This window comes from Streptomyces sp. NBC_00984, from assembly GCF_045162475.1.
Classification (GTDB): Bacteria; Actinomycetota; Actinomycetes; order Streptomycetales; family Streptomycetaceae; genus Streptomyces.
In genome coordinates, this window is record NZ_CP108734.1 from 6294131 (window position 1) to 6524311 (window position 230181).

The 230181-nt window shown below is 71.5% G+C and carries 193 protein-coding genes, 1 other RNA gene, 6 pseudogenes and 1 riboswitch (2 of these 201 only partly in view); of the genes and pseudogenes, 93 read left to right on the top strand and 107 right to left on the bottom strand.

The features are described from left to right. A protein-coding gene (locus tag OG520_RS28165; RefSeq protein ID WP_399326376.1) for an HNH endonuclease family protein crosses the window boundary here: on the bottom strand, positions 1 to 219 show its 5' portion. The gene continues 426 nt to the left of window position 1, outside the view; only the first 219 of its 645 coding nucleotides appear in the window; the start codon lies at positions 217 to 219; the stop codon falls past the left edge of the window. A 267-nt stretch (positions 220 to 486) separates the two neighbouring features. Between OG520_RS28165 and OG520_RS28170 the strand changes: the two genes are divergently transcribed. Beyond that, a complete protein-coding gene (locus OG520_RS28170; RefSeq protein ID WP_399326374.1) occupies positions 487 to 1221 on the top strand; it encodes an ABC transporter permease in 735 nt (244 codons plus the stop codon). A gap of 112 nt (positions 1222 to 1333) precedes the next feature. Here OG520_RS28170 and OG520_RS28175 read toward each other — a convergent pair whose 3' ends face one another. Next, positions 1334 to 1996 carry an HAD-IA family hydrolase gene (locus tag OG520_RS28175; RefSeq protein WP_406015043.1) on the bottom strand — a complete coding sequence of 221 codons (663 nt, stop codon included), beginning with the start codon at positions 1994 to 1996 and terminating at the stop codon, positions 1334 to 1336. 632 nt (positions 1997 to 2628) lie between these two features. On the opposite strand from OG520_RS28175, the gene OG520_RS28180 reads away from it, so the two are divergent. Beyond that, positions 2629 to 4677, top strand: a complete 2049-nt coding sequence (locus OG520_RS28180) for an MFS transporter (RefSeq protein WP_399326369.1) — start codon at positions 2629 to 2631, stop codon at positions 4675 to 4677. A gap of 6 nt (positions 4678 to 4683) precedes the next feature. Here OG520_RS28180 and OG520_RS28185 read toward each other — a convergent pair whose 3' ends face one another. Both OG520_RS28185 and OG520_RS28190 read right to left on the bottom strand, forming a co-directional pair. Beyond that, positions 4684 to 5190: a GNAT family N-acetyltransferase gene (locus OG520_RS28185; protein ID WP_406015044.1), complete on the bottom strand. Its 507-nt coding sequence runs from the start codon at positions 5188 to 5190 to the stop codon at positions 4684 to 4686. Positions 5191 to 5343: 153 nt separating this feature from the next. Beyond that, positions 5344 to 6441: a DUF2330 domain-containing protein gene (locus OG520_RS28190; protein ID WP_406015045.1), complete on the bottom strand. Its 1098-nt coding sequence runs from the start codon at positions 6439 to 6441 to the stop codon at positions 5344 to 5346. 436 nt (positions 6442 to 6877) lie between these two features. On the opposite strand from OG520_RS28190, the gene OG520_RS28195 reads away from it, so the two are divergent. Then, positions 6878 to 8824 (top strand): bifunctional glycosyltransferase 87/phosphatase PAP2 family protein, encoded by a 1947-nt coding sequence (locus OG520_RS28195; RefSeq protein WP_406015046.1) that lies wholly within the window; start codon positions 6878 to 6880, stop codon positions 8822 to 8824. A gap of 162 nt (positions 8825 to 8986) precedes the next feature. Here OG520_RS28195 and OG520_RS28200 read toward each other — a convergent pair whose 3' ends face one another. Further along, a complete protein-coding gene (locus OG520_RS28200) occupies positions 8987 to 10015 on the bottom strand; it encodes an AEC family transporter (protein ID WP_406015047.1) in 1029 nt (342 codons plus the stop codon). Between the two features lie 150 nt (positions 10016 to 10165). Then, positions 10166 to 11446 (bottom strand): cytochrome P450, encoded by a 1281-nt coding sequence (locus OG520_RS28205; RefSeq protein ID WP_406015048.1) that lies wholly within the window; start codon positions 11444 to 11446, stop codon positions 10166 to 10168. A gap of 280 nt (positions 11447 to 11726) precedes the next feature. Between OG520_RS28205 and OG520_RS28210 the strand changes: the two genes are divergently transcribed. Further along, complete coding sequence (locus OG520_RS28210; protein WP_385334430.1) at positions 11727 to 12896, top strand: steroid 3-ketoacyl-CoA thiolase; 1170 nt, start codon at positions 11727 to 11729, stop codon at positions 12894 to 12896. Between the two features lie 123 nt (positions 12897 to 13019). After that, positions 13020 to 14306, top strand: coding sequence for an alpha/beta hydrolase (locus OG520_RS28215; protein WP_406015049.1), 1287 nt, complete (start codon positions 13020 to 13022; stop codon positions 14304 to 14306). 107 nt (positions 14307 to 14413) lie between these two features. Here OG520_RS28215 and OG520_RS28220 read toward each other — a convergent pair whose 3' ends face one another. The 6 genes from OG520_RS28220 to OG520_RS28245 form a co-directional block, all read right to left on the bottom strand. Next, positions 14414 to 15157, bottom strand: coding sequence for a hypothetical protein (locus tag OG520_RS28220; protein ID WP_406015050.1), 744 nt, complete (start codon positions 15155 to 15157; stop codon positions 14414 to 14416). 214 nt (positions 15158 to 15371) lie between these two features. Beyond that, a complete protein-coding gene (locus OG520_RS28225; protein WP_399326356.1) occupies positions 15372 to 16235 on the bottom strand; it encodes an ECF transporter S component in 864 nt (287 codons plus the stop codon). Continuing rightward, positions 16187 to 17899: an ABC transporter ATP-binding protein gene (locus OG520_RS28230; protein WP_406015051.1), complete on the bottom strand. Its 1713-nt coding sequence runs from the start codon at positions 17897 to 17899 to the stop codon at positions 16187 to 16189. The genes OG520_RS28225 and OG520_RS28230 overlap by 49 nt, the downstream gene beginning before the upstream one ends. Continuing rightward, positions 17896 to 19053: an energy-coupling factor transporter transmembrane protein EcfT gene (locus OG520_RS28235; protein ID WP_406015052.1), complete on the bottom strand. Its 1158-nt coding sequence runs from the start codon at positions 19051 to 19053 to the stop codon at positions 17896 to 17898. Before OG520_RS28235 ends, OG520_RS28230 begins: the two co-directional genes overlap by 4 nt. Then, positions 19050 to 19730: an SCO2322 family protein gene (locus tag OG520_RS28240; RefSeq protein ID WP_406015053.1), complete on the bottom strand. Its 681-nt coding sequence runs from the start codon at positions 19728 to 19730 to the stop codon at positions 19050 to 19052. Before OG520_RS28240 ends, OG520_RS28235 begins: the two co-directional genes overlap by 4 nt. Next, entirely contained in the window at positions 19727 to 20995 is a 1269-nt protein-coding gene (locus OG520_RS28245; RefSeq protein ID WP_406015054.1) for a prenyltransferase/squalene oxidase repeat-containing protein, read from the bottom strand. The genes OG520_RS28240 and OG520_RS28245 overlap by 4 nt, the downstream gene beginning before the upstream one ends. 109 nt (positions 20996 to 21104) lie before the next feature. Further along, positions 21105 to 21240, bottom strand: a riboswitch (cobalamin riboswitch). 105 nt (positions 21241 to 21345) lie between these two features. Here OG520_RS28245 and OG520_RS28250 point away from each other — a divergent pair. Beyond that, positions 21346 to 21915, top strand: a complete 570-nt coding sequence (locus OG520_RS28250; RefSeq protein WP_266419742.1) for a DinB family protein — start codon at positions 21346 to 21348, stop codon at positions 21913 to 21915. Between the two features lie 63 nt (positions 21916 to 21978). On the opposite strand, the gene OG520_RS28255 is transcribed toward OG520_RS28250, so the two are convergent. Continuing rightward, entirely contained in the window at positions 21979 to 23019 is a 1041-nt protein-coding gene (locus tag OG520_RS28255; RefSeq protein WP_399326345.1) for an MBL fold metallo-hydrolase, read from the bottom strand. Between the two features lie 225 nt (positions 23020 to 23244). Here OG520_RS28255 and OG520_RS28260 point away from each other — a divergent pair, with 225 nt between their 5' ends. From OG520_RS28260 to OG520_RS28270, 3 genes are all read left to right on the top strand, one after another. Further along, positions 23245 to 24705, top strand: coding sequence for an aldehyde dehydrogenase (locus OG520_RS28260; protein ID WP_399326343.1), 1461 nt, complete (start codon positions 23245 to 23247; stop codon positions 24703 to 24705). Further along, positions 24705 to 24938: a ferredoxin gene (locus tag OG520_RS28265; protein WP_399326341.1), complete on the top strand. Its 234-nt coding sequence runs from the start codon at positions 24705 to 24707 to the stop codon at positions 24936 to 24938. Before OG520_RS28260 ends, OG520_RS28265 begins: the two co-directional genes overlap by 1 nt. Before the next feature lie 188 nt (positions 24939 to 25126). Further along, positions 25127 to 26164 carry an RHS repeat-associated core domain-containing protein gene (locus OG520_RS28270; protein ID WP_406015055.1) on the top strand — a complete coding sequence of 346 codons (1038 nt, stop codon included), beginning with the start codon at positions 25127 to 25129 and terminating at the stop codon, positions 26162 to 26164. A gap of 603 nt (positions 26165 to 26767) precedes the next feature. On the opposite strand, the gene OG520_RS28275 is transcribed toward OG520_RS28270, so the two are convergent. Then, positions 26768 to 28390: an alpha/beta fold hydrolase gene (locus tag OG520_RS28275; protein ID WP_406015056.1), complete on the bottom strand. Its 1623-nt coding sequence runs from the start codon at positions 28388 to 28390 to the stop codon at positions 26768 to 26770. 473 nt (positions 28391 to 28863) lie between these two features. Between OG520_RS28275 and OG520_RS28280 the strand changes: the two genes are divergently transcribed. The 7 genes from OG520_RS28280 to OG520_RS28310 all read left to right on the top strand — a co-directional run bounded on the left by OG520_RS28280 (position 28864) and on the right by OG520_RS28310 (position 34860). Beyond that, positions 28864 to 29850, top strand: coding sequence for an urea transporter (locus tag OG520_RS28280; RefSeq protein ID WP_406015057.1), 987 nt, complete (start codon positions 28864 to 28866; stop codon positions 29848 to 29850). Positions 29851 to 29854: 4 nt separating this feature from the next. Beyond that, a complete protein-coding gene (locus OG520_RS28285; protein WP_093543040.1) occupies positions 29855 to 30160 on the top strand; it encodes an urease subunit gamma in 306 nt (101 codons plus the stop codon). 18 nt (positions 30161 to 30178) lie between these two features. Further along, complete coding sequence (locus OG520_RS28290) at positions 30179 to 30592, top strand: urease subunit beta (RefSeq protein ID WP_399326332.1); 414 nt, start codon at positions 30179 to 30181, stop codon at positions 30590 to 30592. Beyond that, positions 30592 to 32316 carry an urease subunit alpha gene (gene ureC, locus OG520_RS28295; protein WP_406015058.1) on the top strand — a complete coding sequence of 575 codons (1725 nt, stop codon included), beginning with the start codon at positions 30592 to 30594 and terminating at the stop codon, positions 32314 to 32316. Before OG520_RS28290 ends, ureC begins: the two co-directional genes overlap by 1 nt. A gap of 55 nt (positions 32317 to 32371) precedes the next feature. Continuing rightward, positions 32372 to 33070 (top strand): urease accessory protein UreF, encoded by a 699-nt coding sequence (locus tag OG520_RS28300; RefSeq protein WP_406015059.1) that lies wholly within the window; start codon positions 32372 to 32374, stop codon positions 33068 to 33070. 210 nt (positions 33071 to 33280) lie between these two features. Further along, positions 33281 to 33922 (top strand): urease accessory protein UreG, encoded by a 642-nt coding sequence (gene ureG / locus OG520_RS28305; RefSeq protein ID WP_399326817.1) that lies wholly within the window; start codon positions 33281 to 33283, stop codon positions 33920 to 33922. Continuing rightward, the gene (locus OG520_RS28310) at positions 33919 to 34860 is read left to right on the top strand and encodes an urease accessory protein UreD (protein ID WP_406015060.1); all 942 of its coding nucleotides are present in this window, start codon (positions 33919 to 33921) and stop codon (positions 34858 to 34860) included. The genes ureG and OG520_RS28310 overlap by 4 nt, the downstream gene beginning before the upstream one ends. A gap of 77 nt (positions 34861 to 34937) precedes the next feature. Here OG520_RS28310 and OG520_RS28315 read toward each other — a convergent pair whose 3' ends face one another. Beyond that, positions 34938 to 36407 carry a PHB depolymerase family esterase gene (locus tag OG520_RS28315; RefSeq protein ID WP_406015061.1) on the bottom strand — a complete coding sequence of 490 codons (1470 nt, stop codon included), beginning with the start codon at positions 36405 to 36407 and terminating at the stop codon, positions 34938 to 34940. Positions 36408 to 36641: 234 nt separating this feature from the next. On the opposite strand from OG520_RS28315, the gene OG520_RS28320 reads away from it, so the two are divergent. The 3 genes from OG520_RS28320 to OG520_RS28330 all read left to right on the top strand — a co-directional run bounded on the left by OG520_RS28320 (position 36642) and on the right by OG520_RS28330 (position 40568). Next, positions 36642 to 37628, top strand: a complete 987-nt coding sequence (locus tag OG520_RS28320) for an aldo/keto reductase (protein ID WP_406016585.1) — start codon at positions 36642 to 36644, stop codon at positions 37626 to 37628. A 108-nt stretch (positions 37629 to 37736) separates the two neighbouring features. After that, positions 37737 to 38561: a 3-hydroxybutyrate dehydrogenase gene (locus OG520_RS28325; RefSeq protein ID WP_406015062.1), complete on the top strand. Its 825-nt coding sequence runs from the start codon at positions 37737 to 37739 to the stop codon at positions 38559 to 38561. A gap of 30 nt (positions 38562 to 38591) precedes the next feature. Beyond that, positions 38592 to 40568: a helix-turn-helix domain-containing protein gene (locus OG520_RS28330; RefSeq protein ID WP_406015063.1), complete on the top strand. Its 1977-nt coding sequence runs from the start codon at positions 38592 to 38594 to the stop codon at positions 40566 to 40568. Positions 40569 to 40766: 198 nt separating this feature from the next. On the opposite strand, the gene OG520_RS28335 is transcribed toward OG520_RS28330, so the two are convergent. The 8 genes from OG520_RS28335 to OG520_RS28370 all read right to left on the bottom strand — a co-directional run bounded on the left by OG520_RS28335 (position 40767) and on the right by OG520_RS28370 (position 47834). After that, complete coding sequence (locus OG520_RS28335; protein ID WP_406015064.1) at positions 40767 to 41651, bottom strand: alpha/beta hydrolase; 885 nt, start codon at positions 41649 to 41651, stop codon at positions 40767 to 40769. Beyond that, positions 41648 to 42802 (bottom strand): branched-chain amino acid ABC transporter permease, encoded by a 1155-nt coding sequence (locus OG520_RS28340; RefSeq protein ID WP_406015065.1) that lies wholly within the window; start codon positions 42800 to 42802, stop codon positions 41648 to 41650. The genes OG520_RS28335 and OG520_RS28340 overlap by 4 nt, the downstream gene beginning before the upstream one ends. Beyond that, entirely contained in the window at positions 42799 to 43686 is an 888-nt protein-coding gene (locus tag OG520_RS28345) for a branched-chain amino acid ABC transporter permease (RefSeq protein ID WP_266419790.1), read from the bottom strand. The genes OG520_RS28340 and OG520_RS28345 overlap by 4 nt, the downstream gene beginning before the upstream one ends. Then, positions 43686 to 44432 (bottom strand): ABC transporter ATP-binding protein, encoded by a 747-nt coding sequence (locus OG520_RS28350; RefSeq protein ID WP_406015066.1) that lies wholly within the window; start codon positions 44430 to 44432, stop codon positions 43686 to 43688. The genes OG520_RS28345 and OG520_RS28350 overlap by 1 nt, the downstream gene beginning before the upstream one ends. Beyond that, positions 44429 to 45220 (bottom strand): ABC transporter ATP-binding protein, encoded by a 792-nt coding sequence (locus OG520_RS28355; protein WP_399326313.1) that lies wholly within the window; start codon positions 45218 to 45220, stop codon positions 44429 to 44431. Before OG520_RS28355 ends, OG520_RS28350 begins: the two co-directional genes overlap by 4 nt. 3 nt (positions 45221 to 45223) lie before the next feature. After that, a complete protein-coding gene (locus OG520_RS28360) occupies positions 45224 to 46465 on the bottom strand; it encodes a substrate-binding domain-containing protein (RefSeq protein ID WP_399326311.1) in 1242 nt (413 codons plus the stop codon). 211 nt (positions 46466 to 46676) lie between these two features. After that, on the bottom strand, positions 46677 to 47027 hold the full coding sequence (locus tag OG520_RS28365) for a DUF4190 domain-containing protein (RefSeq protein ID WP_266419801.1): 351 nt from the start codon (positions 47025 to 47027) through the stop codon (positions 46677 to 46679). A gap of 195 nt (positions 47028 to 47222) precedes the next feature. Beyond that, positions 47223 to 47834, bottom strand: a complete 612-nt coding sequence (locus OG520_RS28370) for a TetR family transcriptional regulator (RefSeq protein ID WP_399326309.1) — start codon at positions 47832 to 47834, stop codon at positions 47223 to 47225. Between the two features lie 230 nt (positions 47835 to 48064). Here OG520_RS28370 and OG520_RS28375 point away from each other — a divergent pair, with 230 nt between their 5' ends. The 7 genes from OG520_RS28375 (at position 48065) to OG520_RS28405 (ending at position 54562) form a co-directional block, all read left to right on the top strand. Continuing rightward, positions 48065 to 49396 (top strand): glycosyltransferase family 4 protein, encoded by a 1332-nt coding sequence (locus tag OG520_RS28375; protein ID WP_406015067.1) that lies wholly within the window; start codon positions 48065 to 48067, stop codon positions 49394 to 49396. 62 nt (positions 49397 to 49458) lie between these two features. Further along, on the top strand, positions 49459 to 50214 hold the full coding sequence (locus OG520_RS28380) for a class I SAM-dependent methyltransferase (protein ID WP_406015068.1): 756 nt from the start codon (positions 49459 to 49461) through the stop codon (positions 50212 to 50214). Further along, on the top strand, positions 50211 to 51284 hold the full coding sequence (locus tag OG520_RS28385; protein ID WP_399326303.1) for a prenyltransferase: 1074 nt from the start codon (positions 50211 to 50213) through the stop codon (positions 51282 to 51284). Before OG520_RS28380 ends, OG520_RS28385 begins: the two co-directional genes overlap by 4 nt. Positions 51285 to 51437: 153 nt before the next feature. Further along, positions 51438 to 51989 carry a hypothetical protein gene (locus OG520_RS28390; RefSeq protein WP_406016586.1) on the top strand — a complete coding sequence of 184 codons (552 nt, stop codon included), beginning with the start codon at positions 51438 to 51440 and terminating at the stop codon, positions 51987 to 51989. Between the two features lie 40 nt (positions 51990 to 52029). Beyond that, complete coding sequence (locus OG520_RS28395) at positions 52030 to 52806, top strand: maleylpyruvate isomerase family mycothiol-dependent enzyme (RefSeq protein WP_266419815.1); 777 nt, start codon at positions 52030 to 52032, stop codon at positions 52804 to 52806. A gap of 93 nt (positions 52807 to 52899) precedes the next feature. Then, complete coding sequence (locus OG520_RS28400; protein ID WP_406015069.1) at positions 52900 to 53976, top strand: PHP domain-containing protein; 1077 nt, start codon at positions 52900 to 52902, stop codon at positions 53974 to 53976. A 4-nt stretch (positions 53977 to 53980) separates the two neighbouring features. Beyond that, positions 53981 to 54562 carry a VOC family protein gene (locus tag OG520_RS28405; protein ID WP_406015070.1) on the top strand — a complete coding sequence of 194 codons (582 nt, stop codon included), beginning with the start codon at positions 53981 to 53983 and terminating at the stop codon, positions 54560 to 54562. Here the strand turns inward: OG520_RS28405 and OG520_RS28410 are convergent. The 4 genes from OG520_RS28410 to OG520_RS28425 all read right to left on the bottom strand — a co-directional run bounded on the left by OG520_RS28410 (position 54552) and on the right by OG520_RS28425 (position 58296). After that, entirely contained in the window at positions 54552 to 55562 is a 1011-nt protein-coding gene (locus OG520_RS28410; protein WP_406015071.1) for an LLM class F420-dependent oxidoreductase, read from the bottom strand. The two genes, OG520_RS28405 and OG520_RS28410, sit on opposite strands and share 11 nt — an antisense overlap. Before the next feature lie 123 nt (positions 55563 to 55685). After that, positions 55686 to 56531, bottom strand: coding sequence for a DUF5336 domain-containing protein (locus OG520_RS28415; protein WP_406015072.1), 846 nt, complete (start codon positions 56529 to 56531; stop codon positions 55686 to 55688). Between the two features lie 194 nt (positions 56532 to 56725). Continuing rightward, positions 56726 to 57673 carry an N-acetylmuramoyl-L-alanine amidase gene (locus tag OG520_RS28420; RefSeq protein ID WP_406015073.1) on the bottom strand — a complete coding sequence of 316 codons (948 nt, stop codon included), beginning with the start codon at positions 57671 to 57673 and terminating at the stop codon, positions 56726 to 56728. A gap of 35 nt (positions 57674 to 57708) precedes the next feature. Further along, entirely contained in the window at positions 57709 to 58296 is a 588-nt protein-coding gene (locus tag OG520_RS28425) for a class I SAM-dependent methyltransferase (protein WP_406016587.1), read from the bottom strand. A gap of 247 nt (positions 58297 to 58543) precedes the next feature. Here OG520_RS28425 and OG520_RS28430 point away from each other — a divergent pair, with 247 nt between their 5' ends. Beyond that, positions 58544 to 58702, top strand: coding sequence for a hypothetical protein (locus tag OG520_RS28430; RefSeq protein ID WP_406015074.1), 159 nt, complete (start codon positions 58544 to 58546; stop codon positions 58700 to 58702). A 598-nt stretch (positions 58703 to 59300) separates the two neighbouring features. Here OG520_RS28430 and OG520_RS28435 read toward each other — a convergent pair. Both OG520_RS28435 and OG520_RS28440 read right to left on the bottom strand, forming a co-directional pair. Then, a complete protein-coding gene (locus OG520_RS28435) occupies positions 59301 to 60212 on the bottom strand; it encodes a radical SAM protein (RefSeq protein WP_406015075.1) in 912 nt (303 codons plus the stop codon). Positions 60213 to 60682: 470 nt separating this feature from the next. Then, complete coding sequence (locus tag OG520_RS28440) at positions 60683 to 60874, bottom strand: hypothetical protein (protein WP_266425903.1); 192 nt, start codon at positions 60872 to 60874, stop codon at positions 60683 to 60685. A 178-nt stretch (positions 60875 to 61052) separates the two neighbouring features. Between OG520_RS28440 and OG520_RS28445 the strand changes: the two genes are divergently transcribed. Beyond that, a complete protein-coding gene (locus tag OG520_RS28445; RefSeq protein ID WP_406015076.1) occupies positions 61053 to 62399 on the top strand; it encodes a tetratricopeptide repeat protein in 1347 nt (448 codons plus the stop codon). Between the two features lie 983 nt (positions 62400 to 63382). On the opposite strand, the gene OG520_RS28450 is transcribed toward OG520_RS28445, so the two are convergent. Genes OG520_RS28450 through OG520_RS28460 form a run of 3 tightly spaced genes read right to left on the bottom strand, consistent with a single transcriptional unit; the run spans position 63383 to position 67055 of the window. Then, positions 63383 to 64714 carry a M20/M25/M40 family metallo-hydrolase gene (locus tag OG520_RS28450; RefSeq protein WP_406015077.1) on the bottom strand — a complete coding sequence of 444 codons (1332 nt, stop codon included), beginning with the start codon at positions 64712 to 64714 and terminating at the stop codon, positions 63383 to 63385. Next, on the bottom strand, positions 64711 to 66102 hold the full coding sequence (locus tag OG520_RS28455; protein ID WP_266419841.1) for a cytosine permease: 1392 nt from the start codon (positions 66100 to 66102) through the stop codon (positions 64711 to 64713). Before OG520_RS28455 ends, OG520_RS28450 begins: the two co-directional genes overlap by 4 nt. Next, the gene (locus OG520_RS28460; protein ID WP_399326279.1) at positions 66102 to 67055 is read right to left on the bottom strand and encodes a DUF1177 domain-containing protein; all 954 of its coding nucleotides are present in this window, start codon (positions 67053 to 67055) and stop codon (positions 66102 to 66104) included. The genes OG520_RS28455 and OG520_RS28460 overlap by 1 nt, the downstream gene beginning before the upstream one ends. A gap of 155 nt (positions 67056 to 67210) precedes the next feature. Here OG520_RS28460 and OG520_RS28465 point away from each other — a divergent pair, with 155 nt between their 5' ends. Then, positions 67211 to 68041, top strand: coding sequence for an IclR family transcriptional regulator (locus OG520_RS28465; RefSeq protein ID WP_266425906.1), 831 nt, complete (start codon positions 67211 to 67213; stop codon positions 68039 to 68041). 26 nt (positions 68042 to 68067) lie between these two features. Continuing rightward, entirely contained in the window at positions 68068 to 68796 is a 729-nt protein-coding gene (pepE, locus tag OG520_RS28470) for a dipeptidase PepE (protein WP_406015078.1), read from the top strand. Here pepE and OG520_RS28475 read toward each other — a convergent pair. Continuing rightward, positions 68759 to 70555, bottom strand: a complete 1797-nt coding sequence (locus OG520_RS28475) for an MFS transporter (protein WP_406015079.1) — start codon at positions 70553 to 70555, stop codon at positions 68759 to 68761. The genes pepE and OG520_RS28475 overlap by 38 nt on opposite strands. A 933-nt stretch (positions 70556 to 71488) precedes the next feature. Here OG520_RS28475 and OG520_RS28480 point away from each other — a divergent pair. From OG520_RS28480 to OG520_RS28495, 4 genes are all read left to right on the top strand, one after another. Further along, on the top strand, positions 71489 to 72934 hold the full coding sequence (locus OG520_RS28480) for a DUF4157 domain-containing protein (RefSeq protein WP_406015080.1): 1446 nt from the start codon (positions 71489 to 71491) through the stop codon (positions 72932 to 72934). A 271-nt stretch (positions 72935 to 73205) separates the two neighbouring features. Further along, the gene (locus OG520_RS28485) at positions 73206 to 75386 is read left to right on the top strand and encodes an acyl-CoA dehydrogenase (RefSeq protein ID WP_406015081.1); all 2181 of its coding nucleotides are present in this window, start codon (positions 73206 to 73208) and stop codon (positions 75384 to 75386) included. Between the two features lie 47 nt (positions 75387 to 75433). Continuing rightward, complete coding sequence (locus OG520_RS28490; RefSeq protein WP_406016588.1) at positions 75434 to 76630, top strand: lipid-transfer protein; 1197 nt, start codon at positions 75434 to 75436, stop codon at positions 76628 to 76630. 40 nt (positions 76631 to 76670) lie between these two features. Then, positions 76671 to 78101 (top strand): MFS transporter, encoded by a 1431-nt coding sequence (locus OG520_RS28495; protein WP_406015082.1) that lies wholly within the window; start codon positions 76671 to 76673, stop codon positions 78099 to 78101. Between the two features lie 81 nt (positions 78102 to 78182). Here OG520_RS28495 and OG520_RS28500 read toward each other — a convergent pair whose 3' ends face one another. From OG520_RS28500 to OG520_RS28515, 4 genes are all read right to left on the bottom strand, one after another. Then, positions 78183 to 78815, bottom strand: a complete 633-nt coding sequence (locus tag OG520_RS28500) for a response regulator (RefSeq protein ID WP_406016589.1) — start codon at positions 78813 to 78815, stop codon at positions 78183 to 78185. 141 nt (positions 78816 to 78956) lie between these two features. Further along, positions 78957 to 80186, bottom strand: coding sequence for a sensor histidine kinase (locus tag OG520_RS28505; protein WP_406015083.1), 1230 nt, complete (start codon positions 80184 to 80186; stop codon positions 78957 to 78959). A gap of 11 nt (positions 80187 to 80197) precedes the next feature. Beyond that, positions 80198 to 80920 carry an ABC transporter permease gene (locus tag OG520_RS28510; RefSeq protein WP_399326264.1) on the bottom strand — a complete coding sequence of 241 codons (723 nt, stop codon included), beginning with the start codon at positions 80918 to 80920 and terminating at the stop codon, positions 80198 to 80200. Then, entirely contained in the window at positions 80920 to 81840 is a 921-nt protein-coding gene (locus OG520_RS28515) for an ABC transporter ATP-binding protein (RefSeq protein ID WP_406016590.1), read from the bottom strand. The genes OG520_RS28510 and OG520_RS28515 overlap by 1 nt, the downstream gene beginning before the upstream one ends. A gap of 305 nt (positions 81841 to 82145) precedes the next feature. Here OG520_RS28515 and OG520_RS28520 point away from each other — a divergent pair, with 305 nt between their 5' ends. The 3 genes from OG520_RS28520 to OG520_RS28530 all read left to right on the top strand — a co-directional run bounded on the left by OG520_RS28520 (position 82146) and on the right by OG520_RS28530 (position 85166). Then, on the top strand, positions 82146 to 83018 hold the full coding sequence (locus OG520_RS28520; RefSeq protein WP_399326262.1) for a MaoC/PaaZ C-terminal domain-containing protein: 873 nt from the start codon (positions 82146 to 82148) through the stop codon (positions 83016 to 83018). A 90-nt stretch (positions 83019 to 83108) separates the two neighbouring features. Continuing rightward, on the top strand, positions 83109 to 84185 hold the full coding sequence (locus OG520_RS28525) for a Zn-dependent alcohol dehydrogenase (protein ID WP_406015084.1): 1077 nt from the start codon (positions 83109 to 83111) through the stop codon (positions 84183 to 84185). Between the two features lie 39 nt (positions 84186 to 84224). Continuing rightward, positions 84225 to 85166 (top strand): 3-oxoacyl-ACP reductase, encoded by a 942-nt coding sequence (locus OG520_RS28530; RefSeq protein ID WP_406015085.1) that lies wholly within the window; start codon positions 84225 to 84227, stop codon positions 85164 to 85166. 127 nt (positions 85167 to 85293) lie between these two features. Here the strand turns inward: OG520_RS28530 and OG520_RS28535 are convergent, their stop codons facing one another. Beyond that, positions 85294 to 85461 (bottom strand): hypothetical protein, encoded by a 168-nt coding sequence (locus OG520_RS28535; protein ID WP_406015086.1) that lies wholly within the window; start codon positions 85459 to 85461, stop codon positions 85294 to 85296. A 122-nt stretch (positions 85462 to 85583) separates the two neighbouring features. Continuing rightward, positions 85584 to 86879 carry a hypothetical protein gene (locus OG520_RS28540; protein WP_406015087.1) on the bottom strand — a complete coding sequence of 432 codons (1296 nt, stop codon included), beginning with the start codon at positions 86877 to 86879 and terminating at the stop codon, positions 85584 to 85586. A gap of 199 nt (positions 86880 to 87078) precedes the next feature. Here OG520_RS28540 and OG520_RS28545 point away from each other — a divergent pair, with 199 nt between their 5' ends. The 4 genes from OG520_RS28545 to OG520_RS28560 all read left to right on the top strand — a co-directional run bounded on the left by OG520_RS28545 (position 87079) and on the right by OG520_RS28560 (position 91114). Next, the gene (locus tag OG520_RS28545; protein ID WP_399326252.1) at positions 87079 to 88119 is read left to right on the top strand and encodes an ABC transporter substrate-binding protein; all 1041 of its coding nucleotides are present in this window, start codon (positions 87079 to 87081) and stop codon (positions 88117 to 88119) included. A gap of 153 nt (positions 88120 to 88272) precedes the next feature. Continuing rightward, entirely contained in the window at positions 88273 to 89115 is an 843-nt protein-coding gene (locus OG520_RS28550; protein ID WP_266419885.1) for a Nif3-like dinuclear metal center hexameric protein, read from the top strand. After that, positions 89112 to 89855, top strand: a complete 744-nt coding sequence (locus OG520_RS28555) for a zinc ribbon domain-containing protein (RefSeq protein WP_385327380.1) — start codon at positions 89112 to 89114, stop codon at positions 89853 to 89855. Before OG520_RS28550 ends, OG520_RS28555 begins: the two co-directional genes overlap by 4 nt. After that, positions 89855 to 91114: a bifunctional RNase H/acid phosphatase gene (locus OG520_RS28560; protein WP_406015088.1), complete on the top strand. Its 1260-nt coding sequence runs from the start codon at positions 89855 to 89857 to the stop codon at positions 91112 to 91114. The genes OG520_RS28555 and OG520_RS28560 overlap by 1 nt, the downstream gene beginning before the upstream one ends. Before the next feature lie 34 nt (positions 91115 to 91148). Here OG520_RS28560 and eda read toward each other — a convergent pair whose 3' ends face one another. Next, entirely contained in the window at positions 91149 to 91769 is a 621-nt protein-coding gene (gene eda, locus OG520_RS28565; RefSeq protein WP_406015089.1) for a bifunctional 4-hydroxy-2-oxoglutarate aldolase/2-dehydro-3-deoxy-phosphogluconate aldolase, read from the bottom strand. Between the two features lie 96 nt (positions 91770 to 91865). Continuing rightward, the gene (yaaA, locus tag OG520_RS28570; protein ID WP_406015090.1) at positions 91866 to 92666 is read right to left on the bottom strand and encodes a peroxide stress protein YaaA; all 801 of its coding nucleotides are present in this window, start codon (positions 92664 to 92666) and stop codon (positions 91866 to 91868) included. Positions 92667 to 92817: 151 nt separating this feature from the next. Here yaaA and OG520_RS28575 point away from each other — a divergent pair, with 151 nt between their 5' ends. Further along, a complete protein-coding gene (locus OG520_RS28575) occupies positions 92818 to 94260 on the top strand; it encodes an RNB domain-containing ribonuclease (RefSeq protein WP_406015091.1) in 1443 nt (480 codons plus the stop codon). Here the strand turns inward: OG520_RS28575 and OG520_RS28580 are convergent. After that, the gene (locus tag OG520_RS28580) at positions 94205 to 95041 is read right to left on the bottom strand and encodes a hypothetical protein (RefSeq protein ID WP_406015092.1); all 837 of its coding nucleotides are present in this window, start codon (positions 95039 to 95041) and stop codon (positions 94205 to 94207) included. The two genes, OG520_RS28575 and OG520_RS28580, sit on opposite strands and share 56 nt — an antisense overlap. Before the next feature lie 23 nt (positions 95042 to 95064). After that, positions 95065 to 95805, bottom strand: a complete 741-nt coding sequence (locus OG520_RS28585; RefSeq protein ID WP_406015093.1) for a MerR family transcriptional regulator — start codon at positions 95803 to 95805, stop codon at positions 95065 to 95067. A 170-nt stretch (positions 95806 to 95975) separates the two neighbouring features. Between OG520_RS28585 and OG520_RS28590 the strand changes: the two are divergent. Both OG520_RS28590 and rnpB read left to right on the top strand, forming a co-directional pair. Next, a pseudogene (locus tag OG520_RS28590) lies at positions 95976 to 96267 on the top strand (hypothetical protein). A gap of 55 nt (positions 96268 to 96322) precedes the next feature. After that, an RNA gene (gene rnpB, locus OG520_RS28595) (RNase P RNA component class A) lies at positions 96323 to 96724 on the top strand. 133 nt (positions 96725 to 96857) lie between these two features. Here rnpB and OG520_RS28600 read toward each other — a convergent pair. Next, positions 96858 to 98171 carry a nucleotide sugar dehydrogenase gene (locus OG520_RS28600; protein WP_406015094.1) on the bottom strand — a complete coding sequence of 438 codons (1314 nt, stop codon included), beginning with the start codon at positions 98169 to 98171 and terminating at the stop codon, positions 96858 to 96860. A gap of 68 nt (positions 98172 to 98239) precedes the next feature. On the opposite strand from OG520_RS28600, the gene OG520_RS28605 reads away from it, so the two are divergent. After that, a complete protein-coding gene (locus OG520_RS28605) occupies positions 98240 to 99013 on the top strand; it encodes a glycosyltransferase family 2 protein (protein ID WP_406015095.1) in 774 nt (257 codons plus the stop codon). Positions 99014 to 99054: 41 nt separating this feature from the next. Here the strand turns inward: OG520_RS28605 and OG520_RS28610 are convergent, their stop codons facing one another. From OG520_RS28610 to OG520_RS28620, 3 genes are all read right to left on the bottom strand, one after another. Then, positions 99055 to 99993: a TauD/TfdA family dioxygenase gene (locus tag OG520_RS28610; RefSeq protein ID WP_406015096.1), complete on the bottom strand. Its 939-nt coding sequence runs from the start codon at positions 99991 to 99993 to the stop codon at positions 99055 to 99057. 349 nt (positions 99994 to 100342) lie between these two features. Beyond that, positions 100343 to 100549 (bottom strand): hypothetical protein, encoded by a 207-nt coding sequence (locus OG520_RS28615; RefSeq protein ID WP_385327323.1) that lies wholly within the window; start codon positions 100547 to 100549, stop codon positions 100343 to 100345. Continuing rightward, entirely contained in the window at positions 100546 to 100713 is a 168-nt protein-coding gene (locus OG520_RS28620; protein WP_385327321.1) for a hypothetical protein, read from the bottom strand. Before OG520_RS28620 ends, OG520_RS28615 begins: the two co-directional genes overlap by 4 nt. A gap of 177 nt (positions 100714 to 100890) precedes the next feature. Here OG520_RS28620 and OG520_RS28625 point away from each other — a divergent pair. From OG520_RS28625 to OG520_RS28635, 3 genes and pseudogenes are all read left to right on the top strand, one after another. Continuing rightward, a pseudogene (locus OG520_RS28625) lies at positions 100891 to 101019 on the top strand (helix-turn-helix domain-containing protein); the annotation flags it as partial. Between the two features lie 141 nt (positions 101020 to 101160). After that, positions 101161 to 102144: a transcriptional regulator gene (locus tag OG520_RS28630; protein ID WP_406016591.1), complete on the top strand. Its 984-nt coding sequence runs from the start codon at positions 101161 to 101163 to the stop codon at positions 102142 to 102144. Positions 102145 to 102160: 16 nt separating this feature from the next. Then, positions 102161 to 102514 (top strand): hypothetical protein, encoded by a 354-nt coding sequence (locus tag OG520_RS28635; RefSeq protein ID WP_266419911.1) that lies wholly within the window; start codon positions 102161 to 102163, stop codon positions 102512 to 102514. A gap of 300 nt (positions 102515 to 102814) precedes the next feature. On the opposite strand, the gene OG520_RS28640 is transcribed toward OG520_RS28635, so the two are convergent. Together OG520_RS28640 and OG520_RS28645 are read right to left on the bottom strand one after the other, a co-directional pair. Beyond that, positions 102815 to 102955: a hypothetical protein gene (locus tag OG520_RS28640; protein WP_406015097.1), complete on the bottom strand. Its 141-nt coding sequence runs from the start codon at positions 102953 to 102955 to the stop codon at positions 102815 to 102817. 119 nt (positions 102956 to 103074) lie between these two features. After that, entirely contained in the window at positions 103075 to 104001 is a 927-nt protein-coding gene (locus OG520_RS28645; RefSeq protein WP_406015098.1) for an NADP-dependent oxidoreductase, read from the bottom strand. 215 nt (positions 104002 to 104216) lie between these two features. Between OG520_RS28645 and OG520_RS28650 the strand changes: the two genes are divergently transcribed. Next, the gene (locus OG520_RS28650) at positions 104217 to 105677 is read left to right on the top strand and encodes an MFS transporter (RefSeq protein WP_406015099.1); all 1461 of its coding nucleotides are present in this window, start codon (positions 104217 to 104219) and stop codon (positions 105675 to 105677) included. A gap of 90 nt (positions 105678 to 105767) precedes the next feature. On the opposite strand, the gene OG520_RS28655 is transcribed toward OG520_RS28650, so the two are convergent. Next, the gene (locus OG520_RS28655; protein WP_406015100.1) at positions 105768 to 106613 is read right to left on the bottom strand and encodes a class I SAM-dependent methyltransferase; all 846 of its coding nucleotides are present in this window, start codon (positions 106611 to 106613) and stop codon (positions 105768 to 105770) included. Positions 106614 to 106730: 117 nt separating this feature from the next. Here OG520_RS28655 and OG520_RS28660 point away from each other — a divergent pair, with 117 nt between their 5' ends. After that, positions 106731 to 107342 (top strand): TetR/AcrR family transcriptional regulator, encoded by a 612-nt coding sequence (locus OG520_RS28660; protein WP_266419924.1) that lies wholly within the window; start codon positions 106731 to 106733, stop codon positions 107340 to 107342. A gap of 63 nt (positions 107343 to 107405) precedes the next feature. On the opposite strand, the gene OG520_RS28665 is transcribed toward OG520_RS28660, so the two are convergent. Both OG520_RS28665 and OG520_RS28670 read right to left on the bottom strand, forming a co-directional pair. Next, positions 107406 to 108167: a MerR family transcriptional regulator gene (locus tag OG520_RS28665; protein WP_399326225.1), complete on the bottom strand. Its 762-nt coding sequence runs from the start codon at positions 108165 to 108167 to the stop codon at positions 107406 to 107408. Between the two features lie 284 nt (positions 108168 to 108451). Then, positions 108452 to 110890, bottom strand: a complete 2439-nt coding sequence (locus OG520_RS28670; protein WP_266419930.1) for a polysaccharide lyase 8 family protein — start codon at positions 110888 to 110890, stop codon at positions 108452 to 108454. 376 nt (positions 110891 to 111266) lie between these two features. Between OG520_RS28670 and OG520_RS28675 the strand changes: the two genes are divergently transcribed. Together OG520_RS28675 and OG520_RS28680 are read left to right on the top strand one after the other, a co-directional pair. Beyond that, entirely contained in the window at positions 111267 to 112460 is a 1194-nt protein-coding gene (locus OG520_RS28675) for an ROK family protein (RefSeq protein ID WP_399326221.1), read from the top strand. 86 nt (positions 112461 to 112546) lie between these two features. Further along, on the top strand, positions 112547 to 114406 hold the full coding sequence (locus OG520_RS28680) for a family 20 glycosylhydrolase (RefSeq protein WP_406015101.1): 1860 nt from the start codon (positions 112547 to 112549) through the stop codon (positions 114404 to 114406). A 146-nt stretch (positions 114407 to 114552) separates the two neighbouring features. Here the strand turns inward: OG520_RS28680 and OG520_RS28685 are convergent, their stop codons facing one another. Next, positions 114553 to 116979 carry a SpoIIE family protein phosphatase gene (locus tag OG520_RS28685; RefSeq protein WP_406015102.1) on the bottom strand — a complete coding sequence of 809 codons (2427 nt, stop codon included), beginning with the start codon at positions 116977 to 116979 and terminating at the stop codon, positions 114553 to 114555. Between the two features lie 159 nt (positions 116980 to 117138). Here OG520_RS28685 and OG520_RS28690 point away from each other — a divergent pair, with 159 nt between their 5' ends. Next, the gene (locus tag OG520_RS28690) at positions 117139 to 118038 is read left to right on the top strand and encodes a metallophosphoesterase family protein (protein ID WP_406015103.1); all 900 of its coding nucleotides are present in this window, start codon (positions 117139 to 117141) and stop codon (positions 118036 to 118038) included. Here OG520_RS28690 and OG520_RS28695 read toward each other — a convergent pair. The 6 genes from OG520_RS28695 to OG520_RS28720 all read right to left on the bottom strand — a co-directional run bounded on the left by OG520_RS28695 (position 118016) and on the right by OG520_RS28720 (position 122410). Then, positions 118016 to 118381, bottom strand: a complete 366-nt coding sequence (locus OG520_RS28695) for a VOC family protein (RefSeq protein ID WP_406015104.1) — start codon at positions 118379 to 118381, stop codon at positions 118016 to 118018. The genes OG520_RS28690 and OG520_RS28695 overlap by 23 nt on opposite strands. Positions 118382 to 118440: 59 nt before the next feature. Next, positions 118441 to 119343 carry a glycosyltransferase family 2 protein gene (locus OG520_RS28700; protein ID WP_406015105.1) on the bottom strand — a complete coding sequence of 301 codons (903 nt, stop codon included), beginning with the start codon at positions 119341 to 119343 and terminating at the stop codon, positions 118441 to 118443. Positions 119344 to 119446: 103 nt separating this feature from the next. After that, positions 119447 to 119848 carry a MazG-like family protein gene (locus tag OG520_RS28705; RefSeq protein ID WP_406015106.1) on the bottom strand — a complete coding sequence of 134 codons (402 nt, stop codon included), beginning with the start codon at positions 119846 to 119848 and terminating at the stop codon, positions 119447 to 119449. 220 nt (positions 119849 to 120068) lie between these two features. Beyond that, a complete protein-coding gene (locus tag OG520_RS28710; protein WP_406015107.1) occupies positions 120069 to 120968 on the bottom strand; it encodes a PhzF family phenazine biosynthesis protein in 900 nt (299 codons plus the stop codon). 86 nt (positions 120969 to 121054) lie between these two features. Continuing rightward, a complete protein-coding gene (locus OG520_RS28715) occupies positions 121055 to 121522 on the bottom strand; it encodes a lamin tail domain-containing protein (protein ID WP_406015108.1) in 468 nt (155 codons plus the stop codon). Positions 121523 to 121636: 114 nt separating this feature from the next. Beyond that, the gene (locus OG520_RS28720; protein ID WP_406015109.1) at positions 121637 to 122410 is read right to left on the bottom strand and encodes an SDR family oxidoreductase; all 774 of its coding nucleotides are present in this window, start codon (positions 122408 to 122410) and stop codon (positions 121637 to 121639) included. A 262-nt stretch (positions 122411 to 122672) separates the two neighbouring features. On the opposite strand from OG520_RS28720, the gene OG520_RS28725 reads away from it, so the two are divergent. After that, complete coding sequence (locus tag OG520_RS28725) at positions 122673 to 124301, top strand: alkaline phosphatase D family protein (protein WP_399326205.1); 1629 nt, start codon at positions 122673 to 122675, stop codon at positions 124299 to 124301. Between the two features lie 22 nt (positions 124302 to 124323). On the opposite strand, the gene OG520_RS28730 is transcribed toward OG520_RS28725, so the two are convergent. After that, positions 124324 to 125328 (bottom strand): Gfo/Idh/MocA family protein, encoded by a 1005-nt coding sequence (locus tag OG520_RS28730; protein ID WP_406016592.1) that lies wholly within the window; start codon positions 125326 to 125328, stop codon positions 124324 to 124326. An 86-nt stretch (positions 125329 to 125414) separates the two neighbouring features. On the opposite strand from OG520_RS28730, the gene OG520_RS28735 reads away from it, so the two are divergent. Beyond that, positions 125415 to 126737, top strand: coding sequence for a multidrug effflux MFS transporter (locus OG520_RS28735; protein WP_406015110.1), 1323 nt, complete (start codon positions 125415 to 125417; stop codon positions 126735 to 126737). Positions 126738 to 126764: 27 nt separating this feature from the next. Here OG520_RS28735 and OG520_RS28740 read toward each other — a convergent pair whose 3' ends face one another. Together OG520_RS28740 and OG520_RS28745 are read right to left on the bottom strand one after the other, a co-directional pair. Next, positions 126765 to 127415 (bottom strand): hypothetical protein, encoded by a 651-nt coding sequence (locus OG520_RS28740; RefSeq protein ID WP_406015111.1) that lies wholly within the window; start codon positions 127413 to 127415, stop codon positions 126765 to 126767. Positions 127416 to 127520: 105 nt separating this feature from the next. Continuing rightward, complete coding sequence (locus OG520_RS28745; protein ID WP_406015112.1) at positions 127521 to 128828, bottom strand: hypothetical protein; 1308 nt, start codon at positions 128826 to 128828, stop codon at positions 127521 to 127523. A 141-nt stretch (positions 128829 to 128969) separates the two neighbouring features. Here OG520_RS28745 and OG520_RS28750 point away from each other — a divergent pair, with 141 nt between their 5' ends. Further along, a complete protein-coding gene (locus OG520_RS28750) occupies positions 128970 to 129965 on the top strand; it encodes a small ribosomal subunit Rsm22 family protein (RefSeq protein ID WP_406015113.1) in 996 nt (331 codons plus the stop codon). Positions 129966 to 129981: 16 nt separating this feature from the next. Here the strand turns inward: OG520_RS28750 and ddaH are convergent, their stop codons facing one another. Beyond that, on the bottom strand, positions 129982 to 130866 hold the full coding sequence (ddaH, locus tag OG520_RS28755; RefSeq protein WP_406015114.1) for a dimethylargininase: 885 nt from the start codon (positions 130864 to 130866) through the stop codon (positions 129982 to 129984). 383 nt (positions 130867 to 131249) lie between these two features. On the opposite strand from ddaH, the gene OG520_RS28760 reads away from it, so the two are divergent. Continuing rightward, entirely contained in the window at positions 131250 to 131996 is a 747-nt protein-coding gene (locus OG520_RS28760; protein WP_399326195.1) for a bifunctional DNA primase/polymerase, read from the top strand. Between the two features lie 57 nt (positions 131997 to 132053). Here OG520_RS28760 and OG520_RS28765 read toward each other — a convergent pair whose 3' ends face one another. The 7 genes from OG520_RS28765 to OG520_RS28795 all read right to left on the bottom strand — a co-directional run bounded on the left by OG520_RS28765 (position 132054) and on the right by OG520_RS28795 (position 139588). Further along, entirely contained in the window at positions 132054 to 132992 is a 939-nt protein-coding gene (locus OG520_RS28765) for a hypothetical protein (protein WP_406015115.1), read from the bottom strand. Then, positions 132925 to 133896 carry an iron uptake transporter permease EfeU gene (gene efeU / locus OG520_RS28770; protein ID WP_399326191.1) on the bottom strand — a complete coding sequence of 324 codons (972 nt, stop codon included), beginning with the start codon at positions 133894 to 133896 and terminating at the stop codon, positions 132925 to 132927. The genes OG520_RS28765 and efeU overlap by 68 nt, the downstream gene beginning before the upstream one ends. Positions 133897 to 133949: 53 nt before the next feature. Continuing rightward, positions 133950 to 135224, bottom strand: coding sequence for an iron uptake transporter deferrochelatase/peroxidase subunit (efeB, locus tag OG520_RS28775; protein ID WP_406015116.1), 1275 nt, complete (start codon positions 135222 to 135224; stop codon positions 133950 to 133952). A 20-nt stretch (positions 135225 to 135244) separates the two neighbouring features. After that, positions 135245 to 136381: an iron uptake system protein EfeO gene (gene efeO / locus OG520_RS28780; RefSeq protein ID WP_406015117.1), complete on the bottom strand. Its 1137-nt coding sequence runs from the start codon at positions 136379 to 136381 to the stop codon at positions 135245 to 135247. 191 nt (positions 136382 to 136572) lie between these two features. Then, positions 136573 to 137412, bottom strand: a complete 840-nt coding sequence (locus OG520_RS28785) for a heme ABC transporter ATP-binding protein (protein ID WP_406015118.1) — start codon at positions 137410 to 137412, stop codon at positions 136573 to 136575. Further along, positions 137409 to 138452, bottom strand: a complete 1044-nt coding sequence (locus OG520_RS28790) for an iron ABC transporter permease (protein WP_266425922.1) — start codon at positions 138450 to 138452, stop codon at positions 137409 to 137411. Before OG520_RS28790 ends, OG520_RS28785 begins: the two co-directional genes overlap by 4 nt. A gap of 56 nt (positions 138453 to 138508) precedes the next feature. Next, the gene (locus tag OG520_RS28795) at positions 138509 to 139588 is read right to left on the bottom strand and encodes a hemin ABC transporter substrate-binding protein (RefSeq protein ID WP_406015119.1); all 1080 of its coding nucleotides are present in this window, start codon (positions 139586 to 139588) and stop codon (positions 138509 to 138511) included. A 133-nt stretch (positions 139589 to 139721) separates the two neighbouring features. Here OG520_RS28795 and OG520_RS28800 point away from each other — a divergent pair, with 133 nt between their 5' ends. The 3 genes from OG520_RS28800 (at position 139722) to OG520_RS28810 (ending at position 143557) form a co-directional block, all read left to right on the top strand. After that, complete coding sequence (locus tag OG520_RS28800; protein WP_406015120.1) at positions 139722 to 141119, top strand: HtaA domain-containing protein; 1398 nt, start codon at positions 139722 to 139724, stop codon at positions 141117 to 141119. 50 nt (positions 141120 to 141169) lie between these two features. Beyond that, the gene (locus tag OG520_RS28805; RefSeq protein ID WP_406015121.1) at positions 141170 to 142780 is read left to right on the top strand and encodes an HtaA domain-containing protein; all 1611 of its coding nucleotides are present in this window, start codon (positions 141170 to 141172) and stop codon (positions 142778 to 142780) included. Positions 142781 to 142858: 78 nt separating this feature from the next. Beyond that, complete coding sequence (locus tag OG520_RS28810; protein ID WP_399326177.1) at positions 142859 to 143557, top strand: PhzF family phenazine biosynthesis protein; 699 nt, start codon at positions 142859 to 142861, stop codon at positions 143555 to 143557. Here OG520_RS28810 and OG520_RS28815 read toward each other — a convergent pair. Continuing rightward, positions 143547 to 144212, bottom strand: a complete 666-nt coding sequence (locus OG520_RS28815; RefSeq protein WP_406015122.1) for a heme oxygenase (biliverdin-producing) — start codon at positions 144210 to 144212, stop codon at positions 143547 to 143549. The genes OG520_RS28810 and OG520_RS28815 overlap by 11 nt on opposite strands. 253 nt (positions 144213 to 144465) lie before the next feature. After that, positions 144466 to 145323: a type I methionyl aminopeptidase gene (map, locus tag OG520_RS28820; protein ID WP_399326173.1), complete on the bottom strand. Its 858-nt coding sequence runs from the start codon at positions 145321 to 145323 to the stop codon at positions 144466 to 144468. Positions 145324 to 145381: 58 nt separating this feature from the next. On the opposite strand from map, the gene OG520_RS28825 reads away from it, so the two are divergent. Then, entirely contained in the window at positions 145382 to 145612 is a 231-nt protein-coding gene (locus tag OG520_RS28825) for a hypothetical protein (protein ID WP_266420007.1), read from the top strand. Between the two features lie 96 nt (positions 145613 to 145708). Here the strand turns inward: OG520_RS28825 and OG520_RS28830 are convergent, their stop codons facing one another. Continuing rightward, positions 145709 to 147010, bottom strand: coding sequence for an MFS transporter (locus OG520_RS28830; protein ID WP_406015123.1), 1302 nt, complete (start codon positions 147008 to 147010; stop codon positions 145709 to 145711). 78 nt (positions 147011 to 147088) lie between these two features. Beyond that, positions 147089 to 147691 carry a hypothetical protein gene (locus OG520_RS28835; RefSeq protein ID WP_406015124.1) on the bottom strand — a complete coding sequence of 201 codons (603 nt, stop codon included), beginning with the start codon at positions 147689 to 147691 and terminating at the stop codon, positions 147089 to 147091. A gap of 118 nt (positions 147692 to 147809) precedes the next feature. Here OG520_RS28835 and npdG point away from each other — a divergent pair, with 118 nt between their 5' ends. Continuing rightward, positions 147810 to 148520 (top strand): NADPH-dependent F420 reductase, encoded by a 711-nt coding sequence (npdG, locus tag OG520_RS28840; RefSeq protein ID WP_399326168.1) that lies wholly within the window; start codon positions 147810 to 147812, stop codon positions 148518 to 148520. Positions 148521 to 148697: 177 nt separating this feature from the next. Beyond that, positions 148698 to 148871, top strand: a complete 174-nt coding sequence (locus OG520_RS28845; protein ID WP_356481761.1) for a hypothetical protein — start codon at positions 148698 to 148700, stop codon at positions 148869 to 148871. A 16-nt stretch (positions 148872 to 148887) separates the two neighbouring features. Here OG520_RS28845 and OG520_RS28850 read toward each other — a convergent pair whose 3' ends face one another. After that, positions 148888 to 149694, bottom strand: coding sequence for a site-2 protease family protein (locus OG520_RS28850; protein WP_406015125.1), 807 nt, complete (start codon positions 149692 to 149694; stop codon positions 148888 to 148890). 203 nt (positions 149695 to 149897) lie between these two features. Here OG520_RS28850 and OG520_RS28855 point away from each other — a divergent pair, with 203 nt between their 5' ends. After that, positions 149898 to 153203 (top strand): BTAD domain-containing putative transcriptional regulator, encoded by a 3306-nt coding sequence (locus tag OG520_RS28855; protein ID WP_406015126.1) that lies wholly within the window; start codon positions 149898 to 149900, stop codon positions 153201 to 153203. A 9-nt stretch (positions 153204 to 153212) separates the two neighbouring features. Here OG520_RS28855 and OG520_RS28860 read toward each other — a convergent pair whose 3' ends face one another. The 3 genes from OG520_RS28860 to panB form a co-directional block, all read right to left on the bottom strand. After that, entirely contained in the window at positions 153213 to 154067 is an 855-nt protein-coding gene (locus OG520_RS28860) for an ABC transporter permease (RefSeq protein ID WP_399326164.1), read from the bottom strand. Beyond that, entirely contained in the window at positions 154064 to 155086 is a 1023-nt protein-coding gene (locus tag OG520_RS28865; RefSeq protein WP_406015127.1) for an ATP-binding cassette domain-containing protein, read from the bottom strand. The genes OG520_RS28860 and OG520_RS28865 overlap by 4 nt, the downstream gene beginning before the upstream one ends. A gap of 131 nt (positions 155087 to 155217) precedes the next feature. After that, positions 155218 to 156105 (bottom strand): 3-methyl-2-oxobutanoate hydroxymethyltransferase, encoded by an 888-nt coding sequence (panB, locus tag OG520_RS28870; RefSeq protein WP_266420028.1) that lies wholly within the window; start codon positions 156103 to 156105, stop codon positions 155218 to 155220. 192 nt (positions 156106 to 156297) lie between these two features. On the opposite strand from panB, the gene OG520_RS28875 reads away from it, so the two are divergent. The 3 genes from OG520_RS28875 (at position 156298) to OG520_RS28885 (ending at position 159904) form a co-directional block, all read left to right on the top strand. Further along, complete coding sequence (locus tag OG520_RS28875) at positions 156298 to 157914, top strand: MFS transporter (RefSeq protein ID WP_399326161.1); 1617 nt, start codon at positions 156298 to 156300, stop codon at positions 157912 to 157914. A 42-nt stretch (positions 157915 to 157956) separates the two neighbouring features. Continuing rightward, entirely contained in the window at positions 157957 to 158601 is a 645-nt protein-coding gene (locus OG520_RS28880) for a TetR/AcrR family transcriptional regulator (protein WP_406016593.1), read from the top strand. Positions 158602 to 158863: 262 nt separating this feature from the next. Further along, positions 158864 to 159904, top strand: a complete 1041-nt coding sequence (locus OG520_RS28885; RefSeq protein WP_406015128.1) for an endonuclease/exonuclease/phosphatase family protein — start codon at positions 158864 to 158866, stop codon at positions 159902 to 159904. A 147-nt stretch (positions 159905 to 160051) separates the two neighbouring features. Here the strand turns inward: OG520_RS28885 and OG520_RS28890 are convergent, their stop codons facing one another. The 5 genes from OG520_RS28890 to OG520_RS28910 form a co-directional block, all read right to left on the bottom strand. Beyond that, on the bottom strand, positions 160052 to 161806 hold the full coding sequence (locus tag OG520_RS28890; protein ID WP_406015129.1) for an NAD+ synthase: 1755 nt from the start codon (positions 161804 to 161806) through the stop codon (positions 160052 to 160054). Between the two features lie 89 nt (positions 161807 to 161895). Next, the gene (locus tag OG520_RS28895) at positions 161896 to 163584 is read right to left on the bottom strand and encodes a multicopper oxidase family protein (RefSeq protein ID WP_406015130.1); all 1689 of its coding nucleotides are present in this window, start codon (positions 163582 to 163584) and stop codon (positions 161896 to 161898) included. 397 nt (positions 163585 to 163981) lie between these two features. After that, positions 163982 to 164407 (bottom strand): CBS domain-containing protein, encoded by a 426-nt coding sequence (locus OG520_RS28900; RefSeq protein WP_266420046.1) that lies wholly within the window; start codon positions 164405 to 164407, stop codon positions 163982 to 163984. A gap of 127 nt (positions 164408 to 164534) precedes the next feature. Then, on the bottom strand, positions 164535 to 165251 hold the full coding sequence (locus OG520_RS28905; protein WP_406015131.1) for a DUF305 domain-containing protein: 717 nt from the start codon (positions 165249 to 165251) through the stop codon (positions 164535 to 164537). Continuing rightward, on the bottom strand, positions 165248 to 165925 hold the full coding sequence (locus OG520_RS28910) for a DUF3105 domain-containing protein (RefSeq protein WP_406015132.1): 678 nt from the start codon (positions 165923 to 165925) through the stop codon (positions 165248 to 165250). The genes OG520_RS28905 and OG520_RS28910 overlap by 4 nt, the downstream gene beginning before the upstream one ends. A 289-nt stretch (positions 165926 to 166214) precedes the next feature. Between OG520_RS28910 and glnA the strand changes: the two genes are divergently transcribed. Both glnA and OG520_RS28920 read left to right on the top strand, forming a co-directional pair. Next, positions 166215 to 167576, top strand: coding sequence for a type I glutamate--ammonia ligase (glnA, locus tag OG520_RS28915; RefSeq protein ID WP_266420052.1), 1362 nt, complete (start codon positions 166215 to 166217; stop codon positions 167574 to 167576). Positions 167577 to 167648: 72 nt separating this feature from the next. After that, positions 167649 to 167783: a hypothetical protein gene (locus OG520_RS28920; RefSeq protein WP_266420054.1), complete on the top strand. Its 135-nt coding sequence runs from the start codon at positions 167649 to 167651 to the stop codon at positions 167781 to 167783. Positions 167784 to 167852: 69 nt separating this feature from the next. On the opposite strand, the gene OG520_RS28925 is transcribed toward OG520_RS28920, so the two are convergent. Further along, positions 167853 to 168833 carry an ArsR/SmtB family transcription factor gene (locus OG520_RS28925; protein ID WP_406015133.1) on the bottom strand — a complete coding sequence of 327 codons (981 nt, stop codon included), beginning with the start codon at positions 168831 to 168833 and terminating at the stop codon, positions 167853 to 167855. Positions 168834 to 168891: 58 nt separating this feature from the next. Between OG520_RS28925 and OG520_RS28930 the strand changes: the two genes are divergently transcribed. From OG520_RS28930 to OG520_RS28950, 5 genes are all read left to right on the top strand, one after another. Further along, positions 168892 to 170223, top strand: a complete 1332-nt coding sequence (locus OG520_RS28930) for an MFS transporter (protein ID WP_406015134.1) — start codon at positions 168892 to 168894, stop codon at positions 170221 to 170223. A gap of 211 nt (positions 170224 to 170434) precedes the next feature. After that, positions 170435 to 171781, top strand: a complete 1347-nt coding sequence (locus OG520_RS28935) for a discoidin domain-containing protein (RefSeq protein WP_399326145.1) — start codon at positions 170435 to 170437, stop codon at positions 171779 to 171781. Continuing rightward, positions 171781 to 173082 carry an MFS transporter gene (locus OG520_RS28940; RefSeq protein WP_406015135.1) on the top strand — a complete coding sequence of 434 codons (1302 nt, stop codon included), beginning with the start codon at positions 171781 to 171783 and terminating at the stop codon, positions 173080 to 173082. The genes OG520_RS28935 and OG520_RS28940 overlap by 1 nt, the downstream gene beginning before the upstream one ends. Further along, the gene (locus OG520_RS28945) at positions 173079 to 174143 is read left to right on the top strand and encodes a TolB family protein (protein WP_406015136.1); all 1065 of its coding nucleotides are present in this window, start codon (positions 173079 to 173081) and stop codon (positions 174141 to 174143) included. The genes OG520_RS28940 and OG520_RS28945 overlap by 4 nt, the downstream gene beginning before the upstream one ends. 183 nt (positions 174144 to 174326) lie before the next feature. Beyond that, positions 174327 to 175136, top strand: a complete 810-nt coding sequence (locus OG520_RS28950; RefSeq protein ID WP_406015137.1) for a putative protein N(5)-glutamine methyltransferase — start codon at positions 174327 to 174329, stop codon at positions 175134 to 175136. 5 nt (positions 175137 to 175141) lie between these two features. Here OG520_RS28950 and OG520_RS28955 read toward each other — a convergent pair whose 3' ends face one another. After that, positions 175142 to 175654, bottom strand: coding sequence for a pyridoxamine 5'-phosphate oxidase family protein (locus tag OG520_RS28955; RefSeq protein ID WP_399326137.1), 513 nt, complete (start codon positions 175652 to 175654; stop codon positions 175142 to 175144). 132 nt (positions 175655 to 175786) lie between these two features. Here OG520_RS28955 and OG520_RS28960 point away from each other — a divergent pair, with 132 nt between their 5' ends. Further along, a complete protein-coding gene (locus tag OG520_RS28960; protein WP_406015138.1) occupies positions 175787 to 178780 on the top strand; it encodes a bifunctional [glutamine synthetase] adenylyltransferase/[glutamine synthetase]-adenylyl-L-tyrosine phosphorylase in 2994 nt (997 codons plus the stop codon). Positions 178781 to 178837: 57 nt separating this feature from the next. On the opposite strand, the gene OG520_RS28965 is transcribed toward OG520_RS28960, so the two are convergent. Continuing rightward, on the bottom strand, positions 178838 to 179452 hold the full coding sequence (locus OG520_RS28965) for a TetR/AcrR family transcriptional regulator C-terminal domain-containing protein (RefSeq protein WP_399326134.1): 615 nt from the start codon (positions 179450 to 179452) through the stop codon (positions 178838 to 178840). 139 nt (positions 179453 to 179591) lie between these two features. Between OG520_RS28965 and OG520_RS28970 the strand changes: the two genes are divergently transcribed. Both OG520_RS28970 and OG520_RS28975 read left to right on the top strand, forming a co-directional pair. Continuing rightward, positions 179592 to 181064: an APC family permease gene (locus tag OG520_RS28970; protein ID WP_406015139.1), complete on the top strand. Its 1473-nt coding sequence runs from the start codon at positions 179592 to 179594 to the stop codon at positions 181062 to 181064. An 11-nt stretch (positions 181065 to 181075) separates the two neighbouring features. Further along, positions 181076 to 182674, top strand: a complete 1599-nt coding sequence (locus tag OG520_RS28975) for an amidohydrolase (protein ID WP_406015140.1) — start codon at positions 181076 to 181078, stop codon at positions 182672 to 182674. A 195-nt stretch (positions 182675 to 182869) separates the two neighbouring features. On the opposite strand, the gene OG520_RS28980 is transcribed toward OG520_RS28975, so the two are convergent. Continuing rightward, on the bottom strand, positions 182870 to 183829 hold the full coding sequence (locus OG520_RS28980; protein WP_399326129.1) for a phosphatase PAP2 family protein: 960 nt from the start codon (positions 183827 to 183829) through the stop codon (positions 182870 to 182872). A 130-nt stretch (positions 183830 to 183959) separates the two neighbouring features. After that, positions 183960 to 184997 carry a LacI family DNA-binding transcriptional regulator gene (locus tag OG520_RS28985; RefSeq protein WP_385327202.1) on the bottom strand — a complete coding sequence of 346 codons (1038 nt, stop codon included), beginning with the start codon at positions 184995 to 184997 and terminating at the stop codon, positions 183960 to 183962. Positions 184998 to 185354: 357 nt separating this feature from the next. On the opposite strand from OG520_RS28985, the gene OG520_RS28990 reads away from it, so the two are divergent. The 5 genes from OG520_RS28990 to OG520_RS29010 all read left to right on the top strand — a co-directional run bounded on the left by OG520_RS28990 (position 185355) and on the right by OG520_RS29010 (position 191571). Next, entirely contained in the window at positions 185355 to 186629 is a 1275-nt protein-coding gene (locus tag OG520_RS28990) for an extracellular solute-binding protein (RefSeq protein WP_389970625.1), read from the top strand. Positions 186630 to 186648: 19 nt separating this feature from the next. After that, positions 186649 to 187665, top strand: coding sequence for a carbohydrate ABC transporter permease (locus tag OG520_RS28995; RefSeq protein ID WP_389970622.1), 1017 nt, complete (start codon positions 186649 to 186651; stop codon positions 187663 to 187665). Next, positions 187662 to 188555 (top strand): sugar ABC transporter permease, encoded by an 894-nt coding sequence (locus OG520_RS29000; protein ID WP_389970619.1) that lies wholly within the window; start codon positions 187662 to 187664, stop codon positions 188553 to 188555. The genes OG520_RS28995 and OG520_RS29000 overlap by 4 nt, the downstream gene beginning before the upstream one ends. A gap of 134 nt (positions 188556 to 188689) precedes the next feature. Further along, positions 188690 to 190366, top strand: a complete 1677-nt coding sequence (locus OG520_RS29005; protein WP_389970616.1) for a glycoside hydrolase family 13 protein — start codon at positions 188690 to 188692, stop codon at positions 190364 to 190366. A 158-nt stretch (positions 190367 to 190524) separates the two neighbouring features. Beyond that, positions 190525 to 191571 carry a LacI family DNA-binding transcriptional regulator gene (locus tag OG520_RS29010; RefSeq protein ID WP_389972040.1) on the top strand — a complete coding sequence of 349 codons (1047 nt, stop codon included), beginning with the start codon at positions 190525 to 190527 and terminating at the stop codon, positions 191569 to 191571. Between the two features lie 115 nt (positions 191572 to 191686). Here OG520_RS29010 and OG520_RS29015 read toward each other — a convergent pair whose 3' ends face one another. After that, the gene (locus OG520_RS29015) at positions 191687 to 191896 is read right to left on the bottom strand and encodes a DUF397 domain-containing protein (protein WP_389970613.1); all 210 of its coding nucleotides are present in this window, start codon (positions 191894 to 191896) and stop codon (positions 191687 to 191689) included. 143 nt (positions 191897 to 192039) lie between these two features. On the opposite strand from OG520_RS29015, the pseudogene OG520_RS29020 reads away from it, so the two are divergent. The 3 pseudogenes from OG520_RS29020 to OG520_RS29030 form a co-directional block, all read left to right on the top strand. Further along, positions 192040 to 192255: pseudogene (locus tag OG520_RS29020) on the top strand (transposase); the annotation flags it as partial. Between the two features lie 124 nt (positions 192256 to 192379). Beyond that, a pseudogene (locus OG520_RS29025) lies at positions 192380 to 193614 on the top strand (RNA-guided endonuclease InsQ/TnpB family protein); the annotation flags it as partial. 97 nt (positions 193615 to 193711) lie between these two features. Then, positions 193712 to 194998: pseudogene (locus OG520_RS29030) on the top strand (alpha-amylase family protein); the annotation flags it as partial. Positions 194999 to 195119: 121 nt separating this feature from the next. On the opposite strand, the gene OG520_RS29035 reads toward OG520_RS29030, so the two are convergent. Further along, on the bottom strand, positions 195120 to 195467 hold the full coding sequence (locus OG520_RS29035; protein WP_389970610.1) for a hypothetical protein: 348 nt from the start codon (positions 195465 to 195467) through the stop codon (positions 195120 to 195122). A gap of 392 nt (positions 195468 to 195859) precedes the next feature. Between OG520_RS29035 and pulA the strand changes: the two genes are divergently transcribed. After that, entirely contained in the window at positions 195860 to 201178 is a 5319-nt protein-coding gene (gene pulA, locus OG520_RS29040; protein ID WP_406015141.1) for a pullulanase-type alpha-1,6-glucosidase, read from the top strand. Between the two features lie 189 nt (positions 201179 to 201367). Then, entirely contained in the window at positions 201368 to 203404 is a 2037-nt protein-coding gene (locus tag OG520_RS29045; RefSeq protein WP_406015142.1) for an ATP-binding protein, read from the top strand. Between the two features lie 103 nt (positions 203405 to 203507). On the opposite strand, the gene OG520_RS29050 is transcribed toward OG520_RS29045, so the two are convergent. From OG520_RS29050 to OG520_RS29070, 5 genes are all read right to left on the bottom strand, one after another. Next, a complete protein-coding gene (locus OG520_RS29050) occupies positions 203508 to 204230 on the bottom strand; it encodes a TetR/AcrR family transcriptional regulator (protein WP_266420106.1) in 723 nt (240 codons plus the stop codon). A 61-nt stretch (positions 204231 to 204291) separates the two neighbouring features. Beyond that, entirely contained in the window at positions 204292 to 205374 is a 1083-nt protein-coding gene (locus OG520_RS29055) for a PDR/VanB family oxidoreductase (protein ID WP_406015143.1), read from the bottom strand. Positions 205375 to 205376: 2 nt separating this feature from the next. Beyond that, complete coding sequence (locus tag OG520_RS29060; protein WP_406015144.1) at positions 205377 to 206282, bottom strand: metal-dependent hydrolase; 906 nt, start codon at positions 206280 to 206282, stop codon at positions 205377 to 205379. 75 nt (positions 206283 to 206357) lie between these two features. Further along, positions 206358 to 208301 (bottom strand): hypothetical protein, encoded by a 1944-nt coding sequence (locus OG520_RS29065; protein WP_406015145.1) that lies wholly within the window; start codon positions 208299 to 208301, stop codon positions 206358 to 206360. 71 nt (positions 208302 to 208372) lie between these two features. Then, positions 208373 to 208495, bottom strand: coding sequence for a hypothetical protein (locus OG520_RS29070; protein ID WP_406015146.1), 123 nt, complete (start codon positions 208493 to 208495; stop codon positions 208373 to 208375). A gap of 259 nt (positions 208496 to 208754) precedes the next feature. On the opposite strand from OG520_RS29070, the gene OG520_RS29075 reads away from it, so the two are divergent. Next, complete coding sequence (locus tag OG520_RS29075) at positions 208755 to 209483, top strand: BTAD domain-containing putative transcriptional regulator (RefSeq protein WP_406015147.1); 729 nt, start codon at positions 208755 to 208757, stop codon at positions 209481 to 209483. 238 nt (positions 209484 to 209721) lie between these two features. On the opposite strand, the gene OG520_RS29080 is transcribed toward OG520_RS29075, so the two are convergent. The 3 genes from OG520_RS29080 to OG520_RS29090 all read right to left on the bottom strand — a co-directional run bounded on the left by OG520_RS29080 (position 209722) and on the right by OG520_RS29090 (position 214971). After that, positions 209722 to 210675, bottom strand: coding sequence for a hypothetical protein (locus OG520_RS29080; RefSeq protein WP_406015148.1), 954 nt, complete (start codon positions 210673 to 210675; stop codon positions 209722 to 209724). 470 nt (positions 210676 to 211145) lie between these two features. Next, positions 211146 to 214253 (bottom strand): alpha-N-acetylglucosaminidase TIM-barrel domain-containing protein, encoded by a 3108-nt coding sequence (locus tag OG520_RS29085; protein WP_406015149.1) that lies wholly within the window; start codon positions 214251 to 214253, stop codon positions 211146 to 211148. Positions 214254 to 214425: 172 nt separating this feature from the next. Next, positions 214426 to 214971: a carboxymuconolactone decarboxylase family protein gene (locus OG520_RS29090; RefSeq protein WP_399326102.1), complete on the bottom strand. Its 546-nt coding sequence runs from the start codon at positions 214969 to 214971 to the stop codon at positions 214426 to 214428. Between the two features lie 82 nt (positions 214972 to 215053). Between OG520_RS29090 and OG520_RS29095 the strand changes: the two genes are divergently transcribed. Both OG520_RS29095 and OG520_RS29100 read left to right on the top strand, forming a co-directional pair. Continuing rightward, positions 215054 to 215545 carry a MarR family winged helix-turn-helix transcriptional regulator gene (locus OG520_RS29095; RefSeq protein WP_406015150.1) on the top strand — a complete coding sequence of 164 codons (492 nt, stop codon included), beginning with the start codon at positions 215054 to 215056 and terminating at the stop codon, positions 215543 to 215545. Positions 215546 to 215693: 148 nt separating this feature from the next. After that, a pseudogene (locus OG520_RS29100) lies at positions 215694 to 217357 on the top strand (alpha-L-fucosidase). 80 nt (positions 217358 to 217437) lie between these two features. On the opposite strand, the gene OG520_RS29105 reads toward OG520_RS29100, so the two are convergent. Both OG520_RS29105 and OG520_RS29110 read right to left on the bottom strand, forming a co-directional pair. After that, entirely contained in the window at positions 217438 to 218085 is a 648-nt protein-coding gene (locus tag OG520_RS29105) for a LuxR C-terminal-related transcriptional regulator (protein WP_406015151.1), read from the bottom strand. Further along, positions 218070 to 219338: a sensor histidine kinase gene (locus tag OG520_RS29110; protein WP_406015152.1), complete on the bottom strand. Its 1269-nt coding sequence runs from the start codon at positions 219336 to 219338 to the stop codon at positions 218070 to 218072. The genes OG520_RS29105 and OG520_RS29110 overlap by 16 nt, the downstream gene beginning before the upstream one ends. A 269-nt stretch (positions 219339 to 219607) precedes the next feature. Here OG520_RS29110 and OG520_RS29115 point away from each other — a divergent pair, with 269 nt between their 5' ends. Next, positions 219608 to 221728, top strand: coding sequence for an MMPL family transporter (locus OG520_RS29115; protein ID WP_406015153.1), 2121 nt, complete (start codon positions 219608 to 219610; stop codon positions 221726 to 221728). A 77-nt stretch (positions 221729 to 221805) separates the two neighbouring features. Here OG520_RS29115 and OG520_RS29120 read toward each other — a convergent pair whose 3' ends face one another. The 5 genes from OG520_RS29120 to OG520_RS29140 all read right to left on the bottom strand — a co-directional run bounded on the left by OG520_RS29120 (position 221806) and on the right by OG520_RS29140 (position 227492). Further along, entirely contained in the window at positions 221806 to 222426 is a 621-nt protein-coding gene (locus OG520_RS29120; RefSeq protein WP_406015154.1) for a winged helix-turn-helix domain-containing protein, read from the bottom strand. Positions 222427 to 222771: 345 nt separating this feature from the next. Further along, entirely contained in the window at positions 222772 to 223683 is a 912-nt protein-coding gene (locus tag OG520_RS29125) for a DUF6891 domain-containing protein (RefSeq protein ID WP_406015155.1), read from the bottom strand. Positions 223684 to 223722: 39 nt separating this feature from the next. Continuing rightward, a complete protein-coding gene (gene glnII, locus OG520_RS29130; protein WP_406015156.1) occupies positions 223723 to 224757 on the bottom strand; it encodes a glutamine synthetase in 1035 nt (344 codons plus the stop codon). 102 nt (positions 224758 to 224859) lie between these two features. Further along, complete coding sequence (locus OG520_RS29135) at positions 224860 to 226020, bottom strand: ARPP-2 domain-containing protein (RefSeq protein ID WP_406015157.1); 1161 nt, start codon at positions 226018 to 226020, stop codon at positions 224860 to 224862. After that, positions 226017 to 227492: a hypothetical protein gene (locus OG520_RS29140; protein ID WP_406015158.1), complete on the bottom strand. Its 1476-nt coding sequence runs from the start codon at positions 227490 to 227492 to the stop codon at positions 226017 to 226019. Before OG520_RS29140 ends, OG520_RS29135 begins: the two co-directional genes overlap by 4 nt. Before the next feature lie 209 nt (positions 227493 to 227701). Between OG520_RS29140 and OG520_RS29145 the strand changes: the two genes are divergently transcribed. Further along, positions 227702 to 228613: a Gfo/Idh/MocA family protein gene (locus tag OG520_RS29145; protein WP_399326081.1), complete on the top strand. Its 912-nt coding sequence runs from the start codon at positions 227702 to 227704 to the stop codon at positions 228611 to 228613. Between the two features lie 130 nt (positions 228614 to 228743). Here OG520_RS29145 and OG520_RS29150 read toward each other — a convergent pair whose 3' ends face one another. Next, positions 228744 to 229193: a MarR family transcriptional regulator gene (locus OG520_RS29150; RefSeq protein WP_406015159.1), complete on the bottom strand. Its 450-nt coding sequence runs from the start codon at positions 229191 to 229193 to the stop codon at positions 228744 to 228746. Between the two features lie 81 nt (positions 229194 to 229274). On the opposite strand from OG520_RS29150, the gene OG520_RS29155 reads away from it, so the two are divergent. Beyond that, the gene (locus OG520_RS29155) at positions 229275 to 230132 is read left to right on the top strand and encodes an alpha/beta fold hydrolase (RefSeq protein WP_406015160.1); all 858 of its coding nucleotides are present in this window, start codon (positions 229275 to 229277) and stop codon (positions 230130 to 230132) included. Between the two features lie 30 nt (positions 230133 to 230162). Here the strand turns inward: OG520_RS29155 and OG520_RS29160 are convergent, their stop codons facing one another. Continuing rightward, a protein-coding gene (locus OG520_RS29160) for an arsenate reductase family protein (protein WP_406015161.1) crosses the window boundary here: on the bottom strand, positions 230163 to 230181 show its 3' portion. Its footprint extends 341 nt past the window's final position; 19 of the gene's 360 nt are visible here — the last part of the coding sequence; its start codon lies off the right edge, out of view; the stop codon is at positions 230163 to 230165.

The following is a 230181-nucleotide window of genomic DNA, read 5'->3' on the forward strand; positions in this document are numbered from 1 at the left end:
CGACTGGGTGATCCAGTGCGGGAACTTGTCGCGGCTGTAGCCGGTCGACGAGCCCTCCGCGGAGACGGTCAGCTCGCCCAGGTAGGTGCGGGCGGTCGAAGCGGAGACCGGGGTGGGCATGGCCGCCTGGGCGGTGGGTGCGGTGAGCAGGCCGGTGGTTGCGGCGAAAGCGGCGGATGCGGCGACGACGGCGATGCGACGCGCGTAGACACCAGACATGCGAACTCCCTTGATGTGGGGGGACCTTGGACGGGTGACCCGTGGGGCCCGGCCATCGTGGCGGTGCCAGGTTTCCGTGGGGTGGGCACCAGGTAACAGAGTGGCGACATGGGCACGTCACATCAAGGGTTCTGACGAACAGGGCTGGAGCATGGGGGCGTACGTCCGCATCTGCGCGGGCGCACAGGCTGACGCGGCGACAATTCGGCTGCACCGGTGGCCGATTCGCGGGGGTGGTCCGAGCCGGGCCGGTCATAGGGTTGCGGCGTGCTGCTACCGGTCAACATCACGCTCGGAGTCGTTCTCGCCGTGCTGCTCGCGGCGGCGGCCGGGGTCGCCGCTCTGGCCTCGCTCGGCCGGTCCCGCGAGATCCTGCTGGCCGGGCTGCGGGCCGCGGTCCAACTCGCCGCGGTTTCCCTGCTCATCGGCTGGGTGGTCCATTCGCTGCCGCCGCTGCTCGGGTTCGTGGCGCTGATGTACGCCGTGGCGGTACGGACCGCGGGCCGCCGGATCACCCGCAATCGCACCTGGTGGTGGGCGGCCCTGCCGATCGGGGCGGGGGTCGCGCCGGTGATCGCCCTGCTGCTGCTCACCGGACTCCTCCCGGTCCGGGGCATCGCGCTGATCCCGGTGACCGGCATCCTCATCGGCGGTGCGCTGACCGCGACGGTGCTCGGCGGGAGACGGGCGCTGGACGAGCTGACGACCCGGCGCGGGGAGGTGGAGGCGGGCATGGCGCTCGGGCTGCTCGACCGTGACGCAAGGATGGAGATCGCCCGGCCCGCGGCGTCGGACGCGCTGCTGCCAGGGCTCGATCAGACCCGGACGGTGGGGCTCGTGACCCTGCCGGGTGCCTTTGTGGGCATGCTGCTGGGCGGCGCCTCACCGGTGCAGGCGGGTGCCGTGCAGTTGTTCGTACTGGTAGCCCTGATGGCCGTGCAGGCGGTGGCCGTCACGGCGGTGCTCGAACTGGTGGCGCGGGGCCGGCTGCACCGGGACTGAGGACCGCGGAGCCGACGGTGCGGGTCGCTCGTGCCGAGCCCGAGGCCGAGGCCGGGTTCCGCCGGGGGGCCGGCAGTCGCGGCCGGGTCCGACTGGTCGCGGCCGGGTCCGGCTATCGCGCGCTGATGTGCAGCCGGATCGAGCCGTCGGGTGCCGCTTCCACCCGGACCTGCGTCAGGTCGTCGACGTGCGCGTCGGGGGAGAGCGCTCCGGCGCGCGGGCCGACGCCCACGACCCGCATGCCCGCCGCCCGGCCCGCCGCGATGCCCGCCTCCGAGTCCTCGAAGACGACACAGTCCGCCGCGGCGAAGCCCAGCTCGGCCGCGCCCTTGAGGAAGCCCTCGGGGTCCGGCTTGCTGGCGCCGACGCTCTCGGCGGTGACGCGGACCTCCGGCATCCGCAGGCCCGACGCGGTCATCCGGGTCCGGGCCAGTGCCTCGTCGGCCGAGGTGACCAGGGCGTGCGGGAGCGCGGTGATCGCGTCCATGAAGGCGGGCGCGCCGCCGATCGGAACGACGCCGTCGGTGTCGGCGGTCTCCTCCGCGAGCATGACCCGGTTGTCCGCGTGGTTCTGCTCCATCGGGCGGTCCGGGAGGAGCACCGCCATGGTGGCGTACCCCTGCCGCCCGTGGACCACCTTGAGCGCGGCCTCCGGGTCCAGCCCCTCGCGCAGTGCCCAGCGCCGCCAGCAGCGTTCCACGACGGCGTCGGAATTCACCAGGGTGCCGTCCATGTCCAGAAGGAGGGCGCGGGCGGTGAGGACGGTGGCCGGCATGGGCGGGCTCCAGAGCGCGGGGAAGCGGGGACGCCGGGAGGCGGCGACGCGGGGAGGGGGGCAAACGCGGAATTAAGGAACAAGCAGCCTCGCCCGCCGGTCAGGGGGTGGCGGGCGGAGGCTACTTTGTTCCATCACGATACAAAAAGCTGTCCGAGAAAGCCAATCCGTTCCAGCGGGCCCGCCGCCGGGCCGGGGAGGAGTGGCATCGTCGTGGCCGCGTCCTCCGGGGGCGGTGCGATCCCCGCTGCTCCGGCCGCTCGTCGGCGTCGGCGGCGGCCGGAACCGTGTCGTTCCCCAGCGTCACGTACGGCCGTATCCGCAAGGGATCGAAGTCCTCGGCAGCCGCCATTTCCGCCTTGTCGGCCGCCGACCACTCGGCCCGGTGCCGCTCGGCGGTGCGGTACTGCTCCGCGGTCGGCTGCCCGCAGGCGCACGCGGGCCGGGCTCCGGTTCCTCCGTCGGGTCTGCTGTCCGTACCGCACTGCGGGCATATATGTCCGGCCATCGTGGGCCCCTCCCCTTGATTGCCCTGCGATTATGCAGCTCGCTTCCGGCCCGTTCCTGCTCAGCAGGCCATAACCGTACGGAAAGGCCAGGATGGGGATGTAGCGGACCCGAGGAGATGTTCCATGGCCCAGCATCTGAGCGCCCCGGCCCCGGCTCCTGCCCCCGGCGGAGAGCGCTCCACGCGGTCGGTCCTCGTAGCCATCGGAGCACTGCTCCTCGGCATGCTGCTGGCGGCACTCGATCAGACCATCGTCTCCACCGCACTGCCGACCATCGTCAGCGACCTCGGCGGACTGGAACACCTCTCCTGGGTGGTCACGGCCTATCTGCTGGCGTCGACCGCCGCGACCCCGCTCTGGGGCAAACTCGGCGACCAGTACGGCCGCAAGAAGCTCTTCCAGGCCGCCATCGTCATCTTTCTCATCGGCTCGGCGCTCTGCGGCATCGCCCAGAACATGCCGCAGCTCATCGGCTTCAGGGCTCTTCAGGGACTCGGCGGCGGCGGCCTCATCGTGCTCTCGATGGCGATCGTCGGCGATATCGTCGCGCCGCGCGAACGGGGTAAGTACCAGGGTCTGTTCGGGGCGGTCTTCGGCGCGGCGAGCGTCCTCGGACCGCTCCTCGGCGGTCTGTTCACCGAGCACCTCAGCTGGCGGTGGGTCTTCTACATCAACCTGCCGATCGGCGTCGTGGCGCTCCTCGTGATCGCCGCCGTACTGCACATCCCGGTCCGCAGCACGAAGCACACCATCGACTACCTCGGCACCTTCCTCATCGCCTCCGTCGCCACCTGCATGGTCCTCGTCGCCTCGCTCGGCGGCACCACCTGGGCCTGGGACTCGGCGCAGATCATCGGTCTCGCCGTCCTGAGCGTGCTGTTGCTGATCGCCTTCGTACACGTCGAGCGCCGGGCCATCGAACCCATCATCCCGCTGAAGCTCTTCCGGATCAGGACCTTCACCCTCGTCGCCGTCATCAGCTTCGTGGTCGGCTTCGCGATGTTCGGCGCGATGACCTACCTGCCGACCTTCCTGCAGGTGGTGCACGGCATCTCACCGACGATGTCCGGTGTGCACATGCTCCCGATGGTGCTGGGCCTGCTCCTCACCTCGACCGCGTCCGGACAGATCGTCAGCCGCACCGGCCGCTGGAAGGTCTTCCCGATCGCGGGCACCGGCCTCACGGCCATCGGCCTCCAGCTGCTGCACCGGCTCACGGAGACCAGCAGCACCTGGGTGATGAGCAGCTACTTCTTCGTCTTCGGCGCGGGGCTCGGCCTGGTGATGCAGGTCCTGGTGCTGGTCGTGCAGAACGCCGTCACCTACGAGGACCTCGGCGTCGCCACCTCCGGCGCCACCTTCTTCCGTTCCATCGGCGCCTCGTTCGGCGTCGCCGTCTTCGGCACGATCTTCACCAACCGGCTCACCGACAAACTGACCGCCGCACTCGCCGGCCACCCGCTGCCCCCCGGGGCCGGTGTGGACGGACTGGCCTCCGACCCCCGCGCGATCGGGCAACTGCCGCCCGCGCTGCGGCCCGCGGTGCTCCACGCGTACTCGACATCGATCACGGACGTGTTCCTGTACGCGGCTCCGGTCGTGCTGATCGCCTTCGTCTTCGCCTGGTACCTCAAGGAGGACAAGCTGCGCGGCTCGGTGACCGCTCCGGAGGCGACCGAGACCCTGGCGTCGAACCCGGTCGAGCGGTCCTCGTACGACGAATGCGCCCGCGCGCTCTCGGTGCTCGCCACGAGGGCGGGGCGCCGCGAGATCTACGTGAAGATTACCAAGAGGGCGGGCTACGACCTGCTGCCCGCGGCGAGCTGGATGCTGCTGCGCATCAGACGGCACGGCACGGTCGAACCGGCCAGGCTCGCCGACATCGCCCCGGTGCCGCTGCGGGTGATCAGCGACGCGGCCCGTCAGCTGGAGGAGCGCGGACTGGTGCGGCGCGAAGGCGTGCAACTGGTGCTCACCGAGGCCGGCTCGGAAGTGGTGGTGAGGCTCGCGGAGGCGCGTGAGGAGTCCATGGCCGAGCTGCTGGGCGACTGGTGGGGGCCGGACCGGCCGACCGATCTGGTCAGGCTCGTGGAGGAACTGACCGCCGAGACGAGCGGGTCGAGCAGGGAACGGCCGCACAGCCCCGAACCGAAGCGGGACCACGCGGCCTGAACCGCGCTACGACCTCGCGGACGCCGAGGCCGTCGCGGGCAGCTCCTTCGCGAACCAGTGCTCCGCGAACTGCCGCCGGTGGAACGCCGGGACCTCGCGGTAGCCGTGCTTGGCGTACAGTCCCCGCGCCTCGACCAGGTCGTTGCGGGTGTCGAGCCGGAGCGTGCGGATGCCGAAGGCGCGCGCCGCGTCCTCGACGGCCGCCAGGAGCAGTCCGCCGCCGCCCGTGCCGCGGTGTCCGGGGCGTACGAACACCCGCGTCAGCTCCGCCGTGTCCGCGTCCACCACCAGCAGCCCGGCGCAGGCCGCCGCCTTCCCGCCGAACCGGCCGACGACGAACTGACCGGTGGGCGGGACGAGCCGGTCGGCCCCGTCGTCGGTGAGCCCCTCGTCGATCTCGTCGGCGGTGGCGGGCCGCCCCCAGTACCGGCTGGCGACCTCGTCGTAGTAGTCGCGGCGCAGCAGCGAGGCATCGGGCGAGTCGAACGGTTCAGGGGCCAGCGTCCAGGTCATGCCGGTCATTCTGACCTGAGCACGATCAAGGCGGCCAACGATTTCACCGGGCCCCCGCCACACCCGTCGTTGCCGCGGCGCCCGTCGCCCGTCGCCCCGCCACACCCGCCGTGCCCGTCGCCGAGCCGCACCCCCGCCCCGCCGCCCCGGCGCTCACCCCAGCGGCGGCGGAACCGTGACCGGTGCCGGAGGCAGTACCGGCCGCCGCCGGGCCCGCGTCACCACCAGCAGCAGCACCGCGGCGACCGCCACCAGCACGGCCCCGAGCAGCGACAGCATCCAGGCGGGGATGCCGCCCACGGTCAGCAGCTGGTTCCGGTACGTCACGGTCCGGTACGGGGTGTCGGCGTCGGCCGCGCGCAGCTCGTGATCGCCGTCGATCCGCTCCGGGTGCGGGAACGACTGCTCGATCGCGGTGAGGAACACCGGCTCCGCACCTGTCAGCTCCTCAAGGGCGTCCGTGTCGTCCGCCGCCGACCGGGGATCGATTCTGCCCGCGTACGTCACCTCCGGCGCATCGCCGCCGATCGGGCCGCGCGGCTCCATGCGGTGCGCGGCGAGGACGTACAGGCCGAGTTGCTGCGGCGTCGAGGCGAGCTTCGACAGCCGCATCGGGTAGACCAGCCGGTCGCTGGCGAAGCGCAGCCGCAACGGGTCGAGCGTGCCGCGGAGCGGATTGCCACTGTCCTGTGGAGCGAGGCGGATCGCGACGTACTCCCACTTCTGGTCGACATAGGGCTTCAGTGCCGTCGCCAGCCGGTCGGGCAGGTCGAAGCCGTTGTCCTCCAGCCACTTCTGCAGCGCCTCCGGGTCGGTCGCGGCCAGCCGTGCCACATCGAAGGGGCCGAGCCGCTCCCGGCCGACCACCTGGACCGCCGGGGCACCGGCCGAAGGAGCCGCGGCCCCGTCCCCGACGTTGTCGGAGCCGGCGAACGGCCAGTCGTGGGAGCGGGGCCAGAAGTAGTGCCTGGTCACGGGTTCCGGCGCGGTGAGCACGGAGAGCTCGGAGAAGAGACCGGGATCACCGAGATCCACGCTCGCGCGGTGCGGCACCGGCATGATCCAGGCCGCCTCGGGAGCGTTCCCGCGGACCGTGAGCCGCATGACGATCTGCTCGGTCCGGCCGTCCCAGTCGACCACCGACGTCTCCCGGTCGACCGAGACCTGGGTCTCCTTGCTCGGGACCATCGCCCCGCAGCCACAGGCGTACGCCGGACTGATCAGCGACCCCAGCTGCAATGACACCAGCATCAGCAGCAGTGACAGCGCACGCACCGGCCACGCGCGCCCGTCACCCCGTCGACCCCGCTTCACCCCTGTGCACCGCATGTTCCGCCTGCCTCCCCCTTGATCGACGAACACGGAGGAGGACGTACGAACCGGAGTTCCGGTTCCGGCCACAGTTTCGCTTCCAGTGGCCCAGTACGGCCGTACGTCCGAACATTCTTTCGGACGTAAATGGGGCGAAGGTCGGGTGGAGAGGAGGTCTGATTGGGCCTATCTCGTGGCGTAATGCGAAGGTTTCCCGGACGCCCGGATCGAGGGACGGGCACCGGAACGGCGGGAGGGTCGGCGCAGCGTGGCGAATGCGGAGCACAGTGTGCGCGGAGACGCGGCGACGGGGACGAGGACCGGGACTGCCCGAGCTCTGCTCTGGCTGGTTGTGGCCGCTCTGGCTGTACGGCAGATGGCGGTGGTGCTAAGACAGCCGCCGGGCGAACGGCTCACCGATCTGGAGACCTGGATCGGTGAGAACGGCGTCCTGCATGTGACGGGCTCGCTGTACGACAGCGAGCGGTTCACCGGCACCCCGTTCGCCGGGCTGGTGCTGAAACCGCTGACCCGTATCGCGGAACAGAGCCTGGGCGTCGTCTGGACCTTCGGCTCGCTGCTGCTCGTCGTCGCGCTGGGCATCGTCGCCGCCCGTGCGCTGCCGGGACCGGTGTCCCGCCGTACCGCGCTGCCGGCCGCGCCCGTCGCGATCAGCCTGCTGATGCTCTCGCTGCCGGTCCGCAACGCGCTGCACCTGGGGCAGACCAGCATCCTGCCGGTCCTGCTGGTGCTGCTGGGCTGTCTCGCGGTCCGCGGGGAACGCACCTCGGGCATCCTGATCGGGCTGGCGGCCGCGCTCCAGCCGACCGTGCTGCTCTTCGTCGTACTGCTGCGGCTGACCGGGCGCCGGCAGGCCGCGGCGACCGGCGGCGCGGTGTTCGCCGCCTGCACGGCGCTGGCCTGGGCCGCGATGCCGGGCGACTCGTGGACGTACTGGGTGCACCATGTCGCGGGCACCGGGCTCGGCGGCGACGCGGACAGCCTCGCCAACCAGACCCTGCACGGCGCCCTGCTCCGGTTCGGCCTCGCGGGCCCGCTGGAGATCGCGCTGTACGTGGTGCTGGCGGCCGCCGTCTGCTTCTTCGGGCTGCGCCGCGCCGCACGGTACGCGGGGGACGGTCAGCTGCTGCTCGCCGTCGCCGTGACCGGCTGCGTCGCCGTCGCCGTCTCGCCGACCGCCTGGCAGCACCAGCTGCTGTGGGTGCTGCTCGCCGTGGTCGGCCGGGTCGGGAAGCGGGCCTCCGACCGGCTGGTCTGGCCCGCGGTCGTGGTCCTGGTGCTCACGCTGCCGGGGCAGATTCTGCTGCCGAACATCGAGGCGGTCTCCCCCGTACGCGACAACGTGCTGCTGATCGCCGCGCTCGCCGCGGCCTGCGCCGTGCCGTTCCTGCCGCGCACCTCGCAGTACTGGCAGCATCCGATCCCCACGGACTGCGCCGCCCCGGTCCCGGCCCGCTGGAGCCGTGTCCCGCTGCTGCCGTTCTGGCGGCGGGTGCTGAGCCGGCCCAACCTGTTGCTGGAACTGCTCCTGATCAGGGTCGTGTACTCCGCGTACTCCCATGTCAGGCTCGCGGCGACGGCCGGCCGCGCCACCGCCGAACACCATGGCCGCCAGATCCACTCCATCGAGCAGTGGCTGCACATCGACATCGAGCACTGGGCCAATCACGCGGTCGTGAACATCGGCTGGCTGAGGGGCTTCTTCGACTACTACTACGTGACGTTCCACTTCATCGTGCCGCTGGTGATCCTCGGCGTCCTCTACGTACGGCGCCCCGCGGACTACCGCTGGGCCCGCAGCACCATCGGCTTCGCCACACTGCTCGCGCTGGTCGGCTTCTGGCTCTGCCCGCTGGCCCCGCCGCGCCTGATGCCGGGGCTCGGCTTCATCGACACGGTCCACGGCGTCCAGGACTTCGCGAAGCCGGACTACGGAAGCCTGACCGCGATGACCAACCAGTACGCGGCGATGCCTTCGCTGCACTTCGGCTGGTCGCTCTGGTGCGGTGTCGTCATCGTCATGCTGGCCCCGAAGGCGTGGATGAAGGCGCTGGGGCTGCTGCACCCGCTCTTCACGGTCTCCGCGATCGTCGCCACGGCCAATCACTGGGTGCTGGACGCGGTGGGCGGAGCGGCCGTCGTCGCGCTCGGTTTCGGGCTCACCCATCTGCTGGCGGGGCCGCGGAGGCTGCGGCCGGTGGCCGTACCGGCGGCGGCGAAGCCGCAGGACGACCTGGAGCGGTCGGTGCCGGTGCCGGTGCCGAGAGCGCCGGACGAAGAGGTGGGCAGCCGGCAGCTCTGAGGGCCGGGCGGCAAACGGCTCCGGCGGTGCGGCGCCGGCGGGCTGAGCCCCCGAAAGGGCCGAAGGGGTGCCGGGACGAACACCTCGTCCTGGCACCCCTTCGGCGTGGATCGCCGCCAGACCAGCATCCGCCCGCCGGCGCCGGTCCGCCACTCGAACGGCTCAGGAGCCGGTCGCTCCCAGGGCCCAGGTGGCGAGGGAGAGCGTGGCCATGGAGGCCACCGTCGAGGTCACCACGGCATTGCGGGCCACCCGGGTGTCCAGTCCGTACTGCTGGGCGTAGATGAAGGCGTTCTGAGCGGTCGGCAGCGCCGAGCAGAGCACCACGGCAAGGAGCTGGTGCTCCGGCAGATGCAGCAGCGGGCCACCGACGGCGAAGGCGATCAGGGGCTGGACCAGCGTCTTGAGCGCCACCGCCACGACGACCTCGGCACGCGCCGAGTGCCCCGCGCCCTTTGCGCCCTTTGTGCTCTCCGCGCGCACCGGCTGTGCCGTGACCTGCGCGAGGTCCGTCGAACCGACGGCGGCCGGGCGGGCGTTCAGGGACAGGCCCAGCGTGATCAGGGCCGTCGGCACGGCGGCGGCGCCGAGCAGGTCGCAGGAGTGGGCGAGGGCGTGCGGCAGTCGCAGTCCGAGCGCGGACACGGCCACACCGAGCAACGAGGCCATGATGATGGGGTTGCGGACCGGCATGGTCAGCATGCGCCGCAACACGACGGCCTTCCCGGAACCCGTCCCCGACCCGGCCCCCGTCCCCGTGTCCAGCAGCGTCAGGATCACCGGGGAGACCAACAGGACCTGGAACAGGATGATCTGGGCGACGAACGACGCGTCGCCGAGCACCTGGACCGCCACCGGAATGCCGAGATTGGCGGAGTTGACGTAGCCCGACGCCATGCTGCCGATCGCCCGGTCGGCCGTGCCCCGGCCGAAGAGCCGCCCGGCCGCCAGGAACCCGAGACCGCAGACCAGCGCGGTACCCACGGCGAAGGCCACCATCGAGGAGTTGGCGAAGGAGTCCAGCCGCGCCCCGGACACCATGGTGAACAGGGCGGCGGGCATGGCCACATGGAAGACGAACCGGCCGAGCACGGCCTCCGCCCGCTCGCCCAGCAGACCGCTGCGGCCGACCGCGTAACCGATCGTGGTGAGCATCCAGATGGGGGCGAAGGCGGAGAGCAGGGCGTGCATGCCCGCCATGATCCTCGCGCGGTTGTGCGCCTCCCGCGCGGGGGTTCGGCAGGGCGCGGTGCCGGGGACGGACGGCGGGGGCCGGGGCGTGAGGAACGAGACCCCCGCCGTCCGGAACGAGCCCCCACCGTCCGCAACCGACGGCAGCGGTCAGCTCCCGGTGGCGGTACCGGTAGCGGCGTTGCTCGCGGCGGTGCTGACCTGGAGCTGTTTGATCCCGTTGAGCCACGCCGAGCGCAGCCGCCGCGGATCGTCGACCAGCCGCAGGTCGGGAAGTACGTCCGCGATTGCGTTGAAGATCAGGTTGATCTCCATCACGGCAAGGGACTTGCCGAGGCAGAAGTGCGGACCGCCGCCGCCGAAGCCGAGGTGGGGGTTGGGATCGCGGGAGATGTCGAAGGTCTCCGGGTGCTCGAAGACCTCGGGGTCGTTGTTGGCCGACGAGTAGAACAGCCCGACCCGGTCGCCCTTCTTGATCAGCTGTCCGCCCAGTTCGGTGTCCTGGGTGGCGGTCCGCTGGAAGGAGACCACGGGGGTGGCCCAGCGGACGATCTCCTCGGCGGTCGTCTCCGGGCGCTCGCGCTTGTAGAGCTCCCACTCGTCGGGGTGGGTGAGGAAGGCGTGCATGCCGTGACTGATGGCGTTGCGGGTGGTCTCGTTCCCGGCGACGGCGAGCAGGATCACGAAGAAGCCGAACTCGTCGGAGGAGAGGTTCCCCTCGCCCTCCGCGGCGACCAGCTGGGAGACGATGTCCCCGGCCGGGCACTCCTTGCGGGCGGCCGCCAGATTCATCGAGTACGAGACGATCTCCATGGCCGCCTCGGTACCGACCTCCTCGGTGATCGCGTACTCGGGATCGTCGTACGCGGCCATCTTGTTGGACCAGTCGAAGAGCTTGGACCGGTCCTCCTGCGGTACGCCGATGAGTTCCGCGATGGCCTGGAGCGGCAGCTCGACGGCGATGTTGGTGACGAAGTCGAACGATCCGTCGTCGTCGGCGGAGGCGAGCGCGGTCTCGACGATCGAGCGGGCGCGGCTGCGCAGGGCCTGCTCCAGGGAGCGCACCGCCCGGGGCGTGAAGCCCCGCTGGACGATCTGACGGACCCGGGTGTGTTCGGGCGGGTCCATGTTCAGCATGATCAGCTTCTGGACCTCGATCTGGTCCCGGCTGATCGACTCGTTGAAGCGGATGACCGCGGTGTTGGTGTGGGAGGAGAACAGTTCGGGGTGGGTGGAGACGTACTTGACGTCCGCATGCCGGGTGACGACCCAGTAGCCCGCGTCGTCGAAACCGGAGATGCCGGCCGGCTGGGTGCACCACCAGACCGGTGCGGTCTGCCGCATCTGTGCGAACTCCGGGTGTGGAATGCGGGATTGGAGCAGATCGGGATCGGTGAAGTCGAACCCTTCGGGCAGATGGGGGCAGGACATCGGCAGCTCCAGGTCGGTCCGAGGGCCGCCCGGACGCTGCCTGACGGCCCATCAGATGTTGACGGAAAGGTAGTAACGAGTTCTACAACTGGCAAGAGAGGTGGTTCGTTCTGTTGCGTGAAGAGTGGGTGGGGCCGGTATGGAGCGGACGCAAGGAGCGTGCAGCCCTCTTGCGTACCGGGGGTAAGCCTCATAAGACTGCTAAAGAACTAGAACGCGTACTAGTTCCATCCGCGGGCGCCGGGACGCCCCTGCGGAAGTGCGAGGAGAGGACGAGCTCATGGCCGCGGAACCCGTCATCGTCGAAGCAGTACGCACCCCCATCGGCAAGCGCGGGGGCGCGCTCGCCAATCTGCATCCCGGCTATCTGCTGGGCGAGACCTACCGAGAACTCCTCGGCCGCACCGGCATCCACGCCGACTGCGTCGAACAGATCGTCGGCGGCACGGTCACCCACGCCGGCGAACAGTCCATGAACCCGGCCCGCAACGCCTGGCTCGCCGTGGGTCTTCCGTACGAGACCGCCGCCACCACCGTGGACTGCCAGTGCGGTTCCTCGCAGCAGGCCTCCCACATGGTGGCCAACATGGTCGCGGCCGGAGTCATCGACGTCGGCATCAGCTGCGGTGTCGAGGCCATGTCGCGCGTGCCGCTGGGCAGCGGCTCCAAGCACGGACCGGGCAAGCCCTGGCCCGACGAGTGGAACATCGACCTGCCCAACCAGTTCGAGGCCGCCGAACGCATCGCCCGCAAGCGCGGGCTGACCCGGGAGAACGTCGACTCGCTCGGGCTGATCTCGCAGGAGCGGGCCGCCGTCGCCTGGGCCGAGGAACGGTTCAAACGGGAGACGTACGCCGTCCAGGTGCCGACCACCGAGGAGGAACAGGCGGCCGGACAGGGCATGTGGCGCCTGGTCGACCGGGACGAAGGGCTGCGCGACACCACCATGGAGGGGCTCGCCCGGCTCAAGCCGGTCATGCCCACCGCCATCCACACCGCGGGCAACTCCTCGCAGATCTCCGACGGCGCCTGCGCGATCATGTGGGCCTCCAAGCGGATGGCGCGCGCCCTCAAGCTCAAGCCGCGCGCCCGGATCGTCGCCCAGGCCCTGGTCGGTTCGGACCCGCACTTCCACCTCGACGGGCCGATCGACGCGACCCGTGCGGTGCTCGGCAAGGCCGGGATGTCGCTCAAGGACATCGACATCGTCGAGATCAACGAGGCCTTCGCGTCCGTGGTGCTGAGCTGGACGCAGGTCTTCGGGCAGGACCTCGAAAAGGTCAACGTCAACGGCGGTGCCATCGCGCTCGGTCACCCGGTGGGCGCCACCGGGGCCCGGCTGATCACCACGGCGCTGCACGAACTGGAGCGCCGCGACAAGGAGTTCGCCCTTATCACGATGTGCGCGGGCGGCGCGCTGGCGACGGGGACGATCATCCAGCGGCTCTGACCCGGGGCGCTGCCGGCGGCTCCGCGGAGGGTGGGCCCCCGCCCGGGGGTGTTGTCAGGTGCACCCCGGGCCGGGGGTCCACGCCGATGTCGGCGCGGCGCCCGGCTGAATAGCGTCATGGCCATGGATAACAACAACAGCCGTACCGGATACCCGACTTCGCGCAAGCGCCGGCGCATCGCCCGCCGGACGACGGCGGCCGCCGCGGTGATGGTCCTCGCCGCCCTGGGCGCCGTGCCCGCCGTTGCGCAACAGCCCGCCGGGGCACCCGGGGCACCGCACACGGACACCGCGCACGGCAGAGGAACCCTGCTGGGCATCACCCCCGTGGCCGACCTCGACCGCGCGGACGTCGCCCGGTTCCTCGCCGAGGGCGGCATGGACACCGGCACCGTCCGCCACGGACTGCGGGCCTACCGCCTCACCTACCGCACCGTCACCCCGCAGGGCGCACCCACCACCGCGACCGGTCTCCTCGCCCTCCCCAAGGGCGGCCCCCACCGTCTCGACGTGGTCTCCGACACCCACGGCACCATGGCCCACCGCGACTACGCACCCTCCGTCGGCGAGGACTTCGGCCGCTTCGCCCCGTACCTCCACGCCTCGGCGGGCCGCGCCGTCGCCGCGCCCGACTACCTGGGCCTCGGCAAGGGCCCCGGACGCCACCCGTACATGGACACCAAGTCCTCCGTCACGGCCACCGTCGACATGCTGAGGGCCTCCCGCACCGCCGCGCAGCGCCTGGACCGGCCGCTCACCGGCGATGTGTACGCCAGCGGCTTCTCCCAGGGCGGCCAGGTCGCGATGGCCCTGGGCAAGGCCCTCGACAACGGCATGGACCGGCACTTCAGGCTCCGGGCCCTCGCCCCCGTATCGGGCCCCTACGACATCGAGCACGCGGAGACGCCCGCCCTCTTCGACGGCAGGGTCAACGACACCAGCGCCGTCTTCTACATGACGTACTACCTCACCGCGCAGAGCAGACTGCACCCGCTCTACAAGGACCCCTCCGAGGCGTTCCGGAAGCCGTACGCGGGAATCGTGGACGAGCTCTTCGACACCAACCACACCGAGGAGGAGATCATCCCGGCGCTGCCCGCGACGCTGAAGGAGCTGCTCACCGACGACTACTACCGCCGGCTCCAGCACCTCACCGGCGGTCTGCTGGACGCGGCGCGCGCCCAGGACGGCAACTGCGCCTGGAAGCCGGACGTCCCGGTACGGCTCTACTCCTCGTCCGGCGACACCGATGTCCCGATCGCCAACGCCCGCAACTGCGCCGCCGATCTGGCCGCCCGGGGTGTCGACGCCCCGGTGATCGACCAGGGATCGGCCGACCACAACACCACGTACATGAAGTCGGGGCCGCAGATCGTCCGCTGGTTCGACACGGTGGCCGCGCGGCGCTGAGCGCGGCGGGCCGGTGGGGCGGGACGAGGTGGAGGGGTGGGGGGACCCCGGCCGATCGTCCGGCCGGGGCCCGCGTCGCCGGGGCCTCGGGGCGACGGGGGCGTGCCTCAGTACGGCACGTGGGTGGGGAAGGTGGCGGTGGGGCTGAACAGCGCCGCGTATCCCTCCTCGTGGTGGCGGCGGTGCCGCCCCGACCGGCCGACGTCCGCGACCGGGGTCGCGAGAGTGAGCAGCCCGTCGTTGGCGAGTTCCTGTACGCGCATCAGCAGTGCGCGTACCTCCAGGCCGAGTTCGGCGGCCACCGTCTGCAGATCGAGACCGGACTCCCAGCTCCACAGCAGCACGGAGTCCATGCTCGGCGACCAGATGACGGTGTTCTCCATCTCGACGGGCGGAGACGGCGACGGGATGTAGGCAAGGGTCCCGGTCGTGGCCGGCGCGGGGGCAGGGGCCGGGGGCGCAGCCGGTGGTGGGGCGGGCTGCGGTGCGTCCGGTGGTGGGGAAGGGGGCTCGTCGGCCAGGTGCGGCAGGGCGTTGTCCGGCGCGGCGGCAGGCTCCCCGGCCGGTCTGCCCGCCGCGGACTGCGACCGGCTCAGGAGCTCCTCGGCCAGGGACCGTGCGTCGGTGCGGCCGACGGTGCGTCGTGCTAATCGCACTTCGCGTTCGTTCAGGCCCATCAAGTCCGCGATCGATCCGTCGTCGCCGACCGTGACGGCGAAGGCGGCCAGCGTCCTGCTCCGCTCCGCCTGCGTCTCGTCCAGCAACGCCTGTGCCTGGCGCATGCGTTCGTCGCTGGCGCAGAAAGCTTCCGCCAGGACGGTGTTCCGCTCCCAGAATTCTCGTGGTTCCACGAGAATCACAACGCGCCGGTGGCCGCCGGGAATGGATGGACAAGCCAAATGCGCCTAAATGGCCTAACAGGTAATTAAGTTGGCCAAGTGATATTAAGTGCCTGATTCACTCGGTGGGCGACCGGGGCGGGGGCGGGGCCGGGTACGGCGAAGGGCCTGGCACCGGGACGGCTACTACTGTCGATAGTGGGGGGCCATGGTCCTGTGGGAGCCCTCACTCGCGGGGGCCGTCAAATGTGACCTGGGCCTCGAAATTGGCGCGGCGGGTGGCCCGGCGCAGCGCCTTCAGCAGCGCCGGACCCACGGCCAGGGTCAGTACCGCGGTGAGCACCGCCCGGCCCAGGTCCCAACCGAGCGAGGTGGCCGCGCAGTACGCGAGGAAGCGGACCAGGTTGTCCGCCAGCGGGTCGCCCGCGTGGAACGAGATGCCCGAGCCGGCCGGGGGCACCATCGTCCAGCCGTACAGGTTCATCACCGTGCCGTACGCGAACGACGCCACGAAGCCGAACCCCGCCAGCATCAGCAGCTCTGCCCGCCCGCGCAGCCGGTCCGGGCCCGGCAGCAGGCCCGCGCCCATCGCGAACCAGCCCATCGACAGCATCTGGAACGGCATCCACGGCCCCACGCCACCGGTGAGCAGCGCCGAGGCGAACATGGTCACCGAGCCGAGCACGAAGCCGAAGCCGGGCCCGAGCACCCGGCCGCTCAGCACCATCAGGAAGAACATGGGTTCCAGCCCCGCCGTGCCCGCCCCCAGCGGGCGCAGCGCAGCGCCGACCGCGGCCAGCACCCCCAGCATCGCCACCGCCTTCGCGTCGAGACCGGCATCCGCGATCATCGCGACGACCACCCCGACCAGCAGCGGCAGCAGCGCGGCGAACAGCCACGGCGCGTCCTGGGAGTGCGCCAGACCGGCGCCGGGGCCGGCCAGCAGCGGCCAGCCGAACGCGACCACACCGATCGCGCTGACGAGGACGAGCGCGGCGACCGCACGCGGACCGAGCCGCACCGGCCGCGCCCGGCGCCCGCTCACGACGGCTCTCCCAGCGCGGCGCGCACCTGTGGCACGGTCAGCCATCCCTGCGGGGCGAGGATCTTCGCGGTCTGCGGGGCGAACGCCGGCGACGAGACCACCACCTGCCGGGTCTCCCCGTCCGCGACGGTCTCCCCGTCGGCGAGGATCACCACCCGGTGCGCCAGCTCGGCGGCGAGCTCCACATCGTGCGTGGCCAGGACGATCGCGTGGCCGTCGGCCGCGAGGCCCCGGAGCACCCCGACCAGCCGGGCCTTCGCCGCATAGTCCAGACCGCGGGTCGGCTCGTCCAGGAGCAGCAGCGGGGGCCGCGCGGTGAGCACGACGGCCAGGGCGAGCGCGAGGCGCTGGCCCTCGGAGAGATCGCGGGGGTGGGTCTCGTCCGGCACACCCGGCAGCAGCTCGGAGACCAGGGCCCGGCAGCTGCCGGGGGCGGCGCCGGCGTCGCTGTCGGCCGCGGCGCACTCGGCGGCGACGGTGTCCGCGTACAGCAGATCGCGCGGCTCCTGCGGTACGAGCCCGACCCGGCGCACCATCTCGCGCGGCTCGGTGCGGTGCGGGGTCCGGCCGCCGACCAGGACGGTGCCGGTGGTGGGCTCGACCATGCCGACGAGCGTGGCCAGCAGGGTGGACTTGCCCGCGCCGTTGCGGCCCATCAGGGCGACGGTCTCGCCTGGGGCGACGGTGAGCGTCACCCGGCGCAGCGCCTCGACGCGCCCGCGCCGTACACCGAGCCGCTCGACCCGGGCCGCGGCGTCGACGGTCGGCTCGGGAACGTCGGCGGTCTGCGCGCCGCGGCCCAGCAGCCGGGCGAGGGCGCCGCGCCGTACCGGGGAGGGCGCGAGGGGCAGCGGGGCGGGAGCGGCCACCGGCTCCGGGGCGGGCGGGCGCACCGATGCCAGCCGTTCGCGCAGGTCCGCCGCCCGGCGCCGGGCGTCGCGGACCGAGAGCGGCAGCGGCTCCCACCCCGCCAGCCTGCCCAGCGCGACGACCGGCGGGTGGACCGGGGAGACGGCCATGACGTCCGCGGGCGCGCCCATGACCGGGGCGGCCCCCGGCGACGGCAGCAGGACGACCTGGTCCGCGTACTGCACCACCCGCTCCAGTCGGTGCTCCGCCATCAGGACCGTCGTGCCCAGGTCGTGCACCAGCCGTTGCAGCACGGCGAGGACCTCCTCGGCCGCCGCCGGGTCCAGCGCGGACGTCGGCTCGTCGAGGACCAGCACCTTCGGGTGCGGGGTGAGGACGGAACCGATCGCGACCCGCTGCTGCTGGCCGCCGGAGAGCGTGGCGATCGGCCGGTCGCGCAGCCCGGCGAGCCCCAGCAGGTCCAGGGTCTCCTCGACCCGCCGCCGCATCACGTCGGGGGCCAGGCCCAGCGACTCCATGCCGTACGCCAGCTCGTCCTCGACCGTGTCGGTGACGAAGTGGGAGAGCGGGTCCTGGCCCACCGTGCCGACCAGATCGGCGAGTTCGCGCGGTTTGTGGGTACGGGTGTCGCGCCCGTCGACCGTGACGCGGCCGCTCAGCGTGCCGCCGGTGAAGTGCGGCACCAGCCCCGAAACGGCACCCAGGAGCGTCGACTTGCCGACCCCGGACGGACCGACGAGCAGCACCAACTCGCCCTCGGGGACGGTCAGATCGACCCCGGAGAGGGTGGGGCGCTCCGCCTCCTCGTAGCGCACCGAGACCTGCTCGAACCGGATCACTGGATCTCCTTGGATTTCGGGGCGCCCGCCGACGGCGGCACCGGCGCCACCACCGCGGGCAGCAGCCCGACCAGCACGGCGGCCGCGGGCCACAGCGGAAGCACCGGCGCGACCAGCGGTACGACTCCGGGGTGCAGCGCCGCCCCGTCGACACCGCCCGCCCAGATCATCGCCACCGCCACCGCGACACCCGAACCCGCCACCAGCCAGGCCCGCGCACCCCACCGGTCGGGCCGGTAGCGGGTACGGACCGAACGGGCCCCGCCGAGCCGCAGCCCGGCCATCGCGGCGACGAGCCCGGTGATCAGCAGCGGCAGCCCGTACACCGCGCCCTGCGCGGCCAGCAGGCCGTACGTACCGGCACACACCCCGAGCAGCCCGCCGAGCGTGAGGACGTTCGTGGTGTGCCGGACGGCGGGCGGGACCTGGGCGGTACGCCCGTATCCGCGCGCGTCCATCGACGCCGCCACCGCGACCGACCGCTCCAGCGCGCCCTCCAGGACCGGCAGTCCGATCTGGAGGACCGCCTTGATGCCCCCGGTCGGACGGCCCCGCAGCCGCCGTGCGGTGCGCAGCCGCAGCACGTCGGCGACCATGTTCGGCGCGAACGTCATCGCGACGACGACGGCGACGCCCGCCTCGTACAGCGCGCCCGGCAGCGACTTCAGCAGCCGGGCCGGGTTGGCGAGCGAGTTCGCCGCACCGATGCAGATCAGCAGCGTGGCCAGTTTCGCCCCGTCGTAGAGCGCGAAGAGCAACTGCTCGGCGGTGACCCGGCCGCCGATCCTGACCCCCTTCGCCCAGTCGGGCAGCGGCACTTCGGGGAGCGTGAACACCAGGTGCGTGCCGGGGATCGGCGAACCGAGGAAGACGGAGAAGACCAGCCGCACGGCGACGACGAACAGCCCGATCCTGACGAACGCCCCGTACGAACGGGCCCACGGCGCGTCCGTGCGGCGCGCCGCCACGACGTAACCGGCCACCCCCACCAGCAGCCCGAGCAGCAGCGGATTGGTGGTCCGGGAGGCGGCGGTGGCGAGGCCGAGCGCCCACAGCCACCAGGCCCCGGCGGGCAGGGCGTTGCTCCGGTTCGCCTCGGGGGCGCGCAGCGGACGGCGGCGCGCCAGGACCGCGGAGCTGGTCGAGGCGGTCATCCGCGGCGGCGGCGGGCCTGCACGACCGCGGCGATGCCGAGGAGGAGAACGGCGCCGACACCGACGAGCACCCCGGCGGACGGGCCGCCGGAGCCGCCCGAGCCGGTGGCGGCCGCGGATCCGGCCGGTGAGGCGGAGGCGGACGCGGCAGGCGTGCCGTGCCCGTCGCCGGAGACCTGTTCGCCGCAGCCGGAGACCGGGTAGCCGGTGATCGCGCAGAGCATCGCGTCGCTGCTGTACCGCAAGGGCTTGGCCACCGAGGCGAGCGCCTCCGCGGCGCTCGCGTCGGGGTCGACCCGCGCGCACGCGGTGCGCAGCGCGGGCGGTGTCTCACCGGCCGGGGCGTCCGCGGTCGTGCCCGGGTCGATGACGAGCGCGATCCTCTTGGTGCCGTCCTCGGCCGGGGTGTCCGCGCAGATCTTCGTGAAGGCGGGGGCACGGCGCGGCTTCGCCGAGTCCTGGGAGTCCTCGCTCACCGAGAACCGGAAACCCTGCACCGTCCCGTCGTCGGGCCGGACCAGGGACGGGCCCTGGGTGGCGTACGTCCAGCCGGAGCCGGAGCCTTCCCAGAACGACCAGTACCGGTAGCCGGCCGCCTGGGCCGGACCCGCGCCGAGCACGGCCAGGACGGCGCCCAGGACCACCAGCAGCGCGGTGGCCCTTCCCGTGCGCCTCACAGCTGCCTGTTCTTCCGGCGACCGCTGATCAGGAAGAACGCGATTGCCGCGAGGACGAGGGCGATGCCGATGTACCACCACACGCCCCCGATCACGTCGTCGCCGCTGTGGACCTGGTCCTTCTCGGTGGCCTCGTACCCGGTGTCGGCGGACGGGTCGGGCGTCACGACGGCGGCGGGCGCGGGGCCGGCCGCGTTCAGCCGGGCGACCAGGTCGACGCCGCCGAAGTCCCGGGCGTTGTCGCCGGTCGAGTGGGCGGCCAGGATCAGCTGGGCGTAGGCGGCGGGGCCGTTCTGGGCGGCCCAGTCCGCGGAGTTCTTCTTCAGCCAGCCGAGCGCCCCGGCCGCCTTGTCCTGGTGACCGGCCGCGGACAGCGCGACGACCGCGTCCGCGGTGTTGCCGAAGTCGGGCTGCGGGGTGGAGTCGGTGGCACCCGGCATCGGCGCCTGGTTCAGGTGGCCGTTCCCGGCGAGGGCACCGGTGAGGTAGTGGGCGCCGTTCTGGGCGGCCTGCTCGGGCGTGAGGCCGGAACCGGGGTGGCAGCTGGGCGCCTTGCCCGCGGCGTTGTTCCCGACGGCCAGTGCCTTGCCCATCGCGCCGAGCACGGCGGCCGCGGTGGCGTCCGCGTTCGCGACGAGCTTCCCCTTCTTGTCGGGCTGGTAGGCGAAGGCGCCGCCGTCCTTGCCCCCGCACGGGATCGCGAGCGCGAGCAGCGGGTCGTACGGGGTCTTGCCGCCGGGGGTCGTGATGTCCGCGAGCCGCTGCCCCTGCCGGGCGAGGGCGCCGATCACCAGGGAAGTGGAGTTGGCGTCGCTGGGCGCGCCCGCGGTGTAGCCCCAGCCGCCGTCCTCGTTCTGCACGGACTTCAGCCAGCGCACCGAGTTGTTCACGGTCTCCCGGTGCCCGCCGACCTCGACCAGCGCCTGGGTGGCGGCCGCGGTGGCATTGGTGTCCCGCATCGTCTTCGCGTCGCACGGCTTGGAGACATCGGGCCGGAACGCGGCGTAGGAGCCGTCGGCGCACTGCTGGGAGATCAGCCAGTCCACCGACTTCGCGGCCGGTGTGACGCCTTCGAGCCGCTGGGCGAGGAAGGCCAGCGACTGCCGCCACACCCCGTCGTAGGTGGGGTCCTTCGTGCCGTACAGCCCGGCGGGCAGTGCGGCGGACGGCGAGGGGGACGGCGCTGCGACCGCGACCGGCGCTGCGGCCGCGCAGAGCACGGCGGCGGTGGCGGCGAGCGTTGCTGCGCTGCGGCGTACGGTCATGGCGGGCGGGGCCTCTCCTGCGGGGTGAACCGGGCACAGGCACGCTCAGGCACCAGGCTCCGGCTCCGTATACCTCGACGGTGCCGACCACCGGCGGGTCCGGTGGTCCGAGCCGGTCACGACCGCGGACAGGGCATTCCGACTCACCGTCTGCGACGACGGCTCACGGCTGCGTGGTCAGTGCCGGATTCGCACCGGCTTCCCCCTGAACGGGCATGATGACGACCCGCACACTCTACCGGGCGGGCCCGGCCGGGCCCGGGGCGGCTTCGGCTCGCCGGCAACGCGGAATACCCACTGGCGGGCAACGGGGGAAACCCACTGGCGAGTTCGGCCCCGAACGGACGACCATGTCCCGCATGAGTGATCAACCCGCACGCTGGACCCAGGCGACCGTCTACCCCGACATGTGGGCGGACCCGGACGACGACCCCCGCAGCAAGGAGGGCACGAGCCCGGAGGGCGAGCTCGCGACGCTCGCGGAGTATCTGACCGACTACCGGCTGACCCTGCGGATGAAGTGCGACGGCCTGGACGCGGAGCAGCTGGCCCGCCGGTCGGTCCCGCCGTCGACGCTGTCGCTGCTCGGCCTCCTGCGCCACCTCGCCGAGGTGGAACGGGACTGGCGCAACTGGATCACCGACGGTGAACCGCTGCCGAAGCTGTACGGCAAGCGGGACGCGGACTTCGACGGAGCCGTCGCCGAGCAGGCCGTGGTCGACGCCGCGTACGCCGATCTGCAGCGCGAGCAGGCCGCGACCGACGCCGCGCTGGCCGGGCACCCGGACCTCGGCGAGCGGCTGGGGAAGGACAAGATCTCCGTCCGGGAGCTGCTGGTGCACAGGATCGAGGAGTACGCCCGGCACTGCGGGCAGGCCGACCTGCTGCGCGAGTGCATCGACGGACGGGTGGGTCAGTGAGGCCCTGCCATTGAGATGAGCCCCGCGGGGCGGCCTGCCTCACACTGCGATGCCCGCCCCGCCTCACACTGCGATATATGTCACCGGCTCGCTCCCCGGCACCGCCTCCGCGCGCCCGAGCTTCACCAGCCGCCGCAGATGCGCCTCGGCCTCCGAGACGGCGATGTTCCGGGAGCCGTGCGGGATCTGCGCCCAGGGCCGGTTCCACTCCATCCGCTCGGCCAGCTCCCACGGCGTCAGCGGCTCGGCCAGCAGTCCCAGCAGCCCGGTCAGCCGCTCCTCGTGATGGCCGAGGAGCTCCCGTACGCGTCCCGCCGCGTCGGTGAAGGCGTACTGATGCGCGGGCAGCACCTCGGCGGCCCCGAGCCGGCCGATGCGCTCCAGCGAGTCGAGGTAGTCGCCGAGCGGGTCGGTGACCGTCGCGTCGTCCGGGTCCTCGTACAGCCCGATGTGCGGACTGATCCCCGGCAGCAGGTGATCCCCCGAGAAGAGCCGCCCCCGGCCCGGCAGATTCCCCGGATGCTCCTCCTCCAGGTGCAGGCACACATGCCCCGGCGTGTGCCCCGGCGTCCAGATCGCCCGCAGCCTGCGCCCCGCCAGACCGAGCAGCTCACCGGGCACGATCTCCCGGTCCGGCAGCGCGGCCCGCAATCCCGGCAAGGTACGCATCCGCCCCCCGCCGGCCGCGGCGGCCCGCAACGGCGCGAGGTGCTCCTCGGGCGCACCGACCGCGGCGAGCTTGGCCGCGAGATACGTCAGCCAGGTACCGGGCCGGGACTCCCGGGTACGTCGCACGATCGCGGTGTCCGCCGCGTGCATGGCGATCCAGGCCCCGGAAGCCTCGCGCACCTGGCCGGAGAGCCCGTGGTGGTCGGGATGGTGGTGGGTGATGACCACCCCGTGGATGTCGGCCATCTCCGTACCGACGGCGGCGAGCCCGGCACCGAGCGTGTCCCAGGCCTCGGGATCGTCCCACCCGGTGTCGATCAGGACCGGTCCCCGATCGGTGTCCAGGACGTGCACGAGGGTATGGCCGAGCGGATTGTCCGGGATGGGCACCTTGATGCTGTGCACGCCCCCGCCGTGGTCGGTCACCTGCGTCATGAGGTCCCCATCTCTCTGGACGGCGTACGGCTTCGCGGCTCCGGTGCGTCGCCCCCACTGTAACGAGAACTTGTTCCAGTAGTAGCCCTGGTTGACCATCTCGTCCGGGGTGCTGTCGCGGCCGTGGACTCCTGGAACTGGAACTGGTATCAGTTCTGACACAGAGTCAGATGCCGAGTCGGATACTGAGTCGGGCAACGCGCCGGGCCGCGGGAGGCAGCAGCCATGACCGAGCTTGTCGAACACGGAAAACTGTTCATCGGCGGGGAGTTGGTCGATCCGCTGGGCCGGGACACGATCGAGGTCGTCTCGCCGCACACCGAACAGGTCATCGGCCGGGTGCCGCACGCCTGCGAGGCGGACGTGGACCGTGCCGTCGCCGCCGGGCGGCGGGCGTTCGACGAGGGGCCCTGGGCGCGGATGAGCCCGGACGAACGGATCGCGGTGGTCACCCGGATCAAGGACGGGTTCGCCGTGCGGTACGAGGAGATCGCCCGGGTCATCAGCTCGGAGAACGGCACCCCGTACACGTCGAGCATCATGGTGCAGGCGCTCGCCGCGATGATGGTGTGGGACTCGGCGATCACCGTCGCCCGCGAGTTCCCGTACGAGGAGCGGCGGGCCGGGGCGCTCGGGCCGTTGCTGGTGCGCCGGGAGCCGGTCGGGGTGGTCGCGGCCGTGGTGCCGTGGAACGTTCCGCAGTTCACCGCCGCCGCCAAGCTCGCGCCCGCGCTGCTGGCCGGCTGCTCCGCCGTGCTCAAGGTCTCGCCCGAATCGCCGCTGGACGCCTACATCCTGGGCGAGATCGCCGCCGAGGCCGGGCTGCCGGAGGGGGTGCTGTCGATCCTTCCGGCCGACCGCGAGGTCAGCGAGTACCTGGTCGGGCATCCCGGTGTCGACAAGGTGTCGTTCACCGGGTCCGTGGCCGCCGGGCGCCGGGTGATGGAGGTCGCCTCGCGCAACCTCACCCGGGTCACCCTGGAGCTGGGCGGCAAGTCCGCCGCCGTCATCCTCCCGGACGCCGATCTGGACGCCGCCGTCGCGGGCATCGTCCCCTTCGCCTGGATGATCAACGGCCAGGCGTGCGTGGCCCAGACCCGCATCCTCGTCCCGCGCTCCCGCTACGACGAGACGTCCGAGGCGTTCGCCGCCGCGGCCGGTGCGCTGAAGGTCGGCGATCCGCTCGACCCCGCCACCGAACTCGGCCCCCTCGTCGCGCAGCGCCAGCAGCGGCGCTCGCTCGACTACATCCGGATCGGGCAGGACGAGGGCGCCAAGATCCTCACCGGCGGCGGCCGTCCGGCCTCCCAGGAGCGGGGCTGGTACGTCGAACCGACCCTCTTCGGGGACGTCGACAACTCCATGCGCATCGCCCGCGAGGAGATCTTCGGCCCCGTCATCTGCCTGCTGCCGTACGGCGACGAGGACGAGGCGGTGCGGATCGCCAACGACTCCGAGTACGGCCTCAGCGGCAGCGTCTGGACCGCCGACACCGAACGCGGCATCGACATCGCCCGCCGGGTCAGGACGGGCACGTACAGCGTGAACACCTTCAGCCTCGACATGCTCGGCCCGTTCGGCGGGTACAAGAACTCAGGTCTGGGGCGGGAGTTCGGCCCCGAGGGGTACGGCGAGTACTTCGAGCACAAGATGATCCACCTGCCGGCCGGATACGAGGGGGAATGATGGGGGACCGCTGGGCCGTCGAGGTCGACCGGGGGGTCTGCATCGGCTCCGGGATGTGCGTGAACCACGCGCCGGGCGCCTTCGCCCTGGACACCGCCCGCCAGTCCCGCCCGTCGGCCCCGGAGACCGACGCCGACGAGAAGGTCCTCACGGCCGCGGAGGGGTGCCCGGTCGAGGCGATCACGATCACACTGACCGACTCGGGGGAAGTCGTCTTCCCGCCGGAGGATTAGGCGACGGTTCTCCCTGCGAACGCGAATGAAACACGTGAAGTCGGCCCGTACCGGAACGAATCCGGTACGGGCCGGCTCTATGTTTCCGCGCTGCCGGGATCAGCTCAACGTCTGGAAGCCCAGCCGGCACCGTCGCCGCCAACGGCACCAAGACCGGCACCCGCTCCTACACGCACAACGGCGAGACCGTGGCCGTCCGCGCCGGGGCCACCACTTCGTACCTCATCGGCGACCACCAGGGCACCGCGATGTCCGCCATCGCGGTCGGAACGCTCGCCCTGACGCGCCGCAAGCAACTGCCCTTCGGGCAGCTCCGCACCGCGCAGTCCACCGCGTTCGGAACCCGGGGCTTCGTCGGCGGCACCAACGACCCCACCGGTCTCACTCACCTCGGGGCGCGTGAATACGATCCTGCCCTCGGCCGCTTCCTCTCCGTCGACCCGGTCATCGACATCAACGACCCGGCGCAGATGAACGCGTACAGCTACGCCCACAACAACCCGCTCACCAAGTCCGACCCGGACGGCCTCCGCCCCGACGGCCCGGCCGGCGGCGCCTCCTACAATGACGACGCCTGGGCGCGGGACCGCGGCATGAACGTCGGCTACACCAAAAAGGGCAGCAAGTGGGTCTGGAACCGGACTCCGATGAAGGACAAGGAATCCCAGAAACGCTACGCGGCGTACCGGGCCAACCCTTCCGGGTATCTGATCAACGATTCCTATGCGGAGCAGCGGAAAAAGGAGGCTGCGGAGTACCGGGCGCAGGCCAAGGCCAGGGCAGAAGCCGAGCAACGCAAGAGGGACGGGATCCTCGGCGGCATCCTCAAAGGCAACTACGGGGCAGCGTGGAGCATGTCTCAGCCAGCCGTGAAGGGTGTCATGGGGAAATTCAACAAGATGCAGAGTCGGGTCACTGGTGCTGCGCACGAAACCGTTGCGAGACTCGGGGGAGCCGAATGTTTCCAGGACCATGGCCCGACTGTCTGTCAGACGGCTCTGCCCATGTACGGCCGAGGGGGAACGAACGTGGGTGGGACCTACGTCACGGGATGGGACTCTGAGTACATCAGCACGAAGCGACTGAAGCACGAGAGGGTCCATACGAAGCAGTGGGACCAGGCCGGGCTCATTTTTATACCCAAGTACTTCATGGCTGGACTCGATCCTTGTCACAACAGGTATGAGATCGCGGCCGATCTGGATAATGGTGGGTATCCATGCTGAGCGGAAGCCGAGGAAAGGTATGGATCGCCGCGGTGCTTCTCGCCGTTGCCCTTACCTCTTGCATAGGCCCGGGTCCGAGTTCCGTGCGGTTCGGCTACCGGTTGGACGATCGGGGGAATGTGGTGATTGCCTACCCTCTCTGCCCGGCGGATGAGGTTTCCGGAGCAGAAATCACCGTCCGTGTTCGGCGCGGAGAGACGAGCAGTGTCAAGCAGTTGTGGAAGGCCAGGGGGGCCGTCTCCGACGAGGTGAAGCGGGGTGTGTTCATCGTGGGGACGCCAGGCAGTTTTCGCCAGGAAGGGAAACCCCTCGCAGGGGCACTTCCCGAGGGTTTCTCTGTCGAGGTCGAGGAACTGTCACGTGACGGAGGGTCAGGCGGCGGCAGGGGCGAGTGGATTGATCTGTCCGTCCAGCCGTCACGCCCCCTGAAGGCAGCGGAGTATCTGACGTCGGATGGGGAAATCGTCAGTCGGCAGTGGGTGAATGATCAGCTGAGATGCGGAAAGAGGCCCTGAGGATCTCCGCAGGTGCGGCCCTCGCCCGAGGCCCACGCCAAGGCCTCCGGTGCGTGAGGCGGTGCGGCTTCGCCGTGCTCCCGCCGGCTCAGGCGTACCGGCGCAGCAGTCCGTCCACGTACGCCTCCAGCCGTTCCCCCAGTACCTCGGGCGTCAGATCGTCCCGCCCCAGCTCGCGCCACCGTCCGGCCAGTTTCGCCGCGTCGGGGCAGTAGTGCAGGGCGTCGAGCAGCCGCCAGTACAGGTGGTCGGGGCCGGTGGCGAGGCCGTGGCCGCCCTGTGCCTCGTACCGGTCGCGGAAGGCCAGCCCGTACGCCGGTCCGTGCAGCAGGGCGAGCGCGGTCGAGCAGTGCGCCACGTCCAGGTCGGCAGGGCCCCACGAGGTCTCGACCCAGTCCACGACACCGGTGATCCGCAGCTCGGGCCCGGTTCCCGTGAAGAGCACGTTCCCGGGGTGGAAGTCGCGGTGCAGGAAGCGGCCTTCGTACGGCGGCGGGTCGCGGCGGATCACGTCCACGGCCCGCTCCCACAGGGGTCCGTCCGGGGTGTGGACGCGTTCCGCGGACGTCCATGCCTGGTAGGGGCGCGGCCTTTCGGCCGGTACAACGCCGTGGACGCGGACGAGTTGGGCCGCGAGCAGGTCCAGGCGCCGGTCGAGGTCGTCCCCGTCGACGCGGACGCGGCCCGGCAGCGCGGACATCAACAGGGTCGGGTGGTCGCAGTGTTCGGCGGTGGCGTCCACGGCGACGAGACCGGGCGCGGGGATGGAGTCCTGTTCGGCGAGCAGCGCCAGGACGGACGCCTCGCGGTTCAGCAGTCCGGGCTCGTGGTGGCGGAAGAAGGGCTTCACGAAGGTGCGTTGCACCAGGTCCGTGCCGTCGTCGAGGGTGAGCCGGCGCATCTGGGAGCTCCAGCCGCCGGCCAAGAGACGGGAGTCGGCGACCGAGCGGCCGGGGCCGATCTGCTTGGCCACCCACGCGCGCGTCGCCGTCCAGCCCCGGTTGTCGAGCCCGGTCAGCACCGCCGCCACGAACTCCCGCCGATCGTCGCCGTGGTCGCCGAGCCACAGGCCCAGTTGGTGCGATGCGTCCGGCAGGTCGAGCCGTGTGTACTGGGCGCGCGCGGCCAGCGCTTCCTGTACGGCCTCGGTCACCGCCGGCGGGATCACCGCGTCCGTGCCCGGCACGGCGAGCACGGCCCGGCTCTCGTACGCCCGCAGCGTGTCGAGCGCGGGTGCCTCCCGCCAGCTGTCCGGCCACCGGATGATTCCGCTGAACCGGCCGTTCCCGTCCCCGAAGGGCTCGTCCCACGCCTCGGCGGCGTACACGGCGGGCGCGCACAGTCCCATCGCCGCCACGCGGTCCCCGTAGTGCCGGGCGAGATCGGCCACCGTCTGCCCGCTCATGCTGAACCCCACCAGGACCAGCGGCCCGTCCGCCCCCGCGTACGCCTCGATCACCGCCAAGGCCTGCTCGAACCGTCGCCGTAGGCTCAGCTCACCGAGCCTCCCGGTGCTTTCGCCGTGCCCGGAGAAGTCGAAGGCGATCGTGCGGCAGCCGTGGGCCACGAACTCCCGCACCGGCGGCAGCAGTCGCTCCTTGCTGCCGGTGCCCGCGCCGTGCAGCAACACGGCGGTGGTCCCGGACGGCTCACCGCCGTACACACCGCTGAGCCGTTCGCCGCCGTGGTCATGGGTGAAGTCGAGGAGCATGCCCCCATTCACTCACGAACCACTCACGCACGGCCTCTGTCCCCCGCAGGGGGGCGTAGCGTACGCCGGCTTTCTGTGGGGAGTGCCGGGTCGGATCCCTTGTGCCGGAATTTAACCTAATTTCTTGTTGAATTTTATGTGTGTATGGCGCATGCAGTTGTGTGGGGTGGGGTGCTTTCGTGGGCTTGCCTTTCGGTCAAAAGGTGGATGTGGAATGTTCAACACCTGGCTAAGGATTTCGCCGCGGAGGGGGTTCGGGGTGGCTGTCGGCGCGGCCTGGAGGGGCGTTCAGCTGGGGGTATCACTAGAGGTTGATGAAGTGTCGCGCTTCGTGGTCGCATCTTGTCGATGCCTTTGTGTCGCTGCCGGGCGTACCGTCTCAACGGATTGTTGACCAAGATCCACATCTCCCGAATGCGGCGATGTGGATGTATTCGGTGTGCCCTCATTCGTCATGTTTCAAAGGAGAAGACGTGCCCGCAGCAGAACAGGCGGTGCGGATACGGGGCCGGGTATTTCCCAGGGGCCGGGCGGTTCCACGGACCGGGGCGGCGCAGTTGCGCGGCATCGCGCAGGTGGTGCTTGTCGGCAGTCCGTGGTCCGGGCTGCTGTTCGCGGTCGCGCTGTTCGTCGGCGGGTGGCGGCTCGGGGTGTTCGGGCTGCTCGGGACCGTCGCGTCCACCGGGGCTGCGGTTCTGCTCGGGGCCGACCGGAAGGGCGTGGAGCAGGGGCTTCAGGGCTACTGCGGGTGCCTGACCGGCATCGCCCTGGTGATCCGGCTCGGCGCCTCGTGGCGGACGGCCGTGCTGGTCGTGCTCGCGGCGGCGGTCTGCGCCGTGCTGAGCGGGGCGGTGGGCCGCCTGCTCACCCCCCTCGGGCTGCCCGTGCTCACGGCCCCCTACTGTCTGGTCGTCAGCGCCCTGACGGTCGCCCTGTCGACGGGCCCGGTCACCGTCGGCGCGACCGCGCGTGTGCCGGGGTTCACCGAGCTGACGGCCGCCGAAGCGGGGCGGGCGCTCTGCGCCAACATCGGCCAGATCTTCTTCCTCGACACGTGGTACGCGGGCCTGATCGTGCTCGCCGGGCTCCTTGTCGCCTCCCGGACCGTGGCGCTCGCGGCGGTGGGGGCCAGCGCCGTGGCGCTCGTGACAGCCTGCGCGGCCGGGCTGCCCGCCGCCTCCGTCACCGACGGGCTGTACGGCTACAACGCGGTGCTCTGCGCCATCGCGCTGGGCGCCGTGTTCCTGACCCCCACCGCGTGGACCGCCGGTTACGCGGTACTCGCCGCCGTCGCCTCGGTCCCCTTCGCCGCCGCCTGGGAAGCCTTCGCCCAGTCGTTCGGCACAACCCCCTTCACCTGGCCGTTCACCGTGACGACCTGGCTCTTCCTGGCGGCCGGTCCGGCTCTGGACCGCCCTGGGCTCTCCTTCGGACACGCACCTTCGAGAAAGCAGACGTGACGTCATGAACCTCGCACCGCGGGAAATCGACAAACTCCATGTCTACGTGGTCGCGGACCTGGCCCGCCGCCGCCGCGACCGGGGAACCAAGCTCAACTACAGCGAAGCCGCCGCCCTGATCACCGAGGCCGTCCTGGAGGCCGCCCGCGACGGCCACACCGTCGCCGAGTGCATGGAGCTGGGCCGCACGGTCGTCTCCGGCGACGACGTGATGCCCGGCGTACGGGAGATGCTCACCGTCCTCCAGGTCGAGACGGCCTTCGTCGACGGAACGAAGCTGGTCACCTGCCACGACCCGATCAGCGCCTGAAAGACCGAGGAGACACAGATGTCGGGCGGAGCCCACTACCTCTACGGGGACGAACCCGTGGAGATCAACGCCAACCGGGCCAGGATCACGCTCACCGTCGCCAACACCGGTGACCGGGCCGTCCAGATCGGTTCCCACTACCACTTCTTCGAGATCAACCGCGCGCTGCGCTTCGACCGCGAGGCCGCCTACGGCATGCGTCTGGACATCCCCTCCGGGACCGCCGTGCGCTTCGAGCCGGGCGACACCCGCGAGGTGCAGCTGTGCGCTTTCGCCGGCACCGGCCGGCTCACCGGCTTCGCCGGACTCGTCAACGGGGGCCTGTCCGCCCCGGACACCCGGCGCGACGCGCTCCGCCGCGCCGCGGAACTCGGCTTCATCCACTCCGACGCCGACAGCACCGAGACCAAGAACGAAGGGGACCGGGCCTGATGGCGATCATCCCGCGCAAGCAGTACACGGATCTGTTCGGCCCCACCGTGGGCGACCGGTTCCACCTGGCCGACACCAACCTGGTCGTCGAGGTCGAGTACGACCACAACGCCGGCTCCTACGGCGAAGAGGCCGTCTACGGCGGCGGCAAGGCCATCCGGGACGGCATGGCCCAGGACCCGTCCGCGCTCAACCGCGAGGGCGCCCTGGACCTCGTCATCACCAACGTCGTGGTCCTCGACCCGGTCCTCGGCGTGGTCAAGGGCGACATCGGGGTCCGCGGCGGCCTGATCGTCGGCGTCGGCAAGGCGGGGAACCCGCACCTCCAGAGCGGCGTCGACCCCAAGCTCGTCATCGGCCCCGGCACCGAGGTGATATCCGGCGAGCACCTCATCGCCACCGCCGGGGGCGTCGACACGCACATCCACTTCATCGCGCCCCAGCAGGCGCAGGAGGGCCTGTCCAACGGCATCACCACCTTCTTCGGCGGCGGCACCGGCCCCACCGACGGATCCAACGGCACCACCTGCACCCCCGGCCCCTGGAACATCCACCGGATGCTGGAAGCCGTGGAGGACCTGCCGGTCAACGTGGGGCTGCTCGGCAAGGGGAACGGCAGCCTGCCCGAGGCACTGCGCGAGCAGGTCGAGGCGGGGGCCGCCGGGCTGAAGGTGCACGAGGACTGGGGCGCCACCCCCGCCTCGATCGACACCGCGCTGCGGGTCGCCGACGAGCACGACGTACAGATGGCCATCCATACCGACACCCTCAACGAGGGCGGTTTCTACGAGGACACCCTGTCGGCGATCGACGGCCGGACCATCCACACCTTCCACACCGAGGGCGCGGGCGGCGGCCACGCCCCCGACATCATCCGGGTGTCGGGCGAGGCCAACGTACTGCCGGCCTCCACCAACCCGACCCTGCCGTACACGGTCAACGCGGTGGACGAGCTGCTGGACATGGTGATGGTCTGTCACCACCTGTCCCGTGACATCCCCGAGGACGTCTCGTTCGCCGACAGCCGGGTCCGCGCCGAGACGATCGCGGCCGAGACCGTGCTGCACGACCTCGGGGTCATCAGCATCTTCTCCTCGGACTCCCAGGCCATGGGCCGGGTCGGCGAGTCCTTCGTCCGCGCCTTCCAGACGGCGCACCACTGCAAGGAGATGCGCGGTCCGCTGGCGGAGGACAGCTCCCGCAACGACAACGCGCGGGTCCTGCGCTACCTGGCCAAGCTGACGATCAACCCCGCGACTGCGGTCGGCGCCGCGGACGTGATCGGCTCCCTGGAGCCCGGCAAGCTCGCCGACATCGTGCTCTGGCCGATCCACTCCTTCGCCGCCAAGCCCAAGCTGATCATCAAGGGCGGCATGGTCAACTGGGCCCTGATGGGCGACCCCAACGCCTCCCTGCCGACGCCGCAACCGGTGTACTACCGGCCGATGTTCGGCACCCACGGCCGCGCGAAGCAGCGCACCTCGGTGACGTTCATGTCGCAGGCGTCCATCGCCGCCGGGGTCCCCGAGGAGCTGGGGCTGCAACGGCGGATCGAACCCGTGCAGCGCTGCCGGACCATCGGCAAGCAGCACATGGTGCGCAACGACGCGCTGCCGCGCATCGAGGTGGACCCGGAGACGTACAAGGTCACCGTCGACGGAGAGCCCGCCACCATCGAGCCGGCCGAGCGGCTCCCGCTCAACCACCTCTTCTACATCGTCTGACGACGGCCCGAACGCACGACGTCGTCCGACGACCCGCCCGAACGGAAACCCCGGTGTGAACGACCCGATACCGATCCCGGCCCTGCTGACCGGACTCCAGCTCACCGACTCGGCCTTCCCCAGCGGCTACTACACCCTCTCCCACGGCCTGGAGGGCTTCCAGCAGGCCCGCGCGGTCACCCCGTCCGGCCTGCCGGCGCTCCTGCACGACCTCCTGCGCCACAGCGTGGGTCCGGCCGACGCCACCGCCCTCGCGCTCGCCCACCGTGCGGTCACCGCCGACGACTGGGAGGAGGTGGTGGCCGTGGAACAGCGGCTGCACGCCACCAAACTGGGCCGGGAGGCCCGGCAGGCCGCCGTCCGCACCGGACGGCAGCTGCTGGACCTGGCCGGCGAGGTGTACGGCACCGAGCAGATCGAGCGGTACCGGGGCCTCTACCGGGACGGTGCCGTACGCGGCTGCCAGCCGGTCGTCGCCGCCGTCGTCCACGCGGGCAACGGGCTGCCCGTCCGCCAGGCGGTCACCTGCGAACTGTTCGCCTTCGCGGCCAGTTTCGTGGGGGCCGCCATGCGGCTGCGGCTGACCGACCACCGCCGCGCGCAGGTCGTCCTGCACGGGGCCGCCAGGGTCATCGAGGAGACCGTCGACGCGGCCCTGGGGCGGGAACTGGCCGACATCGGCGGCTGCGTCCCGGTGGCCGACGTCATGGCCGGCCGCCACGAGCGCGCCGAGGCACGGCTGTTCGCCAGCTAGGGCCTGTCCGGCGGATCAGGGTCGGACAGGGCGCGGCGTCTGGTGCGGTGCATCGCAAGGCGCCGCACCAGAAGCCACGCCCCCGGCCATGATCCGCCGGACAGGCCCTAGGGCCTCGTACCCCTTCCACCGCACCTACACCACCAGGACAGGATCACCATGCACGACCCTATGCAGGCCAGGCACCACCACCACGACCACGACGAGCTCATGCGGCGGCCGAAGGACGGCGTACTGCGCGTCGGTGTCGCCGGACCGGTCGGCTCCGGCAAGACCGCCCTGATCGAAGCGCTCGTCCCGATGCTGATCGAACGCGGCCGGACCCCCGCCGTCATCACCAACGACATCTTCACCACCGAGGACGCCGCGCATGTGCGCCGCACCCTGGCCGGAATCCTCGACGCGGACCGGATCGTCGGCGTGGAGACCGGGGCCTGCCCGCACACCGCCGTCCGTGACGACCCGACGATGAACCAGGCGGCCGCGGACGAACTCCTGGAGCGCTTCCCCGAGGTGGACACCCTGCTCTTCGAGAGCGGCGGGGACAACCTGACCCTCACCTTCAGCCCCGCGCTGGTCGACCTGTTCCTGTTCGTGCTGGACACCGCCGAGGGCGACAAGATGCCGCGCAAGCGCGGTCCGGGCATCACCGAGTGCGAACTGCTCGTCATCAACAAGGTGGACATCGCCCCCTACGTGCGGTGCGATCTCGGTGTCATGGAGTCGGACGCCCACCGCGTCCGGGACGGCCGGCCGGTGGTGCTGACCAACTCGCTCACCGGAGAGGGCCTCGGCACCATCGCCGACTTCCTCCTGTCCCACGAAGCCGCCCAGGAGACGGCTTCCGCATGACCGAGGCGCCCGCGCGGCTGGATCCCGCGCACTACGAACCCCGTCGGGTACCGGCCCGGATGCTCGACCTCACCGGCACGCCGGACACCCTGGCCGCCGGGCGCCCCGGCAAGGTCGGTCTGCTCGAACTGCGCTACGTACGGGTGGGTGAGCGGACCGAGCTCGTCGGCCGGTACCAGAAGTCACCGCTGCAGATCATGCGCCCGCTGTACATCGACCCGGCGCGACCCGACCTCCCGGTGACCTATCTGATGTCGACCGGCGGCGGCATCATCCAGGCCGACCGCAACCGGATCGACATCGACTGCGGCCCCGGCACCTCGGTCCACCTGACCACACAGGCCGCCACCAAGGTGCACCGGATGGAGTTCGACCACGCGACCCAGATCGTCAACCTCGCGGCCGACGAGGGGAGTTACGTCGAATACCTGCCGGACTCCCTGATCCCCTACCGGGACGCCCGCTTCTACCAGCACACCCGGGTGACCGTCGATCCGACCGCCACCGTGCTGCTGGGCGAGACGATCGCGGCCGGACGGCTGGCGCGCGGTGAACGGCACGCCTACCGCATGCTCTTCAGCGACCTGGAGATCCGGCGCCCGGACGGGACACTCCTGGCCGTGGACACCGTCCGCCTCGATCCGCAGGGACCCGGTCCGGTCACCGGGCCCGCCGTCTTCGCGGACCACGACCTGATGGCCACCCTGTACGCGGTCACCCCGCTCGCCCCCGCGGCCCGGGTCGCCGACACGCTCCACGAGGCGCTCGCCCCGACCGGCCTGGCCTTCGGGGTGAGCACCCTGCCCGACGACTGCGGGGCCTGGGTCCGGGTCGTCGGCAGCGACCCGCCCGCCCTCACCCGGGCGATGCGCACCGCGTGGGACGCCCTGCGGCAGTCGCTCATCGGCGTCCCGGCCCCGGACCTGCGCAAGACCTGACCGCGCAGGACCTGACCGCGCAGGACCTGACCGCGCAGGACCTGACCGCGCAGGGCGGGCCTCGCGCCGGACACCGCTCAGGCCGTGCAACCGGTGTCCGCGATCACGAAGTACCCGGGCGGCGACTCCTTCAGGGTGTGGGTGACGAAGACGTTGTACAGGCCCATGTTCTCGTCGGAGCCGTTGGCGTACACATGGCCGCCCGCGGTACGGGCCCGGCCCGCCGCCACCTGCGCGTAGTTGGTCGCCGTGAAGCACCGCGCCGGTGCGCCGCCGGTCGTGGCCGCCGTCACCCGGGGCGAGGCGGTGCCGGGCGTGCCCGATCCGTCGATCGCCGCCACCGAGTAGCGGTACGCCGTGCCGGCGGTGAGACCCGGGTCCGTGTACGTCGTGCCGGCGGTCGTGGCGACCTTCGTGCCGTTGCGGTGCACCGCGTACGAGCCCGCGCCCGCGACCGCGTCCCAGGACAGCGAGACACTGTCCGCCGTGACACCCGTGACCCGCAGGCCGGACGGGGCGGGAAGCTGTTCCCCGCCGCCTGGTACGTCCCGGTCCAGGCCCCAGAAGACGCCGGTGTGGTACGTCGAGCAGATGGCGTTCAGGAAGTACGCGGCCGTCGTCCCGCACTGCTCGGCGCCCGAGCCGGGGCTCACGGCCAGACCGTGGCCCATGCCGGCGACGGAGTACGTCACCACCGCGGGATTTCCCGAGGCGTCGTCGTACACGCTGCGCGTCGTGTTGCCGGGGAGGCTGTCCGTGGCCGACGGGGTCTGGCCGATGCCCCAGACGTCCGTCCACTGGTCGCGCAGGGCCGTGGCGTTGGCGGGGTACACGGTGTAGTCGGAGGTGCCCTGCCAGATCGCCACCCGGGGCCAGGGCCCCGAGTACCCGGGATGGGCACCGCGCACCTTGTCGCCCCACTGCGCGGGCGTCAGCTTCGGCGGCCCGGTCTGGCAGCCGGACGCGCCCGCCTGGCTCGTCGCGCACTGGGCGGGCAGCCCCGAGGCCACGGAGCCGCCCGCGAACACGTCCGGGTACGCGGCCAGCAGGTCGGCCGTCATGCCGCCGCCCGCCGAGAGGCCGGTGACGTACACCCGGCGGCCGTCCGAGCCGTACTGCTGCTTCGCGTACTCCACCATCTGCGCGATCGAGGCGGCCTCGCCCTTGCCCCTGCTGTCCTCGGCCGGATCGAACCAACCGAAGCAGGACAGCGCGTTGTTGGCGGCCGTGGTCTGCGGGAAGACCACGGCGAAGCCCCACAGATCGGCGTACTTCGGCCAGCCCGAGGCCGTGTAGTAGTCGTTCGCGGTCTGTGTGCAGCCGTGCAGGGCGATGACCAGCGGCGCGTTCGCGGGCAGGGTCTCGGGGGCGTACTCGTACATCTGGAGGTTGCCGGGGTTCGAGCCGAAGCCGGTGACCTGTTGCAGACCACCGGCGGCAGCGGCCGGCCGTACGGCCGCGGCCGTGCTCAGCGTCGCCGCGACGAGGGCGAGAGCGGCCGTGGAGGCGACGCGCCGCAGCAGACGTCGCAGGGTCGATGGGCGCACGGGTGCCTCCTGTTGGGCTGTTCCGGCTCTTCGGACAGCGCGGGCCGCGACTGTGGGGCGGACGCTAGAGGGCCGGGGCGTACGCGCCCATGGGCCCGGCGGACACTCCCCGCTCCCGGCTGTGTGCGGCACCGCCGTTGCGCCGCCGGGACTCCCTTGACCTGGAGCGCACTCCAAGATGCAGACTCCCGGTCGACGCCCGCACGGAGACGGGCCATGGGGAGAGGACCCGCCATGCGCTACCGCACCATCGGCACGGACCCCGCCACCCGCCGGGAGGTGAGTGTGCTCAGCCTCGGCGCCATGCTGATGGGCACCCTCACCGACGAAGCGACCTCGTTCGCGATCCTCGACCGGTACGTGGAGGCGGGCGGCACCTTCATCGACACGTCCGACAACTACGCGTTCTGGGTCGACGGCACGAGGGGAGGGGAGAGCGAGCAGTTGCTCGGCCGCTGGCGCCGCAGCCGTGGCATCGGCGACGGGATCGTCATCGCCACCAAGCTCGGGGCTCGGCCCAAGGCCCCCGGCACCGACTTCTCCCAGGGCATCGTGGGCCTCTCGGCCGAGGTGATCCGGGAATCCGCGGAACGCAGCCGCGAACGCCTCGGCGTGGAGAAGCTGGACCTGCTGTACGCACACGTCCAGGACCAGGACGTGCCGCTCGCCGAGACCGTCGAGACCTTCGGGGAACTGGTCGCCGAGGGCACCGTCGGACTGCTCGGCGTGAGCAACCACTGGGCGTGGCAGGTGGAGCGGGCCCGCACCATCGCCGCAGCCGCCGGTCTGCCCGGCTACGAAGTCCTCCAGTACCACCACACCTATCTGCGGCGGCGCACGGACTCGCCCGGCCTGTTCTCCCCGGACGGGCAGGAGGGCGTGGCCGCCGGGGACCTGCTCGGCTATCTGCGGGCCGAACCCGCACTCGTGCCGGTCGCCTACTCGCCCCTGCTGTCCGGCGGCTACGTCCGCGCGGACAAGCCGCTGGGCCCGGACTTCGACCACCCGGGCACCCGAGCCCGGCAGGCCGCGCTGCGGGCGGTGGCCGAGGAGACCGGGGCGACCGTCAACCAGGTGGTCCTGGCCTGGCTCATCGGCGGCGAGATCCCGTTCGTCCCGCTGGTCGGCGCCTCCTCGGTGGCGCAGCTGGACGAGAGCCTGGCCGCGGTGGACCTGGAGCTGACCACGGAGCAGCGGTCGGCGCTGGACGCGGCGCACTGACGGCCCGCCGCCGGACCGGCACCATGTGGGCCACCACCATGCCGGTGTGCGACGGTGTGTGCTCCGACCCCGTGTGACGTGGGCTCCGGCCTCCTTACGGTGACGGCCATGGAGACTCCTCAGCGCCCGGACCCCGGGCCCGCCGCCCCGCCCGCCGTCCCGCCGCCCGCCGTCCCGCCGCCCGCGGACCCGCTGCTCGCCGGGCGCACCGCCCTGGTGACCGGTGCCGCGAGCGGGATCGGGCGGGCCTGCGCCCAGACCCTGGCGGCGGCCGGCGCCCATGTGTACGTGGTGGACAAGGCCGCCGACGCGGCGAAGAGCCTGGCGGAGGCGATCGGCGGGACGGCGTGGGTGGTCGATCTCTCCGTCCCCGACACGGTGGACACCCTGCCCGCCGACGTGGACATCGTGGTCAACAACGCCGGGCTCCAGCACGTCGCGCCCGTGCACGCATTCCCGCCGGACCGCTTCGCGCTGATCCAGCGCGTCATGGTGGAGACCCCGTTCCGCATCTTGCGCCGGACCCTTCCGGGCATGTACGAACGCGGCTGGGGGCGCGTGGTCAACATCTCGTCGGTGCACGGACTGCGGGCCAGCCCCTACAAATCGGCCTATGTGACGGCCAAACACGCACTGGAGGGTCTCAGCAAGGTGGTCGCGCTCGAAGCGGCGGAGCACGGGGTGACGAGCAACTGCGTCTGCCCCGGGTACGTACGCACCCCCCTGGTCGAGAACCAGATCGCGGACCAGGCCCGTACGCACGGCATCTCCGAGGAGGAGGTGGTGGGCCGGGTCATGCTGGAACGCAGCGCGATCAAGCGGCTGATCGACCCCGAGGACGTCGCCGAGGCCGTGCTGTGGCTCTGCGGACCGCGTACCGGGCACATCACCGGAACCTCGCTCTCCATGGACGGCGGCTGGACCGCCAACTGACCTCCCGCCCCCTACGATTGCCGGCCGCCCATGTCTGAACCGTCCGCCTCCGCCGCGCCCCATCTGCGCCGCCTGCTCGATCTGCTGGCCGACGACGCCCCCGCCGAGGCGCTGGGCGCCGTCTCCTCCCGGGCGCGTGCCGCCGGGGTGCCCGCGGGCGATCTGGCGGAGGTGGAGCGGGCCACCGCCACCGCCCTGCGGATCAGGGGCGCCCTGCGCCAGCACCGTCGCCGCGAGCTCCAGCTCACCGCGCTCTTCGACACCGCGGGCGACCTGGCCGCCTCCCGGGACCTGGACGAGGTGCTGAAGGCGATCGTCCGCCGGGCCCGGATGCTGCTCGGCACGGACACGGCGTATCTCACCCTCCCCGACGAGGAGGCGGGGGACACCTACATGCGGGTCACCGACGGATCGGTGTCGGTGCTCTTCCAGCGGCTGCGGCTGGAGCTCGGCCACGGGCTGGGCGGTCTGGTGGCGCAGACCGCGCGACCGTACGCGAGCCCCGACTACCGCACCGACGACCGCTTCCACCACACCCGCAACATCAACGCCGGGGTGCTGGACGAGGGGCTCGTCGCCATCCTGGGCGTGCCGCTGCTGCTCGGCTCCAGCCGCGGCGGCACGGGGAAGGTCATCGGCGTCCTCTTCGCCGCCGACCGCGCGGCCCGTGTCTTCAGCCCCGACGAGGTCGCGCTGCTCTGCTCGCTCGCCGCGCATGCCGCGATTGCCATCGACACCGCCCGCGCGCTCGCCGACACCCGGTCCGCGCTGGACGAACTGGCCGGGGCCAACGCCGAGTTGGCGGAGGCGAACGCGGCGGTACGGGCGCATTCGGCGGCCATGCGGCGGGCCGAGGAGTCCCACGACCGGCTGACCGACCTGGTGCTGCGCGGCCGGGACGTCAAGGATGTCGCGGCGGCGGTGGCGGGGCTGCTGGACTCCCCGCTGACCATCCACGACCCGGGCGGCCGGCCCCTGGCGGCCGTCCGGCCCGACGGCACGGACTTCGCCGCCGACAGCATGGACGCCGGCTGGCTGGCCGAGACCGCCGAGGAATCCCGTACCGGCGCCCGCGCCGTGCACCGCGACGGCCGGTGGATCTGCGCGGTCCTCGCCGGGCGGGAACTCCTGGCCGGGCTGGTCCTGCACCGGCGCGGACAGCTCGACGACTCCGACCGGCGGCTGTTCGAGCGGGCCTCGGTGGTCACCGGACTGCTTCTGCTGCTGCGGCGCACGGTCGCCGAGACCGAGAACCGGATACGCGGGGAGCTGATCACCGATCTGCTGACCGACGCGGACCGCGACCCGGCCGGGCTCACCGAACGCGGCCGGCGCCTGGGCATCGACCTCGACCGCCCGCATCTGCTGCTGGTGGCCGAGGGCGGGACCCGGGAGCGGCTGGCCCCCGCCGCGGTGCGCTATCTGTTCGGCGGGGACATCCACGGGGTGAGCGCGGAACACGCCGGGAGCGTGGTGCTGCTGCTGGCGGCCGGCGACTGCGGACCGGCCGCGGGCGACGCGGCCCGCGCGGCGGCGGCCCAGCTCGGCCAGCTCGCCCAGACCCCCGTCACCGTCGCCGCCACCGGCCCGGCCCGCGGTGCCCGGGAGCTGGCCGCCGCGTACGGGGAGGCCGCCCGCTGTCTGCGCGCGATGCGGGTCCTCGGGCGCACCGGGGAAGGGGCCTGCGTCGAGGAACTCGGCTTCCTGGGCGTGGTGCTGGGCAACGCGCAGGACGTCGACGGCTTCGTCTCGGCGACGCTCGGGCCGCTGCTGGAGTACGACGCGCAGCGCGGCACCCACTTGGTGCGCACCCTCGGCGCCTACTTCGGGGCCGGGGGCAGTCTCGTCCGCGCCAAGGACGAACTCCACGTGCACGTCAACACGGTGGTACAGCGGCTGGACCGGGTGCAGGTGCTGCTGGGGCGCGACTGGAACGAGCCGGGCCGGGCCCTGGAGCTGCAACTCGCCCTGCGACTGCATCTGCTGGCGGGCGGCCGGGAACGGTAGAGGCCGTCCGGCCGCCCCCGGCGGAGGCTGTCCTCAGAGCCTGTCGGGTGACCTCCGACCGGGCGGCCACGCCCTGGCACGCACGCTTCCCGCGTTGTCGTCGGTCGCCAACGCTCCGCGTCGACTCCCTCGTCCGCCTCGGAACCGCACGCACCAGACCGCGTCCGCTTTTCCGATCCGAGGTCACCCGACAGGCTCTCAGACGCCCGCCAGGTTCGACAGGCGGCGCGCGATCTCCCTGCCGCCCGCGTCCCCCGTCAGCACCGTGTAGTGGTTGACGTCCCGGACCGCCACCGGTGTCACCCGCGTACCCCCGAGGTCCGCCGCCGCCAGCCGGGTCTCGTCGTACAGGCCCTGCTCCTCGTCCATCAGACCGCGCTGCGCCCACAGCAGCGTCGCCGGAACGGGCAGCTTCCGTACCGCCGTCAGCACCTCCTCGTCGAAGAGGCCGATGCCGTCGGTGCGCACCGCCTCGATCCGGCAGGTGGATCGCAGGGCGGGTTCGTCCCCGGTCAGATCGCGCTGGATGTACGCGTCCACCTCGTCCGACCAGGCGTCCGCGAACGCGGGGTGCGCCTGCCAGAACGAGCGGTACGCCGCCCGGTCGGGGAAGGTCATCGACAGCCGGTCCATCGCCGGGCCGATCACGGCGGTCATCAGCTCGTCGGGGGAGAGGTGGGTGGGGGCGGGGAAGCCGATGCCGCCGTCGACCAGCAGCAGCGGCCCGAACCGGTCCGGGTGCCGTACGGCGGCCAGCGCCGCCACGAACGCGCCCATCGAATGGCCCGCCAGCACCACCCGGCCCGGGGCCAGCGCCGCGGCCACGGCGGCCGCGTCGTCGGCGTGCGCGGCGATCCCGTACGGACCCGGCAGCGCCGAACTCCCGGCCCGGCCGCGCAGATCCGGCGCGACCAGGGTGACGCGTCCGCCCAGCAGCCTGGCCACCGGCCCCCAGGACAGCGCGTTGGCGGTGATGCCGTGCAGGGCGAGGACGACCGGCGCCGCGGGGTCCCGGGCCGGCCATCGGAGCACCGCCAGCTCGCCGCCGGTCACGGGGACTCGTACCTCTTCGTGAGCGATCACGGGCGTCCGCTCTCCTTCCGGGACTTCTTGTCCGTGGGTGTTCCGGTCGCGGCCGACCTGCGGCGTACCGCCTTCAGCCGGGACGGCAGCCGGGCCAGGCCGCCGGGCAGCAGGTGTACCACGGCCACGAACAGCACACCGAGCAGGAACAGCGGCTGGGAGAGCGGCACCCGCAGCACCGCGGGCAGATCGGCGACCGCGCCCGAACCGGCCAGATCTCCGAGCCGGTGATCGGCCCAGGTGTAGAGGATGCCGCCGGCCATCGGTCCCCACCGGGTGCCGGATCCGCCCAGCACCACCATCACCAGCAGGGACAGGGTGAAGTCGGAGGTGGTCGTCTGGGGGGTCGAGCCGCCGGTGAGCAGCAGGTGCACCAGACCGCCCAGCGCGGCCAGGGCACCCGCCAGGACGAAGGCCGTGAGCTTGAACCCGTACGGCTTCAGCCCCAGCACCTCCACCCGGCGTTCGTTCTCCTTGATGCCCTCCCAGACACGTCCGGTGGGGGAGTTGACCGCCCGGTGGACGACGGCGAGGGTGAGGACCAGATAGGCGAGCGCCAGCCAGTAGAGGTTCGCGGTGTGCTCGATGCCCACGAGCCCGGACGGCAGCAGTTCGGCGGGGGCGGCCCGGCCCTCCTCGCCGCCGGTCAGTCCGCCGGGGTTGCGGGAGACCAGGATCGATCCCGCCTGGGCGAACGCCAGCGTCACCATGGAGAAGCCGATGCCGGTGACCCGCAGGCTCACCGAGCCCAGGACCAGTGCGAGCGCGACCCCGCAGCCGACGCCGAGCAGCGCGGACACGGCGAACGGGAGGCCCGCCTCCAGCAGGAACATGTTCGTGGCGTAGCTGCCCGCCGCGAAGTAGAGCGCATGCCCGAAGGAGAGCAGCCCGGTGCGGCCGAGCAGCAGGTCGTACCCGGTCGCCAGCGCACCGAACAGCAGGCAGGTGGCGAGCAGTTGGAGACTTCCGGGGCTGCCGAGCGGACCGTCCAGGAGGCCGGGCAGCGGCAGCGCGCTGTAGGGGGCGAGGGCCAGGACCAGCAGTGCGGCGGCGGGCCACCAGCGGCGCAGCAGCCGGGCGGTGTTCCCGGGGGTCCGCACGGCCGTGTGTTCTTCGTCGGTGCGGCGGTGTGTCTCGGTGGCGGTGCTCACGCGAGCCTCCCGGTCAGTCCGCGCGGCCGTACGAGCAGCAGCGCGGCGAGCAGGACGACGACCGCCAGATCGCCGAGGCCCGCTGCGGTGTAGTAGTTGGCGAACTGCTGGACCAGGCCGATGACGACGGACGCCACGGCGGCGCCGCTCACCGATCCCATGCCCCCGGTGACCACCACGACGAACGCGAAGATCAGCAGCGAGGTGCCCTGACGCGGGTCGACCGAGCCGAAGTACAGGCCGCCGAGCGCCCCGCCGAGTGCGGCCACGCAGCCGCCGATCGCGAAGACGAGCGTGAACGCCTTCCGCACGTCGATGCCGAGTGCGGTGACCATTGCCCGGTCCTCGACCCCGGCCCGTACCACCAGACCGTGCCGGGTGCGGCCGAGGAAGAGCCGCAGCGCCACGAGGACCACGACCGCCGCCGCGACCAGCACCAGCCGGTTGACCGGCACCTGGGCGCCGAACAGGCCGAAGGTGCCGGACAGCGCCTTCGGGCCCGGGAAGGTACGGGCGTCCGAGCCCCAGATGCCCGACAGCAGGGCCGGGACGGCGAGCCCCACCCCGACCGTGGCGAGCACCTGCTCGCGCGGCCGGGTGTACAGCGGCCGGACGACGGCGAGTTCCAGCAGCACGGCGGCGGCGGTGCCCACCGCCGTACCGAACAGGACCGCGAGGGCGAAGCCCGCCCCGCCAGGACCGGCGCCGGGCAGATGGCCGGAGGCCGCCCACCAGGTGCCGTACGCGCCGATGGACAGCAGCGCCCCGTGCGCGAAGTTGAGCACGTCCATCAGGCCGAAGATCAGTGAGAGTCCCGAGGCGATCAGGAAGTAGAGGGCCCCCAGACCGAGTCCGGTCATGGTGAGCAGAACGACGGTGGACATCAGGAATCCGCCTCCACGGAGAGTGCTTCGGTGGCCGGGCCGTGTCCGACACCCAGCAGCCGCCGTGCCGTCTCCGCGTCGCCCAGCAGCTCGGCGGCCGGTCCCTGGTGGGCCGTCCGGCCGTCGGCGAGTACCGCACAGTGCCGGGCCAGGCGCCGCACGACGGCGAGGTTCTGCTCCACGAGCAGCACCGGCACCGCCTCGGCGGCCCGCTCCAGCACCTGGGCGACCTCGGTGACCACCTTGGGCGCCAGTCCCTTGGTGGGTTCGTCGGCGATGATCAGCCGGTTCCCGTTGAGCAGGGTGCGGCCGATGGCCACCATCTGCTGCTGCCCGCCGGACAGCGTCCCCGCCAACTGCCGTTCCCGGCGCTTCAGTTCGGGGAAGAGTTCATGGACGAGCGGGTACGAGGGCCCGTCCGCGCCGGGCCGCTCGGCCAGGCGCAGATTCTCCGCGACGGTCAGCGAGGCGAAGACGCCCCGGTCCTCGGGGGCGTACCCGATGCCCAGCCGCACCACGGTGTGGGTGGGCATCGACACGGTCTCCTCGCCGTCCAGCCGCACGCTGCCGGTACGCGGGACGAGGCCGAGGACGCCGCGTACGGTCGTGGTCTTCCCGGCGCCGTTCCGGCCGAGGAGGGCGGTCACTCCGTGCCGGGCGACGTCCAGGTCGACGCCGTGCAGGATGTGCCGGCCGCCGATCAGGACCCGCAGGTCCTGTACGGCGAGCAGGGTCCCGGTCGTCACAGCCCCTCCCCGAGGTAGGCCTGCTGGACGGTCGGGTCGGCGGTCACTGCCTCGGGGGTGTCCAGCGCCAGCAGCCTCCCGTGGTGCATCACGGCGAGCCGGTCGGCCAGCCCCAGCAGGACGTCCATGTGGTGCTCGACCATCAGGACGGTGCGGCCCTCGTCCCGGTGCAGGGTGCGGATGAGTTCGGTCAGCGCGGGGACCTCCTCCGCGCTGACCCCGGCCATCGGCTCGTCGAGCAGCATCAGCCGCGGCTCGCCCACCAGCAGCACCGCGAGCTCCAGCTTCCGTTTCTCGCCGTGCGACAGCTCGGACGCCGTGGCCCGCGCCCGGTGGCCGAGACCGGTGCGTTCCAGTACGCCGTCCACCTCGGCGGTGTACGCGGACGCCCGCCGCCACAGCCGGAAGGAGCCGCCCCGGGCCGCCTGCGCGGCCAGCCGGACGTGATCGGCCACGCTCATGGCCGGCCAGAGGCTGGACGTCTGGAACGTGCGGCCGATGCCGCGCCGCGCCCGTGCGTGCGCGGGACTGGCCGTCATGTCCGTGCCGTCCAGCTCGATGGTGCCGGAGGTCGCCGTGGTCAGCCCGCTGATCAGGTTGAACAGGGAGGTCTTGCCCGCCCCGTTGGGGCCGATGAAGGCCAGGAACTCGCCCTCGTGGACGCTCAGTGTGACGTCCTCGACGATCGTCGCGCCGCCGACGCCCCAGCCGAGTCCGGTCAGCCGAAGCACCGGGGTGGTGGTCCGTGGACCGGCCGCGCGCTGTGCGGTGATGTCCGGTACGCCCATCGGTCAGCCCGCCGAGGGCTTCGCGGGCGGCGCCACCTCGTCCATCGGCGCGGTGGACACCAGTTCCGGCCGGGCACCGGCGCCCGTCCCCTTGAGCTTCGCGACGAACATCGGCTGCACCAGGGCGTGGTCCTGGGCCCGGACCTGCTCCTTGCCCTTCACCCCGTCGAAGCTCCAGCCCTCCAGGGCCTTCACCATGGCGGCGGTGTCGGTGGCGCCGCCCTTCTCGATGGCGCGCACCACCATCTGCGCGGCGGTGAAGCCGTCGGGGGTGAACAGGTCCGGGGTGCCGCCGGCCTTCGTGACCGAGTCGAGCATGGACTTCTCCACGGCGTTGCCGCCGCCCGCGCCGGGGAAGTAGTGCGCCAGGAACGACACCTTGGAACCGGCGTCGCCGAAGACCGGGTACGAGGCCGTTCCGGCCAGGCCCGTGACGACCTTGCCCGCCTCCAGCACGCCCTGCTGGTCCAGCGCGGTCCACAGCGCCGGCGCGGTCGAACCGGCCCAGGCGACGAAGACCAGATCGGGTCCGCCCGCCTTCACCTGCCGGGCGAACGGGGTCAGGTCCGTGGCGCTGGGCGGAGCCAGTACGGAACCGACCTTCGCACCCCCGGTACCGAGGACGGCCTTCACGGCGGCGACATTGGCCTGGCCGAACGTGGAGTCCTGGGCCAGCACCGTGACCTTCTTGCCCTTGGCCTCGCCGAGCATCGTCCCGGCGGTGAGGATGTCCTGGTAGGACTGCCGGCCCGAACGGAAGGTGTAGTCGTTGATGCCGGTCACGGCGTCGGTGGCGGCCGGGCCGCTGATGTACAGCACCTTGTTCTGGGCGGCGAGCGGCGCCATCTGGAGCGCCACCCCGGAATCGGTGGTGCCGGCCAGCACCTTGTAGCCCTTGCCGATCAGGTTCTTGGCCGCGGAGACCGCCTTGCCCGGATCGCCCGCGTCGTCCTGCTCGGTGACCTCGATGCGGTGCCCGGCCACCTCGCGGGTGCCGTGGGTGGCGTGGTCCAGGCCCGCCATGAACCCGTCGCGGTACTGCTTCCCGTAGTCCGCGAGGAGCCCGGTCCGGGAGTACACCAGGCCGACCTTGACGGTCCCGCCCTTCACGTCCCCGCCGGAATCGCTCTCGCCCGCCTTCCCGGCTGCGGTGCACCCGGTCAGCACGAGACCGGCGGCGGTCAGCGCGACGACGGCGGAGAGGGATCTGCGGTGGTGGGCGGTGCCCGTGGCTCTGCGACGCATGGTGACCGGCTCCTCGGCGTGTTCATGTGATGTCGCCGAACCGTATGAACACCGTGCCGCCGTCGACATGGTGCAGGGCACCCCACCTGGCGCGGTGCGCATGTGGGGGCCGCACATGGGCCGAGACCGAGGGCCGCGCACGGGGGCCGGACCGTACGGCCTCCCCGGGCGCGGCCCGGTGCTCGGTGCGTGCGTCGCGGGCGGTGGCCCGTCAGGCCCAGGCGATGGCCTGGACCGTGGCCACGGTCACGCCGAGCACGGCGAACGCGATGCCGACGCTGCCCATCACGATGCCGGCGACCGCCTGGCCCCGGCCGCCGCCCTGGCCCCGGTCCGCCATGCGCTTGGCCGAGATGCCGAGGCAGAGCGCGATGATCGGCAGGATGATCGGGATGAGCAGCAGGCCGAGGATGCCGAGCACCATCGAGGCGGTCGCCTTGCCACTGGGCAGCGCGGCACCACCGGGGTACCCGTATCCGGCAGGCGGCTGGGCGCCGTATCCCGGTCCGCCCGGGGCTTGCGTCCCCGTCGCGCCGCCTGCAATGCCTGACTGGTCAGTCATGTCTTCCTCTCATCGATGCTGGTCATGACCATGTTAAAGAGCGGCCTGTCGCTCTTTCGGTCCGAACGGTGAGGGGAATGTGATGAAAGGGCCACGGGGCGGCCCCATGTGTGCTAAGGCGTGTTTGAGAAGTCGTCCGCCCGGAGAGCGTGCGTGCCGGACCCCGCGAGACGGACGGGACTTCTCGAACACGCCCTACGGTGCGCCCGTCGGCCTGGTCACGTCGATCAGCCGGCACACCGTGTCGATGTCGATCTTCACCTGGGCGATCGACGCCCGCCCCGACAGCCAGGTGATCAGGGCCGAGTGCCAGGTGTGCTCGATGACCCGGACCGCGGACAGCTGCTCCGGCGTCGGATGCTCCAGCCCCATCGCGTCCAGGATGATCGCCGTCGTGATCCGCGAGACGGTGTCCACCTCCGGGCTGACGCTGCGGTCGGCGAAGGTCAGCGCCCGCACCATCGCGTCCGCCAGATGCGGTTCGCGCTGGAGCGCGCGGAACGCCCGCATCAGGGTGTCGGCGACCCGCTGCGCCGGGTCCTGGCCGGCCGGGGGGCGCTTGTGCAGCGTCGTGTGCATGCGCTGGAGCTGGTCCTGCATGGTGGCGACCAGCAGGTGGATCTTGGACGGGAAGTAGCGGTACAGCGTGCCCAGGGCGACCCCGGCCTCCTCCGCGACCTCACGCATCTGCACCGCCTCGAAGCCGCCGCGGCCGGCGAGCTGGGCGCTGGCGTGCAGGATGCGGCGGCGGCGGGCCTCCTGCCGTTCGGTCAGGGGCGGCGATGCCGGCTTGGCTTCCGCTGTCATGTGTCCCCATCCATGGCTTCTGTCCGCGACCGGAGGGAGGCGCTCGGTCTCCCGGGGGCGCACAGCATGCCAGCGTGCCCGGTGGTGGCGCGAATCACCTGATCCGGCCGTTGCACCGACGCTACCTGCCGGTAGATTCGTAGCTCATTGAACGATCCAGTCTGAAACTTGTTCTAGATTAGCGTGAGCGGTTACGCTCCGGCGAACACGCAGTGAGAAGGGGGCCGAGTGTGACCGCTGAGGCCATAGAGTCGGGCCCCCGCACGGGCGGCGACACGTCCGGCGCCGCCGACGACCGTCCGTTGCGCATAGCACTCCTCACCTACAAGGGCAACCCCTTCTGCGGCGGCCAGGGCGTCTACGTACGCCACCTCGCCCGCGAGCTCGCCCGGCTCGGCCACGGCGTCGAGGTGATCGGCGCCCAGCCCTACCCGGTGCTCGACGAGGGCGTCCCGCTCACCGAGCTGCCGAGCCTGGACCTCTACCGCCAGCCCGACCCGTTCCGCACCCCGAAGCGCGGCGAGTACCGGGACTGGATCGACGCCGCCGAGGTCGCCACCATGTGGACCGGCGGCTTCCCGGAACCGCTCACCTTCAGCCTGCGCGCCCGCCGCCATCTCGCCGCCCGGCGCGGCGAGTTCGACGTCATCCACGACAACCAGACCCTCGGCTACGGGCTGTTGGCGGACCTCGGTGCCCCGCTCGTCACCACGATCCACCACCCCATCACCGTCGACCGGCAGTTGGACCTGGACGCCGCCGAGACCCGCCGCAGGCGCGCCTCCGTACGCCGCTGGTACGGCTTCACCCGCATGCAGAAGCGGGTCGCGCGCCGGCTGCCGTCGGTGCTCACCGTCTCCGGCTCCTCCAAGCAGGAGATCGTCGACCACCTCGGGGTGCGCCAGGACCGGGTCCACGTCGTGCACATCGGCGCGGACACCGACCTCTGGTCGCCCGACCCGTCGGTCGCCGAGGTGCCCGGCAGGATCGTCACCACCTCCAGCGCCGACGTACCGCTGAAGGGCCTCGTCCACCTCGTCGACGCACTCGCCAAGCTCCGTGCCGGGAACCCGGAGGCGCACCTCGTGGTCGTCGGGAAGCGGGCCGAGGACGGGCCCGTCGCCCAGGCCATCGAGCGGCACGGACTCCGGGACGCCGTCGAGTTCGTCAAGGGCATCAGCGACGCCGAACTCGTCGACCTGGTGCGCGGCGCCCAGATCGCCTGCGTTCCCTCGCTGTACGAGGGCTTCTCGCTGCCCGCCGCCGAGGCCATGGCCACCGGCACCCCCCTCGTCGCCACCACCGGCGGGGCGATCCCCGAGGTCGCGGGCCCGGACGGCGAGACCTGCCTGGCCGTCCCGCCCGCCGACGCCGGGGCACTGGCCGACGCGCTCGCCCGGCTCCTCGGCGACCCGGAGCTGCGCGCCCGGCTCGGCGCCGCGGGCCGCGACCGGGTGCTCTCCCGCTTCACCTGGAAGCAGGCCGCCATCGGTACCGCCGCTCTCTACCGCGAGGCGATTGCCGCCCGGTCCGGCGCCACGCGCCCCGGCGGCCGACGTTGACCCCGCCGCCCGTTCCCGTCGCCCCAGCCCCCTGACCCCCTCGACCGCGAAAGCAGGCATTCGTGCTGACCGTGGACTTCACCCGCTTCCCGCTCGCCGCAGGTGACCGAGTGCTCGACCTGGGCTGCGGCGCAGGACGCCACGCCTTCGAGTGCTACCGGCGCGGCGCCCAGGTCGTGGCCCTCGACCAGAACGGCGAGGAGATCCGCGAGGTCGCGAAGTGGTTCGCCGCGATGAAGGAGGCCGGCGAGGCCCCCGAGGGCGCCACCGCCACCGCGATGGAGGGTGACGCGCTCAACCTGCCGTTTCCCGACGAGTCCTTCGACGTCGTGATCATCTCCGAGGTCATGGAGCACATCCCCGACGACAAGGGCGTCCTTGCCGAGATGGTCCGGGTCCTCAAGCCGGGCGGCCGGATCGCGATCACCGTGCCGCGGTACGGCCCCGAGAAGGTCTGCTGGACGCTCTCCGACGCCTACCACGAGGTCGAGGGCGGCCACATCCGCATCTACAAGGCCGACGAACTGCTCGGCAAGATCCGCGGCGCCGGCCTCAAGCCGTACGGCACCCACCACGCCCATGCCCTGCACGCGCCGTACTGGTGGCTCAAGTGCGCGTTCGGAGTGGGCAACGACAAGGCGCTGCCGGTCCGCGCGTACCACAAGCTGCTGGTCTGGGACATCATGAAGAAGCCGATGGCGACCCGGGTCGCCGAGCAGCTGCTCAACCCGGTCGTCGGCAAGAGCTTCGTGGCGTACGCGACCAAGCCGCACCTGCCCGTGGCCGCCGCCGAGGACCTCACCAAGGCCGAGGCGTGACCGTTCCCGAGCAGACCGAACACCTCGTACTGCCCGGAGTCCTCACCGCCGAGGAGGCCGCCGAGACCGTCGCCGCCCTCCTCGCCGTGCAGTGCGAGGACGGCGCCCTGCCCTGGTTCCGCGGCCACCACCTCGACCCGTGGGACCACACCGAGGCCGCCATGGCCCTCGACGCGGCGGGCGAGCACGCCGCCGCGGAGCGTGCGTACGACTGGCTGGCCCGGCACCAGAACGAGGACGGCTCCTGGTACGCCGCGTACCAGGACGGAGACCCGGACCGGCCGACCGACCGCTCGCTGGAGACCAACTTCTGCGCGTACGTGGCCGTCGGCGTCTGGCACCACTACCTCGCCACCGGCGACGACGCGTTCGTCGACCGGATGTGGCCGACCGTCTTCGCCGCCGTCGAATTCGTCCTGCGGCTCCAGCGGCCCGGCGGCCAGATCGGCTGGAAGCGCGAAGCCGACGGAACCCCCGTCGACGACGCGCTGCTGACCGGCTGCTCCTCCATCCACCAGGCGCTGCGCTGCGCGCTCGCCATCGCCGAACGGCGCGAAGAGCCGCAGCCCGACTGGGAGTTGGCGACGGGTGCGCTGAGCCATGCGATCCGCCACCACCCGGAACGCTTCCTGGACAAGAGCCGCTACTCGATGGACTGGTACTACCCGGTCCTCGGCGGCGCGCTCACCGGGACGGCCGCCAAGGAGCGGATGGAGGAGGGCTGGGACCGCTTCGTGGTCCCCGGCCTCGGGGTGCGCTGTGTGCTGCCCAACCCATGGGTGACCGGCGGCGAGAGCTGCGAACTCGCCCTGGCCCTCTGGGTGATGGGTGAGTCCGACCGGGCGCTGGAGATCCTCCAGTCCATCCAGCACCTGCGTGCCGAGGGCGGCATGTACTGGACCGGGTACGTCTTCGAGGGCGACCGGGCCTTCTGGCCCCAGGAGCTCACCACCTGGACGGCCGGTTCGCTGCTGCTCGCCGTGGCCGCGCTCGGCGGCGACGAGGCGACCACGGCGGTCTTCGGCGGCGAGCACCTGCCGCACGGGCTGGAGCCGGACTGCTGTAGTTAGGGTCTGTGCGGCAGCGGCAGACCCGGACGGCGTTTCCCGAGTGGCACGCCGTCCCGGGCCGGGCGAACCTTACCGAGAGTGGCCGAGCGTCACTCATCGTAGAGATCGCCTCGATGCGCCCGGCCAGGGAGGCCCGCTGTGCCCAGTTCCGCCGTGACCGGTTCCGTACCGCTGCGCCGTCTGCTCGTTCCGCTGCTGCTGTGCTGCGCCCTGGTCGTGGGCGCCACCGGGTGCGGCGGAGGCGGCGGCAACAGCGCGAGCAGCTCCGCGTCCCCGAGCGGTACGTCGTCGGCCGAGGCGCAGAAGTTCGCCAAGACACGGTTCGTCGCCAACGCCGGGCTCGCCGCCGGTGCGACGTACCAGTGGATCGTGAAGCCGTACCGGGCGGGCAAGTTCAAGAAGGGCGCCGACGGACGGACGTTCGCGCTCGTCAAGGCCGGGCTCGCGGGCGGCTTCACCTACAACCGGCTGAAGGCGGCGGTGACCAACGCCAAGGGCGATCCACTGCTGTCCAAGGCGGTCGCGCCGCTGACGGCGGGCATCGAATCGCTCAAGGGGCTCGGCGACAAGCTCCGCAAGGGCGAGGCGGGCGCGGGCGACATCGGCGCCTTCGAGAGCGTGATCAACGGCATCAAGTCGGCCGGCAGCAGCGCCGGCGCCGAGGTGCAGGACAAGGTGCCCAGCGCCTCGCAACTCGGCGGGTAATCAGTGGGGTTCGACTCGTGATCGAACTAAGGTGCGTGGCATGAGCCGACCGACGCACGACCGCTACTGTGACGAAATCACCGCCCGCACCGATGCGTTGAGGGCCACGATCCGTGGCGCGGACCTCGGCGCCACCGTTGCGACCTGCCCCGACTGGACCCTGCGCGAGCTCGCTCTCCACGTCGGCAGGGCCCACCGCTGGGGCGGCGAGATCGTACGGACCCGCGCCACGGAGGCGGTTCCGTCGGAGCAGGTACCGAAGAACGCCCCCGGGAGCGACGATCCAGCCGCGCTCGACGCCTGGCTGGAGGAGGGTGCGGCGCGGACCGCCGAGGCGCTGCGGGCCGCGGGACCGGACGAGGAGGTGTGGTCCTGGGCGTGGGAGCGGAGCACGGGCTTCTGGGCACGCCGGATGGCACACGAGACGATCGTCCACCACGCCGACGCGGCGCTCACCGCGAAGACCGGGTACGAGGTGGCGCCGGAGCTGGCCGCCGACACGATCGAGGAGTGGCTGGAGATCGTCGCCTTCGCGCGGGCCGCGGGCGACGAGCGGGCGGCCGGGCTGACCGGCGCCGCGCGCTCCATCCATCTGCACGCCACGGACGCGCCGGGCGCCGAATGGCTGATCGAGTTCGGCGAGGACGGCTTCACCTGGCGGCGCGCCCACGAGAAGGCGACCGTGGCGCTGCGCGGCCCGCTCACCGACATCATGCTGGTCTTCAACCGGCGCCTGGCGGCGGACAGCGACCGGGTCGAGGTGCTGGGTGACGCGAAGCTGCTGGACTTCTGGCTGGAACACTCCGTGTTCGGCTGAGCGGCCACCCGGCGCCGCTGTGCGGGCCGGGCCGGGCTGCGCGAAGCTGGAGGGGAGAGCACGTAGTGTCCGGCGGCCCCGTGGAGGTGGCCGATGGAGCCCGTCCGCGCCCTGAAACGGATCGCCTTCCTGCTCGAACGCGGCAGGGCCGACTCCTACCGTGTGCATGCCTTCCGCGCGGCCGCCGACGCGGTGGCCGCGATGGCGGACGGCGAGGCCGGCCGACGGGCGGCGGCCGGTTCGCTGGAGGCGGTCAAGGGCATCGGGCCGAAGACCGCGCAGGTGGTCCGGGAGGCGGTGGCCGGGGACGTACCCGGCTATCTGGCACGGCTGGAGGCGGAGGCCGCCGCCCGGCCGGCCGAGGGCGGCGAGGGCCTCCGCGCGCTCCAGCGCGGCGACTGCCATCTGCACTCCGACTGGTCGGACGGCGGCAGCACCGTCGAGGAGATGGGCCGCACCGCGGCGGAGCTGGGCCACGAGTGGGCGGTGCTCACCGACCACTCGCCCCGGCTGACCGTGGCGAACGGACTCTCCCCGGACCGGCTGCGCCGACAGCTGGCGGCGGTCGCCGCGCTCAACGAGCGGTGGGCGCCGTTCCGGCTGCTCACCGGCATCGAGTGCGACATCCTCCCCGACGGCTCCCTCGACCAGGAGGAGGAGCTGCTGGCACAGCTGGACGTCGTGGTGGTCTCCGCCCACTCCGAGCTGCGGATGGATCCGGCCCCGATGACCAGACGCCTGCTCGCGGCCGTCCGCCACCCGCGGGCGAACGTCCTCGGGCACTGCACGGGGCGGCTGATCGCGGACCGCAAGCGCCCGGAGTCCCGGTTCGACGCGGACGAGGTCTTCGCCGCGTGCGCCGAGGCGGGCACCGCGGTGGAGATCAACAGCCGGCCGGAACGGCTCGACCCGCCCCGCCGGCTGCTCGGCCGGGCCGTCGACGCGGGCACCCTCTTCGCCATCGACACCGATGCCCATGCGCCCGGACAGCTGGACTGGCAGATCCACGGCTGCGCCCGCGCCGAGGAGTGCCGGGTCCCGGCGGAACGCGTCGTCACCACGTGGCCGGCCGACGAGCTCCTGGCCTGGTCGCGCGGGGGCACGACCCCGGAGCGGGCCCGCTCCGGGGTGGACGGGGCCGTCGGCGCAGCCCCGGGACAGGAGCGGTGAAGCCATGACGGCCACGAGCGTGCGAGGCATCGACCACATCGGGGTCACGGTCCCCGACCTGGAGACCGCGACCCTCTTCCTCACGAGGGCCTTCGGCGCCGAGGTGCTCTACGACGCCCTGCGCCGCCAGGACGGACCGAACGGCGGACCCGATGTCGAGCAGCGGCTCGGCGTCCCGGCGGGCACCCAGCAGTTGGCGATCAGGATGCTGGCCCTCCCCGGCGGCGGGCCGGGCATCGAGCTGTTCGAGTTCCAGGGCCCCCGCCGCGAACCCCCGGCACTGCCCTGCGACTTCGGCTGGCAGCACGTGGCGCTGTACGCCGACGACCTGGACGCGGCCGTCCGGGACTGCGTGGCCGCGGGCGCCTCGCTGCTCGCCGACGCGCAGCCGCTGCCGGGCCCCGAGGCGGGGGAGCACAACCGGTTCGCGTATCTGCGCACCCCGTGGGGCAGCACCCTGCAACTCCTCACGTACCCCGACCCCCAGCCCTGGCAGCGCGCCGCGGCACGGCGGAGCGCCCGCCCCGTGCCGAGCGGCACCGGCACCTGGCCGACCGACCCCGCCCGGCCGGGCGCTACTGGTTGAGCTCCGCGAGCACCCGCAGCGTGTGCGGGTCCGGCGCCGTCACCAGCAGATCGGTGACCGGCCCCTTGCGCCACAACTCCAGCCGCTCCGCGATGCGTTGCCGCGGCCCGACGAGCGAGATCTCGTCCGCGAACGCATCCGGCACGGCCAGTACCGCCTCCTCCTTGCGCCCTTCGAGGAACAGCTGCTGGATCCGCCGCGCCTCCTCCTCGAAACCCATCCGCGCCATCAGATCGGCATGGAAGTTACGGGCCGCGTGCCCCATGCCCCCGATGTAGAAGCCGAGCGTGGCCTTCACCGGCAGCAGCCCCTCGGCAACATCGTCACAGACCTGCGCACGGACCATCGGCGCGATCATGAACCCGTCGGGCAGATCGGTGAGCGACGCCTCGTACACGTCGGTGCGCAGCGGCGACCAGTACAACGGCAGCCAGCCGTCGGCGATGCGTGTCGTCTGCGCGATGTTCTTCGGACCCTCCGCCCCGAGCAGCACGGGGAGTTCGGCCCGCAGCGGATGGGTGATCGGCTTCAGCGGCTTGCCCAGACCCGTGGCGTCCGGACCGTTGTACGGGTGGGAGTGGAACCGGCCGTCCAGCTCAACAGGGGCCTCGCGGCGGAGCACTTGGCGGATGACGTCGACGTACTCCCGGGTCGCGGTCAGCGGGCTCCTCGGGAACGGCCGCCCGTACCAGCCCTCCACCACCTGCGGCCCGGACAGCCCGAGGCCGAGCATCATCCGGCCGCCGGAGAGATGGTCGAGGGTGAGGGCGTGCATCGCGGTCGCGGTAGGGGTGCGCGCCGCCATCTGCGCGATGCCGGTGCCCAGCCGGATCCGGGAGGTGTGCGCGGCGATCCAGGTCAGCGGGGTGAACGCGTCCGACCCCCAGGCCTCCGCCGTCCACACCGACGCGTACCCCAGCTCCTCGGCCCGCCGGGCCAGCTCCAGATGGGCGGGGTCCGGGCCGCGACCCCAGTACCCGAGCGCGAGTCCGAGCCTCATCTCCGCCGCCTCCCAGTATGTCTGACGAAGCGTCAGCCATGTGACGCACGACGGAGGGTACGACAGCGGCCCCCCGCCCGGAAGGGGCGGAGGGCCGCTCTCGTACTGCCGTGGGGCGCGGGATCAGCCGCGCTGGATGCCCGTGGTGTCCTGGAGCACACCGCGACGGCCGTCCTGGGTCTGGGCGATGAGGCCCGGACCGCGCTGTTCCACCGCGAGGTACCAGGTGCCGGGCGCCAGTTCGGCGATCGGCGACGGCGAACCGTCCTCCCCGTACAGCGGGCGGGCCACCGGCACCGCGAACCAGAACGGGGTGAAGTCACCGGTCGGCGCACCCGCGGCGGGGGCCTGCTGGGCACCCGCCTGGGGCTGCGGCTCCGGCTGACCGGGCTGCGGCTGACCGGGCTGCGGCTGGGCACCGTAGGGCTGCTGCTGACCCGGCTGGCCGCCGTACGACGGCTGCTGGGCACCGGGGTAGCCGTATCCCTGGCCGGGCTGCGGCTGACCGCCGTACGGGGGCTGCACGCCCCTCGGGCCCGAGGCGCTCACCAGCGGGGCCTTGAGCGCGGGGACCAGCGGGGTGGCGACCGCGCCGCCCGCGAGCACGATCGTGGCGAGCAGGCCGAGGATCAGCCCGGCGCCCGTGTTGCTGCCGTCGATGATCGTCCAGAAGGCCGTCCACACCGCGAAGATGCTGAGCGCGGCACCGAACTGACCGAGGTCGAAGCCGACGACCTTGCGGCCCGGGGTGGCGCGGCTCACGATGACCAGCGCCGCTGCGATGATTCCGGCCAGGTAGACGCTCATCAGGAGCCCGAGCGAGTCCCAGGCGTTCGGGGCGTTGTAGCGGGAGCAGTTGATGCCCGCAGGACAGTCGAAGCCGTAGAGGTCGAGGAAAGAGGCGATGAACAGCACGACCGCTGCTCCGATCACCACGCCGTCGCCTCGAGTGAGGGAGCGGATATTCACGTGAAGGTCCTTAGTCGGTCGTCTCGTCGGGGCGGTCGTCGCTGCCGCCTGCACGGGTGCGGCGGGCACGGCACGAAGCTCGGGGGGCGCGGCCCCCATCGTACGGATGAATCTATCGTCTGATCGGGTGGGTTGTGTCCCTGCCCGGACGCCGGACGCACATCCCCCCAATTTCGCCTCAGAACTACCTCTTGCTACCCGTTGAGGTAGCTGCTGATGCCGTCGGCAATCCCCTGTGCCGCCTTCTGACGCCAGCCCGCGCTGGTGAGCAGGGCGGCATCCTTCGGATCACGCATATTGCCGCATTCGATGAACACTTTGGGCACGGTCGACAAATTAAGTCCGCCCAGGTCCTTGCGAACGTCCAATCCGGAATTGCCACCGACGTAATTGGAAGGCGCACTTCCGGTAGCGCGGACGAATAGCCCCGCGATCCGGGTGCCGAGGTCGCGCGACGGTTCGACGATCTTCGAGGTGTCCGCAGCCCCGCCCCGAACCGGCCCGGGGAGGATCACATGGAAACCGCGGTTGCCGGCCGCGGAGCCGTCCGCGTGCACCGACACCACGGCATCGGCCCGCGCCTCGTTGCCGATCCGGGCCCGTTCGTCGACACACGGCCCGTACGCGCGGTCGTTGTCGTACGTCAGCACGACCTTCGCGCCCTGCTTCTGGAGGAGGGTGCGCAGCCGGTGCGAGACATCGAGGGTGAACTGTGCTTCCGCGTAACCGGAGTTGGTCGACGTCCCGGTGGTGTCGCACTCCTTGCGCGTGGTGCCGATGTCCACCTGGCGGTTGATCTCGCGGGTGTGCAGGTGGTTGTTCGGGTTGTGCCCGGGGTCGATGACGACGGTCTTGCCGGACAGCGGCCCGGTGGCCCCGCCGCCCGTGCGCGGCGTGGGCCCCGAGGGCTTCGGCTTCGCGGACGGGGTGGGGGAGGCGGACGCCCGCTCCGGCGCCGGAGCGGTCTTCGACGGTGGCGGGGCAGAGGTACCGCTGCCGCCCTGCCGGGGTTCGGCCTGCGCCCCGCCGACGACGTCGCCCGCGCCGCAGCCCGCGGCGGTCAGGCACACGGCGACGAACGCGGTGGCGGCGAGCAGGGACCGGCGGCGCCGGGTGGGGGGAACACTCTCGTCGTACGGCACCACGCGATGCTATCGGGGCGCTCGGACGGCCGCCCTCAGATGCCGGTTCCGGTACGCCGCAGTACCCGCAGCGAATCCGTCACGGACACCTCGGTGAACGCACCGGAGGCCAGCGCCCGCAGATAGACGCGGTACGGCGCCTGGCCGCCGTGCGCGGGGTCCGGGAACACATCGTGGATCACCAGCAGCCCGCCCTCGGCGACATGCGGGGCCCAGCCCTCGTAGTCGCCGTTGGCGTGCTCGTCGGTGTGGCCGCCGTCGATGAAGACGAAGCCCAGCTTCCCGCCCCAGACCGCCGCGACCTGCGGGGACCGTCCGACCAGCGCCACGACGTGGTCCTCCAGGCCCGCCGCGTGCAGGGTCCTGCGGAAGGTCGGCAGCGTGTCCATCCGGCCGACCTCCGGGTCCACCACGGTCGGGTCGTGGTACTCCCAGCCGGGCTGCTGCTCCTCGCTGCCGCGGTGGTGGTCGACGGTGAGGGCCGTCACGCCGGCCGCCCGCGCGACATCGGCGAGCAGGATCGTGGAGCGTCCGCAGTACGTGCCGACCTCCAGGATCGGCAGCCCCAGCGCGGCGGCCCCGGCGGCGGCCGTGTACAGCGCGAGTCCCTCGACCACCGGCATGAAGCCCCTGGCGGCCTGGAAGGCGGCGAGAATCTCGGGCGCGGGCTCGACGACGGACTCGGCGGGCACGGGTTCCTCCTGGTGGGGACGGGTACGCGTTCGACGGCGCCCCATCGTGCCGTACGCCCCCGCCGAAGGAGTCGGCGGGGGGCGCGGCCGCCCCGCGCTCCCCGGAGGCCGACGGCCTGGTGACGGTGGCGCCGCAGCTCCGCTTTAGCTCGCGCGGCACATCGAGGAGCTGTCCGCGGTGAACGGCTTCCTCGACTCCCGGGGACTGGCCTGGTCGATTTCCAGCGGCGACGGGATCGGCGAGCAGCACTTCGGCCCAGAGGTGCGGCAGCACCTGGACGCGGCCCGGTCGGACTTCCACGACGTCCCAGCCGTACCCCGCCCATGCACCACGTGAAGGCAGCACGGACAGGGCTCGGTACCCTCACCGCGCGGGCGAAGGCGCGGCACCCCTGAAAGACAGCAGTCCGTCATGATCGGACTGGCTCACATCTCGCGGGGCGGACCAGGGCGGGGAGGGGGCACGCCTGTCCCTACCAAGGCTTGTCCGGTCGGGGTCGTCCGCCTACTTGCTTCCAGTACCGGGCAGGCGGACCGCTCTCGCGCGGGCGCTACCCGTTCCCGTTCTCGGGCCCGTTCGGGCTTGCGGTCTGTCCTCGCAGCTCGGCCAAGGAACGCTGGTACAGGGTGTGTCCCGTGTAGTGCGCGTGTGCAGGAGCCGGCGAGGCATCCTCGATCACGTGTTGCGCGGCAGCCTTGAGCACGGCGCCCCATGCCAACACGTGCTGTTGTGCAGCTCGTCCGCACTGCTGCGGTTCGCCGGGCAGGCACAGCGGCAGGGGTTGCGGCAGCAGCTTGCCAGCGGCGTGTCGGACGTACCGTGCTACGGAAAGCCACTCCTCCTCGCTCCGGTGTACGGTGGCGCTTCCCGCATCTCCGCACCACGCGCCGAAGTCGTCTCCGTGATCGTGCATGTTCGCTGTCTCCTGTACCTGTTAGGCGGGTGCGCCGATGGCAGACGCCCCCGCGTTGCTTGCCTCTCGTGGGTCACAGTGCCCCACGGAAGGGACGCAGGGCCCACACGGGCCGCACATGGGAAGGAACTGCGGCGGGGTGCACGACTGAACTCCGGTTCCGTGCACGGCCGCGATGTCCGCAGTGACCCGCGCTGCCTGTGCGCCGTTCCAGACCTCGGCCACGGGAGTGGCCTTGACGTTGCCCATGGTGAGGAACCGCCCGAGGACGCACGGCCACATGTCGCCCGTGGGACCGATGGCGCACTTCTCATGTGCGCAGTGCCCGCACAGATCCTCGATCGTGGGCGCGGCCCCCTGACTGGCCCGCCCGAACGCGCGGGTCCGATCCCCGCCCACCTGCGGAACGCCGAGCGACACCAGGTCCTGCGCCGCTTCCTCGACACGCTGTCCGCTGCGCACCGCGACAACCCCGCCCCGCATGGCGATGCCGAGTTTCAAAGCCTTCTCGACGTTGGCGCGCGTCTTGCGGTGCGAACCGCGGAGCCCGGTCACCTGGTCGTGCTCGGCGGCGGTGTCCGAGTAGTACGACGTGGCGAGCTTGACGCCGTACTGCGTGAACGCGTCCCACAGAGCGTCCCGGATGTGCGCCATGTTCGAGAACACCTCGATGCCGAGCCCTCGCCCGTGCGCGTGCTCGATCAGCTCGGGCAGGTTCGGGTACAGGGTCGGTTCCCCGCCGATGAACTGCACGTCCGCCACCGTGCCCATGTCGGCAAGCTGATCGATCACGCTCAACCAGTCGGCCACGGTCATGGTCCCGTGCGTTCCCTTGGGTCCGCTGTCCGCGTAGCAGTGTGAACAGGTCTCCTGACAAAGCCCGGTCACCTCCAGCCATGCGAACCGGAGCGCCGATAAAGTTGTTGCTGCCATGAGTGATCGCCTCTTCTGTGTCGGTGGGTCCTCGGGTGCACGGTCCGGCGGGAAAGTGGCTGCTTTCCCGCCGGGCTAGTTGGAGCGGGCCGGTGCCTGCATGGATTCCGGTATGAGCAAGGGGCGAGCGGTGAGCCCATACCAACCGGTCCTGTCCCTGGCAACGAACTCGAACTTGGCCCCCGTGGCGAGCTGGTGCAATGCGTCGTCCTGGCGCTCGTCGTCGTCGGCCCACGCACGTAACTCGGTGGGTGCGTCGCGCACGGACGGGGCACCGGCCGTAACACGACCGAGGGAATCCACGGACTGTCGGCAGGATCCGGGCCCAGCCCGTGCGCAAGCCGGTCGGCTTGTCCCCGGAGTCACCGGAGCGCAAGCCGCGGAGTCGCCGTGAGGGTTCCGCCGAGATAGACGGTCGTCGCCCGCGTGCACTTCGACCAGGAACTGTTTCGGCACGTTGGGAGCCGTGCTCACAGCCCGCCCCGGCTGCTTCTGAGATTCCGCAAAGCGGTCTCGACGCTGAGTCGTTCGGCGGGGGTCAGTGCGCGAACCCACTCGGGCTCGGTTTCCCATTCGGCACCACCACCGACCGGCCGCAGCGACCAGTACGGGCCGGCGAGCCCACGGAACTCTCCGATTCGGCTACGGCTCGTGTCCCGCATCAGCGCCCCCTCGGAGGGCGGTACCGGCTCTGCATTCACTCGCCTGTTCCTTCCGCTGCGAACCCGACTGTTCGCTCCAGGCAACCGCGTAATCACCCCCGGCGGTACTGTTGTGAAGCGCACAAGGATTAAGAGCGTTAAGCGCTTAACGCAGTCGTGCGTGGGGAGTTGAACGACCGTGGGCACCAGCGAGGCGAACACAGCACTGGAGCGGCTGTTCCGCGAGACTGGATGGGCGCTGCGGCAGTGCGCGCAAGCGATCAACCGGGTTGGGACTGAGCGCGGCACCCCGAAGCAGTACCATGCGCCTTCCGTTCACCAGTGGTTGAGCGGGAGCGTGCCGCGCGAGGATGCCCGGCCGTTGATCTTGGAAGCGTTCGCCCGGCGCCTCGGGCGGCCCGTCACGTATGCGGAAGTCGGCTTCCCGGATCCCGAGGACGGGACGGAGGCAACACCGTCCAGCACGGTTGACGGGATCATTGATCTCGGACGGTTGGACATGGACCCCTCCCGCCGTAGCGTGCTCAGCGTCGCTCTGTTCTCCGTCGCACTGACAGTGCCTAACTGGCCGGACGTGGTGGGGCGCATGGAAGCTGCGCAGATAGGCAGCCGGACCCGCATCGGCATGTCCGATGTGCACACGGTTTCTGCCATGACAGAGCAGCTCTCGTCAATGGACGACCAGTCCGGAGGCCGAACTGCTCGCCCCCTCGCCGCAACCTTCCTGGTGAACACGGTCGCTCCGTTCCTCAGGACGGACGGCCCCGAGGACGTACGCAAAGCCATGATGTCCGCGGCTTCCGATCTCTGCTACCTCACCGGATACATGGCGGTTGACGAGGGTCTGCACGGGCTCGCACAGCGCTACTACCTGAAAGCACTGGAGCTTGCGGGAGCGTCGGAGGACCACCTTACGTACTGCACCACGCTTCGGGGCATGAGCGTGCAGGCGGTGGACCTGGGACAAGGGCCGATGGCCATGCGGCTCGCGGATGCTGCGGCGGCTTCCTCTCCCCAGGCCGGTCCGCGAATGCGTGCCTTTCTCGCCGGCCAGCAGGCACATGCGTCCGCACAGGTCGGCGACCGGCGCTCCGCGCTCGTCTACTTGCAGGAGGCCGAAGTCGCCATGGACAAGGCGGAGTCTCGTGGGAAGGCGTTCGGCTCGTACGCCCCCGCATCACTCAATTACCACACCAGCCAGGTCCGGTTCGAAATGGGCGACGTGCACGGCGCTGTTGCTGCCATGCAGGAGTCGGACAGGCTTCGAGACAGCGTCTACCGGCGTACTCGCGTCAAGGAGCGGGCGATCCTCGCCGAGCGGCAACTGGCTGTGGGACATCTCGAAGCCGCGTGCCAAACGTGGGGGCTCGCGCTGGACGATTACCCGCTGGTCAACTCGGGGCGCATCGACAAGCGGATGACGGACATGTTCAACCTCATTCGCCCCCACGCCCGGAACCATGACGCCCAAGCCCTGTACGAGCGCGCACGCGAGACGGTTCGGCCCGAGCTAGTCCCGGCGTAGCGAGAGCCCCGCCACGCCCCAAGTCGGGGCGCTCGCACTGGTCGATACGGGCAACACAGATGCAGTAATCCGTCAGTGTGGTGGTATCCACGGCGCCGATACCGGCCGTGAACTCCAGTACCGGGACGACCCTGCGCCACTCGCGTGAAGCGACTTCCCGGCAACGGGCGTTCACCGCGCACTGATCTCCGGGCACGTCCGCGAACGTGTCCGTCCAGTCCGGTTCGGACAGCTCGGCGGTCGGAACCCGCACACCCTCGGAAACGGGGCGCTTGCCGGGGTTGCCCTCGCGGATCACCTGTAGCGGCGGTGTCTTACGCATCGGGTCTGCCATTCCCTCACCCCTCCCATAGGTCGTGAGTCGGTCATGTGGACAGCGCGGAGCCTCCCCGCGCAAAGGGCGGTAGCTGCGGCGCGAGCTTTTTGCCTCCCTGCCGCTCAGCAGCGAGAGGGGCAAGGGGGCACCCCCTGGTCAGAACGGCGGACGCTCAGACGCTTCATGCCGAGAGCGAACCTCAGCAGCGAATCCGCCCGGCTGATTGCGCGCGGTCTCGCCGTTGTGACACGTCACGCACAGAGGGCGAAGATGCTTCGCCGCATCCGGGTTCGCCTCACCCCGCGCGATCAACTCGCGCCGAGACAGCGGGAAGTGATTTGCCACGTTCGCCGCGCGACCGCGCAGGACACACCACGGGTTGGTGTACAGGTACGTCCCACGGATGCGCTGCCACCGCGTTGTGTCGACAGCGCCACCACGTGACGCACGATCCTTGTCCGCTTCCCTCTGGTGCCGAGCGCAGCGGCCACCACGGGCAGTCGACTCGGGGCACCCGGGTACCGAGCACGGCGGGCGGGGCCTACGGGGCACGTCAGGTTCCGGGCGCAATGACGTATGCCCCCGCCGGACGCGATGCGTGTGCGGCGGGGGCGTACGTGGGGTGAGCCCGGGTCGGGGCGCCCCTGGCAGGGATGCGATATGGAGGTCAGCAGCTCTGCCAGAGTCGGGTCATGACGCGGACGCCGAAGCGCAGGCCCTCCAGCGGGACGCGCTCGTCCACGCCGTGGAAGAGCCGGCCGTAGTCCAGGTCGTGCGGGAGCTTGAGGCCCTTGAAGCCGAAGCAGCGGATGCCGAGGTGGGTGAAGGCCTTGGCGTCGGTGCCGCCCGGATTGCAGTACGGGACGGGGTGGCCGTCCGGGTCCTCGGCGCGCACGGCCTCGCACATGGCGTCGACCAACGGGCCGTCGAACGTGGTCTCCAGCGCGATGTCGTGGTTGACCCACTCGCGGCTGACCGAGGGGAGGAGGAGCTTGTCGATGGTGTCGATCAGCTCCTGCTCGTGGCCGGGCAGGAAGCGGCCGTCCACCCGGGCGGTCGCCTTTCCGGGGATGACGTTGGTCTGGTAGCCGGCGTCGAACATGGTGGGGTTCGCGGAGTTGCGGAGCACCACCTGCATGAAGTCGGAGACCGGGCCCAGCTTCGCGAGGCTGCCCTCGATGTCGTTCTCGTCGAACTCGACACCGTAGAGGCGGGCGGCCTCTTCGAGCAGGGCGCGGACCGGTTCGATCAGCCGGACGGGGAAGGTCTCGCGGCCGATCCGGGTGAGGGACTCGGCGAGGTCGGTGACCGCGTTCTCGTCGTTGGGGGACGAGCCGTGGCCGGCCCGGCCGGTGGCGGTGAGCTCCATCCAGGCCATGCCGCGCTGGGCGTTCTCGATCGGGTAGAGGCGACGGGTGTTGTCGATGGCGAAGGAGAAGCCGCCGCCCTCGCCGATCGCCTCGGTGACCCCGGCGAAGAGTTCCGGGCGGTGCTCGACCAGCCAGTGGGCGCCGAACTTCCCGCCCGCCTCCTCGTCGGCGAGGAAGGCGAGGACCAGGTCGCGCGAGGGCCTGGTGCCGGTGCGGGCGAAGTGGCGGGCGGTCGCCAGCATGACGGCCACCGTGTCCTTCATGTCGATCGCGCCGCGGCCCCAGAGATAGCCGTCGCGGATCTCGCCGGAGAACGGCGGGACCTGCCACTCGGAGGCGTCGGCGGGGACCACGTCCAGATGGCCGTGGACCAGCAGGGCACCGCGCTCCGGGTCGGTTCCGGCGATCCGGGCGACGACATTGGCGCGGCCCGGGGCGGACTCGACCAGCTCGGACTCGATGCCCACCTCGGCGAGGCGGCCCACCACCCAGTCGGCGCTCGCGCGCTCGTTGCTGGTGGGGTTGGAGGTGTCGAACCTGATCAGTTCGGCGCAGAGTTCGATGACCTCGTCCTGGGCCTCGTCGGACGCCGGGACGAAGGAGGGGGCGGTGGGGTCGAGGGGGGTCATGCTGCTCCCACAGGGGTTGTCGCGGGGGCGGCGGGGGCGGCGGTGTCGTCCTCGTCGTCCAGGGTGGAGGTGCCGTACGGCTTCACCCAGCCCAGCAGGCCGAGGACGCTGTACAGGATGAAGGCGGTGGCCAGCGAGTTCAGGGCCGGGATGCCGCCGTCGTAGAACTTGCCGACGCAGAACGCCGCGATCCAGATGGCGATGGACATCGGCACCCAGGTCGGCGAGGACTTCGGCAGGGTCTCCGACTCCCGGGTCTCGTCCAGCGGCTTGCGCATCCGCTTGACGACCCAGTACTCGGCCACGATGATGCCGCCGATCGGCGGGATGGCGACGCCGAGGATCGAGAGGAACTCGGTGAAGTGGGTCATGATCCCGACCGCCGACAGGGCCGTGCCCGCGACGCCGAGGACGATCGTGACCGCGCCGCGGTGGACCCGCTTGCCGAAGACGACCTGGAAGAAGTTGACGACGCCGAGCGAGGAGCCGTACAGGTTCCAGTCGTTGATCTTGGCGGTGGACATCAGGACCACGATCACGCCGAAGGCGCCGGAGGTGGAGAGCACGATGTGCGAGACCTCGTTGCTCTTGACCAGGTGGCCCAGGAGCACACCGGTCAGGCCGACGATGTACTCGGAGAGGATCATCGACGAGGCGCTCTGCAGGAAGACGTGCGAGCCCTTCCGGTTGTACCGGGTCATCTCCGGGGACACGATCGCGCCGGTCATGTAGCCGCCCGCGATGGCGGTGGCGGCGACGGCGAGCGGGATCGTCTGGCCGGGCGGCGGCGAGTGGATCAGTTCGCTGAACGAGTGGTCCTTCAGTGTCGAGACGATCGACCAGGCGACCATCGCGAAGAACAGCGGCGTCACGATCTTGGCGAAGACGGCCATGTACTTGAAGCCGAAGATCACCAGCGCGGTGATGGCGATGCCCGCCAGCACGCACCACATCCAGGACGGGCCGCCGACCAGCGCCGAGACGCTGTTGCCGAAGATCGTGTTCTGGACGCCGAACCAGCCGACCAGGCTGACCGCGATGACGAAGCTGACCAGCGCCGAGCCGTTGCGGCCGAAGCCGACCCAGCGGGTCAGCATCGGCGTCGCCAGGCCCTCGCGCATACCGGCCAGGCCGATCGCGAAGATCACGACCTCCAGGATCACCGCGCCGAGCGTGAAGGCGAGGAAGGCGTCCCCGAAGGTCATGCCGACGCCGATGGTGGCGCCGAGGGTGAACTGCGAGATCGAGCCGGACTGGGCCAGCCACTGGAGCAGCATCGACCAGAAGCCGAAGCGCTTGTCGCGCGGGACGCGGGACAGCGAGTAGTCGTCGCTGCCGATGGCCTTGGCCTCGGGGGCCACGGCCTCGGCCTGCGGGGTGGCTGCCATCAGGACTCCTGGGGTGTACGGCCGAAGGTCTGCAGGTGTGCCAGCGACCCGTAGCGGTTGACGAGGTTGTCGAACTCCACCGCGTCGTGGAAGTCCAGTTGGCCGCTGCCGAAGGCCTTGGCGACCTCCACGGCGTAGCGGGCGGCGGACGCGATGTCCGCCTCGTGGCTCGCGCCCGTACCGCAGCCCGGCACCGCGGCGGCCGAGGTGATGGCCAGCCCGACGACCGGGGCGGCCGTCGAGGTGGAGGGCTGAAGGATCGAATTGATGTGGTGTGCCCCGTTACCGTACGGGGTGATGTCCTGCGTGGTCACGGGGTACGTGACCAACGGCTCACCGGTCACCACGGCGAGCAGCTCGCCGAGCTGCTCGCTGACCCGGAGCACCCAGCCCTCCTTGACGGTGGGCGACAGGGCGAGGCCCTTGTGGTTGATGATCCGGTTGCCCTTGGTGGTGTCGATGGAGAGCACGGCCTCCATCTCGCCGGTCACCTCGTGGCGGTTCATGGTGGCGATGTCCACGGGCGAGCCCATGAACGGCACCGGGTCGTGCGGCTCGGTCGGCGCGTTCGGGCAGATGTGGGTGGCGACGATCACATCGCCGGGCAGCACGTCGCCGCGGCGGCGCATGTCGAGCAGCTTGGCGGCGGTGGCGATGGCCGAGACCGCGCCGTCGGCGTCGGAGACCAGGCCGGTCACCTCGGGCCGGGCGCCGATGCCGCCGAGCCGGCCCACCACGCCCAGCGTGCGGGCACTGCCCCCGGACGTACGCCCTCGGGCGCCCGGGATGCGGACCATCACGAAGTCCGTCGAGCCCTGCTCGCCGACGACCGTGGTGACCTTCGCGGACGAGCCCTCGGTCCCGCTCACGGAGTCGAGGTACTCGACGACCGTCTTGCCATTGACCTGGGGATCGTCCAGGAGATCGACGATGTCCAGCACGTACTTCAACATGGGGGGCCTTTCTCGCTCATCCGGGCACCCGGGCCGGCGCCGGCCCTCGACGGGGAAGCGCGGGGCGGGGTGCTGAGGCCACATTCGGGATCGGATAGCGTTGAACGCAACTGTTTCCCGTTATTTGCAATTCAGGTCTGAATGGTGAGATGACGATGGCGGACTTCGATCTGGACCGGCGCACCCCCGCCGGAGCCCTGCAAACCGTCGACCGGGCGCTTCTCGTGCTGCTCGCCTTCGAGCGGACCAGACCCGACTGGGGCGTCACCGAGGTCGCCGAGGAGTTCGGCTGGGACACCTCGGTGGCCCAGCGGCTGCTCGCCACCCTCGCCGGGCGCGGCTTCCTGGTCTCCGACCCGGTCACCCGCCGCTACCGCATCGGCCCCGCCGTGCTGCGCCTGGGCAGACTCTGGGAGCGCTCCGGATCGCTGGAGCTGCTGGCCGGGCCGGTCCTGGAGGAGCTGCGCAGGGTCACCGGCGACACCGTCCTGTTCTGCCTGCCGGACAGCTTCCACATGCGGTGCGTCGCCGCGGAGGAAGGGGAGGCCGGGCCGCTGCGCTACTACCCGCTGGTCGGCGAGCTCTACCCGGCGCACGCCGGAGCGACCAGCAAGTCGTACTACGCGTACCTGCCCGACGAGCAGCGCCACCGGCTCTTCCGGGGCCGCCCGATGGCCCGCTTCACCGACCGGACGGTCACCGACCCGGACCGGCTGGAGGAGGAGTTCCTCAAGGTCCGCGCCCAGGGGTACGCCTTTACGGTCGGCGAGTACGACACCGGCATCGCGACCGTCGCCGTACCGGTCTTCCTCGGGCGCGAACCGTACGGCAGCCTCAGCCTCGGCGGCGCCGAGGAACTCTTCGAGGGCGCGCCGCAGGACCGGCTCGACGCGCTGCGCCACGCGGCCCAGTTGCTGGAGCGGCGGCTCACCCACCCCCCGCAGCGCCCGAAGTCCCGCACCCGTCGCCCCCGTACCGACCGATGAACCGGAAGAGAACCAAGAGGAACCCCATGAATCTGCTGCTGCTCTCCAACTCCACCCAGCACGGCCGCGGTTATCTGGAGCACGCGCTCGACACCGTCACCGCGTTCCTGCCCTCCGGCGCCCGGCTGGCCTTCGTCCCCTACGCGCTCGCCGACTACACCGCGTACACCGCACGCGTCCGCGAGGCTCTCGCACCGTCCGGCATCAGTGTCCGCGGGGTCCATGAGAACGCCGACCCGGTCGCCGAACTCGCCGCGTCCGACGCCGTGTTCATCGGCGGCGGCAACTCCTTCCGGCTGCTGAGCGCGCTGTACCGGACCGGGCTGCGGGACGCCGTGACCGAGGCGGTGCGGGACGGGCTGCCGTACATGGGGGCCAGCGCGGGGACGAACATGGCGGCGCCCACCCTGCGTACCACCAACGACATGCCCATCGTGCAGCCGCCGTCCTTCGAGACGCTCGCCCTCGTCCCGTTCCAGATCAACCCGCACTACCTGGACCCGGACCCGGCCAGCACCCACAAGGGCGAGACCCGCGAGGAGCGGCTCACCGAATTCCTGGAGGAGAACGACGTGCCGGTGCTCGGCCTGCGCGAAGGGTCATGGCTGCGGGTCGACGGACGCCAGGCCCAGGTGCAGGGCGCCCGACCCGCCCGGCTGTTCACCCGCGGCGCGCAGCCGCAGGAGCTCGCGGTGGGGTCGGACGTCTCTCATCTGCTCATGACGACACCGCGGTTCGACGCTCCGGTGCGCTGACGCCCAGCACCAGATCGGCGTCGACCGGCAGACCGTCGCCCGGGTAGGCGGCCGGGCGGGCGTTCGGCGCGTGCCCAGTGGCCGAACCGGCCAGCACGAAGTTGCCGCCGTGCGGGGCGGCCAGCGTGTAGTGGCCTTCCTCGTCCGCCACGGTGAGACCGGCCTGTCGGCCCCGGTGGTCGATCAGCGTGACATTGGCGCGGGCCACCGGGGCGCCGTCCGCGTCCAGCACCCGGCCGCGGAAGCCGCCCGAACCGGCGACCGGGCGGGAGGCGCCCGGCACCGGGGCCGGGGCGTCCTCGTCGCTGCTCGCCAGCAGCGCCGGGCGCATCGCGTCGCGCTGCGACGGCAGGAACGAGGCCAGCACCAGCCCGATCACCACCGCGCCCGTCGCGATCAGGAACGAGATCCGGAACCCCTCCATCGAGGGCAGCGGCACCCCGCCCGCGTGCACCGAGGTGTTGGCCAGCACCATGCCGATCACGGCGCTCGACACCGAGGTGCCGATCGACCGCATCAGGGTGTTCAGGCCGTTGGCCGCACCGGTCTCGGACGGATCGACGGCCCCGATGATCAGCGCGGGCAGCGAGGAGTACGCGAGCCCGATGCCGGCCCCGAGCATCACCGCGATCACCACGGTCTGCCAGGCGGCGCTCATCAGCCCCAGCCCCGCCCCGTAACCGATCGCGATGATCAGCATGCCGAGCATCAGGGAGACCTTGGGGCCCCGGCGGGCGGAGAGCCGGGCGTACAGCGGGGCGACGAACATCATCGTCAGGCCGAGCGGCGCCACGCACAGCCCCGCGACCACCATCGACTGCCCGAGGCCGTACCCCGTCGACGTCGGCAGCTGGAGCAGCTGCGGCAGGACCAGCGAGACGGCGTAGAAGGCGACCCCGACCATGATCGAGGAGAGGTTGGTGAGCAGCACCTCGCGCCGGGCCGTGGTCCGCAGATCGACCAGCGGGGCCGGGCTGCGCAGCTCGAACAGGCCCCACAGGACGAGGATCACCAGTGCGGCGGCGATCAGTCCGAGCGTGCTGCCCGAGGTCCAGCCCCAGTCGCTGCCCTTGGTGATGGGCAGCAGCAGGCAGACCAGTCCGAGCGAGAGCCCCAGCGCGCCGACGAGGTCGAAGCTGCCGGGAGCGCGCAGCGTGGTCTCCGGTACGGCCAGGACGGTGAGCGCCATCGACAGCACACCGAGACCGGCCGCGCCGAAGAACAGGGTGTGCCAGTCGGAGTGCTGGGCGACCAGCGCGGCGGCGGGCAGCGCCAGGCCGCCGCCGACCCCGATCGAGGAGCTCATCAGCGCCATCGCCGAGCCGAGCCGTTCGCGCGGCAGCTCGTCGCGCATGATGCCGATGCCCAGCGGGATGGCGCCCATGGCGAAGCCCTGGAGGGCGCGTCCCACGATCATGACCACGAGATCTTCGGTGAAGGCGCATATCAGGGAGCCGATCACCATCACGGCGAGACTGGCGAGCAGCATCTTCCGCTTGCCGTAGAGGTCACCGAGCCGCCCCATGATCGGGGTGGCGACGGCCCCCGCGAGCAGCGTCGCGGTCATCACCCAGGTGGCGTTCGACGGGTCGGTGTGCAGAAGGGCGGGCAGGTCCTTGATGACGGGGACGAGCAGGGTCTGCATCACCGCGACGGTGATACCCGCGAAGGCGAGCACGGGGACGACCCCGCCGCCCGCCTTGCGCGGCCGCGGATCGGGGAGTTCCCCGGCGTGCTGTTCGTTCGTCGTCTGTGGCATGCGTGCGGCCTCCGGGCGGCGTGATCGAGGGTCTGGAAGAGGCGTGCGGGCGGTGCGGGCGGGCAGCGCCGACCGCCAAGTGTGTGCAGGCTGAAACCTTCTCTGCGTCCAAGGTATTCCGGTGAACGCGGTACGAACGGGGCACGACGGCGCACGACGGCGCACTCGTGCCCTGTCCGACTGAACGCTGCGAGAACTGTCCCTGGTGACCTGCGATTCGCAACCTTCATTTGGGCAGACGAAGGCCAGAACATCTCACGATACGTTGCGCAATCGGCGGTCTGTTGGGAGTTGAGGAGGTGCGGAACAGGCCTCGGGCGGGGTGCGTCGGACCAGGTTGAGCTGTTCTCCCGGAGCCTGTGGCAGGAGAGCGTTCCGCAACTGGGAGAAGGGCGCTCGCCAAGGGCCGTCCTCGTCGGCTCCACACCGGAGTTCAACGAGCTCGGACGGCTCGGAGACGATTCGGTCGAGGGCGTGGAGGGCGAGCTCGCACAGGCCGGCGGGGGCAGCCGGCAGCAGCTTGCTGCTTGGCGTCGGCGCGGGTGGCGTCCAGCCGGTAGGAGTTGGTGCCGGTCTTGATGACATGCGGGTACCTCGACGAGGCATGCGCGCACGTCCGCCTCGCCCTCGACCGTGACCCCCAACTCCACTTCAACCGCGCCTATTCGGCCGTCTCGCACCTCACCGACCGGCTGTGCGTCTTCCCCCGTCAGCGGCAGGCGGAGGCGGCGCTGCAGCGGGCACGCCGGCTGAAGCGGGCCCGGAGCGCGCTGGTCGTACCCACGCCCCGGGCAGCCCCCGCCGATACCCGCCAGGCGGACGCGCTGCCCATACGGGCTACCGCATCGTGCCCGTACATCCCTTACCCGCGACCACTGCACCGGGTAGGTAGGGAGAGCACAGCGAAACTGCCAGCCCTACGAGCGGAAGTCCATGCACGCGCAAGAGCCGAAAAAGAACGAAAAGCAGCCGCAGCGCCCCGCCCAGAGCGCGGCCGCGCGGCCGGGGGAGGCCCCGAGCAGTCGGGTGCCCGATGAGCTTCTCGAGCTGCAGCGCACCATCGGCAACGAGGCCGTCGTCCGTATGCTCCAGCGGGACCGGCACCAGCACGGCGCGGGCTGCGGCCACGAACAGCCCACGGCGGAGCCGGTGCAGCGCTCCGCCGTGCACGACGTGCTGCGCGCGCCGGGCAAGCCGCTGGACGGACCGCTGCGCCAGGAAATGGAATCCCGCCTCGGAGCCGACTTCTCCGACGTCCGCCTGCACACCGACTCCGCGGCCCGCGACTCCGCTGCCGAGGTGGGTGCCCGTGCGTACACCTCCGGCAGCCATGTCGTCATCGGCGACGGCGGCGGCGACAAGCACACCCTCGCCCATGAGCTGACGCACGTCATCCAGCAGCGCCGGGGGCCGGTGGCCGGTACGGACAACGGGTCGGGGCTGAGCGTCTCCGACCCCGGCGACCGCTTCGAGCGCGAGGCCGAGGCCAACGCGGTCCGGGTGATGAGGCGGACGCCCGAGCAGAGCGACCAGGGCCTCCAAGGCGCCCCCGTACAGCGGGAAGCAGACGCCATGGCCCGGGGCACGGCGCGCGGCACCGACGCGACGGTCCTCCAGCGCTTCTCCCAGGTCAACACCGTGGAGTTGGGGTCCGCACGGGTCTCGGAGAACGGCCTCTATCTCATGACCGTCACTCCCGGGGCGGACACCACCGTCATCTGGGTTGCGGAGAACGCCCCGGCGCCCAGGTACTGCACGCCGACCGGGCAGAGCGGGGACATCGGGGGGCGCACGTACGCGGAGTACGAGCCGTCGACGTCCTTCCTCGCGGACTGTGCCCACACCGCCGAGGAGATCATGCACCAGCAGCGGCTGGCCCTAGGGCAGGACGCCAGCGAATTCGCCTTGGGGGGCCGCCAGTTCGGCTTGGGTGAAAGGGAAAACGCGGAGGGCGCCCTGGCCTACGCGCATGCCAGGCCCGGCGGCCCGCACGCGAACGGCGAGGAGCGGCCGGCCCCCGGCCAGGCGTTCGCCATCGTGGAGACCGCGTGGGACGAGGATTACGAGCTGCCCGCCAACACCAGCGGGTGGCCCTACCACGTGGCGGCCGTGGTCGCCGTGGACGGCGATGACCGCATCACCGTGGAGCAGGCCGCGGACGGCACCGACGCAAAGGCCCGCCAGGGGCACGAGGGCATCGTCGACATGTATACGGCGGGCACGGACCCGACCAACGGGCAGGCGCTGCCGCACAGTTTCCACGGGCGAAACACCGGCGCTCCGGTGCAGCACTTCTCGGTCGGCGCGATCACCGTCATCCTCCAGCCGATCAACGTGGGCGGTCTCAGAAAGGAGACCGGCCGCCGGAAGCTCATGTGACCCGACCCGACCCGACCCGACCCGACCCGACCCGACCCGACCCGACCCGACCTGCCCGCCCTGACCCTGAACGCCCGCCCGTAGAACCCGAAGCCGGCCCGTCGCCGCCCCGCGAGGGTGCGGCTACGGCCTGTCGAGTCCGGCCGGCAGTCTTCACCAGGCGCACTCGGTTCGAGGGGAGCGAAGATCCGGCCGTCATCTGACCTTCCGTCAGAATGGAACGTGTTCTACCCTTGCGCCGTTCCAGTGGCTGCGACCGGCGAGGATCCGCATGGGCATCGGAATCACCGAAGAACACGGGGAGTTGGCGCAGGCCGTACGAGGCTGGCTGGCGCGCGCCGTCCCACCGCAGGAGATCCGCAAGCTGCTCGACGCGGATGCCCCGGATACCCCCGGCGTGCGCCCCGGGTACTGGGACGGGCTCGCGGAACAGGGCCTGCTCTCCATCCATCTGCCCGAGGCGTACGGGGGCGGGGGCGGCCGGCTCCTCGACCTGGCCGTGGTCCTCGAAGAAGCGGGCCGGGCCGCGCTCCCCGGCCCGTACCTGTCGAGTTCCCTCGCCTCCGCCGTACTGCGCGAGGCGGGGCCGCACGACCTGGTGCGCGGGCTCGCGGACGGTGCGCGCGTGGGCGCCGTCGCCCTCGGCCCCGGCACCCTCACCGCCGTCGAGCACGGGGACGGCCATCTGCTCGACGGCACGGCACCGCCCGTCCTCTCCGGCGCCGATGCCGACCTGCTCCTCCTCCCCGCCGAATCGGCCACCGGCACCCTCTGGTTCGCCGTCGACTCCGCCACCGAAGGGCTGATCGCCCGCCCGCACCGGGGTGCCGACCCGACCCGGCCCACCGCCTCGATCCATGCGGAGGGGGTGCTCGTCCCCGCCGCCCGCCTCGTACGGACCGACACCACGCGCGTCCGCGACCTCGCCGCCGTCCTCCTCGCCGCGGAAGCCTGCGGAACCGCGGCCAGGGCGCTGCACACCGCGGCCGAACACGCCAAGGTCCGCGAGCAGTTCGGCCGCCCCATCGGGCAGTTCCAGGGCGTCAAGCACCTCTGCGCCGACATGCTCGTACGGGTCGAGCGGGCCCGTGCGCTGGTGTGGGACGCGGCCCGCGCCGCCGACGAGGAGGCGGACCCGGACATACGGTCCATGGTCGCCGCCCTCGCGGCGTCGGACGCGCTGGACGCCGCGTACGGCTGCGCCAAGGACTGCGTCCAGATCCTCGGCGGCATCGGCTTCACCTGGGAGCACGACGCCCATCTGTATCTGCGCCGGGCCCTGGTGGCGCGGCAGTTGCTGGGAACCGGCGACACCCACCGGCTGCGGGCCGTCCGGCTGGCCGAGGGCGGGGCGCGCCGCGAACTCGCCCTCGAACTCCCCGCCGGGGCCGCCGCCCACCGGGCCGCCGCGCGCGAGGCCGTCGCCGCCGCCCGCGGCCTCGACCCGAAGGCCGCCCGCCGCGCCCTCGCCCCGACCGGCTACGCCGCCCCGCACCTCCCCGCCCCCTACGGCCTGGACGCCGGCCCCGTCGAACAACTGGCCATACAACGGGAATTGGCGGAACAAGGGGTGAGGCTGAGCGACCTCGGGATCGCCACCTGGGTGGTGCCCTCGCTCATCGCCCATGGGACGGCCCAGCAGCAGGACCGCTATCTGCTGCCCACCCTGCGCGGCGAACTCCTGTGGTGCCAGCTGTTCTCGGAGCCCGGCGCGGGATCCGACCTCGCCTCGCTCCGCACGAGGGCGGAGCGGACCGAGGAGGGCTGGCGGATCAACGGACAGAAGGTGTGGACGAGCGCCGCCCAATGGGCCGACCACGGGATCCTGCTCGCCCGGACCGACCCGGACGCCCCCAAGCACCAGGGGATCGGCTACTTCCTCGTCGACATGAAGAACACCCCGGGCATCGACATCCGGCCGCTGAAGGAGATCACCGGCGACTCCCTCTTCAACGAGGTGTACTTCGACGACGTCCTGCTGCCCGCCGACGCCGTCGTGGGCGAGCCCGACGGCGGCTGGCGGGTCGCCCGCAACACCCTGGGCAACGAACGCGTCCACATGGCCGACCAGGTGACCTTCGACACCGGCCTGGAGGCACTGATCGCCCGCTCCGGCGAACTCGACGGCGCCTGCCGGGCCCGCATCGGAGCACTCGCCGCCGAGGCCCACGCGCTCGGCTGCATAGGACTGCGGACCACGATGCGGCAGGTCTCCGGGCTCGAACCCGGCGCGGGAGCCTCCGTCCGCAAGCTCGTCCAGACCACCCACCAGCAGAAGGTCGCCGAACTCGCCCTCGAACTCCTCGGCCCGGCGGGCGCGGCCGGCGAGGGGCCGGGGGAGCGGGTCCTGCACGGCTTCCTGATGTCCCGCTGCCTGACCATCGCGGGCGGCACCACCCAGGTTCAGCTCAATGTCGTCGCCGAGCGCATCCTCGGCCTCCCGCGCGATTGAAGGGACTTGCCATGAAGCCCGAGAAGCACGCGAAGCCCATGAAGCTCATGAAGGCGTACGTCGTCGGTGTCGGAATGACGAAGTTCGAGAAGCCCGAGACGCGCGACTGGCAGTACTGGGACATGGCGAAGGAGGCCGGGACGGCGGCGCTCGCCGATGCCTCCCTCGCGTACGAGCAGATCCAGCAGGCCGTCGTCGGCTACTGCTTCCAGGCCTCCACCGCCGGTCAGCGCGCCGTGTACGGACTCGGCCTGACCGGGGTCCCCGTCTACAACGTCAACAACAACTGCGCCACCGGCTCCACCGCCCTGATGATGGCCCGGCAGTTCGTCGAGGGCGGCGGCAGCGACTGCGTCCTCGCGCTCGGCTTCGAGAAGATGACGCGCGGCGCACTCGGCGGCGGTGGCGCGGACGGCGGTGCCGCCGACTTCAAGGTGTCACCCGTGGCCCGGCACTACGGGATCATGGCCGCCGCCCACGGTTTCGAGATGAGCCCGCCCACCGCCCAGATATTCGGCAACGCGGCCCGCGAGCACATGGCGCGGTACGGGACGACCGAGGCACAGCTCGCCGCCGTCGGCGCCAAGAACCACCGGCACTCGGTGAACAATCAGTACGCCCAGTTCCAGGACCCGTACACGGTCGAGGAGATCCTCGCCGCGAAGACCATCCACAGCCCGCTGACCAAGCTCCAGTGCTCACCCACCTCCGACGGCGCGGCCGCCGCCGTCGTCGTGTCGGAACGCTTCGTCGAGAGCCACGGTCTGGGCGACCGGGCGGTGGAGATCGTCGCCCAGGCCATGACCACCGACACCGGCGAGTCCTTCGCCTCGGGGACCTGCATCGACGCGGTGGGGCTGCCGATGTCGCGGGCCGCCGCCCGGCGGGTCTACGAGGCGTCGGGGCTCTCGGCCACCGACCTGGACGTCATCGAACTGCACGACTGCTTCTCCATCAACGAGCTCCTCACCTACGAGGCGCTCGGGCTGTGCGGCGAGGGCGAGTCCGGAAAGCTCGTCGAGTCCGGCGCCACCACGTACGGCGGCCGCTGGGTGGTCAACCCGTCCGGCGGGCTGATCTCCAAGGGGCACCCGCTCGGCGCCACCGGAATCGCCCAGGCCGCCGAACTGACCTGGCAGCTCCGGGGCGAGGCGGGGAACCGGCAGGTGAAGGACGCCCGGGTCGGCCTGGCCCACAACATCGGGCTCGGCGGAGCGGCGGTGGTGACGCTGCTGCGGCGGTAGACCCGAATTCCGATGTACGGGGCGAAGCACGGGTGCGAGCATGACGGGCATGGTTGACGTCAAGACGCCCGTGCCGCCGCGAGAGCGGACCAGTACCCACGCCTGGGCGGCGGTGCTCGCCGCCTGCGTCGGTCAGTTCCTCGTCGTGCTCGACGTGTCCGTCGTCAACGTCGCCCTGCCGTCCATGCGTTCCGACCTCCAGATGAGCTCCGCCGGACTCCAGTGGGTGCTCAACGCCTACTCGATCGCGTTCGCCGGATTCATGCTCCTCGGCGGGCGCGCGGCGGACATCTACGGCCGCAAGCGGATGTTCCTCGTAGGCCTCGGCCTGTTCACCGCCGCCTCCCTGGCCGGTGGGCTCGCCCAGGAGGGCTGGCACCTGCTCGCCGCCCGCGCCGCACAGGGGCTCGGTGCCGCCGTGCTCGCCCCCGCCACCCTGACCCTGCTCACCACCGCCGTCCCCGAGGGCCCGGACAGGACGAAGGCCATAGGCACCTGGATGGCCGTCGGCGCGGGCGGCGGCGCGGCCGGCGGGCTGATCGGCGGGGTGCTCACCGATCTGCTCTCCTGGCGCTGGGTGCTGCTGATCAACGTGCCGGTCGGGGTCCTCGTCCTGGCCGGCGCCGCCGTCCGGCTCGCGGAGGGCCGGGCCGGGGACCGGCGGCGGATCGACCTGCTGGGCGCGGTACTCGTCACGGTGGGCCTGGGCTGTGTCGCGTACGGCATCGTGCAGACCGAGGAGTCGGGGTGGACCGCGACGGCGACCCTGGTGCCGCTGCTCGGCGGGGTGGCCCTGCTGGGCGTCTTCGTGGCGGTGGAGGCCCGGACGGCGGAGCCGCTGATGCCGCTCCGGGTGCTCGGGACGCGGGCGGTGACGTCGGCCAACGCGGCGATGCTCGTGATCGGTTCGGCGACGTTCTCGATGTGGTACTTCATGACCGTGTACGCCCAGGCCGTGCTGGGTTACACGCCGCTGGAGGCCGGACTCGCCCTGATGCCCACGTCGTTGGCCGTCGTCCTCGGTTCGAAGTGCGCGCCCCGGGCGATGGCCGTGACCGGCGCGAAGAACCTGGCGCTCATCGGTACGGCCATCGCCGCCGCGGGCTTCGGCTGGCAGTCCACGATGGGACCCGACGGTTCGTACCTCACCTCGGTCTGCCTGCCCGGCGTCCTGATGATGGCCGGTACGGGTCTGGCGGCCACTCCGCTCGCCTCGCTGGCCATCGCCGGCGCGGCCCCCGGCGAATCCGGTCTGGTCTCCGGCCTCGTCAACACCTCCCGCACGATGGGCGGTGCGCTCGGTCTCGCCGTGCTCTCCACCGTCGCGGCGGCCCGCACCGCGGGCGGCACCGGACCGGAGGAGCTCACGGCCGGCTTCGCACTCGCCTTCCGGACGGCCGGCACGGTACTGCTGGGCGGACTGCTGCTGATGGCACTCTGGCTGCCCCGCCACCGGTCGGACCGGCGCTGAGGCGCACGGCCGCAGGCCGCAGGGTCTTTCGCGCGGGTCGTGCCGGGCGCGCGGGGCCCGGCACGACCCGCGCGAACGGCCTTACAGCCACCCCTGCTGCCGCGCTGCCCGGACCGCCTCCATCCGGTTGCGGGTGCCCGTCTTGCCGATGGCCGACGACAGATAGTTCCGCACCGTCGACTCGGACAGATGCAGTTTCGCCGCGATGTCGGCGACCGTCGCCCCGTCCACCGAGGCGTTCAGCGCGTCCCGTTCCCGCGCGGTCAGCGGGCTCGGCCCGGCGCTGAGCGCGGCGGCGGCCAAGGCCGGGTCGATCACCGTCTCGCCCCCGAGCACCCGGCGGATCGCGGTGGCGAGCTCCTCGACGGGACCGTCCTTGACCAGGAACCCCGCCGCCCCGGCCTCCATCGCCCGGCGCAGATAGCCGGGGCGGCCGAACGTGGTGAGGATCAGCACCCGGCAGTCCGGCACCTCCTCGCGCAGATCGGCGGCGGCGTCCAGCCCGCTGCGGCCCGGGAGTTCGATGTCCAGGAGTGCCACATCGGGGCGGGACACCAGTGCGGCGCCCACGATCTCGTCCCCGGCGGCCACCTGCGCCACGACCTCGATGTCCGGCTCAAGACCGAGCAGCAGGGCCAGCGCACCGCGCATCATGCCCTGGTCCTCGGCGAGCAGGACCCGTACGGACTTGGTCGGACGATGATCCTGCGGCATCTCGTTCACGGAGAACAGACTAGGGCGCGGTGTGCCCTGGAGCGTCCTCCCCGCCCCGCTACGGCCGCTGCCGGCATTCCCTGGCGATCGACGACCGTGTGGGGGCCAGTTCCAGGTCGACCGTCCGGGCCTCGGCATCGGTCACCGGCACGGGACGGAGAGCGGGGCCCCACCCGTGTCACCGTCCGGTTCCCCGGGCACGTCCGCCGGGAGTTCCGCCGTGACCACGAAACCGGCCTCGGGGCCCCGGCCCGCCTCCAGTGAGCCGCCGGCCGCGGCGAGTCGTTCGGTGAGGCCCTTCAGGCCGGTGCCCCCGATGCCCGGGGAGGGCGGCACGGCCGGGGTCCGGCCGTCGTCGGTGACCGTGAGCCGGACCCGTTCGGCGGTGCCTTCGAGCACGAACGAGCAGGTCGTCGCGTCGGAGTGGCGTACGACGTTGGTGACGGCCTCCCGCACCACCCAGCCCAGCAGCGCCTCCGCCTGCGGGGCGAGCGGTGGTCCCGAGCGGCGGAGCACCGGCTCGATCCCGGCGGCGGTCAGCGCGGACCGGGCCCGGTCGAGCTCGGTGGCCAGGCTCCCCTCCCGGTAGCCGGTGACGGCCTCCCGGATCTCGGTGAGGGCCTGACGGCCGACGGACTCGATGTCGGCGACCTGGGTGAGCGCCGCGTCCATGTCGCGCGGTGCGAGCCGGCGCGCGGCCTCCGACTTGACCACGATCACGGAGAGCGTGTGGCCCAGCAGATCGTGCAGATCGCGGGAGAAGCGCAGCCGCTCCTTCTCGACGGCGGTGCGGGCCAGTTCCTGCCGGGTGGTGCGCAGTTCCATCACGGTCTCCGCGAGGGTGAGGATCGCGGCAGTCACCGCACCCGAGATGAAGGTGCCGTAACCGATCGTCCACGGGTCCGAGCTGCCGTTGCCGCGCCACACCGCCACCGAGGTGGCGACCGCGGCGAGCGAGAGCACGCCGACCGCCAGCTGCCGGTTGCGCAGGATGGTGCCGCAGGCCAGCGAGAGCAGCGGGAAGAACAGCAGCCAGCTCCCGCCGTAGCCGATCGCGAGCGCGAGCGTGACGGTGGCCATCGCGGCGAGCAGCCAGTACGACACCGGGCTCTCGCGCTTCTCCTTGACGAAGCCGCGGAACACCACGGAGATGTAGAGGGAGTTGAAGGTGAACAGCCCGAGACCGCCGAGCCAGGGATTGGGTGCCTCGCCCTGGAAGAGATTGGAGAAGGAGCCCATGCCCATCAGCAGCCAGGGCAGCAGGGTGTACGGTCCCGGCGGGCCGGGGCGCCGCTCCTCGCCCCCCTTGCGCCGGCGCCTCCACGGGCCCGGCCGCCCGTCCGCACGCGTACCCGTTCGGTTCCTGGGCATGTCCACTCCTGTCAGACGGTTCTCGCGGACCGACGGTACGAGATCACGGCGTACGTACCGAACAGCAGGAGCCATCCGCAGAGCACCGCGATCGTGCCGGCGCCGGGCGCGTGTCCCTCGGTGGTCGCCCAGCCCAGGTCGGCGAAGCGGTTGGCCGGGGTGAACCTGCCGATGGAGCGCAGCCACTCGGGCAGCAGCTCCAGCGGGAACCACAGCCCGCCGACGATCGCGAAGCCCATCAGACAGGCCACGTTGACCACCCCGGTGCCCTGCGGGGTGAGCCGGTAGCCGTTGCCGAGGCCGAGCAGGGTGAACGGCAGCGCGCCGATCCACAGCAGCAGCGCCAGCGCGATCCACTGCCAGGCGTCCAGCCGCACCCCGTTGAGCAGCCCGCCGGCCAGCAGCACCGTCAGGATCGTCGGCAGGACCGTCACCGAACCGCTGATCGCGCGGCCCACGACCGCCTGCGAGGGGGCGAGCGGGGTGACCCGCAACTGCTCCAGCCAGCCGAGGGTCTTGTCGGAGGCGACCCCCGTACCGATCGACATGGCGGAGCCCAGCGCCCCGTACGCGGCCATGCCGACCATCGAGGCGGTCTTCCAGCCGTCGACGTCGTTGCCGCCGCCGATGTTGGTGAAGAGCAGATACATCATCACCGGCATCCCGGTCCCGAAGATCAGGAAGAAGCCGTCGCGCAGGGTCCGGCGGATTTCGAGCACGATGTAGCGGAACATCAGACGGTCTCCCTCTCGGAATCGGTTACGGGCGGAGCGGCGGCCGGTGACGTGAGGGAGAGGAACGCGTCCTCCAGCGTGGCCCGGGAGACCTGGAGGTTGCGGATCGCGTCGAGGCGGGCCAGCTCCCTGACGGTGGCGTCCGAGTCGTCGGTGTGCAGCAGCGCCCGGTCCCCGGACACCTCGACGGCGACCACACCGGGCAGCAGCTCCAGGCCCCCGGTCGGCCCGCCCGCCAGGTCGAAGGAGACGAGACTGCTGCCGGCCGAGCCCCGGATCGTGTCGCCGGTGCCGTCCGCGACGATCCGGCCCCGGTCGATGACGACGATCCGGTCGGCGTTCTCGTCGGCCTCCTCCAGGTAGTGGGTGGAGAACAGGACGGTGTTGCCGCGCCGGGCATAGGCCCGCATCGAGTCCCAGAACGTGCGGCGCGCCTCCACGTCCAGGGCGGCGGTCGGCTCGTCCAGGACGATCAGCTCCGGATTGCCGGCCAGCGCGACGGCGAAGCGGACGCGCTGGGTCTGGCCGCCGGAGAGCTTGTCGATGCGCCGGTTCGCGTAGCCGGTCACGCCCGCCAGGGAGAGCGCCTCGGACACCGGCATCGGCTTCGGATAGGTGGAGGCGACGAAGGCGATCAGCTCGCGGACGGTGACCCGCTGGATGGGCCGCCCGTCCTGGAGCATGGCGCCGACCAGGCCGTCCCGCACCGCGTGCTCGGCGCTCCGCCCCAGCACCCGCACCGTGCCGGAGTCCGGCTGGTCGAGGCCGAGCAGAAGCCGGATGGTGGTGGACTTGCCCGCCCCGTTGCGGCCGAGCAGGGCGACGGTCTCGCCGCGGCCGATGGACAGATCGATCCCGTCCACGGCCCGTACACCGTGCCCCGCCCGGCCGAAGGTCTTGACCGCCCCGGTGAGGACCACCGCGGCTCCGCTCCCCGTTGTCTGCATCATGAACACGACGCTACGGAGGCCGCCGGGGTCCCCGGCAGATGTCTGTGTACGGACTTCGCCATGACATATGTCATGACCGGATGCCGGCCCGCGGACGAATCTGACGCCACGTCAGCAGCAGTCTTCACAACTGCTGGGCGCTGCGTTATACATGGGTTCATCGGCTAGAACGCGTTCTAGAACAGGCGTCGCGGCCGGTCCCGCGCGACCTCGGTGCGGCCGACGGTGCGGACGGCCGCGCCGAGGTCTTCCCACCATCAAGGAGCAGCTCTCCCATGCCCATTGATGCCGAAAAGGCTCTCGCCGCCGAACCCCGCTCCACCCGGATCGGCTGGGACCACAAGGATGTCCAGCTCTACCACCTCGGGATCGGCGCCGGCTCCGGCCCCGGCCGTGCCGACCCCGCCGTCGACCCCCACGAGCTGCGCTACACACTGGAGTCCCGGCTCCATGTGCTGCCCTCCTTCGCCACCGTCGCGGGCGCGGGCACGGGTGTCGTCGGCGGGCTCTCCTCGCCCGGCGTCGACATCGACCTCGCCGCCGTCCTGCACGGCGGGCAGAGCGTACGGGTGCACCGGCCGATCCCGGTGCGGGGCAGCGCCGTACAGACCTCGAAGGTCGCCGCGGTATACGACAAGGGCAAGGCGGCCGTGCTGGTGCTGCGCACCGAGGCCGCCGACGAAGAGGGCCCGTTGTGGACCAACGACGCCCAGATCTACGTCCGGGGCGAGGGCGGCTTCGGCGGTGAACGCGGCCCGTCCGGGCGGGCCGCCTATCCCGTGATCGCCCCGAACCACGTCGTGGAGCGGCCGGTCCGGCCGGACCAGGCACTGCTGTACCGCCTCTCCGGGGACTGGAACCCGCTGCACGCCGACCCGGAGTTCGCCGCGCGCGCCGGCTTCGACCGGCCGATCCTGCACGGACTGTGCACTTACGGCATCACGCTCAAGGCCGTCACCGACACGGTCCTCGGCGGCGATGTGACCCGTATCCGCTCCTACCGCACCCGGTTCGCCGGGATCGTCTTCCCCGGCGAGACCCTCCGCATCGAGATGTGGACCGCCGAGGACCAGGTGCGGGTCGAGGTGAGAGCCGTGGAGCGGGACAACGCCATGGTCCTCGGCGACACCTTCGTCGAGCACTCCTGAACCCGAACCCGCACCCGCACCGACTCCAAGAGGACCGCAGCCCACGTTCCGCAGGTCCACGTTCCGCAGGCCCATGAGGGGAGCCGCACCATGCGCGCAGCCGTACTGCAGGAGATAGGCCAGGACAAACTGGAAGTCCTCGACGACGTCGAGGCGGTGGGCTTCGGCCCCGGCAAGGTCAGGCTCCGCATCAGGGCCACCGGACTGTGCCACTCCGATGTCTCCGCGATGAGCGGGGTGCTGCCGCAGCCCGCCCCGTTCATCCCGGGCCACGAGGGCGCCGGCGAGGTCCTGGACGTCGGCGACGGCGTCACCGGGCTGAGCGCGGGGGACCGGGTACTGGTCTGCTGGCTGCCCGCCTGCGGGGCATGTCCGTCCTGCAAGCGCGGCCAGACCCAGCTCTGCCTGGCCGGTTTCATGAACGCGGGCACGCCCAACTTCAAGCGCCCCGGTGGCGATGTATTCGGCTTCGCGGGCACCGGCACCTTCACCGAGGAGGTCGTCGTCGGCGCGGGCTGCGCGGTGCCGATCCCCGACGACGTACCGTTCGAGATCGCCGCGCTGATCGGCTGCGGGGTGACCACCGGACTCGGCGCGGCCATCAACACCGCACAGGTGGAGGCCGGTTCGTCGGTCGCCGTGATCGGCTGCGGCGGCGTCGGCATCTCCACCATCCAGGGTGCCAGGGTGCAGGGCGCCGCCCAGATCGTGGCCGTGGACCCGGTCGCCTCCCGGCGCGAGGCGGCGCTGCGGTTCGGCGCGACCGAGGCGGTCTCGCCCGACGAGTTCGCCGACGCCAAGCAGCGGATCACCGCGGGCGAGGGCTTCGACTACGTCTTCGAGGTCGTCGGCAAATCGGCCACCGCGCGCACCGCGTACGACCACACCCGGCGCGGCGGCACCCTGTGCATCGTCGGCGCGGGCGCGATGGACGACAACTTCCAGGTCAACATGTTCGAGCTGTTCTTCGACGAGAAGCGGATCCTGCCCTCCATGTACGGGGGCGGCGATGTGCTCCGCTCGTACGAACGGGCCATCGCGCTCTGGCGGGCCGGGCGGATCGACCTCGAATCGATGATCACCCACCGGGTGCGGCTCGACGGGATCAACGACGCACTCGACCAGATGCGGACCGGCGAGTCGCTGCGCACCTGCATCGAGCTCTGACCACCGCCCGCCCCTCCCGAGAGGACTGGAGAGATTCCGATGTCACTTCCCCTGGACGGCATGTCCGCGATCGTCACGGGCGCGGGCCGCGGCCTCGGGCGCGCCGAAGCGCTCGAACTGGCGGGGCTGGGCGCGTCCGTGGTCGTCAACGACTACGGGCAGCCGGGCCGCGACGGCTCCGGCGAGGCGTCCGCGACGCCCGCCGAGGAGGTCGCCGAGGAGATCCGGGCCGCGGGCGGCCGGGCGGTCGCGCACCTCGGCGACGTCTCCGACCACGAGCAGGCCCGCGCCCTGGTGGAGCTGGCCGTCGACACCTACGGAAAGCTCGACATCCTGGTCAACAACGCGGGCATCCTGCGCGACCGGATGATCTTCTCGATGACCGAGGACGAGTGGGACTCCGTCATCAGGGTCCACCTCAAGGGCCACTTCAACACCACGCACTTCGCCGCCGCGCACTGGCGCACCCGCTCCAAGGAGTCCGGCGGCCCGGTCCACGGCCGGATCGTCAACACCTCGTCGGAGGCGTTCCTGGCCGGTTCGGCGGGCCAGCCGAACTACGCGGCGGCCAAGGGCGGCGTCGTCGGCCTCACCACCTCCACGGCACTGGCCCTGGCCAGGTACGGAGTCACCGCCAACGCCATCTGCCCGCGAGCCCGCACCCGGATGACCGAGGATGTCTTCGCGGGCTTCCAGGAACCGACGGACGGCCGGCTCGACGCGCTCGCACCCGAGCACGTCGCGCCACTGGTCGGCTATCTGGCCTCCCCTGCCGCCGCCAAGGTCAACGGGCAGCTGCTCGTGGTGCACGGCGGGATGGTCGCGATCGTCGAACGCCCCCGGGTCGTGACGAAGTTCGACTCCTCGAAGGAGACGTTCTCCTTCGAGGAGCTGGACGAGCTGATCTCGCCGTACTACGAGGACCGCCCGCCGAACGAGACCTTCGCCGCGTCGGAGGTGCTCGGCCTGAAACGGGGCTGACCGACGGGGGTTGGACCACCGCGGACACGGGTGGGCCCCGGCAGCCGGCCGGCTGCCGGGGCCCACCGCCCCTAGGGCCTGTCCGGCCCTGATCCGCCGGACAGGCCCTAGTCGCTGTTCCGCGCGGTCAGGCCGCCCGGCTGTCCCCCTCGGAGGGGCGGCGGTGGCGGCCGTGCGGCTGTGCAGACGCGTCGTCCATCGACTCACCCCCTCGGTGCTTTCCGTAGCCGCCGTCTTCGGCCCGGTCCGCGTCCTCCGGACGCGTCTGGGTCGTGTCGGTTCGGGCTTCAGACATGTGGGAAGTCACCCCGTTGTGATCGCTTACGTGTGTGTCACCGGGCCGATCACGCCAACCGCAACACGGCGCGGTCACCGTCGGCGACCGCCGGGTACGGCTGCGTAGCCCGGTTCCAGATTTTAACCAGGCACCATGCGTCCCGTAAGAGGCGCCTGCCCCAGCGGAATCGGCTTGCACACGGGTAGAGGCGCAGCGGCGGCGGACGGTTGCATACCGCTTTCCGCGCCGGGTTCCGCCGACGGCCGCGTGCCGTGTTCGTCGTCCACCGGTGCCTCCAGCAGAGTCACACCGCAGGCCACGTTCCCGTCCGCGTACGGGAGTCCGAGCACGCCGTCCCGGGTCCACACCCCGCGACCGGCCTGCCATCCCTCGGGGGCGGCGAGTTGATGCAGCCGGCGTCCGGCCGGGCGCCACACCCCGACCCAACTGCCCGCCGCCCCGTCGATCCGCAGCGCCACCGCGCAGCTCTCCGGCATCAGCATCTGGCCCGGCTGCACGGCGAACGGCGTCACCGCCACATCGGCCGGGCGCAGGCACTCCGGGAAGCGCACCGGCAGACAGCTGCCGAGCACGCCCCACCCCAGCCGGTCGTGTCCCGGCGCGTCCGAGCGGATCAGCAGCAGCCCGCTGTCCGGATCGGCGAGCAGCAGCCGGTCGTTGCTGTCCGGGGCGATCTGCAGCAGCGGCGTCACCTCGCCGCCCCGCTCCAGGTCCACGGCGACGGCCTTGACCGGGCCCCCGCCAGGCATCTCCCGGTCCAGGGCCAGCATCCGGCCCGCCCGGTCCAGCCAGACGCCGCCGGAGCAGCGCCCCGGAACCTCCGCGACCGGCTCGGGACCGAAGGCGCCGCCCGCCACCAGCCAGACGGAGGTGGAGTGCGCGCCGGCCGACAGCGCGTACGCGCTCATGCCGTCCGGCGTGGGCGGCAGCAGGGTGAGGTCCGCGCATTCGACGGCGCCGAGCGGGAGTTCACCGGTCCCGGGGCCGGTCGGATAGAGCAGCGACACCACGTGCCGGTCCGCGACCCGGCGCCGGATCAGTACCCGCCCGTCGGCCATCGGCAGCACCTCGGAGTCCGGCTCCTCCGGCTGGTCGAGGGGGAGCGGTACGGCGTACGGCTCGGGCCCGTCGAGCGTCCAGCGCTCCACGAACCACGCCCCGCCGGCCTCGCCGGACGCCTCCGCCGGCACCGCCGCGAGCGCGAGCCGGGCCGCGTACGAACCGTCCGCGGCGATCGTGAACGCGGGCGCGGCAGGGGCTGCCCCGAGGGGCGTGCCCGCTCCGCCCGCTTCGTCCGGCGGGTCGTCCGGCGCAGCGGGAGCCTCCGGATCGCCGTTCTCCAGGACCGCGTCCCCGTGGTCTTCGGCGGCCCCGGTCGCGCCTGCGTGCTTGTTCTCGATGGCACAGACAGTCATGGGCTGGTCACCTCCGGCAATCGAAGCTAGTTTTCGCACTTCCTGCCGAACAACACGAGACCCGCCTCTTCACACATAAGGGGGGTGATGCCCGTATTCGCCTGAGGGGGAGGGGGTAGCTGTGCTGGGCGTGAGGCGAATGAGTAAGGTTAGGCAGCCCTAAGCAGTATCTGTCTGTTCTTCACAACTGGAGCAAGTGATGTCCCTTCGTCGCCGCGGCACCGCCGCAGTCGGCCTGGTGGTGGCTGCCGCCCTTTCCCTCTCGGCCTGCGGGAGCGACGACGGGGGGTCGGGCGGCTCGGCCAAGTCCGAGGGCGGCGACAAGAAGGCGGCCGTCGCCACGGGCGGCAAGGACTTCGGCGACGCCGCGAAGAAGACGGCGGCGTACGGGACGGACGCCGAGGCCGGCCAGTTCCCCCGGACCCTCACCCACGCCATGGGCAAGACGGAGATCAAGTCCGCCCCCAAGCGCGTCGTGGTGCTGGACGTCGGCGAGTTCGACAACGTCGTGTCGCTGGGTGTGAAGCCGGTGGGCTACGCCCCCTCCGAGGGCGACGCGGCGATTCCCTCGTACCTGAAGAAGAACGCGGGCAACCCCAAGAACGTCGGCACGATCAACAACCTCAATCTTGAGGCGATCGCCGGACTGAAGCCCGACCTGATCCTGGGCAGCCAGCTGCGCGCCGCCGACAAGTACGACGCGCTCTCCAAGATCGCGCCGACCGTGTTCTCCATCCGTCCGGGCTTCACCTGGAAGGAGAACTACCTCCTCAACGCCGCCGCGCTGGACAGGACGGCGAAGGCGAAGAGCGAGCTCGGCGCCTATGAGGCCAAGGCGAAGAAGCTCGGCGAGGACATCGGCCCGAAGAAGCCGACCATCTCCATGGTCCGCTACCTGCCGGACCGTATCCGCCTCTACGCCAAGGCCTCCTTCATCGGCACCATCCTCGAAGACACCGGTCTGCCGCGGCCGAAGAACCAGCAGATCGACGACCTCGCCGCGGAGATCAGCCCGGAGAAGATCGACGAGGCCGACGCCGACTGGATCTTCACCGGCGTCTACGGCGACGTGAAGGCCACCAAGCGCGACACCACCCAGGCCAACCCGCTGTGGAAGAACCTCAAGGCCGTCAAGGAGGGCCGGGCCAAGGACGTCTCCGACGAGACCTGGTACCTCGGCCTCGGTGTCACGGCGGCGAACCTGGTCCTCGACGACCTCCGCGCCGACCTCGTGAAGTGACGATCGCAGGCCGTGGCCGACCTCGTGAAGTGACGATCGCGAGCAGGCCGTGGCCGACCTCGTGAAGCAGTGACTGCCGAGCGGGGAGTGGCGGTCCGCACGGACCGCCACAGCCATGGGCGACGGGGCACGGCGGGCAGGTAGCCTTTGCTTGTGCCCCGTCTGTCTGATGTCCTCGCCGAGCTCGACGCTCTCTGGCCGCCCGAGCGGGCCGAAGGCTGGGACGCGGTCGGTACCGTCTGCGGAGACCCCGACGCCGTCGTCGACCGTGTGCTCTTCGCCGTCGACCCCGTCCACGAGATCGCCGACGAGGCGATCCGGCTCGGCGCCCAGCTGATCGTCACCCACCACCCGCTCTACCTGCGGGGTACGACGACGGTCGCGGCCGACACCTTCAAGGGCCGGGTCGTGCACACCCTCATCAAGCACGACATCGCGCTGCACGTCGCCCACACCAACGCCGACACCGCCGACCCGGGCGTCTCGGACGCCCTGGCCGGTGCGCTCGACCTGCGCGTCGAGGGCCCGCTCGTACCGGACCCGTCCGACCCCGGGGGGCGGCGCGGCCTCGGCCGGATCTGCGTGCTCGACCACCCCGAGACCCTGGCCGAATTCGCCGCCCGCGCGGCGGCCCGGCTGCCCGCCACCGCGCAGGGCATCCGGCTCGCCGGCGACCCGGCGGCGACGGTGCGCACCGTCGCGGTCAGCGGCGGCTCCGGCGACAGCCTCTTCGACGCGGTGCGCGCCGCGGGCGTCGACGCCTTCCTCACCGCCGACCTGCGCCACCACCCGGCCTCCGAGGCCGTCCAGCACTCCCCGCTCGGCCTGATCGACGCCGCGCACTGGGCCACCGAATGGCCTTGGTGCGAACAGGCCGCGACACAGCTCGACGCGATTTCCGACCGCCACGGATGGGACCTGCGGGTCCATGTCTCGAAGCAGGTCACCGACCCCTGGACCACCACCACCCACCACTCTTCTGGAGCCCCCAACTGAACGCCGCGCCCGCCGACCAGATCCGACTTCTCGACGTCCAGGCCCTCGACGTACGCCTGTCGCAGCTCGCGCACCGGCGCAAGTCGCTGCCCGAGCACGCCGAGATCGAGTCGCTCACCAGCGACCTCGCGCAACTGCGCGACCTGCTGGTCGCCTCGCAGACCGAGGAGAGCGACACCGCCCGCGAGCAGACCAAGGCGGAGCAGGACGTCGACCAGGTGCGCCAGCGCGCCGCCCGTGACCAGCAGCGCCTCGACTCCGGCGCGGTCACCTCGCCGAAGGACCTGGAGAGCCTCCAGCGCGAGATCGCCTCGCTGGCCAAGCGCCAGGGCGACCTGGAGGACGTCGTCCTCGAAGTGATGGAGCGCCGCGAGTCCGCCCAGGAGCGCGTCACCGAGCTGTCCGACCGGGTCTCCGCCGTCCAGGCCAAGACCGACGACGCGACCGCCCGCCGCGACGCCGCCACCAAGGAGCTCGACGAGGAGGCCGCGACCGTCACCAAGGAGCGCGAACTGGTCGCCGGTTCCGTCCCCGCGGACCTGCTGAAGCTGTACGACAAGCTCCGCGTCCAGCAGGGCGGGGTCGGCGCCGCCCGCCTCTACCAGCGACGCTGCGAGGGCTGCCGCCTCGAACTGAACATCACCGAGGTCAACGACGTGAAGGCGGCGTCCCCGGACACCGTCCTGCGCTGCGAGAACTGCCGCCGCATCCTGGTCCGTACGGCGGAGTCGGGCCTGTAATGACCCAGCCGCGCCAGTTCGTCATCGAGGCCGACGGCGGATCCCGGGGCAACCCCGGACCCGCCGGATACGGAGCGGTCGTCATCGACCCGGTGACGGGGGAGACCCTCGCCGAGGCCGCCGAGTACATCGGCGTCGCGACGAACAACGTCGCCGAGTACAAGGGCCTCATCGCGGGCCTGAAGGCGGCGAAGGCGCTGGTTCCGGACGCCTCGGCGGACGGCGCGGTCCAGGTGCGGGTCCGGATGGACTCCAAGCTGGTCGTGGAACAGATGTCGGGCCGCTGGAAGATCAAGCACCCCGACATGAAGCCGCTCGCGGCGGAGGCCGCCAGGATCCTGCCGGCCTCCGCCGTCACGTACGAGTGGATCCCGCGCGAGAAGAACAAGCACGCCGACCGGCTCGCCAACGAGGCGATGGACGCGGGCAAGCGCGGCAAGCAGTGGGAGCCGTCGGCGTCGACGGCCGCCCTCGACACCCCCCGGCCCTCGACGGCCGCGGGCCCGCCCCCCGCGTCCGGCCCGCCCGGTGACGCGGCGGCGGGCGCGGCCAGGGCCCGCGCGGCCCTGGCCTCCCGGCAGGGAGCGGCCTCCCCGGCGACCCCCCAGGTCGGCTGGGGCGCGGCGCCCGATCTCGGGGCGCCCGCCACCTTCGTACTGCTCCGGCACGGCGAGACGGCCCTCACCCCCGAGAAGCGGTTCTCGGGCAGCGGCGGCAGCGACCCCGAACTCTCGGCGACCGGCCGCCACCAGGCCGAACGCATCGCCCAGGCCCTGGCCGCCCGCGGCACGATCGAGGAGATCGTCAGCTCCCCGCTGCGCCGCTGCCGCGAGACGGCGGCTGCGGTGGCGGCCCGGCTCGGCCTGGAGGTCCGGATCGAGGACGGCCTGCGCGAGACGGACTTCGGGGCCTGGGAGGGCCTGACCTTCGCCGAGGTACGTGAGCGTCACGGCCACGACCTGGACGCCTGGCTCGCCTCCGCGAAGGCGGCCCCCACCGGCGGCGGCGAGAGCTTCGCCGAGGTCGCCCGCCGGGTGGGAGCCACCCGCGACCGCCTCACCACCCGCTACGCGGGCCGCACGGTCCTCCTGGTCACCCATGTGACGCCGATCAAGACCCTGGTCCGACTGGCGCTCGGCGCCCCGCCGGAAGCCATGTTCCGGATGGAACTCTCGGCGGCCTCGGTCTCCGCGGTGGCGTACTACGCGGACGGGAACGCGTCGGTCCGCCTGCTCAACGACACGTCGCACCTGCGGTAGCCGACGGCGGACGCCCGGGGCGGCCCGGCGGCGGTCAGCCGCGCAGCCCGGCCGCCTCGCTCGCCAGCCGCTCCACCCGCGCCCAGTCCTTCGCCGCGACCGCATCCGCCGGGACCATCCAACTGCCGCCCACGCACCCAACGTTGGGCAGCGCCAGATAGGACGGCGCGGACGCGAGGGAGATGCCGCCCGTCGGGCAGAAGCGCGCCTGCGGCAGCGGTGCGGAGAGGGCCTTCAGATAGGCGGTGCCGCCGGCCGCCTCGGCCGGGAAGAACTTCATCTCGCTGACCCCGCGCTCCAGCAGCGCGACCACCTCGGACGTCGTGGAGACACCCGGCAGGAACGGCACCCCCGACGCCTTCATCGCGTCCAGCAGGCTGTCCGTCCAGCCGGGGCTGACCAGGAACCGGGCCCCCGCGGCGACGGTGTCGGCGACGTTCCGTACGGAGATCGCCGTGCCGGCCCCGACCACCGCGTCCGGCACCTCCGCCGCGATGGCCCCGATCGCGTCCAGCGCCGCGGCGGTGCGCAGCGTCACCTCGATGGCCGGGAGCCCGCCCGCGACCAGGGCGCGGGCGAGCGGCACCGCGTCGGCGGCGTCCTCCAGGACGACTACGGGCACGACGGGGGCAAGGTCCAGCACAGAGGAGGTCATGGGCTCATCTTGCCGCGACGTACGCACCGTACGCAACGAGCGTTGCGCATGATGCAACGCGCGGGTGTGGTGGCCCCACCGCGAGCGGCCGGTGGCTCAGTGGATCTCCGTCACCACGACATCGATCGACCACGCCCGCCCGGCCGGCGCCGGAGCCTCGGCCTCCACCACGTACCCGAGCCCGCGCAGGGTCTCCACCAGCTCCGCGGGCTCCTTCGGGCGCGCACCGGAGACCAGCAGGTCGCGGACCATCCGCCCCTTCGTCGCCTTGTTGAAGTGGCTGACCACCGACCGCTTCTCGACCCCGTCCACCAGCTGGGAGTGCAGCACCCGCACGCTCGCCGTGCGCTCCGCGACCTCGCCCTTCGGCTTCCAGGCCGCGGTGTAGGCGGAGGACCGCAGGTCCAGGACGAGCCCGTCCCCGGCCGCCTCCGGCATCACCTGTGCCATCGGGTCGCGCCAGTACGCCCCGAGCGCGCCCAGGCCCGGCAGCTTCACGCCCATCGAGCAGCGGTACGAAGGAATCCGGTCGCCCACCCGCACGGCGCCCCACAGCCCGGAGAAGACCAGCAGCGACTTCCCGGCCCGCCGCCTGGCCGCCGCGTCCAGGGAGGCCAGGTCCAGCGCGTCGTACAGCACCCCCGTGTAGATCTCCCCGGCCGGACGCGTCCCGGCCGTCCGTAGCTCCACGTTCTTCGCGATCTCGCCGCGCAGCCCCTCGCTCAGCCCGAGCACCTCGCGGGCCTTCTCCTGGTCCGCCGCACACAGCTCGACCAGCTCGTCGAGAACCGCCGCCCGCGCCCCGGCCAGGCCCGGCAGCGACAGCGACTCCGGCTTCAGGGGCGCCCCGCGTCCCGAGGCGGCCTTTCCTTCGGAGGGCGGCAACAGCACGAGCACGGCGGTTCTCCTTCGTACGCACAGTCGGGGCGGGACCAGGGCCTCCCCGCTCGAAAGTCCCCAGGCCCCCGCGCCAGCGTACGGGCACACCGGGACCGGCCGGGCCGTCACCCGGGATGCCGCCCGCCCCGCCCCGCCATACGCTCGGTCCATGCCCCGCCGCCATCTCCGCATGACCGGGCCGGCCGACACCCCACTGAGGGCGTCCCTGCGCAAACTGCGCACCGAGCTCGGCCTTCCCGACGACTTCCCGCCCGAGGTCCTCGCCGAAGCGGCGCAGGCGGCGAAGGACCCGGCGGTATCGGCCCACGAGGACGCGACGGACCTGCCGTTCCTCACCATCGACCCGCCCGCCTCGACCGACCTCGACCAGGCCCTGTACCTCGAACGCCGCCGACGCGGCTACCGGGTGCACTACGCCATCGCCGATGTCGCCGCCTTCGTACGCCCCGGTGGCGCGCTCGACACCGAGGCCCACCGCCGGGTGACGACCCTCTACTTCCCCGACGGCAAGGTGCCGCTCCACCCCACCCTGCTCTCCGAAGGGGCCGCCAGCCTCCTGCCGGGGCGGACCCGTCCCGCCGTGCTCTGGCGGATCGACCTCGACAGCGAGGGCGGCGCCGTCGCCACCTCGGTGCGCCGGGCCCTCGTCCGCAGCCGCGCCAAGCTCGACTACGCGGGCGCCCAGCGGCAGATCGACACCGGCACCGCCGAGGAACCCCTCGCCCTGCTCCGCGACATCGGACGGCTCCGTGAGGAGCAGGAGGTCGCCCGCGGCGGCATCTCCCTCAACGTGCCCGAGCAGGAGATCGTCGAGCGCGACGGCGGCTACGGCCTCGAATACCGCGCCCCGCTGCCCGCCGACGGCTGGAACGCCCAGCTCTCCCTGCTGACCGGCATGGCCGCCGCCCACCTCATGACCGAGACCGGTACCGGCATCCTGCGCACCCTGCCGGTCGCCCCGGACGGCGCCGTGGCCCGGCTCCGCCGCTCCGCCGAGGCGCTGCACATCGACTGGCCGCACCACGTCCCGTACGCCCAGGTCGTCCGCTCCCTCGACCCGAGGCGGGCCAACCACGCCGCGTTCCTCCAGGAGTGCACCACCCTGCTGCGCGGCGCCGGCTACACCGTCTTCGAGCACGGCGAACTCCCCACCCCCGCCGTCCACGCCGCCGTCGCCGACCTCTACACGCACTGCACCGCCCCGCTGCGCCGGCTCGTCGACCGGTACGCGGCCGAGCTGTGCCTCGCCGCCGTCGCGGAACAGGACCCGCCCGAGTGGGTCCGCGCCGCGCTGCCCGGCCTGCCGAAGGAGATGGCGGACGGGACCAGGCGCGCCAACACCGTCGAGCGCGAGTGCGTCGACCTGGTCGAGGCGGCGCTGCTCAAGGACCGGATCGGCGAGATCTTCGACGCGTACGTGGTCGACGTGTCGGAGCAGGAACCCACCACCGGCACCGTCCACATCGACGACCCGGCCGTCGTCGCCCGGATCGAGGGCGGCGACGCGAAGCTCCCGCTGGGGGAGCGGCTGCGGGTCAGGCTGGACCGGGCGGACCCTGGTTCGTCGAAGGTGCTCTTCGCCCCCGCGTGAGCGCGGCCACGGCCGCGCCCGGATCATCCGAGTGGAACCGGATCACCCGCGCCCGCTCCCGCTTCCCCAGCGGCCGTACGAACTCCACCGGACCGGCCAGCTCCACGGTCACCGTCGTCTGACCGCCCACGACCAGGTCGAGCACCCCGTCCGCGCCCAGCCGCACCGGCCCGCCCTCGGGAAAGCGCCGCTCGACCCGCGCCCCGGTGACCGCACCGGCGGGGATCCGCAGGTCGAACAGCCCGCCGTAGCGGATCCGCAGCGCGCCGTCGGCGTCCACCACATGCGGCCGGGTCACGCACGCGGCATGGAAAGCGAGCACCAGGACCACCCCGTACACATCGAGCACGAGCAGAACCCTGTGCACGACCGGCCACGGGATCAGCAGCGCCAGCATCACCGTCTCGACCAGAGCGACGAAGACCAGGCCGTACATCATGGCGGTCTGCGGCCCGGTGTACGGGACGGCAAGGGCACCCTCCGGCACGCCATGACGTCTCCGCAGCACCCACAGCCCGAGGCTGCGCAGGGCGCGCACCTCGTGCGCGACGAGACGGCGCACCTTCTCGGGCACGACGGTACGGAGAGCCGCACCCGTCGCCTCCCGCCGCCCGGCACCCGCACGCCGGCCCACGAGCCAGAGCCGCCACAGGACCACGCCCTCGAACCCGAGCGCGGCGACCACCAGGGCCTCGGCACCGAGCAGAACCGCACCCGGTATCCGGACCCCCGCCAGCAGGCAGCCGCCCAGACCCAATTCGAGGGCCGGCACAGCCCCCACGGCATACCGTGCAATCCGCACGCTCATTCTGTTCCCCTCCCCGCCACACGCGCCGTCAGGGCCGCCATCACCCGGCGCACCACCTCGGCCTGCGCGGGCGCGTAGTCGTCGAGCAGGGCCTGACCGAACCCCGTCAGGACCGGCCCGCCGGGGATGGCCGCCAGCACCTCGTCCGGCACTGCGGCGGTCAGATCGGCGGCAAGCGGAGCGATCCGCATATCGTCCAGCGGCGCCGCGGCCAGTGCGTCCAGCCGCTCGTACAGTGCGTGCACGGCCGGGTCTTCGGCCAGGGGCCGCAGCGCGGCGTAGACCTCACTGCCGACACCCGTCGTGTCCAGCAGCACCAGGTGCTCGCGGTCCTTGGCAGCCATCGGGGAGCCGGTGGCCGGAACCGCGCCCAGCAGTTCGGCCAGTGCGGGCGACACGGGCTCCTCGGCGGAGACCGGCCCGTCCAGCAGCCGGGCCAGCCGTCGCCGCCGCTCCTGGATCCCGCTCTCCTGCCGGGCCAGATCCGCGTCCAGCTCGGCCAGCACCTCCATGAGCTCGCGCCCCGCCGCGTCGGCGAGCACGTCCCGCACCTCGTCCAGCCCGAGCCCGAGCTCCGTGAGCCGCCGGATCCGGGCCAGCACCACGGCGTCCCGCACGCTGTAGACGCGGTAGCCGTTGGCCCGGCGTCCGGGCTCGGGAAGCAGCCCGATGTGGTGGTAGTGCCGGATCGCCCGCGAGGTGACCCCGACGAGCGCGGCTATCTCTCCGATGCGCATGGGCCCAGTAGAAACCTTGACGCCGCGGCAGGGTCAAGCGCTCACCGCGCGCACCGCATCCGACAACTCCGCGCGGTCCCGCTGCCACGATCGAGGGGAACACCCCCGTCCCACGGACAACGGACCCATCGGTGTCCCAGTCTGGCGAGCGGCCGAGGAAGAGGTGTGACATGACTGCTGAACCGCACGAACCGCTCACGCAGGCGGACTTCCTGCTGGAGGGCTTCCTGGCGCTGGGTACGCCGGAGGGCTTCCGCGCCGAGCTGATCGAGGGGGACATCGTCGTGACACCGCCGCCGGACGGGGCTCTACCTCCTGGTCGACCGGGAGCAGTCCTCGCTGACGCTGTTCAGCGACCCGGAGGGCGACGACTACCGCCGGCACTGCACGATCCCGTTCGGCAGGCGGCTCGCTCTTCCGGCGCCGTTCGCCTTCGATCTGGAGACCGAGGAACTCATCTGAACGCAGTGCCGTCCGGCGGCCCCCACCAGGCGGGTAGCATGGTCGGCACGGCAGACGAGCCGGGCGGACGGCCGCGTGGGGACCTTCGGATCTCCCCGAGGAACGTCCGGGCTCCACAGGGCAGGGTGATGGCTAACGGCCACCCGGGGTGACCCGCGGGACAGTGCCACAGAAAACAGACCGCCAGGGACTTCGGTCCTTGGTAAGGGTGAAACGGTGGTGTAAGAGACCACCAGCGCCTGAGGTGACTCAGGCGGCTAGGTAAACCCCACCCGGAGCAAGGTCAAGAGGGGCCGTCGCAAGAGGGCCCTGCGCGAATGATCGAGGGCGGCCCGCCCGAGTTCGCGGGTAGACCGCACGAGACCGGCAGCAATGCCGGTCCTAGATGGATGGCCGTCTCCCCGGCCGCCGCGAGGCGACCGGGCGACAGAACCCGGCGTACAGCCCGACTCGTCTGCCGGTAAGCCAAGGAAGGGCCCCAGGCCAGGTGTTTTGCCTGGTCAGGGGCCCCTTTCGGTTCCAAAGCGCGAGGCGCAGCTTGCTAACTGCCTGGTCCCGTTCTGGCGGGCGGTGACCTCCAGCGCCGACGCCTATAGGACATCGACGTTCGCGCCGGACAGCCGGTTCCGGCAGTCCAGCACGTACTGGGCGTGCAGCTCCACTGCCCCGTAGTCGAATTCGTCGTGGTCGGTGAGCAGCACCACCGCGTCGGCCGTGGCCAGTTCCTCCGGCGTCGCCTCGACCCGACGGACGGCGGCGAACGGGTTGCCCTGCCGGTCGTGCTCGGCCGCCTGCTGCCCCGGGATGACCGGTTCGGGGACGTGCACCCCGACCACCACGTGCGGGTCGGCGGCCCGGACCTCGGCGCCCATCCGGGCCAGCAGGTCGGCGACCCGCGCGGCAGGCGTCTCCCGCGCGTCGCCGGTGTTCTTCTTGTACGCGAGACCGAGCAGGAGCACCCGGGAGCCCTTCACTGAGCGCTGCCGTTCGTTGAGCGCCTCGCCGAGCCGGCGCACCACGTGGTCGGGCATGTGGCTATTGACGTCGTTGGCCAGCTCCACGAAGCGGAATGACTGGCCGAGCGCCCGCTCGACCCGCCAGGACAGGTACGAGGGGTCGATCGGCAGGCAGTGCCCGCCGACCCCCGGGCCAGGGGCGAAGCGCAGGAAGCCGAACGGCTTGGTGGAGGCGGCGTCGATCGCCTCCCAGACGTCGATGCCGAGGTCGTGCGCGAACATGGCGAGCTCGTTGACCAGGGCGATGTTCACGTGCCGGAAGGTGTTCTCCAGCAGCTTGGTCAGTTCGGCCTCCTTGCAGGAGGAGACCGGCACCGTGCGCTCGACCAGTTGCCCGTAGAAGCGGTTCACCGCCGCCAGGCCCTCGGTTGTGGTGCCGGAAACCACCTTCGGGGTGTTCTCCAGCCGCCACCGCGGGTTGCCCGGGTCGATTCGCTCGGGGCTGTAGCCGAGGTGGAAGTCCTCGCCCGCCCGCAGGCCAGAGCCCTCTTCCAGTAGCGGGGCGAGCAGTTCCTCGGTGGTGCCCGGATAGGTGGTGGACTCCAGAACAACGGTGGCCCCGGGGCGCAGGTGCTGTGCAAGCAGCCGGGCCGACGACTCGATGCACGAGAGGTCGGGTACCCCGTCCCGGAGCGGGGTGGGCACGGTGATGACTGCGATGTCGAAGCCTGCCACGTCCCCGGGCTCGGCCGAGGGCAGGTATGCCCCGCTGTCCAGGAGCGGCCGCAGCCGCTCGGCGGGAATGTCCTCCACGTACGACTCGCCGACCGCCAGCCGCTTGATCCGGCGATCGTCCACGTCGTAGCCGATGACACGGTGCCCCACCTCTGCGGCGCGCACGGCCAGCGGCAGCCCCACGCAGCCCTGACCAGCGACAACAACATGCATGAGCAGCTCCCCTCACAATTCCAGTGCTTAAATGGACCGTCGTCTTTGGCCTAGCAAGGAGAAGCGCTGTGCCCCTGGTGTCCGTCGTGATGCCCGTGTACAACTCGGCAGCGACTCTTGGCACAGCGGTTCGGTCGGTGCTCTCGCAGACCCACAGCGACCTGGAGCTGCTGGTCACCGACGACAAGTCTTCCGATGGCTCCATGGACCTGCTCATGGAGTTCGCCCGGCAGGACAAGCGCGTCTTGCCGGAATCGGCACCGGAACAGGGCGGTGCCGGCCGGGCACGCAACCTCGCTATCGAGCGGGCCCGGGGGGATTACGTCGCCTTTCTCGACAGTGACGACATGTGGCTTCCGGAGAAGACTGAGCGGCAAATCGAATTTGCTGCGGCGGGTAGTGCGCCTCTGACGTTCACCTCGTACTTCAAGATGGATGCCGATTACGAGGGCGAGGGCATCGACTTCATCCCGAACGGGCGCGTGGTCCGGGCGCGGGAACACGTGGACTACCGCGCGATGCTGGTCCGGGACCACATCGGCGCTCTGACCGCCATGTACGACCGCACCGTCCTCGGCACGCGGCTGATGCCGGAGATGCGGAAGCGACAGGACTACGCTCTGTGGCTGTCGATCATGCGCGACGGCGCTGACGCCCGGGGTCTGCCCGAGCCGCTTGCGGTGTACAGGTCCCACCAGGCGGGATCGCTGTCCTCCAACAAGTTGTCGCTGGTCCGGTACAACTGGGAGCTGTACCGCGAGCACGAGGAGCTGTCTCTCCCGCAGGCGACGCGGGCGCTGGCCGGCGCCGCGTGGCAGTCGCTGCGCAACTCGCGGATCTAGGACCCTCGGCGAGGCCCGGCCAGACACCCTCCCCGCACGACCTACGAGGGGGCCGGTTCCGCGGAGCCCCTGTCACGCAGGAACAACTGGAGCAGCAGGCGGCGGCGCTCGGGCTCGACGTCGTGCTGGCCGCTGGCGAGCGCCTCGCGGCCGTGAACCCATCGGTGCTGGTTCACGATCAAGAGGTCACCGCGCTGGAGCGTGAAGGCGACCTGACCAGCGACCATCTGGTCCGCAAGCTTCCTGGCGGCGTGGGCGTGTGCCTCATCGAGTCCGGACTCGATGAGCATCTTGGCCGTGAACCGGACGAACCCGGAGACCTCGGATTCGCCGTCCAGGACGGGGAACGGCTTGTACTCCTCGCCGACGTCAGACAGCTCGAAGAAGCCTCCGTAGCTGTACGCCACGTCAGCCAGGAGGGCGCGACTCGATGGCGTCAGGCGAGATACGGCCTCCCGAGCGTTGGAGAGGATGCTCGCGCCGGCTCCGAGTGGGTCGGGTCGGACGCACAGAAGCGTGGTGTAGTCCGGCGGCTGGGTCGCGTTGACCAAGTCCATGTGGAATGCGTTGTACCCCGTACCGGTGGACAGGCCGGGATTGGCGTTGAGGTTGGTCCCGATCTCCTTCCACAGCGGCCACCGCTGGAACGGCTGGAAGGGGATTGCCACTTCGGCGAGAATCGCCGTTGCCAAGCGGAGGAACTGGTCCCCGACGCCCAGCGCCTGAGCGATGTTCCGCAGACGCATCACGGCGTATCCGCCGGCCGCCCCCTTCAGCTGGGAGAGAAGGCGACCCCTGATTTCACCGAACAGCGAAGCTGAGTCCAGTTTGGCCCGGTACCGCTCGATCATGGAGTCCGCCAGGAAGGTGCCCTCAACACTCCAAGCAGGGAGCGTGCTTCCGATCTCGATCAGATCTTCTTCCAGCTTTCTGGGCAGGTCGATGGAGCCGTCCCGGTCAGCACTCGGGATCTCGGGCATCGTGCTGTTCCTTTCTGCGGATTCACTTAGCCCGGCTGGGCGAAGTGATGCTCGGCTTGCTGGCCGAAGGCTCTTACACCGGTCGGCGGCCGGGTGGGAGTCTGTGTCAGGCCGAGGTCGACAAGGTCGCCTTGTCGGACGCGTCGTCCATCAGCTTGTTGAACCGCTCGTCGTGCCTGTCACGGACCGTCTTGTGCGGTCCGGCACTTGGCGGCCCGCCCCCGACGTGACGTCTGGCATGGGATTGGAAGTCACACCGGAGGCGGGCGTCCGCCCTCGGCAGGCTGGGCCGGATGGCCGCCTGCGGGGTGCGGAGTCCGGGTGCGGACGGCGATCTGCGGGCAGCGACTCAGAGGCGAGCGGCCTGGACGTTGTCGGCGGCGGTCGTCCACTCGACTCCGGACACGGGCCGGATGTGCGCGACCCGGATCGTGCCGTGGTTGTGGAGCTCGTGCGTGACGGCGACGAGCACACCTTCCCCGCGTGAGGCGATGTCGCGGACGTTCGTGTTCAGGAGCGGGTGCTGCTCGTAGCCGTCGGGGCCGACCGGGTTCACGTCTCCGTCTCCTGCCGGGTCTCGACGCGGCGCATGAACCTCTCCCAGCCGCCAGCCGCCCGTACCCGCAGAGCCCGGCTCGGCGCACCCGGCCGGGGCTCCGGCGGCGTGCACGTACGGCCGCTGGAGCCAGAGTTTCTGCGGGGCAGTTCGGAGGTCGTCACGCGGTCACTCCTCTCGTATGGGGAGCCGTCCGGGAGGTCCTTTGACCTCCGAGCAGCATGTGACCAGTGAACGACGATCCGTTACCGTCTCCCAGAGCGGACCCCGGGCACCTCCCAGGCGTTTTCCGGGCATTGGGTGGTGCAAGCAGGGAAGGCGCTCTTCGTGAGGGGAGACCAATGGCATTAAGACGTAGGCGTTTTGCCGACCGGCGAGCGTCGCAGGGTTACTCTCAGGAGGAATTCGCCGAAGCGCTCACAGTGGCCGTGTCCACCGTGATCCGCTGGGAGGGTGGCCGTGCCACACCGCAGCCGCACCAACGGCCCAAGATCGCCAGCCTGTTGGGAGTCACCCTCTCCGAGCTGGAAGGGCTTCTCGTCGAAGAACAGCCGGCCGAAACGGCCGTGCTCCCTGACACCCCAACCCTCCTCCACGGTGAAGATGACGATATGAAGCGCCGCGATGTCCTGGGTCTGCTCGCTGTCACAAGCGCGCTGGTCGCTCTTCCCGATTCAGGCGAGGTTCCTCAGGGGCATACGGCGGCGGCGCTCCTGGAGTCAGGGGAGGAGCTGCATCGCAGCCTGTGGCAGGTCTTCACCCTCTCGGACTCCAAGCAGGCCGTCTTCCCAGCGGTCCGCAGGCAACTAGACGTCCTGACGAAGGGCCTGGCCGAGGCGCGCACCGCAGCGGACCGGGCCCGGCTGTGCACCATGGCGGCCGACCTCTACCAGCTCACCGGTGAACTCTTCTTCGACGCCAACCGGTACACCGACGCCGCCCAGTGCTACACACTGGCCGCCAACGCCGCCCATGCCGGTGGTGACCGCGACCTCTGGGCCTGCGCCATGACCCGCCACGCCTACGTCGAGCTGTACGCCCGCCGCGCGCCTGCTGCCCAGCCCCTGCTGGCAGTGGCCTCCCGGATCGCCCGGCGGGGCGACAGCGCCCTGTCCACCCGACACTGGGTCTCCGCCGTCCAGGCCGAGGTGCAGGCGGCCATGGGCGACATCGACGGCTGCGCCCAGGCTCTCGACGAAGCCGAGAAAGTGCACTCCCTCGACGGCCACTCCCACAATGGTGGCTGGCTCCGCTTCGACGGTTCCCGCCTCCCCGAGGAACGAGGGGCCTGCTACCTCCAGCTCGGCCGCCCCGACCTCGCGGAGGACGCTCTCACCGCAGCCCTTGCCCAACCCCTCTCTCTGCGCCGTCGTGCCGCAGTCCTGAGTGACCTCGCCGTCCTCGGGGCCCACCGGGGCGACGTCGATCAGGTCGTGCAGTACGCGGAGGCAGTGCTCGGCCTGGCCGACCGGTCGAACTCGGGATTCATCGGCAAGAAGCTGGACGGACTTCGAGGGCGTCTTGCCCCGCTCATGGCCGATGGCCGAGTCTCGGACCTGGATCATCGAATCGCGGCGCTTACGCGTACCGCATGACGAGAGGGACACGCGCATGAGTGACGGTCGGATCTTCCGCGAGGCGTGGATCGCCGGGGTGACCAGGCACTACCCCGGTGAACCGAAGCCCGGCTACGTCACGCCGTGGGACGAGACGCCCGAGTGGGAGCGCGAAGCTGCCGCCGCCGTGTACGGACAGGTGCGCGACTTCATCAGGATCAGCGAAGGGCACGCCGCACGGCTCACCCGCGAGCAGAAGGGCCGCTTCGTCGCCATCTGTTGGACCGCCCAGATGTTCAAGCACTTCGAGGACCCGAAGCCCGGATACGTCGCAGACTGGGCCGACCTGCCGGCCTGGCAGCAAGAGACGGACGCGGACATCTTCGAGCGCGTCGAGCAGACCTTCTGACCTCCGGAACGACGACGCCCCGTCCGGGCTGACCTGGACGGGGCGTCTCCTCACGCAGCCATGAAGGTAGCCACGGAAGTGTCCTTCCTTCATTTTCGTGCAGGTCATAGCGTTGCGGTGACTGTTCCCGGCGTACAGCCCGACTCGTCTGCCACAGGGGTCCCTGGTCAGTGAATTTCCTGGCCAAGGGCCCCTTTCCGTCGGACTGGGGACACTCGCCGTGAGCGCGTACTGCCGGATTCGCGGCGCGCCCGATGAGCCGCACGCCGGGAGGCGGGCGACTCACCGGACTCGGCCGTGTCAGGTGTCCTGGTGGTCGGCTTGCTCCGGGGCCGGGGCCTCCAGGTATTCGGGGCATTCGGGGTTGTGGCAGGGGCCGGGGTGCCACACGGGTACGAAGATTCCGAGGCTCTTGTGCCGTCTCTTCACAACCGCGGTCACGGGCTGCTTGCAGACCGGGCAGACAAGCGCCCCTTGGGGACCGGTCTCATGCTCGGCTTTAATCATCCTTTAACGATAGGCGTGATGGCCGCAGCCTGCTGGTGGGGCGGCTTCTTCCGTCAGTTCGGCACGATGATCAGCTTGCCGCGCACATGGCCGCCCGCGCTCTCCCGGTGGGCGTCGGCGGCCCGGGACAAGGGGTACGTCCTCGCCACGGACAGAGTGAGTCCGCCGCTCACTACCAGTGCGGCCGCCTGCTCAAGGCGCTCACGGATCGCGTCGGGGCCGGCGAAGACGAAGCGCACGCCGTGCTCCGCCGCCCGGTGGTCGGCGATGGTGACCACGCGCTCCGGGGCGCCGGTCAGTTCGACGAGGGCCGGCAGCGATCCCTTTCCGGCGGCGTCGAACGCCGCGTCCACGCCCTTCACCGCGACGGCGCGGGCCCGCTCGGCGAAGCCCTCGCCGTACGTCACGGGCTCGGCGCCGAGCGAGCGGAGATACGCGTGATTGTGTTCGCCGGCCGTACCGATCACGGTCGCGCCGAGATGCCTGGCGATCTGCACGGCCACGGACCCGACGCCGCCGGCGGCCCCGTCCACGACCAGGGTCTCCCCGGCCTTCACCCCGAGGTCCGCGAGCACCTGGTACGCCGTGTTGACGGCCACCGGGAGTCCGGCCGCGACCTCCCAGGACACGCCCTCGGGCTTCCGCGCGAGCTGTGCCGCGGGCGCCAGTGCGAACTCGGCGTAGCCTCCGGAGCCGATCGAGCCGAAGACCTCGTCGCCCGCGGCGAAGTCGGTCACGTCCGCACCGACCTCCGCCACGACACCGGCGACGTCGCCGCCGGGCACCGAGGGGAACTCCACCGGCATCATCGCCGCGACGGCCCCGCTGCGCAGCTGCCAGTCCAGCGGATTCACCCCGGCGGCGCGGACCTCCACCAGTACCTGCCCGGGACCCGGGTGGGGCAGCTCGCGGTCCACCACGCGTAAGACCTCGGGACCTCCGTACTCCGAGAACTCCACAGCGCGATACGTCTCTGTCATTTTTGCCCTTTTCCGTGCGGATTCCATCTGGTTGACAAGGGTTTGTGGTGATCCGTCAACTCCTTGCCCAAGCTATCGAACGAAGGCTCGGTGGGTCATTCGGCTCCGACTGGATCCCGCCACTCGTCCTCGTGTCGCCAACGCTGGCCATTGATACCCCCAGGGGGTATATTCGCGACGCATAGATACCCCCCTCCCGTATAGGAGTGCTTGCAATGGCCGTGTCAGCCGCACCAACCGCGTCAACCGATTCGCGGAGATGGTCCGCGCTCGCCCTGATCGCTCTGGCCCAGTTCATCGTCATCATGGATACGTCGATCATCGGCGTGGCCCTGCCCGAGATGCAGGCCGACCTGGGCTTCTCCCAGGAGAACCTGTCGTGGGTGTTCAACGCCTATGTCGTCGCCTTCGGAGGGCTGTTGCTGCTCGGCGGGCGGCTGTCGGACCTGCTCGGCGCCAGGCGCCTGTTCAGTGCCGGATGGGTCGTCCTCGCCGCGGGCTCCCTGACCGCGGGCCTCGCGGGCGAGGTCTGGGTCGAGCTGACCGGGCGGGCCCTGCAGGGCGTGGGTGCCGCGCTGATCGCCCCGTCCGCCCTCACCCTGCTGATGACGCTGTTCGGCTCACGGCCCCAGGAGCTGGGCAAGGCCTTCGCCCTGTACGGCGCGGCCGCCCCGGCCGGCGGGACCGCGGGAGTCTTCCTCGGCGGGGTCATCACCCAGTACGCCAGCTGGCCCTGGGTGTTCTACATCAACATCCCCGTCGCCCTGATCGTCCTGGCCGCCACGCCCGCCGTCATGCCTTCGGGTACGGGGCGACGCGGCTCGATCGACCTGGCCGGCGCGGTCACCGTCACGGCGGGTCTCGCCGCCGCCGTCTACGCCATCGTCCGCGCTCCCGAGACCGGTTGGGGTTCCGCCGAGACCTGGCTGGTTCTTCTGGCCGGTGCGGCACTGATCGTCGCGTTCGTCGCGATCCAGTCCAGGCGGCGCGAACCGCTGATGCGGCTGGGGATCTGGCGGGCGCCCAACCTGGCCGGTGCCAACATCGCCCAGCTGCTCATGGCCGCCGCGTGGATACCCATGTGGTTCTTCCTCAACCTCTACCTGCAACAGGTCCTGGGACTGGGCGCCTTCGCCTCCGGCTCCGCGCTGCTGCCCATGACCGTCGCCATCATGATCATGATGATCGTCCTGGCGCCCCGCCTGATCTCCCGGTTCGGGCCCAAGCCCCTCATCGTCCTGGGGCTCCTCGCGCTCGGTGCGGGCATGTTCTGGCTCTCGCTCGCCCGTCCGGACGGGAACTTCCTCGTCGACGTCCTGCCCGCGTCCCTGCTCTCGGCGGTGGGCATGTCGCTGGCGTTCATTCCGTCGCTCGGTACCGCGCTCTCCAGCGCCCGCCCGGAGGAGGGCGGCCTCGCCTCGGGGATCGTCAACACCAGCTACCAGGTCGGCTCCGCCCTCGGCCTCGCCGCCATGACCGCACTCGCCGCCGCGCACGGCGCCCGCGAACCCGGGGACCCGGTGGCCCTCACCAACGGCTTCTCCGCCGCCTTCCTGGGAGCCGCGGCCCTCGCCGTGGCCGGCGCCCTCGCCGCCCTGCTGACCCTGCGCAGTGCACCCGCACCCGCCGCCGAGGGCGTGGGCGGCGGCGAAACGTCGGGAAAGGGCGCAGCCTGAAAAGGGGCGGCTGTCCGCCGATGACCGCGGCCGGGCGGCGCCCGCTGCCGAGGGCGGGTGTCCGCCCCGGCAGCGGACGCCGCCCACCGGTCACCCGGGCCGTCGGGCGGTGACCAGCCAGGCGGTGGTGAGCAGTTGGAGCGCCCCCTCCCGCTCGTGGGGGCGCAGAAGGCCGACGAGCCTGCGCCGGGCCCGGTCCCGGACGTCCTCCCCGACCTGGTCCATCAGATGCCGGCCGGGACCCGATTCCAGCACGAAGCCGGCCGCGTCGGCGGCGTCCCGGCCCCATGTCCCGTACGCCTCGGCGGGTGCGGTGCCGATCGCCTCGTACCCGGCCCGGGACAGCACGTCGCGCACGGTCGCCGGGTTCGCCAGCGAGAACATGCCGGGACCTCCCGGGGCGCCCAGTCCGCCGACGGGCAGCAGGTCGCGCAGCCCCCGGACGGCCTGAAGCCACTCGGCCCGGTCGGGCTCCGCGGGGCAGACGAAGGCGATCCGGCCGCCGGGGCGCAGAGCCCGCCCGATATTGGTGAAGGCGGCGACGGGATCGGCGAAGAACATCACTCCGAAGCGGCTGATCGCGACGTCGAAGGTGCCGGGCCCGAAGGGATGGACCTGGGCGTCCGCCTGCTCGAACGTCACATTGCCGAGCGCCTCGTGCCGCGCGGACTCCCGCGCACGGGCGAGCATCGGGGCCGACAGGTCCAGGCCCGACGCCCGCCCGCCGCCGGCCCGTCGTGCGGCGAGACGGGTGGTGCACCCCGCCCCGCAGCCGATGTCGAGCACGCGGTCCCGTTCGGCGATCTCCGCGGCGGCGAGCAGGGGTTCGTTGAATCCCGCGTTCACACGGTCCCAGCGGTCCTGGTTATCGGCCCAGTACGTCCCCTCGTAACCGTTCCATGCCTGCTCCTGCTCCGTGTTGGCTATGTGTCGCATGGGTGCTCCCCGATGAATGCGGGCGCCCGGAGGTGTGGGACAACTAGTATGGGCGGGCGCCCATTCAAGGTATGGGCAATCGCCCATACTGTAAACAGGTCAAGAGGAAGGGGTGCCATGTCACCGCGTGGTGTGACGATCCCGGACGTCCGTGAGCGGCTGTTCGCCGCCGCCGAGCGGGTGCTGGAACGCGAGGGGCCGGGAGCCCTGACGAGCAGGGCGATCACGGGTGAGGCCGGCTGCGCGAAGGGCCTTCTGCACGCCCATTTCGACGGACTGGACGAGTTCGTCGCGGAGTTGGTCCTGGACCGGTTCGCGCGAGTGGCCCGGCACGCCGAGGAGCTCCGGGGGAGGGCGGGGCAGGGCACCGTCGCGGAGAACCTCCTCGGTACCGCTCTCGCGCTGCTGTCCTCGGCCGGCCCCACCGTCGCCGGCCTGGCTCTCACCCGTCCCGCGGCGTCCTTGCGCATCCGGGAGGCGTTGGAGGGCGGTGCGCCGGGCTTCGACACGGTCCAGGACGCGATCACCGACTACCTGGACGCGGAACGGCACGGCGGCCGGATCGCCCAGGGAGCCGACACCGCCGCCGCGGCACTCGCCCTGGTCGGGACCCTCCACCACCTGCTCATGACCGGCGGGCACGACCGACAGAACGAGCGGGAGCGGGCCGGGCACCTGGTGGCCCTGCTCGAAGCCGGCCTCCGGCGCGGGCCCGACGACATCGGGTGAGCCGGGGCGGGAGCGGGGGAGTGCCGCCGCGGAGCCGTTCCCGCGGCGGCACCCCCCTCCGGTTCAGCTCAGCCGGTTCGCGGCGTACGCCTCGATGGCGTCCCGCTGATACGCGGCCAGGCCCGGCGCGATCGACTCGTACGCCGCGCGCCACTGCTCGTTCTCCACGCAGGAACGCCCGATCGCGCGGTACTCCTCGGCGGAGACCCTCCGCAGTGCGGTCAGGGCCCGGTGCTGGGCCTCGATCTCGGCCTGCACCGGATCGGCCCCGGCGGGCACCCCCGCGGCCAGCAGCTCGGCCAGCCGGATCATCTGCGCCGTGCGCTCGCGGTGTCCGGCCTCGATCTGCGCCTCGCTCATCGTCGAGGTGTGCCGGCCGATCTCCTCGGCCAGCTCGGGGAAGTCGCGCAGGCTCTCCTCGTACTGGGCGGGCCGAACGCCCTCGAAGAGGTTCTCCGGTCGGTTGATGGCGGTCATGGGTCCACCGTCCTTTCTGGACTCCTCCAGTTCGGTGATCGTGCGGGAGACGGTGCCGGCCAGCGCGTCGATCCGGTCGCGCTCGGCGAGGAGCCGGCGGTGGTGACCGCGCAGGGCCTCCACCTCATCGACCTGCGCGGCCAGGATCCGCCCGATCTCGGGCAGACCCAGGCCCAGCGCCCGCAGCACGAGGATCTGCTGCAGCCGCAGCAGCTCGCCCTCCCCGTAGCGGCGGTGGCCGTTGGAGCCGATCCCCGCGGGCGGCAGCAGGCCGATCTCGTCGTAGTGCCGCAGCGTCCGGGCCGTCACGCCCGACATCCGGGCGACCTCCTCGATCGGCCAGACCATCGCCGCCTCCCCTCGCGATCACCTCACCGGGCCGGTCTCTCCGGCCCTGGTCAGGACGGTAGAAGCTGCCGCTGCGGCAACCGCAAGCCCGGCATCCAGGATCTCCCGCCGATGCCCGGGGGCGCGCCGGCCAGGCCCGTGATCACGTAGCCCGGCCCGGCGATCAGGGAGGCCACGGAGCCCGGCCCGGCGATCACGGAACCCGACCTGCGACCACGGGGCCCGGTCCGTAATCACCGCACAATCACCGCACGTGGCCCGCGATCACCGCACGTGGTCCGCGATCACCGCACCCGGACGCGCACCGTGTGCGTGGCGCCGCGGCTCTTGCTCAGGTCGCCGTAGGTCACGGTCACCGACGAGCCGGTCCGGACGTCGCCGACGCTGTCCGCCTTGGACAGGACGGACTTGACGGGCCGCCGCCAGGTGAGGGTGAGGCCGGTGACGGTGCGGGACGGGTCGGAGACGCAGATCGTGGCGGTGCCGTCGCGCTTCTCGTGGATCTGCACGCAGACCGGCGCACTCGCGGTGACCTTGCCCGCCGTGCCCGCCGCCCAGAAGTTGACGCCGGTGAAACCGAGGGAGGGCACGCGGATGCCGGTGCGCCCGGCGTCATTGGCGAGGATCTGCAGCCAGCCGGTGTCCTTGGCACGGGCGGCGGTGCGCGTGCTGCTCGCGCCCGGCAGCAGGATGTACGCGTAGGTGCTGTCCGCCGGGTCGGTGCCGTGGTCCTGCCAAAGGGTCAGGTAGCGGCGGGTGTTGGGCGTGGCGGTGCCGCCGTCGTTGATGTCCTTCCAGGCGCCGGTGCGCTCCTCGCGCAGCGCGTGCAGTTCGGTCCCGCCCGGGAAGACGTATCCGGCATGCCGGTCGAGGTGGGCCCAGGTGGTGGTGCGGGTGGTGGTCCAGCCCTGGGTGGTGGGCTGAGCCCGGCCGTCGAGCAGCAGCCGCTGCGTGCCGCTCGCGCCGAGGCAGCGGTTGTCGACGACCGTCTCGACGCCGGCGCCGTCGGCGGAGGTGATGCCGGAACCGAGGCAGACCACGCTGTCGTCCAGCCAGAACCACGACTTGCGGGCATGCATCGTGCTGGCCAGGCCCTGGAGATGCTGGCCGGTGGTGCCGAACTCGCCGTCGCCGGTGCCGCCGACCCACTGCGTGCCCGGCACCGGGTTGGCCCAGGCGCCGCCCTGCCCGTCGGCGAGCCGCTTCCGGGAGACGGTGGTGCCGGGCAGCCGGTACGGGTCGACGGTCGGCCAGTACGCGTCCGAGTACTGCTCAAGGCCCGCGCCGTCGCCCCACCACTGCAGCCAGCCCGCACCGGTGTGCCAGCCGCGCTTGTTCTCCCCGTTGCCGAACTCGTAGTGGGCGATCCGCTCGGAGGCCATGGAGAGACCGGCGCCCCAGCCGCGGCGGCGGTGGGTCACCCGGTCCATGTTGTGGAAGACGCGGTGCGCGGACGGCTCCGGCGACGCGGTGACGGTCGCGTCGTCCAGCAGCGTCTGCAGCCGGGCGGTGTTGACCAGGCTCAGGGAGCCGTCCTTGAGCGCCGGGGCGTAGTAGTCGCGCTTCAGCCAGCCCTTGACCATGGCGCGCCAGCGGGCGTTCTCCTCGGGGCCGGCGCCCATGCCGAGCAGCACGATGGAGGCCATGACGCCGTGGGCGCGGGTGTGGTCGCTGGAGCCGACGCGGGTGATGCCGCGCCCCGAGACGTTGTCCATCATCAGGCCGTCGTAGATGAACGGGGCGATGGCCGCGTCGATGGTGTCGAGGAACTGCCGGCTGCCCGGATCGGTGATCTCCCAGGTCGAGCCGCGCAGCAGGGCGAAGAGCCGGCCGAGCCCGTCGTTGAGGACCGCGCCGTAGCCACCGATGTACGGGATGGAGGTGTGCTGGACGAAGGAGCCGTCCGGGTAGAAGCCGTCGCCCGTCGTGACGTACGGGAAGACCGGCGAGAGCGCGGCGACCGCCAGCGTGACCTTGGCGGCGTCGGCACCGACGATGCCGCGCAGGATCATGCCGCGGCACAGGTCGACGCGGTTGGCACCGGTGCTGGTGCCGGTGTACGAGCCGACGGCGGAGTCGGGCAGGAACTTGTCGACCGCCTTGCAGTAGGCGGCCCGCTGGGCGTCCGTCAGGGCGTCGTGGAGCAGCACACAGGTGTCCATGAGGGCCTGGGGCGCGCCGATCTGCCAGTTCCACCAGTTCCCGTAGCGGGTGGTCGTCTCGTTGAAGACGTCGGCGTGGAGGTGGTCGAGGCCGGTGATCACCGCGTCCCGCAGGCCGGTGTCGCCGGTGACCCCGGTCCCGGGCTGGGAGTACGCCTCCGCCATGGTGCGCAGCCGGTTGTAGCCGGTGTTCATGTTGGCGGAGAAGCCGAACGATTCGGTGTCGGTGTCCGGGTCGGGGTCGAGATAGACCAGGTCCGGCCAGAGGGAACCGGGCGCGGGGGCCATCGTGGAGCGGTAACCGGTGGCCTGGGCGCCGAGGTCGGCGAGCTTGGACTTGAACGGTTCGGCGGTCGGGCTGAAACCGGTCCCCAGGTACAGATCGCGCCACTTCGCACGAAGGGCGGCGAATTCGTCGGCGGCGCCGGCAGCGGCGGTGGCGGGCGAGGGGGCCGAGGGGGAGGCGGAGTCGGACGCGGACGCGGCGGTCGGCAGGCCGAGGGCGAGCGCCGCACCGCCGCCCGTGGCCAGCAGGGCACGACGGGACCAGGCAGATGTCATCGAAGCTCCGGTGGAAGAGTGAGTCAGTGCGGGAAGGCCAGCGTGGTAAGCGTTTTCTAGCATGGGGGCGTTGGGGGACTCAAGAGGCCGATCGGGCCGCTGCCGGTCTCTCGGAGGGGGAGTACGAGCGCGACTGCGCCCCTGGTCACGAACGGGAAAAGGATCCGACGGATACCTCCCGGCGGGGTTGACGGCCTCGCCGGTCCCGGGTCAGGGTTCGTTTCAAACAGGCAGGCTCCCTGTTTGAAAGAGCGTCATGTCCCTCCCTGTCGGCGGCCTTTCGGACCGATGCACGGCGCGTGGCCCGACGCCCGCGCGCCTCCCGGCTGTCCGCGCGGGCCGGCTCCCGACTCCTGCGTACCGAAAGCGAAATGGCATGACACGTCGCTCCGCCCGGTCCGGACTCGTCCGGGCCGTCAACGACCGGCTCGCTCTCGATCTCCTCGTGGAGTCCGGTCCGTTGAGCCGCTCGGCGCTGGCCGACCGGACCGGCATGTCGAAACCGTCGGTGGCCGAGTTGATCGACCGGCTGCTCGACGCGGACCTCATCGAGGAGACCGGCATCGGCGGCGTGGGGCGGCGCGGCCCCAACGCCAGGCTGTACGGGCTCGTCCACGACCGGGCGTTCGTGGCCGGGGCGGAGGTCCGGGGCGGCGAGGTCACCGCCGTGATCACCGGCATCGGGGGCCGCGCCGTCGCCGAAGCGGCCATCACCACCCGGCCGCGCGACAACACCATCACCCTGGTGCGGGACGCCGTGGTCGCCGCGGCGGCGGACGGGGGCGCCGACCTGGACCGGCTGCACGGTGTGGTCGTCGGAACGCCCGGCATCGTCGATCCACGGTCGGGCGAGATCGGGTTCGCCGCCGATCTGCCCACCTGGGGAGGCGGGCTGCGGGATCTGCTGCGCCGTGAACTCGCCCACCCCGTACGGTTCGAGAACGAGGTCAATCTCTCCGCGCTCGCCGAGCACCGCGTCGGCGCGGCGCGCGGCCAGGAGGCATTCGCGCTGATCTCGCTGGGCGAGGGCGTCGGCATGGCGCTGATGCTCGACGGCCGGCTCGTGCGGGGTGCCTCGGGCGGCGCCGGGGAGATCGGCTACCTGCCGCTCGGCGACGGCGCCCTGGCACCCGCCCGGCCCGCCGAGGGCACCTATGCCGGAGGCTTCCAGGCGCTGGCGGGCGCACGGGCGGTGCGGGCCCTCGCCCGGCAGTACGGCTTCGACCGGCGCACGGCGGCGGCCGCCGTCCGGGCCGCCCACGCGGCGGGGGAGGACGGAGCCGCCTTCCTCGACGCGCTCGTCGAGCGCATCGCCGCCGGTGTCGCCGCCGTCTGCGCCGTCGTCGATCCCGGGCTCGTCGTCCTGACCGGGCCGCTGGGGCGCGTCGCCGGTGAGCTGCTCGGCGAGCGCCTCGCGGAGCGGGTCGGCGCGGCGACCCCCGTGCGCCCCGAGGTCCGTCCGTCGTCCATCGAGGGCAACCCGGTGCTGCGCGGCGCCGTGCTCTCGGCTCTCGACGCGGCCCGCGACGAGGTCTTCGGCCCCACGCTCCACGCACCGGCTCCGCACTGATCCCGACACCCCCGGCAGGCACCGGACCGGCACTCCTCACGGGCGCCGGTCCCCCTCGAAGGAGAACAACCGATGGCAAGGAAGAAGTGACCCCCGCCGAGAACGCCGACGCGACGCGATTGCCCGTCGTTCCCGTGCCGCACCGCTGGGTGCCCGGCGACGGGGAGTTCCGCCTGCACCGCTTCTCGCGGCTCGTGCTCGGCGACTCGCTCGCCGACGCGGTGGCCCCCCTGCTGCCCGGCCTGCGGACGCTGACCGGGCTCCCCCTGCCCAGCAGCACGCTCGCCCTCGCCGGTGACATGGGCGTACGTCTCGACCGCCGGCTTCCCCCGCAGGGCTACCGGTTGAGCGTCACCGACCGTGCCGTCCTGACCGCCGCCGACCCGGCAGGCGCCTTCTACGGCCTCCAGACCCTGCTGAAACTGCTCGGTTCGGCGGCCGACGGACGCACCCTGCCGCAGGGCGAGATCCGGGACGCCCCGCGCGCCGCCGTGCGGGGCGTGATGCTGGACGTCGGACGAAGGCGCTGGGACCTCGACGGGCTCCGCGCCTTCGTGCGCCGCGCTGCCTGGCTCGGCTGCAACCGGATCCAGCTGCACCTCACCGAGTGGAACGGCTTCCGCGTCCGGCTCCCCGGATTCGAGGAACTGGCGGCCGAGGACGCGTACACCCCCGCCGAGATCAACGAGTTGATCGCCCTCGCCGCCCGCCACCACATCGAGGTCGTGCCCGAGATCGACCTGCCCGCCCACGCCACCGCCCTGATCGCGCACCGGCCGGGCCTGCGCTTCACCGGGACCGGCGGCAGAGCGCTGAACGACGGCTCGGAGTGGACGGGCGAGCCCACCGACGGGTGGGTCATGGACATCACGAAGAAGGACAACCGCGACTGGATCGCCGGACTGCTGACCGCGTTCGTCACCGCGCTCGACTCCCGTACGGTCCACCTGGGCGGCGACGAATGGCCGCCGGAGCCGAGGCTGTCCCGGTGCGCCGCCCTGACCGCGTACGCCCGCTCGCTCGACCCGTCCTACCGGGCGACGGACGCGCTCGTCGCCTTCCTCAACGACATGGCGGGGCTCGTACGCGCCCTGGGGCGCACGGTGGAGCTGTGGAACTGGTGGGAGCACGCGGCGCGCCACGACGTGCGCGTCGCCCCCGACCAGGACATCCGGCTCACGGTGTGGGAACCGCACGACGCCGAACCCGGCCGCGGCACCGACTACTTCACCGACCGGGGTTACGACGTCATCACCTCCCCCCTGTCCACCCACTACGTGACACCCCGTACGGCCCCCGGCAACCGTCCCGGCAACAACCATGTGGTCCCCGACCCCAGAAGGGCCTACGCCGACTGGGAAGCCGAACCGGGCGGTGCCCACCAGGTGTGCGTGTGGGCGGACTGGGCCGAGGAACAGCCCGACGCCTACTTCGTCTGGCACGCGCGCCGCCCCCTGGAAGTCCTGGCCGACCGCATGTGGGGCGGCCCGCGCCACGCACACGTGGACCGACTCCTCGACGTGCTCGACCAGTTGGACCAGGACGAGCTGACGCGGGGGCGCGGCGGGCCCGCCGCGCCACGGGCCGAGGCCACGGGGCCCGAGCCGATCGCGCCGGCCGGCGGCCCCACCGTGGTGCGGCGCGTCAGGTTCCGCCCGCCGGTCGGGCCGGACGGCGAGGGCGAAGGGCAGTGGACCGCCGCCACCGCGGCGCTGCTCGACGCGACGCTCGGGGTCCGTTTCCAGGGCGCCGACGACCCCGACGGTCCTTGGTACGACCTCGCCGAGGTCGTCCACCAGCCCACCGCGACGTGGAACGAACTGCGCGTCGGGGACCCGGCACCGGAGCCGTACCGGTGGCTCCGGGCGTACGGCGCACCCGGCGAACTCGACACGCGATGGTACGGAGAGCGCGGAGAGCGCCGAGCGCGCGGAGGGAAGGCGTGATCGGCCACTTCCGTGTATCCGCCGGGCAGTCGGGGGGCGGCTTTCGCGAGCCTGGGGTAATGACGCATCGGGTCGCGGCCGATGAAGACGCGGATGGATCAGCCGCTCCGAGCGTGCGCGGGCCGGCCGCTCCGCAGGTGCGTGGATCAGCCGCTCTGGGCACGAGGCGCGTGCGGGGTGTCCGGGATCGGCTGCTCGGCCCAGATCGTCTTGCCGCGCCGGGTGTAGCGGCTGCCCCAGCGCGTGGTGAGCTGGGCGACCAGATACAGGCCGCGGCCCCCCTCGTCGGTGAGGAGGGCCCGGCGCATGCGGGGCTGGGTGGCGCTGGGGTCGGAGACCTCGCAGGTCAGCTGTCCCGCTCGGATCAGCCGCACCTCGACCGGGCCGCCGGCATGGCGGATGGCGTTGGTGACCAGCTCGCTCAGCACCAGTTCGGTGGTGAAGACGAGCTCCTCCAGCCCCCAGGCACGCAGCTGCCGGGCCGCGTCCTGCCGTACCCGGGCGACGGCGACCGGGTCGGCGTCCACGGGCCAGACCGCCGTGTTCCCGGGCGGCACCGCGTGGGTGCGGGCGAGCAGCAGGGTGACGTCGTCGGCGAGTTGGTGCGCGGGACGACCGGAGACGATCTCCTGGCCGAGCTCCCGCAGCGGTGCGGTGGTGGTGCCCGGCCGGGACAGCCGGCGGCTCAGTTCGGCCATGCCCTCGTCGAGGTCGCTGTCGCGTCCCTCGATCAGCCCGTCGGTGTAGAGCACGAGGAGGCTGCCGGGCGCCAGTTCGACCTCTGCCACCTCGAAGGGCAGACCGTTGACGCCCAACGGCGGACCGGGGTTCAGGGGCACGTACGAGACGGTCCCGTCCGGGGCCACGACGGCGGGCGGGGGGTGCCCGGCGGAGACCATCGCGCAGCGCCGGGAGACCGGGTCGTAGACGGCGTACAGGCAGGTGGCGCCGATCGGGTCGGCCCGGTGGACGCCGGGTGCCCCGCCGTCGTCCGGCCGGCTGGGCCGAACGGGTCCGCCGGGTCCGCCGGATGGGCCGGGCCGGTCGGGTTCGTCGGGCTCGTTGGGCTCGTCGCGGAGCTGGGAGACCAGGTCGTCGAGGTGGACCATCAGCTCGTCCGGTTCGAGATCGAGGTCGGCGAGGGTGCGGACGGCGGTACGGAGCCGCCCCATGGTGGCGGTGGCCCCCAGGCCGTGGCCGACCACGTCCCCGGCGACCAGGGCGACCCGGGCGGAGGACAGCGGGATCACGTCGAACCAGTCGCCGCCGACGCCGGTGGCGGTATCGGCCGGCAGATAGAAGCCGGAGGTGGTCACGGCGACGGTCTCGGCCTGCGCGGGCGGCAGCAGACTGCGCTGCAGGCCGACGGCTGCCCGGTGCTCCCGGGTGTAGCGGCGGGCGTTGTCCAGGGCGAGGGCCGCACGGGCGGCGATCTCGCACAGGAGGTCCAGGTCGGCCGATGCGTAGCCGGGCCGATCGGGGCCGCGCCGGACGGTCACCCGGCCGAGGAAGATGCCCCGGGCCCGCAGCGGGGCGGTCATCGACGCCGGGGAACGACCGACGGCCGGGGCGCAGTGGGCATCGGCCGGGACCACGGTGCCGGTCGGCACCTCCGCCGCCCGCTCCCCGGCCGCCGCGGTCCGGCGCAGCGGCAGCAGCCCGTCCTCGCCGGGAGCGGGCTCCTCGCCCGTGAACACCGACTCCGCGATCTCCACCACGGCGAGGTCGGCCAGTCCGGGCACCAGCACGGCGGCCAGCTCCTCACCGGTACCGGCGACGGACAGCGATCCGCCGACGGCCGCGGTGGCCTGATGCAGAATCGCCAGGCGCTCGTCCGAGCGGCGCTGCTCGGTGACGTCCGTGAACAGTGCGGTGACGCCGAAGACCTGCCCGTCCGGTGCCTGGAGCCGGAACGCCGAGATGGCCATCACCACCCCGCCGCCGGGATCCTCGATGGTCCGTACCGTCTCCTCCGCCAGGATCAGCGGCCGGCCGGTCCGCAGCACCTCGCGCAGCCGTCGCTCGACCGCCGCGGCGCCCTCGGCCTGCAGGAAGTCCCCCAGGCGCCGGTTGCGCAGGTCCGGCGGGAGGCCGGTGTACGGCAGCAGCTGGGTGTTGGTCCTGACCAGCCGCAGCTCCGCGTCGAACACGGCGAGACCCAGCCGGTCCTGCAGGAAGAGTTCCCGGGTGAACGCCTGGTCCTGCCGCCAGCGGTCGACCGTCCCGACCGGGGCCCAGAGCACGAGGTACCCGGTCGCGCCGTCGGCGGACGCCAGCGGCAGCGCGTGGAAGACGATGCCCAGATCCTCGCCCCGGCCGGTGCGCACCACGGCCTCGCCGGACCAGGCGGTCTCCCGGTATCCGGCCGGCGGTTCGGGACCGGCCGCCGGGTCCGCGAGCAGCTCCAGGGCGGGACGGCCGCAGACCTGCTCGGCCGGAAGTGCGAACAGCTTCTCCGCCGCGGGTGTCCAGCCGATGATGAGTCCGTCCGCATCGAGCAGGGCCCCGGCCGCGCTGTCCGCGAACGGGAGCCCGTTGTGCCCGGGTGCGTCCGGGAGGGTCTTGCCGTCCACCTCGTTCTCAGCTCCCTTTCCCGGCCCTGTCGGCGGTCCCGCGCCGCGTCCACGGACGTCTCCATCATCCCTCCGCTCGTTCCGGCCGCCAGTTCCGGCACCGGGCCGGTCCGCGGTGGGGCAGTATTTCGTTCAAGCATCTCGGCGGGAAGGTTCTGCATGTCCGATCGCACCGATGGAAGCACCGGCTCACTGCTGGCGGTGAGCGACCTTCATGTGGGCGTGGCGGACAACCGCCCCCTCATCGAGTCCCTGCGGCCCGATTCCGACGAGGACTGGCTGATCGTCGCCGGTGATGTCGCGGAGCGGATGGCGGACGTGGAGTGGGCGTTGCGGCTGCTCGCGGACCGGTTCGCCCGGGTGATCTGGGCCCCGGGGAACCATGAGTTGTGGACGCCGGAACGCGATCCGGTCCGGCTGCGGGGCCAGGAGCGGTACGAGCACCTGGTCGGGCTGTGCCGGAGCCTCGGGGTGGCCACTCCGGAGGACCCGTACCCGTTGTGGCCGGGCCCCGGCGGGCCGGTGGCCGTCGCGCCCGTGTTCGTGCTGTACGACTACAGCTTCCGGGCGCCGGGCACCACGACCAAGGAGGAGTCCCTGGCGTACGCGCGCCGGACGGGGGTGGTGTGCACCGACGAGTACCTGCTGCACCCCGACCCGTACCCGAGCCGCGACGCCTGGTGCCGGGCTCGGGTGGCGGAGACGGAACGGCGCCTCGCGGCACATGACCCGGAGGTCCCGCTGGTCATCGCCGGCCACTGGCCCCTGGTGCGCGAACCGATGGAGGTCCTGTGGTACCCCGAGTTCGCCCAGTGGTGCGGCACGCGGCTCACCGCCGACTGGCACCGGCGCTTCAACGTGGCGGCGATGGTCTACGGCCATCTGCACATCCCCCGCACGACCTGGTACGACGGAGTGCGCTTCGAGGAGGTCTCCATCGGCTACCCGAGGGAATGGCGCAAACGGGGCCACCCCAGGGGCCTGCTGCGGAAGATCCTCCCGTACGACGGCGACGGCGTCGCCGGGCAGGGGTCCGTCAGCGGTGGCCCAGCACGTTGACGACGCGGCCGTTCGGGTCGCGGACGAAGAAGCGGCGTACGCCCCACTCCTCGTCGCGCAACGGGTACACGATCTCCGCGCCGCTCTCCAGCATGGCCGCGTGGGCCGCGTCCACGTCCTCCACCTCGATGCTCATGTCCGGTGTGACCGGGGCGGTCGCGTCGGCGCCCATGATGCTGAGCTGGACCGTGGGGTGGGAGGCGGAGGCGAGCGTCATGATCCAGCCATGGTTCATGACCTCCTGGAGGCCCAGCAGACCGTAGAACTCCGCGTTCCGCTCCATCCCTTCGGCGGCGGGGCCACCGGCGGTCCGGATGTTGGGGACGATTCTGCGGACGGACATCGGCAACTCCTGTCGCGGGACTGACTCCGTGCCACCCGTCATCGGCGGTCCGGAGCGGATCAGATGACCGGCGGCCGTCCCAGTTTCGTCATCCGCCACACCGTGCGCCACCGCATCGGCTGCCTTCGTCCGCACGGGGTACGGACACCCTCGGCGAAGCCGCCGGCCCAGGCGCGCAGACCCGTCGCCGACCGGGTGCGGGCCACGGTGAGCAGGGTCCAGATGCCCAGGTAGGCCGGGACCAGGGGGAGGGGCAGGTTCCGGCGGGCCAGCCAGACCCGGTTGCGGGCCGTCAACCGGTAGTAGACGGAGTGCCTGGCCGGGGAGGTCTTGGGGTGCTGGAGCAGCAGATCGGGCTCGTAAAGGATCTTCCAGCCCGCGTCGAGCGCCCGCCAGGACAGGTCCGTCTCCTCGTGCGTGAAGAAGAACTCCGCCGGCCAGGGCCCCGTCTGGGCGAGCATCTTCATCGAGAAGGCGTGGCCGCCGCCCAGGAAGGCGGTGACCGGTCCGCGCCGCATCGGGTCGGAGGCGCGCAGGCGCGGTACGTGACGGCGCTGGGTCTCGCCGTGCTCGTCGGCGATCCGGAAGCCGATGATGCCGAGGTGCGGGTCGGCGGCGAACAGCTCCCGGACCTTGCGGAACACCCCGCTGTCGACCAGGAGTCCGTCGTCGTCGAGTTCGATGACGACATCCACGTCACCGAACTCCGCCAGCTTGGCCAGGGCGACGTTGCGGCCCCCGGGGCAGCCCAGGTTCTCCGCCAGCTCGATCGTCGTCACACCGCCGGGCAGATCGGACAGGCCGGGAAACGCGCCGAAGTCCGGGAGGGGCGATCCGTTGCCCACGACGACGAGGCGGGCCGGACGGACGTCCTGCCCGGCCACCGAGGCCAGCAGGGCCTCGACCTGCTGCGGGCGGTCGCCCATGGTGACGATGGATACGGCGATGCGTGGTTCGGACACGGTCGGCACTCCTGGTCTCGCTGCGGTGTCCGCGATCGTAGCCCCAAGAGATCGTCGCCCGTTGTTCAGCCACCCGTTGCCGCCCTGCCGGGCCCCGTGATTCTCAGCGTGCCGTGCCGGGGGTCCGGCGGGACGGGTCGAGCGGGGACCGCGGACGTGCCGCGACGCGTCGCACATGCCGGTCGAAGACGGCCGCCGCGTCGGGGGCGAGGGTGCGCAGCGCGACCATCGCCGTCACGATGACGTCGCAGAGCTCGGCCTCCACATCCTGCCAGGAATGGCTGGCGCCCTTGCGCGGGTTCTGGCCGGTCGCCCCGATGACGGCCTGGGCGACCTCGCCGACCTCCTCCGACAGCTTCAGCATCCGCAGCAGCAGATCCTGCTCGGGCGGGATGCCGGTCTCCGCGTCGAGCCAGCCGTGCAGCTCGTCGATCGTCCGCCAGGTGTCGTGGTCCCGGTCGTGGGGGGTGTCCTGCCGGGGGCGGTGGGTGCTCTGCTGGTCCATGGTGCTCAGAGGCTGTCGGGTGACCTCCAATCGGGCAGCCACGGTCTGGCACGCACGCTTCCCGCGTTGCCGAAATGCCCTAGTAGCTCCGCTACGAGGACATCCCGGCGCCTTGGAATCGCACGCACCAGACCGCGTCCGCTTTCCGATCGGAGGTCACCCGACAGCCTCTCAGCCTGCCAGCCGCGACCGGCCGGCCGAGCGCGTCGGCGTGGGCCCGTCAGTCCCCGATGCGGGTTCCCGTCCCGCTCACCCGCACCCGGGCGTCGCCCGCCCGCAGTTCGACCGTGAGCGTGCCGGGGCGGCCCATGTCCTCGCCCTGGTGGAGGGTGAGGAGCGCGGTGTCGGGAACGAGGCCCCCGGCGCGCAGATAGGCGCCGAAGGCGGCTGCCGCCGCGCCGGTGGCGGGGTCCTCGACGACGCCGCCGACCGGGAACGGATCGCGGACGTGGAAGACGGCCGGCGCCGCCCGCCACACCAGCTGCAGGGTCGTCAGGTCCAGCCGGTGCATCAGTGCTTCGAGGCGCGCGAAGTCGTAACGGAGGTCGGCCAGCCGCTCACGGGTCGCGGCGGCCAGCACCAGATGGCGGGCGCCCGCGAAGGCGATCCGGGGCGGCAGGGCCGGGTCGAGATCGGCGGCCGGCCAGTCCAGGGCGGCGAGCGCCTCCGCCAGGTCGTCGGGGGCGATGTCCGCGACATCCGGTTCGACGCTGGTGAGCGTGGCGCGGAGTTCGGCGCCCTCCCGGGTGACGGTGACCGGGACCGTGCCCGCGCGCGTGCCGAACACCAGGTCGCCGGGGCCGTCGCGCTCGGCGAGCGCCAGGGCCGTCGCGACGGTGGCGTGGCCGCAGAACGGGACCTCGGCCTTCGGGCTGAAATAGCGGATGGTGTACTCCCGGGCGCCCGACGACCCCGCACCGCCCGGCGACCCCGCACCGCCCGGCTCTCCCCGCCCGGTCAGGAACGCCGACTCGCTGTAGCCCAGCTCCGCCGCGACGGCGAGCATGGCGGCGTCGTCGAGACCGGACGCGTCAAGGACGACCCCGGCCGGATTGCCGCCCTCCGGGTCGGCGGAGAACGCGGTGTAGCGCAGGACATCGATACTTGGAATCTGGCTCATGCCGCAGGTCAACCCTGCCGCGGCCCGGGGCATTCCCTTCCCGTCGGCAAAAAGGGGTGCCCCGGCCGCGGTCGCCCGACAGGCGCTCAGTGGCAGTTCTTGGTGCCCTTGCTCGACTTCGTCCAGGAGCAGGAGTCCTGGAGTTTGCCGTTCGGCTTGATCAGCCGGGCCTTGTCGCCGGTGTTGTTCCAGACGTACGAACCGCGGTTCCAGTACACGTTGCCCGAGGCGTTCTTGCCCCGGCCGGTGTGGACCTTGACGGTCTTGCCCGCGGCGATGGTGTAGCTGCCGAAGGTGTACGTGTAACCGGTGTTGTCCTTCAGCTTGTAGCCCTTGAGCTGCAGCTTCGACTTGCTGTTGTTGTGGATGTCCACCCACTCGGCGTTGAGGGACGTGTTGCTGCGGGTGTCCTTGCCGGGGCTGTCGTACTGGATCTTGCCGAGGTGCAGCCCGCCCTGGTGCGGGGCGGCGGAGGCGGGGGCCGCGACGAGCAGCGAGCCGGCCAGGGCGGTGGCGGCTGCCAGGGTGAGGGGGGCCACGGTGCATATGCGCATGCTGTGTTCCTTGTGTGGAATTTTGGTGAAGGGGTGTCAGCATAAGGGCAGCGCACGGCGACCCGGCGCGCGGGGGGCGACCGCCCGCGCCGGGGTGCTCGTCGGAGCGTCCCGTCAGCCGCGGCCCACGTACGGCATCGCCGTCGCCAGGACCGTCGCGAACTGCATGTTCGCCTCCAGCGGCAACTCCGCCATGTGGAGCACCGTCCGGGCCACGTCCGCCGCCGCCATCACCGGCTCGACCGCGAGTTCGCCGTTGGCCTGGAGGATGCCGGTCCGCATCTGCTCGGTCATGTCCGTGGCCGCGTTGCCGATGTCGATCTGCCCGCAGGCGATCCGGTACGGACGCCCGTCCAGCGACAGTGACTTCGTCAGCCCCGTCATGGCGTGCTTGGTCGTGGTGTAGGCGACCGAGTGGGGGCGCGGCGCATGGGCGGAGATCGAGCCGTTGTTGATGATCCGGCCGCCCTGCGGGGCCTGTTCCTTCATCAGCCGGTACGCCGCCTGCGCGCACAGGAACGCACCCGTCACGTTCACGTCCACCACCGAGCGCCAGTCCGCCACCGAGAGGTCCTCCACCGGGACGGAACGCGGGCCGAACGCACCGGCGTTGTTGAAGAGCAGATCGAGGCGGCCGAAGCACTCCCGCACCGAGGAGAAGAGCGCGCTCACGTCGTCGGGGCGCGACACATCGGCGGGGACGGTGATCACCCGGGCGTTCTCCCCGGCCAGTGCGGCGGTTTCGGCGAGGGGTTCCGGGCGCCGGCCCGCGAGCGCGACCGACCAGCCGGCGCCGGTCAGGGCGAGCGCCACCGCGCGGCCGATCCCTGAGCCCGCGCCCGTCACGACCGCCGTCTTCGCATCGGAATTCAACACCTCGTTGCTCATGACGCCGCAGCGTACGCCGTTCCTCCCCGGGGTGCGCGTGAGGCCACATGGGGTCAAGGCGGCGCGTGGGGCGGCGCGTTCGCACGTCGGCCGGGTGCCGAAGATGATCACTGTCTCGTCTCGGATGCGTGATTTGTCCCCGCGGACCCATTGCTGCCGCATTCCTCATCCACGCGACGTCCGAGCGACGCGAACACGACAGCCGCTCGATGTGCTGAGCCGGTGAACTGCTCGCGTACACCACCAGCCAGGGGAGGGTCAGATGACAGACTCATCGCACCAGCAGGAGATGCGCGACGCCGCCAAGCAGGTCGGGCGTCGCCGCTTCCTCACCGTCACCGGCGCCGCCGCCGCGCTCGCCTTCTCGGTCAACCTGCCCGCCGCGGGCACCGCGAGCGCCGCCGAGCTGGACTCCAGGAAGATCGGCGACGACCCGTTCACCCTCGGCGTCGCCTCCGGCGACCCGCTTCCCGACTCGGTCCTGCTGTGGACGAGACTCGCACCGCGCCCCTACGAGGCCGGCAGCGGACTGCCCCGGGCCCGGGTGCAGGTGAGCTGGGAACTCGCCCGCGACGAGCGCTTCTCCCGCGTCGTGCGGCGCGGATCGGCCACCGCCCACCCGGAGTTCGACCACAGCGTCCACGTCGAGGTCAAGGGACTCGACGCCGACCGCGTGTTCTACTACCGCTTCCGCACCGGGACCTGGACCAGCCCCGTCGGCCGGACCCGCACCGCCCCCGCCCGCGGCGCCCGCAACAGCTCGCTGAGCCTGGCCGCCGTCTCCTGCCAGGCGTACCACGACGGCTACTTCACCGCGTACAAGCACCTCGCCCAGGAGGACGTCGACGTCGTCTTCCACCTCGGCGACTACCTCTACGAGTACGCCGTCGACGCGACCGGCGGAGCCCGTAAGTACGCCGACCGCAGGCTCCCCGCCCACTACAACCGGGAGACGGTCACGCTGGAGGACTACCGGCTGCGGTACGGCCTCTACAAGTCCGACCCCGACCTGCGTGCCGCCCACGCCGCGCACCCCTTCGTCGTCACCTGGGACGACCACGAGACCGAGAACAACTACGCGGGCGACACTCCCGAGAACGACGTGCCGCCGGAGGAGTTCCTGCTGCGCCGCGCCGCCGCGTACCGCGCGTACTGGGAGAACCAGCCGCTGCGCGCCCCGCAGCGCCCCACCGGCCCGGACATGAAGCTCTACCGGCGCCTGCGGTTCGGCCGGCTCGCCCAGTTCGACATCCTCGACACCCGCCAGTACCGCAGCGACCAGGCGTACGGCGACGGCTGGCAGACGCCCGGACCGGAGTCCCAGGACCCGTCGCGCACCATGACCGGCGCCACCCAGGAGCGCTGGCTGATCGACGGCTGGCACGCCTCGCAGGCCACCTGGAACGTCGTGCCGCAGCAGGTCACCTTCGCCCAGCGGCGCGACGTCCCCACCGACGCCTTCAAGGTGTCCATGGACGCGTGGGACGGCTACCCCGCCTCCCGGGGCCGCATCCTGAAGGGCGCCGAGGCCGCCGGGGTCGCCAACCTGATGGTGCTGACCGGCGATGTGCACGTCGGCTACGGCTTCGACCTGAAGAAGGACTTCGACGACCCCTCGTCCCGCACCGTCGGCACGGAGATCGTCGCCACCTCCATCACCAGCGGCAAGGACGGCTCGGACCGGCCCGGCAGCTGGAACAACCAGATGCAGGCCAACCCGCACATGAAGTTCTTCAACGGCCGCCGCGGATACGCCGTCGTCACACTGGGCCGGGACCGGGCGCGCGCCGACTACCGCACGGTGTCCGCCGTCACCACGCCCGGCGCGCCCCTGGCGACGGCCGGGTCGTTCGTCACCGAGGTCGGGAACCAGGGCCTCACCCCTGCGTGAGGCCCCTCCCGGACAGCCCCGGTCAGCCGAGGTCGTCGGCCGGGTAGCGGACGCCGATGCGGTCACGTACCGCGTCGAGCGTCCGCATCACGGCGAGCGACCCGTCCAGCGGCACCAGCGGCGACTCCGTCTCGCCCGCCCGCAGCGCCCGTGCCACCTCGGCCTGCTCGAACTGCAGGCCGCGCAGCCCCGCACCGGCCGCCCCGGCGGTGAACTCCTCGGGGTCGTGTCCCGTCCGGTGCAGCACGAACCGCTCCGGGTAGAAGAAGCCGCGCGGGAACTCGATCCGGCCCTTCGAGCCCGTGACCGCCGCGGTCTGCGGAGTGTCCGCGACCACCGAACAGTTCAACAGCGCCGAGGTGCCCGCATCCGACCAGCCCAGCAGCATCGCGGTGTGCAGATCGACGCCCTCGGGGGAGAGCACCGCGTCGGCCTGCACCCGGTCCGGCTCACCCAGCAGCAGATGCGCGAACGACACCGGGTAGACCCCGAGATCCAGCAGCGCGCCGCCGCCCAGCGCCCGGTCGCGCAGCCGGTGTTCGGGACCGAAGGGGCCCGCGAGCCCGAAGTCGGCCTGCACGGAGCGGATGTCGCCGATGGCGCCGTCCCGCACCAGCTCCGTCATGCGCCGGATGACCGGGTTGCAGTACGTCCACATGGCCTCCATCAGGAAGAGGCCGCGGTCCCGGGCGAGCTTCACCAGCTCGTCCGCCTCCCGGGCGTTGAGCGTGAACGCCTTCTCGCACACCACGTGCTTCCCGGCCTCCAGGCAGAGCGCCGCCGCCTCCCGGTGCGCCGAGTGCGGCGTCGCGACGTACACCACGTCGACTTCCTCGTCGGCGGCGAGAGCGGCCCAGCTGCCGTACGCCCGGGGTATCCCGAACCGCTGTGCGAACGCCTGCGCCGAGGCATCTGTCCGAGATGCGACGGCCACCACTTCCGCGTCCGGCATCGACCGGAGATCCTCGGTGAACGCCGCGGCGATACCGCCGGTCGCCAGCACACCCCACCGCACAGCGCCGCTCATGCCTGTCATGTCTGCTCCCCAAAAGGTCTCGACCAGTCCGGCTGAGCTGAGAGCATAGATGCGGATTCAACGACATGGAGATGAGAATGCCGGAGAGCGGCGCAAGCCGGGCCCAGCAGGAACGCACACACATACCGACCGCCGGGACCGGAGCCTCTGAGCCCGGAGCCACCGGCGCACTTCCCGGAAAACCGGCCGCTGCCGAAGCGGCCAGGCGCACCGGACTTCTCGTCACCCTCGTCCTCGGCGGCCTCACCGCGGTACCGCCGCTCTCCATGGACATGTACCTCCCCGCCCTGCCCGCGGTCACCGAGTCCCTGCACGCTCCTGCCGCCACCGTCCAGCTCACCCTCACCGCCTGCCTGACCGGCCTGGCGCTCGGACAGGTCGTCGTCGGACCGTTGAGCGACCGGTGGGGCAGGCGCAGGCCGCTGCTCCTCGGCATGGCCATCTACGTCATTGCCACCGCGATGTGCGTCTTCGCGCCCACCACCGGGCTTCTCATCGGCTTCCGCCTTCTCCAGGGTCTGGCCGGTGCGGCGGGCATCGTCATCGCCCGTGCCGTGGTGCGCGACATGTACGACGGCGTGGAGATGGCCAGGTTCTTCTCCACCCTGATGCTCATCTCCGGCGTCGCGCCGATCGTCGCCCCGCTGATCGGCGGACAGGTGCTGCGGTTCACCGACTGGCGCGGAATCTTCGCCGTCCTCACCGTCGTCGGCCTGGCGCTCACCCTCGTCGTCTGGAAGTGGCTGGGCGAGACCCTGCCGCCGCAGGACCGGCACACCGGCGGCCTCGGCGACGCGCTGCGCACCATGCGCGGACTGCTCGCCGACCGGGTCTTCACCGGCTACATGATCGCGGGCAGCCTCGCCTTCGCCACCCTCTTCTCGTACGTGAGCGCGTCGCCGTTCGTCATGCAGGAGATCTACGGGGCATCGCCGCAGACGTTCAGCCTGCTCTTCGGCATCAACTCGGTCGGCATGATCATCGTCGGCCAGATCAACGGCAGGCTGCTGGTCGGCCGGGTCAGCCTGGACAAGGCACTCACCTTCGGGCTCTGCGTCATCACGCTCGCCGCGCTCGCGCTGCTGCTGATGACGACCGGGGTCTTCGGGGAGGTGGGCCTGGCCCCGGTCGCCGCCGGGCTGTTCGTGCTGATGTCGGCGATGGGGATGGCGATGCCGAACACGAACGCGCAGGCGCTGATGCGTACGAAACACGCCGCGGGATCCGCCTCCGCGCTGCTCGGCACCTCGTCGTTCCTGATCGGTGCCGTCGCCTCGCCGCTCGTCGGGATCGCGGGCGAGGACACGGCCGTTCCGATGGCTGTCGTCCAGCTGGTGTGCGCGGTGGGCGCGATGGTCTGCTTCCTCGGGCTGTGCCGGCCCTGGCAGCGGACGTCGTGACACGGGCGGCGGGACCGGGGCCGAGGATCAGCCCCAGGTCTTGCCACTGATCGGCTCCGGCCCGAACCAGCGGGAGAGGACGGAGGCCAGCGGTGGCACCGCGCCGTCTTCGGACGCGTGCTTGAAGGTGTGGACCACGCAGGTCTGCACCGGATGCATCGGCCCGCCGGGTTCCTCGCAGTCGTTGGCGTACAGCGGCCGGTGCTGCGGGCGCGCCAGGGCGAAGCAGACCAGCATCGTGCGGTGGTCCTCGAACCGGAAGTACTCGGTGATCGCCCGGTTGCCGAAGTCCATGCGGTCGAAGACGACGGCGATGTCCTCGGCGCCGTACGGGGCGGCCCGCAGCGCCGGCAGCACGTCGAGGACCGCGTCACCGGAAGCGAGCAGCCGGGCCTCCTCGTGGGAATCCCCCCAGGGCGGCGGATCGTCGTCCCGCAGGTCTTCGGGATACTCCTCGGTCCGCAGCACCGTGCCGACGGGAGGCCGGTCCCAGCGGGCCTGCCCGCTGACGCTGCCCCAGTTCAGACTGGCGTTGACGCAGAGCTTCCCCACGACGAGCGCCCACGGTGTCCGGACCACGCGCTCACGTGCCAGCTCGACCACGAGACGGCCGAAGGCCTCCGGCCGCAGGAGAGTCGGCTCGGGCGGTGCGATGAAGGCGTCGGTCCAGATTCCCATGCCCTCTTGTAACAGCGGGGTCCGGAGCGGGGCGAACGGATTTCCGCGCCCCGCTCCGGACCCCGCGACGCCTCTCGACGTTCTCCGCGACGCCGCCGCGCCGTGCTACGACGACCTCGGGTAGCCGATCAGGTGCGGGCGGTCCTTCTCGTCCGTCCAGCGGAACAGGCCGACACCGTCCGCCGTCTCCATGCCCGGAACCCGTACGTTCGACGGCAGGGCGCCCGTCGAACCGCTCCTGACGGCGACCGCGACCGGGGCGCCGCCGCCGGCCAGCACGTCCGCCGCGTTGCGTGCGCTCGCCGCGCCGTACGCGGTGCCCTCGTCGTTCACGGACGCCAGCGTCAGCGGCTTGGTGCCGTCCGCCCCCTCGAAGCAGAACCCCCGCTTCGTGGCCAGGTCGAACGCGAGCGGTCCGGCCACCAGGTAGGAGCCCGAGGGCGCGGAGACGAGCTGCGGGTACTGGCCCGGCTTTATCGCGGGCTTGCTGCACTCCACCGAAGCCAGGGTCTTGCCCGTCTCCGCGTCCTGCACCGCCCACATGTCGTGGGTGGTGGCGCGCTTGGCGCCCTTCGCGAGCTGCCACTTCGCCAGGATCAGACCGGGGATCACCGACGTCGGGATCCCGCTGAGCCTGTCCGTGCCCTTGGGGGCGACATTGCGGCTGAACCAGCCGCCCTGCACCCAGAACTCCTTGGACCCGCTGACCAGCAGGCCCTTCTGCGTCAGCCCGCGCACCTCGGTGAGCTGCTTGCAGGTCTTGCAGTCCTTCGGGTACTTGAGCGCGGCAGCCGTGACGTTCGACACCTGGCCGGTCACCGGGTCGACCACCGCGCTGTTCGTCCGGCCGTCGCTGATGAGGATGCCGGGGCCGGTGGTGGAGACCGTCGGAACGGAGTTCCACGGCACCTCGACGCGCCGCCGGGAACCGTCCTCCACGTCGTAGACATCCAGCGAGACGATGGTGTCGGCGGGGGTCAGCGCGTTCTCGCCGACCTTTCCGTACGCCCACGTCACGAAGTACTCGTGGTCGTCGACGGTGACCGGGAGGAGTCTCGGGAACTGGTGCGGGGACGGGGGCCGCCAGCTCTCGCCGTGCCAGCCGGCCTCTCCCGTCTTGGAATCGATGGTCCGCAGCTGGTACTTGGTCTCCGACTCCCGCACCAGATAGGCGAGACGGCCCGTCGTCCGGGAGATCGCGTAGTCGGGCGAGGTCCCGATGAGCTCCCAGCCGTGCTCCGTCGCGTACGCGGAAGGAACGGTGAGCTGCGTCACCTTCGTCGGGCTCTTTCCGGCCTGCTTCTCCGGCCTGTCCGTGCTCTTCTCGCCGCTGCCGCACGTGGCGAGCAGAAGAAGCATGGCAAGCACGATCACTCCGCCGACCAGAGCCAGGCGCACGATCTTCTGTCTCATGGTTCCCCTCAATGGGCAATCCCGACCTCGCGGCGGTCAGCGTAGCAACTTGCGCAGGCATCGCGGCAGTTCGGATTCCGTGCAGTTCGGCGCGGATACCGGGGCGGGGGCGACTGGTTCGGCTTTGCCTACAATTCGTCGGTGAACGCCACCCTCCCCACCGCGGAAGTCCTGCGCGCGGCGCTGGCCGGACTGCTCGACGGGCTGCCGCCCAAGCAGGCCGCCCAGGCCGTCGAACGGCTCATCGCCAACTACCGCGGGACCACCCCGACCGACGCGCCGGTGCTCCGCGACCGTTCCGACGTCGCCGCGTACGCCGCGTACCGGATGCCCGCCACCTTCGAAGCCGTACGGTCCGCCCTCGCCGCGCTCCAGGAGGCCGCGCCGGACTGGACGCCCGCCACGCACACCGACATCGGCGGTGGCACCGGAGCGGCGAGCTGGGCCGTGGCGGGGGCCTGGGAGGGGCCGCGGACGACCGTGCTGGACTGGGCCGAGCCCGCGCTCACCCTCGGCCGCGAGCTGGCCGGCCTGTCCGGCATTCCCGCCCTGCGCGCCGCCGAGTGGCGCCGGGCCCGGATCGGCGCGGGCCTCGAACTCGCCCCCACGGACCTGATCACCGTCTCCTACGTACTCAAGGAGCTGACGGCGGACGTGCGCGCCGCCCTCGTCGACACCGCCGCCGCGGCGGCGCAGGCGGTCGTGGTCGTCGAACCGGGCACCCCCGACGGCTACGCCCGGATCATCGAGGCCCGCGACCGGCTGATCGCCGCCGGACTGAGCGTCGCCGCGCCCTGCCCGCACAGCGAGGCCTGCCCGATCGAGCCGGGCACGGACTGGTGCCACTTCTCGGCCCGGGTCAGCCGCTCCTCGCTGCACCGGCAGGTCAAGGGCGGCTCGCTGCCGTACGAGGACGAGAAGTTCAGCTATGTGGTGGCGACCCGCTTCGGGACGGAGCCCGTCCGCGCGCGGGTCACCCGCAAGCCGCAGATCCGCAAGGGGCAGGTGCTGCTGGACCTGTGCACCCGCGACGAGGCCCTGCGGCGTGCCACGGTCACCAAGCGGCACGGCGAGCTGTACCGGGCCGCCCGGGACGTCGCGTGGGGCGACGCGTGGCCGCCCGGCGAGAACACCTGAGGGGCGGCCCGCCCGCTCACCCCCGCAGCTCCTGCGTGCAGCACTTCACGCTGCCGCCGCCCTTGAGCAGCTCGCCCAGGTCCATCGGCACCGGTTCGAAGCCCCGCGCCCGCAGCGGATCGAAGAGCCCCGTCGCGGCCTGCGGCAGCAGCACATGGCGTCCGTCGCTCACCGCGTTCAGGCCGAGCGCCGCGGCGTCCGCCTCCTCGGCGATCAGCGCACCGGGGAAGAGCCGGGCCAGCACCGCCCGGCTGCCCGGCGAGAAGGCGCCCGGGTAGTACATGATCTCGTCGCCCGCGTCGTCGAGCACCGACAGCGCCGTGTCCAGGTGGTAGTAGCGCGGGTCGACCAGATCGAGCCCGATCACCGGGCGCCCGAAGAACTCCTGCGCCTCGCCGTGCGAGAGCGGACTGGACCGGAAGCCCCGCCCGGCCAGGACGTACGACGAGGTGACCGCGAAGTCGCCCTCGCCCTCGTTGACGTGGTCCGGTTCATGGATCTCGGTGAAGCCGTTCGCCCGGAACCACTCGCGGTGGGCCCCGGCTTCCTCGTACCGCTCCTGGTACGCGAAGCGGGCGCCCAGCACCCGGCCGTCGATGACGGTGGCGCCGTTGGCGGCGAACACCATGTCGGGCAGCTCGGGGCGGGGGGCGATCAGCTCCACGGTGTGCCCCAGGGCGCGGTACCGGTCGCGCAGGTCCTCCCACTGGGTCTGGGCCAGGGGCAGGTCCACGGGTTTGCTGGGGTCCATCCAGGGGTTGATGGAGTACGTCACCCTGAAGTGCGTGGGCGCGCACATCAGGTAGCGGCGGGGTGTGGCTTCACGAGGCAACGAAGGCTCCTCACGAAAGGCAGGGGTTGCCTGCCGGGGGACTTCGCACGGGTCTGTGCGTGAGCCCATGGTCCGCTCTCCGGGGCCCGCGCGCAGTGATCCGATCGGGTGGTTCCGCGCGACGGGGAGACGATACGTATCGACTCGTCCCGCTGCTGGATCGACGGGCATGGTAGAGACCCGGCAGCCCGACTCCAGTCGCCGCAGCGAGCGCTCGCGCCGCGCGATCCATGACGCGGCGCCCGGCCTGGTCGCGGAGGTGGGCTACCCGAGGACCACGACCACGCCCTGCGCGGGCCGGCGCCCTGTGACGCACCCGTCATTTCATGACAAGAAGTGGCATAGTGCCCAGCTCGCGGCACTGTCGTCCGTACCCCGCTTCGGGACTCCGGCCACCCGAGGCGCAGGATGGTGGGACCATGGGCGGGGGCAACGCTGAGGTAAGGGGATAGATGGGCGCCGATTTCGGCCGTTATCGCGGCTCAGAGAGCAAATTTTCCCAATGGCTTCGCCGCCGACCCAAACCGCAGCAGAGCGAGGTCGACGACACCGCCCGGGAGGCGCTGCTCCTGGCCGTCGCCGAGGCCGGAATGCCGATCGCGCCGGCCGCCCATCCCGTCGGATACCGATGTTCGTGCGAACGCATCGGCTGTCCCACCCCCGCCCGGCACCCGATCTCCTTCGCCTGGCAGACGCAGTCCACCACCGACCGGGCCCAGATCGAGCGCTGGGCCCACAGCCAGCCGCAGGCCAACTTCATCACCGCGACCGGCATGATCCACGACGTTCTCGACGTGCCGCTGTCCGCGGGCAGCCAGGCGCTGGAACGGCTCCTCGCCGCGGGCATCGACGTCGGCCCCGTCGCCCGGTCCGGCGACGACCGGATGCTCTTCTTCACCGCCACCCGCGGTACGCCCGAGGACGAGGACGAATGGTGGCCGTGCGAGCTGGACTGCCACCCCGAGACCATGGACGAGCATCCGGGGCTGCGGTGGCACTGCCGCGGCAGCTATGTGCTCCTGCCGCCGGCCCGGCTCCCCGGCGAACTGGACGTGCGGTGGGTGCGCGGGCCGGAGAACCCGCTGCCCGATCCGCTGACCCTGCTGGAGACGCTCACCGACGCGTGCGCGCAGTACGCGGACGAGGCGGACCAGAGCGATCTCGACCATGACTCGGTGGCGTGGCCGCTGAGCCGTTAGCGCACCGTCCGGATCACGACCGGGGCCGTTCCCGCACGCGGGGCGGCCCCGGTCGTGTCACGAGCCCTTCGCCGCCGTCAGGCCCGGTAGCCTGTTCAGTACGACCACCTTGCCGCCGTCCTTCGTCGAGCCCTTCTTCGGGACGTACACCAGCTCGCTGGAGACCCGCTCCTTGATGAGGGTGGACTCCACCTCACCGGTCAGCAGCGCCTCCACGTCCTGGTTGAGCGGCGGGCGCAGCCCCTTCGCCGCGGTCTGCCGCTCGAAGTGCTTGCTGCTGAAGAAGACCAGCGCCCCGCCGTCGTCCGTCTCCAGGCCGAGCGGGCCGAACGTACCGCTGTCCAGCGGCCGGTCGATGTACTGGTACGAGAAGCCCGCCCGCCGGGTGGTCCGGCGCGACTCCCGCCAGTCCGAGGTGGCGGAGCCGGGGGCGAAGACGTCCGGGGTGCCCTTCTGCAGGTACTGCGTGTACTGGGTGCTCAAGTCCTCGGGTGCCACGGCCAGTTCGGTGCTGTCGACGGCCACCGGCCTGGCCCGGCCCTCGTCGTCCTTCGCGAAGATCGGCACCTGGGAGGTGGCGAGGACCGACAGGTAGGAGGCCTTCCACCCGGCGCCGGGCCCGGACTTGACGAAGACGACCAGCCAGCGGGTGTCCAGCTTCCCGCTGTCCTGGTCGCGGTTGGAGTCGGTGTCCGCGAGGAACCACCGCGGCCAGCCGGCCTTCTTCGGGATGAGATACCGGGCGTCGGTCAGCTCCAGCGGCGAGTGGTCCGGGTTGCCGTCCGGATGGTTCTTCTGCCGCGCCGTCAGCCCGGCCTGATTGATCGCGCCGAGCGGGCCGGTGACCCGGTCCGCGTCCAGGGCCGGGTCGTACGCCTTGTCCGCCGCGTTGTACGCGGTGGTGAACGCCTTCAGGGCCTGCGCGGCCTCAGACCTGGTTGCCCCCGGCACCACTTCCAGCTCGCCGTGCACCGTCACGCAACCGCTCGCCGTCATGGACAGCACCGTCGCCGTCGCGAGCCCCGTCGCCAGCCGAATCGGCCTCAGGCTTCTCATCCGTTGCTTTCCGCACCTTCTGATCCGTCGCCCTTTCTGACCGTCCGAACCCTACCGGGGCGAGGAACAGCGCGAGGGTGGGGATCAGATACAGCGCCCACACCGTGATCTGGAGAACGGTCGGGTCGGGCTGGAAGTTGAACGTGCCCTTCAGCAGCGTGCCGTACCAGCTGTCCGGCGGAATCGTGGCGCTGATGTCGAACGCCTGGTTGTGGAGACCGCCGATGAACTCGGCTTCCTGGAGGTCGTGGACGCCGTACGCGAGCACGCCCGCGGCGACGATCACCAGCATGCCGCCGGTCCAGGTGAAGAACTTCGAGAGGTTGATCCTCAGGGCGCCCCGGTAGAACAGCCAGCCCAGCACGACGGCGGACGCGATGCCGAGGAGCGCGCCGATCATCGGGTGCCAGCCGTCGTCCGCCGCGTGCACCGCACGCCACACGAACAGCGAGGTCTCCAGGCCCTCCCGGCCCACCGCGAGGAGCGCCGTGGCGACCAGCGCGCCGGTACCCATCGCGAGCGCCTCGTCGAGCTTGCCGTGCAGCTCCGTCTTCAGGTGCCGCGCGGTGCGCCGCATCCAGAAGACCATCCAGGTGACCAGGCCGACGGAGACGATCGACAGCGAACCGCCGAGCGCCTCCTGTGCCTTGAACGTCATCTCCTGCGAACCGAATTCGAGCCCGGCGCCGAACGCCAGGCTGACGACGATCGCGATCCCTACCCCGGTCCAGATCGGCACCAGCTTGTTCTTGTTGCCGGTCTTCACCAGATAGGCGATGAGGATGCAGACGACCAGGCTGGCCTCAAGGCCCTCGCGCAGGCCGATCAGGAAGTTGCTGAACACGTCTCGGTTCTCCTTTTCTGCTTCGAGTCCCGTTGTTTCTGCTTCGAGTCTCGTTACGAGAACAGCGCCCGGCCCCACCAGTCGCCCTTGTCGCGGACGCCCGGCGGGACGGCGAAGTGCGCCGAACCCACGTGCTGGATGTACTCGTTGAGTGCGTCGTGCGCCGCCAGGCGCCGCTGGAGCGGAATGAACGCCTTGCGGACATCGCGCTGGTAGGCGAGGAAGAACAGCCCGGCGTCGAGCCGGCCGAGGCCGTCCGTGCCGTCGGTGAAGGAGTAGCCGCGGCGCAGGATCGTCGCACCGCCGTTGCTGTCCGGGTGGGCGAGCCGCACGTGCGCGGTCGGCAGCATCGCCTTCAGGAACGGCTCGTCGCGCTCCTTGGCCTTGCCGACCGGGGCGCCCTCGCCCTTGTCGCGGCCGAAGACGTCCTCCTGCTCCTGGAGCGGGGCGCGGTCCCAGGTCTCGATGTGCATCCGGATGCGGCGGGCCACCAGGTACGAACCCCCGGTCATCCAGCCCGCGTCGTCCTTCGGGCCGACCCACACGTGCTCGTCCAGGGCGGCGGTGTCGGTGCCGGAGATGTTCCGGGTGCCGTCCTTGAAGCCCATCATGTTGCGCGGGGTCTGGGCGTCCGGCGTCGTCGAGGACGTCTTGCCGAAGCCCAGCTGGGACCAGCGGATCGCGGTGCGGCCCATGCCGATCCTGGCGAGGTTGCGGATGGCGTGCACCGCGACCTGCGGGTCGTCCGCACACGCCTGGACGCAGAGATCGCCGCCGCTGCGGGCCGCGTCGAGGTTGTCGCCGGGGAACTTCGGCAGATCGACGAGCGCTTCGGGCCGCTTGTCCTCCAGGCCGAACCGGCCCTTGGCGAAGAGCGAGGGGCCGAAGCCGATGGTCAGCGTCAGCCGGGACGGCTTCAGCCCCAGCGCCTCGCCCGTGTCGTCCGGCGGGGCCTCGGCGAGACCGCCGTACGCCCCGTCGCCGACCGCGTGACCGGCCGTCATCCGCTCTGCCGCCCGCGTCCACTCCTTGAGCAGCGCGATCAGCTCGGCGCGGTCCCTCGTCGTCACGTCGAACGCGGCGAAGTGCAGCCTGTCCTGTACGGCGGTGGCGATACCGGCCTGGTGCGCACCGTGGAACGGCACGGCCGCACCGCTGTCCGCGGCCGGCACCGCGTCGTTCTCCGTGCGCACTGCGGCGACCGCTCCGCCGGCCGCGACGGCGCCCAGCGCGAGACCCGCGCCGCCCCAGCCGAGCAGCGCCCGGCGGGACGGGGCGGGAGAAGAGGTCTTCTCCGGGGTTTCGCCGGCCTGTGTCTGGTCGGACATGACCAAAGCCTTCCCGCTCGTTACTTCGTCACCGCGGCGGCGAGCCGGGACAGCGGCTCGGCCAGCGCGTTGACCGCGTCCGAGAGCTCCTTGCGGTCCGCCTTGCCGACCTTCTCGTACGAGGTGAACTCGTAGGAGCTCTTGTCCTTGCGGTACTTGTCCAGCAGCGTGTTCAGCTCCGCGAACCGCTTGTCCAGGGTGGCGGTCAGCGCCGCGTCGTTCTTCGAGGCGATCGGCTTCAGCAGCTCGTAGGACTTCTCGGCGCCCTCGACGTTGCCCTTGAAGTCGATCAGGTCGGTGTGGCTGTAGCGCTCCTCCTCACCGGTGACCTTGCCGGTGGCGACCTCGTCGAGGAGTTCCTTGGCGCCGTTGGCCATCGAGGTCGGGGTGATGTCGGCCGTGCCGACCCGCTTCTGCCAGTCGAGCAGGTCCTTGTAGAGGACCGGGGCGAGGGCCTTCTCCTCGGCGCCCAGCTTCTTGTCCTGCCACAGCGCCTTCTCCAGGCGGTGCCAGCCGGTCCACTTCTGGCCGTCCTCCAGGCCGTCCTCGCGGATGTCGACCTTCGGGTCGATGTCACCGAAGGACTCGGCGACCGGCTCGGTGCGCTCCCAGCCGAGCCGGGAGTCGGCGTAGATCTTCTTGGCGGCCTCGATGTCACCGGCGGCGACGGCGTCCGTGAACTTCTTGGCCTTCGGCAGCGTCTCGTCGGCCTGGGCCTGGACGTAGGTGCGGTACTCCGCGACGGCCTTGTCCATCTCGGGGCTGCGCTTGGCCGCGTTGCCGCCGGTGACTTCCAGCTTCTGCCGGATGCCGTGGCCCTTCATACCGGGCTTGCAGGCGACCTCGTACGAACCGGCCTTGATCTCGGCCGTGATGGTGGCCTTGGTGCCGGGGCCGATGTTCTCGCGCTCGGCGACGATGCGGTCGTCCGGGAAGAGGACGTAGACCTCGGTGACCTTGGATCCCTTGTTCTGCACGGCCAGTTCGACGTGACCGGCCGGAAGCTTCTTCTTCGACACCTCGCAGGAGTCGTCCTTCGCGACGACCTGCAGGGCGCCGTCGCCCTTGCCGTCGCTCTTCTGTGCGCAGCCCGTGACTGCGGTCAGAGCGGCCACCGTGGCGGCAGCGGTGACGACGGAGAAACGAACGGCTCGCATACGGGCTCCACATGAGGACGAAGGAGAAGCGGGAGAAGATCCGGACAAAAACAGGTGAGGCGAACCTAACTTAACCGAGGCTTACCTGAGCAATACCCACCCGTGCAGTGATTCAGCTCTCATCCGGGCGGCGCGGGAACGGGGCGATCACGAGTGACCGATGGATATCCCAAGTGGAGGTCAAGCAATGGTCAAGTCTCTCTTGTCGGTACGACGAGAGGCGCCCCGGTCCGCGGGTGCGGGAACACCTCGACCGGCTGCCGGTAGACCTCGCCGAGCAGCTCGCCCGTGAACACCCCGGCGGGCGGTCCCGCCACCGCGATCCGCCCGTCGTGCAGCACGGCGGCCCGGTCCGCGTACGCCGCGGCGAGACCCAGATCGTGCAGCACCACGACGACCGCGTCCCCGGCGGCGGCCCGCTCCCGGCAGATCCGCAGCACCAGTTCCTGGTGGCGCAGATCGAGCGCGGCCGTGGGCTCGTCGAGCAGCAGCAGCGGGGCGCGCTGCGCCAGCACCCTGGCCAGTGCGACCCGGGCCCGTTCACCGCCGGACAGGGCGGAGAAGGGCCGCGCGGCGAACTCGGTGACCTCGGTCGCCGCCATCGACGCGGCGACGGCGGGATCGTCCTCGTCCGCCCGCTCCGTTCCGGCCCACGGCGCCCGCCCCATCCGTACGACGTCCTCCACCGGGAACGGGAACGACAGTGCGGCGGACTGCGGCAGCACGGCCCGGCGCAGCGCCAGTTCGGCGGCCGACCAGTCGCCGACCGGGCGCCCGCCGATCCGGATCTCACCGCCGGCCGCGGGCAGATCGGCGGCCAGCGCCGCCAACAGGGTCGACTTGCCCGCCCCGTTGGGCCCCACCAGCGCCAGCACCTCGCCCGCGTGCGCGGTCAGATCGATGGAGTCGAGCACCGTCCGCTGCCCCAGCAGCACCCGCAGCCCGCGCGCCTCGGCGACGGGGGAGCCGGGGGAGACGGGAGCGGGCAGTCGCCGTCCCCGTGCCCGGAACGGATTCTTCAGGGCCTTCATGCCCAACCACCTTGCTTGCGACGGGTCCTGCGCAGCAGCCAGAAGAAGAACGGGCTGCCGAAGAGCGCGGTCAGCACACCGAGCGGCAGCTCGGCGGGATCGGCGACGGTACGGGCCGCGAGATCGCCCACCACCAGGACCAGGGCGCCGCCGAGCGCACTGCCGGGGACGAGGAAGCGGTGGCCTGGGCCGTTCGCCATCCGCAGCAGATGCGGCACCAGCAGCCCCACGAACGAGATGATCCCGGCGACCGCCACCGCGGCGGCGGTCAGCAGCGCCACGACGAGCACGAGCACGATCCGGAGCCGTTCGACATCGACCCCCAGATGCCGGGCGGGCCGCTCGCCGAGCGCGAGGAGGTCCAGCTTCCGGGCGTGGAACGGTGCGACGAGCAGCCCGAGCACCGCGCACGGCAGCACCGCGAGCACCTTGGGCCAGGTCGCCTGGGCCAGTGAGCCCAGCTGCCAGAAGGTGATCTGCGAGATCTGCGCGTTGTCGGCGAAGAAGATGAACAGCCCGATCAGCGCGCCCGCGAAGGCGTTGACCGCGATCCCGGTGAGGATCAGCGTCACCACCTCGGTCCGTCCGCCCGACCGCGACAGCGCGTACACCAGCAGCACGGTCGCGAGCCCGGCGGCGAACGCGCAGACGGTGACGGTCCAGTTGCCGAAGAAGTTCAGCCCGAGCGCGATCGAGGCGACCGCGCCGACCGCCGCACCGGAGGAGATCCCGATCACCCCGGGCTCGGCGAGCGGATTGCCGAACACCCCCTGCATCAGGGCGCCCGCGCAGCCCAGCGACGCCCCGACCAGCAGGGCCAGCACGACCCTCGGCAGCCGTACGTTCCACAGCACGCTCTCGCCGACCCGGTCCAGCGCGGCCCCGCCGAGACCGAGCCGGTGCTGGACCGAGCCGAGGACGTCGCCGAGCGGGATGCTGTACGCGCCGAGTCCGGCGGAGAGCAGGCAGCACACCAGGAGGGCGGCGAGCAGCCCGGCGGTCAGCGCGAAGGACGAGGAGCGCCGGGGCTTCGGTGCCATCGGCCCTTCCGGTGCCGTGGCGGCGTCGGCCCGGGTGCGTTCCGGGGAGGTGGTGGTCACTTGTCCGCCCCGTCCTCCGGGTAGAGCTGCGCGATCAGTTCGCTCAGCACCCGGTCCGTGCGCGGGCCGTAGTTCAGCAGCATCCCGTCGTCGATGGAGACGATCCGCCGGTCCATCCCGGCCGGAGTCTCGGCGACGCCCGGGATCTTCACGAGTCCGTCGACGCCGCCCACCGAGTCGAGCCCCTTGCTCATCACCAGGATGGCGTCGGGGGCGGCCTTGGCGAGTGCCTCGCTGGTGATGGCGGTGAAGTCCTTCGTCAGCCCGGACGCCTTGCCCGCGTCGACGGCTCCCGCCGCTTCCAGGAGCGAACTCGCGCCGGAATCCCGGCCGCCCAGCAGATACACCGAGGCCGAACCGCGCAGGTAGAGGAAGGCGACCCGGGGCTTCTCGTGCCCGTCCGCCGGGGCGGGCACGGGCTTCCGTACGGCGTCGATGCGCGACTGGGTGCGCGACTTCAGTTCGGCGCCCGAGTCCGGCACGCCCAGGACCGCCGCCACGGTGCCGATCCGGCGGCCGACGTCGGAGAGCTGCTGGGCCGGTTCGACGACGACGAGCGGGATGCCGGCATCCCGGATCTGGTCGATGGCCTCCGCCGGGCCGGTCGTGGTCTCGGCGAGCACGACGGTCGGCTTCAGCGACAGCACGCTCTCCGCCGAGACGTCATGGGCCCGGGTCACCACGGGGAGTTTCGCGGCCTGTTCGAAGGTGGCGGTGATGTCGCGGGCCACGACCCGCTTGCCGAGGCCGAGCGTGAAGACGATCTCGCTCAGACCGCCGGTCAGCGGAACGATCCGGTCCGTCGAGGCGACGGTGACCTCGGCGCCGTCCGCCGACTTCACCGTGACGGGCAGTTGTGGCTCCGGCGCGGTGGTGAGGGGTTCGACCCGGTCGGCGGCGGCCCCGGCAGCGGCGGCGGGCGCCTTCGTGTCCGTACCGTCGTCGCAGCCCGTCAGGACGAGGGCCACGCCGAGAGAGGCCGTCAGGGCGCCGAGCGGTCCTCGGCTCCCGGACCGCCCGCGCCCCGGCCGTCGGCCGCCCTGGCCCGGTGGGGCGAAGTCCTGCGAGAAGCGCACTGGGGCACCGTCCTGTCGTCGTGCGTGGGCAGTTGGTCATGGTTCGCGAGTGATGCGGTGGAAGGGGTACCTCCACGAGACGCGCATAGCTTAGGTTAGCCTTACCTCAGTTTCCAGACCTCGGAGGGGTTCCATGCTGCCGTCCAGACCTGCCCGCGCACTCGCCGTCACGCTCCTGACGGCGGTGCTGGGAGTCCTGCTCCCCGCCACCACCGCGCAGGCGGCGGGCCGTACGGTGCAGGGCGGCAGGCTGGACTGGGGCATCAAGTCCTCCTTCCAGAGCTATGTCACCGGCCCGATCGCGAACGGCAGTTGGAGCCTGACCGGCGGCGCCGCCACGGTCGGCGGCAGCCAGTTCCGCTTCCACTCCGCCACCGGTTCCTACGATCCGGCGACCGGCGCCTTCGGCTCGGCCTTCGCCGGCGGGGTCCACTTCCTCGGCCACCGGAAATCCGACGGCAGCCACGAACTGGACCTCACCATCAGCCGTCCCACCGTCCGCATCGCGGGCGGCGGCGGCACTCTGTACGCCGACATGGTCAGCAAGGACCGGGGGAGCGGCCGGGTGACCTCGGCCGCCCAGGTGCCGCTCGCGACGCTCGGCCTGTCCGGGATCGACATGAAGGGCGGTACCACCCCCATCGCCCTCCGCAACGTCCCGGCGACCCTGACCGCACAGGGCGCCAAGGCGTTCGCCGGCTACTACACGGCCGGGACCCCGCTCGACCCGGTCAGCCTCTCCGTGGACACCTCCGCCCCGGCCGGGAAGCCCGCCGCCTCCAAGTCCCCCGGGAAGAAGCCGGAGCCGAGGAAGACCGCGACGGCCGCCGGACGCTTCGAGGACGCCGCCGTCGACTGGGGTGTCCGCCGGACCTTCCGCGAGTACGTCACCGGCTCCATCGGCAAGGGGAAGTGGACCCTCGCCGGGGGCGCCCAGGACGGCGGGGCGCTCTTCCGCTTCCCGCGCGGCAAGGGCACGTACGACCCGGCGAAGCAGACCCTGGACGCCGAATTCGCGGGCAGCGTCCGGTTCACCGGCGCCGACGGGCTCGATCTGGAACTGTCCGCCGTCGCGGTCCGGGTGAAGGCGGGCAAGGGCACGCTCCTGGCCGACGTCCACGGCGACGGCGACCGGCGCAGGGCCGTCCCGCTCGTCACCTTCGCCGCGAAGGACTTCGCGCCGGAGGACGGTCTCGCCGTCCTCACCGAAGCCCCCGCCACCCTCACCGCCGACGGCGCCGAGGCGTTCGGCTCGCTCTACCGGGCGGGCACCGCGATGGACCCGGTCTCGCTGGCCGTCGCCGTCGATGCCGGGGCCGAACTGCCCGCCCTGCCCGACCTGGGCAGCGCCCCCGACCCGTCGTCCGAGTCGTCCGCCGCATCGACGGAGAAGGCCACCCCCGCCGCGGCTGCGGCAGCCGACTCCCGCACCGGCCTGTATCCGGTCCTCGGCGGCGCGGGCGTGCTCGCCGTCGCGGCGGGCGCGCTGTACCTCGCCCGTCGCCGCGGCACCCCGCGGAAGACCGACTAGACCCCCGTCCCCCCGTCCCACCCCCCCTGTTCCTGAGGAGACCAACGACCATGTCAGCCACCCGCCGCCCCATAGCCCTCACCGCCGCAGTCGCCACCGCCGCCGCCCTCGGCGCCACCGCGTTCGCCCTTCCGGCGCTCGCCGCCGACGGCCCCGCAGCCGGTGGAGCCGCCGCCGCGGCGCCGACGCTGGAGCTGAAGGACGGCACGCTCGAATGGGGCGTCAAGGAGTCCTTCCGCAAGTACCTCGCCTCGTCGTTCTCCGGCGGGAAGATCACCGTCGAGGACGGTGCCACCCAGGCGCCCGACAACGGCGTGTTCACCTTCGCCGGCGGCAAGGGCACGTACGACACCGCCACGCACGGCACCGACACGGCCTTCGGCGGCGGCGTCAACTTCTACGCCCACGGGGGCGTTCTCGACATCACGCTCTCCGACGTGAAGCTCGCCACGACCGGTACCGGCGGCGCGATCACCGTCGACGTCACGACTCCCCGGGGCACCCGCGACGACGTGAAGTTCGCGGCTCTCGACCTCTCGGCGGTGAAGCCGGGCCGGGGCGAGGGCGGCGCGATGGTCTTCAAGGACATCCCGGCGACGCTGACGAAGGCGGGCTCCGAGGCGTTCGACGGCCAGTACAAGGAGGGCGACGCGCTCGACCCGGCCACCCTCTCGGTGAAGGCGGTCACGCCCCCGACCACCGAGCCCACGGAGGAGCCGACCACCGAGCCGACCACCGAGCCGACCGGAAAGCCCACCACGAAGCCCACCACGAAGCCGACCGGGCCGACCACCGAGCCGACCGGAAAGCCCACCACGACCATGTCCCCCTCGGCCCCGGCCACCGACAAGCCGGCCGCCGCCGACCGGGGCGACGTCGTCGACGGCACCCTGGACTGGGGCGTCAAGAAGTCCTTCCGTACGTACGTCACGGGCCCGATCGCCCACGGCAAGGTCGAGACGACGGCCGGCGCCACCGCCTCCGGCGACGGCTACCGGTTCCCCGAGGCGACCGGCCACTTCGACGCCACGAAGCAGACCCTGAACGCCGAATTCCAGGGCAAGGTCCGCTTCCTGGGCCACGAGGAGAACGGCGCGTACACCCTCGACCTCTCCCTGACCGGCATGGAGATCCAGGTGAACGGCACGAAGGGCACCCTGATCGCGGACGTCTCCACCAAGGACCGCACGACCAAGAAGGTCTCCACGTACACCGGTCTGGCCGTCGCGGACCTGAAGGTGCCGAAGGGCCGACTCGCCGCCAAGAACGGCGTGGTGAACCTCTCAACCGTCCCGGCGACCCTCACCGCCGACGGCACCAAGGCCTTCGGCGGCATGTACCGGGCCGGCGAGCAGCTCGACGCGCTGACCGTCGCGGTCGCCCTCGACAAGGACGCCGAACTCCCGGGCGCCGCGGGCGGTTTCGGTTCCGCGGGCGGTTCCGGCTCGACGGGCGGCACCGCGACCGCCGGTGGCAGCGTGGGCGGCGGCTCCGCAGGCGGCTCCGTGGGCGGTTCGGTCGGTGGTTCGGTCGGCGGCGCGGGCTCCCTTGCCGCCACCGGCTCCGCACTCCCGGCGGGCGCCCTGTTCGCCGCCTCGGGCGTGGTCGTGGCGGCCGGCGCCGGAGTCGTGATCGCGGCCCGCCGCCGCCGTACCGCCTGACCCGTCCGCGTTCCACGACCGCACCGCCCGGGTGGACCGGCCGAACGGCCGCCACCCGGGCGGTGCTTGAATGCTGACGTGAGCGACAGCGACTTCGACGTACCCGCGGGCATCGACGTACTACGCGTGTTCTGCGGCCCCGACGGCCGGCACGGCAATGCCCTCGGCGTGGTGCGCGACGGCAGCGCCTACCCGGACCGGGCGTCCCGGCAGGCGCTGGCCGGGCGGCTCGGCTTCAGCGAGACGGTGTTCGTCGACGACCCCGAGCGCGGACACCTCGACATCTACACCCCGGGTCTCCGGCTCCCGTTCGCCGGGCATCCGCTCGTCGGCACGGCCTGGCTGCTCGACCTGGAGATCCTGGAGCTTCCGGTCGGGGAGGTATTCGCCCGTCAGGACGGCGAGTTCAGCTGGATCACCGCCCGCCCCGAGTGGGCACCCCCGCGCACGCTGGAGCGGTACGGGTCCGCCGCCGAGGTCGAGGCGCTGACCGGGCCGCCGCCGGGGGAGGGCTGGCTGTACGTGTGGGCCTGGGAGGACGAGGCGGCCGGCCGGGTCAGGGCGCGGGCGTTCCCCCGGCGCGACGACAACATCGTGGAGGACGAGGCGACGGGGGCGGCGGCGCTGCTGCTCAGCGCGGAGCTGGGGCGCGCCCTCAACATCACGCAAGGACGCGGCTCCCAGATCCTCACCGCTCCCGCGCCCGACGGCACGGTGGAGATCGGGGGCCGCGTGACACTCGCCGCCGTCCGCGCCCGGCAAGGCGCTACGCGCTGAGCGGGAACACCTCGCCCAGCTCCCGGAACACCGCCGTGTTCAGCGCGAACGCGCGCTTGCACTCGTCGACGATCCGCTGCTTCTCCAGGTCGTCCGCGTCCACCGCGTCCAGCAGCTCGCGGTAACCCCGCTTGAACGAGGCGGGGTTGGATATCTCCTCGAAGACGTAGAACCGGACCCCGTCGCCCTTGCGCGCGAAGCCCCAGGCCTTCTCCGCCTTGTCACGGATGATCTGGCCGCCGGAGAGGTCGCCGAGGTAGCGGGTGTAGTGGTGCGCGACATAACCGGCCGGCCAGCTGCGGGCGCACTCGGCGACCCGGGCGGCGTACGCGGCCGTGGCGGGCAGTGGCTCCACGCCTTCGCGCCAGTCCGCACCCCGCAGATGGGCCAGATCGCGCTCCAGCTCGGCGGTGCGCGTCAGCTCGGGCCGTATGAAGGGACCGGCGACCGGATCGCCGTGCAACGCCTGCGCCCCTTCCTCCAGCGCCCGGTACACGAACCACAGCTGCTCGGTGTAGCGCGTGTAGGCGTCCACTCCGAGCCGCCCGCCCAGCAGGTCGCTCATGAAGGTCGAGGTCTCCGCCTCGGTGTGCTGCTCGTGCGACGCGGTGCGGATGAGCGTCGAGAAGGGCGTGGTGGTGGCGGTTGCGTCCAAGGCGGGCCTCCGGGGACCGAGGGGGACGGGAAGTCCAGAAAGAGACGGAAATATCGGCAGCGACCGCGTACTGCGGCGGTGGCTGTCGACATCCCCGATCTTCCTACTTAGGCTTACCTAAGTCAATATCTTCCCGACGCTCTGTCGGTAAAAACGATACGCCTGGTTCCGCCTTCGCGGGGGGTACGCGAAAGCGGCCGCCCGGGGGCGGCCGCTTTCGGGGAGGAACTGTCCGGGGGACGGGGACGGGGGACTACGGGAGCGTCAGGATCTCGGCGCCCGTCTCCGTCACCACCAGCGTGTGCTCGAACTGCGCGGTGCGCTTGCGGTCCTTCGTCACCACGGTCCAGCCGTCGTCCCACATGTCGTAGTCGTGGCTGCCCAGCGTCAGCATCGGCTCGATGGTGAACGTCATTCCGGGCTGCATCACGGTGGTCGCGTGCGGGCTGTCGTAGTGCGGAATGATCAGGCCGGAGTGGAACGAGGAATTGATCCCGTGCCCGGTGAAGTCCCGCACCACCCCGTAGCCGAAGCGCTTGGCGTACGACTCGATGACCCGCCCGATCACATTGACCTGCCGCCCCGGCCGGACCGCCTTGATCGCCCGGTTCAGCGACTCCTCGGTGCGCTCCACGAGGAGCCGGGACTCCTCGTCCACGTCGCCGCAGAGATACGTGGCGTTGTTGTCGCCGTGCACACCGTCGATGTACGCCGTGACGTCGAGGTTCACGATGTCGCCGTCGCGCAGCACCGTGGAGTCCGGGATGCCGTGGCAGATCACCTCGTTGAGCGAGGTGCAGAGCGACTTGGGGAACCCGCGGTAGCCGAGCGTCGACGGGTACGCGCCGTGGTCGCACATGAACTCATGGGCGACCCGGTCGAGTTCGTCCGTCGTGACACCCGGGGCGATGTGCTTCGCGGCCTCCGCCATCGCCTGCGCGGCGATCCGGCCGGCGACGCGCATGCGCTCGACGGTGTCGGTGTCCTGGACCTCCGGACCGGTGTACGGGGTGGGGGCCGGCTTGCCCACGTATTCGGGGCGCCGGATCTTTCCGGGCACGGAGCGGATGGGAGTGATCTCCCCGGGTGCGAGCAGCGACTGGCCAGACATGTCAGCGAGTCTAACCAGCGCGCTTGGGGCAGCATGGCCCCGAGGGAAGGAGCCGCTGATGGCCCTGTTCAAGAAGCGCACGGTCGGCAAGCCGGGCGAGTGGTACTACTGCCTGGAGCATCACAAGGTCGAGGAGGGCCCCGAGTGCCCGGCCAAGGACCGTTTCGGGCCGTACACCTCCCGCGAGGAGGCACAGCACGCCATGGACACCGCCCGGGAGCGGAACCTGGAGTGGGAGAACGACCCCAAGTGGCATGACGGGGGCACGCCGCCCGATCCGGAGGCATGACCCGGGGGGCCGAGCCGGGCCCCCGCCCCGGGGGCCCGCTCCTCAGAGCCTGTCGGGTGACCTCCGACCGGGCGGACGCGGTCACCCGACAGGCTCTCAGGCGGCGGACGGGCTGGACTCCCTGGCTTCCCGCCTGCGCAGCGCGTCCTCGTCCGTCTCGGAGTCGTAGGTGAGCAGCTTCGGAAGCGCTGCCGTGAGCAGCGCGACCGAGGCCACGCACGCCACACCGCCGCTCCAGATCGCCGAGCGGGTCCCCGTCCAGCCCGCCATCGCACCGGCCCGCACCTGGCCCAGCTGCGGGCCGATGCTGTACGAGAGCACCTCGATGCCCGCCAGCCGGCCCCGCAGCTCCTCCGGGATGGTCTGGTTCCAGATCGTGGAGCGGCCGAGACCGCTGAGCATGTCGCCCGCGCCCGCCACCGCCAGGCAGACCAGCACCAGCCACACATTGCCGAACCATCCGGCCGCCGCGATGGCCAGCCCCCAGACTGCCGCCCCGAAGACCACGAACAGCCCGTGCCGCCGCACTCGGGACGTCCAGCCGCTGGTCAGCCCCAGCACCAGCGATCCGACCGAGTCCGCGGCGTACATCAGGCCCAGCGACCAGTCGGCGTGCAGGTCGTCCGCCAGGAACGGGAAGATCGCGTTCGGGAAGGCGAAGAACATCGCGGCCATGTCGACCGCGTACGTCCCCAGCAGCACCGGTCGGCTCCAGGCGTACTTCGCGCCCTCCACGATGCCGCGCAGCGACGGCTTCGCGTTGTCCCGGGCGGGCGGTGCGGGCGTCAGGCGCAGACACAGGAGCACGGAGACGGCGAACGTGGCCACCGTGACCGCGTACGCCGTGGCGTGCCCGGCGTAGGCCACCACCAGGCCCGCCACCGCGGGACCGGTGATCGCGCCGAACTGCCAGCGCAGCGAGTTCAGCGCGGCGGCCGCGGTCAGCTGCTCGTGCGGCACGATCCGGGCCATCAGGGAGTCCAGCGCGGGCCGCTGGAGCCCGGCGAGCGCGGAGACCCCGGCCGCGACCAGGTAGAGCGGCCAGAGCATCGGACCGGACAGCGCCGCGTTCCCCAGGAGCACCAGGGCGAGCACTCCCAGCCCCGCCTCGGTGGCCAGGATCACCTTGCGGCGGTCCGCGGAGTCCGCGAGCGCCCCGCCGTACAGACCGAAGACGACCAGCGGCACCAGCTCGACCGCGCCCATCACACCGACGGCCAGCGGCGAACCCGTCAGCTCCTTGATCTGGAGCGGCAGCGCGATCATCGCCATGAAGCTGCCGAAGTACGTCACCAGGCCCTGGACCCACAGCAGCCGGAAGTCGGCGGAGGAGCGCAGGGGCGAGAGATCGGGCAGCAGAGCGGCCAGCCGGGCGGCTGGGGACGGAGCAGTGGTCACGGGAGGCCATGCTCCGGCGCGGCAGGTGCCGCCGCAACGGAATTTCCGCGGCGGCCCCTCCTCCCGGCCGCCCGGCTCTCACCAGCGGGCGGGAGGAGGGGACGTCAGCTGATCGGCGAGCCGGGACAGCCGGTCCCGGAAGCCGCGGCGGCCACGCGGCGCGGGGGCGCTGTTCTCCCCGGCCGCCGCGCTCACCAGATGCTGCACGGTGTCCAGGTCGACGTCGTCGCCGCCGGTCACCGCGAGCGTCTCGTGGGCGAGCCCGCGCACCTCCGGGTCGCCGTCGTTCAGCGAGAGCACCGTGGCCCCCGCGCGCCGCGCGTCGTGCACCCGCTCCAGCAGCCCCGCGCCGGGCCGCTCCGGGGCCACCAGGAGCAGCGTCTCGCCCCGCCCGGCCGCCTCGATCCGGCCCAGACCGACGGTCAGATGCGCGGGGCCGCCCGGCTCCACCCGGTGGCGTACCAGGGTGGGGGCCAGCTCGGGCAGCCCGGACCAGGTGGACTCGTCGACCAGATGCGCGGCCAGATGCCAGGGTTCGTACGCCGCCGTCCCCACCAGCAGCAGACCGCCGCCGTGCGGGACGACGGACGACCTCAGCGCTCCGGCGAACCGCCGGGTGGCGGCGGGCCACTCGGTCCCGGCGAGCACTTCACGGAGCAGGGCGACGCGTACGGCATCCATGGCCCGGCATCATGCCCCAGGACCGTGCCCGGCACCGGGGAACGGCTCCGAACCAGTCGAACGTGGAACGAGGGGTGACACCGGGTCCCGCTCCGTGGCGGGCAGTAATGTCGGAGCCATGACTACGAATGGCAGTGACAGCGCGGCCAAGCCCCCCGCCAAGGACCCCTGGGACCTTCCCGACGTCTCCGGGCTGACCGTCGGGGTGCTCGGCGGCACCGGACCCCAGGGGCGCGGCCTGGCCTACCGGTTCGCCCGCGCCGGGCAGCAGGTGATCATCGGCTCCCGGGCCGCCGACCGCGCGCGGAGCGCCGCCGATGAGCTGGGGCACGGCGTCGAGGGCGCGGACAACGCGGAGTGCGCCCGCCGCAGCGACATCGTGATCGTCGCCGTGCCGTGGGACGGCCATGCCAAGACCCTGGAGTCGCTGCGGGACGAACTCGCGGGCAAGCTCGTCATCGACTGCGTCAACCCGCTCGGCTTCGACAAGAAGGGCGCCTACGCGCTGAAGCCCGAGGAGGGCAGCGCCGCCGAGCAGGCCGCCGCCCTGCTGCCGGAGTCCCGGGTCACCGCCGCCTTCCACCACCTCTCGGCGGTGCTGCTGCAGGACGAGGCCATCGAGGAGATCGACACCGATGTGCTGGTGCTGGGCGAGGCCCGCGCCGACACCGACCTCGTGCAGGCGCTGGCGGGCCGGATCCCCGGCATGCGCGGCATCTTCGCCGGGCGGCTGCGCAACGCGCACCAGGTGGAGTCGCTGGTCGCCAACCTGATCTCGGTCAACCGCCGCTACAAAGCGCACGCCGGGCTCCGTACCACCGACGTCTGAGCCGGACCGGCCACCACCGACGTCCGAGTCGGACCGGCCACCACTGCCGTCCGAGCCGGACCGGCCACCACCGCCGTCCGAGCCGGAGCCGCTCCCGGACCCACCCTGCGGCGAACGGAAAGGGGCATGGGGGACACTGGACGGGACCGTGCATCACCCCCGACAGGAGCCGCCCCCATGCCCCGACTCGCTCTCTACGCCATCACCGTCTGTGTCCTGGCCGTCGTCGCGGCCGTGATCTCGTTCGCCCAGGGCAGCCTGCTCGGGATCGTCTGGGTGCTGCTGGCCGGGCTCTCGTCCAACATGGCGTGGTTCTACCTGCGCCGGCAGCGCGCACAGACCGCCGAATGACGGCCGGTCCGCCGGGTCACGGGCCGACCGCGCAGACCGGATACTCCTCGTTCCAGTTCTCCCAGAACCGGTAGGCGGCGCGGCCGCACTCCGTCCCCAGGCCGTTCACGCCCAGCGAATCCAGCACACCGTGGACCAGGTCGAAGAAGACGTGGTTGACCTCCGGGATCCACAGCACGCCGAACACCGCGAGCAGCCCGAACTGCGCGAACGGCTCCACCTGGCGCCGGATCCGGTACGACAGCCAGGGCTCGATCACCCCGTACCCGTCCAGTCCGGGGACCGGCAGGAAGTTCAGGATCGCCGCGGTGACCTGGAGCAGGGCCAGGAACGCCAGCGCGTACCGGAACTCCCTCGGGACGCCGCCCAGCGCGTGCAGCCAGAACGGCGCCGTGCACACCAGCGCGAACAGCACATTCGTCAGCGGGCCCGCCGCCGAGATCAGGCTGTGCCTCCAGCGACCGCGGATCCGCCCCCGCTCGATGAAGACGGCGCCGCCCGGCAGACCGATACCGCCCATGATCACGAACAGCACCGGCAGCACGATGCTGAGCAGAGCGTGCGTGTAGGCGAGCGGATTGAGGCTGAGGTAGCCCTTCGCGCCGACCGAGAGGTCCCCGCTGTGCAGCGCGGTGCGGGCGTGCGCGTACTCGTGCAGGCAGAGCGAGACCACCCACGCCCCCGTGACGAAGACGAAGACCGCGAGGCCGTACGGATATCCGGTGCCCGTCCACACCGCCCATCCCGACACCGCCGTCACGGCGACGATCCCGAGGAAGACCGGGCTGATCCGCCGGTCGCTGCGGGCTGCTGCGGTGGTCATCGGCGAACTCCTGAGGGTGGCCGGAAGGGAACGGTACGGCGGGCGGCGAGCCCGACCGTACCGCCGACACGCCACAAACGTCTCGCGCCGGGGCGGTGGTTCCGTAAAGGGTGGGGGCATGACGAACGATCCAGGAACACCGCGTACAGAGGCACGGTCGGACGTGTGTGCCCATCTCGATCCCGGTCACGGACAATAGGCCGGTGCGCTACTGCATCCTCGGAACGACCCGGGCACTTCGCGACGACGGCACGGCCGTCGCCCTCGGCGGGGCGCGGCTGCGCGCCCTGCTCACCGTCCTCGCGCTGCGTCCCGGCCGCACCGTCCCGGCCGTCGTCCTCGTCGACGAGGTGTGGGACGGCGAGCCGCCCGCCGACGCGATGGGTGCCCTCCAGGCGCTCGTCGGCCGGCTCCGGCGGGCCGTCGGCCACGACGCGGTGGTCTCCGCGGACAGCGGCTACCGGCTGGCCGCCGAGCCGGACGCCATCGACCTCCACCGCTTCGAGCGGCTCGCGGGGGAGGGGGCGAGGGCGCTGGAGGAGGGCGACGCGGCGAAGGCCCGGACCGTGCTCGACGACGCGCTCGGCCTGTGGCGCGGCCCGGTCCTGGCCGATCTGCCCGACCGCGGCGCCGACGCGGCCCGCTGGGAGGCCCGGCGGCTGGACGCCCGCCGCAACAGGCTCCGCGCGGACCTCGCGCTCGGCCACGCGGACGAGGCCCTGCCCGAACTGGCCGCCCTGTGCGCCGAGCACCCGATCGACGAACCCCTTCAGGCGCTGCGGCTGCGGGCCCTGCGCGACGCCGGGCGCACGGCGCAGGCGCTGGCCGCCTACGACGAGGTGCGCACCGTGCTCGCCGACCGTCTCGGCACCGACCCCGGCCCCGAGCTGCGCTCGCTCCACGCCGAGCTGCTCCGCCAGGAGCCCGCGCGCCCGGCCGTCCCGCACCCGCCCGCCCGCACCGGGGCCCCCGCCGCACCGCAGGGCAACCTCCGGGCCCGGCTGACCAGTTTCGTCGGGCGCGAGGGCGATATCGACGTCCTGCGCCATGACCTTTCGCACGCCCGTCTCGTCACCCTCCTGGGTCCCGGCGGCGCGGGCAAGACCCGGCTCTCCCAGGAGGCCGCCGAATCCGTCGCGCCCGCCTGGCCGGACGGTGTCTGGCTGGCCGAACTCGCCCCCGTCGACGATCCCGAGGCGGTGCCGGAGGCCGTGCTGACCGCGCTCGGCGCCCGCGAGACCGTCCTGCGCGGCGCCGGTGCCGAGGAGCTCAGGGTCGCCGAGGGAAACGCGAGCGACCCCCTCGTACGCCTCACCGAGCACTGCTCCCGGCGCCGCATGCTGCTGCTCCTGGACAACTGCGAACACCTCGTCGGGGCCGCTGCCGCCCTCGCCGACCACCTGCTCGCCCACTGCCCGCACCTCACCGTCCTCGCGACCAGCCGTGAACCCCTCGGCGTACCGGGCGAGTTCGTCCGCCCCGTCGAACCGCTGCCCGACCCGATGGCGCTGCGCCTGTTCGCCGACCGCGGCGCTGCCGCCCGGCCGGGCTTCCGGACCGACGCCGACGAGGAGACCGCGGCCGCCGCGGCGGAGATCTGTCGCCGCCTCGACGGGCTGCCGCTCGCCATCGAACTCGCCGCCGCCCGGCTGCGGATGCTCACCCCGCGCCAGATCGCCGACCGGCTCGACGACCGGTTCCGCCTGCTCACCAGCGGAGCCCGCACCGTACTGCCCCGCCAGCAGACCCTGCGCGCCGTCGTCGACTGGTCCTGGGACCTGCTCGACGAATCCGAGCGCGCCGTGCTGCGCCGGCTCTCCGTCTTCGCGGGCGGCTGCACCCTGACCGCGGCCGAGGCGGTCTGCGCGGACGGGCCCCGGGAGGCGCGCGAGGTCGCCGGGCTGCTCGGCTCCCTCGTCGACAAATCGCTCGTCGTCGCCGCGCCCGCCGAGGACGGCGAGATGCGCTACCGGCTGCTGGAGACCGTCGGCGAGTACACCGCCGCCCGGCTCGACGAGGCGGCGGAACGGGGCCCCGTGGTCCGGCGCCACCTGGTGTTCTTCCGGGAGCTGGTCCGTACCACGGAGCCCCGGCTCCGCGGCGCCGGACAGCGGTCCGCCATCGAGCTCCTCCAGCACGAGTACGAGAACATCCGCACCGCCCTGCGCAACGCCGTCGCCGCGCGCGACGAGCAGGAGGCGCTCTGCATGGTGCTCTCGCTGTGCTGGTACTGGCAGATGCGCGATCTGAGCGGCGACGCGCTGCACTGGGCCGAAGCCGCCGCCGCGCTGGGCCCCGACCCCTTCGCCCCGCCCGCCGAGCCCGCGCCCTCCATCCCCGAACGCTGCACCGACGCACCGCCGCCCATGCGGCCCGAGCTGCTCCAGGAGGCACGCCGCCAGGCGGGCCTGATCCGGCTGGTCAGCATGGAGCACGCCACGGAGAGGTGGACCGACGAGCCGAGCATGGCCCGGCTGCGTGTCATCGCGAACACCTACCGGGCCGGCCAGCCGCAGACCTGCCGGGTCCCGGCATCGCTCTGGTTCTTCGCGGTCATGCTCGTCGGGGAGACCGGCAGGCTGCGCGGGCTGCTGGACGAGACGGTCCGCGCCTGCCGGGAGTTCGGCTACGAATGGGAGCTCGCCGCGGCCCTCCAGATGCGGGCCAACGTGCTGGCCAACCGGCCCGAGTGGTCGGGCGAGGCGCGCACGGACGCCGACGAGAGCCTGGCGCTCTTCAGCCGGATCGGTGACGACTGGGGCGTCGCCGAATCGCTCTCGGCACGGGGCGAGGCCCACGAGCGGCGCGGCGAGTACGCGCGCGCGGCCGAGGACTACCAGGCCGCGATCGGCTATGCGAACAAACTGGGCGCACCCTCCCAGGTGGCGGTCCTGCGCACCAGATACGCGGCCGTGCTCACCGAGATGGACCGCGGCGCCGAGGGCGAGGCGATCCTGCGCGAGGTGATCGCCGAGAGGCTCGATGCGAGGTCCATCGCCCGGCTCCATCTGGCCATGTGGCTGGGCCGCAATGGCCGCACCGGCGAGGCGCGCGAGCAACTGGCCGTACTGCGCGAGGAGTTCCACTCGGAGACCATGGCGATCTTCGAGGGGATCGTACTGGGCGCGGTGGCCTGGCTGGACAACCAGGACGGGCTGTACACGGACGCCCTGCCCCGGGGCCTGGTGGCGCTGGAGCGGTCCCGCGACCGGCTGTCGCAGCTGGTGGCGCCGCAGATGTCCGTCATCCATCTCGTCTCCCTCGCCCGCTCGTTGGCCGGCCTCGGCGGCGAGCGGCGGGCCACGACCGCGGCCCGGCTGCTGGGGGCGGGCCGGGAGCTGCTGCCCCGGGGCCATGTGCCGACGTCGATGGAGCGGGACGACTGGGCCCGTGCGGAGGAACTGGCCGTCGCCGTGCTCGGCCGGTCCGCCTACGGGACCGCGTACGCCGAGGGCGGCGGCCTCTCCCTGGAGGAGGCCACCGCCCTCGTGGACGCGTACCGGGAGTGACCCCGTCCGTCAGGACTTCTTGCGGAACCTGGAGACCGCGATCGGGGCCATCACCGCGGTGATGACCACGGTCCAGCCGAGCGTCACCAGGACCGAGTGGGCGAGCGGGCCGCCCATCATCAGGGCGCGCGCGGCGTCGGCCAGGTTGGACAGCGGGTTGTAGTCGGTGAACGTCTGGAGCCAGCCGGGCATCGTCTTCGTCGGGGCGAAGATCGAGGAGCCGAACTGGAGGGGCATCAGCACGAGCATCCCCATTCCCTGAACCGCCTGGGTCGTCTTCATGGTCAGCCCGAGCAGGATGAAGATCCACATGATGGCGGCGCCGAACGCGGCCGACAGCGCGATGGCCCCGATCAGCCCGAGCACCGACTCCTGGAGCTCCATGCCGAGGGCGAAGCCCATGGCCAGCAGGATGAGGGTGGCGACCATCATCCGGCCCAGCTCGACCACGATCTTCGCGATGAGCACCGAGGAACGGGCGATCGGCATCGTCCGGAACCGGTCCATGACGCCCTTGCGGAAGTCGTCGTTGACCCCGGAGCCGACCGCCATGGCGATGTTCATGCCCATCATCGCCATCAGTCCGGGTATCAGGTAGTTCAGATACTCCTGCCGGCCGCCGCCCATGCTGCCGCCGACCGAGCCGCCGAAGACGTACACGAACAGCAGCGTGAAGACGACCGGCATCAGGAGCGCGTCGAACATCGACTCCGGATCCTTCTTGATCTGGAGCATGTTGCGCCGCACCAGTGCCCCGATGTGGCGCAGATTGTTCCGCAGCCCTATCCGGCCCTCGTCGTGGACCGCCTTCGCCCGGGGGGACTCGGTGGGCGTGGGCGTGGGTGTCAGAGTCGCCGTGCTCATGCCGCGACCTCCTCGGGGATCGTGTCGGTGGCGGAAGCGGACTTCTCGCCGGTGATGGCCAGGAACACCTCGTCCAGGCTGGGCAGCGCGGTGGCGACATGCGCCAGGGGGAAGCCCCGGGTGCCGAGCAGGCCGATGACGGAGGTCAGCTGTTCGTCGCTGAGGATCGGTACGTACAGCAGGCCCTCGTCCGGGACGGCCTGCGCTCCCGCGACACCGTCCAGACCGGCCTCCCTGATGGCCTGCGCCATCGGGGCCAGCTGCGCCGGGTCCGAGGGCCGGATCTGCAGGGTGCGGCCGCCGACCTTCGCCTTCAGCTCGTCGACACCGCCGCGGGCGATGATCTTCCCCTTGTCGATGACGGTCAGCTCGTTGGCGAGCTGCTCGGCCTCTTCCATGTACTGGGTGGTGAGCAGCACGGTCGCCCCCTCCGCGACCATCCGCTGCACCTCGTCCCAGACCTCGTTACGGGTGCGGGGGTCCAGCCCCGTCGTCGGCTCGTCCAGGTACAGGACGGCCGGGCTGCCGATCATCGAGGCGGCCAGGTCGAGCCGGCGCCGCATGCCGCCGGAGTAGTCCATCGCGGCCTTCTTGGCCGCGTCGGTGAGCGAGAAGCGCTCCAGCAGCTCGTCCGCGCGGGACCGGGCGGTCCTGCGGGGCAGGTCGAGCAGCCGCCCGATCATGTAGAGGTTCTCCCAGCCGGAGAGCTTCTCGTCGACCGAGGCGTACTGCCCGGTCAGGCCGATGGTGCGGCGCAGCTGCCGGGGCTGCTTCACCACGTCGTAGCCCGCCACGGTGGCGTGCCCGGCGTCGGGAACTATCAGGGTGGAGAGGCAGCGTACGAGCGTGGTCTTCCCGGCGCCGTTGGGGCCGAGCACACCGAGCACGGTGCCTTCGCGGACATCGAGGTCCACGCCGTCCAGAGCCTTGGTCGTGCCGTAGTGCTTGACCAGCCCCCGGACCTCGACGGCGTTCGTGCCGCTCCTGGGGTTCTTGTCGATTCGCGTCATGCCGACCATCGGACCAGCCGCCACCGACAGTCCACCGACAGCGGGCCGACAGCCCGCCGATGGGGGATGTCGGCGGGCTGTCGGTGGTGCGGGCAGTGGTCCGTGCCCGGGACCCGGTGCGCGACCGGGCCCCGGTGGAACTAGTGGAAGGTGTGCTCGGCGGCCGGGAAGGCGCCGCCCACGACCTCTTCCGCGAACTCCTTCGCCGCGTCGCCCAGCACCTTGCGCAGGTTCGCGTACTGCTTGGTGAAGCGCGGCACCTTGCCGCCGGTCAGCCCGACCATGTCGGTGTGGACCAGCACCTGGGCGTCCGTGTCGGGGCCGGCGCCGATGCCGACGGTCGGGATGTGCAGGGTGCGGGTGACCTCGGCGGCCAGCTCGGCCGGTACGAGCTCCAGGACGACGGCGAACGCGCCCGCGTCCTGCACGGCCTTGGCGTCGCGCAGCATCTGCTGGGCGGCCTCCTCGCCGCGGCCCTGCACCCGGTAGCCCATCGCGTTGACGGACTGCGGGGTCAGGCCGATGTGGGCCATGACCGGGATTCCGGCGTCGACCAGCAGCTTGATCTGCTCGTGGCTGCGCTCGCCGCCCTCCAGCTTGACCGCGCCGACGCCGGACTCCTTGATCAGCCGGGTGGCGTTGCGCAGGGCCTGGACCGGGCTCTCCTGGTACGCCCCGAAGGGCAGGTCCGCGACGATCAGGGCACGCCTGGTGCCCCGGACGACCGCGGCGGAGAGGATCGCGATCTCGTCCATCGTGACGGGCACGGTGGTCTCGTAGCCGAGATGGCAGTTGCCCATGGAGTCGCCGACGAGCATGACCGGGATTCCGGCCTCGTCGAAGACGGACGCGGTCATCGCGTCGTAGGCGGTGAGCATGGGCCACTTCTCGCCGCGCTCGGTGGCGGCGGCGATGTCGTGGATGGAGATACGGCGGGTGCTCTTGCCTCCGTACAGCGCCTTGCTGCTGTCGGTGGGGGCCCCCGCGGGGGATGTTGCGGACTGGTTCCGCGCAGCCTGAAGCGACATTGCGAACGGCTCCTTCGTCATCTCGAGGCGCCCTGACGGCGTCCCCGGACCGGTTCCATGGTGGCATCCCGTGACGGTCCACGGGAAGTGGGCCCGCGCATGACGGTGAGCGCATGGCCGGAAGGCGACTCCACCGGTCACATGTTTCCAATACGAGACGGTCTCGTATCGAAATCGGATAAGCTCCTTGCCATGTCGATACCGTCCGGTGCTCGCGCTGCCGAATCCCAGATTCCGGAGGCGGTCCACCGTCGCCGCTGGGCGATCCTCGTCGTCCTGATGTTCAGCCTGCTCATCGTCGTGCTGGACAACTCGATCCTGAACGTCGCGGTCAAGACCATCGCCAGCCCCGCACCCACGGGCCTCGGGGCCACCCAGAGCGAGCTGGAATGGGCGATCAACGCCTACACGCTCGTCTTCGCCGGACTCCTCTTCACCGCGGGCCTGCTCGGCGACCGCATCGGCCGCAAGAAGGTGCTGCTCTTCGGCATCCTGCTCTTCGGCGTCGGCTCCGCGCTGGCCGCCATGTCCGGCTCACCCGCCCAGCTGATCACCTGGCGTGCCCTGATGGGCCTCGGCGCCGCGTTCGTCATGCCGGCCACCCTCGCCGTCCTGATGAACGTCTTCGAGCGCGACGAGCAGCCCAGGGCCATCGGCATCTGGGCGGGCAGTGTCGGTGTGGCCATCGCGATCGGACCGATCACCGGCGGACTGCTGCTCGAACACTTCTGGTGGGGTTCGATCTTCCTGGTCAATGTGCCCGTGGTGATCGTGGCGCTGGCCGCGATGGTGCTGCTGGTGCCGGACTCCAAGGACCCGAACCCGGGCCGGACCGACCCGCTCGGTGTCGTGCTCTCCATCGTCGGCCTGGTGATGCTGGTGTACGGCATCATCCGCGGCGGCCAGCTCGCCGACTTCACCGAACCCGTCGTGCTCCTGTCGAGCCTCGGCGGTCTGCTCGTCCTGGCCGGGTTCGTCTGGCACGAGAAGCGCACCACCCACCCGGCCATCGACATCTCGTACTTCAAGGAGCCGTCGTTCGCCGCGGCCGTCGCCGCCATAGCGCTGGTCTTCTTCGCCCTGATGGGGGTGACCTTCTTCTCCGCCTTCTACATGCAGAGCGTGCGCGGCTGGAGCGCGCTCCAGGCGGGTCTGATGCTGCTGCCGCTGGCCGCCACCCAGATAATCTTCGCACCCCGGGCCCGGCTGTTCGTCGACCGCTTCGGCGCCCGCGCCACCTGCACCGTCGGCATGCTGCTGGTCGCGGTCGGACTGGCGGCGTTCGCGCTGTTCGACGGCACCACACCGGTCTGGGTGCTGTGTCTGCTCTTCTTCGTCCAGGGCACGGGCATGGCGCATGTGATGACGCCGGTCACCGTCTCGGTGATGCAGGCGCTGCCCCGGGAGAAGGCCGGTTCCGGATCGGCCGTCAACAACACCTTCCGGCAGGTCGGCGGGGCACTCGGGGTCGCCGTGCTCGGCTCGGTGCTCTCCACCGTCTACCGGGGCGACATCGAGGGGCACCTCGGCGCGGTCCCTGCCGGTGCCAGGGCGGCGGCGGGGGAGTCGATCGAGGCGACGCTCGGCATCGCGGACAGGATGGGCCCGGCGGGCGCCCCGCTGGTCGCCTCGGCCAACGACGCGTTCCTGAAGGCCATGCATGTCACCGCCGTAGGTTCGGCGACCATCGCCCTGGTGGGCGCCCTCGTGGTCGCGCTGTTCCTGCCGGGGAAGCCGCGCGCCGAACCGGGGCCCGGCGGATCCGGCGAGGGCGACCGGTCGGTGCGCGCGGCGGGGGCGGGCCGGTGAGACCGGCGGCCCGGAAGAACTGAGGAGTGGAGCAACGTGCGGATACAGGCACAGGCACAGGACCGGGACCAGCCGTTCCGGGAGGATCCGGAACCACGACGGGGCCGGCCGCGCAGCGCGGCGGCCGAGCGGGCGATCCTGGACGCCGTCGTCGAACTGCTGGAGGCCGGTGAGCCCCTGGCGGGCCTGTCCATCGAGCGGATAGCCCGGACCGCGGGGGTCGGCAAGGCGACCATCTACCGGCGGTGGAGCGGCAAGGAAGAACTCTTCGTCGACGTCCTGAGGGACATGGAGCCGCCGGAACCCGCCGTCTCCGGCACCGCCGGGCTCGACGACCTGCGGCTGCTGCTGGAATCGCTGCGCAGGCGCGGCCTGGCCCAGCGCTCCTCGGTCCTGCTGCACAACGTGTTCGCGCAGATGAAGAGCCACCCCAAGCTGTGGGCGGAGTACCACTGCAACGTCATCGCGCCCCGCCGCGTCGCCATGCTGGCCGCCGTGCAGCGCGCGGTCGACGCCGGCGAACTCCGCGCGGACCTGGACGTGGGGCTGATGGACGACCTGTTCCTGGGGCCCATGCTCGTACGCACCGTCCACTGGCCCGACGCGCCGCTGCCCGAGGACCTCGCCGACCGCATCGTCCGGGTCCTGGTCGAGGGCCTGGCGCCCCGCCCGGCCGACGACGCCTGACGCTCCCGGACACCCGGCGCTCCCGGGGACACCCGGCACTCCTGGGCGCCTGACACTCCCGGACCCGGAAACCGGAATCTGACCCGTCCGATTGTGATCGTTCTGTCACAAGCCCGTATGGCCCCCGCCCGGTCGGAACCCGGCGGACCCCGCCCTTCGTCCTCGTGGCAGTACGGCCGTCGTCGACGGCAGGAAACCCGCCGCCCATCGCCTAGGGTCGTGGACGCGGCGACATGCAGGGCAAGGCAGTGAGGACAGCGCGATGGTGCAGGCGTACGGAGCGGACACCGGGAACGACCGTGCGGAACCGGAACCGGAACCGGAGCGTGCCGGGGCGGGATCCCGCCTCCGGGACCTGCGCGACAGGTGGACCCGCGACCCGGGCATCTGGCGGCGCGGCATCGTCCTCGCCCTCTGCTCGGTCCTCCTCACCCTCGTGATGGTCTTCCACTCCAGGATCCCGAACACCATCGGCAACCTGGGCAGCCTCTCCGAGACGTTCCTGCCGTGGATCGGGGTGTTCGTCCCGCTGCTGCTGGTCCTCGGCCTGGTGCGCCGCTCGGCGACCGCGCTGATCGCCCTGCTGCTGCCGGTCGTGGTCTGGTTCAACGTCTTCGGCGGCCTGCTGACCGACAAGTCCGGCAGCGGCGGCGACCTCACCGTGGCCACCCACAACGTCAACGCCGACAACCCCGACCCCAAGGGCACCGCCCAGAAGGTCGCGGACTCCGGCGCCGACGTCATCGCCCTGGAGGAGCTGCCGAGCGGCAAGGTGGCGACGTACGAGGCGGCACTCGCCGACCGCTACCCGTACCACTCGGTGCAGGGGACCGTCGGCCTGTGGAGCAAGTACCCGATGAGCGGCACGAAGCCGGTCGACATCAAGATGGGCTGGACCCGGGCGATGCGCTCCACGGTGACGACCCCGAAGGGCGAGGTCGCCGTCTACGTGGCGCATCTGCCGTCCGTACGGGTCAAGCTGCACGCCGGATTCACCGCCAACCAGCGCGACGACAGCGCGGACGCCCTGGGCGAGGCCATCGCCGACGAACGGCTCGGCAAGGTGATCCTGCTCGGCGACCTCAACGGCACGATGAACGATCGCGCGCTGAACGGGGTCACCGCCCAGATGCGCTCCACCCAGGGCGCGGCCGGCGACGGCTTCGGCTTCAGCTGGCCGGCCTCGTTCCCGATGGCACGGATCGACCAGATCCTGGTGAAGGGCGTCGAACCGATGTCCTCGTGGACGCTCGCGGCGACGGACAGCGACCACCTGCCGATCGTGGCGCGCGTGGAGCTGTGACGCGTGACACCTGTGACGCGGTGAGCCGTTCCGCCACCCCGGGCGAACGTTGACGAAACGGTCCGCGGGACGACACCCGGGTGGACGCGCGCTGAAACGCGCGGGTGCGGTGACCGGGCGGACCCGGTCACCGCGCCCGCGCCCCGCTCAGCCCGACTCGCGCCACCGGTTGGTGATCGGCAGCCGCCGGTCCTTGCCGAAGCCCTTCGGGGAGATCTTCGTGCCCGGCGGGTACTGCCGCCGCTTGTACTCCGCCGTGTCCACCATCCGCAGCGTCTTCGCCACCAGCGCCGCGTCGAACCCGGCCGCGACGATCTCGTCCAGCCCCTGGTCCCGGTCGACGTACAGCTCCAGGATCCGGTCCAGTACGTCGTAGTCGGGCAGCGAGTCCGTGTCGACCTGTCCCGGGCGCAGCTCGGCGCTGGGCGGCTTGGTGATGGACGCCTCCGGGATCGGCGGGGTCTGCCCGCGCTCCTCGGCGGCCCGGTTGCGCCACTTCGCGAGGCGGAAGATCGACGTCTTGTAGACGTCCTTGATCGGGCCGTACGCCCCGACCGAGTCGCCGTACAGCGTCGAGTAGCCGACCGCCAGCTCGGACTTGTTGCCCGGCGCGAGGACGATCTGGCCCTCCTGGTTGGAGACGGCCATCAGCATCGTGCCGCGCAGCCGGGACTGCAGGTTCTCCTCGGCGAGACCGGTCAGCCCCAGCGCACCCATGTACGCGTCGAACATCGGCTCGATCGGTACGGTGCGGAAGTTCAGCCCGGTACGGCGGGCCAGCTCGGCCGCGTCGCCCTTGGAGTGGTCCGAGGAGTACTTCGACGGCATCGAGATGCCGTACACGTTCTGCGCGCCCAGCGCGTCGCAGGCGATCGCCGCGACCAGCGCCGAGTCGATCCCGCCGGAGAGCCCGATCAGCACACTGCTGAAGCCGTTCTTGGCGGCGTACGCCCGCAGGCCCACGACCAGCGCCGAGTACAGCTCCTCGTCGTCGTCCAGCCGCTCGGCGTACCCGCCGGCCAGCTCCGCCGGGTACGCCGGGAGGGGCTCCTCGGAGAGCACCACGTGGTCGATCCGCAGCCCGTCGTTGACGACACCGGACGGCGGCTCCGCGGCGGCGGCCGGCAGCTCCAGGTCGAGTACGACGCTGCCCTCGGCGAACTGCGGGGCACGGGCGATCACTTCGCCGTCCCGGTCGACGACGATCGAGTCGCCGTCGAAGACCAGCTCGTCCTGGCCGCCGATCATCGCCAGGTACGCGGTGGTGCAGCCCGCCTCCTGGGCCCGCTTGCGGACCAGTTCCAGCCGGGTGTCGTCCTTGTCCCGCTCGTACGGCGAGGCGTTGATCGACAGCAGCAGCCCGGCGCCGGCGGCCCGTGCGGCCGGCACCCGGCCGCCGTCCTGCCAGAGGTCCTCGCAGATCGCGAGTGCCACGTCGACGCCGTGGACCCGTACGACCGGCATCGAGTCGCCCGGCACGAAGTACCGGAACTCGTCGAAGACGCCGTAGTTGGGGAGGTGGTGCTTGGCGAAGGTCAGCGCAACCTGCCCGCGGTGCAGCACCGCGGCGGCGTTCCGCGGGGACCCGGCGGGCTGGCCGTAGCGGGGCTGGGCCGTCTCGGAGCGGTCGAGGTAACCGACCACGACCGGCAGTTCCCCGAAGCCCTCCGCGTCGAGCCGGGCGGCGAGCGCGCGCAGCGCCTGCCGCGAGGCCTCGACGAAGGACGGGCGCAGGGCCAGGTCCTCGACGGGGTAGCCGGTCAGCACCATCTCCGGGAACGCCACCAGATGGGCGCCCTGTTCGGCGGAGTGCCGGGTCCAGTGGACGATCGCCTCGGAGTTGCCGGCGAGATCACCGACGGTCGAGTCGATCTGATTCAGTGCGAGACGTAGTTGAGGCACGCGGACCAGTGTAATCGTCTGACTGACGCAATGTCCTGGCGGGCCGCGGAATCACAGCCGCGGCCCGCCGGAACCAGGCCGGGAACGGGTCAGCGGCGGTAGCCGAGGACCGTCATCATGCCCACGTCCGAGTGGTAGATGTTGTGGCAGTGGAGCATCCACAGCCCCGGGTTGTCCGCGTCGAACTCGACGGCCAGGGAGCTGTTCGGCCGGATGATCGCGGTGTCCTTGCGCGCCCAGTCGACCGCGCCGCGCCGGGTGGCCCGGTGGCGCGGCCCCGCCGGTCCCACCAGACCGAACGAGTGCCCGTGCAGATGGATGGGGTGCCACATCTCCGTGACGTTGAAGAACTCCAGCCTGACCCGCTCGCCCGCCTTCACCGGATGGCGCTGGCCGGGGTTGTACGGCTCGTGGTCGAAGGCCCAGTCGTACGCCCTCATGCTGCCGGTCATCCTGAACCGGATGGTCCGGTCGGGTTCGCGCGAGGACAGCTCCACGGACCCGTCCGGCATCAGTTCCTCCGCCTCCACCAGCCTTCCGTACAGCTCCTTGGGCCGTACGGACGCGGTGGGTGCCGCCCCCTTGCCGGTGCGGAGCAGGGCCAGCGCCGTGGCCTTCTTGCCCTCCGCGAGCGCGGTCAGCGGGAACACCCCGTCGCCGGCGGTGACCACCACGTCGTACCGCTCGCCCATGCCCAGCAGCAGGGCGTCCGTCGTGGTGTGCCGGACCGGGTAGCCGTCGGTGTGGGTGATCGTCATCCGGTGGCCGCCGAGCGCCACCCGGAAGGCGGTGTCGCCGCCCGCGTTGATGATGCGCAGCCGGATCCGGTCGCCGGGCTTGGCGGCGAAGGACGTGGGGGCCTTCGGGGTGCGGCCGTTGATCAGGTAGTACGGGTAGGCGACATCGCCCCCGTGGCTGTCGAGCAGTTCGCTGAAGGAGTCCTTCTCCAGCCGTGAGGGCCCGGAGCGGCCCTTGGCGGGCTTGGCGGGCTTGGCGGGCTTGACCGGCTTTCCGGGGGCGCCGTGCGCGCCGCCGCTGTGGTCCATGCCGCCCCTGCCCCCGCTGAGCTCGTCCAGCACCGAGTCCGGCGTCGAGCCGTCCACCCCGTCGACCCAGTCGTCCAGGACGACGACCCACTCCTTGTCGTACTTGAGGGGCTCCTTCGGGTCGTCGACGATCAGCGGCGCGTACAGCCCGCGGTCCTGCTGGACGCCCGTGTGCGGGTGGAACCAGTACGTCCCCGCGTGCGGCACGGTGAACCGGTAGGCGAATTCCGCACCGGGTTTGATGGGTGCCTGGGTCACGTAGGGCACGCCGTCCGCGTTGTTGCGCACATTGAGGCCGTGCCAGTGCAGAGACGTTTCCGCAGGCAGGTGGTTGGCGAAGGTGACCGCCAGCGTGTCACCCTTCGTGACCCGGAGCTCCTTGCCGGGCAGCCGGGCGTCGTACGCCCAGGAGCCGACGGTGAGCCCGCCGCCCAGATCGAGCCGGGCCGGAGTGGCGACGAGGTCGAGCTTCCGTACGGGACCCGAGCCCCGCTTGGCCTCGGCCGCCGCGACCTCCTCCCCGTCGGGGGAGACGTACTCGCCCTCGGACTTCCCGCCGGGGGAGTCCCCGTGGTTCGCGCTGCCGTGGCTCGTGCCACCGACGTTCGCGCTACCGGTCTTCTTGGCGCCGCGGCCCGTGTCGGATTCGCCGGAGCAGGCGGCCAGCACCGCCGAACCGGCGGTGGCGACTGCGGCACCGAGCACGGCGCGTCGGGTGGGTGGAGTGCGCATGACGGAGTGCACCTCGGGGTGTTGTCGGTATTTCGGTCTGCTGGGGGAGGGGGAGGCGCGCCCCTTCTATATGCGCAGCACCGACAACGGGGCGGGACAGGTCGCGCCCGGCCGGGGACCCGGCCCCGGCAGCGGCGTGACCCGTGCCGCGACACCCCTGAGAAGGTGGAGGATCCCGATGAGCAGACATACGAACAGCAACAACTGTCCGTAGGTCGCACATCCACTCAGGGTCATGTCGAGCACCCTACTCCCGACGGGTGTCCCTCGCGCGCGGAAACGTATCGCCGCAGTGGTACGGGCTCCGGCGGGGCGGGCAGCACGATGGCCCGGCATCCCTCGGCAAGGGACGACCGGGCCATCGGCACCGGACCGTGGCACGGATCCGCGCGGCCGGTCAGCCGCGCGCGTAGACCTTCTCCGCCCAGCCGGCGATCTGCTCCTCGGTGAGGTGCTGCGCCAGGTCGGCTTCGCTGATCATGCCGATCAGCATCTTGTTCTCGACCACCGGGAGCCGGCGGATCCGATGGGTCTGCATCTCCTCCAGAACCATCTCCACACCCGCCTCCGAGTCGATCCAGCGAGGGGTGCCCTGGGCGAGGTCGCCCGCCGTCATCTTCGACGGATCGTGGCCCATGGCCACACAGCCGACCACGATGTCGCGGTCCGTGAGGATGCCGATCATCCGGTCCTTCTCGCCGTTGGCCGAGATGGGCAGCGCGCCGACCTTGTGTTCGCGCATCAGCTGCGCGGCCCGGTCGAGCGTCTCGTGCGCGGGGATCCACGTGGCCCCGGTGTGCATGATGTCCTTGGCGGTGGTCATGAGGGATTCCTCCTGCGTGCCGATGGGCAAGCTGTACGACCCCGAGCCAACCCATCGTCATGGGCCCGTTCGGTGGACGCGACCGCTATCACCCGTTCGGGTGCACCTGCGGCTCGGAGGGAATCTTTCAGGACCGGGGCCCGGCACCTCGCGCCGCCAGCATGTGGGCCATCGCGTCCAGCTCCGACTGCTGGGCCTCGACCATTCCCCGGGCGAGCCGCTTCTCCGCCTTCACCGTGCACAGCCGGGCGCAGCCGCGGGCCATGTCGATGCCGCCCTTGTGGTGGGCGGTCATCAGCCGGAGGTACAGGACCTCGGCCTCCCGGCCCTTCGCCGAACGGAGCCGGCCCAGCTCGGTCCGGGTGGCCATGCCGGGCATGAGGGAGCCGTCATGGGGCCGGTAGCCGGTCCCCGTGCCCGCCATCCCGTCCATGCCCTCCATCGAGTGCCCCTCGTGCCCGGCCGCCATCCAGCCCATCGGCTCCTGCCCGGCGGCCGCCTTCGGCAGCTCCCACAGATCCAGCCAGCCGAGCAGCATGCCGCGCTGATTGGCCTGCGTATTGGCGATGTCGTACGCGAGACGGCGTACCTCCTCGTCCTGCGTACGGTCACGCACGATGAAGGACATCTCCACGGCCTGCTGGTGGTGGACCGCCATGTCACGGGCGAAACCGGCGTCCGCCGAATCCACGGCGGGCGTGCGCGGCGCGGTCGCGACGTGGTCCGTCCCGTTCCCGTCGTCGCGCGCGGAGGCGACCGTCGCCGCCCCCGCGAACAGCAGCGCGAGCACCACGGCGGAGCCGGCCACCCACTCGACGCGCCGTACGCGCTTCACCGCGGTCACTGCGCCCCCAGCCCACCCGTGCACGTCGCACCGGGCTCGGGTGTCTGCGGCCCCTGCACGAACTCCGAGAAGAACCGGTCGACCCTCGGGTCGTCGGCGCCCTCCACCGTCACCTGCTTGCCCCAGGCGGTCAGCATGATCGTCCCGGACTGGCCCTCGTACGGGCTCATCAGCGAGTACGGCGTCCGGCCGACCCGCTCGGCGAGCTTCGCCACATCGGCGTCCGAGGCCTTGTCCGTGTACGTCACCCATACCGATCCGTGCTCCAGTGAGTGCACGGCGTTCACGTCGGGCAGCGCCTTCGTGTACACCTCGCCGTCGCAGTTCATCCATACGGGGTTGTGGTCACCGCCCACCGGCGGCTTCATCGGGTACGCGACGGTCCCGCCGACGTGGTTGCGGGTCAGCTTCGCCGCGTCCCACGTCCGCAGCCCCTCGATCGACCCGTCGGCGGGCTTCTTCTGCTCCGCCGAGGGCGCCTTGTCGTCCGCTGCCGGGGCGGCCCGCTTCTGCTCGGACGCCTCGGACTTCTCCAGCACCAGGTACGAGCCGAAACCGACCAGACCGACGACGACGAGCACGCTCAGGCCTATGGCCAGGGCACGGTCGCGGCGCTGCCGCGCGCGGTGGGCGTCGTGCTGCTGCGCCATGGGGGTCCTGGGGTCGAAACTCATGTCGTCAGTTCCTTCTGGGAAGGGGCGGGAACGGATGGCGGGAGGCCGGGGCCTCTCGTCCGGATCGGGCCGGATCCGAACGAAAGCCCCCAGGAGAACCGGCGCGCGCGGGGCCGTCGCGAAGCCGCTCCACCCCCTGCGCGCCATGGGCGCCGATCGTAGTGGGTGGCCGGGTGCTCCAGATCACTCCATGTGCGTAATCTGGGGGAAATCCCGGGTCGTGATACTGGAGCTTCTCCCCTACCCCGGGCGGTGGTGCACGGACCGTCTGAACTGCAAGGATGTGGCTATGGACAAGCAGCAGGAATTCGTCCTCAGGACGCTTGAGGAGCGCGACATCCGCTTCGTACGGCTGTGGTTCACCGATGTCCTGGGCTACCTCAAATCCGTCGCCGTGGCCCCCGCCGAGCTGGAACAGGCGTTTGACGAGGGCATCGGCTTCGACGGCTCCGCCATCGAGGGCTTCGCCCGGGTGTACGAGTCCGACATGATCGCCAAGCCGGACCCGGGCACGTTCCAGATCCTGCCGTGGCGGGCGGAGGCCCCCGGCACGGCCCGGATGTTCTGCGACATCCTGATGCCCGACGGCTCGCCGTCCTTCGCCGACCCGCGCTACGTCCTCAAGCGCATCCTCGCCAAGACCTCCGACCTGGGCTTCACCTTCTACACCCACCCGGAGATCGAGTTCTTCCTGCTGAAGGACAAGCCGGTCGACGGCAGCCGCCCCACCCCCGCCGACAGCTCCGGCTACTTCGACCACACCCCGCAGAACGTCGGCATGGACTTCCGCCGCCAGGCGATCACCATGCTCGAATCCATGGGCATCTCGGTCGAGTTCAGCCACCACGAGGGCGCCCCCGGCCAGCAGGAGATCGACCTGCGGTACGCGGACGCGCTCTCCACCGCCGACAACATCATGACCTTCCGCCTGGTGATGAAGCAGGTCGCGCTGGAACAGGGCGTACAGGCGACGTTCATGCCGAAGCCGTTCTCCGAGTACCCCGGCTCGGGCATGCACACCCACCTCTCCCTCTTCGAGGGCGACCGCAACGCCTTCTACGAGTCGGGCGCCGAGTACCAGCTCTCCAAGGTCGGCCGCTCCTTCATCGCCGGCCTGCTCACCCACGCGGCGGAGATCTCCGCCGTCACGAACCAGTGGGTCAACTCCTACAAGCGCATCTGGGGCGGCTCCTCCCGCGCCGCGGGCGCCGGCGGCGAGGCCCCCTCGTACATCTGCTGGGGCCACAACAACCGCTCCGCGCTCATCCGCGTCCCGATGTACAAGCCCGGCAAGACCGGCTCCGCCCGCGTGGAGGTCCGCTCCATCGACTCCGGCGCCAACCCCTACCTGACGTACGCGGTGCTCCTCGCCGCGGGCCTCAAGGGCATAGAGGGGGGCTACGAACTCCCGGCCGGCGCCGACGACGACGTCTGGGCGCTGTCCGACGCGGAGCGCCGCGCGATGGGCATCGAGCCGCTGCCGCAGAACCTGGGCGAGGCGATCGCGCTGATGGAGAAGAGCGAACTGGTCGCCGAGACGCTCGGCGAGCACGTCTTCGACTTCTTCCTCCGCAACAAGAAGCAGGAGTGGGAGGAGTACCGCAGCGAGGTCACCGCCTTCGAGCTGAAGGCCCTGCTGCCGGTGCTGTGACCGCGACGCAGTGACACCCGGGCCGGAGGCGGTGCGCCTCCGGCCCGGAGTGCGTTCAGGTTGAATACCGGCATGCGGGAGAGCGACGACCACACGAGAACCGGCGCCCGGCTGACCAGGTCCGGCTGCCTGGCCGGCCTGCTGGTCGCCCTGGCGATCCCGCTGTGGATCGTCGGCGCACTGCTCGTCGACGTCCTTTCCCGCTAGGGCCTGTCCGACCCTCGGACAGGCCCTAGCCGCTGCCGGGATCGGCCGGCGAATGCTGTCGGCCGTTGGTCAGGTCGCGCTCCGTCCGGCCAGGAGATCGCCGGCCCCGGTGCGCCGGTAGACGACGCGTCGGCCGACTCTCGTGCCTGCGACCAGGTCCGCATCGCGCAGGACGGCCAGGTGGCCGCCGACGGTGCCCAGCGACTGACCGAGTTGCGCGGCGAGCTCGCTGGTGGTCGCGGGGCGTTCGAGCTCGTGGAGCAGGGCGGCGCGGCCGGGGCCGATCAGCCGCGCCAGCGCATGAGGTGGTCCCGGCCGCTCGGTCGCCGCGGCGGCTCCGCGGGCCGGATAGACCAGCGCGTACCGGTCGGGCGGCGCCTCGGACAGCCAGGTGCCGCTCGTCATGCAGACCGGCACGAACAGCATCCCTTCCTCGCCGACGATGTGGTCCGGGCCGGGCTGGTCGCTGAAGCGGATCGCGTCGGTGCCCACCCAGGCGCTGCGGCGGTTCATGTGCTGCAGGGCACGGGGCCAGCCGTACGCGGCCAGCAGTCCCGCGCGGTAGGTGACGTCCCGCTCCAGCAGCGCCCGGCGGCGCGGCCAGTCCGGGGAGACGTGTTGCTTCCACACGTACCGGAACAGGTCGGCCGTCCGGGCTCCCCAGCCGTGCCCTGCCAGCCAGTTCAGGTCGTGTCTTTTCCAACTGCGCGCCACGGCTGCCTCGAAGTCGGCGCGTACGTCCGCATCGCGCGCGGCGGCGACCGGTTTCAGCTCCTCGGTGAGACCGGTGCGCATGCCGCCGGACGGAGGCAGGGTGAAGAAACCGGGCAGGTACTTGGTCGAACCGGCCAGCTCGACCAGCCCCTTGGCGAAGGGATCGGCGTTCAGGACGGCGCCGAATGCTTCGTGGTGGCGGGAGTGCCAGGGGGCGAGCCAGGGATCGGCGCAGGGCCTGCTCAGAACGATCATCGAGCCCAGCGTCTCGGCGATCGGCGACAGCGCGAACCGGGACCGTGACAGGGCCAACGAACTCAGCCGCAACAGCACCATCTTTCGCCTCCTGCCGAAACGTTAGCGTGCGCGGCGGCAGCACCGGACACTCCGGCCGGTGCATTCCTCTCCGCGTTCCTCTCTCTTCGGGCAGGCAGAATTCCGCGCGTTCTTCGCCGGACGCCTGGTGTCGTTGCTCGGCAGTTCGATGGCTCCGGTCGCGCTCGCCTTCGCGGTCCTGGACGCCTCGGACAGCGCTCATGACCTCGGCGTCGTCCTGGCCGTCCATATGCTGCCCCTGCTGGCGCTCCTTCTGGTGGGCGGGGCCGTGGCCGACCGGTTCCCGCGCAGGTCCGTGCTGGTGGCCGCCCATCTGGGCTCGGCGCTCACACAGGGCGGCGTCGCGGCGATCCTGCTGACCGGCCACTACTCACTGGTCCTGGTGGCCGCACTGGAGTTCCTCAACGGCGCACTCGCCGCGTTCGCCACGCCGGCACTGCGCGGGATCGTTCCCCGGCTCGTCGACAAGGCTCTGCTCCAGCAGGCGAACTCCCTGCTCGGATCGGCACGCAACGCGACGAAGATCCTCGGGCCGAGCCTGTCGGGCGTGCTCGTCGTCGCGGTCGGCAGCGGCCCCGCCATCGCCTTCGACGCGTTCACCTACCTGTTGGCGGCAGGTTTCCTCGCGCGGCTCACCCTCGCCACCGACACGGACGCGCCCCGGCGGACCACCGTCCTGACCGACATGCGCGACGGCTGGACCGAGTTCCGTTCGATCCCCTGGGTATGGGTCGGCACGGTGTCCTTCTGCCTGATGAATCTGGTCCAGACCGGCACCTGGCAGATCCTGGGCCCCCAGCTCACCCGGCAGATCAGTGGCGAGGCGACGTGGGGGTTCGTGCTCAGCGCCCGCGGCATCGGCCTGTTGGTGTCGAGCCTGCTGATGTACCGGCTGGTGGTCGAACGCCTGTTGCGGCTGGGGCAGTTGACGAGCGCGCTCGCCGCGCTGCCCCTGCTCGCGCTCGGCGCACAGCTGCACGCCCCGTGGCTGATCGCGGGCGCGTTCGTCGCAGGTCTAGGCTCCTCCGTCACCGCCGTCGCCTGGGACACCTCGCTGCAGGAGCACGTCCCCGAAGGTGTGCTGTCGCGCGTCGCGTCCTACGACGACCTGCTGTCCTACGTCGCCGTCCCGATCGGGCAGCTGTCCGTCGGCCCGCTGGCCCGGACCTTCGGCGGCTTCCGGGTGGCCGTGGCGGCCGGCGTCCTCTCTGCCGCCGTGGCCGTGATCCCCCTGGCCTCCACCGCTGTGCGCCGACTGCCCCACGTCCGGACCCACCGCACCGAACCCGCCCCACCGGCCCCGGGTGCTCTCGCGGTCCTGCCCGCCGACGGGGCGGCCGGCAGTGGCCCTTGCGGAACCGGACGGGGTGCCGAACAGGGTGTGGAATGAAGCTAGTTGGGGGACTGGTAGGAAAGTTTACTGTTCGCTAGCATTCCCGGCGGTGGCTTGGCGCGGTGCCCGCTGTGTGGGCATGACGCGCTCAGTGAGAGCTCTGGCCCGGCCACCACGATCCCGTCTCCTGCCCGTACGCGGGCCGGGTGCGGGGACACACGCACCACTGCCCAGCTCTCGCCACCCCCACAAGGCCAGGAGTCCAGGGATGCACCCGAACGGCTCAGCTTTGCTCCTCACGCCCACGCGGCGCCGTACGGTGGGCGTGGTCATCGCCGCCGTACTCGTCCTCGTCGGCGGCCTGTTGCTCGCCTATCCGGAACGGGCCGGCGCCGCCGCCGACCCCCTCATCTCGCGCGGCAAGACCGCCACCGCCTCCACCGACGAAAGTTCCGACTTCGGACCGCAGAACGCCTTCGACGGCGACCCGGCCACCCGCTGGGCGAGCGTCGAGGGCAAGGACCCGCAGTGGCTCGGCGTCGACCTCGGCGCCAGTGCCGACGTCACGCGGGTGAAACTGAGCTGGGAGGACGCCTACGCCAAGGCGTACCGGATCGAGATCTCCGCCGACGGCACCAGCTGGACCCGGCTCGCCGACGAGACGGCCGGCAACGGCGGCACCGACGACTGGGCCTCCCTCTCCGGCAAGGGCCGCTACCTGCGCGTGTACGGCACCGCGCGCGGCACCGCCTACGGCTACTCGCTGTACGAGGTCGAGGTCTACGGCACCCTCGGCGGCGAGCCCCCGCAGACCGGTGCCTTCACCGTGGTCGCCGCCGGTGACATCGCCGCCCAGTGCACCGCGTCCGACAGCGACTGCGCCCACCCCAAGACCGCGGCGCTGGCCCAGAAGATCGACCCGAAGTTCTATCTGACGATGGGCGACAGCCAGTACGACGACGCCCGGATCTCCGACTTCCGCGCCTACTACGACAAGACCTGGGGTGCCTTCAAGGCCAAGACCCGTCCGGTACCGGGCAACCACGAGACGTACGACCCGGCCGGTTCGCTGGCCGGCTACAAGACGTACTTCGGGTCCATCGCGTACCCCCAGGGCAAGACCTACTACAGCTTCGACGAAGGCAACTGGCACTTCATCGCCCTCGACTCCAACTCCTTCGACCAGAGCGCGCAGATCGACTGGCTCAAGGCCGACATCGCCAAGAACAGCAAGGCGTGCATCGCCGCCTACTGGCACCACCCGCTGTACTCCTCCGGCGGACACGGCAACGACCCGGTCAGCAGGCCGGTCTGGAAGATCCTGTACGGGGCCAAGGCCGATCTCGTGCTCAACGGGCACGACCACCACTACGAGCGGTTCGCCCCGCAGAACCCCGACGGGAAGGCCACCGCGGACGGGATCACCGAGATCGTCGGCGGGATGGGCGGCGCCGAGCCCTACCCCATCGAGGAGGTCCAGCCCAACAGCCAGAAGCGGATCAGCGGTGAATACGGCGTCCTGAAGATGGACTTCACCGACTCCGGCTACAGCTGGAACTACGTCGGCACCGACGGCAAGACCAAGGACACCAGCCCGAAGTACACCTGCCACTGATGTATCTGGCGACCACAGGCCGCCGGGACACGCCGGCCCCGCCCCGCAGCGGCGGGGCGGGCCGGCGCGTCCCCGGCACCGTCCTGGCACTCGGCACGGTCAGCCTCGTCACCGACATCTCCTCCGAGATGGTCACCGCGGTGCTGCCGCTCTACCTTGTCCTCGGGCTCGGTCTCTCACCCCTCCAATTCGGCTTCCTGGACGGCCTGTTCAACGGCGCCGCCGCCGTCGTGCGACTGCTCGGCGGGTACGCCGCCGACCGTGGCCGCGGGCACAAACGGGTCGCCGGGCTCGGCTACGCCCTCTCCGCCCTCTCCCGGATCGGCCTGCTGCTCGCGGGCGGCGCCACCGCCGGGATCGCGGCCGCCCTCGCCACCGACCGGGTCGGCAAGGGCATCCGTACGGCGCCCCGCGACGCGCTGATCACCCTGAGCAGCCCGCCCGAGACGCTCGGCCGGTCCTTCGGCGTGCACCGGGCGATGGACACCACGGGCGCCCTGCTCGGCCCGCTCGCCGCGTTCGCCCTGCTCTGGGCGACCGCCGACGCCTACGACGCGGTGTTCGTGGTCAGCTTCTGCGTCGGCCTGCTCGGGGTGCTGCTTCTCGTCCTGTACGTCCCCGGGCACCAGCCGGCACCACCGCCCCTGATCCAGGCTCCCCGCAGGCGCAAGGCGTTCGGGGCGCTCCGTGACCCCGCCTTCCGGCGGATCCTCGCCGCCGCCTCCCTGCTCGGCGCCGCCACCGTCGGCGACGCCTTCGTCTACCTCCTGCTCCAGCGTCGGCTCGACCTCCCCATCAGCTGGTTCCCGCTGCTGCCGCTCGGCGCCGCGGCGTGCTACCTGCTGCTGGCGGTCCCGGCGGGCCGGATCGCCGACCGGGTCGGCCGACGGCTGCCGTTCCTGTACGGGCACCTCGCGCTGCTCGGCGTGTACGCCACGCTCCTCGCCCCCATCGGGGGCCCGGCCCTGCTGCTCCTGGTGCCCGTCCTCGCGCTGCTCGGCGTCTTCTACGCCACCACCGACGGCGTGCTGATGGCCCTCGCCGGACCCGTGCTGCCCGCCGACGGCAGGGCGGGCGGACTGGCCGTGCTCCAGACCGGCCAGGCGCTGGCCCGGATGCTCGCCGCGGCGGGCTTCGGCGCCGCCTGGACCCTGTGGGGGCCGGGCCCCGCGCTGTGGGCTGCGGTCTCCGCCCTGCTCGTCGCCCTCGCGGGCGGCTGGGCGCTGCTGCCCCGCAATCCCTCCGGCACCCCCGCTCCCGGGGAGTCGGCAGCCCAGATCCCCGAAAGGCGGACCGCATGAGCGCCAGGTTTCCGAGAACCGCGACCCCGCCCGGCCCCCGCGCCCGGATCGCCGTCGTGGTGGCCGCGGTGCTGCTCCTCGCGGGCGGTTCCGTCGGGTATGTGATGCACGCGCAGCAGCGGACGAAGGGGGAACGGAACGAGGCCGACGCCTCGTTCACCCTCGGCGGGCCCGCGCTGTACTTCCGGGACACGGCCAGCGGACGCGTCGCCCACCAGCCGCTGGCCGGCGCCCCCGGAGTCCGTACCGCGGGCGCCCGTACCGCCGGGGCCCGTACCACCGGCGGCCCCGCCTGCGACCGGTTCTACGCCTCCGACGAAGGCGCGCTCTGCCTGCGGGCCAAGCCCGGGGTGCTGCCCAGGACGTACGCGATCGTCCTCGACCGGCAGTTGCGCGAGAAACGCCGGATCACCGTGCCGGGCGTTCCCACCCGCGCCCGGGTCTCCGCCTCCGGGCGGATGCTGTCCTGGACGGTGTTCGCGACCGGCGACTCGTACGCCACCACCTCCTTCTCCACCCGCACCGCCATCCTCGATCTGCGCACCGGCTACCTCATCAAGTCCATGGAGAACATCCAGCTCACCATCGACGGCGCCCGTTACCACGCCCCTGATGTCAACTACTGGGGCGTGACCTTCGCCCGTGACGACAACCGCTTCTACGCGACCGTGTCCACCAAGGGCCGCACCTACCTCGTCGAGGGGAACATGCGGGACTGGTCGGCGAAGGCGCTGCGGCAGAACGTCGAGTGCCCCTCTCTGTCGCCCGACAACACCCGGCTCGCGTTCAAGAAGAAGGTCTCCGACGACGCGGCGGCGCCCTGGCGGCTGTACGTCCTCGATCTGCGGACCATGCACGAGACGCCGCTCGCGGAGGAGCACAGCGTCGACGACCAGGCGGCCTGGCTGGACGACGACACGCTCGCCTACGCGCTGCCGGGCGGGTCCGGCCGGGGGAGCGACGTCTGGACCGTCCCGGCGGACGGGACGGGAACGCCCCGCGTCGCCGTGAAGGGCGGGTCGTCGCCGGTGGCGGTGGCAGGGGCGGCGGACAGCCCCTGAGGGCTGTCCCGGGCACCGGAGAGGCGACCGGTGTAGTGTGACGCATCCCCACACGGGGGCCGACCGAGGAGGTGAGACCCATTACCGCTGTATCAGGCTGGGTGCTCATCCCTCACGATCGCGTGGTCGACCCGACATAGTCGACTGCGGAGCGCCCATCGGCTTTCCCGAAAGGCTCCGCTCATGTCGGTTTCCACCACACCGCTCGCCGTCTCCACCATCGTCACCACACTCCGCGCCGCCGGCTGCGTATTCGCCGAGGACGAGGCGGAGTTGATCGTCGCCACGGCCACCGACCCCGCCTCGCTCGCGGCCATGGTCGAACGGCGGGCCGCCGGTCTCCCCCTGGAACACGTCCTCGGCTGGGCCGAGTTCGGCGGTCTGCGGATCGCCGTCGACCCCGGCGTCTTCGTCCCCCGCCGCCGCACCGAGTTCCTGGTCCGGCAGGCCGCCGCCCTCGCCGGGCCCGGAGCGGTCGTCGTTGACCTGTGCTGCGGTTCGGGAGCCCTCGGCGCCGCGCTCGCCGCGAGACCGGGCCGGGTCGAACTGCACGCCACGGACATCGAACCCGCCGCCGTGCGGTGCGCCCGCCGCAACATCGGCGAGGCGGGCGAGGTGTACGAGGGCGACCTCTTCGAACCGCTGCCCGGATCGCTGCGCGGCCGGGTGGAGATCCTGCTCGCCAATGTCCCGTACGTACCCACGGACGATGTCGAACTGCTCCCCCCGGAGGCCCGCATCCATGAACCGCGCGTGGCGCTCGACGGGGGCCTGGACGGCCTCGACGTCCTGCGCCGGGTCACCGCCGAGGCCCCGCGATGGCTGGCACCGGGCGGGCATCTGCTGGTCGAGACGAGCGAGCGGCAGGCGGCACGGGCCGAGGAGACCGTCGCCCGCAGCGGCCTGATCCCGCGCGTGGTCTCCTCCGACGAGCTGTACGCGACCGTCGTCATCGCGACCAGGCCCGGCCCGACGGATCACTCCGTCGGCTGAGACGCTCAGCTGAACCGCCACCGCGTCTGGCTGAAGCGGGCGCCCTTGCCGAAACCGAAGGCCTTGCGAGGGCGCACCTGGAACACCAGCGCCGTGTGTCCCGCGTTCACGAACGTGCCGGCCCGTACGTCGAAGTGCCACTCCGGGCCGTACTTCGCCTCCCAGGCCACGGCCAGCAGGTTCAGCCGGTCCTCGTCCGTCACCCGCTCCGCCCGGCCCTCGACCACCACGTCGAGTCCCTCCGACATGGTGTTGTTGCCGGTCGTCAGCACCACTTCGGGGTTGGCGGCCAGGTTCCGGGCCTTGCGCTCCTCGGCACCGGTGGCGAAATGCAGGGCGCTGTCCGCCCACACCCCGATCAGCGGAGTGACGTGCGGGCGGCCGTCCGGGCGGACCGTGGACAGCCAGTACAGTTCCGCCCTGGTCAGCAGGTCCCTCGCCGCCGACCACGGACAGGCCGTCGCGTTCTTGTCGCTGTAGTCGCCATCCAGCTCGGCGTAGGGTTCGAATCCGGACATGAGGGCCTCCCGGTCTGGTCCTGGAAATGATCGTGCCCGCGAAGTACGGACCGCGCACACGCTCCGAATTTATCGGAGCGGGCTAGGCTCGGAACGCTGGATGGTGTGTGGCGGCGAGCGGGAGAGCACGGAATGACGACGGTGCCGGGGCGCAGGAGCAGCACGTTCACCCGACTGCTGCGGCACGGTTTCACGGACCCCTCCGCCGCCGAGCGGCTCCTCGATCTGCCCGAGCTGTCGTCCGTACGCTCCGACCCGGTGCTGCTCGAAGCCCTCGGCGCCACCGCCGACCCCGATCTGGCCCTGCACGGGCTCGTCCGGCTGGTGGAGGCCGAGGAGGCGGACGAGCGGCAGATCCTGCTGGACACGCTCGTCACCGCCAAACCGCTGCGGGACCGGCTGCTCGGGGTGCTCGGGGCGTCCGAGGCGCTCGGCGACCATCTCGCCCGCCACCCCCGCGACTGGCAGGCCCTCGTCACCTACGAGGCCACCGATCTGCACCCCGGCGTGGCCGAGTTCGAGCAGGGTCTCGCCGGGGCCGACGACCCCGACTCGCTGCGCGTCTCCTACCGCCGGTGCCTGCTGGCCATAGCGGCCCGCGATGTGTGCGGTACGACGGACGTCGCCGAGGCCGCCGCCGAACTGGCCGATCTGGCCACCGCGACCCTGCGGGCGGCGCTCGCCATCGCCCGTACGGCCGCACCGGCCGACGCCGCCCAGTGCCGGCTCGCCGTCATCGCGATGGGCAAGTGCGGCGGGCACGAGCTGAACTACGTCTCCGACGTCGATGTCATCTTCGTCGCGGAACCGGTCGACGGCTTCGAGGAGGAGAGCGCGGCCGTGCAGGCCGCCACCCGACTGGCCGCGCACATGATGCGGATCTGTTCCGACACGACGGTCGAGGGCACCATCTGGCCCGTCGACGCCAACCTCCGTCCCGAGGGCCGCAACGGACCCCTGGTGCGGACGCTGTCCTCGCATCTCGCGTACTACCAGCGCTGGGCCAAGACCTGGGAGTTCCAGGCACTGCTCAAGGCCCGGCCGGTGGCCGGCGACCCCGAGCTGGGCGCGGAGTACGTCGAGGCCGTGTCGCCGCTCGTATGGCAGGCCGCGGACCGCGAGAACTTCGTCCCCGACGTGCAGAAGATGCGCCGCCGCGTCGTCGACAACATCCCCGCGGACCGCGTCGACCGCGAGATCAAGCTCGGCCCCGGCGGCCTGCGGGACGTCGAATTCGCCGTACAGCTCCTCCAGTTGGTGCACGGCCGCAGTGACGCCACCCTGCGCAGCGGCACCACGCTGGAGGCCCTGCGCGCGCTCGCCGAGGGCGGCTACGTGGGACGGGTGGACGCCGCGCAACTGGACGACGCCTACCGCTTCCTGCGCGCCATGGAGCACCGCATCCAGCTCTACCGGCTGCGCCGCACCCATCTGGTCCCGGAGGACGCCCCCGATCTGCGGCGGCTCGGACGCTCCCTCGGGATGCGCACGGACCCGATCACCGAGCTCAACCAGGCGTGGAAGCGGCACGCGTCCGTGGTGCGGCGACTGCACGAGAAGCTGTTCTACCGGCCGCTGCTCGACGCCGTCGCCCAGCTCGCGCCCGGTGAGTCCCGGCTCAGCGCGAAGGCGGCCGGGCACCGGCTCGAAGCGCTGGGCTACGCCGATCCGGCCGCCGCGCTCCGGCACCTGGAGGCGCTGTCGTCCGGCGTGTCCCGCAAGGCCGCCATCCAGCGCACCCTGCTGCCGGTGCTGCTCGGCTGGTTCGCGGACTCCGCGGACCCGGACGCCGGGCTGCTCGGTTTCCGCAAGGTGTCCGACGCCCTCGGCAAGACCCCCTGGTACCTGCGGCTGCTGCGGGACGAGGGCGCCGCCGCGGAGAACCTCGCCCGGGTGCTGTCGGCCGGCCGGCTCGCCCCCGACCTGCTGCTGCGGGCCCCGGAGGCGGTGGCGCTGCTCGGTGACCCGCAGGGGCTGAAGCCGCGCACCCGGGAGAACCTGGAGCAGGAGGTGCTGGCCGCGGTGGGGCGCGCGGAGGGCGCCGAGTCCGCCGTCGCGGTGGTGCGCGGGGTGCGGCGGCGCGAGCTGTTCCGGACCACGGCCGCGGACCTCATCGGCTCGTACGGTACGGAGGACCGCCCCGCCGAGGAGGACCCGGGGGCCCTGGTCGACCGGGTGGGCAACGCTGTCACCGATCTGAACGCCGTCACGATCGGGGGCGCCCTGCGCGCCGCCGTGCGCGAACAGTGGGGGGACACCCTCCCCACCCGGTTCGCGGTCATCGGCGTCGGCCGGTTCGGCGGCCACGAGCTCGGCTACGGCTCCGACGCCGATGTGCTGTTCGTCCACTCGCCGCGCGAGGGGGTCGACGAGCAGGAGGCGGGCCGGGCCGCGAACGCGGTGGTCGCCGAGATGCGCCGACTGCTCCAACTGCCCACCGCCGACCCGCCGTTGATCATCGACGCGGATCTGCGCCCGGAGGGCAAGAGTGGACCGCTGGTGCGCACGCTGGCATCGTACGAGGCCTACTACCGGCGCTGGTCGCTGGTCTGGGAGAGCCAGGCGCTGCTGCGCGCCGAGCCGGTCGCGGGCGACGCGGAACTCGGCCGCGAGTTCATCGAGTTGATCGATCCGCTGCGCTATCCGATGGAGGGCCTGGGGGAGGACGCGGTCCGCGAGATCCGGCGTCTCAAGGCCCGGATGGAATCCGAGCGGCTGCCGCGCGGCGCCGATCCGACGCTCCACGCCAAGCTGGGGCGCGGCGGGCTGAGCGATGTCGAGTGGACGGTCCAGCTGATGCAGATGCAGCACGGCTGGGCGGAACCGGGGCTGCGGACGACACGTACCCGCGAGGCGCTGGCGGCGGCGTGCGCGGCGGATCTGATCCCGACCGAGGACGCGCAGACACTGGACGAGGCCTGGGTGCTGGCCACCCGGGTGCGCAACGCGGTGATGCTGGTACGCGGCCGGCCGGGCGACACGTTCCCGTCCGGGCCGCGCGAACTCACCGCGGTCGGGCGGTACCTGGGGTACGAGCCGGGGCACGTCGGGGACATGCTGGACGACTACCGGCGGATCACCCGGCGGGCGCGGGCGGTGGTGGAGGAGCGGTTCTACGGGGCGTGAGACGGGACGCATGCCGGCGTCCCCGCGCCGCGTCCCCATCCTCACCGGGCGGTACGCCTACGCCTCCTTCGCGTCCAGCAGTCCGCGGCAGTGCCCGATGAACGCGCCCAGCGCCAGCTCGAACGCCGCGTCCGCCCGGCCCGTGCCCACCGCGGCCAGCGCCTGCGCGAGGCGCGGGGTCGTGATGTCGTCCGGGAGCTCCCACATCGTCTCCGGGGCCGCCAGGTCCAGCGCCGAACCCAGGACCAGGTTCTCCAGCGCGGTGATCACCGTCATCACCTCGGACATCGCGAAGCCGACGCCCAGCAGCAGCCGGACCGCGCTCTCGTATTGCTCCAGGACCTTCGGGGCGCGCACCGGTGAGGTCGTCAGCAGCGGAATCGCACGCGGGTGGGCGGCGAACGCGGCACGGTAGGAGCGGGCCCAGGCCGTCATGGCCGCGTCCCAGGGCTCCACGTCGAGGGTCGCGGAGTCGATCGCGTCGCACACCCGTTCCCGGATGAGCTCGACGACGCCGCCCCTTCCGTCCACATGGTGGTAGAGCGACCCGGTCTGCACCCCGAGCCTCCGGGCTATCTGCGGGACGCTGAACTCGCCCTGCTCGTGGATGAGTTCGAGCGCCGTGGTGGTGATGCGCTCCCGGTCCAGCAGCGGTGTGCGCGGCCGTCCCATGCGTGGTTCTCCTGACGTGTGTCCACCGGGAGGTCTTCCCGGATGCCCATGGGTGAGGCTACATTGCGCAAACCGAAAGCCTTTAGGTTTCTGGTTACCGGTCCCTGCCCCGCCAGTCGCAGAAGGGCTCCCCTTTCGTATGTCTGCGCCCACTCTCAGAAGAGGCACCCTCGGCACCGCCGACATCGCCTTCTTCGTCATCTCGGCGGCCGCCCCGCTCACGGTGATGGCCGGCGTCGCCCCCATCGCCATCCTGCTCGGCGGCATCGGCGCCCCCGTCGGCTATCTGCTGGCCGGCGTGACCCTCGCGATCTTCGCCATCGGGTTCACCACGATGAGCCGCCACGTCCGCAGCGGCGGCGCGTTCTACGCGTACATCACCCGGGGCATGGGCCGCCCCGTCGGCATCGCCGCCGCCCTGCTCGCGATGCTCGGCTACAACGGCATGGAGATCGGCGTCTACGGACTGCTCGGCTCCACCACCGCCGACACCGCCCAGGCCCTGTGGGGCATCGACATCCCCTGGCTGCCGATCTCCCTCGCCGGACTGCTGCTCATCTGGTACGGCGGCTTCCGCTCCATCGACTTCGGAGCCAAGGTCCTCGGGGTGCTGCTCGTCGCCGAGACCGGCATTCTCGTCCTGCTCGCCGGCGGTGTGCTGCTGGACGGCGGAGCCGACGGGATCTCGCTCGCCTCGTTCACCCCCGGCCATGTCCTCGTACCCGGCACGGCAGCCGTACTGGCCTGCGCGTTCGCCGCCTTCACCGGCTTCGAGTCCACGGTGATCTACCGGCGCGAGGCACGGAACCCGGACCGTACCGTCCCCCGCGCCACCTATATCGCCGTCGCGTTCCTCGGGCTCTTCTACGCGTTCATCGTCTGGACCGTCATCCAGGCCTTCGGCGACGCGAGCGTGGTCGAGGCCGCCACCACCGACCCGGGCGGGCTGTTCTTCTCCGCCATCACCCACTACGTCGGCTCCTGGGCCGCGGACCTGATGCACATCCTCATCGTCACCAGCGTCCTCGCCTCGCTGCTCGCCTTCCACAACGCCATCAACCGGTACGGACTCGCGCTCTCCGAGGAAGGGGTGCTGCCCGCGGCCCTGGGCCGCATCCACCCCCGCCACCGTTCCCCCTATGTGGCCGGACTCGCCCAGATCGCACTCGGAGCCGTCGTCGTCATCGGCTTCGCGGCGGCCGGAGCCGACCCGTACGCGCAACTGCTGCTCTGGGTCAACACACCGGGAATGCTCGGCCTGATGCTGCTCCAGCTGCTCGCCGCGATTGCCGTACCGCTGTTCTTCCGCCGGTTCGAGCACGGCGAGGGCAGGTTCCGTACCGTCGTCGCGCCGGTCGTCGCCGCCGTGCTGCTGGCAGCCGCGATCTTCCTGGTCACTGACCACGTCGATCTGTTCTCCGGCGCCTCGACCGGCGTGAACATCGTGCTCGTCTCGCTGGTGCCCGCGGTCTTCCTGATCGGACTCGCGCTCGCGTACCGGCTGAAGCGCAACAAACCCGAGGTGTACGCCCGGTTCGCGGCCGAGCCGTCAACGTCGCAGGAGACCGGGGCCGAGACCGCCCCCGCCGCCACCGCCTCCACCACCGTCTAAGGAGTCCCACCGTGTCCGCAGCCGACCTCCTCCTCACCGGAGCCCGTGTCCGCACCCTCGATCCGGCCCGGCCGGAAGCCACCGCCGTGGCGGTCAAGGACGGGGTGATCACCGCGGTCGGCGACGAGGCCGGACTGCGCGAATGGCGCGGCAACGGCACGGTCCACCTCGACCTGTCCGGGGCCACCCTCACGCCCGGTCTGGTCGACGCGCACAGCCACCCCGTCTGGGGCCTGGAGATGGCCACCGGCACGGACCTCACCGCCGTCCGCGACCTCGACCAGCTGCGCGCCGCCCTGGCAGCGGCCGAACGGACCGAGGGCTGGGTCATCGCCTGGGGCCTGGACCACAACGCCTTCGGCGGCGTGCCCGTCGACCGGTCCCTGATCGAGGACGCCATCGGCGGCGCCCCCGCCTTCATCCGGCTCTACGACGGGCACTCCGCCCTGGCCAGCGGGGCGGCCCTGGAACGCGCCGGGATCACGGGCCCCCGCACCTTCGTCCAGCGCTCCACCGTCGTCTGCGACCCCGACGGCCGCCCCACCGGGCATCTGATCGAGCACGCCGCGATGGACCTGGTCGGGGCACGGCTGCCCAGGCCCTCGTACGCGGAACGCCGCACCCGCCTCGTGGAACTGCTCTCGGGCATGGCCGCCACCGGCCTCACCGGGGCCCATGTGATGGACCTCGCCGACGGCTCCGTGCCCGAGCTGCTGGCCGCCGTCGAGGAGGAGACGGACCTGCCCGTACGGCTGCGGCTGGCCCCCTGGTGCATGCCGGGCGCCGACCAGGAGGCCCTGGACGAGCTGGTACGTGTGCAGAGTGAGGCGGGCCGGCTCTGGCGCGTCGGCGGCGTCAAGTTCTTCATGGACGGCACCGTCGAGGGCGGCACCGCGTGGCTGGAGCACGCCGACTGCCACGGGGAGGGCACCGAGGCGTTCTGGCCGGACCCGCAGGCGTACACCGCCGCCGTCCACCATCTGCACCACGCCGGGGTGCGCACCGCCACGCACGCCATCGGGGACGCGGCCGTGCGGCATGTGCTGGACACCGTGGAGGCGCTGGGGGAGAGCGGCCGGCTCCGCCACCGCATCGAGCACATCGAGACCGTGCCGAACGGCCTGGCCGCCCGGTTCGCCGCCCTCGGGGTGATCGCCTCGATGCAGCCCACGCACACCGCGTACACCCGTGCCGACCACAGCGACGCATGGTCGAAGCGGCTCGGTGACGAGCGGGCCGGGCGGGCCTGGCGCTGCCGGGACCTGCGCGACGCCGGGGCCTACCTGGCGCTGGGCTCGGACTGGCCGATCGCCCACTACGACGTACGGCAGGTGCTGGCCACGGCCCGGCTGCGGCGGCTGCCCGGGGCGTACGACACCGAGCCGGTCACCGCCGAGCAGGCGCTGACCGGGCTGATGGCGCTGGAGGGCTGCACCTCGCACGCGGCGGTCGCCGCCGGGGAGCAGCACGTCGCGGGCCGGATCGCCGTGGGGTACCGGGCCGATCTGACGGCGTTCGGGGTGGATCCGGTGGCGGCCCCGGCGGACGAGCTGGGGGAGGCGCCGGTGCGGCTCACGGTGTGCGGGGGACGCGTGGTGCACCGGGGGTGAGGTCCGGCGGCGGACGGGCCGAATACGCCCTCAGAGCCTGTCGGGCGACCTCCGACCGGGCGGCCACGCCCTGGCACGCACGCTTCCCGCGTTGTCGTCGGTCGCCAACGCTCCGCGTCGACTCCCTCCTCCGCCTTGGAATCGCACGCACCAGACCGCGTCCGCCTCTCCGGTCCGAGGTCACCCGACAGGCTCTCAGCGGCGGCCCGCCGCCGCGTCCGCCGCCGGGCGCCGCGGCCGGACCGGCGTACGCGCGGACAGGCCGGCCAGCCGGGCCCTTTCGCGCGGCAGCGGCACCCGCTTCGGGAGATGGTGCGGCAGCGAGCCGTACCAGGCGTACGACACCGCGCAACCGAAGGCCAGGCACGCCATGCCGCCCAGCGCGTCCAGCCAGAAGTGGTTGGCGGTCGACACGATGACGACCAGGGTGACCGTCGGGTAGAGCAGGCCCAGGACGCGCGCCCAGGGCGCGGAGGCCAGCGCGAAGACGGTCAGACCGCACCAGAGCGACCAGCCGATGTGCATCGACGGCATCGCCGCGTACTGGTTCGACATGTTCTTGAAGTTGCCCGAGGCCATCGAACCCCAGGTGTGATGAACCAGCACGGTGTCGATGAAGTGGCCGCCGTTCATCAGACGGGGCGGCGCCAGCGGATACAGGTAGTAACCGAGCAGCGCCACGCCCGTGGTCGCGAACAGGGCCAGCCGGGCCGCCGCGTAACGGCCGGGGTGGCAGCGGAACAGCCAGACCAGCACACAGACGGTGACGACGAAGTGCAGGGTCGCGTAGTAGTAGTTCATCGAGACGATCAGCCATGTCGCGGAATTCACCGCGTGGTTGACCGTCTGCTCCACCGCGATGCCCAGGTGGTTCTCGGCCGACCAGATCCGGTTGGCGTTGCGCAGGGCCTCGGTCCGCTGCTCCGGGACGGCGTTGCGCACCAGCGAGTACACCCAGTAACTGGCCGCGACGAGCAGGATTTCGAACCAGATGCGCGGTCGGCGGGGGGAGCGGAGGTGACGCAGTCTCGCCGGGTGGCTGTTGCGCCGTCCGGTGTTCCACTTGGGGTTCGCCGCGGGGGCCGCCTCGTCCACGATGGGTGACGGGGTGGCCTCCGGTCGGCCTTCCTGTGACGTCACGCTCAATTCACCCATAGGCACAGAGTCTGCCAGAAAATGCCCCTCCGCCCGTTGATCCTCCGGCCGGGTCCGGGCCGCACATCAGGAGTGCCGGAAACGCGTGCTCGAACTGCGTGCCGGGAACGGGCGTGGGATCCTGGGCGGGTCAGGCGGTGGTGGCCGGAGCGGGCCCCGGACCAGCGGCCGTTGAACCGCGAACGACCAGTTCGGGCATGAAGACGAACTCGCTGTGCGGGGCGGGCGTGCCGCCGACCTCCTCCAGGAGCGTGCGCACGGCGGCCTGGCCCATCGCCGTCACCGGCTGACGGATCGTGGTCAGCGGCGGATCGGTGAACGCTATGAGCGGCGAGTCGTCGTAGCCGACCACCGACAGATCGCGCGGTACCTCCATCGACAGCCGGCGGGCGGCCCGGATCGCGCCGAGCGCCATCATGTCGCTCGCGCACACCACCGCCGTGCAGCCCCGCTCCATCAGCGCCGACGCCGCGGCCTGTCCACCCTCCAGGGTGAACAGCGAATGCTGGATCAGCTCCTCCACCTCGTCCGGCGCGAGGTCCAACTGCTCCTGCACGGTGGCGCGGAAGCCCTCGATCTTGCGCAGGACCGGCACGAACCGCTTCGGGCCGACCGCCAGACCGATCCGCTGATGGCCCAGCGACACCAGGTGCGTCACCGCGAGCCGCATCGCGGCCCGGTCGTCCGGAGAGATGAACGGCGCCTGGACCTTCGGCGAGAAGCCGTTGACCAGGACGAACGGGACACCCTTGGCGCGCAGTTGTTCATAGCGCTGCATATCGGCCGAGGTGTCGGCGTGCAGCCCGGAGACGAAGATGATGCCCGCGACGCCGCGGTCGACCAGCATCTCGGTCAACTCGTCCTCGGTGGAGCCGCCGGGGGTCTGGGTCGCCAGCACCGGCGTGTAGCCCTGCCGCGTCAGCGCCTGGCCGATGACCTGGGCCAGGGCGGGGAAGATGGGGTTCTCCAGCTCAGGCGTGATCAGGCCCACCAGTCCCGCGCTGCGCCTGCGCAGCCGCACGGGCCGTTCGTAGCCGAGAACGTCGAGCGCGGCGAGAACGGATTCGCGGGTGGCCGCTGCAACACCGGGCTTGCCGTTCAGTACGCGGCTGACCGTCGCTTCGCTGACCCCCGCCTGAGTTGCGATATCGGCAAGCCGTGCGGTCATGGAAGTGGACTGTACCGGGCGTATGTCGGATTGCCCACCATCCGCAGGAATCGGACGACCGTACCTGTGGGGTGCTCCGGGGTGGGATCGCGGCAACATCTTGCAAGGTCTTGCGAGCCCGGATTGCGGATCGCAGTCAGATCGTCGCACTACGGGATCGAGGGCTGTGGCCTGCCACTGCCAGGGATCGACGGCTCGCGTCAAGAGGCTTGACGGCAACCGTGAGGACACGCGAATGTAACGATCGTCGGTGCTTGCAGAAATCTTCCGCAAACTCTTTCGGCGTTCTTTCATCCTTGTTACGTTCTCGTCGACCCGGCGCCGCGACGGAGCGGTACGGCAGTTGAAGGAGTTCAGATGCGACGTGGCATAACGGCCACCGCCCTGGTCGCGACCCTGGCGTTCGCGGCGACCGCCTGCGGCAGCGACAGCGAGTCCGACGGCACGAGCAAGAGCTCGGGCGAGCTCTCCGGCACCGTGACGTGGTGGGACACCTCCACCGCGGGCAGCGAGGACAAGGTCTTCAAGAAGATCGCCGAGGACTTCACCAAGCAGCACCCGAAGGTCCACATCAAGTACGTCAACGTGCCCTTCGGTGACGCGCAGAACAAGTTCAAGAACGCGGCCCAGTCCGGCTCCGGCGCTCCCGACGTCATCCGCTCCGAGGTCGCCTGGACCCCCGAGTTCGCGGACCTCAGCTACCTGGCCCCGCTCGACGGCACCCCCGCGCTGCAGAGGCCGGACGACTTCCTGAAGCAGGCCGCCGCGTCCACCAAGTACAAGGACAAGACGTACGCGGTGCCGCAGGTCATCGACTCCATGGGCATCTTCTACAACAAGAAGATCTTCAAGGAGGCCGGCGTCGAGGTCCCCAGGACCATCGACGAGCTGAAGACCGTCTCCAAGAAGATCAAGGACAAGACCGGCAAGACCGGTATGTACCTGCGCGGCGACGACGCGTACTGGTTCCTCTCCTTCCTGTACGGCGAGGGCGGCGACATGGTCGACGCCTCCACCAAGTCCGTCACCATCGACAACCCCGAGGGCGTCAAGGCGATGAAGGTCGTCAAGGACCTCGTCGACTCCGGTGCGGCCAAAACCGATGCCACGGACGGCTGGGACAACATGCAGGCGTCCTTCAAGGACGGCAAGGTCGCCATGATGATCAACGGCCCGTGGGCCGTCGCCGACACCTACGCCGGCAAGGAGTTCAAGGACAAGGCCAACCTGGGCATCGCCCCGGTCCCGGCCGGCTCCGCCGCGCAGGGCGCCCCGCAGGGCGGCCACAACCTGGCCGTCTACGCGGGCTCGAAGAACCTCGACGCCTCCTACGCGTTCGTCGACTACATGACGTCCGCCGACACCCAGGCCAAGGTCACCAAGGAGCTGAGCCTCCTGCCGACCCGTACCTCCGCCTACGCCAAGCAGGACGTCGTCGACAACGAGATCGTCGGCTACTTCAAGCCCGTCGTCGAGACCGCCGTCGAGCGCCCCTGGATCCCGGAGACCGGCAGCCTCTTCGCGCCGCTCGTCACCGAGTACACCGAGGTCCTGACCGGCCAGACCACGCCGGAGAAGGCCGTCAAGACGACCGGCGACTCCTACCGCAAGCTCCTCAAGGACTGGAAGTAACAGGAAGGCAGGCCGGCTGATGGCTGTCCACACCAGCCAGTCGGTGGCGAAGGCCGCGGGCGACGACGTCGCCCGCGGCCGGAGCCGCGGTACTGGCAACCCCCCGCCGCCGAGCAGGCTCCGGCGGGCCCTGTCGACACACTGGTACGCCTGGACCATGGTCGCGCCGGTCGTCGTCGTGATCGGCGTGATCATCGGCTACCCGCTGGTCCGCGGCATCTACCTGTCGATGACCGATGCCAATGAGCGCAACGTCGAGCGGTCCATCGGTGTCAACCACATGCCCGCCACGTACGAGTTCGTGGGCCTGGACAACTACACCGACGCACTCACCGGCAATCAGTTCCTCGGCACGCTCGGGTGGACCCTGGTGTGGACGGTCTCCTGTGTGACCATCACCTTCGGTCTCGGCATGGCCCTCGCCAACATCCTCAACCGCCGTATCGCCGGACGCTCCGCGTACCGGATGGCGCTCATCCTGCCCTGGGCCATCCCCGGCTTCGTCTCCGTCTTCGCCTGGCAGTTCCTCTACAACGAGGACCGCGGGCTGCTCAACAAGATCCTCTCCGGTGGCGGGATCGACGGCATACCCTGGCTGAACGACCCCACTTGGGCGAAGTTCTCCGTCATCGCCGTCAACGTCTGGCTCGGCGTGCCGTTCATGATGGTCGCCCTGCTCGGCGGACTGCAGTCGATCCCCAGCGAGCAGTACGAGGCCGCGGAGATGGACGGCGCCACCGCCTGGCAGAGGTTCCGCCACATCACGCTGCCCGGACTGCGGCCGGTCTCCACCACGGTGATCCTGCTCTCCACCATCTGGACCTTCAACATGTTCCCGGTGATCTACCTGCTGACCCGCGGCGGACCCGGTGAAGCCACCCAGATCCTGGTCACCCAGGCGTACAAGTTCTCCTTCGAGATCAGCCCGCGTGACTTCGCGCAGTCCTCCACCTGGGGCGTGCTGATCCTCGTACTCCTGATGATCTTCGCCGCCGTCTACCGGCGAGTCCTCCGCACACAGGGAGACGACTGGTGACCACCGCCCCCGCAACCACCGTCCCGGCGACCCGCGCACGGCACTCCGCGCGCAAGGTCCGTCTGCGCGGCGAGCGTTCGCCGATCGCCTCCTTCGGGCTGCACCTCACGCTCATCGTCGCGTCCGTGATCGCCGTCTTCCCCGTGCTGTGGGTCCTGCTCACCTCGCTGAAGCCCGCCGCGTACGCGACCACCACGGACTTCTTCAAAGAGACCACGTTCGAGAACTACACGAACCTGATCCAGAACACGAAGTTCCTCACCTGGTTCGGCAACTCCCTGCTCGTCGCGGGGCTCACCACGCTGCTCGGCGTCATCATCTCCGCCTCCACCGGCTATGCCGTCAGCCGCTTCCGCTTCCCGGGCAAGCGCGGGCTGATGTGGACGCTGCTGATCACCCAGATGTTCCCGGTCGCCGTCCTCATCGTGCCGATCTACAACATCATGTCGGGCATGGGGCTGCTGAATCAGCCCGCCGGCCTCGTCATCACCTACCTGACCATCTCGGTGCCGTTCTGTGCCTGGATGATGAAGGGCTTCTTCGACACCATCCCGCGCGAGATCGACGAGTCCGGGCAGGTCGACGGCCTCACCCCGTTCGGCACGTTCTGGCGGCTCATCCTGCCGCTCGCCAAGCCCGGCCTCGCCGTCACCGCGTTCTACTCCTTCATCACCGCGTGGGGCGAAGTGGCCTACGCCTCCGCCTTCATGGTCGGCGAGGACAACCTCACCCTCGCGGGCGGACTGCAGCTCTTCGTCAACCGGTACGGAGCCCAGTGGGGGCCGATGACCGCCGCGTCCGTGCTGATCGCGATACCCGCGGCCCTGGTCTTCCTCTTCGCCCAGCGTCACCTGGTCACCGGCATGTCCGCCGGAGCGGTCAAGGGCTGAGAGGTCCGCTATCCGGTCCGAGGTCACCCGACAGCCTCTGACCCAGCACGCCCCGCACGCACCACGTCCCGGCGGCCGCCGGTACCCCGACCCGGTTCCGGCGCCGCTTCCCACCCCGACACCTCAGGGATGACATGACCCAGCACCTCGCTGCCCCCTCCACCGGCACGTTCGGCGACGCTCCGGCCCACCAGACCGGCTGGTGGCAGGACGCGGTGATCTACCAGGTCTACCCACGGAGTTTCGCCGACGGCAACGGCGACGGCATGGGCGATCTCGCAGGCGTACGCGGCAAACTCCCGTACCTCAAGGACCTCGGTGTGGACGCGGTCTGGCTCAGCCCGTTCTACGCGTCCCCGCAGGCCGACGCGGGCTACGACGTCGCCGACTACCGTGCCATCGACCCGATGTTCGGCACCCTGCTGGACGCCGACGCGCTGATCCGGGACGCCCACGACCTGGGCCTGCGGATCATCGTGGACCTGGTGCCCAACCACTCCTCGGACCGGCACGAGTGGTTCAAGCGCGCCCTCGCCGAGGGCCCCGGCTCCGCGCTGCGCGAGCGCTACCACTTCCGCCCCGGCAAGGGCGCGGACGGCGAACTGCCGCCCAACGACTGGGAGTCCATCTTCGGCGGCCCCGCCTGGACCCGGACCACCGACCCGGACGGCACCCCGGGCGACTGGTACCTCCACCTCTTCGCGCCCGAGCAGCCCGACTTCAACTGGGAACACCCGGCCGTCGCCGACGAGTTCCGGTCGATCCTGCGCTTCTGGCTCGACATGGGCGTCGACGGCTTCCGGGTCGACGTAGCCCACGGCCTCGTCAAGGCCGCCGGCCTGCCCGACCTCGGCAGCCACGACCAGCTCAAGCTGCTCGGCAACGACGTCATGCCGTTCTTCGACCAGGACGGGGTGCACGAGATCTACCGTTCCTGGCGCATCATCCTCGACGAGTACCCCGGCAACCGCATCGCCGTCGCCGAGGCCTGGACCCCCACGGTCGAGCGCACCGCCAACTACGTACGCCCCGACGAGATGCACCAGGCGTTCAACTTCCAGTACCTCTCCACCGCCTGGGACGCGGCCGAGCTCCGCAAGGTCATCGACACCTCGCTCGACGCGATGCGTCCGGTCGGCGCCCCCACCACCTGGGTGCTCTCCAACCACGACGTGACCCGGCACACCACCCGGTTCGCCAACCCGCCCGGCCTCGGCACCCAGATCCGTGAGGCCGGCGACCGCGAGCTGGGCCTGCGCCGGGCCCGCGCCGCCACCCTGCTGATGCTGGCGCTGCCCGGCTCCGCGTACGTCTACCAGGGCGAGGAGCTCGGCCTGCCCGACGTCACCGACCTGCCCGACGAGGTCCGTCAGGACCCGTCGTTCTTCCGCGCGGAGGGCCAGGACGGCTTCCGTGACGGCTGCCGGGTGCCGATCCCGTGGACGCGCGACGGCAGCTCGTACGGCTTCGGCGACGGCGGCAGCTGGCTGCCCCAGCCCGAGGGGTGGGGCGAGCTGAGCGTCCAGGCGCAGACCGGCACCGCCGGTTCCACGCTGGAGCTGTACCGGTCCGCGATCGCCGCCCGCCGGGCGCACCCCGGGCTCGGCGCCGGAACCGCGGTGGAGTGGCTCAAGGCCCCCGAGGGCCTGCTGATCTTCGCCCGCCCCGGCTTCGTCTGCACCGTCAACACGACGGGTCGCCCGGTGCGCATCCCGGTGCGCGGCACCGTGCTGCTGTCCAGCAGCCCGGTCGTCACCGACGGCGCCGAGATCGAGCTGCCCGCGGACACCACGGTGTGGTGGACGGTGTGACCGTCCCCCTACCCAGGGCCTCTCTTCCGGATCAGGCCGGATCAGGGAGCGGGGGCTGGCGCGTGCAGCTGCAAGGCGGAGGAGGGAGCCCACGCGGAGCGTCGGCGACTGACGACAACGCCGCAGATGCGCGTGTCAGCCCCCGCGAGCCCGGCAAGATCCGGAAGAGAGGCCCCGGGACCGGCGGTGCGCCGAGGCTCTCGGACATCGCCGGTCAGGCAGCGGTCAGCGAGGCGACCGTCAGCCGGGTGCTCAACGGGAAACCGGGCGTGGCGGACCCCACGCGTCAGCGGGTGCTCGCGGCGCTGGACATCCTCGGCTACGAACGTCCCGTGCGGCTGCGCAGGCGCAGCGCCGGGCTGATCGGACTGGTGACGCCCGAGCTCACCAACCCGATCTTCCCGGCGTTCGCGCAGTCCGTCGAGCAGGTGCTGGCCGGGCACGGCTACACCCCGGTGCTCTGCACCCAGCTGCCCGGCGGCGCCACCGAGGACGAACTCGTCGAGCAGCTCGTCGAGCGCGGCGTCGGCGGGATCGTCTTTCTCTCCGGGCTGCACGCCGACATGTCGGCCGACCCGGCCCGGTACGCCGCGCTCACCGACCGCGGCGTGCCGTTCGTCCTGATCAACGGCTACAACGAACGGATCAGCGCGGCGTTCGTCTCGCCCGACGACTCCGCCGCCGTGCGGATGGCCGTCGGGCACCTCGCCGACCTCGGCCACAGCAGGGTCGGTCTGGCGATCGGGCCGCAGCGCTACGTGCCGTCCCGCCGCAAGCGCGAGGGCTTCCTCGACGCCGCGGTGAACCTGCTGGGCCTGGACCGCGCCGAGGCCGAACTCCTCGTCTGTCCCACGCTGTTCAGCGTCGAGGGCGGCCAGGTCGCGGCGGGTGCGCTGCTCGACCAGGGGTGCACGGGCATCGTCTGCGGCAGCGACCTGATGGCGCTGGGCGTGGTGCGTGCGGCCCGGGAGCGCGGGCTCGGCGTGCCGCGCGACGTGTCGGTGGTGGGCTTCGACGACTCGCAGCTGATCGCGTTCACCGATCCGCCGCTGACGACGGTGCGTCAGCCCGTGCAGGCGATGGCGGCGGCAGCGGTGAGCGCCCTGCTGGAGGAGATCGGCGGCAGCCCGGTGCAGCGTACGGAGTACGTGTTCCAGCCGGAGCTGGTGGTACGGGGATCCACCGCGGCGCTCCGGGGCGCCTGAGGCGGGCGCGAGAACGGGGCCGGGTCGGGAGGGGGACCCGGCCTTTCGCGTTTCGTTGCGTCAGCGCCGTGGGCCGGTCGGCTTCCGTGACGCCCACGGCGGCTGCGACGGTGGGTCAGCTCTCGGAGGCGTACGTCACGAACGCATCCCATGCGGTCGGGGTGAACCCGAGGCGCGGCCCGGGCAGATCCTTGGAATCGCGCACGTGCACTGTGCCGGGTGCGGTCGCCACCTCTACGCACTCGCTGCCGTTGCTACTGTCGCTGTAGCTGCTCTTCACCCACTCCAACGCGGAAGCATCCCCAGCAGAAAGCTTGCGGATCACGTCTCTCCCAGCATTCGCTCGATGAAGGCATCGACTCCCGAGGGGGAGAGCCTGAGCCCGGATCAAGTCGGGTAGCGGGCCTCCTCCATCTCACGCTTCAGGATGGCGAGTTTGCCGCCCGCCCCCAGCACCTCGTCCGCCTTGTGAAGCTGCAACGGGCCATCGTCCGGCACTGGAACGCCATCACCGCCGCCGCCGAGCACGGCTTGAGCAACGGTCTCGCGGAGAGCATGAACACCAAGATCCGGCTCATCACCCGTATGGCCTTCGGCTTCAAGGACGCCACCGCTCTCATCGCCCTCGCCATGCTCAGCCTCGGAGGGCACCGCCCCCACCTACCAGGCCGTCACACCGCATGAACGCACCCACGGATGCGACAGAAGAGCCCGAAAACCAAGTGGGCATGGGGGGCGAAAGTGCAGTGCCGACAAGTTCTGATGTTCTGCATGTAAGCCATAAAGCTGGCATGTAGGGTGAGTTGTCATGCAGCTCCGGTACTCCTTCCGTATTGAGCCGACGCCGGGTCAGCGCATGGCGCTGTCCCAGGCGTTCGGTTGTGCGCGGGTGGTGTGGAACGACTGTCTGCGGGCGCGGCGGGACGCCCGCGCTGCGGGTTTGCCGTTCTTGAAGTCGGCGGAGCTGTCGAAGCGGTTCATCACCGAGGCGAAGAAGACCACCGGGCGTGGCTGGCTGGGTGAGGTGTCCGCTGTGGTGCTGCAACAGTCGCTGCGGGACCTGGATGCGGCGTACTCGAACTTCTTCGCCTCGTTGAAGGGCACCCGCAAGGGGCCGAGGGTTGCCGAACCCCGGTTCAAGTCGAAGCGGGACAACCGGCAATCCGTCCGGTTCACCGCGAATGCCCGCTGGTCGGTCACCGGGGACGGGAAGCTGAACCTTCCCAAGATCGGCCCGGTGAAGGTGCGCTGGTCGCGTCGGCTGCCGTCCGTGCCGTCCACGGTGACGGTGATCAAGGACGCGTCCGGCAGGTACTTCTGCTCCTTCGTCGTGGAGACCGACCCGGCGGACGAGTTGTTGCCCGCGCTGGAGACGGATCAGGGCATCGACCTGGGCCTGACCCACTTCGCCGTCATGGCGGACGGCTCCCGCGTCACCTCGCCCCGGTTCCTGCGCCGGGCGGAGAAGAAGCTGAAGAGGGAGCAGCGTCGGCTGTCGCGTAAGGCGAAGGGGTCGAGGAACCGGAACAAGCAGCGGATCAAGGTGGCCCGTGCTCATGCGAGGGTGGCCGATGCGCGCAGGGACTTTCACCACAAGCTGTCCACGAAGCTGATGCGCGAGAACCAAGCCGTCAGCGTGGAGAGCCTGAGCGTGAAGGGCCTTGCCCGCACCCGCCTGGCGAAGTCAGTGCACGACGCGGGATGGTCCAGTTTTGTGACCATGCTGGACTACAAGGCGACCCGGTATGGGCGCACCCTGACCAAGGTGGACCGTGCCTTCCCGTCCTCGCAGGTGTGTTCCGCCTGCGGTTACCGCGACGGGCCCAAGCCCCTGCACATCCGGGCATGGACCTGTAGCGCGTGCGGCACCCGGCACGACCGGGACCACAACGCGGGCCAGAACATCAAGCACGAAGGACGGCGTATCCGCGCCGCACAACAAGCTGTACCACCCACCCCCGGACCGGGGGCCCTCGCCCGGCAACGGACAAGGTAAACGCCTGCGGAGCGCACGTAAGACCAGGACCCGTCCCGGCAGCGCGCACAACCCCCACCCATCGGTGGGGAGGAACCAGGAACCCGACTCAAGGCGCACCGCACACACGGACGCCAGGGAGAGAATCCCCCACACTCGTGTGGGGGAGGAGGTCAAGTACAGGTCTCGCCGCCCCAGGAGCATGTCCAGGGCAGCCAGTGGTGGACCTCGCACCAGCCGGTCAGCTACAAGATCGCCGGACGGCTCGGCGACCGCGCTGCCTTCTCCCGCATGGTCAGCACCTGCCGCAGCGCGGGCGTCAAGGTCGTCGCCGACTCCGTCATCAACCACATATCGGCGGGATCGGGCACCGGCACCGGCGGCTCCTCGCACACCAAGTACGACTACCCCGGCGTGTACTCCGCGGCCGACATGGACGACGGCACCGCCCAGACCAGCAATTACCAGGACCGGGCCAGCGTCCAGAACTACGAACTCGTCGGACTGGCTGACCGACACGGGTGAGGACTACGTACGCGGCAGGATCGCCGCGTACCTCGGCGACTTGCGCTCCTTCGGCGTGGGCGGTTTCCGTATCGACGTCGCCAGGCACATGCCCGCGGCCGACCTCGCCAACATCAAGTCGCGGCTGAGTGACCCCGGCGCCTACTGGAAGCCGGAGGCGATCTGCGGGCGGGCGAGGCCGTCTCGCCCGACGAGTACACCGGGACGGGCAACGTCCAGGAATTCCGGTGCGCCCGCAGCCTCAAGCAGGTCTTCAACAACGAGAACCTCGCCCACCTGAAGAACTTCGGCGAGGGCTGGGGCTTCATGTCGTCGTCGAAGGCCGCGGGCTTCGTGGACAACCACGACACCGAGCGCGGCGGCGACACACTGAACTACAAGGACGGCGCGAACTACACCCTCGCCAATGTCTTCATGCTGGCCTGGCCGTACGGTTCGCCCGGTGTCCACTCCGGCTACGAGTGGTCCGACAAGGACGCCGGTCCGCCGGGTGGCGGCGCGGTGAACGCCTGTTACAGCGACGGCTGGAAGTGTCAGCACGCATGGCGCGAGATCCCCTCCATGGTCGGCTTCCGCAACACCGCGCGCGGGGAGGCTGTCACCAACTGGTGGGACAACGGCGGCGGCCAGATCACGTCGCGGCTCGAAGGCATTCGTCGCCATCAACCACGAGGGCGCCTCGCTGACCCGCACGTTCCAGACGTCGATGCCCGCCGGTGAATACTGCGACATCCAGCCCGGCAACGTCGTTACTGTCAATGGCTCCGGCCAGTTCACCGCAACGCTCGGCGCCAACACGGCCCTGGCGCTCCAGGTGAACGCCCGCTCTGCCCCGGCGGCATCACGGGCGCTGCGCAGTCCAGCGCTACCTTCGGTGTCAATGCGACCACGCAGCCCGGTCGAAACGTCTACATCCCACGCGGCTAACCTCGAGGGTCGTCCGCTCAAGAGCGAGTCGGGCGTCGATTCCTTGCGAGCAGGTATTGGGAAGCTCCACCGGGTGAGGGCCACGGTGGAGCCTCCTCATCCCTCACTGTCTACCGACTGGCTACTTGAACTGCCAGTTAGACATTCCGACCACATAGGCAGTTGAGCTCTCGCCGTACTCTGGGGTTCCCATGTTGTGCCACGGCAGGGTGTAGTTCTGCACCACACCCGGGCTGTTGGTGTACTGGAAGGTCACGGTCACGCGCCAGTATTTGGACGAGCGGCCACTGCACCCGGCGTCCCAAATGTACTTCTGGACCGAGTAGTCGAACCTCTTGACCCCTGCGCATCCCGACGGGCCCGAAAAATGGACGGTAGACGTAGACGCGGCGGCGGGTGCCACGTTGAGACACGTCAGTGCAATGGCTCCGGCGGCTAGGCCGACAGTGGTCTTGATGCGTCGTTTCACGCTAGCTCCTTGGATTGTTGAAGTGCTCATTCGGCTGGTGAAGCCTCGAGAAGCTAACATTCTTACAATGACTTGCGGAAGAGATTTCGCCGGCCTCGTTGCACTCTGATGTGCAGAAGTCCGGTCTGGAAAAGGTAGTTGACCTGGCGGCAGAGGTCTCGTACGGTCTGACGGCGCAGGATGTGAAAGAGTCTTCTGCAAGATATTTCAGTCACGAGCCAGTAGCCCATCGAGGATGTGGCACCGAGTGTGACGGATCCGCCGTCGGCCAGCGCGTCTGCATTTTTGATGAGGTTGTGCCGGGGCGGTTGGCCTGATGCGTCGTGCCAATTTGTTCATGGAACCAGGCCCTGCCAGATACGTCGGACGGCCCCAGCAAGGAGACCCCGCCCGTGTCCCGTTCCACCCTGAGACGGGGAGCCGTCGCCGCACTCTGCGCGGCGCTCCTCCCTGTCGTCCCGGCGGCAACCGCGTCGGCCGCGCCGAGACCCCCGGGCCCGCCCTCGGACGCGAAGCTCGCCCAGGCGCCCGCCCGGCACGACCTGACCCGCGAGCAGTTCTACTTCGTCATGCCGGACCGGTTCGCCAACGGTGACACCTCCAACGACCGCGGCGGGCTCACCGGTTCACGCACGGACACCGGCTACGACCCCACCGACAAGGGCTTCTACCAGGGCGGCGACCTCAAGGGCCTGACCGATCGGCTCGACTACATCAAGGGCCTCGGCACCACCGCCATCTGGCTCGCCCCGATCTTCAGGAACCGCCCCGTCCAGGGCACCGGCAAGGACGCCTCGGCCGGCTACCACGGCTACTGGATCACCGACTTCACGCGGGTCGACCCGCACTTCGGCACCAACGCCGACCTGTCGAAGCTGATCGACAGGGCCCACGCCAAGGGCATGAAGGTCTTCTTCGACGTCATCACCAACCACACCGCGGACACTGTCGACTACGCCGAGAAGGCCTACGGCTACCGGCCGAAGGGCGCCTACCCGTACCTGGACAGGGACGGCCGCCCCTTCGACGACGCCAAGGGCCTGGCGAAGGTGGACGCGGACTCGTTCCCGTACACCCCGAAGAACACCGGGACCGCCGGGAAGAAGGTCCCGTCCTGGCTCAACGACCCGACGATGTACCACAACCGCGGCGACTCGACCTTCGCCGGCGAGTCCGCCACGTACGGCGACTTCTCCGGGCTGGACGATCTGTGGACCGAGCGGCCCGAGGTCGTCTCCGGCATGGAGAAGATCTACGAGAAGTGGGTCCGGGACTTCGACATCGACGGCTTCCGGATCGACACCGTCAAACACGTCGACCTGGACTTCTGGACCCAGTGGGCGACGGCCCTGGACACCTACGCGGCCAAGCACGGCCGCGAGGACTTCTTCATGTTCGGCGAGGTCTACTCCTCCGACACCGCCGTCACCTCGCCCTACGTCACCCGGGGCCGGCTCGACGCGACGCTCGACTTCCCCTTCCAGGAAGCGGCACGCCAGTACGCCTCGCAGGGCGCCCCGGCCGCGAAGCTCGCGGCGGTGTTCGGCAACGACTACCGCTACACCACCGACAAGGCCAACGCCTACGAGCAGGTGACCTTCCTCGGCAACCACGACATGGGCCGCATCGGCGCCTTCCTGAAGCAGGACAACCCGAAGGCCGACGACGCGGAACTCGTCCGGCGCGCGGAGCTCGCCAATGAGCTGATGTTCCTCGGCCGCGGGAACCCCGTCGTCTACTACGGCGACGAGCAGGGCTTCACCGGCGCGGGCGGCGACCGGGACGCCCGGCAGACCATGTTCGCCTCGAAGACCGCCGACTACCTCGACGACGACGAACTGGGCACCGACCGCACCCACGCCGCCGACGCGTACGACACGAAGCACCCCCTGTACCGGAACATCGCCGCGCTCTCCGAACTCACCAGGAAGAACCCGGCACTGCGCGACGGCGTCCAGACCGAGCGGTACGCGGAGGGCTCCGTCTACGCCTTCTCCCGCACGGACCCCGAGAAGCCCGACGAGTACCTCGTGGCCATCAACAACGGCACCGCCCCGAGGACCGTCGAGCTGCCCACCGCATCGGCCGGTATGAACTTCCGTACGCTGTACGGGGGTTCGGGCGCCATCCGCAGCGGCGCGGACAAGAAGATCACCGTCACCGTCCCCGCCCTCTCCAGCCTCGTGCTGCGCGCCGAGAAGCCCCTGGGCGCCCCGGCCACCAAGCCCTCGATCACGCTCGAGGCGCCCGCCGCCGGAGCCACCGGCACCGTGGAGCTCTCCGCCGACGTCGACGGCGGACAGCTGAACCGGGTCGTCTTCGCCGCACAGACCGGCAACGGGAAGTGGGTCACGCTCGGTTCCGCCGACCACGCCCCGTACCGGGTCACCCAGCACCTGGACGGCAAGGTGGCGGCCGGAACACCGCTGCGCTACAAGGCGGTCGTCGTCGACCGTGCCGGCCGCACCGCGAGCGCGCTCGCCGCGAGCACGGCCGGACAGGCCCCGGCCGACGCGAAGCCCGTGGCCGTCCAGCGCGACTACGCCGTCGTCCACTACAAGCGCGCGGACGGCGACTACGCGGGCCGGCAGCTCAGGTCGGGCGACGCGACGGCCGACTTCACCGGGCGCGACGCCTACGGAGCCTTCGCCTGGCTCAAGCTCGACGAAGGCGCGTCCACCGTCCCGTACACCGTCGAGAAGGACGGCACCGCCGACGGGCCGCAGCGCACCGTCGAACTCGCGAAGACCGGGCAGGTCTGGATCGAGCAGGGCAAGGACGGCCAGGCCGACACGGCCCCCGACGGCGCCTATCCGCCGCAGGACACCACGAAGGCCGTACTGCACTACTACCGGCCCGACGGCGACTACGACGGCTGGGGGCTGCACACCTGGACCGGTGCCAAGGACCCCACCGACTGGGCCAAGCCGCTCCAGCCGGTGAAGAAGGACGCCTCCGGCGCCACCTTCGAGGTGCCGCTCACCGACGGCGCCACCTCGCTCAGCTACATCCTGCACAAGGGCGACGAGAAGGACCTCCCCAGCGACCAGTCGCTCGACCTCGCCACCTACGGGCACGAGGTCTGGATGCTCGGCGCCACGCCCGGCTACCTGCTGCCCCAGGCAGGCGGCGTACCCACCCCCGACCTCTCCAGGGCCGAGGCGCAGTGGATCGACGCCGACACCGTCGTATGGAAGGTGAAGGCCACCGGCGCCACCAGCCAGCAGCTCGTCCACACACCGCGCGGCGGCATCTCCGTCGTCGACGGGGCACTCTCCGACGAGGGCCAGTGGCTGCGGCTCACCCCCTCCGCGCTGACCGACGCACAGAAGGCGAAGCATCCGAACCTCAAGGACTACCCGGCGTTCACCATCGACGCCCGGGACCGGGACAGGGTCCGTGACGCGCTGCGCGGCCAGCTGATCGCCACCCAGCGCGCCGCCAACGGCGCCCTGCTCGCCGCCACCGGCGTACAGAGCGCGGGCGTGCTCGACGACCTGTACGGCAAGAACGCGGCCGGCGCCCCGCTCGGCCCGGTCTTCGACCACGGCCGCCCCACCCTGTCCGTCTGGGCACCCACCGCGCGGACCGTCGCCCTCGAACTCGACGGCCGCAGCGTCCCGATGCGGCGCGACGACCGCACCGGCGTCTGGTCCGTCACGGGCACGAAGGAGTGGACGGGCAAGCCCTACCGGTACGCCGTGAACGTCTGGGCGCCCACCGTCCAGAAGTTCGTCACCAACGAGGTCACCGACCCGTACTCCACCGCGCTGACCACGGACTCCGCGCGCAGCCTCGTCGTCGACCTGGACGACCCCGGCCTCGCACCGAAGGGCTGGTCCGGGCTGCGGAAGCCCGCCGCCGTCCCGCTGCGCGACGCCCAGATCCAGGAGCTGCACATCCGCGACTTCTCGATCGCGGACCGCACCTCGAAGCACCCCGGCGAGTACCTCGCCTTCACCGACACCCGCTCCGACGGGATGAAGCACCTCAAGCAGCTCGCGGACTCCGGCACCAGCTACGTCCATCTGCTGCCCGCCTTCGACATCGGCACCATCCCCGAGAAGAAGTCCGCCCAGCAGAAACCGGCCTGCGAGCTGTCCGTGTACGCCCCCGACTCCGAGGAGCAGCAGGCCTGCGTGGCGAAGGCCGCCGCGAAGGACGGATTCAACTGGGGCTACGACCCGCTGCACTACACCGTCCCGGAGGGCTCCTACGCCTCCGACCCGGACGGCACCCGGCGCACCGTCGAGTTCCGGCAGATGGTGCAGGGGCTGAACGGCGCGGGGCTGCGCACCGTCATGGACGTCGTCTACAACCACACCGTCGCCTCCGGCCAGGACGACAAGTCCGTACTCGACCGGATCGTGCCCGGCTACTACCAGCGGCTCCTGGACGACGGCACCGTCGCCACCTCCACCTGCTGCGCCAACACCGCACCCGAGAACACCATGATGGGCAAGCTGGTCGTCGACTCGGTCGTCACCTGGGCCAAGGAGTACAAGGTCGACGGCTTCCGCTTCGACCTGATGGGCCACCACCCCAAGGACAACATCCTCGCCGTCCGCAAGGCGCTCGACGGGCTGACCGTGGCCAAGGACGGCGTCGACGGGAAGAAGATCATCCTGTACGGGGAGGGCTGGAACTTCGGTGAGATCGCCGACGACGCCCGCTTCGTCCAGGCCACCCAGAAGAACATGGCCGGCACCGGCATCGCCACCTTCTCCGACCGCTCCCGCGACGCCGTCCGCGGCGGCAGCCCCTTCGACGAGGACCCGGGCGTACAGGGCTTCGCCACCGGCCTCTACACCGACCCCAACACCTCGGCCGCCAACGGAACGAGGACCGAACAGAAGGCCCGGCTGCTCCACTACCAGGACCTGATCAAGGTCGGCCTCACCGGCAACCTCGCCGACTACACCTTCACCGACTCCGCCGGCAACACGGTCAAGGGGTCCGGCGTCGACTACAACGGCGCCCCCGCCGGATACGCCGCGGCCCCCGGCGACGCCCTCGCCTACGCGGACGCCCACGACAACGAGTCGCTCTACGACACGCTCGCCTTCAAGCTCCCGGCGGGCACACCGGCGGCCGACCGGGCCCGCATGCAGGTCCTGGCCATGGCGACGGCCACCCTCTCGCAGGGCCCCTCGCTCTCCCAGGCGGGCACCGACCTGCTGCGCTCCAAGTCCCTGGACCGCAACTCCTACGACAGCGGCGACTGGTTCAACGCCCTGCACTGGGACTGCCGCGACGGCAACGGCTTCGGCCGCGGACTGCCGCCGGCCGCCGACAACGCGTCCAAGTGGTCCTATGCGAAGCCGCTGCTGGCCGACGCCGCGCTCCGCCCCGGCTGCGCGCAGATCGACGCCGCGTCCGCCGCGTACCGGGACCTGCTCACCATCCGCTCCACGGAGAAGGACTTCGGCCTCGCCACCACCGGCCAGGTGCAGTCCGCCCTGTCCTTCCCGCTCTCCGGGAAGGACGAGACACCGGGCGTGATCACCATGCGGCTCGGGAAGCTGGTGGTCCTCAACGCCGCCCCCGGCACCGAGACCCAGACGGTCGCCGGGCTGGCGGGGAAGCAGTACGCACTGCACCCGGTCCAGGCCGCGGGCGCGGATCTTACCGTCAAGAAGTCCACGTATGAGAAGAGTTCCGGAAGATTCACCGTGCCGGGGCGTACGGTGGCGGTTTTCTCCCTGAACTGAGCCATGACGGGGCTACGTTGGGAGGCAGCAGCCGTCGGGGAATGCCGCAGCACCGCACCCCCGGCGCGCCCTCCCACCCCCCGGCCGGTCCCGGCCCCTTTCCGGTACGCCAGGCGTCCTCGCATGCCTGCGCCGTACGGGAACCAGGGGCCGGGACCGGCCGGTCCACCTGTTTCAGCGACGGTGACCATGGCGAGCAACATCCCCGAGGAGACAAGCAGCTTTGTCGGACGGAAAGCGGAACTTGCCAGGCTGGAGCACACTCTCGCCACGCACCGGCTGACCACGCTCACCGGCAGCGGCGGCGTCGGCAAGACCAGGCTCGCCGTCCGGGCGGCCCGGCAGGCGGCGGCCGGACACCGCGACGGCGCGTGGTGGGCGGACCTGTCGCCGCTCCACGACGACGGACTGCTCATCGCGACCGTCTCCGACGCGGTCGGGCTCTCCGACCACACCCTGCGCATGCCCATCGACGCCCTGTGCGAATGGCTCGTCGACAAGGAACTGCTGCTGGTTCTCGACTCGTGCGAACATCTGCGCTCCGCCTGCGCGCACCTGCTCGGCGAGATCCTCACGACGTCCCCCGGCCTCACCGTGCTCGCCACCAGCCGGCAGCCCCTGGACATCCGGGGCGAGCAGATCGTCGAGGTGGACCCGCTGCCCGTCGAGGGCGCGGCCGACGCGCTGACGCTGTTCCGGGACCGGGCGGCCGCGGCGGCCCCGGAGCTCGCCCTCGACGAGCCGGGGAACGTGGAGGCCGCCGCCGAGATCTGCCGAAGCCTCGAAGGTATTCCGCTCGCCATCGAACTCGCGGCGGGAGCCCTCGGCCGGGACACCGTCGAACAGGTCGCCGCGCGGATCAGCTCCCGCTTCGACGTACCGGACGACACGTCGCTCTGGCCGCCGCGCCACCGCACCCTGCGCACCGCCATCGGCTGGAGCCATGAGCTGTGCACCCCGCTGGAGCGGCTGCTCTGGGCCCGGCTGACCGTCCTGCGCGGCGACTTCGACGAGGCCGCGGCCCGCGAGGTCTGCGCCGGGGGGCCGCTCACCCCGGACGGTGTGACCCGGGTGCTGGACGGACTGGTCGCCAAGTCCGTCGTCGGACGGGACGGCCTGCGGTACCGCATGCTCGACACCATCCGCGAGTACGGACGGATGTGGCTCGCCGAACTCGGTGAGGAACGGGCCGCCGCCGACCGGCACGCCGCCTGCTTCCTCGGCCTGGCCCGCAACGCCCATGCCGGCTGGACCGGCGACGACCAGATCAGCTGGTACCACCGCATCGCCGAGGCGCACGCCGACCTCTGCGCCGCCCTCGATCACCTGCTGGTCCACGACACCGCGGCCGCCCAGGAGATGGCGGGACGGATCGGCTTCTTCTGGTGCTGCTGCGGCCATCTCCCGCAGACCCGCGAGTACGCCCGGCGCGCCCTGGCCGCCGGACCGACCGAGGGACCCCACCGCACCCGCGCCCTGTGGGTGCTGGGCATCACCGTCATGCTCCAGGGCGACTACCCGGCCGCCCGCCGGCTGGGCCGGGAGTGCACCAGGGAGGCGGCGCGCGACGGCACCGACGAGGGCATCCTCGCCGCCGCCTATCTGTGCGGCCTCACCCATCTGATGACCGGCCGCCCCGAGGCGGGCCTCCGCGAGGTCGACCGGGTCCTGCGCTCGACCGGCACCGCCACCCCGCTGGAGAAGGCCTACCGGCTGCGGTGCCGGCTCATCACGGTCTTCGCCCTGACCGGGCTCGGACGGCTGGACGAGGCGGCGGAAGCGGCCTCGGTCCTGCGCGCGGTCTGCGAGGCCCTGGACGAATGCTGGACCCGTAGCTACGTCGACTACCAGCTCGCCCTGATCGCCCTGCTCCAGGGCGACGCCGAATCCTCCGCCGCCCACGCCCGCTCGATGCTCGCGGGCAAGCACCGCATGCGCGACAGCTTCGGCATTGCGCTCGGCCTGGACATCCTGGCCGCGGCGATCGCCGCCCAGGGCGCCGGAGCCCGCGCCGCCCGGGTGTACGGCACGGGCCAGGTGTACTGGCGCATGGTCGGCCAACCGCAACGCGGCACCCCGGAACTGGGCCCACTGCGCGAGGCCTGCGAACGCCAGGCCCGCGAGGCCGTCGGCGACGCCGCTTACCAGCGGGCCTTCGAGCGGGGCCGGACGGACAACGCGGAAGTGGGCCTGGCGGCGGCGCTCCAGGGCGAACTGCTCATGTAGCGCGTGCCCGGCCCCAAGGGAACAGCCCCGTTGGAACGGCCCCACGAGCCCGGCCCCACGAGAACGGCCCGGCTCCTCGCCGGGCCGTGCCGCCGGACAGGTGCTACGGCAGCCGCTGCGGGGGAACGGCCGGTACGGCGGGTGCCAGGGCGGAGAGCCGCTCCAGCAGCTCCCCGAACGGCCCGTCCGCCGGCTCCTGTCCGAGTACCCGCAGCACGATGCCCGCCGTCTCCGGGCTGTACGCGGCACTCACCGCGGCCAGCGCGGCGAAGTCGTGCACCAGCTGCAACTCCAGCTCCTCGCGCGGAATCCGCCGCCCGTCCAGCCAGATCAGCGCCGTCGACTCGGCCAGCGACACCCACGACCGCACGATCAGCTCCAGCCGAGCCGGGGGATCCTCGACCCCCAGATGGGCCAGGATCTGCTCGCAGGCGGCCTGCCGCACCCCGTCGATCATCGCGTTCGCGGTCGAGGACCCCGCCGCGGGCCCGCCCCGCATCAAGGCCGAGAAGCCGGGCCCGTGCTCGTCGACGAAGTCGAAGAACCGCCCCATCACCCTCAACAGCCGCGACCCGAGCGGACCTTCGCGCGGTTCCACGAACCGGGCCGCCAACTCGTCGGCCGCCCGCCGCAGTGCGGCCTCGTAGAGGCTCTGCTTCCCCGGGAAGTAGTGGTAGACCAAGGGCCGCGAGATCCCCGCGGCGGCCGCGATCTCGTCGATCGACACCTCGTCCGGGGCGCGGTGACTGAACAACTCCAGCGCGACACCGATCAATTGCTGTCTGCGCTCCTCGACGCCCATCCTGCGTCGCACCCCGGTCGTCATGGTGGACAGCGTACCGAGTGGAGCGGCGGGGGAGGGGCGTCGGGCGGGCCCGGACCCGCGCCTAGAGATCCAGCACCAGCCGCTCGCCCCGGCACCGCGACACGCAGATCAGCATCGAGTCGTCCCGTTCGGAGTCCGTCAGGAGCTCGTCCCGGTGGTCGATCTCGCCCTCCAGGACGCGCTGTTGGCACGTTCCGCAGAAGCCCTGCTCACAGGAGTACGACACGTACGGAAGCTCGTCGCGCACCGCGGCCAGCACCGACCGGTCCGCCGCGACCCGGACCGTACGGCCGGAGCGGCGCAGTTCGACCTCGAAGGGGCCGGAGCCGGCCGACGACGCGGCCGCCGCCGTGAAGCGTTCCAGATGGAGGGTGCGGCCGGGCGGCAATGCGGCGGTGACCGCGTCCATCAGGGGTTCGGGGCCGCAGCAGTAGACCGCCGTGCCCTCCGCCGTGTCCGCCAGGGCCGCGGCGGCGTCCGGACGGCCCGCCTCGTCCTCGGGGACGACCGTCACCCGGCTGCCCTCCGCGCCCAGCTTCTCGATCTCGTCCAGGAACGGCATCGAGGCACGGGTCCGTCCGCCGTACAGCAGCCGCCAGTCGGCTCCCGAGGCGGCGACCGACCGCAGCATCGGCAGGATCGGGGTGATGCCTATGCCGCCCGCGACGAACAGGTACGCGGGGGCGTCGGCGAGGGGGAAGCGGTTGCGCGGGTCGCGGATCTCCACCTCCTCGCCCGCGTGGAGCCGTTCGTGGACCTCGCGGGAGCCGCCGCGGCCGTCCTCGACCAGCCGCGTCGCGATGGTGTACGTGCCGGGGTCGGCCGGGTCCCCGCACAGGGAGTACTGGCGGACCAGGCCGGAGGGCAGCAGGAGGTCGAGGTGCGCGCCGGGCTGCCAGGCGGGCAGCGCGGAGCCCTCGAGCCGGAGTCGGACGACGCCCTCGGCCGGGGTGGTCCGCTCGGTGATCAGCAGCCGGCGGGTGGCCGTGGTGCGGCGCTCGGAGTGGCCCGAGACCGGTTCCTCCAGGGCCGGCAGCGGCCACAGCGGGGAGTTCTGGATGCGGCGGTGCAGGGCGCGCTTGGCCAGCAGTGCGGCGCCGGCGACCAGGACGACGGTACGCAGGCGGGGCAGGGGGAGCGGCATGGTCAGCTGGTTCCCGTCATACGGGCCTCGGCGGCCGTGGCCGCGGGCGAGTGGGCGAGATAGTCGATGGCCTGGGCCGTACTGCCCTCCTGCGAGGGGTGATAGCCGCGGCTCAGATAGCGGGGCACCGAACGCAGCAGATCACCGGTGGCGGGCAGGGTGCCGCGCTTGCCGCTGAGGTAGAAGTCCTTGACCGACCCCTTTCCGTTCAGCAGGCTCGGGTCGTTCTCCAGGAAGAAGCGGATGCCCCGCTGCCAGAGGAAGACCAGCGCGCTGAATGCCGTGGCCCAGGTGCGCGCCCGCCGCCGGTAGCCGCCGTCGACATGCATGAACACCTCGAACGCGACCGAGCGGTGCTCGACCTCCTCCGCACCGTGCCAGCGCAGCAGATCCAGCATCATCGGATCGGCGCCGCGCCGGTCCAGCTCGTCGGCGTTCAGCACCCAGTCGCCGAGGAAGGCGGTGTAGTGCTCGATCGCCGCGATCAGCGCCACCCGTTCCATCAGCCACCACGTGCTCGCCCGGCCCGGCGGCAGCGTCCGGTCGCCGAGCAGCTTCTCGAAGAACCAGTCGACCTGCGCGGTGTACGGCGTCGGGTCGAGACCGAGCTCCTTCAGGCGGGGCAGCACGTCGTCGTGCGCCTGGGAGTGCACGGCCTCCTGGCCGATGAAGCCGATGACGTCCTGGCGCAGTTGCTCGTCGTGGATGTACGGCAGCACCTGCCGGTACACGTGGATGAACCAGCGTTCCCCGGCGGGCAGCAGGAGGTGGAGCACATTGATGGTGTGTGTGGTGAACGGATCGCCCGGCACCCAGTGCAGAGGAGTCTTCTCCCAGGCGAAGGAGACCTTGCGGGCCTTGAGAGGCGTCCGCTCCGACGCGACCGGCGCTGGCTGCGTGTTAGACATGTTGTCAATGTACTGAGAGGTAGGCCGCGGGAACAGGGGCGTGCGGCGAATTCCCGACCCCGGCGGGACGGCGCGTCAGCGCAGCCCGCCCACCCGACTGCCGTCCGGCAGCGTCCCGTTCAGCCGCGCCCGGTCGCCCGCCCCGGCCGGCACGGCGAGGAGACGGCTGTCGGCGCGCCCCGCCACTCCGCCCGACGCGGTCAGCGAGGCGAACTGCTCGCTGCCCGCCGCCAGTACGTACCAGCGGCCGCCCTGCGACTTCCACAGCACCCCGGCCAGCACCCGCGGTTCGCGCGCCCCGCAGGCCGGGGAGTCCTCGGCCCTGGCCGCGACCGTCCCGGGCGGTCCGCCCGTCGCGTCGGCCGGTGCCGACGGGGCCTGGAACTGGGCGAGGACCCGGCTCCCGGTGCCCCGCCAGGTCTCCGCCCTGGTGCAGAGCCAGCGCGCGGAACCATCGCCCTCCGGCAGCGGCTGCTCGGCGTACTGCCAGGAGTTCACCGACCGCACCCCGTGCGAACGCACCGCCGGCAGCAGACAGGCGGTCCGCGCCCAGCTGTCCCGCTCCGCCCGCCCGGCGACGTCGTGCGGCGCGGACGGCGGGCCCGAGGTCAGCCGGGCGGGGGGCAGCTCGCCCAGGTCCGTCATCAGCCGGGCCGCCGAGCCGTCGCGGATCTCGATCACCTGCCAGGCACGGCAGTCGCGGGCCGTCGCCGGGCTGGTCAGCGCGGCGGTCACGCCGTCGGGGCCGCGGCGCAGCGGCTGCGGGGCGCCGCCCGGCGCCAGCAGGTCCCGCACCGACACCGCGGTCACCCAGGGCGCGGTGAGATAGCGGATCCGGTCGCCGGCACGGGCCACGATCAGGGCGGCGGCCGACGCCATGTCAGCACCGTCGACCCGGGCGAAGTCGAGCCCGACACCCTCGTCCCGGTCGGCGGCACGGGGCTCCGCGTACCGCACGACGCGCAGCCCGTCGTAGAACAGCACCACCGTCACCCGGTCCACCTCGCCCGCGTACAGCAGTTGCGGCGCGCCCATCGGCGGCCCGATGGGGGTGTCCGGGGTCGTTGAGATACGTACCGTGCCGTCCGGGTGCGCCCAGACGGTGAGTGCGCGGCGCAGCAGCCGGATGTCCTGGGTGCGGTTGCCACGGGTGGGCCAGGCGGTGAAGTCGGTACGCGGCGAGCGCCGCCAGAAGTTCGCGGACACCCGGCTCGACCTGACCGGATCCAGGGCCTGTGCCACGGCGGCGTCATGGGTGTACGACGACGCGGTCCGGGCGTCGCGTCGCCAGCCGTTGACCGGCAGCCCCAGCAGCGCCCCGCACACCAGCAGTGCCGCGACGGCCGCCAGCGCCGCCTTCGCGTGCTGCCGGCGGCGCAGCAGATCCGGCGGCCGGGCCTGGAGCGAACAGGGGTCGAACTCCGGGGAGTCGAGGAGCGCGTACGGCGCCGGGACGCCCTCCGCCTCCGCGAGCGCCGCATGCGGGTCCGCGACCCCGGCAGCCGCGAGCACCCGCCGCACCTCCGCGTCGGCCAGCCCCTCCAGGCCCCGCAGGGCATGGGCGGCGCGCCCCGGGCCGGAGAGCGCCGACAGGGCGTGCTCCAGGGCGAGTCCGTCCGATCCGCCCGAGTGCGGGAACAGTCGCAGCCCCCACACGAGCGGAAGGAGCGACGGCGGCCGGGTGCGGGCCCACCCGCGTCGTGGACGGCCCGCCTCCAGCGCCGCACGCAGCACCCGCCTGCGGGCGCGGGCATAGGACGGATCGACCGCCGCCGCACCGCCGGGCCTGCGCGGCACCGGGACGCCGCCCCCGGCCCCGTACCCCGCCCGGCGTCCGGACAACAGGCACCGCTGGGCCAGCGCGTGCGCCCTCAGCACCCGGCGGTGGCTGCCGAGGGACGGCGGCAGCACGAGATAGGCGAGCCGGACCAGCCGCGGATAGTGCTCGACGAGCGCCGCCCCGGCCTGCTCCCCATCGGCCGGGGCGGCTGCGGAAGGTACTTCTGGCAGTGGACGCACGTTCAGCAGAACGAGCGAATCGTGCGATGGTCACCCCGGCCCGTCGGTGCGCGGAGCAACGGGCCGTCCCCTCACCGCAGTTGCTGCCCGCTGGACTCGACCGTGCCGCGCAGCCCGCTCCCGCCGTTCGCCGCGCTCATGAAGATCCCCACGTCCTGGGCCACCGCCGTCCCCGGCACGGTGGCCGTGCCCACAGTCCGCCGGTTCGAGCCGTGTGCCTACCTGCGGAAGCTCGGCCTGAGGGCACCAATTTTTGGACCCGATCAGGACAATTCGACATCCCTTGGCGGGTAGAGCAGCATTGCTATGCGGGAGGTGTACAGATCGCTGGCCCCAGCAATGACGGCGCGGCCAGTTGACGGGCGCCGGGTAGACCGACCCCTACGCGATCACAAAGCCATGAGCTCATATGATCTCGCTTTCTTTCCGCCGCCCACCAGGTCCGGGCCGTCCGTGAGCATCTCTCTTCTCGGCGGTTTCGACATCGTAGTCGGCGACGAACCAGTGACCGTCCCAGTTGGCTCGAAGCGACTACTTGCGTTTATCGCGGTACAATACCGGGCCGCTGTCCCCCGAACTCTGGTAGCCGGGAGTCTTTGGCCCGAAGCATCCGAGCAAGGTGCGAACACGAACCTGCGGTCGGCATTGTCACGCCTCCAGGGCCTCGGGAAGCAAGCACTGAACATCTGCCCCGCCGAGTTGCGCCTCGCGCGGGAGGTCACCGTCGACCTGTTTCGAGCTCGGTCGTTGGCCCAGCGAATACTCGATCCCCATGTCCCGGCCCAGGAGCTCGACCTCAACGCGGCGGCCGTCGACCAGCTGTCCGCCGATTTGCTGCCCGGCTGGTACGACGAGTGGATGTTGCCGGAGGCGGAGCAATGGCGGCAGCTCCGACTCCACGCACTTGAGGCACTGACGGGTGCTTTCATAGACACGAAGGAGTTCGCGTGGGCTGTGACGGCCGCCCATGCGGCTGTCCAGGCGGATCCGCTGCGGGAGAGCAGTCAGGCTTCGCTGATCCGCGCTCACCTGGCGGAGGACAATCGGTCCGAGGCACTGTACGACTTCGAACGCTACGAGCAGCACCTCCGTGACGAGCTGGGACTCCGACCCACACCGCGGCTGCGCCGGCTGGTGTCCGAACTGCAGCAGTCGCGCCCCGGTAATGGATCCGGCCCCTAGCTGTAGGGAAATTTGGCCGAACTCGGTAGGGGACCTCGCGTTCGTGGTGTAGCGCCGCTGGCTTTGACCAGATGGACATCGTCACTCACCAGACCGACATCGTCACGGCCGTGTCGGGTCGTGCTTCGACTGCGCCGCGAGCGAGTTCCCGGAGTTGGCGAACCCGCCACTGCCCAGTGGCGGGTTCGCGCTACCGAGTTTGGTCGGCAGGCTTGTCGTGGTCAGCACGCGACAGAAGTCAGGTCTGTGCGCCCTGCTGGAGGACGTTGCCGTTGCCCTCGCCGGTCTGTGCGCCCTGTTGCAGGACGTTGCCGTTGCCCTCGCCGGTCTGTGCGCCTTGCTGGAGGACGTTGCCGTTGCCTCCGCCGGTCTGTGCGCCTTGCTGGAGGACGTTGCCGTTGCCTCCGCCGGTCTGTGCGCCTTGCTGGAGGACGTTGCCGTTGCCTCCGCCGGTCTGTGCGCCTTGCTGGAGGACGTTGCCGTTGCCTCCGCCGGTCTGTGCGCCCTGTTGCAGGACGTTGCCGTTGCCTCCGCCGGTCTGTGCGCCTTGCTGGAGGACGTTGCCGTTGCCTCCGCCGGTCTGTGCGCCTTGCTGGAGGACGTTGCCGTTGCCGCGTCCGGTCTGTGCGCCCTGTTGGAGGACGTTGCCGTTGCCTCCGCCGGTCTGTGCGCCTTGCTGGAGGACGTTGCCGTTGCCGCGTCCGGTCTGTGCGCCCTGTTGGAGGACGTTGCCGTTGCCTCCGCCGGTCTGTGCGCCCTGTTGGAGGACGTTGCCGTTGCCGCGTCCGGTCTGTGCGCCTTGCTGGAGGACGTTGCCGTTGCCGCGTCCGGTCTGTGCGCCCTGTTGGAGGACGTTGCCGTTGCCGCGTCCGGTCTGTGCGCCCTGTTGGAGGACGTTGCCGTTGCCGCGTCCGGTCTGTGCGCCTTGCTGGAGGACGTTGCCGTTGCCGCGTCCGGTCTGTGCGCCCTGTTGGAGGACGTTGCCGTTGCCGCGTCCGGTCTGTGCGCCCTGTTGGAGGACGTTGCCGTTGCAGAACTGGGGCGTGGCCCGAGAGCAGATTTGGGAAGGGGCCTTTGGCGGGGCCTGGGGCGCTGCTGCGGCACTTGTCGCACCAACACCGCCAGCTAGCGCCGCGATCAAGCTCGACACGCCGATCAGGCGGGGAATTCCTTGCCGAATGCTTCTCATCATGGTGGATTCCTTGCGTGTGAAGGCGGGTTTGCGCTTGCCTGCACCAGCCATAGTCGTGTGGTGGGCGTCACCGCGGCGTGACGTCGGCGTGACCGGGCTCAGCTGACGGCAGCCAGTGGATGCCCTCCGCAAGCGGCTCCTTGCGCCCCAGCCATGGCCAGGGGTTTCCCATGGACGACTAAGTTTCCCGGGACCTGAACCGAAACCGGCCGGCGTGAAGAACAGCGGGAAGATCCAGGAGATGCCTGGTGGCATGCGACCTCACCGGGGGTTGTCGAGCGGCGGCCGAGCTGGCTGCGGTCACCACGCGGTGGCCCGATATGCGCAGCTGAGGGCAGGAGTCCGATCGAGCGGTGTGCTTGGCCGGCTGCGTACGGTCACAGGCCTCACGAGGGCGTACCTGTAGCCGACGCGCCGCGCCGTCCCGGTGCGCCCGGACGGTGAGCGCGCGGCGCAGCAGCCGGGTGTCCTCACTGCAGCTGCCACCCGCTGAACCCGACCGTGCCGCGCTGTCCGCTCCCGCCGTTCGTCGCGCTCATGAAGATCCCCACGTCCTGGGCCGCCGCCGTCCCCGGCACGGCGACCGTGCCCACCGTCCGCCAGCTCGTCCCGCCGTCGGTGGAGCAGGAACCCGTGCACCCGTCCCCGGCCCGGGTCAGCCGGAGCAGCACCGGGGCGTTGATCCCGGTGATCCGCCGATAGGCGTCCAGGGTGCCGTCGCCGTTCGTGTCGTACGAGAGCACCACACCGTTGGACGGTGTCACCGCCAGATTCAGGAACCCGGCGGAGCCCGGCGTCGCGAGGCCGTTGCGCACCACGATCCCCGAGCGCGCCCAGCCCCCGGTGTTCTCCTGCGCGTCGACCCGCACGGTTGCTTCCGCCCCGTCGGACCAGGCCCCCTCCCGGTACGCGGTGCCGAACTGGCTGGTGCCCTTCCACAGGTCCTGGCCCGCCCCGTTGATCGCCAGCCGCCCGCCCAGCTGACCGAAGACCGCCGCGTTCGCCGTGTACGTGCGCCAGCCCGGCTCCAGCGGCGCCGCCAGGTACACCGCGCCGCGCCGCGTATCGGTCACCCGGTCCTCGCCGCGCGGCCCGTACGCGGTGCTCAGCTCGTACGGCATCGGCACCAGCGGCGTGGTCAGCGGCCCGGACGGGGCCGTGACCCGCCAGTCCACCGCGCCGGAGCCGCCGGCCGCGACCTCGTCGAGGGAGGTGCCGCCCGTCGCGGTGGCGTCGAGGCCGGTGAGCGCGAAGTCGATCCGGCCGGTGGACCGCAGGCCGTTCAGATTGCGAAAGGCGGCCGTCACCGTGCCGGTGCTGCCGGGGCTGAACGCCACCGGATCGGCCGAAACCGTGACGGTGCCCTGGTACGGGGCGGTGGACAGGGTCTCGAAGACCCGCCGCGCCGTGCGGTGGGCATCGCCCGTCGCCCGTACCGGAAAGCTGCCGGTCCCCCGGGTCCACTCCTCCTCGCCCGGGTACCAGTCGAACGGCTTCGCGGCCCTGCCCTCCACGAGCGCGTCGGTCAGCTCGTCCAAGTACGCCTGCCACTGCGGGAGATGGACCTCGCCCATCAGCCCCTGCCAGTCGCGGTTGGCGTAGTTGCTGAGGTCGTCGGCGGCCGTCCGGTCCGCCCAGGTGGTGATCAGGGTGCGCGCCGTCCACTCCAGCCGCACCGCCTCCGCCGGGCTCGTCGCCAGCCGTTTGGTGTCCTCCAGCCACGGCCCCAGCAGGAAGGCCCGGTGACAGCCGGACATCGCGTCCGTCAGCCGCATCAGCTTCAGCCAGAGCGCGGCGAGCGTACGGAACCGGGCCACGTCCTTGTCGGCCTGGGCGGCCCGCAGTTGCGGCAGCAGGATCCGGGAGCGGTTGGCGAGCGCCTGCCGGGCCAGATCGGTGAGGTCGTAGCGGTAGGTGTCCGAGTCGCGCAGGGACGGACGTACGTCGAGGAGCGCCGCGAACGCCCGGTCGAAACCGGCCGGGTCGAAGGCGAAGCCGACGGACGAGGTGATGCCGGGGCGACGGGAGAAGAGGGAGTCCACGGGGCGGCCGTCGGTGCTCGTCAGCCGGTACGCCGTGGCGGCCAGCGCGGCGAAGGCCGCTTCCGCCGAGCGGTCGCGGCCGCCGTAACGGAGCTTCGGGTACGCCCGGAACCACGCCTCCCGGTCGACCTTTTCGGTCCGCCAGGCCAGCTCGCTGAACAGCTCGAACGCCGCCGGATCGCGTTCGGCCGCCTCCGGCATGTACGCCGTGCCGACCAGGGTGCTGCCGGGCCTGTCGCGCCAGGCGGTGAACTTCTGTGTCCAGCGGTCGGTGTTGGCGCCGATCGTCGTACGGCCGCCGAAGTTCGGGATGGTGCCGAAGGCGTACGGGGCCCCGCCCCAGTCCTTCTCCCGGTCGGTGACCGTGTCCAGGTCGGAAAGGCCGTCCACGATCAGGATCCGGTCGGTGTCGATCGCCTCCAGGAGCGCCGGCCGGGGATTGGCCTGCCAGCCGAGGATCACCCAGGTCGCGCCGGGGTGCGCGGTGTGCAGGGCCGACTCGACGGCACGGGCGGCATCCGGTACCGGGACGTCACCGGCGCTGCCGCCCTCGTGCAGCAGATCCATCTTGAAGTGGCCCACCGCGCCGAACAGTTCCTCCTGGTGCCGGTAGAAGGCGGCGGCCACCTCGGCGAAGAGGGGGGTGCGCGGGTCGAGCCAGTCGGGCCGGCGCAGCCCGTTCCAGGTGCCCTGCGGAACGACCCGGGCCCCGGGATTGCGGTCCGTGAAGCCGTCCGGGACCGTGCCGAAGTAGCCGGGGAGCACCGGTGCCATGCCCAGCTCCCGCATCCGGCCGGCGATGCGCCGGCCCAGCTCCGCGCGCCGCCCGATCAGCTCGGGACCGAGCGGGCCGCCGTATCCGCTCATGTTCTGGAGCAGCCACCACGGCTGGTGGGAAGGGGCGGGCAGCCAGGTGCGGGCCTCGGTGTCGCTGTAGCCGAAGTCCTGGAGCAGACGGTGGTAGACGGCCTCCTGCCCGGCGGTGACCAGCACCTCGTTGCAGCCGTGCAGGGCCAGGACGTCGAGCATCCGCTCCCAGCGCGACCAGTCGGCGTACGGGGCGGTGTAGCCGTCGTGGGTGTCGTTGAGGGCGAACCGGTGGGCGACGGTCGCGGAGCGCTCGACGGGGGTACGGGGGGCGGGCAGCCGGCGGGGCAGCCCGGTACGGCTGCCGGACCACGAGATGACGGCGTCGCAGGTGTACTTGAGGTACCAGTGCGCCCCCGTCAGGGCGGCGGCGGGCGTGGTGGCGGCGATCTCGATCCGCCCGGTGGCGCCGGTGACCCGGAAGCGGTCCTGCGCGCCGTCGGCCCGGGGGAGGGAGCGGAGCCGGAACTGGTCCGCGTGGTCCGGCAGCAGACGACGGAGCGCCTCGTGCGCGGGCGCGAGGTCCCGGGCCGGGGCGGCCGGTGCGGGGGAGGCGTGCGCGGGGGCGGCGGCCCCGAGCGCGGCGGCGGCGCCGACGGCTCCGGCGGTGCCCAGCAGCGTACGTCTCGTCGGCCGGGAGGAGCTGAAGGGCAGGGAGGGTTCCGTCATGATCCGCACTCCTCGGTGTTGTTCATGGTGGTGCATGCGACAACAGGTGCGTGCGGTGCGCACGTTAATGACGGGTGCGGGGGCGGGCAATGGGGCGTTCGGCGGTTTGTTCCGATCCAGCCGTTCGGCCGTCACGGCGGGGTCACCCGACGTGCGGCCGGACGCCCGGCGGTCAGGCGAAGGCGGCCAACTGGGGGTCGAGCGGCGCCCCGGTCATCCGGTTGGCCAGCGTCGACATCGTGTACGTGCCGATGCCCAGGACCACTTCCAGCGCGTTGCGGGCGGTGTAGCCGTGTCCCAGGAACGCCTGGAGCGTCGCGTCGTCCACGGCTCCGGCCGTCGCGATCACGGCCAGGGTGAACTCCCGCACCGCCTCCAGCCGTTCGTCCGCGAGTGCCCGCCGCTCGCGCAGGGCCGTGATCAGCTCGGGGTCCGCGCCGAGTGCGGTGAGCTTCGCCGTGTGCATCGCCACGCAGACGTGGCAGTCGTTGCGGGTCGCCATCGTCATGATCAGGACCTCGCGGGAGAGCGGGTCCAGGGTGGTGGACTCGAAGGTGGCGCTCGCCCTCAGGAAGCCGTCGAGCAGCTCCGGCGAGGTGGCGAGCCGGGCGACGGCGGCGGGCAGACGGCCCTGCTTCTTCGCCACCGCCTCCATGCTGCGGTGGGCGGCGGCCGGGGCGGATTCGAGGGTGTGGTCGGGGAACACGGACGCGGGCATGACAGACCTCTCCTGGTGGTTGCTCACGCTAAAATCGACAACGTGATTGACGAAAAGGTAAACCAGGTTGTCGAGTTTCGCAATGGCTGAGCGACGGGCGGAGCCGTCCGAGGGGGACGTGCCGGGCTTCGAGCTGCCCATGCTGCTGTTCGCCGGATTCCGGTCGATCATCGACGAGTTGCACCGCGATCTCGCCGGGCACGGCCATGTCGACGTCCGCCCCGCGTACGGCTACGCGCTCCAGGCCGTCGGCCGCGACGGGGCGACGGCCAGCGAGATCGGCCGGCGGCTCGGGGTCTCCAAGCAGGCCGCCGGCAAGACCGTGGAGAAGCTCGAAGGGCTCGGGTACGTGGAGCGCGTCGGCGACCCGCGGGACGGCCGGCGCAAGCTGGTCCGGCTGACCGCGCGGGGGGTCGATGTCCTGGTCAGGTCGGCCGAGGGCTTCGACCGGCTGCGCGCCCGCTGGGTAGAGGTGCTCGGCGCCGACCGGGTGCGTGCGATGGAGGCCGATCTGCGCACGATGGTGCCCTCGGGTGCGCTCCGGCTCGATGTGCTGGGCTGGTTCGACGACTGAGGCGGCCGTAGGGGCGGGCTTGGACTTTGCGTACGAGAGATAGGACGTATCTCGTACGCACCCTTCCCGCGGGTCCGCGTGTGCGGCAGCATGCCCACGTTGGCACCCAAGAGATCCGACCAATCTTGGTCGGGAACGGGAGGGAACCATGGCACGACGCACCCGTGTGCTCAGTGCGCTCGCGCTGGCGGCGGCCGCCGCGCTCGTCCCCGTGCAGGCGATGGCGCAGCAGCCCGCGCACCAGCGGCCGGCGCCGCCGGGCGCCCCGTGCAGCGCGCCGGTGAAGCCCGCCCCGCAGATGACGGTCGAGTCCTGCGACAGCCCCGACCGGATCATCGAGAAGGCCGCGAACATCGTCCCCACACCCGGCCAACTCGCCTGGCAGCAGCGGGAGGTCACTGCCTTCACCCACTTCGGGATGAACACGTTCACCGACCGCGAGTGGGGCTCGGGCACGGAGGACGAGAAGCTCTTCGCGCCCGAGGCCGTGGACGCCGACCAGTGGATGCGCGCCTACAGGGCCGCCGGTGTCGAGCAGGTCATGCTCACCGCCAAGCACCACGACGGCTTCGTGCTCTACCCCAGCCGCTACACCGACCACTCGGTCGCGCTCAGCCCCGGCAGCCCGACGTCGTGGCCGCCTATGTGAAGGCCGCCCGCAAGGCGGGCCTGAAGGTCGGGCTCTACCTCTCGCCCTCCGACGGCGCCGAACTCCCGCACGCCTGGCACGCGCAGTGGGTCGACACGATCCGCGAGAAGCAGGCCGAGGGCAAACCGCTCAGCCTGCCCGAGCGCATGGCGCTGGAGGACGGCGACCGCGCCCCGGCCGGTGAGGGCCGCTTCGGCAACGGCAGCGCGGTCACGGACCGTACGATCCCCACCCTCGTCCCCGGCGACGACCGGGCCGCCGCCGTCCGGAGCGGCAAGCTGCCCACCTTCCGGGTGAAGGCCGACGACTACGACGCGTACTACCTCAACCAGCTCTACGAACTGTTCACCCAGTACGGACCGATCGAGGAACTCTGGCTGGACGGCGCCAACCCCTGGTCCGGCTCCGGCATCACCCAGAAGTACGACGTCAAGCAGTGGTTCGACATGGTGAAGGCGCTCTCGCCGAACACCGTCGTCTTCCAGGGCCCGCAGGGCGTGCGCTGGGTCGGCAACGAGAGCGGCATCGCCCGCGAGACCGAGTGGAGCGTCACCCCGCACGCCACCGACCCGTGGACCGGGCTCGGCAGCCTTCCCAACGATTCGACCGACCCCGACATCGGCTCCCGGGCCAAGCTCCTGGACCCGGCCGTCCACTACCTCCAGTGGTACCCGGCCGAGGCGGACGTCTCGATCAGGCCCGGCTGGTTCCACCACCGGAACGAGAAGTCCAAGTCCCCCGCCCAGTTGATGGACCTGTACGAGAAGAGCGTCGGCCGCAACGCCTCGCTGCTGCTCAACGTCCCGCCGGGCAGGGACGGCCGGATCGACGACGCCGACGTCGCGTCACTGACCGCCTTCGGCTCCGACGTACGCCGGATCTACGGCTCCGACCTACGCAAGCAGGGCCCGGCCCCGTACACCTTCGACCGGATCGCGGTCCGCGAGGACGTCCGGCACGGGCAGCGGGTGGAGAGGTTCGCCGTCGAGGCCCGCGTCGGCGGGAGCTGGCGGCGGATCGCCGAGGGCACGACCATCGGCCACCGCCGCATCCTGTCCCTGGCCACCCCCGTCACCGCCACCTCGGTACGGGTGAAGGTGCTGGAGTCCCGGGCGACGCCGCATCTGGGGGCGACGACGCTGCACCTGAGCACCACGCAGTGACGCAGTGACCCCATGGCCGCGCGACCCCGCCGCCGGGGCCGCGCGGCCGTGCGCGGCTGAGCCGCTGTCCGGACAGCGGCTCAGCCCCGGTCCAGATAGGCGAGCACCGCGAGGACGCGGCGGTTGTCGTCGTCGGACGGCGGCAGCGCGAGCTTCTGGAAGATGTTCGAGGTGTGCTTGGCCACCGCCCGCTCCGTGATCACCATCTGCGAGGCGATGGCCGCGTTGGAACGGCCCTGGGCCATCAGCTCCATGACCTCCAGCTCGCGCGGGGTGAGCATGCCCATCGGCTTGTCCTGCGATCGCCGCGACAGCAACTGCGAGATCACCTGCGGGTCCATCGCGGTGCCGCCCGCCGCGACCCTGCGCACCGCGTCGACGAACTGGTCGGCGTCGAAGACCCGGTCCTTGAGCAGATAGCCGATGCCCCCGTTGCCGTCCGCCAGCAGCTCGCGCGCGTACAACTGCTCCACGTGCTGCGAGAGCACGAGCACCGGCAGCCCCGGCCTGGCCCGCCGGGCCGCCAGCGCGCACTGCAGTCCCTCGTCCGTGTGGGACGGCGGAAGCCGGACGTCGACGATCGCGACGTCCGGCTCCGCCTCGGCGAAGGCGCGGGTCAGTTCGGGCCCGGTCTCGACGGCTGCCGCGATCTCGAAGTCGTACGCCTCCAGCAGGCGGACCAGACCGTCGCGCAGCAGAAAGAGATCTTCGGCTAGGACAACTCGCAAGGGATCTCCATGGTCACCATGGTGGGACCGCCCGCAGGGCTGCTGACGGCCATAATGCCGTCGAATGTACCGAGTCGGCGTTCGATTCCGCTCAGCCCGGAACCGCCGCCGACCGTCGCACCTCCCCCGCCGTTGTCGGTGACGGAGATCCGCAGCGTGGAGTTCTCGTGGTGGATGTCCACCCAGACGCGGTCCGCCCCCGCGTGCTTGGCGGTGTTCGTCAGCGTCTCGCTCACCGCGAAGTACGCCGCCGACTCGACCGCGGCGTCCATGCGGCCGCCCAACTCCGCGTCGACCTCCGACTCGAAGGGCAGCCGCAGCGCCAAGGCCCGGACCGCGTCCCCGAGTCCGCGCTCGGCGAGGACCGGCGGGTGGATGCCCCGGATCAGGTCGCGCAGTTCCGTCAGGGCCTCGGCCGACGACTCCCGGGCCATGGCCAGGAGCTTCTTCGCCTGCGCCGGGTCCTTCTCGATCAGCGCCTCCACCGTGCCCAGACTCATGCCCATCGCGACCAGCCGGGCCTGCGCGCCGTCGTGCAGATCGCGCTCGATGCGCCGCAGTTCGGAGGCGGCGGTGTCCACGGCCTCGTGCCGGGACTCGGTCAGCCGGTCGATGCGCCGGGCCAGCTCCTCCTCCTGGGTGGGGGCCAGCATCGCGCGGGCGATCACGAAGTGCAGCCGCAGCAGCCGCTCGCTGACCAGCACGCCGGTGGCGAACAACGCCGCACCGAGCGCGGCGGCGGCCAGGCCCGTCGCCTGGCTGGAGACCGGGACGAAGCCGTACCAGTAGCGGTCGTGGGTGAAGACCCGCCACAGCCCCGCCGCCAGCACGAAACCCTCCAGCGGATAGAGGAGCAGGACGGAGGCCAGGGTCGACACCACATAGCCCGCCGTCATGTCGACCAGCAGCCACCGGAGGTCGCGCCAGGTCGCCGGGTCCTTCAGCATCAGCGTGGTCCGCTCCACCTGTCCGGTGAACCCGGTGCGCAGATCCTCCGGGAAGGGGCGGTACGGGACCGGTATGCGGATGTCGGACCAGGTGACCGCCAGCAGCCGGCGCCGGTTGGCGTGCTTGCGGACCAGCTCCAGTACGTAGGGGGTGGTGACCAGCCCGATGCCCAGCGGGATGAAGGCGATCGAGAGCACGGCCCATACGAAGAGCGTGATCGAACCGGCCAGGCTCGCGACCGACACCACGACTCCGCGTCCGGCGGCCAGCACAGCGCCGCGCACCCGTCCCTTTTTCGCGTTCATTCCGGTCCGTCTCCCCTCGGCGGTCCCTCGTGGCGGGCCCGCTCCGAAGACAGTCTCACCCGGGGGCGACCTCGGGCGTCAGCCGTTTCGCCACCCGGGCGGGGTGTACCCAGCACCACCCCGCCGAACTCGCCCTACGGCTCCGGGAGAGGGGGTTTTGGCGGCTGGGGCGGGCAGCTCCCCGTTCCTAGATTCGTCAGCGTTCATCAGCGGCGCGTCCGGCGCCGAATTCCTACCGGCTACATCTGACTTCTGGGGGCGAACACGCCATGAGGCGCAACCTCGCGGCACGCATCGGTGTGTGGAGCGCGCACCACCGCAAGACCGCCATTCTCGGCTGGCTGCTCTTCGTCGTGCTCGCCACGGGCATCGGCGGAGCATCCGGTCTGGTCGAGATGTCCGACTCGGAGAACGGCGCGGGCGACTCCGCGCGGGCCGAGCAGATCCTCGACGACGCCGGACTCGGGCAGCCCGCCGGCGAGCTGGTCATGGTCTCCACCGCGAAGGCGGGGGACTGGCGGGACGCCGCCCGCGAGGTCTCCGCGGCCGTCCGGAGGACCGGCGAGGTGGCGAACCTGGCGGCGCCGGTCCCCTCCGAGGACGGCAGGGACGCGCTGATCACCTTCGAACTGAAGGGGGACGCGGCGACGGCACCGGACCGGGTGCAGCCCGTGCTCGACGCGGTGGACGGGGTCCGGGCGGACCACCCCGGCGTCACCATCCACCAGTTCGGCGAGGCGAGTGCCGGGAAGTGGCTCGGCGACCTGCTCTCCGAGGACTTCAGGAAGGCCGAATTCACCGCCGTACCCCTGGCCCTGGGCATTCTGCTGGTCGCCTTCGGGGCCGTCGTCGCGGCGCTCCTCCCGGTCGGGCTGGCACTGACCGCGTGCATGGCCGCCTTCGGACTGCTGTCGCTCGCCAGCCACCAACTGCACCTGTTCCAGACCACGTACTCGGTGATGTTCCTGATGGGCTTCGCCGTCGGCGTCGACTACTGCCTGTTCTATCTGCGGCGCGAGCGCGACGAGCGGGCGGCGGGACGCGACGCGGAGACGGCGCTGCGGATCGCGGCGGCGACCAGCGGCCGGGCGGTGCTGGTCTCCGGGCTCACGGTGATGGTCGCGATGGCCGGCATGTTCCTGTCCGGCCTGATGCTGTTCAAGGGCTTCGCCCTCGCCACCATCATCGTCGTCTTCGTCGCCATGCTGGGCTCGGTGACGGTGCTGCCCGCGCTGCTGTCCTGGCTGGGTGACCGGACCGAAGCGGGACGGGTGCCCTTCCTCGGGCGGCGGGGGAGCCGGCGCGCACGCACCGGCGGCGGGATCGCCGGCACGGTGCTGCGGCCGGTGCTGTCGAGGCCGAAGACCTTCGCGGTCGCCTCGGTCGTCGTGCTGCTCGCGCTGGCCGCGCCCGCCATCGGCATGAAGACCGAAGAGCTGGGCCTGGAGAAGCAGTTCGGCTCCCACTCGCAGCTCTCCGTCGCCTACCGGCAGATCAGCGAGAGCTTCCCCGGCGGCCCCGATCCGGCCCGCGTGGTGGTCAAGGCCGACGACATCGAGGCACCCGCGCTGCGCAAGGCGTTCGACGGCTTCGAGAAGGTGACCGTGCACAAGGCGCAGAACGTCGCGGAGATCGAGGTACCGCTCCCGGACGGCCGGGCCGACCTCTCCGAACTCCGCGAGGAGCGGCTGCCCGCCGCGTTCGACGGCACGGGCGCCCAGGTGTACGTGACCGGGGAGACCGCCGGATCCGTCGACTTCAACGATCAGCTCAAGCGCGGCATCGTCCCCGTCTTCGCCTTCATCACGGCGGTGACCTTCCTGCTGATGCTGTTCTGCTTCCGCTCGTACGTCATCGCCGTGACGTCGATCGTGCTCAACCTGCTCTCCGTGGCCGCCGCGTACGGAGTGATGGTCGCCGTCTTCCAGCACGGCTGGGGGGCCTCACTGATCGGCTCGGAGGGGGTCGGGGCGATCGAGGCCTGGATGCCGCTGTTCGTCCTGGTCGTCCTGTTCGGACTCTCCATGGACTACCACGTGTTCGTGGTCTCCCGGATCCGCGAGGCCCGCGACCGCGGTCTGCCCACCCGGGCGGCGATCGACGAGGGCATCCGGCGCACGGCGGGCGCGGTGACCGGCGCCGCCATGATCATGGTCGCGGTCTTCGCGGTCTTCGGGACGCTCTCGATGCAGGACATGCAGCAGATGGGCGTCGGCCTCGCCGTCACGGTGCTGCTGGACGCCACGGTCGTACGGATGGTCCTGCTGCCCTCCGTGATGGCGCTGCTGGGCGAGCGGAACTGGCGCACCCCGCGCGCACTGACCCGGCTGCCGAGCCTGGAGCACGACGAGCCGGAGCGGGAGCCGGTGGGGTCCGGGCGACGCGGCTGACCCGGCCGGGCGACACATGAGGCGGCCCTGGTCCGGTACGTACCGGACCAGGGCCGCCTCATGTGTCTTCCGCTGCGTCAGGGCGTGTACTTGTACCCGACGCGCCGCACCGTCTGGATCGAACGGCGGTGCTCGGCGCCCAGCTTGCGGCGCAGCCGGGCGACGTGGACATCCACGGTGCGCCCGTCGCCCACGTGCCCGTAGCCCCAGACCGTGGTCACCAACTGGTCCCGGGTGTGCACCCGGTGCGGGTGCGCGACCAGATGGGCGAGCAGCTCGAACTCCAGGTACGTGAGGTCGAGGGTGTTTCCGCCCACCGCGGCGGTGCGCTGCACGGGGTCGATGCGCACCGGACCGGTGGCCGGGTCCTCCACCGGCGTCGGCACCACGTACTGGGCCGCCGCGGCGGCTGCCGCCGTGACGGCGGGCTGCTGGTCGGCCGGTACGAGCACCAGGTAGCCGATCATCGGCGGCCGGCCCGGCAGCGCCGGAACGGTGTGCTGGGGTGCGGGCAGCCAGGTGGCACCCGGCGGCAGGAACTCGGCCACATCGGCCGGCTGGACGACCTCGTCGGGGTCGACGGCCCGCAGCCGGTGGCGGTTGGGGGAGAGGGAGCGGGCGGAGGTGGTGGCCGCAGCGGACGCCGAGGGCACTGAGGTGGCAGCGGCCGCGGCGGAGAAGGTACGAGTGTTCGCCATGAGGGTCAGCTCTTTCGCGCGAAGGAGTCGTCGGTGGACGGACTTGCTTGCGCGCGGACCGAAGGCCGGGGTGAGCGGCTTTAGAGGGCCTGCGCGTTCGACGCGCGACAACACACCCGGTCGAAGTCATGGTGCTGACGGGAAGGCCAGAACGGCTCGAGGTCGCTGCGACCTGTCGAGGTGTGCTGGTGGATGCTGGCCATGCCCCCATTGAACCAGAGAACCGGACGCCGCAGCAGACCTCTTCCACCCGTCGATACGGACCCTTTGCGTTACCTTCCTCACCAGGGCTTCTCGTACGGCGCCGCAACCGGCGGGCCGGATTCCGCATCGCCCGCGACAGGCTCAACCCACCAGCCGCTTGCGCCAGTCCAGGCCGGTCAGCTCGATCGCCCGGTCCGGCGACCCGTCCCACGCCACCGTCAGCCCCGCGTCGCCGAGCGCCTCGACGACCTCCCGGCCCACGAAGGCGGTCTCGTCCGCCGCCTCGCCGAACCCGCCGTAGTACAGCGTGAGGCCGTGCCCCGACGCGGCACTCTCGGTGCCCTGCGTGTGGAAGAAGACGAAGCCGCGCGCATCCTCCCGCCCGGCGCCCCGGATCTCGGCGAGACCGCACGACCGGCAGCAGCTGAAGTGCTCCCTCGCCGTGATGCCGCCCCGGTCCAGCCGGGCGAACGCCCGCGTCAGCCGGTCCGCGTCCGTCACGTCCGACCACTGCCGCTGCTCCTCGACCCGCTCCAGCCACAGCCGCTCGACCAGCTGCCGCGCCTGTGCGTCCGTCACCGGATGCGCGCCGTCCTTCACCAGGTGGTCCTCGGCCGTCCGGGAGAGCTCCTGGACCGTCCCGTACCCGCAGCGGAGCAGCACCCGTATCCGCTCCTCCAACTGCGTCCGGATCTCCGCCGGGATCTCCGGCACGGGCTCCGCCTCCGGCAGCCCGGCGCTCTCCCACTCCACACCCGCGTCCCAGTCCGGCTCCTGGCGCGCCCAGCGGGTCATCAGCCCGGCGACCCGCTCCGGCGAACCGATCATGGTCCGGTAGTGCGTGGCGGGGCCGCCGGAGCGGCGCTCCAGCTGGTATCCGTCACCGTGATCGAACCAGACCTGCACGAAGGTCCCGGGGAGGTCGGGTATGCGCTGCACGACCAGGAACCGGTCACCCTTCATGCCGATCCGGTGCACCAGGTCGCTCAGCGCACGGTCCGAAATGCGGGTGTACGTCTCGGAGTTCTCGGTCTCCACCTTGATGTCGAGCATGCGCCGAGCCTGACACGGGCCACTGACAACGGCCCGGGATCAGACCTGGCCGGCCTTCTCCAGCGCGGCGCAGCAGGTGTCGACGATCAGCCGCGTGACGACGTACGGGTCGACGTTGGCGTTCGGGCGGCGGTCCTCGATGTAGCCCTTCCGGTCCTGCTCGACCTGCCACGGGATGCGGACCGAGGCGCCGCGGTCGGAGACGCCGTAGCTGTACTCGTTCCACGGGGCGGTCTCGTGCAGACCGGTCAGCCGGTCGTCGATGCCCGCGCCGTAGTTCTTGACGTGGTCCATCGGCTTGGAGCCCTCGCCCAGCGACTCGCACGCCGTGATGATCGCGTCGTACCCCTCGCGCATCGCCCTGGTGGAGAAGTTGGTGTGCGCGCCCGCGCCGTTCCAGTCGCCCTTGACCGGCTTCGGGTCGAGGGTCGCGGAGACGTCGAAGTCCTCGGCGGTGCGGTACAGCAGCCAGCGGGCGATCCACAGCTGGTCGGAGACCTCCAGCGGGGACAGCGGGCCGACCTGGAACTCCCACTGGCCGGGCATGACCTCGGCGTTGATGCCGGAGATGCCGAGGCCCGCCTTCAGACAGTTGTCGAGGTGCTTCTCGACGATCTCGCGGCCGAAGATCTCGTCGGCGCCGACACCGCAGTAGTAGCCGCCCTGCGCGGCCGGGAAGCCGCCCTCGGGGAAGCCGAGCGGCCGGTGGCCGTCGAAGAAGGTGTACTCCTGCTCGATGCCGAAGATCGGCTCCTGGCCCGCGAACCGCTCGGCCACCGGGCGCAGCGCGGCACGGGTGTTGGACGCGTGCGGCGTCATGTCGATGTCGAAGACCTCGCACAGCACGAGGATGTCCTCGCCGCCGCGGATCGGGTCCGGGCAGGTGAAGACCGGCTTCAGCACCCGGTCGGAGGCGTGGCCCTCGGCCTGGCTGGTGCTCGAACCGTCGAAGCCCCAGATCGGCAGCTCCGCCACGTCCGGCGAGGGGCTTTTGGCCGTGATCTTCGTCTTGGAGCGGAGCTTGGCGGTCGGCTCGGTGCCGTCGATCCAGATGTACTCAGCCTTGAACGTCACGGAAGCCATCCTTTGCGGGTGCTGCGGTGCTGCGGTCCGGTCTACGCAGCGCAGCTTCGCAAGACGCGATTTCCCGTCCGTTGCCCGGATGTGAACCCCGTGTTACCGAGGATTCCCGCGTGACGCGCGGGCCCTGAGCAGCGAATCGAAGCCGGCCGCGCGGATCCGGCGCACCACTTCCTCCTCGGTGGTGCCCAGCGCCTCGGCCGCCCCCGCGAGCCGCCAGTCCGCGTCGGCGAGCCGGTGCAGCAGATGGCCGCGCCTGATCTGCGCCTCGGACAGCCGGAACGTCTTCAGGTACGCGACCTGCCCCTTGTGGTCGGTGATCGTCTCACCGATGTGCTGCCCCGCCCCGCCCGTCAGGAACGGCGGCAGGAACCGCCACAGCGTGAACGAACCCATCCGGTACACCCGGTCGAAGGCGTACGAGGTGTCCAGCAGCTCACCCGCGAACAGGGTGTCGTGCGCCTCGGCCCACTCCCGCTCGCACTCCCGCGCCGCCGCCCGCAGCGCGGCGAGCGACCGCAGCCGCGGACCATCGGGTATCCGCGCCGTGAACTCCGGCACCGGAGCGCCGTACAGCGCGTACTGGTGGATCAGCTCGCCGTACAGATCCTCGACGAGCGACGGGTGCAGCAGCCGGTAGTCGTCCGGGTGCGGCAGCACGAACGCGGCGGCGAGCGCGTCGGCCGCGTACACCATCACCCCGCACTGGCCGGGATGGATCTCGAAGACCCGCAGCGCGTCACCGAGCCCCCGCACCGACCACCCCATGTACGCGTCCTCGGCGCGCGGCGAGAGCCCGTCGCGCAGCGCCTGCCGCGACCATTCCTCCCAGGCGATGGCGGGGCCGCCGAAGTGCAGGGAGAGATAGCCCTCCAGCGCGAGGTGCAGCGGCAGGAAACGCAGCCGGTCGCCCGGCCGGCGCTTCGCCATCCGGTGGTGGCGGTGGCGCTGGAGCCGCGCGGTCCGGGGCGCCGGCCGGCTCCCGGCCGGGGAGCCCGCCGCGGCGCCGAGCTGCGTACCGTACGCGGCGGACTGCTCGCCCTCGCCGGACCAGTCGGCGACGAAGCCGTGCGGGATGACCGAGGCGTAGTGCGTGCGCGGCCCGACGTCCACGACGCCGTGTCCGTACTCCGTGTAGAGCTCCTCGTGCAGCCGCAGCCCCTCGACGGGCTGTTCGCGCACCAGCGGCACCAGCCGGATGCCGCCCCACACCTGGGCGGGGCGGGTGGCGAGCCCGGTCAGTTCGAGCCTGTTCACGAAGTCGCTCCTGCCCCGTCGTCACCCACGAAACGTGCCACCTGCCGGTCCAGGTAGGCGTACAGTGCCGCCGCTCCGGTACGTCCCTCGGCGAACCCCGCGATCTCCACCAGCGCCGGCAGGTCCTCCGCGTCCCGGACACCCGCCGTGGGCACGCCCGGCGCGAGGCGGCGCACGTCGAAACCGTCCGCGTCGTATACGGGGTTCACATGCACCACCGCCGTGCGCCGGTCCGGGTCGAGCCGGGTCCGCCAGACCCGCAGCACCTCGCCCGCGAGTCCGGGCGGCGCGTTGTCCCAGCCGTCCGAGACGATGACCAGCCGGTCGGGGCCGAGCTCCAGGGCGTCCAGCACGCGGGTGCCGAGCGGGGTCGGGCCCCAGGGCCTGACCAGCAGCGGATCGGTACGGCCCGACGTCCACAGCGAGGTGTACGCGCCCGGCGCGGCCAGCGCCTCCAGCAGGAAGTGGCAGGCCAGCGCCACGGCGAGCGGGCGGCGCCGCTTCTCGCCCGACCCGGACGACGAGTAGCTGTCGTCCAGCACGGCGGCGACCCGGCCCCAGCTCCTGGCATGCGGGCCCGCCGCGCGACGGGCCGCCGTGCGCAGCGCGTGGGTCAGCTCCCCGCGGCGCAGCCGCCGCGCCTCGAAGCCGAGCGACAGGACGTACAGGGCGAGCCGGGTCAGCGGCATCACGGTCAGGTCCACGTCCGCGGGCAGCCGCCCGTCGTCTCCGGCAGCGCGTTGCCCCAGGGTCCGCAGCCGCTCCAGCCGGGTCATCCGCGGCACCATCCGCTCCAGGAACACCTCGCGCTTCATCCCGCGCCGGGCGGCGAAGCCCTCGGCGACGGTGAACGGCAGCTCCTCGACGGCCCCCTGCTCGTAGTGGGCGCGCCGCCAGGCGTCGAGCAGCTGGTGCCGGTAGCTCGGCCGGTGCCTGGGCCGGAACAGGAAGTCCCCCGTCTCGTCCGGCTCCCCGGTCCCGCCGAACCGGAGGTGGACATGGCGGGCGGCGGTCTTCAGGCCGGAGCGGTACTTCACCGCGTCGTGCGCCGGGTCGGGCCGGGCGGCCAGCCAGTCCCGCATGATCGCGCGGGTGCGCCGGTTGTTGACCCCGGCCGCGCGCAGCGCCCGGAACAGCCGGTACACGCGCTGCGGCGGCAGCTTCGCCAGCCGGGCGGCGATCAGCCGGCCCTCGGCGCGCTTCTCCTCGGCGCTCGCGTCGGCGGCGTGCTCCAGCAGGCCCCGGACGATGAGCACGGCGTTGTGGTCGTTGATGTCGAGGGCGAGCGCGGCGGCGTACACCCGGCGGTAGTTGACCCGTACGTACTCATGGAGGAAGTCCAGCGAGAGCTGCTGCTGATACGCGGTCGAGCGGAACTCGCGCTGCCCGGTCGCGGTGATCGCCGCGTTGACGAAGAGCAGCACGTCCTCGGCCGCGACGAGGCCCGCGTCGGTTCCGGTGCCGGTGGTCATCGTTTCCCCCGTGGTGTCACGCGCCGCCGTACGAAGAGGCGGGGCGCCGGCCGGGGAATGGGGGCGCGAACAGCGAAATCACTGCTTCAGAGGCAAGTCCCGGAAGTCGCAGCCGGAGTCCCGCGGCCGGCCCCGCAAACGTAACCATCGACACCGCCCCGCGCCAACTCAATACGGGTCCGGCCCGGCGAACCCGGCAGACTTGCCCCATGACGACTCTTCCCCCGACCCCCCTGCGCATCGGCCTCGTCGGTACGGGCCCCTGGGCCCGGAACACCCAGGCCCCCGCCCTCGCCGCCCACCCCGGCGTCGTACTGAGCGGTGTCTGGGGCCGCCGCCCCGAGGCCGCGCAGGAGCTGGCCGCCGCGCACGGCACCACGGCGTACAGCGGAGAGGCGGGCATCGACGAGCTCTTCGGTGCCAGCGACGCCGTCGCGTTCGCCCTGCCGCCGGACGTCCAGGCCCCGCTCGCCGCCCGCGCCGCGGCCACCGGCCGTCATCTGCTGCTGGACAAACCGATCGCGACCACCGTCGCGGGAGCCCGCGAGGTCGTCCGGGCCGCCGAGCAGACCGGGGTCGCCTCCGTCGTCTTCTGCACCCTGCGGTTCGCCGCCGAGACATCCGCCTGGATCGGCGAACAGGCCGCCCTGGACGGCTGGTTCACCGCCCGAGCCGAGTGGATCGGGGCGCTGTTCGCCCCCGGCGCGACGAACGAGTACGCCGCCTCGCCGTGGCGCCGCGAGAAGGGCGGACTGTGGGACGTCGGCCCGCACGTCCTGTCGGTCCTGATTCCGGTGCTGGGTGACGTGACCCGGCTGACCGCGGCCCACGGCCCGTCCGACACCACGCATCTCGTCCTCCGCCACACCTCCGGCGCGTCCAGCACGGTGACGCTCGCACTGGGGGCACCCGTGGGCGCGGTCGGCACGGAGATCGAGCTCAGGGGCGAACAGGGAACGGCCGCCCTGCCGCGCTGGGGCGACCCCATCGGCTCGTTCCGGGCAGCGGTCGACGCGCTGATCCATTCGGTGCGTACGGGGGATCCGCACCCGTGCGACGTGCGGTTCGGGCTGCGCCTGACGGAGCTGCTGGCGGAGGCGGAGAAGCAGGCGGGCGCGTAGCACGGTGACGGCTCCGCCGCCGCGCCCGCTACATCAGCGTCCGGCGGAGCTCCAGCCATGCCCCCCTGCCTGGTGCGCCACGCCGGGGGCCGGGGCGCGAGGCGCTCCGGGGGCAGAGGCGCTCCGGTGGTCAGGGGGACGAGGTGACCGCCTGGTGCGCGGCGTGCAGGAAGCGCCGGACGGCGCCCGTCTCGTTCTCGTCGAAGTCGCGCAGCACCGTCACCATGGTCTCGATCAGCGGCCCGAAGAACGCCCACCCCAGCTCCACCGCCCGCTCGTCGACCGCCAGCAGCACCCGCCGCCGGTCGCGCGGATCACGGGTACGGGTGAGATGGCCGAGCCGTTCCAGCCGGTCGATGACGGCGGTGGTGCCCGCCGAGTTGAGCCCGAGCTGCGCGCCGAGCCACCCGGCGGTGGCGTCCGCGCCCGCCCGCCCGGCGTCCAGCAGGCAGATCAGCGCGCGGACGTCGGTGCCGTGCATGTGGTGGAGAGCCGCGAACTCCGCCTGGCGCAGCCCGAATTCGACCGTCACCTTGCGCAGCAGATGGACGATCTCCAGTTCGTGACCCTGCTCGCTCATCGATACCCCTTCCGCTCCGACGAGTCTATTATCTCGCCGAGCGAGATAATATTCGGGAGCAGTACGACCAGGGAGGCACCCATGGCATCCGCGTCGGCACCCACGTCGTTCCACGAGGCGTACGACGAGGTCCTGGCGGTCGACTGGCCCGCCGGAACGACGTACTCCGAGGTCACCACCGCGTACGGCACCACCCGCGTCAACAGCTGCGGCCCCGCGGACGCCCCGCCCCTGGTGCTGCTGGCCGGCGGCGGCGCCACCTCCACCGTCTGGTACGCCCAGGCGGCCCACCTGGGTTGCGCCCACCGCGTCCACGCCGTCGACCTGATCGGCGACCCGGGCCGCAGCGTCGCGGGGGAGCACCCGATCCGTACGGTGGAGGACCTGACGTCCTGGCTCGACGGGGTGCTGGACGGACTGGGCGCCGACCGCACCGCGCTGGGCGGGCATTCCTACGGTGCCTGGATCGCCCTCCACTACGCCCTGCACGCGCCGCACCGCGTCTCGAAGCTGGTCCTCGTGGACCCGACACAGTGCTTCGCCGGCTTCCGGCCCGGCTACCTTCTGCGCGCACTGCCGATGCTGATCCGGCCCGGGGTGAAGCGGACGCGGGCCTTCCTGAAATGGGAGACGGGCGGCGCCGCGCTCGACCCGGCCTGGCTGCGGCTGCGCGACGCGGCCACCGGCTTCCCGTCCGCCCGCCCGGTCACCGGGCCCCGCCCCGCGCCCGAGGCCCTGGGCGGACTGGACGTGCCGACCCTGATCCTGCTCGCCGAACGCAGCCGGGCCCATGACGCCGCCCGCGTCGCCGCCGAGGCGGCCCGGCTGCTCCCGCGGGTGACGACGGCGACGATTCCCGGCGCGACCCATCACACGCTGCCGCTGCACGGGCCGACGGTCGGCGAACTGAACCGCAGGATCGAGGAGTTCATCGGGTGACGGGCGGTCGCACGGGCCGCCCGCGGACGCTCAGCGTTCCAACACGTCG

Bases quoted from the DNA above. Each gene is read 5' to 3' on its own strand.
- OG520_RS28175 (WP_406015043.1), bottom strand. From the start codon at position 1,996: ATGCCGGCCACCGTCCTCACCGCCCGCGCCCTCCTTCTGGACATGGAC.
- OG520_RS28180 (WP_399326369.1), top strand. From the start codon at position 2,629: ATGGCCCAGCATCTGAGCGCCCCGGCCCCGGCTCCTGCCCCCGGCGGA.
- OG520_RS28185 (WP_406015044.1), bottom strand. From the start codon at position 5,190: ATGACCTGGACGCTGGCCCCTGAACCGTTCGACTCGCCCGATGCCTCG.
- OG520_RS28190 (WP_406015045.1), bottom strand. From the start codon at position 6,441: ATGCTGGTGTCATTGCAGCTGGGGTCGCTGATCAGTCCGGCGTACGCC.
- OG520_RS28195 (WP_406015046.1), top strand. From the start codon at position 6,878: ATGGCGGTGGTGCTAAGACAGCCGCCGGGCGAACGGCTCACCGATCTG.
- OG520_RS28200 (WP_406015047.1), bottom strand. From the start codon at position 10,015: ATGCACGCCCTGCTCTCCGCCTTCGCCCCCATCTGGATGCTCACCACG.
- OG520_RS28205 (WP_406015048.1), bottom strand. From the start codon at position 11,446: ATGTCCTGCCCCCATCTGCCCGAAGGGTTCGACTTCACCGATCCCGAT.
- OG520_RS28210 (WP_385334430.1), top strand. From the start codon at position 11,727: ATGGCCGCGGAACCCGTCATCGTCGAAGCAGTACGCACCCCCATCGGC.
- OG520_RS28215 (WP_406015049.1), top strand. From the start codon at position 13,020: ATGGATAACAACAACAGCCGTACCGGATACCCGACTTCGCGCAAGCGC.
- OG520_RS28225 (WP_399326356.1), bottom strand. From the start codon at position 16,235: ATGGCTGACCGTGCCACAGGTGCGCGCCGCGCTGGGAGAGCCGTCGTG.
- OG520_RS28235 (WP_406015052.1), bottom strand. From the start codon at position 19,053: ATGACCGCCTCGACCAGCTCCGCGGTCCTGGCGCGCCGCCGTCCGCTG.
- OG520_RS28245 (WP_406015054.1), bottom strand. From the start codon at position 20,995: ATGACCGTACGCCGCAGCGCAGCAACGCTCGCCGCCACCGCCGCCGTG.
- OG520_RS28250 (WP_266419742.1), top strand. From the start codon at position 21,346: ATGTCCCGCATGAGTGATCAACCCGCACGCTGGACCCAGGCGACCGTC.
- OG520_RS28255 (WP_399326345.1), bottom strand. From the start codon at position 23,019: ATGACGCAGGTGACCGACCACGGCGGGGGCGTGCACAGCATCAAGGTG.
- OG520_RS28260 (WP_399326343.1), top strand. From the start codon at position 23,245: ATGACCGAGCTTGTCGAACACGGAAAACTGTTCATCGGCGGGGAGTTG.
- OG520_RS28265 (WP_399326341.1), top strand. From the start codon at position 24,705: ATGGGGGACCGCTGGGCCGTCGAGGTCGACCGGGGGGTCTGCATCGGC.
- OG520_RS28275 (WP_406015056.1), bottom strand. From the start codon at position 28,390: ATGCTCCTCGACTTCACCCATGACCACGGCGGCGAACGGCTCAGCGGT.
- OG520_RS28285 (WP_093543040.1), top strand. From the start codon at position 29,855: ATGAACCTCGCACCGCGGGAAATCGACAAACTCCATGTCTACGTGGTC.
- OG520_RS28290 (WP_399326332.1), top strand. From the start codon at position 30,179: ATGTCGGGCGGAGCCCACTACCTCTACGGGGACGAACCCGTGGAGATC.
- ureC (WP_406015058.1), top strand. From the start codon at position 30,592: ATGGCGATCATCCCGCGCAAGCAGTACACGGATCTGTTCGGCCCCACC.
- ureG (WP_399326817.1), top strand. From the start codon at position 33,281: ATGCGGCGGCCGAAGGACGGCGTACTGCGCGTCGGTGTCGCCGGACCG.
- OG520_RS28310 (WP_406015060.1), top strand. From the start codon at position 33,919: ATGACCGAGGCGCCCGCGCGGCTGGATCCCGCGCACTACGAACCCCGT.
- OG520_RS28320 (WP_406016585.1), top strand. From the start codon at position 36,642: ATGCGCTACCGCACCATCGGCACGGACCCCGCCACCCGCCGGGAGGTG.
- OG520_RS28325 (WP_406015062.1), top strand. From the start codon at position 37,737: ATGGAGACTCCTCAGCGCCCGGACCCCGGGCCCGCCGCCCCGCCCGCC.
- OG520_RS28330 (WP_406015063.1), top strand. From the start codon at position 38,592: ATGTCTGAACCGTCCGCCTCCGCCGCGCCCCATCTGCGCCGCCTGCTC.
- OG520_RS28345 (WP_266419790.1), bottom strand. From the start codon at position 43,686: ATGTCCACCGTCGTTCTGCTCACCATGACCGGACTCGGTCTGGGGGCC.
- OG520_RS28355 (WP_399326313.1), bottom strand. From the start codon at position 45,220: ATGGGCGTACCGGACATCACCGCACAGCGCGCGGCCGGTCCACGGACC.
- OG520_RS28360 (WP_399326311.1), bottom strand. From the start codon at position 46,465: ATGCGTCGCAGAGCCACGGGCACCGCCCACCACCGCAGATCCCTCTCC.
- OG520_RS28365 (WP_266419801.1), bottom strand. From the start codon at position 47,027: ATGACTGACCAGTCAGGCATTGCAGGCGGCGCGACGGGGACGCAAGCC.
- OG520_RS28370 (WP_399326309.1), bottom strand. From the start codon at position 47,834: ATGACAGCGGAAGCCAAGCCGGCATCGCCGCCCCTGACCGAACGGCAG.
- OG520_RS28395 (WP_266419815.1), top strand. From the start codon at position 52,030: ATGAGCCGACCGACGCACGACCGCTACTGTGACGAAATCACCGCCCGC.
- OG520_RS28400 (WP_406015069.1), top strand. From the start codon at position 52,900: ATGGAGCCCGTCCGCGCCCTGAAACGGATCGCCTTCCTGCTCGAACGC.
- OG520_RS28405 (WP_406015070.1), top strand. From the start codon at position 53,981: ATGACGGCCACGAGCGTGCGAGGCATCGACCACATCGGGGTCACGGTC.
- OG520_RS28410 (WP_406015071.1), bottom strand. From the start codon at position 55,562: ATGAGGCTCGGACTCGCGCTCGGGTACTGGGGTCGCGGCCCGGACCCC.
- OG520_RS28425 (WP_406016587.1), bottom strand. From the start codon at position 58,296: ATGCCGGTGGTCGAGGGACTCGCGCTGTACACGGCCGCCGCCGGGGCC.
- OG520_RS28435 (WP_406015075.1), bottom strand. From the start codon at position 60,212: ATGGCAGCAACAACTTTATCGGCGCTCCGGTTCGCATGGCTGGAGGTG.
- OG520_RS28440 (WP_266425903.1), bottom strand. From the start codon at position 60,874: ATGCGGGACACGAGCCGTAGCCGAATCGGAGAGTTCCGTGGGCTCGCC.
- OG520_RS28450 (WP_406015077.1), bottom strand. From the start codon at position 64,714: ATGACCCCCCTCGACCCCACCGCCCCCTCCTTCGTCCCGGCGTCCGAC.
- OG520_RS28455 (WP_266419841.1), bottom strand. From the start codon at position 66,102: ATGGCAGCCACCCCGCAGGCCGAGGCCGTGGCCCCCGAGGCCAAGGCC.
- OG520_RS28460 (WP_399326279.1), bottom strand. From the start codon at position 67,055: ATGTTGAAGTACGTGCTGGACATCGTCGATCTCCTGGACGATCCCCAG.
- OG520_RS28465 (WP_266425906.1), top strand. From the start codon at position 67,211: ATGGCGGACTTCGATCTGGACCGGCGCACCCCCGCCGGAGCCCTGCAA.
- pepE (WP_406015078.1), top strand. From the start codon at position 68,068: ATGAATCTGCTGCTGCTCTCCAACTCCACCCAGCACGGCCGCGGTTAT.
- OG520_RS28475 (WP_406015079.1), bottom strand. From the start codon at position 70,555: ATGCCACAGACGACGAACGAACAGCACGCCGGGGAACTCCCCGATCCG.
- OG520_RS28480 (WP_406015080.1), top strand. From the start codon at position 71,489: ATGCACGCGCAAGAGCCGAAAAAGAACGAAAAGCAGCCGCAGCGCCCC.
- OG520_RS28485 (WP_406015081.1), top strand. From the start codon at position 73,206: ATGGGCATCGGAATCACCGAAGAACACGGGGAGTTGGCGCAGGCCGTA.
- OG520_RS28490 (WP_406016588.1), top strand. From the start codon at position 75,434: ATGAAGGCGTACGTCGTCGGTGTCGGAATGACGAAGTTCGAGAAGCCC.
- OG520_RS28495 (WP_406015082.1), top strand. From the start codon at position 76,671: ATGACGGGCATGGTTGACGTCAAGACGCCCGTGCCGCCGCGAGAGCGG.
- OG520_RS28500 (WP_406016589.1), bottom strand. From the start codon at position 78,815: ATGCCGCAGGATCATCGTCCGACCAAGTCCGTACGGGTCCTGCTCGCC.
- OG520_RS28505 (WP_406015083.1), bottom strand. From the start codon at position 80,186: ATGCCCAGGAACCGAACGGGTACGCGTGCGGACGGGCGGCCGGGCCCG.
- OG520_RS28510 (WP_399326264.1), bottom strand. From the start codon at position 80,920: ATGTTCCGCTACATCGTGCTCGAAATCCGCCGGACCCTGCGCGACGGC.
- OG520_RS28520 (WP_399326262.1), top strand. From the start codon at position 82,146: ATGCCCATTGATGCCGAAAAGGCTCTCGCCGCCGAACCCCGCTCCACC.
- OG520_RS28525 (WP_406015084.1), top strand. From the start codon at position 83,109: ATGCGCGCAGCCGTACTGCAGGAGATAGGCCAGGACAAACTGGAAGTC.
- OG520_RS28530 (WP_406015085.1), top strand. From the start codon at position 84,225: ATGTCACTTCCCCTGGACGGCATGTCCGCGATCGTCACGGGCGCGGGC.
- OG520_RS28535 (WP_406015086.1), bottom strand. From the start codon at position 85,461: ATGTCTGAAGCCCGAACCGACACGACCCAGACGCGTCCGGAGGACGCG.
- OG520_RS28540 (WP_406015087.1), bottom strand. From the start codon at position 86,879: ATGACTGTCTGTGCCATCGAGAACAAGCACGCAGGCGCGACCGGGGCC.
- OG520_RS28545 (WP_399326252.1), top strand. From the start codon at position 87,079: ATGTCCCTTCGTCGCCGCGGCACCGCCGCAGTCGGCCTGGTGGTGGCT.
- OG520_RS28560 (WP_406015088.1), top strand. From the start codon at position 89,855: ATGACCCAGCCGCGCCAGTTCGTCATCGAGGCCGACGGCGGATCCCGG.
- eda (WP_406015089.1), bottom strand. From the start codon at position 91,769: ATGACCTCCTCTGTGCTGGACCTTGCCCCCGTCGTGCCCGTAGTCGTC.
- OG520_RS28575 (WP_406015091.1), top strand. From the start codon at position 92,818: ATGCCCCGCCGCCATCTCCGCATGACCGGGCCGGCCGACACCCCACTG.
- OG520_RS28585 (WP_406015093.1), bottom strand. From the start codon at position 95,805: ATGCGCATCGGAGAGATAGCCGCGCTCGTCGGGGTCACCTCGCGGGCG.
- OG520_RS28600 (WP_406015094.1), bottom strand. From the start codon at position 98,171: ATGCATGTTGTTGTCGCTGGTCAGGGCTGCGTGGGGCTGCCGCTGGCC.
- OG520_RS28610 (WP_406015096.1), bottom strand. From the start codon at position 99,993: ATGCCCGAGATCCCGAGTGCTGACCGGGACGGCTCCATCGACCTGCCC.
- OG520_RS28630 (WP_406016591.1), top strand. From the start codon at position 101,161: ATGAAGCGCCGCGATGTCCTGGGTCTGCTCGCTGTCACAAGCGCGCTG.
- OG520_RS28635 (WP_266419911.1), top strand. From the start codon at position 102,161: ATGAGTGACGGTCGGATCTTCCGCGAGGCGTGGATCGCCGGGGTGACC.
- OG520_RS28645 (WP_406015098.1), bottom strand. From the start codon at position 104,001: ATGACAGAGACGTATCGCGCTGTGGAGTTCTCGGAGTACGGAGGTCCC.
- OG520_RS28650 (WP_406015099.1), top strand. From the start codon at position 104,217: ATGGCCGTGTCAGCCGCACCAACCGCGTCAACCGATTCGCGGAGATGG.
- OG520_RS28655 (WP_406015100.1), bottom strand. From the start codon at position 106,613: ATGCGACACATAGCCAACACGGAGCAGGAGCAGGCATGGAACGGTTAC.
- OG520_RS28660 (WP_266419924.1), top strand. From the start codon at position 106,731: ATGTCACCGCGTGGTGTGACGATCCCGGACGTCCGTGAGCGGCTGTTC.
- OG520_RS28665 (WP_399326225.1), bottom strand. From the start codon at position 108,167: ATGGTCTGGCCGATCGAGGAGGTCGCCCGGATGTCGGGCGTGACGGCC.
- OG520_RS28670 (WP_266419930.1), bottom strand. From the start codon at position 110,890: ATGACATCTGCCTGGTCCCGTCGTGCCCTGCTGGCCACGGGCGGCGGT.
- OG520_RS28675 (WP_399326221.1), top strand. From the start codon at position 111,267: ATGACACGTCGCTCCGCCCGGTCCGGACTCGTCCGGGCCGTCAACGAC.
- OG520_RS28690 (WP_406015103.1), top strand. From the start codon at position 117,139: ATGTCCGATCGCACCGATGGAAGCACCGGCTCACTGCTGGCGGTGAGC.
- OG520_RS28695 (WP_406015104.1), bottom strand. From the start codon at position 118,381: ATGTCCGTCCGCAGAATCGTCCCCAACATCCGGACCGCCGGTGGCCCC.
- OG520_RS28705 (WP_406015106.1), bottom strand. From the start codon at position 119,848: ATGGACCAGCAGAGCACCCACCGCCCCCGGCAGGACACCCCCCACGAC.
- OG520_RS28710 (WP_406015107.1), bottom strand. From the start codon at position 120,968: ATGAGCCAGATTCCAAGTATCGATGTCCTGCGCTACACCGCGTTCTCC.
- OG520_RS28715 (WP_406015108.1), bottom strand. From the start codon at position 121,522: ATGCGCATATGCACCGTGGCCCCCCTCACCCTGGCAGCCGCCACCGCC.
- OG520_RS28720 (WP_406015109.1), bottom strand. From the start codon at position 122,410: ATGAGCAACGAGGTGTTGAATTCCGATGCGAAGACGGCGGTCGTGACG.
- OG520_RS28725 (WP_399326205.1), top strand. From the start codon at position 122,673: ATGACAGACTCATCGCACCAGCAGGAGATGCGCGACGCCGCCAAGCAG.
- OG520_RS28730 (WP_406016592.1), bottom strand. From the start codon at position 125,328: ATGAGCGGCGCTGTGCGGTGGGGTGTGCTGGCGACCGGCGGTATCGCC.
- OG520_RS28735 (WP_406015110.1), top strand. From the start codon at position 125,415: ATGCCGGAGAGCGGCGCAAGCCGGGCCCAGCAGGAACGCACACACATA.
- OG520_RS28740 (WP_406015111.1), bottom strand. From the start codon at position 127,415: ATGGGAATCTGGACCGACGCCTTCATCGCACCGCCCGAGCCGACTCTC.
- OG520_RS28745 (WP_406015112.1), bottom strand. From the start codon at position 128,828: ATGAGACAGAAGATCGTGCGCCTGGCTCTGGTCGGCGGAGTGATCGTG.
- ddaH (WP_406015114.1), bottom strand. From the start codon at position 130,866: ATGGGCTCACGCACAGACCCGTGCGAAGTCCCCCGGCAGGCAACCCCT.
- OG520_RS28760 (WP_399326195.1), top strand. From the start codon at position 131,250: ATGGGCGCCGATTTCGGCCGTTATCGCGGCTCAGAGAGCAAATTTTCC.
- OG520_RS28765 (WP_406015115.1), bottom strand. From the start codon at position 132,992: ATGACGGCGAGCGGTTGCGTGACGGTGCACGGCGAGCTGGAAGTGGTG.
- efeB (WP_406015116.1), bottom strand. From the start codon at position 135,224: ATGTCCGACCAGACACAGGCCGGCGAAACCCCGGAGAAGACCTCTTCT.
- efeO (WP_406015117.1), bottom strand. From the start codon at position 136,381: ATGCGAGCCGTTCGTTTCTCCGTCGTCACCGCTGCCGCCACGGTGGCC.
- OG520_RS28785 (WP_406015118.1), bottom strand. From the start codon at position 137,412: ATGAAGGCCCTGAAGAATCCGTTCCGGGCACGGGGACGGCGACTGCCC.
- OG520_RS28790 (WP_266425922.1), bottom strand. From the start codon at position 138,452: ATGGCACCGAAGCCCCGGCGCTCCTCGTCCTTCGCGCTGACCGCCGGG.
- OG520_RS28800 (WP_406015120.1), top strand. From the start codon at position 139,722: ATGCTGCCGTCCAGACCTGCCCGCGCACTCGCCGTCACGCTCCTGACG.
- OG520_RS28805 (WP_406015121.1), top strand. From the start codon at position 141,170: ATGTCAGCCACCCGCCGCCCCATAGCCCTCACCGCCGCAGTCGCCACC.
- map (WP_399326173.1), bottom strand. From the start codon at position 145,323: ATGTCTGGCCAGTCGCTGCTCGCACCCGGGGAGATCACTCCCATCCGC.
- OG520_RS28825 (WP_266420007.1), top strand. From the start codon at position 145,382: ATGGCCCTGTTCAAGAAGCGCACGGTCGGCAAGCCGGGCGAGTGGTAC.
- OG520_RS28835 (WP_406015124.1), bottom strand. From the start codon at position 147,691: ATGGATGCCGTACGCGTCGCCCTGCTCCGTGAAGTGCTCGCCGGGACC.
- npdG (WP_399326168.1), top strand. From the start codon at position 147,810: ATGACTACGAATGGCAGTGACAGCGCGGCCAAGCCCCCCGCCAAGGAC.
- OG520_RS28845 (WP_356481761.1), top strand. From the start codon at position 148,698: ATGCCCCGACTCGCTCTCTACGCCATCACCGTCTGTGTCCTGGCCGTC.
- OG520_RS28850 (WP_406015125.1), bottom strand. From the start codon at position 149,694: ATGACCACCGCAGCAGCCCGCAGCGACCGGCGGATCAGCCCGGTCTTC.
- OG520_RS28860 (WP_399326164.1), bottom strand. From the start codon at position 154,067: ATGAGCACGGCGACTCTGACACCCACGCCCACGCCCACCGAGTCCCCC.
- OG520_RS28865 (WP_406015127.1), bottom strand. From the start codon at position 155,086: ATGGTCGGCATGACGCGAATCGACAAGAACCCCAGGAGCGGCACGAAC.
- panB (WP_266420028.1), bottom strand. From the start codon at position 156,105: ATGTCGCTTCAGGCTGCGCGGAACCAGTCCGCAACATCCCCCGCGGGG.
- OG520_RS28875 (WP_399326161.1), top strand. From the start codon at position 156,298: ATGTCGATACCGTCCGGTGCTCGCGCTGCCGAATCCCAGATTCCGGAG.
- OG520_RS28885 (WP_406015128.1), top strand. From the start codon at position 158,864: ATGGTGCAGGCGTACGGAGCGGACACCGGGAACGACCGTGCGGAACCG.
- OG520_RS28895 (WP_406015130.1), bottom strand. From the start codon at position 163,584: ATGCGCACTCCACCCACCCGACGCGCCGTGCTCGGTGCCGCAGTCGCC.
- OG520_RS28900 (WP_266420046.1), bottom strand. From the start codon at position 164,407: ATGACCACCGCCAAGGACATCATGCACACCGGGGCCACGTGGATCCCC.
- OG520_RS28910 (WP_406015132.1), bottom strand. From the start codon at position 165,925: ATGAGTTTCGACCCCAGGACCCCCATGGCGCAGCAGCACGACGCCCAC.
- glnA (WP_266420052.1), top strand. From the start codon at position 166,215: ATGGACAAGCAGCAGGAATTCGTCCTCAGGACGCTTGAGGAGCGCGAC.
- OG520_RS28920 (WP_266420054.1), top strand. From the start codon at position 167,649: ATGCGGGAGAGCGACGACCACACGAGAACCGGCGCCCGGCTGACCAGG.
- OG520_RS28925 (WP_406015133.1), bottom strand. From the start codon at position 168,833: ATGGTGCTGTTGCGGCTGAGTTCGTTGGCCCTGTCACGGTCCCGGTTC.
- OG520_RS28935 (WP_399326145.1), top strand. From the start codon at position 170,435: ATGCACCCGAACGGCTCAGCTTTGCTCCTCACGCCCACGCGGCGCCGT.
- OG520_RS28940 (WP_406015135.1), top strand. From the start codon at position 171,781: ATGTATCTGGCGACCACAGGCCGCCGGGACACGCCGGCCCCGCCCCGC.
- OG520_RS28945 (WP_406015136.1), top strand. From the start codon at position 173,079: ATGAGCGCCAGGTTTCCGAGAACCGCGACCCCGCCCGGCCCCCGCGCC.
- OG520_RS28950 (WP_406015137.1), top strand. From the start codon at position 174,327: ATGTCGGTTTCCACCACACCGCTCGCCGTCTCCACCATCGTCACCACA.
- OG520_RS28955 (WP_399326137.1), bottom strand. From the start codon at position 175,654: ATGTCCGGATTCGAACCCTACGCCGAGCTGGATGGCGACTACAGCGAC.
- OG520_RS28960 (WP_406015138.1), top strand. From the start codon at position 175,787: ATGACGACGGTGCCGGGGCGCAGGAGCAGCACGTTCACCCGACTGCTG.
- OG520_RS28965 (WP_399326134.1), bottom strand. From the start codon at position 179,452: ATGGGACGGCCGCGCACACCGCTGCTGGACCGGGAGCGCATCACCACC.
- OG520_RS28970 (WP_406015139.1), top strand. From the start codon at position 179,592: ATGTCTGCGCCCACTCTCAGAAGAGGCACCCTCGGCACCGCCGACATC.
- OG520_RS28980 (WP_399326129.1), bottom strand. From the start codon at position 183,829: ATGGGTGAATTGAGCGTGACGTCACAGGAAGGCCGACCGGAGGCCACC.
- OG520_RS28985 (WP_385327202.1), bottom strand. From the start codon at position 184,997: ATGACCGCACGGCTTGCCGATATCGCAACTCAGGCGGGGGTCAGCGAA.
- OG520_RS28990 (WP_389970625.1), top strand. From the start codon at position 185,355: ATGCGACGTGGCATAACGGCCACCGCCCTGGTCGCGACCCTGGCGTTC.
- OG520_RS28995 (WP_389970622.1), top strand. From the start codon at position 186,649: ATGGCTGTCCACACCAGCCAGTCGGTGGCGAAGGCCGCGGGCGACGAC.
- OG520_RS29005 (WP_389970616.1), top strand. From the start codon at position 188,690: ATGACCCAGCACCTCGCTGCCCCCTCCACCGGCACGTTCGGCGACGCT.
- OG520_RS29045 (WP_406015142.1), top strand. From the start codon at position 201,368: ATGGCGAGCAACATCCCCGAGGAGACAAGCAGCTTTGTCGGACGGAAA.
- OG520_RS29050 (WP_266420106.1), bottom strand. From the start codon at position 204,230: ATGACGACCGGGGTGCGACGCAGGATGGGCGTCGAGGAGCGCAGACAG.
- OG520_RS29055 (WP_406015143.1), bottom strand. From the start codon at position 205,374: ATGCCGCTCCCCCTGCCCCGCCTGCGTACCGTCGTCCTGGTCGCCGGC.
- OG520_RS29060 (WP_406015144.1), bottom strand. From the start codon at position 206,282: ATGTCTAACACGCAGCCAGCGCCGGTCGCGTCGGAGCGGACGCCTCTC.
- OG520_RS29080 (WP_406015148.1), bottom strand. From the start codon at position 210,675: ATGATGAGAAGCATTCGGCAAGGAATTCCCCGCCTGATCGGCGTGTCG.
- OG520_RS29085 (WP_406015149.1), bottom strand. From the start codon at position 214,253: ATGACGGAACCCTCCCTGCCCTTCAGCTCCTCCCGGCCGACGAGACGT.
- OG520_RS29090 (WP_399326102.1), bottom strand. From the start codon at position 214,971: ATGCCCGCGTCCGTGTTCCCCGACCACACCCTCGAATCCGCCCCGGCC.
- OG520_RS29095 (WP_406015150.1), top strand. From the start codon at position 215,054: ATGGCTGAGCGACGGGCGGAGCCGTCCGAGGGGGACGTGCCGGGCTTC.
- OG520_RS29110 (WP_406015152.1), bottom strand. From the start codon at position 219,338: ATGAACGCGAAAAAGGGACGGGTGCGCGGCGCTGTGCTGGCCGCCGGA.
- OG520_RS29115 (WP_406015153.1), top strand. From the start codon at position 219,608: ATGAGGCGCAACCTCGCGGCACGCATCGGTGTGTGGAGCGCGCACCAC.
- OG520_RS29120 (WP_406015154.1), bottom strand. From the start codon at position 222,426: ATGGCGAACACTCGTACCTTCTCCGCCGCGGCCGCTGCCACCTCAGTG.
- OG520_RS29125 (WP_406015155.1), bottom strand. From the start codon at position 223,683: ATGCTCGACATCAAGGTGGAGACCGAGAACTCCGAGACGTACACCCGC.
- OG520_RS29140 (WP_406015158.1), bottom strand. From the start codon at position 227,492: ATGACCACCGGCACCGGAACCGACGCGGGCCTCGTCGCGGCCGAGGAC.
- OG520_RS29145 (WP_399326081.1), top strand. From the start codon at position 227,702: ATGACGACTCTTCCCCCGACCCCCCTGCGCATCGGCCTCGTCGGTACG.
- OG520_RS29150 (WP_406015159.1), bottom strand. From the start codon at position 229,193: ATGAGCGAGCAGGGTCACGAACTGGAGATCGTCCATCTGCTGCGCAAG.
- OG520_RS29155 (WP_406015160.1), top strand. From the start codon at position 229,275: ATGGCATCCGCGTCGGCACCCACGTCGTTCCACGAGGCGTACGACGAG.